The 230686-nt window shown below is 66.5% G+C and carries 201 protein-coding genes, 1 tRNA gene and 1 riboswitch (2 of these 203 running past the window's edge); of the genes, 82 read left to right on the top strand and 120 right to left on the bottom strand.

Going from position 1 to position 230686, the window contains the following annotated elements; translation table 11 throughout:
* Positions 1 to 335, bottom strand: the beginning of a protein-coding gene (gene nfi, locus DVU99_RS01540; RefSeq protein WP_114238441.1) for a deoxyribonuclease V. The gene continues 403 nt to the left of window position 1, outside the view; the window shows 335 of its 738 coding nt (coding positions 1–335); its start codon is at positions 333 to 335; its stop codon lies off the left edge, out of view.
* An 87-nt stretch (positions 336 to 422) separates the two neighbouring features.
* Here nfi and DVU99_RS01535 point away from each other — a divergent pair, with 87 nt between their 5' ends.
* From DVU99_RS01535 to DVU99_RS01510, 6 genes are all read left to right on the top strand, one after another.
* On the top strand, positions 423 to 2879 hold the full coding sequence (locus tag DVU99_RS01535) for a DUF3772 domain-containing protein (RefSeq protein ID WP_114238440.1): 2457 nt from the start codon (positions 423 to 425) through the stop codon (positions 2877 to 2879).
* A gap of 49 nt (positions 2880 to 2928) precedes the next feature.
* On the top strand, positions 2929 to 3744 hold the full coding sequence (locus DVU99_RS01530; protein ID WP_114238439.1) for an AraC family transcriptional regulator: 816 nt from the start codon (positions 2929 to 2931) through the stop codon (positions 3742 to 3744).
* 68 nt (positions 3745 to 3812) lie between these two features.
* Complete coding sequence (locus DVU99_RS01525; protein WP_114238438.1) at positions 3813 to 4658, top strand: DUF72 domain-containing protein; 846 nt, start codon at positions 3813 to 3815, stop codon at positions 4656 to 4658.
* A gap of 58 nt (positions 4659 to 4716) precedes the next feature.
* Positions 4717 to 5127, top strand: coding sequence for a ribonuclease domain-containing protein (locus DVU99_RS01520; protein WP_114238437.1), 411 nt, complete (start codon positions 4717 to 4719; stop codon positions 5125 to 5127).
* Positions 5124 to 5558 carry a barstar family protein gene (locus tag DVU99_RS01515; protein ID WP_114238436.1) on the top strand — a complete coding sequence of 145 codons (435 nt, stop codon included), beginning with the start codon at positions 5124 to 5126 and terminating at the stop codon, positions 5556 to 5558. Before DVU99_RS01520 ends, DVU99_RS01515 begins: the two co-directional genes overlap by 4 nt.
* A gap of 6 nt (positions 5559 to 5564) precedes the next feature.
* Positions 5565 to 5786 (top strand): RNA-binding S4 domain-containing protein, encoded by a 222-nt coding sequence (locus DVU99_RS01510; protein WP_114238435.1) that lies wholly within the window; start codon positions 5565 to 5567, stop codon positions 5784 to 5786.
* Between the two features lie 15 nt (positions 5787 to 5801).
* Here DVU99_RS01510 and DVU99_RS01505 read toward each other — a convergent pair whose 3' ends face one another.
* Complete coding sequence (locus DVU99_RS01505) at positions 5802 to 6623, bottom strand: arylamine N-acetyltransferase (RefSeq protein WP_114238434.1); 822 nt, start codon at positions 6621 to 6623, stop codon at positions 5802 to 5804.
* Between the two features lie 168 nt (positions 6624 to 6791).
* On the opposite strand from DVU99_RS01505, the gene msrA reads away from it, so the two are divergent.
* Entirely contained in the window at positions 6792 to 7490 is a 699-nt protein-coding gene (gene msrA, locus DVU99_RS01500; protein ID WP_114238433.1) for a peptide-methionine (S)-S-oxide reductase MsrA, read from the top strand.
* Between the two features lie 41 nt (positions 7491 to 7531).
* Here msrA and DVU99_RS01495 read toward each other — a convergent pair whose 3' ends face one another.
* From DVU99_RS01495 to hutU, 5 genes are all read right to left on the bottom strand, one after another.
* A complete protein-coding gene (locus DVU99_RS01495) occupies positions 7532 to 10279 on the bottom strand; it encodes a bifunctional diguanylate cyclase/phosphodiesterase (RefSeq protein ID WP_198670148.1) in 2748 nt (915 codons plus the stop codon).
* 71 nt (positions 10280 to 10350) lie between these two features.
* Positions 10351 to 11124 carry a TenA family transcriptional regulator gene (locus DVU99_RS01490; RefSeq protein ID WP_114238597.1) on the bottom strand — a complete coding sequence of 258 codons (774 nt, stop codon included), beginning with the start codon at positions 11122 to 11124 and terminating at the stop codon, positions 10351 to 10353.
* A 280-nt stretch (positions 11125 to 11404) separates the two neighbouring features.
* Positions 11405 to 11794, bottom strand: a complete 390-nt coding sequence (locus DVU99_RS01485) for an MAPEG family protein (protein WP_114238432.1) — start codon at positions 11792 to 11794, stop codon at positions 11405 to 11407.
* A 55-nt stretch (positions 11795 to 11849) separates the two neighbouring features.
* On the bottom strand, positions 11850 to 12869 hold the full coding sequence (bla, locus tag DVU99_RS01480) for a class A beta-lactamase (RefSeq protein ID WP_114238431.1): 1020 nt from the start codon (positions 12867 to 12869) through the stop codon (positions 11850 to 11852).
* Between the two features lie 128 nt (positions 12870 to 12997).
* A complete protein-coding gene (gene hutU / locus DVU99_RS01475) occupies positions 12998 to 14668 on the bottom strand; it encodes a urocanate hydratase (RefSeq protein ID WP_114238430.1) in 1671 nt (556 codons plus the stop codon).
* 214 nt (positions 14669 to 14882) lie between these two features.
* Here hutU and DVU99_RS01470 point away from each other — a divergent pair, with 214 nt between their 5' ends.
* From DVU99_RS01470 to DVU99_RS01455, 4 genes are all read left to right on the top strand, one after another.
* The gene (locus DVU99_RS01470) at positions 14883 to 15968 is read left to right on the top strand and encodes a catalase family peroxidase (RefSeq protein ID WP_114238429.1); all 1086 of its coding nucleotides are present in this window, start codon (positions 14883 to 14885) and stop codon (positions 15966 to 15968) included.
* Entirely contained in the window at positions 15965 to 16537 is a 573-nt protein-coding gene (locus DVU99_RS01465) for a cytochrome b (RefSeq protein WP_114238428.1), read from the top strand. Before DVU99_RS01470 ends, DVU99_RS01465 begins: the two co-directional genes overlap by 4 nt.
* Before the next feature lie 65 nt (positions 16538 to 16602).
* The gene (locus DVU99_RS01460; protein WP_114238427.1) at positions 16603 to 18093 is read left to right on the top strand and encodes a DNA-3-methyladenine glycosylase 2 family protein; all 1491 of its coding nucleotides are present in this window, start codon (positions 16603 to 16605) and stop codon (positions 18091 to 18093) included.
* Positions 18090 to 18620, top strand: a complete 531-nt coding sequence (locus DVU99_RS01455; protein ID WP_114238426.1) for a methylated-DNA--[protein]-cysteine S-methyltransferase — start codon at positions 18090 to 18092, stop codon at positions 18618 to 18620. The genes DVU99_RS01460 and DVU99_RS01455 overlap by 4 nt, the downstream gene beginning before the upstream one ends.
* Here DVU99_RS01455 and DVU99_RS20015 read toward each other — a convergent pair whose 3' ends face one another.
* Positions 18621 to 18809 carry a hypothetical protein gene (locus tag DVU99_RS20015; RefSeq protein WP_232823404.1) on the bottom strand — a complete coding sequence of 63 codons (189 nt, stop codon included), beginning with the start codon at positions 18807 to 18809 and terminating at the stop codon, positions 18621 to 18623. It abuts the gene before it with no gap.
* 180 nt (positions 18810 to 18989) lie between these two features.
* Between DVU99_RS20015 and DVU99_RS01445 the strand changes: the two genes are divergently transcribed.
* Entirely contained in the window at positions 18990 to 20279 is a 1290-nt protein-coding gene (locus DVU99_RS01445) for an ectonucleotide pyrophosphatase/phosphodiesterase (RefSeq protein ID WP_114238424.1), read from the top strand.
* Positions 20280 to 20336: 57 nt separating this feature from the next.
* Here DVU99_RS01445 and DVU99_RS01440 read toward each other — a convergent pair whose 3' ends face one another.
* A complete protein-coding gene (locus DVU99_RS01440) occupies positions 20337 to 20720 on the bottom strand; it encodes a VOC family protein (protein WP_114238423.1) in 384 nt (127 codons plus the stop codon).
* A gap of 10 nt (positions 20721 to 20730) precedes the next feature.
* The gene (locus DVU99_RS01435) at positions 20731 to 22029 is read right to left on the bottom strand and encodes an MFS transporter (RefSeq protein WP_232823403.1); all 1299 of its coding nucleotides are present in this window, start codon (positions 22027 to 22029) and stop codon (positions 20731 to 20733) included.
* A gap of 231 nt (positions 22030 to 22260) precedes the next feature.
* Here DVU99_RS01435 and DVU99_RS01430 point away from each other — a divergent pair, with 231 nt between their 5' ends.
* Positions 22261 to 23970: a diguanylate cyclase gene (locus DVU99_RS01430; protein WP_198670147.1), complete on the top strand. Its 1710-nt coding sequence runs from the start codon at positions 22261 to 22263 to the stop codon at positions 23968 to 23970.
* A gap of 13 nt (positions 23971 to 23983) precedes the next feature.
* The gene (locus tag DVU99_RS01425; protein WP_114238420.1) at positions 23984 to 24895 is read left to right on the top strand and encodes a hypothetical protein; all 912 of its coding nucleotides are present in this window, start codon (positions 23984 to 23986) and stop codon (positions 24893 to 24895) included.
* Positions 24896 to 24913: 18 nt separating this feature from the next.
* On the opposite strand, the gene DVU99_RS01420 is transcribed toward DVU99_RS01425, so the two are convergent.
* The 4 genes from DVU99_RS01420 to DVU99_RS01405 all read right to left on the bottom strand — a co-directional run bounded on the left by DVU99_RS01420 (position 24914) and on the right by DVU99_RS01405 (position 31233).
* Complete coding sequence (locus DVU99_RS01420) at positions 24914 to 27949, bottom strand: glycoside hydrolase domain-containing protein (RefSeq protein ID WP_157971317.1); 3036 nt, start codon at positions 27947 to 27949, stop codon at positions 24914 to 24916.
* A gap of 189 nt (positions 27950 to 28138) precedes the next feature.
* Entirely contained in the window at positions 28139 to 29125 is a 987-nt protein-coding gene (locus DVU99_RS01415; protein WP_114238418.1) for a multidrug resistance efflux transporter family protein, read from the bottom strand.
* 63 nt (positions 29126 to 29188) lie between these two features.
* Positions 29189 to 30550: a HAMP domain-containing sensor histidine kinase gene (locus DVU99_RS01410; protein ID WP_114238417.1), complete on the bottom strand. Its 1362-nt coding sequence runs from the start codon at positions 30548 to 30550 to the stop codon at positions 29189 to 29191.
* On the bottom strand, positions 30547 to 31233 hold the full coding sequence (locus DVU99_RS01405) for a response regulator transcription factor (protein ID WP_114238416.1): 687 nt from the start codon (positions 31231 to 31233) through the stop codon (positions 30547 to 30549). Before DVU99_RS01405 ends, DVU99_RS01410 begins: the two co-directional genes overlap by 4 nt.
* A gap of 152 nt (positions 31234 to 31385) precedes the next feature.
* Between DVU99_RS01405 and DVU99_RS01400 the strand changes: the two genes are divergently transcribed.
* On the top strand, positions 31386 to 31883 hold the full coding sequence (locus tag DVU99_RS01400; RefSeq protein WP_114238415.1) for a Spy/CpxP family protein refolding chaperone: 498 nt from the start codon (positions 31386 to 31388) through the stop codon (positions 31881 to 31883).
* Between the two features lie 93 nt (positions 31884 to 31976).
* Here DVU99_RS01400 and DVU99_RS01395 read toward each other — a convergent pair whose 3' ends face one another.
* Positions 31977 to 33092, bottom strand: a complete 1116-nt coding sequence (locus DVU99_RS01395; protein ID WP_114238414.1) for an aldo/keto reductase — start codon at positions 33090 to 33092, stop codon at positions 31977 to 31979.
* 99 nt (positions 33093 to 33191) lie between these two features.
* Here DVU99_RS01395 and DVU99_RS01390 point away from each other — a divergent pair, with 99 nt between their 5' ends.
* Together DVU99_RS01390 and DVU99_RS01385 are read left to right on the top strand one after the other, a co-directional pair.
* A complete protein-coding gene (locus tag DVU99_RS01390) occupies positions 33192 to 34112 on the top strand; it encodes a LysR family transcriptional regulator (RefSeq protein ID WP_114238413.1) in 921 nt (306 codons plus the stop codon).
* A gap of 25 nt (positions 34113 to 34137) precedes the next feature.
* Complete coding sequence (locus DVU99_RS01385; RefSeq protein ID WP_198670146.1) at positions 34138 to 34551, top strand: PaaI family thioesterase; 414 nt, start codon at positions 34138 to 34140, stop codon at positions 34549 to 34551.
* Between the two features lie 7 nt (positions 34552 to 34558).
* Here the strand turns inward: DVU99_RS01385 and DVU99_RS19640 are convergent, their stop codons facing one another.
* Positions 34559 to 34729, bottom strand: coding sequence for a hypothetical protein (locus DVU99_RS19640; RefSeq protein ID WP_157971316.1), 171 nt, complete (start codon positions 34727 to 34729; stop codon positions 34559 to 34561).
* A gap of 132 nt (positions 34730 to 34861) precedes the next feature.
* Positions 34862 to 36229 (bottom strand): formimidoylglutamate deiminase, encoded by a 1368-nt coding sequence (locus DVU99_RS01380; protein WP_114238411.1) that lies wholly within the window; start codon positions 36227 to 36229, stop codon positions 34862 to 34864.
* A gap of 81 nt (positions 36230 to 36310) precedes the next feature.
* Between DVU99_RS01380 and DVU99_RS01375 the strand changes: the two genes are divergently transcribed.
* The 3 genes from DVU99_RS01375 to hutI are packed head-to-tail and all read left to right on the top strand — an operon-like array spanning position 36311 to position 40607.
* Complete coding sequence (locus tag DVU99_RS01375; RefSeq protein WP_114238410.1) at positions 36311 to 37885, top strand: bifunctional GNAT family N-acetyltransferase/carbon-nitrogen hydrolase family protein; 1575 nt, start codon at positions 36311 to 36313, stop codon at positions 37883 to 37885.
* A gap of 50 nt (positions 37886 to 37935) precedes the next feature.
* Complete coding sequence (locus DVU99_RS01370) at positions 37936 to 39375, top strand: chloride channel protein (RefSeq protein WP_343126318.1); 1440 nt, start codon at positions 37936 to 37938, stop codon at positions 39373 to 39375.
* Positions 39372 to 40607, top strand: coding sequence for an imidazolonepropionase (gene hutI / locus DVU99_RS01365; RefSeq protein WP_198670145.1), 1236 nt, complete (start codon positions 39372 to 39374; stop codon positions 40605 to 40607). The genes DVU99_RS01370 and hutI overlap by 4 nt, the downstream gene beginning before the upstream one ends.
* Before the next feature lie 114 nt (positions 40608 to 40721).
* Here the strand turns inward: hutI and DVU99_RS01360 are convergent, their stop codons facing one another.
* From DVU99_RS01360 to DVU99_RS01340, 5 genes are all read right to left on the bottom strand, one after another.
* The gene (locus DVU99_RS01360) at positions 40722 to 40886 is read right to left on the bottom strand and encodes a 30S ribosomal protein THX (protein WP_114238407.1); all 165 of its coding nucleotides are present in this window, start codon (positions 40884 to 40886) and stop codon (positions 40722 to 40724) included.
* A 72-nt stretch (positions 40887 to 40958) separates the two neighbouring features.
* A complete protein-coding gene (locus DVU99_RS01355; protein ID WP_114238406.1) occupies positions 40959 to 41939 on the bottom strand; it encodes a cation diffusion facilitator family transporter in 981 nt (326 codons plus the stop codon).
* A gap of 60 nt (positions 41940 to 41999) precedes the next feature.
* The gene (locus tag DVU99_RS01350) at positions 42000 to 42425 is read right to left on the bottom strand and encodes a MerC domain-containing protein (protein ID WP_114238405.1); all 426 of its coding nucleotides are present in this window, start codon (positions 42423 to 42425) and stop codon (positions 42000 to 42002) included.
* 113 nt (positions 42426 to 42538) lie between these two features.
* Complete coding sequence (locus tag DVU99_RS01345) at positions 42539 to 43051, bottom strand: transcriptional repressor (protein WP_114238404.1); 513 nt, start codon at positions 43049 to 43051, stop codon at positions 42539 to 42541.
* Between the two features lie 77 nt (positions 43052 to 43128).
* Complete coding sequence (locus DVU99_RS01340; protein ID WP_114238596.1) at positions 43129 to 43413, bottom strand: hypothetical protein; 285 nt, start codon at positions 43411 to 43413, stop codon at positions 43129 to 43131.
* A gap of 94 nt (positions 43414 to 43507) precedes the next feature.
* Between DVU99_RS01340 and DVU99_RS01335 the strand changes: the two genes are divergently transcribed.
* The 5 genes from DVU99_RS01335 to DVU99_RS01315 all read left to right on the top strand — a co-directional run bounded on the left by DVU99_RS01335 (position 43508) and on the right by DVU99_RS01315 (position 51616).
* The gene (locus DVU99_RS01335; protein WP_114238403.1) at positions 43508 to 44212 is read left to right on the top strand and encodes a response regulator transcription factor; all 705 of its coding nucleotides are present in this window, start codon (positions 43508 to 43510) and stop codon (positions 44210 to 44212) included.
* The gene (locus DVU99_RS01330; protein ID WP_198670144.1) at positions 44205 to 45578 is read left to right on the top strand and encodes a HAMP domain-containing sensor histidine kinase; all 1374 of its coding nucleotides are present in this window, start codon (positions 44205 to 44207) and stop codon (positions 45576 to 45578) included. The genes DVU99_RS01335 and DVU99_RS01330 overlap by 8 nt, the downstream gene beginning before the upstream one ends.
* A 167-nt stretch (positions 45579 to 45745) precedes the next feature.
* Complete coding sequence (locus DVU99_RS01325; RefSeq protein WP_114238401.1) at positions 45746 to 46918, top strand: efflux RND transporter periplasmic adaptor subunit; 1173 nt, start codon at positions 45746 to 45748, stop codon at positions 46916 to 46918.
* Between the two features lie 37 nt (positions 46919 to 46955).
* Positions 46956 to 50144, top strand: coding sequence for an efflux RND transporter permease subunit (locus tag DVU99_RS01320; protein WP_114238400.1), 3189 nt, complete (start codon positions 46956 to 46958; stop codon positions 50142 to 50144).
* 8 nt (positions 50145 to 50152) lie between these two features.
* Entirely contained in the window at positions 50153 to 51616 is a 1464-nt protein-coding gene (locus DVU99_RS01315) for an efflux transporter outer membrane subunit (RefSeq protein WP_198670160.1), read from the top strand.
* A 630-nt stretch (positions 51617 to 52246) separates the two neighbouring features.
* Here DVU99_RS01315 and gltX read toward each other — a convergent pair.
* Entirely contained in the window at positions 52247 to 53647 is a 1401-nt protein-coding gene (gene gltX, locus DVU99_RS01310; protein WP_114238398.1) for a glutamate--tRNA ligase, read from the bottom strand.
* Positions 53648 to 53752: 105 nt separating this feature from the next.
* The gene (locus DVU99_RS01305) at positions 53753 to 54187 is read right to left on the bottom strand and encodes a DUF4399 domain-containing protein (protein ID WP_114238397.1); all 435 of its coding nucleotides are present in this window, start codon (positions 54185 to 54187) and stop codon (positions 53753 to 53755) included.
* A 167-nt stretch (positions 54188 to 54354) separates the two neighbouring features.
* On the opposite strand from DVU99_RS01305, the gene DVU99_RS01300 reads away from it, so the two are divergent.
* The gene (locus DVU99_RS01300; RefSeq protein WP_114238396.1) at positions 54355 to 55515 is read left to right on the top strand and encodes a glycosyltransferase family 1 protein; all 1161 of its coding nucleotides are present in this window, start codon (positions 54355 to 54357) and stop codon (positions 55513 to 55515) included.
* A complete protein-coding gene (locus DVU99_RS01295) occupies positions 55484 to 56056 on the top strand; it encodes a phosphatase PAP2 family protein (RefSeq protein WP_114238395.1) in 573 nt (190 codons plus the stop codon). Before DVU99_RS01300 ends, DVU99_RS01295 begins: the two co-directional genes overlap by 32 nt.
* Positions 56057 to 56635: 579 nt before the next feature.
* Here the strand turns inward: DVU99_RS01295 and accD are convergent.
* The 3 genes from accD to trpB form a co-directional block, all read right to left on the bottom strand.
* Positions 56636 to 57505, bottom strand: a complete 870-nt coding sequence (gene accD / locus DVU99_RS01290) for an acetyl-CoA carboxylase, carboxyltransferase subunit beta (protein WP_114238394.1) — start codon at positions 57503 to 57505, stop codon at positions 56636 to 56638.
* A 180-nt stretch (positions 57506 to 57685) separates the two neighbouring features.
* Positions 57686 to 58483 (bottom strand): tryptophan synthase subunit alpha, encoded by a 798-nt coding sequence (trpA, locus tag DVU99_RS01285; RefSeq protein WP_114238393.1) that lies wholly within the window; start codon positions 58481 to 58483, stop codon positions 57686 to 57688.
* Positions 58480 to 59691: a tryptophan synthase subunit beta gene (gene trpB, locus DVU99_RS01280; RefSeq protein ID WP_114238392.1), complete on the bottom strand. Its 1212-nt coding sequence runs from the start codon at positions 59689 to 59691 to the stop codon at positions 58480 to 58482. The genes trpA and trpB overlap by 4 nt, the downstream gene beginning before the upstream one ends.
* Positions 59692 to 59801: 110 nt before the next feature.
* On the opposite strand from trpB, the gene DVU99_RS01275 reads away from it, so the two are divergent.
* Positions 59802 to 60698 (top strand): LysR family transcriptional regulator, encoded by an 897-nt coding sequence (locus tag DVU99_RS01275; protein ID WP_114238391.1) that lies wholly within the window; start codon positions 59802 to 59804, stop codon positions 60696 to 60698.
* A gap of 332 nt (positions 60699 to 61030) precedes the next feature.
* On the opposite strand, the gene DVU99_RS01270 is transcribed toward DVU99_RS01275, so the two are convergent.
* The 10 genes from DVU99_RS01270 to prmB all read right to left on the bottom strand — a co-directional run bounded on the left by DVU99_RS01270 (position 61031) and on the right by prmB (position 71210).
* Entirely contained in the window at positions 61031 to 62035 is a 1005-nt protein-coding gene (locus DVU99_RS01270) for a cupin-like domain-containing protein (RefSeq protein WP_114238390.1), read from the bottom strand.
* A gap of 76 nt (positions 62036 to 62111) precedes the next feature.
* A complete protein-coding gene (locus DVU99_RS01265) occupies positions 62112 to 62729 on the bottom strand; it encodes a phosphoribosylanthranilate isomerase (protein ID WP_114238389.1) in 618 nt (205 codons plus the stop codon).
* Positions 62726 to 63493 (bottom strand): tRNA pseudouridine(38-40) synthase TruA, encoded by a 768-nt coding sequence (truA, locus tag DVU99_RS01260; protein WP_114238388.1) that lies wholly within the window; start codon positions 63491 to 63493, stop codon positions 62726 to 62728. Before truA ends, DVU99_RS01265 begins: the two co-directional genes overlap by 4 nt.
* A gap of 102 nt (positions 63494 to 63595) precedes the next feature.
* A complete protein-coding gene (locus DVU99_RS01255) occupies positions 63596 to 65899 on the bottom strand; it encodes a FimV/HubP family polar landmark protein (protein WP_114238387.1) in 2304 nt (767 codons plus the stop codon).
* Positions 65900 to 66082: 183 nt separating this feature from the next.
* A complete protein-coding gene (locus DVU99_RS01250; protein ID WP_114238386.1) occupies positions 66083 to 66370 on the bottom strand; it encodes a hypothetical protein in 288 nt (95 codons plus the stop codon).
* Positions 66370 to 67398 (bottom strand): aspartate-semialdehyde dehydrogenase, encoded by a 1029-nt coding sequence (locus DVU99_RS01245; RefSeq protein WP_114238385.1) that lies wholly within the window; start codon positions 67396 to 67398, stop codon positions 66370 to 66372. The genes DVU99_RS01250 and DVU99_RS01245 overlap by 1 nt, the downstream gene beginning before the upstream one ends.
* 122 nt (positions 67399 to 67520) lie before the next feature.
* Positions 67521 to 68540, bottom strand: coding sequence for a D-glycerate dehydrogenase (locus DVU99_RS01240; protein ID WP_114238384.1), 1020 nt, complete (start codon positions 68538 to 68540; stop codon positions 67521 to 67523).
* Between the two features lie 48 nt (positions 68541 to 68588).
* Positions 68589 to 69677 carry a chorismate synthase gene (gene aroC, locus DVU99_RS01235; protein ID WP_114238383.1) on the bottom strand — a complete coding sequence of 363 codons (1089 nt, stop codon included), beginning with the start codon at positions 69675 to 69677 and terminating at the stop codon, positions 68589 to 68591.
* A gap of 33 nt (positions 69678 to 69710) precedes the next feature.
* Entirely contained in the window at positions 69711 to 70277 is a 567-nt protein-coding gene (locus DVU99_RS01230; protein ID WP_114238382.1) for a GNAT family N-acetyltransferase, read from the bottom strand.
* Positions 70278 to 70283: 6 nt separating this feature from the next.
* Complete coding sequence (gene prmB / locus DVU99_RS01225) at positions 70284 to 71210, bottom strand: 50S ribosomal protein L3 N(5)-glutamine methyltransferase (RefSeq protein WP_114238381.1); 927 nt, start codon at positions 71208 to 71210, stop codon at positions 70284 to 70286.
* Positions 71211 to 71303: 93 nt separating this feature from the next.
* On the opposite strand from prmB, the gene asd reads away from it, so the two are divergent.
* The gene (asd, locus tag DVU99_RS01220) at positions 71304 to 72149 is read left to right on the top strand and encodes an archaetidylserine decarboxylase (RefSeq protein WP_114238380.1); all 846 of its coding nucleotides are present in this window, start codon (positions 71304 to 71306) and stop codon (positions 72147 to 72149) included.
* 151 nt (positions 72150 to 72300) lie between these two features.
* Positions 72301 to 72735, top strand: a complete 435-nt coding sequence (locus DVU99_RS01215; RefSeq protein ID WP_114238379.1) for a hypothetical protein — start codon at positions 72301 to 72303, stop codon at positions 72733 to 72735.
* 64 nt (positions 72736 to 72799) lie between these two features.
* Here DVU99_RS01215 and DVU99_RS01210 read toward each other — a convergent pair whose 3' ends face one another.
* Entirely contained in the window at positions 72800 to 74302 is a 1503-nt protein-coding gene (locus tag DVU99_RS01210) for a transglycosylase SLT domain-containing protein (protein ID WP_114238378.1), read from the bottom strand.
* Between the two features lie 170 nt (positions 74303 to 74472).
* Here DVU99_RS01210 and DVU99_RS01205 point away from each other — a divergent pair, with 170 nt between their 5' ends.
* From DVU99_RS01205 to greB, 3 genes are read left to right on the top strand one after another with little or no spacing between them, the layout of a single operon-like run.
* Positions 74473 to 75981, top strand: coding sequence for a helicase HerA-like domain-containing protein (locus DVU99_RS01205; RefSeq protein ID WP_114238377.1), 1509 nt, complete (start codon positions 74473 to 74475; stop codon positions 75979 to 75981).
* Positions 75982 to 76021: 40 nt separating this feature from the next.
* The gene (locus DVU99_RS01200) at positions 76022 to 77281 is read left to right on the top strand and encodes a hypothetical protein (RefSeq protein ID WP_114238376.1); all 1260 of its coding nucleotides are present in this window, start codon (positions 76022 to 76024) and stop codon (positions 77279 to 77281) included.
* Positions 77282 to 77332: 51 nt separating this feature from the next.
* Positions 77333 to 77830: a transcription elongation factor GreB gene (greB, locus tag DVU99_RS01195; RefSeq protein WP_114238375.1), complete on the top strand. Its 498-nt coding sequence runs from the start codon at positions 77333 to 77335 to the stop codon at positions 77828 to 77830.
* A 22-nt stretch (positions 77831 to 77852) separates the two neighbouring features.
* On the opposite strand, the gene DVU99_RS01190 is transcribed toward greB, so the two are convergent.
* The 4 genes from DVU99_RS01190 to rimO form a co-directional block, all read right to left on the bottom strand.
* Positions 77853 to 78344 (bottom strand): hypothetical protein, encoded by a 492-nt coding sequence (locus tag DVU99_RS01190; protein WP_114238374.1) that lies wholly within the window; start codon positions 78342 to 78344, stop codon positions 77853 to 77855.
* An 82-nt stretch (positions 78345 to 78426) separates the two neighbouring features.
* Positions 78427 to 79467: a phosphate/phosphite/phosphonate ABC transporter substrate-binding protein gene (phnD, locus tag DVU99_RS01185; protein ID WP_114238373.1), complete on the bottom strand. Its 1041-nt coding sequence runs from the start codon at positions 79465 to 79467 to the stop codon at positions 78427 to 78429.
* A 90-nt stretch (positions 79468 to 79557) separates the two neighbouring features.
* Positions 79558 to 80361 carry a DUF3025 domain-containing protein gene (locus DVU99_RS01180; RefSeq protein WP_114238372.1) on the bottom strand — a complete coding sequence of 268 codons (804 nt, stop codon included), beginning with the start codon at positions 80359 to 80361 and terminating at the stop codon, positions 79558 to 79560.
* Between the two features lie 16 nt (positions 80362 to 80377).
* Positions 80378 to 81697 (bottom strand): 30S ribosomal protein S12 methylthiotransferase RimO, encoded by a 1320-nt coding sequence (gene rimO / locus DVU99_RS01175; RefSeq protein WP_114238595.1) that lies wholly within the window; start codon positions 81695 to 81697, stop codon positions 80378 to 80380.
* A 102-nt stretch (positions 81698 to 81799) separates the two neighbouring features.
* Between rimO and DVU99_RS01170 the strand changes: the two genes are divergently transcribed.
* Entirely contained in the window at positions 81800 to 82471 is a 672-nt protein-coding gene (locus DVU99_RS01170) for a dienelactone hydrolase family protein (protein WP_114238371.1), read from the top strand.
* Positions 82468 to 82881 carry an HIT domain-containing protein gene (locus DVU99_RS01165; protein ID WP_114238370.1) on the top strand — a complete coding sequence of 138 codons (414 nt, stop codon included), beginning with the start codon at positions 82468 to 82470 and terminating at the stop codon, positions 82879 to 82881. Before DVU99_RS01170 ends, DVU99_RS01165 begins: the two co-directional genes overlap by 4 nt.
* A 190-nt stretch (positions 82882 to 83071) precedes the next feature.
* On the opposite strand, the gene DVU99_RS01160 is transcribed toward DVU99_RS01165, so the two are convergent.
* From DVU99_RS01160 to apbC, 3 genes are all read right to left on the bottom strand, one after another.
* On the bottom strand, positions 83072 to 83533 hold the full coding sequence (locus DVU99_RS01160) for a hypothetical protein (protein WP_114238369.1): 462 nt from the start codon (positions 83531 to 83533) through the stop codon (positions 83072 to 83074).
* Positions 83534 to 83658: 125 nt separating this feature from the next.
* A complete protein-coding gene (gene dcd / locus DVU99_RS01155) occupies positions 83659 to 84225 on the bottom strand; it encodes a dCTP deaminase (RefSeq protein WP_114238368.1) in 567 nt (188 codons plus the stop codon).
* A 618-nt stretch (positions 84226 to 84843) separates the two neighbouring features.
* Positions 84844 to 85932, bottom strand: a complete 1089-nt coding sequence (gene apbC / locus DVU99_RS01150; RefSeq protein ID WP_114238367.1) for an iron-sulfur cluster carrier protein ApbC — start codon at positions 85930 to 85932, stop codon at positions 84844 to 84846.
* A gap of 146 nt (positions 85933 to 86078) precedes the next feature.
* Between apbC and DVU99_RS01145 the strand changes: the two genes are divergently transcribed.
* Positions 86079 to 86525 carry a DUF2147 domain-containing protein gene (locus tag DVU99_RS01145; RefSeq protein ID WP_114238366.1) on the top strand — a complete coding sequence of 149 codons (447 nt, stop codon included), beginning with the start codon at positions 86079 to 86081 and terminating at the stop codon, positions 86523 to 86525.
* A 51-nt stretch (positions 86526 to 86576) separates the two neighbouring features.
* Here the strand turns inward: DVU99_RS01145 and DVU99_RS01140 are convergent, their stop codons facing one another.
* The 4 genes from DVU99_RS01140 to DVU99_RS01125 all read right to left on the bottom strand — a co-directional run bounded on the left by DVU99_RS01140 (position 86577) and on the right by DVU99_RS01125 (position 90288).
* Positions 86577 to 87278 carry a hypothetical protein gene (locus tag DVU99_RS01140; protein WP_157971315.1) on the bottom strand — a complete coding sequence of 234 codons (702 nt, stop codon included), beginning with the start codon at positions 87276 to 87278 and terminating at the stop codon, positions 86577 to 86579.
* A 400-nt stretch (positions 87279 to 87678) separates the two neighbouring features.
* Positions 87679 to 88485, bottom strand: coding sequence for a DeoR/GlpR family DNA-binding transcription regulator (locus tag DVU99_RS01135; protein ID WP_114238364.1), 807 nt, complete (start codon positions 88483 to 88485; stop codon positions 87679 to 87681).
* Positions 88478 to 89119: an HAD family hydrolase gene (locus DVU99_RS01130; protein ID WP_114238363.1), complete on the bottom strand. Its 642-nt coding sequence runs from the start codon at positions 89117 to 89119 to the stop codon at positions 88478 to 88480. Before DVU99_RS01130 ends, DVU99_RS01135 begins: the two co-directional genes overlap by 8 nt.
* On the bottom strand, positions 89116 to 90288 hold the full coding sequence (locus DVU99_RS01125; RefSeq protein WP_232823402.1) for an MFS transporter: 1173 nt from the start codon (positions 90286 to 90288) through the stop codon (positions 89116 to 89118). The genes DVU99_RS01130 and DVU99_RS01125 overlap by 4 nt, the downstream gene beginning before the upstream one ends.
* A gap of 162 nt (positions 90289 to 90450) precedes the next feature.
* Here DVU99_RS01125 and metG point away from each other — a divergent pair, with 162 nt between their 5' ends.
* From metG to DVU99_RS01080, 9 genes are all read left to right on the top strand, one after another.
* Entirely contained in the window at positions 90451 to 92550 is a 2100-nt protein-coding gene (gene metG / locus DVU99_RS01120) for a methionine--tRNA ligase (protein WP_114238361.1), read from the top strand.
* 71 nt (positions 92551 to 92621) lie between these two features.
* Positions 92622 to 93230: an RnfABCDGE type electron transport complex subunit B gene (locus tag DVU99_RS01115; protein ID WP_114238594.1), complete on the top strand. Its 609-nt coding sequence runs from the start codon at positions 92622 to 92624 to the stop codon at positions 93228 to 93230.
* Positions 93227 to 93865, top strand: coding sequence for an endonuclease III (nth, locus tag DVU99_RS01110; RefSeq protein ID WP_114238360.1), 639 nt, complete (start codon positions 93227 to 93229; stop codon positions 93863 to 93865). The genes DVU99_RS01115 and nth overlap by 4 nt, the downstream gene beginning before the upstream one ends.
* A 150-nt stretch (positions 93866 to 94015) precedes the next feature.
* Positions 94016 to 94318, top strand: a complete 303-nt coding sequence (locus tag DVU99_RS01105; protein ID WP_114238359.1) for a hypothetical protein — start codon at positions 94016 to 94018, stop codon at positions 94316 to 94318.
* A gap of 263 nt (positions 94319 to 94581) precedes the next feature.
* Positions 94582 to 95247 carry a response regulator gene (locus DVU99_RS01100; RefSeq protein ID WP_114238358.1) on the top strand — a complete coding sequence of 222 codons (666 nt, stop codon included), beginning with the start codon at positions 94582 to 94584 and terminating at the stop codon, positions 95245 to 95247.
* A 2-nt stretch (positions 95248 to 95249) separates the two neighbouring features.
* A complete protein-coding gene (locus DVU99_RS01095; RefSeq protein WP_114238357.1) occupies positions 95250 to 96665 on the top strand; it encodes an ATP-binding protein in 1416 nt (471 codons plus the stop codon).
* A 608-nt stretch (positions 96666 to 97273) separates the two neighbouring features.
* Positions 97274 to 100513, top strand: coding sequence for an efflux RND transporter permease subunit (locus DVU99_RS01090; RefSeq protein ID WP_114238356.1), 3240 nt, complete (start codon positions 97274 to 97276; stop codon positions 100511 to 100513).
* Entirely contained in the window at positions 100503 to 101684 is a 1182-nt protein-coding gene (locus tag DVU99_RS01085) for an efflux RND transporter periplasmic adaptor subunit (RefSeq protein WP_114238355.1), read from the top strand. Before DVU99_RS01090 ends, DVU99_RS01085 begins: the two co-directional genes overlap by 11 nt.
* A 4-nt stretch (positions 101685 to 101688) precedes the next feature.
* On the top strand, positions 101689 to 103173 hold the full coding sequence (locus DVU99_RS01080; protein ID WP_114238354.1) for an efflux transporter outer membrane subunit: 1485 nt from the start codon (positions 101689 to 101691) through the stop codon (positions 103171 to 103173).
* 106 nt (positions 103174 to 103279) lie between these two features.
* Here the strand turns inward: DVU99_RS01080 and DVU99_RS01075 are convergent, their stop codons facing one another.
* From DVU99_RS01075 to DVU99_RS20010, 4 genes are all read right to left on the bottom strand, one after another.
* On the bottom strand, positions 103280 to 104791 hold the full coding sequence (locus tag DVU99_RS01075; RefSeq protein WP_114238353.1) for a SulP family inorganic anion transporter: 1512 nt from the start codon (positions 104789 to 104791) through the stop codon (positions 103280 to 103282).
* 14 nt (positions 104792 to 104805) lie between these two features.
* A complete protein-coding gene (locus DVU99_RS01070; protein ID WP_114238352.1) occupies positions 104806 to 105489 on the bottom strand; it encodes a carbonic anhydrase in 684 nt (227 codons plus the stop codon).
* A 210-nt stretch (positions 105490 to 105699) separates the two neighbouring features.
* Positions 105700 to 106050: a hypothetical protein gene (locus DVU99_RS01065; RefSeq protein ID WP_114238351.1), complete on the bottom strand. Its 351-nt coding sequence runs from the start codon at positions 106048 to 106050 to the stop codon at positions 105700 to 105702.
* Positions 106051 to 106251: 201 nt separating this feature from the next.
* Positions 106252 to 107877 (bottom strand): hypothetical protein, encoded by a 1626-nt coding sequence (locus tag DVU99_RS20010; RefSeq protein ID WP_114238350.1) that lies wholly within the window; start codon positions 107875 to 107877, stop codon positions 106252 to 106254.
* Positions 107878 to 108096: 219 nt separating this feature from the next.
* Between DVU99_RS20010 and rnt the strand changes: the two genes are divergently transcribed.
* The 6 genes from rnt (at position 108097) to phoU (ending at position 113698) form a co-directional block, all read left to right on the top strand.
* Entirely contained in the window at positions 108097 to 108756 is a 660-nt protein-coding gene (gene rnt, locus DVU99_RS01055) for a ribonuclease T (RefSeq protein WP_114238349.1), read from the top strand.
* Positions 108757 to 108944: 188 nt separating this feature from the next.
* Positions 108945 to 109976, top strand: a complete 1032-nt coding sequence (gene pstS, locus DVU99_RS01050; RefSeq protein ID WP_114238593.1) for a phosphate ABC transporter substrate-binding protein PstS — start codon at positions 108945 to 108947, stop codon at positions 109974 to 109976.
* Between the two features lie 190 nt (positions 109977 to 110166).
* Positions 110167 to 111186 carry a phosphate ABC transporter permease subunit PstC gene (gene pstC, locus DVU99_RS01045; RefSeq protein ID WP_114238348.1) on the top strand — a complete coding sequence of 340 codons (1020 nt, stop codon included), beginning with the start codon at positions 110167 to 110169 and terminating at the stop codon, positions 111184 to 111186.
* On the top strand, positions 111186 to 112061 hold the full coding sequence (pstA, locus tag DVU99_RS01040) for a phosphate ABC transporter permease PstA (protein WP_114238347.1): 876 nt from the start codon (positions 111186 to 111188) through the stop codon (positions 112059 to 112061). The genes pstC and pstA overlap by 1 nt, the downstream gene beginning before the upstream one ends.
* The gene (gene pstB / locus DVU99_RS01035) at positions 112054 to 112869 is read left to right on the top strand and encodes a phosphate ABC transporter ATP-binding protein PstB (protein WP_114238346.1); all 816 of its coding nucleotides are present in this window, start codon (positions 112054 to 112056) and stop codon (positions 112867 to 112869) included. The genes pstA and pstB overlap by 8 nt, the downstream gene beginning before the upstream one ends.
* 94 nt (positions 112870 to 112963) lie before the next feature.
* Positions 112964 to 113698: a phosphate signaling complex protein PhoU gene (gene phoU, locus DVU99_RS01030; protein ID WP_114238345.1), complete on the top strand. Its 735-nt coding sequence runs from the start codon at positions 112964 to 112966 to the stop codon at positions 113696 to 113698.
* A gap of 90 nt (positions 113699 to 113788) precedes the next feature.
* On the opposite strand, the gene sugE is transcribed toward phoU, so the two are convergent.
* The 4 genes from sugE to rnr all read right to left on the bottom strand — a co-directional run bounded on the left by sugE (position 113789) and on the right by rnr (position 117752).
* A complete protein-coding gene (gene sugE, locus DVU99_RS01025; RefSeq protein ID WP_114238344.1) occupies positions 113789 to 114112 on the bottom strand; it encodes a quaternary ammonium compound efflux SMR transporter SugE in 324 nt (107 codons plus the stop codon).
* 129 nt (positions 114113 to 114241) lie between these two features.
* Positions 114242 to 114529 carry a hypothetical protein gene (locus DVU99_RS01020; RefSeq protein WP_114238343.1) on the bottom strand — a complete coding sequence of 96 codons (288 nt, stop codon included), beginning with the start codon at positions 114527 to 114529 and terminating at the stop codon, positions 114242 to 114244.
* Positions 114526 to 115272, bottom strand: a complete 747-nt coding sequence (rlmB, locus tag DVU99_RS01015; protein WP_114238342.1) for a 23S rRNA (guanosine(2251)-2'-O)-methyltransferase RlmB — start codon at positions 115270 to 115272, stop codon at positions 114526 to 114528. Before rlmB ends, DVU99_RS01020 begins: the two co-directional genes overlap by 4 nt.
* Complete coding sequence (rnr, locus tag DVU99_RS01010) at positions 115269 to 117752, bottom strand: ribonuclease R (protein WP_232823414.1); 2484 nt, start codon at positions 117750 to 117752, stop codon at positions 115269 to 115271. The genes rlmB and rnr overlap by 4 nt, the downstream gene beginning before the upstream one ends.
* Positions 117753 to 118016: 264 nt before the next feature.
* On the opposite strand from rnr, the gene DVU99_RS01005 reads away from it, so the two are divergent.
* Positions 118017 to 118101: transfer RNA gene (locus tag DVU99_RS01005), tRNA-Leu, on the top strand.
* Positions 118102 to 118178: 77 nt separating this feature from the next.
* Here the strand turns inward: DVU99_RS01005 and DVU99_RS01000 are convergent.
* The 11 genes from DVU99_RS01000 to glp form a co-directional block, all read right to left on the bottom strand.
* Positions 118179 to 119723: a ThiF family adenylyltransferase gene (locus DVU99_RS01000; RefSeq protein WP_114238340.1), complete on the bottom strand. Its 1545-nt coding sequence runs from the start codon at positions 119721 to 119723 to the stop codon at positions 118179 to 118181.
* Complete coding sequence (locus DVU99_RS00995) at positions 119723 to 119965, bottom strand: MoaD/ThiS family protein (RefSeq protein WP_114238339.1); 243 nt, start codon at positions 119963 to 119965, stop codon at positions 119723 to 119725. The genes DVU99_RS01000 and DVU99_RS00995 overlap by 1 nt, the downstream gene beginning before the upstream one ends.
* The gene (locus tag DVU99_RS00990) at positions 119962 to 120561 is read right to left on the bottom strand and encodes an NTP transferase domain-containing protein (protein ID WP_114238338.1); all 600 of its coding nucleotides are present in this window, start codon (positions 120559 to 120561) and stop codon (positions 119962 to 119964) included. The genes DVU99_RS00995 and DVU99_RS00990 overlap by 4 nt, the downstream gene beginning before the upstream one ends.
* The gene (moaC, locus tag DVU99_RS00985; protein ID WP_255412902.1) at positions 120558 to 121052 is read right to left on the bottom strand and encodes a cyclic pyranopterin monophosphate synthase MoaC; all 495 of its coding nucleotides are present in this window, start codon (positions 121050 to 121052) and stop codon (positions 120558 to 120560) included. Before moaC ends, DVU99_RS00990 begins: the two co-directional genes overlap by 4 nt.
* A gap of 96 nt (positions 121053 to 121148) precedes the next feature.
* The gene (moaA, locus tag DVU99_RS00980; RefSeq protein ID WP_114238337.1) at positions 121149 to 122198 is read right to left on the bottom strand and encodes a GTP 3',8-cyclase MoaA; all 1050 of its coding nucleotides are present in this window, start codon (positions 122196 to 122198) and stop codon (positions 121149 to 121151) included.
* A 1-nt stretch (position 122199) separates the two neighbouring features.
* A complete protein-coding gene (locus DVU99_RS00975; RefSeq protein WP_198670142.1) occupies positions 122200 to 123402 on the bottom strand; it encodes a molybdopterin molybdotransferase MoeA in 1203 nt (400 codons plus the stop codon).
* A gap of 82 nt (positions 123403 to 123484) precedes the next feature.
* Entirely contained in the window at positions 123485 to 124573 is a 1089-nt protein-coding gene (modC, locus tag DVU99_RS00970) for a molybdenum ABC transporter ATP-binding protein (RefSeq protein ID WP_198670141.1), read from the bottom strand.
* Positions 124566 to 125249 (bottom strand): molybdate ABC transporter permease subunit, encoded by a 684-nt coding sequence (modB, locus tag DVU99_RS00965; RefSeq protein WP_114238334.1) that lies wholly within the window; start codon positions 125247 to 125249, stop codon positions 124566 to 124568. Before modB ends, modC begins: the two co-directional genes overlap by 8 nt.
* 8 nt (positions 125250 to 125257) lie before the next feature.
* Positions 125258 to 126019 (bottom strand): molybdate ABC transporter substrate-binding protein, encoded by a 762-nt coding sequence (gene modA, locus DVU99_RS00960; RefSeq protein WP_232823412.1) that lies wholly within the window; start codon positions 126017 to 126019, stop codon positions 125258 to 125260.
* Positions 126020 to 126099: 80 nt separating this feature from the next.
* A complete protein-coding gene (locus tag DVU99_RS00955) occupies positions 126100 to 126438 on the bottom strand; it encodes a hypothetical protein (protein ID WP_114238332.1) in 339 nt (112 codons plus the stop codon).
* Positions 126435 to 127712: a gephyrin-like molybdotransferase Glp gene (gene glp / locus DVU99_RS00950; protein WP_114238331.1), complete on the bottom strand. Its 1278-nt coding sequence runs from the start codon at positions 127710 to 127712 to the stop codon at positions 126435 to 126437. Before glp ends, DVU99_RS00955 begins: the two co-directional genes overlap by 4 nt.
* A gap of 319 nt (positions 127713 to 128031) precedes the next feature.
* On the opposite strand from glp, the gene fdhD reads away from it, so the two are divergent.
* The 6 genes from fdhD (at position 128032) to DVU99_RS00920 (ending at position 133238) form a co-directional block, all read left to right on the top strand.
* Positions 128032 to 128853 carry a formate dehydrogenase accessory sulfurtransferase FdhD gene (gene fdhD, locus DVU99_RS00945; protein WP_114238330.1) on the top strand — a complete coding sequence of 274 codons (822 nt, stop codon included), beginning with the start codon at positions 128032 to 128034 and terminating at the stop codon, positions 128851 to 128853.
* 229 nt (positions 128854 to 129082) lie between these two features.
* On the top strand, positions 129083 to 129244 hold the full coding sequence (locus DVU99_RS00940; RefSeq protein WP_114238329.1) for a periplasmic nitrate reductase, NapE protein: 162 nt from the start codon (positions 129083 to 129085) through the stop codon (positions 129242 to 129244).
* Between the two features lie 2 nt (positions 129245 to 129246).
* The gene (locus DVU99_RS00935; protein ID WP_114238328.1) at positions 129247 to 129528 is read left to right on the top strand and encodes a chaperone NapD; all 282 of its coding nucleotides are present in this window, start codon (positions 129247 to 129249) and stop codon (positions 129526 to 129528) included.
* An 11-nt stretch (positions 129529 to 129539) separates the two neighbouring features.
* A complete protein-coding gene (napA, locus tag DVU99_RS00930) occupies positions 129540 to 132035 on the top strand; it encodes a periplasmic nitrate reductase subunit alpha (protein ID WP_114238327.1) in 2496 nt (831 codons plus the stop codon).
* 13 nt (positions 132036 to 132048) lie between these two features.
* A complete protein-coding gene (locus DVU99_RS00925) occupies positions 132049 to 132636 on the top strand; it encodes a nitrate reductase cytochrome c-type subunit (protein WP_114238326.1) in 588 nt (195 codons plus the stop codon).
* Between the two features lie 2 nt (positions 132637 to 132638).
* Positions 132639 to 133238 carry a cytochrome c3 family protein gene (locus DVU99_RS00920; protein WP_114238325.1) on the top strand — a complete coding sequence of 200 codons (600 nt, stop codon included), beginning with the start codon at positions 132639 to 132641 and terminating at the stop codon, positions 133236 to 133238.
* A gap of 70 nt (positions 133239 to 133308) precedes the next feature.
* Here DVU99_RS00920 and DVU99_RS00915 read toward each other — a convergent pair whose 3' ends face one another.
* Positions 133309 to 133602, bottom strand: a complete 294-nt coding sequence (locus tag DVU99_RS00915; RefSeq protein WP_114238324.1) for a GYD domain-containing protein — start codon at positions 133600 to 133602, stop codon at positions 133309 to 133311.
* A 200-nt stretch (positions 133603 to 133802) separates the two neighbouring features.
* Complete coding sequence (locus tag DVU99_RS00910) at positions 133803 to 134222, bottom strand: VOC family protein (RefSeq protein ID WP_114238323.1); 420 nt, start codon at positions 134220 to 134222, stop codon at positions 133803 to 133805.
* A 193-nt stretch (positions 134223 to 134415) separates the two neighbouring features.
* Positions 134416 to 134525: riboswitch (glycine riboswitch) on the top strand.
* A gap of 38 nt (positions 134526 to 134563) precedes the next feature.
* Between DVU99_RS00910 and gcvP the strand changes: the two genes are divergently transcribed.
* Entirely contained in the window at positions 134564 to 137455 is a 2892-nt protein-coding gene (gene gcvP, locus DVU99_RS00905; RefSeq protein WP_114238322.1) for an aminomethyl-transferring glycine dehydrogenase, read from the top strand.
* A gap of 63 nt (positions 137456 to 137518) precedes the next feature.
* On the opposite strand, the gene DVU99_RS00900 is transcribed toward gcvP, so the two are convergent.
* Positions 137519 to 137776 (bottom strand): hypothetical protein, encoded by a 258-nt coding sequence (locus DVU99_RS00900; protein ID WP_114238591.1) that lies wholly within the window; start codon positions 137774 to 137776, stop codon positions 137519 to 137521.
* A 967-nt stretch (positions 137777 to 138743) separates the two neighbouring features.
* On the opposite strand from DVU99_RS00900, the gene DVU99_RS00895 reads away from it, so the two are divergent.
* Complete coding sequence (locus tag DVU99_RS00895) at positions 138744 to 140318, top strand: carbohydrate-binding protein (protein ID WP_232823401.1); 1575 nt, start codon at positions 138744 to 138746, stop codon at positions 140316 to 140318.
* Between the two features lie 348 nt (positions 140319 to 140666).
* On the opposite strand, the gene DVU99_RS00890 is transcribed toward DVU99_RS00895, so the two are convergent.
* The 11 genes from DVU99_RS00890 to DVU99_RS00840 form a co-directional block, all read right to left on the bottom strand.
* Positions 140667 to 143315 (bottom strand): M1 family metallopeptidase, encoded by a 2649-nt coding sequence (locus DVU99_RS00890; protein WP_114238320.1) that lies wholly within the window; start codon positions 143313 to 143315, stop codon positions 140667 to 140669.
* 251 nt (positions 143316 to 143566) lie between these two features.
* Complete coding sequence (locus tag DVU99_RS00885; RefSeq protein WP_114238319.1) at positions 143567 to 144859, bottom strand: adenylosuccinate synthase; 1293 nt, start codon at positions 144857 to 144859, stop codon at positions 143567 to 143569.
* A 194-nt stretch (positions 144860 to 145053) separates the two neighbouring features.
* Entirely contained in the window at positions 145054 to 145239 is a 186-nt protein-coding gene (locus tag DVU99_RS00880) for a DUF2065 domain-containing protein (protein WP_114238318.1), read from the bottom strand.
* 10 nt (positions 145240 to 145249) lie between these two features.
* On the bottom strand, positions 145250 to 146119 hold the full coding sequence (hflC, locus tag DVU99_RS00875) for a protease modulator HflC (RefSeq protein ID WP_114238317.1): 870 nt from the start codon (positions 146117 to 146119) through the stop codon (positions 145250 to 145252).
* Positions 146116 to 147312 carry an FtsH protease activity modulator HflK gene (hflK, locus tag DVU99_RS00870; RefSeq protein ID WP_114238316.1) on the bottom strand — a complete coding sequence of 399 codons (1197 nt, stop codon included), beginning with the start codon at positions 147310 to 147312 and terminating at the stop codon, positions 146116 to 146118. The genes hflC and hflK overlap by 4 nt, the downstream gene beginning before the upstream one ends.
* Positions 147313 to 147587: 275 nt before the next feature.
* The gene (gene hflX, locus DVU99_RS00865; protein ID WP_114238315.1) at positions 147588 to 148901 is read right to left on the bottom strand and encodes a ribosome rescue GTPase HflX; all 1314 of its coding nucleotides are present in this window, start codon (positions 148899 to 148901) and stop codon (positions 147588 to 147590) included.
* Between the two features lie 156 nt (positions 148902 to 149057).
* On the bottom strand, positions 149058 to 149327 hold the full coding sequence (gene hfq / locus DVU99_RS00860) for an RNA chaperone Hfq (protein WP_114238314.1): 270 nt from the start codon (positions 149325 to 149327) through the stop codon (positions 149058 to 149060).
* Positions 149328 to 149489: 162 nt separating this feature from the next.
* Positions 149490 to 150443: a tRNA (adenosine(37)-N6)-dimethylallyltransferase MiaA gene (gene miaA / locus DVU99_RS00855; RefSeq protein WP_114238313.1), complete on the bottom strand. Its 954-nt coding sequence runs from the start codon at positions 150441 to 150443 to the stop codon at positions 149490 to 149492.
* A 118-nt stretch (positions 150444 to 150561) separates the two neighbouring features.
* A complete protein-coding gene (locus tag DVU99_RS00850) occupies positions 150562 to 151320 on the bottom strand; it encodes a carbonic anhydrase family protein (protein ID WP_114238312.1) in 759 nt (252 codons plus the stop codon).
* A gap of 113 nt (positions 151321 to 151433) precedes the next feature.
* Positions 151434 to 153596 carry a S46 family peptidase gene (locus DVU99_RS00845; RefSeq protein WP_114238311.1) on the bottom strand — a complete coding sequence of 721 codons (2163 nt, stop codon included), beginning with the start codon at positions 153594 to 153596 and terminating at the stop codon, positions 151434 to 151436.
* A gap of 131 nt (positions 153597 to 153727) precedes the next feature.
* Positions 153728 to 155842, bottom strand: coding sequence for a hypothetical protein (locus tag DVU99_RS00840; RefSeq protein WP_232823400.1), 2115 nt, complete (start codon positions 155840 to 155842; stop codon positions 153728 to 153730).
* 140 nt (positions 155843 to 155982) lie between these two features.
* Here DVU99_RS00840 and tdh point away from each other — a divergent pair, with 140 nt between their 5' ends.
* The 3 genes from tdh (at position 155983) to kbl (ending at position 162235) form a co-directional block, all read left to right on the top strand.
* Positions 155983 to 157017: an L-threonine 3-dehydrogenase gene (gene tdh, locus DVU99_RS00835; protein ID WP_198670140.1), complete on the top strand. Its 1035-nt coding sequence runs from the start codon at positions 155983 to 155985 to the stop codon at positions 157015 to 157017.
* Between the two features lie 186 nt (positions 157018 to 157203).
* Complete coding sequence (locus DVU99_RS00830; RefSeq protein ID WP_114238310.1) at positions 157204 to 160905, top strand: DUF748 domain-containing protein; 3702 nt, start codon at positions 157204 to 157206, stop codon at positions 160903 to 160905.
* A 136-nt stretch (positions 160906 to 161041) separates the two neighbouring features.
* Complete coding sequence (gene kbl / locus DVU99_RS00825) at positions 161042 to 162235, top strand: glycine C-acetyltransferase (RefSeq protein WP_114238309.1); 1194 nt, start codon at positions 161042 to 161044, stop codon at positions 162233 to 162235.
* Between the two features lie 292 nt (positions 162236 to 162527).
* Here the strand turns inward: kbl and DVU99_RS00820 are convergent, their stop codons facing one another.
* The 4 genes from DVU99_RS00820 to DVU99_RS00805 all read right to left on the bottom strand — a co-directional run bounded on the left by DVU99_RS00820 (position 162528) and on the right by DVU99_RS00805 (position 167859).
* Positions 162528 to 163295, bottom strand: coding sequence for a pseudouridine synthase (locus DVU99_RS00820; protein ID WP_114238308.1), 768 nt, complete (start codon positions 163293 to 163295; stop codon positions 162528 to 162530).
* Positions 163296 to 163407: 112 nt separating this feature from the next.
* Positions 163408 to 164511 carry an OmpA family protein gene (locus DVU99_RS00815; protein WP_114238307.1) on the bottom strand — a complete coding sequence of 368 codons (1104 nt, stop codon included), beginning with the start codon at positions 164509 to 164511 and terminating at the stop codon, positions 163408 to 163410.
* Between the two features lie 559 nt (positions 164512 to 165070).
* Positions 165071 to 166198: an OmpA family protein gene (locus DVU99_RS00810; protein ID WP_114238306.1), complete on the bottom strand. Its 1128-nt coding sequence runs from the start codon at positions 166196 to 166198 to the stop codon at positions 165071 to 165073.
* Positions 166199 to 166407: 209 nt separating this feature from the next.
* Positions 166408 to 167859 carry a bifunctional 2-methylcitrate dehydratase/aconitate hydratase gene (locus DVU99_RS00805; protein ID WP_114238305.1) on the bottom strand — a complete coding sequence of 484 codons (1452 nt, stop codon included), beginning with the start codon at positions 167857 to 167859 and terminating at the stop codon, positions 166408 to 166410.
* A gap of 293 nt (positions 167860 to 168152) precedes the next feature.
* On the opposite strand from DVU99_RS00805, the gene DVU99_RS00800 reads away from it, so the two are divergent.
* A complete protein-coding gene (locus DVU99_RS00800) occupies positions 168153 to 168839 on the top strand; it encodes a TerC family protein (RefSeq protein WP_114238304.1) in 687 nt (228 codons plus the stop codon).
* A 57-nt stretch (positions 168840 to 168896) separates the two neighbouring features.
* Positions 168897 to 169508 (top strand): glutathione S-transferase N-terminal domain-containing protein, encoded by a 612-nt coding sequence (locus tag DVU99_RS00795; protein ID WP_114238303.1) that lies wholly within the window; start codon positions 168897 to 168899, stop codon positions 169506 to 169508.
* Positions 169509 to 169543: 35 nt separating this feature from the next.
* On the opposite strand, the gene DVU99_RS00790 is transcribed toward DVU99_RS00795, so the two are convergent.
* The 7 genes from DVU99_RS00790 to prpB all read right to left on the bottom strand — a co-directional run bounded on the left by DVU99_RS00790 (position 169544) and on the right by prpB (position 176464).
* Positions 169544 to 171031 (bottom strand): acetate kinase, encoded by a 1488-nt coding sequence (locus tag DVU99_RS00790; RefSeq protein ID WP_114238302.1) that lies wholly within the window; start codon positions 171029 to 171031, stop codon positions 169544 to 169546.
* A 114-nt stretch (positions 171032 to 171145) separates the two neighbouring features.
* A complete protein-coding gene (locus DVU99_RS00785; RefSeq protein WP_114238301.1) occupies positions 171146 to 171754 on the bottom strand; it encodes a hypothetical protein in 609 nt (202 codons plus the stop codon).
* 18 nt (positions 171755 to 171772) lie between these two features.
* On the bottom strand, positions 171773 to 172456 hold the full coding sequence (locus DVU99_RS00780; RefSeq protein ID WP_232823399.1) for a C39 family peptidase: 684 nt from the start codon (positions 172454 to 172456) through the stop codon (positions 171773 to 171775).
* On the bottom strand, positions 172453 to 172869 hold the full coding sequence (locus DVU99_RS20000; RefSeq protein WP_232823398.1) for a hypothetical protein: 417 nt from the start codon (positions 172867 to 172869) through the stop codon (positions 172453 to 172455). Before DVU99_RS20000 ends, DVU99_RS00780 begins: the two co-directional genes overlap by 4 nt.
* A gap of 138 nt (positions 172870 to 173007) precedes the next feature.
* Positions 173008 to 173907 (bottom strand): hypothetical protein, encoded by a 900-nt coding sequence (locus tag DVU99_RS20220; protein ID WP_198670139.1) that lies wholly within the window; start codon positions 173905 to 173907, stop codon positions 173008 to 173010.
* A gap of 448 nt (positions 173908 to 174355) precedes the next feature.
* Positions 174356 to 175501: a 2-methylcitrate synthase gene (gene prpC, locus DVU99_RS00765; protein ID WP_114238300.1), complete on the bottom strand. Its 1146-nt coding sequence runs from the start codon at positions 175499 to 175501 to the stop codon at positions 174356 to 174358.
* 75 nt (positions 175502 to 175576) lie between these two features.
* Positions 175577 to 176464 (bottom strand): methylisocitrate lyase, encoded by an 888-nt coding sequence (prpB, locus tag DVU99_RS00760; protein WP_114238299.1) that lies wholly within the window; start codon positions 176462 to 176464, stop codon positions 175577 to 175579.
* Between the two features lie 141 nt (positions 176465 to 176605).
* Here prpB and DVU99_RS00755 point away from each other — a divergent pair, with 141 nt between their 5' ends.
* The gene (locus DVU99_RS00755; protein WP_114238298.1) at positions 176606 to 177820 is read left to right on the top strand and encodes a citrate synthase family protein; all 1215 of its coding nucleotides are present in this window, start codon (positions 176606 to 176608) and stop codon (positions 177818 to 177820) included.
* 15 nt (positions 177821 to 177835) lie between these two features.
* On the opposite strand, the gene prpE is transcribed toward DVU99_RS00755, so the two are convergent.
* Positions 177836 to 179734, bottom strand: a complete 1899-nt coding sequence (gene prpE / locus DVU99_RS00750) for a propionate--CoA ligase (RefSeq protein ID WP_255412901.1) — start codon at positions 179732 to 179734, stop codon at positions 177836 to 177838.
* A 104-nt stretch (positions 179735 to 179838) separates the two neighbouring features.
* Positions 179839 to 180180 carry a hypothetical protein gene (locus DVU99_RS00745; RefSeq protein WP_114238296.1) on the bottom strand — a complete coding sequence of 114 codons (342 nt, stop codon included), beginning with the start codon at positions 180178 to 180180 and terminating at the stop codon, positions 179839 to 179841.
* Between the two features lie 116 nt (positions 180181 to 180296).
* On the opposite strand from DVU99_RS00745, the gene DVU99_RS00740 reads away from it, so the two are divergent.
* Positions 180297 to 180719 carry a TipAS antibiotic-recognition domain-containing protein gene (locus DVU99_RS00740; RefSeq protein ID WP_114238295.1) on the top strand — a complete coding sequence of 141 codons (423 nt, stop codon included), beginning with the start codon at positions 180297 to 180299 and terminating at the stop codon, positions 180717 to 180719.
* A 54-nt stretch (positions 180720 to 180773) separates the two neighbouring features.
* On the opposite strand, the gene DVU99_RS00735 is transcribed toward DVU99_RS00740, so the two are convergent.
* Both DVU99_RS00735 and DVU99_RS00730 read right to left on the bottom strand, forming a co-directional pair.
* On the bottom strand, positions 180774 to 181760 hold the full coding sequence (locus tag DVU99_RS00735) for a malate dehydrogenase (protein WP_114238294.1): 987 nt from the start codon (positions 181758 to 181760) through the stop codon (positions 180774 to 180776).
* Between the two features lie 208 nt (positions 181761 to 181968).
* A complete protein-coding gene (locus tag DVU99_RS00730) occupies positions 181969 to 183168 on the bottom strand; it encodes a pyridoxal phosphate-dependent aminotransferase (protein WP_114238293.1) in 1200 nt (399 codons plus the stop codon).
* Positions 183169 to 183422: 254 nt separating this feature from the next.
* Between DVU99_RS00730 and DVU99_RS00725 the strand changes: the two genes are divergently transcribed.
* Positions 183423 to 183680 (top strand): GlsB/YeaQ/YmgE family stress response membrane protein, encoded by a 258-nt coding sequence (locus DVU99_RS00725; protein ID WP_114238292.1) that lies wholly within the window; start codon positions 183423 to 183425, stop codon positions 183678 to 183680.
* Between the two features lie 54 nt (positions 183681 to 183734).
* Here the strand turns inward: DVU99_RS00725 and DVU99_RS00720 are convergent, their stop codons facing one another.
* From DVU99_RS00720 to DVU99_RS00710, 3 genes are all read right to left on the bottom strand, one after another.
* On the bottom strand, positions 183735 to 184163 hold the full coding sequence (locus DVU99_RS00720; RefSeq protein ID WP_114238291.1) for a YidB family protein: 429 nt from the start codon (positions 184161 to 184163) through the stop codon (positions 183735 to 183737).
* A 158-nt stretch (positions 184164 to 184321) separates the two neighbouring features.
* Positions 184322 to 184831, bottom strand: a complete 510-nt coding sequence (locus DVU99_RS00715) for a peptidylprolyl isomerase (RefSeq protein ID WP_114238290.1) — start codon at positions 184829 to 184831, stop codon at positions 184322 to 184324.
* Between the two features lie 108 nt (positions 184832 to 184939).
* Positions 184940 to 186766: a D-(-)-3-hydroxybutyrate oligomer hydrolase gene (locus DVU99_RS00710; RefSeq protein ID WP_255412900.1), complete on the bottom strand. Its 1827-nt coding sequence runs from the start codon at positions 186764 to 186766 to the stop codon at positions 184940 to 184942.
* Between the two features lie 164 nt (positions 186767 to 186930).
* Here DVU99_RS00710 and DVU99_RS00705 point away from each other — a divergent pair, with 164 nt between their 5' ends.
* Complete coding sequence (locus DVU99_RS00705) at positions 186931 to 187587, top strand: response regulator transcription factor (RefSeq protein WP_114238288.1); 657 nt, start codon at positions 186931 to 186933, stop codon at positions 187585 to 187587.
* A 5-nt stretch (positions 187588 to 187592) separates the two neighbouring features.
* Here DVU99_RS00705 and DVU99_RS00700 read toward each other — a convergent pair whose 3' ends face one another.
* From DVU99_RS00700 to DVU99_RS00690, 3 genes are all read right to left on the bottom strand, one after another.
* Complete coding sequence (locus tag DVU99_RS00700; RefSeq protein ID WP_114238287.1) at positions 187593 to 190895, bottom strand: PAS-domain containing protein; 3303 nt, start codon at positions 190893 to 190895, stop codon at positions 187593 to 187595.
* 184 nt (positions 190896 to 191079) lie between these two features.
* Complete coding sequence (locus tag DVU99_RS00695; protein ID WP_114238286.1) at positions 191080 to 192096, bottom strand: PHB depolymerase family esterase; 1017 nt, start codon at positions 192094 to 192096, stop codon at positions 191080 to 191082.
* A gap of 21 nt (positions 192097 to 192117) precedes the next feature.
* A complete protein-coding gene (locus DVU99_RS00690; RefSeq protein WP_114238285.1) occupies positions 192118 to 194343 on the bottom strand; it encodes a TonB-dependent receptor in 2226 nt (741 codons plus the stop codon).
* Positions 194344 to 194512: 169 nt separating this feature from the next.
* On the opposite strand from DVU99_RS00690, the gene DVU99_RS00685 reads away from it, so the two are divergent.
* From DVU99_RS00685 to DVU99_RS00675, 3 genes are all read left to right on the top strand, one after another.
* Positions 194513 to 195910 (top strand): GntP family permease, encoded by a 1398-nt coding sequence (locus DVU99_RS00685; protein WP_114238284.1) that lies wholly within the window; start codon positions 194513 to 194515, stop codon positions 195908 to 195910.
* A 352-nt stretch (positions 195911 to 196262) separates the two neighbouring features.
* The gene (gene typA / locus DVU99_RS00680; protein ID WP_114238283.1) at positions 196263 to 198113 is read left to right on the top strand and encodes a translational GTPase TypA; all 1851 of its coding nucleotides are present in this window, start codon (positions 196263 to 196265) and stop codon (positions 198111 to 198113) included.
* A 236-nt stretch (positions 198114 to 198349) separates the two neighbouring features.
* Positions 198350 to 201871, top strand: coding sequence for a patatin-like phospholipase family protein (locus DVU99_RS00675; RefSeq protein ID WP_114238282.1), 3522 nt, complete (start codon positions 198350 to 198352; stop codon positions 201869 to 201871).
* A gap of 7 nt (positions 201872 to 201878) precedes the next feature.
* Here the strand turns inward: DVU99_RS00675 and DVU99_RS00670 are convergent, their stop codons facing one another.
* Positions 201879 to 202487 (bottom strand): class I SAM-dependent methyltransferase, encoded by a 609-nt coding sequence (locus DVU99_RS00670; protein ID WP_114238281.1) that lies wholly within the window; start codon positions 202485 to 202487, stop codon positions 201879 to 201881.
* A 125-nt stretch (positions 202488 to 202612) separates the two neighbouring features.
* On the opposite strand from DVU99_RS00670, the gene DVU99_RS00665 reads away from it, so the two are divergent.
* From DVU99_RS00665 to DVU99_RS00655, 3 genes are all read left to right on the top strand, one after another.
* Positions 202613 to 202900 carry a hypothetical protein gene (locus tag DVU99_RS00665; RefSeq protein WP_114238280.1) on the top strand — a complete coding sequence of 96 codons (288 nt, stop codon included), beginning with the start codon at positions 202613 to 202615 and terminating at the stop codon, positions 202898 to 202900.
* Positions 202901 to 203094: 194 nt separating this feature from the next.
* Complete coding sequence (locus DVU99_RS00660; RefSeq protein ID WP_114238279.1) at positions 203095 to 204651, top strand: DUF1800 domain-containing protein; 1557 nt, start codon at positions 203095 to 203097, stop codon at positions 204649 to 204651.
* Positions 204652 to 204660: 9 nt separating this feature from the next.
* Entirely contained in the window at positions 204661 to 205863 is a 1203-nt protein-coding gene (locus DVU99_RS00655) for a DUF1501 domain-containing protein (RefSeq protein ID WP_114238278.1), read from the top strand.
* A gap of 273 nt (positions 205864 to 206136) precedes the next feature.
* Here DVU99_RS00655 and DVU99_RS00650 read toward each other — a convergent pair whose 3' ends face one another.
* Both DVU99_RS00650 and DVU99_RS00645 read right to left on the bottom strand, forming a co-directional pair.
* The gene (locus tag DVU99_RS00650; protein WP_114238277.1) at positions 206137 to 207054 is read right to left on the bottom strand and encodes a sensor domain-containing protein; all 918 of its coding nucleotides are present in this window, start codon (positions 207052 to 207054) and stop codon (positions 206137 to 206139) included.
* Positions 207054 to 207416: a PadR family transcriptional regulator gene (locus tag DVU99_RS00645; RefSeq protein ID WP_114238276.1), complete on the bottom strand. Its 363-nt coding sequence runs from the start codon at positions 207414 to 207416 to the stop codon at positions 207054 to 207056. The genes DVU99_RS00650 and DVU99_RS00645 overlap by 1 nt, the downstream gene beginning before the upstream one ends.
* A 451-nt stretch (positions 207417 to 207867) precedes the next feature.
* On the opposite strand from DVU99_RS00645, the gene DVU99_RS00640 reads away from it, so the two are divergent.
* From DVU99_RS00640 to DVU99_RS00630, 3 genes are read left to right on the top strand one after another with little or no spacing between them, the layout of a single operon-like run.
* The gene (locus DVU99_RS00640; protein WP_114238275.1) at positions 207868 to 208470 is read left to right on the top strand and encodes a DUF1326 domain-containing protein; all 603 of its coding nucleotides are present in this window, start codon (positions 207868 to 207870) and stop codon (positions 208468 to 208470) included.
* A complete protein-coding gene (locus DVU99_RS00635) occupies positions 208467 to 209282 on the top strand; it encodes a DUF2182 domain-containing protein (RefSeq protein WP_114238274.1) in 816 nt (271 codons plus the stop codon). Before DVU99_RS00640 ends, DVU99_RS00635 begins: the two co-directional genes overlap by 4 nt.
* Entirely contained in the window at positions 209275 to 210150 is an 876-nt protein-coding gene (locus DVU99_RS00630; RefSeq protein WP_114238273.1) for a DMT family transporter, read from the top strand. Before DVU99_RS00635 ends, DVU99_RS00630 begins: the two co-directional genes overlap by 8 nt.
* A gap of 212 nt (positions 210151 to 210362) precedes the next feature.
* On the opposite strand, the gene DVU99_RS00625 is transcribed toward DVU99_RS00630, so the two are convergent.
* The gene (locus DVU99_RS00625) at positions 210363 to 212621 is read right to left on the bottom strand and encodes a winged helix-turn-helix domain-containing protein (protein WP_114238272.1); all 2259 of its coding nucleotides are present in this window, start codon (positions 212619 to 212621) and stop codon (positions 210363 to 210365) included.
* A 425-nt stretch (positions 212622 to 213046) separates the two neighbouring features.
* Here DVU99_RS00625 and DVU99_RS00620 point away from each other — a divergent pair, with 425 nt between their 5' ends.
* Positions 213047 to 213676: a DNA-3-methyladenine glycosylase gene (locus DVU99_RS00620; RefSeq protein WP_232823396.1), complete on the top strand. Its 630-nt coding sequence runs from the start codon at positions 213047 to 213049 to the stop codon at positions 213674 to 213676.
* Positions 213677 to 213745: 69 nt separating this feature from the next.
* Here DVU99_RS00620 and DVU99_RS00615 read toward each other — a convergent pair whose 3' ends face one another.
* The 5 genes from DVU99_RS00615 to DVU99_RS19630 all read right to left on the bottom strand — a co-directional run bounded on the left by DVU99_RS00615 (position 213746) and on the right by DVU99_RS19630 (position 217775).
* Entirely contained in the window at positions 213746 to 214135 is a 390-nt protein-coding gene (locus DVU99_RS00615; protein WP_114238270.1) for a VOC family protein, read from the bottom strand.
* A 120-nt stretch (positions 214136 to 214255) separates the two neighbouring features.
* On the bottom strand, positions 214256 to 215389 hold the full coding sequence (locus DVU99_RS00610; protein WP_114238269.1) for an acyltransferase: 1134 nt from the start codon (positions 215387 to 215389) through the stop codon (positions 214256 to 214258).
* 22 nt (positions 215390 to 215411) lie between these two features.
* Positions 215412 to 216131: a LytTR family DNA-binding domain-containing protein gene (locus DVU99_RS00605; protein ID WP_114238268.1), complete on the bottom strand. Its 720-nt coding sequence runs from the start codon at positions 216129 to 216131 to the stop codon at positions 215412 to 215414.
* Positions 216128 to 217222 carry a sensor histidine kinase gene (locus tag DVU99_RS00600; RefSeq protein WP_157971314.1) on the bottom strand — a complete coding sequence of 365 codons (1095 nt, stop codon included), beginning with the start codon at positions 217220 to 217222 and terminating at the stop codon, positions 216128 to 216130. Before DVU99_RS00600 ends, DVU99_RS00605 begins: the two co-directional genes overlap by 4 nt.
* Before the next feature lie 58 nt (positions 217223 to 217280).
* Entirely contained in the window at positions 217281 to 217775 is a 495-nt protein-coding gene (locus tag DVU99_RS19630; protein WP_157971313.1) for a nuclear transport factor 2 family protein, read from the bottom strand.
* 189 nt (positions 217776 to 217964) lie between these two features.
* On the opposite strand from DVU99_RS19630, the gene DVU99_RS00595 reads away from it, so the two are divergent.
* Positions 217965 to 218774, top strand: coding sequence for a hypothetical protein (locus DVU99_RS00595; RefSeq protein ID WP_157971312.1), 810 nt, complete (start codon positions 217965 to 217967; stop codon positions 218772 to 218774).
* Positions 218775 to 218818: 44 nt separating this feature from the next.
* Here DVU99_RS00595 and DVU99_RS00590 read toward each other — a convergent pair whose 3' ends face one another.
* From DVU99_RS00590 to DVU99_RS00570, 5 genes are read right to left on the bottom strand one after another with little or no spacing between them, the layout of a single operon-like run.
* Positions 218819 to 220342 carry an efflux transporter outer membrane subunit gene (locus DVU99_RS00590; protein ID WP_114238265.1) on the bottom strand — a complete coding sequence of 508 codons (1524 nt, stop codon included), beginning with the start codon at positions 220340 to 220342 and terminating at the stop codon, positions 218819 to 218821.
* A gap of 16 nt (positions 220343 to 220358) precedes the next feature.
* Positions 220359 to 221474 carry an ABC transporter permease gene (locus tag DVU99_RS00585; protein WP_114238264.1) on the bottom strand — a complete coding sequence of 372 codons (1116 nt, stop codon included), beginning with the start codon at positions 221472 to 221474 and terminating at the stop codon, positions 220359 to 220361.
* 1 nt (position 221475) lies between these two features.
* Entirely contained in the window at positions 221476 to 222606 is a 1131-nt protein-coding gene (locus DVU99_RS00580) for an ABC transporter permease (protein WP_114238263.1), read from the bottom strand.
* Entirely contained in the window at positions 222603 to 224381 is a 1779-nt protein-coding gene (locus DVU99_RS00575; protein WP_114238262.1) for an ATP-binding cassette domain-containing protein, read from the bottom strand. The genes DVU99_RS00580 and DVU99_RS00575 overlap by 4 nt, the downstream gene beginning before the upstream one ends.
* Positions 224378 to 225382 carry an HlyD family efflux transporter periplasmic adaptor subunit gene (locus DVU99_RS00570; RefSeq protein WP_114238261.1) on the bottom strand — a complete coding sequence of 335 codons (1005 nt, stop codon included), beginning with the start codon at positions 225380 to 225382 and terminating at the stop codon, positions 224378 to 224380. The genes DVU99_RS00575 and DVU99_RS00570 overlap by 4 nt, the downstream gene beginning before the upstream one ends.
* 129 nt (positions 225383 to 225511) lie before the next feature.
* Between DVU99_RS00570 and DVU99_RS00565 the strand changes: the two genes are divergently transcribed.
* Positions 225512 to 226243 (top strand): TetR/AcrR family transcriptional regulator, encoded by a 732-nt coding sequence (locus DVU99_RS00565; protein WP_114238586.1) that lies wholly within the window; start codon positions 225512 to 225514, stop codon positions 226241 to 226243.
* Positions 226244 to 226402: 159 nt separating this feature from the next.
* Here DVU99_RS00565 and DVU99_RS00560 read toward each other — a convergent pair whose 3' ends face one another.
* From DVU99_RS00560 to DVU99_RS00550, 3 genes are read right to left on the bottom strand one after another with little or no spacing between them, the layout of a single operon-like run.
* Positions 226403 to 227857, bottom strand: coding sequence for an efflux transporter outer membrane subunit (locus DVU99_RS00560; protein WP_114238260.1), 1455 nt, complete (start codon positions 227855 to 227857; stop codon positions 226403 to 226405).
* 10 nt (positions 227858 to 227867) lie between these two features.
* Positions 227868 to 229430, bottom strand: coding sequence for a DHA2 family efflux MFS transporter permease subunit (locus tag DVU99_RS00555; RefSeq protein ID WP_114238259.1), 1563 nt, complete (start codon positions 229428 to 229430; stop codon positions 227868 to 227870).
* The gene (locus DVU99_RS00550; protein ID WP_114238258.1) at positions 229427 to 230530 is read right to left on the bottom strand and encodes an HlyD family secretion protein; all 1104 of its coding nucleotides are present in this window, start codon (positions 230528 to 230530) and stop codon (positions 229427 to 229429) included. Before DVU99_RS00550 ends, DVU99_RS00555 begins: the two co-directional genes overlap by 4 nt.
* 87 nt (positions 230531 to 230617) lie before the next feature.
* Between DVU99_RS00550 and DVU99_RS00545 the strand changes: the two genes are divergently transcribed.
* Positions 230618 to 230686 carry the 5' end (the start) of a CerR family C-terminal domain-containing protein gene (locus DVU99_RS00545; RefSeq protein ID WP_114238257.1) on the top strand. Its footprint extends 624 nt past the window's final position, so the window shows 69 of its 693 coding nt (coding positions 1–69); the start codon lies at positions 230618 to 230620; its stop codon lies beyond the right edge, outside the window.

Genomic DNA, 230686 nt, shown 5'->3' with positions numbered 1-230686 from the left:
ACCAGGTCGGGCGTGCGCGGCAACTGCTCCAGTGCCTTCAGCAGCGCGGGTAATTCACGGAAGGAAAGCAACCCAGGAATGTACGGCATGCAGGTAGGCAGGCGCGCGACCACTTCGGCCAGCGGCTCCATGCTTTGCGCATCCAGCAGCACGGCAGCCGCGCGCGTCACCGCACCGCCCTCCTCGAAGCCCACGTCGAGGCCAGCCACAAAAGGCAATGGCGGGTGCTCGTCCACCAAACGCACCTGCGCGGCCAGCTGCGACTGCAGCGCGCGCGCAGCGGCCACATCACCATTCCACGGCGGCAGCGTGTCGTGATCCGGTCCTTGATTCATCGCGACAGCGTGAAGGCCGTGGCCTGAACAGGCCGTCAAGGCAATTATTCATTGACCGGTTCAGGGCCCGCCCCGGATCATGCCGGCATGCCTATCCTGTCCCGCCTGTTGCTGATCCTGCTGCTTGCCATCGGCGCTGCGGCTCCGTCCCTTGCCGCCCAGAACACCGCCGACAACCAGAACTCCGCGCAAATACCGCAAACCACGCTGGCTACGCCTGACGAACTCAGTGCCCAGCTGGACCAGATCAAGCAGGCCATCACCGACAAGAACAAGCTGACCGATGCGGTGCTTACCGCTGCGCGCACCAAGGTTCTGCAGGTGCAGGCGCAGGCGGACCAGCTCACCGCCAGCCTCGCGCCGCAGTCCGATGCGGCCAAGGCCAAGCTGGACGTGCTCGGCCCGGCGCCGGAGAAAGGCGCGCCCGCCGAAGCACCGGAAGTGGCCAGCCAGCGCAAGCAGCTCACCAAGGACAAGTCGGATATCGACGGCCAGCTCAAGCAGGCCAAGACGCTGAGCCTGGAGAGCCAGCAGATGGCCACGGAGATCGCCGGCCTGCGCCGCGACCTGTTCCAGGCCCAAATCAGCCAGCGCTCCGCCTCGCCCTTCAGCGTGTCGTTCTGGCAGCGGCTGGCGCAGAACATGCCCGACGACAGCGCCAACTTCGACGCGCTGATGAAGTCGGTGAAGGGCGCGGTGGTGCAAGCCTGGCAGCCGGCCAACCGCGTGCCGTTCATCGCCTGCCTGCTGGCCGCCATCGCCCTGTTCGCAGTGGGCCGTCGCCTGCTCGAACACCAGATACTCGACCTGGTGAGCAAGCACCTGCCGGCCGGCCACCTGAGGCGCAGCGCCATGGCGGTACTCATCACGCTAGGCACCACGCTCACCTATGGGCTGGCCGCGTGGCTGATCTACCTGGCCGTCAACTGGAGCGGCGTGTACGACCAGGATCTGGACGACATGGTGCGCCCGATCGTGCGCCTGGTGTTCTTCGTGGCCATGCTCGCCGGGCTCGGTCGCGCGCTGCTCAGCGTCAAGCGACCGTCCTGGCGGCTGCCGCCCATCTCGGACGACCTGGCGATCCGGCTGCGCCTGTTCCCCACCCTGCTGGCCTATAGCGCATTGCTGCTGGGCCTGCTCGAGCGCATCACCAGCGACATCGGTGCCAGCCTCGCCACCACCATGGCCGCGAATGCGCTTTCCGCCACGCTCATCGGCGGACTGGTGGGCGCCGCGCTCATCCGCATGGGCCGCGCCCGGCGCGCGCTGATCGCCGCCGGCAACACGCCTGCCGAACGCCCGCTGTGGGTGGGCCTGCTGGTTGCGGGTGCTTTCGTCGGCACCCTGCTTACCCTGCTGGCAGTGGTCACCGGCTATATCGCCCTGGCGTTCTTCGTGGCTCGCCAGATGCTGAGCGCGGGATTCCTGATCAGCGTGCTGTACGTGCTGATGCACCTGGTCAACGACCTGTGCGAATCGCTGCTCAACCCCGATACCCGCAGCGGCGTGCGCATGCAGGAAACCTTCGGCATCGCGCCTGCGCGGCTGGAGCAGGCGGCGACGGTCCTCTCAGGCGTTGTCCGCGCCTTCATGCTGCTGCTGGCCGTGCCGTTGATCCTGGCGCCTTATGGCGCGGGGCCGTCCGAACTGGTGGACCGCGGTACCAGCCTGTTTGCCGGCCGTTCGCTCGGCACCCTGACCATCAATCCCACCAACATCTTCAACGCCCTGGTGGTGCTGCTGACCGGCTTCATCGTGGTGCGCCTGATCAAGCGCTGGCTGAGCAAACAGCTGCTGCCCAAGACCTCGCTGGACGTGGGCATGCAGACGTCGATCGTGACCCTGCTCGGCTATGTCGGCGGCATCCTGGTGTTCGTGCTGGTGCTCGGCGCCATGAAGGTGGATGTGCAGAGCATCGCCTGGGTGGCCAGTGCGCTGTCGGTCGGTATCGGTTTCGGCCTGCAGGCCATCGTGCAGAACTTCATCTCGGGCCTGATCCTGCTGGCCGAGCGGCCCGTGAAGGTCGGCGACTGGATCAGCATCAGCGGCGTGGAGGGCGATATCCGCCGCATCAACGTGCGCGCCACCGAGATCCAGCTGGGCGACCGCTCCACCATGATCGTGCCCAACTCGCAGCTGATCACCCAGAACGTGCGCAACGTGACACTGGCCAACGCACTGGGCCGCGTGCAGATCCGCCTGCCGATGCCGCTCAGCAGCGACGCCACCAAGGTGCGCCAGATCGTGTTCGACATCCTGCGCAACCATCCGGGCACGCTCAACACGCCCTCGCCCAGCGTGCAGCTGGACAGCATCGACTCGGGCTCGCTGATGTTCGTGTGCACGGCCTATGTCAGCAATCCGCGCGATGCCAGCAACGTGAAGAGCGACCTGCTGTTCGAGGTGATCGAGCGCCTGCGCCAGACCGGCCTGCCGCTGACCACGCCGCAGGACATGGTGGTACGCGCCATGCGCCCCGATCGTGACGGCAGCGGCCAGGAGGGCCCGCCGCAGAGCACCGTGATGCCCGGCAGCAAGGCCTGACAGCGCCCACCCATCGGCCTAGACTCGGGGCACGCTCCGGAGCCGGCCGATGGGACACCTCGTCGTTACCCCCGCACCGCCACTCGACGCCCTGGTAGCCCGCCTGTGGGACTGGGACATGCCGCCCGCAGGCCACCACTACGAGCGCGTGCTGCCGGTACCCGGCGCGGCCCTGATCATCAATCTCCACGAGGATGAAACGCGCGTCTACAGCGACGACAACGCGCGCCGCTGCACCAAGGCGCCCGCCGCCGTGATCGGCGGCCCCTGCCTGCGCAGCCAGATCATCGACACCGCCGAACAGGTACGGGTGATCGGCGTGGTATTCCGTCCGGGCGGCGCGCATGCGCTCACCGGGGAAGACCATGTCGTGCTGGTGGAACGCGACATCGGCCTGGAGGACCTGTTCGGCGCCAGTGCGCACCAGCTGCGCGAACGCCTGCTCGATACCGTGGAACCCTCTGCACGCCTGGCCCTGCTGGAACACTGGCTGCAGTCGCATATGCGCATGCCGCGGCTGGCCCCCGAGGTGGACTATGCCCTGGACGCCATCGCGCGTTGCCCGCAAGTGGCGCGCATCGGCGCGCTGGTGCGCGACACCGGCTTGTCCGAATACCGTTTCGGACGGCTGTTCCGCCGCCAGGTCGGCATGGGGCCCAAACGTTACGCGCGCCTGCTGCGCTTTCGCGCGGTGGTCGAAGCCGTGCACCACCAGCCATGCGTGGACTGGAGCCGCGTGGCCGCGGACGGCGGCTATGTGGACCAGCCGCACCTGGTGCGCGAATTCCATGACTTTGCCGGCATGACGCCCGGCGCCTTCATGGCGGCGCGCGGCCCCTACCCCAACCACCTTCCGCTGGACTGAGCGCCCCGCGCCCGCGGGAGACCGTCTTATCCGTGGCATCATGTTCCGCCCCAGCCGGGAGCGCCCCGATGCACGACGACCTGTTCTCCCGCCCCGCCGTCAACGACAGCGCTGCGCGTATCCGCGTCGGCATCGGCGGCTGGAACTTCGCGCCATGGCGCAACAATTTCTACCCCACCGGGCTGGTGCAGCGGCGCGAGCTGGAGTTCGCCAGCCGCCACCTGCGCGCCATCGAGATCAACGGCACCTTCTACGGTGCCCAGAAGCCCGCCACCTATGCCAAGTGGGCGGCGGAGACGCCGGAAGGTTTCGTGTTCTCGCTGAAGGCGCCGCGCTACATCACCGAGGGCAAGCGACTGGCGGATACGACGCGCGGCATCGACGGCTTCGTGTTCGGCGGCCTGGCCGAATTCGGCGACCGCCTGGGCCCCGTGCTGTGGCAGCTGCCGCCGTCGCGGCCCTTCGACGCGGACGACCTGGCGGCGTTTCTCGCGCTGCTGCCTGCCGAGCTCAATGGCCAGCCGATGCGCCATGTACTGGAAGTGCGCCACCCAAGCTTCCTCGACGAACGTTACGTGGCGCTGGCGCGCTCACGGGCCATTCCCACCGTGTTCACCGATTCGCCGCAGTACCCCTCGCTGGCCGACCTCACCGGCGACTTTGCCTATGCGCGCCTGATGCGCAGCCAGTCGCACATCGATACCGGCTATGCGGGCAACGAACTGGACGCGTGGAGCGAGCGGGCGCATCGCTGGGCCGGCGGCCATGACCTGCCCGAGTTGCCGCACGTGGCCGCACCGCTGGCCTCCGGCAAGCCGCGCGACGTGTTCATCTACTTCATCAGCAGCGCCAAGGAACGCAACCCCGCTGCGGCAATGGCGCTGCAGCACCGGGTCGACCAGTCCCCACGCTGAGCAGGATGCCCGCTGCCAGCGGAAGCTCTACACTTCGCATACGTTCCGGACCACAGTCATGCGCGCACTCAAACCCCTGCTGCTGATGGTCGTGCTGGCGATCGCCGCCCTGCTGTGGGGGCGGCATGCGCCGCTGCCTCCACCGGGCCATGTCGAAACCACCACCGCCCAGACAGGCGCCGCTGCCCGCCCGTTGCCGCCGTTCCTGCCGGCCGAGGCGACCGATACGCTGTCGCGCATCGCCCACGGTGGCCCGTTCGAGCATCGCCAGGATGGGGTGGTGTTCCAGAACCGCGAGGGGCGCCTGCCGTCCATGCCCGAGGGCTACTACCACGAGTACACCGTGGATACGCCCGGGCTGGACTATCGCGGGGCCCGCCGCATCATTACCGGCGGCACGCCGCCGCGCATCTACTACTACACCGATGACCACTACCGCACATTTCGCCAGTTCGAGGTATCACGATGAACGCCCAGTTTGATCTCGACTTTGGCGACGCCGAACACGGCGGCATATTCTTCGTCACTTCCGAAGACCTCGATCCACTGGGCGACGCCGCCGGCATGCAGGGCCTGCGTGTGTGCCGCATCAACCTGGGCGACTACACCGACCGCGAGTCGCTGTTCGATCGCCTGACTGTCGCGCTGCGCCTGCCGGACGATTTCGGCCGTAACTGGGATGCACTGGCCGACAGCCTGCGCGACCTGTCGTGGCTGAAGGCGACTGGCTACATCCTGCTGTTCGACCAGGCGCAGGACATGCGCGACCGCAGCGAGGACGATTTCGACGAGCTGCTGGATATCCTCGAAGAAACGGTCGATTACTGGCAGGATGCCGGCTCGCCGTTCTTCGCCTTTTTTGCGCTGCCCGAAAGCGCCTTTGACGACACCGACCACTGAGCCACCATGCAGGAAATCGATTTTGAACTGGACCGCGACCACGTCGAACTCAACCAGCTGCTGAAGCTGGTGGGGTTGTGCGACAGCGGCGGCGCGGGCAAGGCCATCGTGGCCAGCGGCGCGGTATCGGTGGACGGCGAGCAGGAGCTGCGCAAGACCTGCAAGATCCACGCAGGCCAGGTGGTGCAGATCGAAGACATCACCATCTACGTCAACGCCGCCGGCTGAGCCCGGCGGCGCGGTCTATTCGGGCATCGGCAGCGCGGCCAGCGCACGGTCCAGCGCCGGATGCCCGGGCAGCCGCAGGTCGAACTGCTGCTCCAGCACATGCCTGATCTCCTCCACGCTCTCCAGCGTGCGCCGTCGCGACTCGCCACCGGTCGGATGCACCACGAACTCGCGGTTGCGCAGGCCCAGCCGGCGATCGGACAGCGTGCGCGCCACGGTCAGGCCATGCAGGAAGTGTGACCCCGGATAGGTCGAGGTGTAGTGGTTGGCCACCACATAGTCGATCTGTTCGTGCGGCTGCAGGTCGAAGCGGTACAGGGTCTTCCACTCGTCGCGCACCAGCGACTGCATGCGCCAGTCACCATCGCGATGCAGCAGCCGGAACGGCTCGTTGCCGGTGACCTGTTCGATATCGGGCAACAGCCGCAGCGCCCCGCTGAGCGCCATGCTGCCAAAGCCCACGTCGACCAGCCAGCCGTGCCCGTCCAGCTCCACCCGCAGCAGCATGTGGGTCTGTGCGGCCACGGCGTCGTCGGGCTTCATCCACAGCACCCGCGCGATCAGGCCATGCGCCTCGAAACCGAGTGATCGCAGCACCTCCAGCAACAGGTGGTTTTGCTCGAAACAGTAGCCGCCACGATGCTCGTGCACGAGCTTGCGCTCGATCGCCGCCGACTCCAACGATACCGGCACGCGCAGCAGCGGGTCGAGGTTCTCGAACGGAATCGCCGCCACGTGGGCGGGGGTGAGCGCGCGCAGGGTCGACAGGTTGGCCTGCAGCGGACCGTCGTATCCGATGCGCCTGAGATAGGCGTTCAGGTCGATCACATGGCTCATGGGAGGGCCGTGCACAGGGGACCAGGCCAACATAACACGGCGTTGGCGCGCCCTTTGCGCAGCGCCGCGACGGCCGTGCGAGCATGCGAGGTAACCGGCCAGGGGCCGGCAGCGAATAGCAGGTTGTCGGCCGGGCACGTCCGCCCGGCGCCGCTGGAGCGTGACACCATGAGTATCCGCCGATTCGCGCTGTTTCCCTTCCTTGCCGGCCTGCTGGCCCTCGGCGCCTGCAGCCTGGCCTCGGCCGGCAGCGACTCGCCACCGCTGCCGGACCCCACCGTGGACGCCAGCCCTGCACAGGGCGAGCAGGTGGCCGTGCTTGCCGGCGGCTGCTTCTGGGGCCTGCAGTCGGTGTTCGAGCACGTCAAGGGCGTGCGCAAGGTGTGGGCCGGCTACGCCGGTGGCGCGGCGGATACCGCGCAGTATGAGCGGGTGAGCGACGGCGATACCGGCCATGCCGAATCGGTGAAGATCCTGTACGACCCGGCCAAGGTCAGCTACGGCCAGCTGCTGAAGGTGTACTTCTCGGTGGCCACCGACCCCACCCAGCTCAACCGCCAGGGGCCGGACGTCGGCAGCCAGTACCGCTCGGTGATCTTCTACGGCAGCGACGAGCAGAAGCGCGTCGCCAACGCCTACATCGCGCAACTGGGCGCGGCCCATGTGTTCGGCGAGCCGATCGTCACGCAGGTGGTGCCCCTGCACGGCTTCTACGTGGCCGAGGCCTATCACCAGGACTACGCCGAGCGGCATCCCGACGAGCCGTACATCGTGTTCAACGACGCGCCCAAGGTGGCTCGCCTGAAGCAGCTGTTCCCCACGCTGTACCAGCCGGAACAGAACGTGGTGCAGGTGCAGTTGCACTGATCCCGCCTGCAGGCCGACAGCCCTGCTGCGGCCTGCTCGGATCAGGCTTCGGGCGGTACCAGGCGCAGGTGCGAGGGACCGGGGCGCCGCTCCATCCCGAGCAATTGCACGATGGTGTCCGGGTGGACCGGCTTTGAATAAAGGAAACCCTGCCCCTCGGTACAGCCGGCACGCAGCAGGAAACGGTGTTGCTCTTCGGTCTCGATGCCCTCGGCGATCGGGCTGATGTCGAGCTTGCGGCAGAGCGTGAGCATCGCTTCCACGATCGCACCGTCGCTGCCATCGTCGGGAAGACCGGAGACGAAGCTCTGGTCGATCTTCAGGTAGGCGATGGCGCGCAGCTTCAGGTAGCTCATGGACGAATAGCCGGTGCCGAAATCATCGATGGCAACGCCTACCCCCAGCGCATGCAAGGCATGCAGGGTGCGCTCCATCTCCTCGCCCAGGCGCAGGATCGCGCCCTCGGTGATCTCCAGCATCAACCGCTCCGGCGCCAGCCGGCGTGATTCCAGCAGCGCGCGAATGTCATCGACGAAATTGGCCTGGCCGAACCAGTGCGCCGATACGTTTACCGCCATGCGCAACGGGGGCATGCCGGCCCTGTCCCACAGGTACATCTGGGTACTGGCGGCCTGCAGCACCCATTGGTCGATACGACGGATCAGGCCGAGCTTCTCCGCCATCGGGATGAACTCGCCCGGCGAGATTTCCCCGCGCCGGGGGTGATTCCAGCGCAGCAGCGCCTCGACCGCGATGATGCGCCCGCTGCGCATGTCCACGGTGGGCTGGTAGACCAGCCGGAATTCGTTTTCGGCGAGCGCCTTGCGCAGCTCCGAGGCCAGCGCGATGCGGCGCCGGGCATCCGCCTGCATGCGCGGCGAATAGAAGCGGAACGCGTTGCGCTCTTCCGTCTTGGCCGCGTACATGGCCGCGTCGGCATTGCTGATCAGCGTGGGCACGTCGGCCCCATCCAGCGGATAGCAGGCGATGCCGATGCTCGCGCTGAGCGCCACCTCGTACTCGCCCACCACCACCGGCGCGGCCAGCGCGGTCAGCAGGCGCCCGGCTACGGCGCTGGCCTGTTCGCGCGAATCGAGGCTGTCCAGCAGCACGGTGAACTCGTCTCCACCGATGCGCCCAGCCAGCCCGTGGTCGCCCAGCTCGTAGGCTATGCGCTCGGCCACCTTCACCAGCAGGTGGTCGCCAATCGCGTGGGTGTAGCTGTCGTTGACCGCCTTGAACGCATCCAGGTCGATGAACAGAACGGCAGCCATGCCGCGCTCGCGCTCGGCCTGCGCCACCGCCTGCACGCAACGGCGTTCGAACTCCATGCGGTTGGTCAGGCCGGTGAGTGGATCGTGTGCCGCCATGTACTGCAGGCGCTGCTCGTTCGCCTTGGCCGTGCTGATGTTGTTGAGCACGGCCACGTAATGCTGCACCCGCCCTTCGGCATTGCGGATCGCACTGATGCTCAGCAACTCGGGATAGACCGAGCCGTCCAGGCGACGGCTGCGCACCTCGCCCACCCAGTTGCCATCGGCCTCGATGGCGTCCCAGATCGCGTCCGGCAATGGCGAGCCGTCCGGCATCGAGCGCAACTCGTCGAAACGCACGTCCACCAGCGCCTGCGTGGTGAACCCGGTCATGCGGATATGCGCTGCGTTCACCCGCGTCACCCTTCGTTCGGCGTCGGCGATGATCACGCCCTCGGCGATGCCGGCCAGCGCCTCGGAGGCGATGCGGCGCTGTTGCTCCAGGTTCACGCGCTCGGTGATGTCGCGCATGATCGCCTGGCGCACGTTGCGGGTGCCCCATTGCGCCACGCTGCTGCGCATTTCCACCGGGCGCAGGCGGCCGTCGGGGCCGAGCATTTCGCCCGTGACCGCGCCGTCCGCGCGATGCAGCAACGGCACGAACAAATCCGACAGCGGCGTGCCCAGCAAGGCATCCAGGCTCTTGCCGGTCCACTGCATGGCGGTGGGGTTGGCGCCAAGGATGCGGCCGGTTTCCTCGTCTGCGATCACGATCGCGTCGGCGGCACTGTCGAACAGCAGGCTGTAGCGCTCCTCGGTGCCCCGGATGCGGGTGAGGATGCGCTGTGCCGTGACCAGCCACAGCAGCGACGCCAACACGGCGGTAAGGAATACGCAAAAGAACAGCACGCGGCCGAGCCAGATCGCGCCCTGCGCGACCTCCAGTGAAAACTCCTTGGTCAGCGGCTCCAGCCGATTGTTCAGTGCGTCGATGTGAGACAGCTGCTGCACGATCCACGCATGGTCGGGCTGCCCCTTGGCGTACGCCTGGTGCAGTTCGTCGGCGATCTGTTTCAGCTCGCGCAGCGGACCGTCGGCGGTACGCCATACGTTGACCGCCTCGCGCATGTGCGGCACCTGCGTGCAGCAGCGCAACATGAAGATCATGCCCGGCTTCGCGGCCGGCAAGATCTTGCCGCGCTCGAACGCACGGCTCACCGCGGCACGGTCGTACTTGCCCGAGGCGATCGCATCACGAGCCCAGCCATCGGAGGCCAGCAACCCGTAGTTGTCCTGGAACCCCGCCAATCGGTCGGTTGCGCCGGTTTCGGCGTAACCGACCAGGTCAATCACGGCCTGCTTCTGCGCCTTGCTCCAGACACTCTCGCCGTTGAGGAAACCGGCGAGAGTGACCTGGACCTGGAGCGCACCCCAGGTAAGCAGGAGCAGGAGGCCGATGACGGCCACCAGCCCGTAGGCCAGCGGCCTCAAGCGTCGGGACAGCGGTCTTCGAGAGGTGCTACGGACGGAATCCATGGCGTCCCTTGTACATGACCACTTCATAAAGCTACATCTCGTCCCGTCACGCTGTCGACGACGAGAGCCCGTTACGCCGCCTGTTCTTCCACCTCTTCCGCATACGGCTTGACCAGGCAACGCTCCAGCCCGTAATGGAGGCTGACATAGCTGCGCTCGATGCACTCCCGCAGGTGGTCCACTTCCTCGGGCGCCGGATGGTTGCCCATCAGGGTACAGACAATCTCAAGCGCTTCCCACGGGTGGGTATCGTCATAGGCCGCGTGCAACTGTAGCCAGCGCAGCGTGGCCTTGCGCCCGGCGGCCGGCAGGCTCTGGGCATAGGCAAGGCTGTCGAACACCTTCTGCGACCACTCGCCGGTGACGCCCTCGATGGCGTAGTTGGTGGCAGCCATGCCGGCGGCCAGCGTGTCGTTGCCACACACCTCATGGCACCATTCGGCGGCGGCCTGGGTGCCGCGCGGAGGGCGGCCGTTCAACACGACGTCCCTGGCGATACCCGCACCCTCGGCCCAGTCCAGCCAGTACTCGGCATGGTTCTGCTCTACGCGGATGTTGCGCACCAGCCAGCGACGGGCGAGGTTGTCGCCGACGCTTCGGCCGTACTGGGTCTTCAGCAGGTTCTGCGCCATGAACGACGGGAAACGCTCGATCAGCGACCAGGTACCCACCATGAAATTGCGCATCGTGGCCTGGTCGATATGGCCTTCGCTCATCATGTCCCACATCACGTGGTCACGGACGCTACGGCGGGCGGGTTCGCAGGCCTCCACCAGCTCCTGCACCCAACGCGGGTAGCTGGTCAGTTCGGTCAGCGTGCCGGTGCGTTCGAAATGAGTGTTCATGCAGTTCTCCAATGTCATCAGTGAGGAAACCGCCGGCACCTCGCCGACGGCCCGGCGCAGACGCGCCGGAACCGCATAGTGGTCATGCACTGGTGTCTTGCGAACACCGCCGACCACAAGCCGCCTCAAGTAAGCGAGGCAAACCACTGATTAAATTGAACAACATGCAACCCGCGCCTGTTCGGGGAGTGCCCGGAAACAGGCGCAGGAGTCAAGCTTTCGCCGCCAGAAAATCGACGCGCGTCAATTTTTCGACACGCGCGAACTAGCGTTTTGTGGGCTAGAACAGCGCCCGCAGCACCATCACGATGCCCACCACGGACACCAGCCAGACCAGGGTGCGCACATAGGGGATGCCGATGGTGTAGATCGGCAGGTACGCCACGCGCGCCCACACATACAACTGCACGCCGAGCGCACTGCCCGCGCTGCAGCGCTGCGCGAACACCACCGCGAGCACCGCCGCGGCAAAGAAGGCGAATGTCTCCAGGAAATTGTGGCGGGCCCGGTCGGCACGGGCGGCGGCGCCAGTGAGCGGCGCAGGTTCGCCATCGCGATTGCTTGCGTTCCACTTCAGGCCACGCTGACCAGTCGACAGCGTCGCCGCAAACAGCACGTAGACCAGGCCCAGCACGACAGCGCACCCCAACATCGTCAGCTCGATCGGCATACCCCACCTCCCCGTTGGATGTGGCGCCATCTTGCGCGCGCCAGCCCGGGACCGGCTAGGGGTGGGCGGCAGCGGCGAGGTCGCGGGCGAACGTAGCGAACAGTGCATCGCGCGCCTGGGGCGTGGCCGGCGAGTCGAGCAGGAATGCCGCCACGATCAACACGCGGCCATCGGGCCAGGTCGCGATGCCGATGTCGTTGTAGGCTGCAGTGCGGCCGTTGAACGCCCCACTGGTGCCGGTCTTGTCGGCAAAGCGCACCCCTTGCGGCAGGCCCGCGCGCAAGCGGTTGGGAATGGTCTGCGCGGCCATCAGGCCCAGCAGGTGCTGCGTCGATGCCGGCGACAGCAGCTCGCCGCCGCCCAGCTTGCGCAAGAACATGACGGCGGCGTCGGGCGTGCTGCGGTTGCGCGGATCGTCGAGGAACGCCTGGTAGCCGCGCGCGAACCGCTGGTCCTGGGCCTGCTCCGATTCATGGGCCGGGGCGCTGCCGCCCTGCCCCAGCCCCCTCATGACCTGCGCGACGCCGGCTTCGTCCTGGTCCACGCGCAGTCCGTCGATGCCATGGGCATGCAGGAACGCGGTGACCTCGTCGGGGCGCACCACCTTCAGCAACGCATCCACCGCCGTGTTGTCGCTTTCGCTGACCGCGGCCTTGAGCAACTGCTCCACGGTGAAGCTCATCTGCTCGCCCCGGAAGCGCGCGCCGATGGAAGGCACGGCCGAACCGGACAACACGTCGCTGCGATGAATAGTGACGCGCTGGTCCAGCGACAGCGTGCCGGCATCCACCCTGGAAAGCACGGCGGCCGCCACCGGCGCCTTGAACACACTCATCATCGGGAACGGCTTGTCGGCGTTGACGCCTGCCGTCGCGCCGGTCTTGAGGTCCAGCACGGCCACGCCCAGCGTGCCCGGGCGGGCGCGCGCGGCATAGGCATCGACCACCCGCTGCAAGGCTGCCGCGTCGGCCACGGCAGGCGCACCATCGGTGGCGCTGGCTGGCAAGAAGGGAGCAAGCAGGGCCAGCGCGAGTGCGCTGCCCAGCAGCGGACGAAACCAGGGAGAGCGGGACATGGGCATTCCTTACCGGGGTGATCGAACCGGCCAGCACTCTCGCATGGCAATCTGGCAAAACCATGGCCGGCGACGGGCGGTGCCACGCCGGCCGTGTCCCGCACCGGTGGTGCGGGACAGCTGCACGCTCACAGCATGGGCAGCTTCAGGCCCTGCTCCCGGGCGCACTCGATGGCGATCTCGTAGCCGGCATCGGCATGACGCATCACACCGGTGCCCGGATCGTTCCACAGCACGCGCGCGATGCGCTGGTCGGCCGCTTCGCTGCCGTCGCACACGATCACCACGCCAGAGTGCTGCGAATACCCCATGCCCACGCCGCCGCCATGGTGCAGCGAGACCCAGGTGGCGCCGCCGGCCACATTGAGCATGGCGTTCAGCAGCGGCCAGTCACTGACCGCGTCGGAGCCGTCGCGCATCGCCTCGGTTTCGCGGTTCGGGCTGGCGACGGAGCCGGAGTCCAGATGATCGCGACCGATCACCACCGGCGCCTTCAGCTCGCCGTTGCGCACCATCTCGTTGAACGCCAGGCCCAGCTTGTGGCGCAGGCCCAGGCCTACCCAGCAGATGCGCGCCGGCAGGCCCTGGAAGCTGATGCGCTCCTTGGCCATGTCCAGCCAGCGGTGCAGGTGCGGGTCATCCGGAATCAGCTCCTTCACCTTCTGGTCGGTCTTGTAGATGTCCTCCGGATCGCCGGACAGCGCCACCCAGCGGAACGGACCCACGCCGCGGCAGAACAGCGGACGCACGAACGCCGGCACGAAGCCGGGGAATGCGAACGCATTGTCCAGGCCTTCGTCCTTCGCCATCTGGCGGATGTTGTTGCCGTAGTCGAAGGTGGGAATGCCCTGCGCATGGAACGCCAGCATGGCTTCCACGTGCGTCTTCATCGACTGCTTGGCGGCCTTGGCGGTGCCGGCCGGGTCGCTCTTGCGACGCTCGAACCACTGCTCCACCGTCCAGCCGCTGGGCAGGTAGCCATTGACCGGATCGTGCGCGCTGGTCTGGTCGGTAACCGCGTCCGGACGCACGCCACGACGCACCAGCTCGGGCAGCACGTCGGCGGCATTGCCGAGCAGCGCGATGGACTTCGCCTCGCCAGCGGCGGTGTACTTTGCGATGCGCGCCAGCGCGTCGTCGAGGTCGGTCGCCTGTTCGTCGACATAGCGCGTCTTCAGGCGGAAATCGATGCTCCTCTGCTGGCACTCGATATTGAGCGAGCACGCGCCCGCCAAGGTCGCCGCGAGCGGCTGCGCGCCCCCCATGCCGCCGAGGCCGGCGGTGAGGATCCACTTGCCCTTGAGGCTGCCGTTGTAATGCTGGCGGCCCATTTCCACGAACGTTTCGTAGGTGCCCTGCACGATGCCCTGCGAACCGATGTAGATCCACGAGCCGGCCGTCATCTGGCCGTACATCATCAGGCCCTTCTTATCGAGCTCGTTGAAGTGCTCCCAGTTCGCCCAGGCCGGCACCAGGTTGGAATTGGCAAGCAGCACGCGCGGTGCGTCCGGATGCGTGGGAAACACGCCGACCGGCTTGCCGGACTGGATCAGCAGCGTCTCGTTGTCGTTGAGTTCGCGCAACGCGCGCAGGATCGCGTCAAAACATTCCCAGTTGCGCGCGGCGCGGCCAATGCCGCCGTAGACCACCAGCTCGGCCGGATTCTCGGCCACCTCGGGGTCGAGGTTGTTCTGCAGCATGCGGAACGGCGCCTCGGTGAGCCAGCTCTTGCAGTTGAGCGCGGAGCCACGCGGGGCGCGGATGGTACGGGTGGTGTCGATACGGGTCGGAGCATTCATACAGGGAGCCCGGCGGATGTGAAACCCCGATTGTGGCGAGCCGGCCCCGCTCCCGCAAACCGCAGTGCGGCAAAAGTAACCACGTTCGACCAGCGGGCGAACAAGCCCTGATGCCACGAGGGGTTCGCCCAGGACTATGCTTGCCCGGGGAATCGATCCGCGCTTGGCCCGTCGCACCACGTATCCCACACGTCTGACCTGCCAGGAGTCGCTCATGAACGACCCGTCTCCCCCCGCTCGCCGAACCGAAGCGCATCTTGGCGCCTGGGCGCTGATCTTCGCCGTCGCGGCCTTCGCGGTGGTTGCATTTGCCTATGTCGGCGGCTGGCTCGCCCCGAACCGACTCACCCCGGCCCGCATGGTCAATCAGTTCCAGCTCAATGCAGGCACGTTTCCGGGCTATCGCCGCAACCACGCCAAGGGCGTGTGCGTCACCGGCTACTTCGAGAGCAACGCCGGGGCCCGGCCCTATTCCAGCGCACAGGTATTTGCGTCCGGGCGCACGCCGGTGGTGGGCCGCTTCGCGCTTCCCACCTCCAACCCGCATGCGCCGGACAGCAGCGTGCCTATCCGCAGCATGGCATTGCGCTTTGCGCTGGCCAACGGTCAGCAATGGCGTACCGGCATGAACGACATGCCGGTGTTTCCGGTCAGTACGCCCGAGGCGTTCTACGAGCTGCTGAAGGCCCAGCAGCCCGACCCGGCAACCGGCAAACCTGATCCGGCCAAGCTCGGTGCGTTCTTTGGCAGTCATCCCGAAAGCGGCCCGTTCCTGGCCTGGGTCAAAACGGCGAAGCCCTCTGCCAGCTACGCCACCGAAACGTATGAAAGCCTCAATGCGTTCGTGTTTGTCGGGGCCGATGGCGTGCGCCATCCGGTGCGCTGGCGCATGGTGACCGAAACCACGGATGGCGGCAGCGACACCGGCAAGGCCGGCGACCCTGATTACCTCGAGGCCGACCTGACCGAGCGCCTGTCCCAGGGGCCGTTACGCTGGCACTTGCTGGTGACGTTGGCCGAACCTGGCGACCCGACGAACGACGCCACCAAGGCGTGGCCGGACAACCGGCGAACGGTCGATGCCGGCACGCTGGTGATCGAACATGCCGAGCCGCAGCAAAACGGCCCGTGCCGCGACATCAACTATGACCCGCTGGTGCTGCCGGCAGGCATCGAGGCATCGGATGATCCACTGTTGCCGGCACGCTCGGCCGCCTACGCCACCTCGTACCTGCGCCGCACCAGCGAAGAAGCCCACCTGCCCGGCACGGCAACCGCACAACCGGAGGCACGGCCATGACCACCGATACGCAGACCTTCACCCTGGCCGCCCGCGTGCTGCACTGGCTGATGGCGATCTTGATACTGACCATGCTGTTCATCGGCGTCGGCATGGTGGCGTCGGTATCGGAGCGCCACGAACTGCTCATACGCATTCACAAGCCTCTGGGCATCGCGATCCTGGTGCTGGCCGTGCTGCGCCTGGTCGTGCGCCTGCGCCACCCGCCGCCGCCGCTGCCAGCCGATATGCCGGCGCTGCAAACGCTGGCGGCGATCGCATCGCACTGGTTGCTATACGCGCTGATGCTGACGCTGCCGCTGGTGGGCTGGGCGATGCTGTCGGCCGGCGGCTACCCGGTGATGTTGAGCGAGTCGTTGCGGCTGCCGCCGATCTTTCCGGTCAGCCCGGTGGCATTTGCGGTCCTGCGACATGCGCATGCGTGGCTCGCGATGCTGCTGTACCTGACGTTCCTGGGCCACATGTCGGCGGCGCTCTATCACGGATTGATCCGGCGCGACGGCGTGCTTTCCAGCATGACCGGCTACCGCCCGGCCAGTCACGTGCATGAGCTTCCGCGACAGCCCTGAGCGTTGCGGGCATTGATGTCCGAAAACGGCGAGTCATCGCTTCCGAGCGGTGCTAGCCTGTGCTCATGTCTCACACCCATGACCGTCCGCTTCCCGATGTGCGCGCCTGCGAGCAGGCGCGCCTCAGCCGTGATGCACGTTTTGACGGCTTGTTCTTCACCGCCGTTACCAGCACGCGCATCTATTGCCGCCCGGTCTGTCCCGCGCCGTCGCCCAAGCCGCAAAACGTGCGCTATTACGCGAACGCCGCCGCGGCGGAGGCGGCGGGTTTCCGTCCCTGCCTGCGCTGCCGGCCGGAACTCGCACCAGGCAACGATGCATGGCAACGCGGCGACCACGTCATTGCGCGAACGCTGAAACTGATGGAAGGCGGCGCGCTGGACGAACTGTCGATGGACGCGATGGCCGAGCGCGTCGGATTAGGTGCGCGCCAGCTGCGTCGCCTGTTCGTCGAAAGGCTCGGCGCGCCGCCGATCAGCGTGCACACCACGCGCCGCCTGTTGTTTGCCAAGCAACTTTTGACGGAGACCACGCTGCCGGTGACGGAAGTGGCGCTCGCGTCTGGCTTCCACAGCCTGCGTCGCTTCAATGCAGCGTTCCAGCAGGCGAACCACATTGCCCCGCGCGAACTGCGCCGACACCCTCGGGTGACTGACGACGATGCGATCACGCTGCGCCTCGGCTATCGCCCGCCGTATGACTTCGAGGCAATGCTCGCGTTCCTGCGTGGACGCGCGCTTCCCGGCGTGGAAATGGTGAACGAACACGGCTACGCGCGGGTATTCGGTTCGGCCGAAGCACCGGGTTGGCTGCAGTTGAGTGCATGGCCCGGCGAGCAGCATGCGCTGCGGTTGCGCCTGCACTGCCCCGATCCCTCCCGGATGCTGGCCGTGGTGTCGAAGCTGCGGCGCATGTTCGACCTGGATGCAAATCCCGGCTCGATCAGCGAGACGCTGCGGGAAAGCCCTGTGCTCAGGCCACTGCTGCGCAAGCGCCCCGGGCTGCGCCTGCCGGGCGGCTGGGATGGCTTCGAGATCGCGGTGCGCGCGATCCTGGGCCAGCAGGTCAGCGTGGCCGCGGCGCGCACGCTGGCGACGCGTATCGTGCAGCGCTTTGGTACGCCCGTGGCTTCGCCGGTGGAAGGCCTCCAACGCCTGTTTCCCGGCCCGGAAGCGCTGGCCGACACGGATCTGCGCGAGATCGGCCTGACCACGGCGCGCGCTGCCACTGTGCGCGGGGTTGCCCAGGCTTTGCTGGATGGCCGCATCGACTTCCGCAGCGAGCAGCCGCTCGACGAATTCGTCGAACGCTGGGTGGCGCTGCCAGGCATCGGCGAATGGACCGCGCACTACATGGCGATGCGTGCGCTCAGCCATCCGGATGCGTTCCCTGCAGCCGACCTGATCCTGCGGCGCGCCGCATCCGGCGAAGGCGCAGAGCTGAGCACGAAGGCGCTCACGTCGCTCGCCGAGGCATGGCGACCGTGGCGGGCGTATGCGGTCATGCACCTGTGGCGCCACGCCAGCGATATGGCCGCTGCGAGGAAAGCCGCATGAACGCGTTGCCGTTGCACTACGACGAGATGCCCACGCCCATCGGCACGCTGCGCCTGATAGCCGATGCGCGCGGCCTGCGCGAGATCTGGTTCGATCGCGGAAGGGCGCAGAAGACGGAGCAACCGGACTGGGTGCACAACCCGCCCATGCTCGCCGCCGCGCGCCGCCAGCTCGAAGAATATTTCGATGGCACGCGTCGGCAATTCGAACTGGCGCTGCATCCGCAGGGCACGGCATTCCAGCTGTCGGTGTGGTGGGAGCTGGCACGCATTCCCTATGGCGGTACGATCAGCTACGCGGAGCTGGCCCGCCGCATTGGCCAGCCGAACGCGATGCGCGCCGTCGGCGCCGCGAACGGACGCAATCCATTGCCCATCGTGCTGCCCTGTCATCGTGTCATCGGCAGCAATGGCAGTCTCACCGGCTTCGGTGGCGGCCTGCCGACGAAGCGTTTCCTGCTCGATCTGGAAAACCGCGATTGCGCCGCGGACCTGTTCGGCCCCGGCCTGCACGCGATGCAGCGCTGATCAACGACCCGCGGCGGCCGGCGGCGGTGTGACCGCGTTCTGGTACTGATCGAGGAAATCGCGGCGGCCAGGCTGCAGGCCGTCGCTGCCCACGCGATGCTCGATCTCTGCAGTGGCGGTGCCGTCGCTGGTGGCGGCGTGCTTCGTTGCGGCCACGCCATGTGCCGGCTTGGCCTTCTGCATGGCCATGGCCTTGCCCCGCTCAACATGCCCCCCCGTCGGCGCACTGGACGCCACCGCCGGCTGCTGCGCCAGCGCGTCGCCGGTCACAAAAGCCAGCGCCAGCGTGGCGCCCAAACAGAAAAGACGTGTAATGGTCATCTCGGTGGGGGAAAATGCGGGGTTTGTCTCTATGCTACGGACCCTCGCATGAAAATCCCGTTTCGCCTGTTGCTCGGTTCGCTCATAGCGTTCAGTGCGGGTTGTGCCCATCCGCCCGCCACCCCGCCGTCCGAACCTGCGGTCACCACGGCGAAAGCGTCGTCCGCCCCGGCTCCCACGCCGCTGCTGTTGATCTCGATCGACGGCTACCGCGCCAATTACATCGATCGCGGCATCAGCCCGATCCTGGCCAGCCTGGCCCAGCAGGGCGTGCATGCGACCGATGGCATGCAGCCTTCGTTTCCGTCGCTGACGTTCCCGAACCACTACACCCTGGTGACCGGCCTGCGACCCGACCACCACGGCATCGTCAACAACACCATGTCCGACCCGGCGCTCGGCAAGTTCTCGCTGAGCAACCGCGACGCGGTGAGCGATGGTCGCTGGTGGGCCGAAGGCACGCCGCTGTGGGAGACCGCCGACCAGCATGGCCTGCGTACAGCCACCATGTTCTGGCCGGGCTCCGAGGCGAACATCCATGGCAAGCACCCCGACTATTGGATGCCATACGACGGCAACGTCACCCCGCAGCAGCGCGTGGACCAGGTGCTGGCGTGGCTGGACCTGCCGGCCGACCAGCGCCCGACCTTCCTGACCCTGTACTTCGATGCGGTTGACCATGCAGGCCATACCTATGGCCCGGACACGCCGCAGGTCGACCAGGCACTGAAGGAAACCGACGCGGCGCTCGCCTCGCTGGTACAGGGCCTGCAGAAGCGCAACCTGCTCGATCGCATCAACCTGATCATCGTGGCCGACCACGGCATGGCCTCGGTACCGGCCAACAACAGCGTGATGCTGGATCGCATCATTCCGCTCAACCAGGTGGACGTGGTGAGCCTGGGCGTGCTCGCCGGACTCAACCCGGCCAAGGGCTACGACTTCTCCAGGATCGAGGCGCAGCTGGAAAAGCCGCAGAAGCACATGACCTGCTGGGACAAGTCGCGCGTGCCGGCCCGCCTTGCGTATGGCAGCAACCCGCGCGTGCCGCAGCTGCTGTGCCTGGCCGACGTGGGCTGGCGCATCACCACCACCGACTACGTGTCCAAGAAGAAGGGCAAACTCAGCCTCGGCGAACACGGCTATGACAACCAGGCGCCGGAGATGCAGGCGCTGTTCGTCGCGCATGGCCCGGCGTTCCGCCAGGGCACCACGGTGCCTTCGTTCCCGAACGTGGACGTCTATCCGCTGATGGCGCACCTGCTCGGCCTGCCCGCTGCAGCGAACGACGGCAACTACGATGCGGTGAAGGCCATGCTCAAGCCCGACGCGCAGTAAGCGCAAGCGAATCCCGGCAAGGGCAGCGCAGTCCCCGCCCTTGCCGGGACCATCGAATCAGCCGATATAACGACCGACTTCGATCAGGTTGCCGTCCGGATCACGGAAGTACACCGATTCGATGGGTCCACGCGCTCCGGTGCGCCTCACCGGACCTTCCTCGATGGCCACCTGCTCGCGCCGCAAGTGATCGATCACCTCCGTCACGGACGATGCGGTGATCAGGCACAGGTCCGCCGACCCCGGCGTTGGCCGCAACGCCTTGGGCTCGAACTCATGGCCGTGCGGATGCAGGTTGATCTTTTGCGCACCGAACGCGAGTGCCTTGCGGCCCTCTCCAAAGGTCACCTCCTGCATGCCGAGCACGCGCGTGTAGAACGCGCAGCTGGCCGCGACATCGGCCACGGTGAGCACGAGGTGGTCAATCGATTCGATCTTCATCGAAGCTTCCTCATTGGGGAATCGGGGGCTCCGTGCCCGGTGACGGCGGCCCCGGCAACGGTTGCAGCCGGTAGAGCCGCCAGGCGATAAGCAGACCGGCCAGCAGCAGCACCGTGACGAACGACACCACGCCATTCCAGCCATGGGTGGCATAGAACAGTCCTCCGCTGGCACCGGCCAGGCTGGAGCCCATGTAATAGGAAAACAGGTACATCGACGAGGCCTGCGCCTTGGCGGCACCGGCGCGGCGCCCGACCCAGCTGCTGGCGATGGAGTGACCGCCGAAGAAGCCGAAGGTCACCGCCACGATGCCCAGCACGACCAGCGGCAAGGGACGCATGACGGTCAGGCCCACGCCCAGCAGCATCAGCACGAACGCCGTCCACAGCACTTTCCTGCGCCCCAGCCTCCCGGCGAGATGTCCCATCCAGGCCGAGCTGAAGGTACCGATCAGGTACACACTGAAGATCGCGCCGACCACGGCCTGCCCCAGGTTGTACGGCGGGGCCAGCAGGCGGTAGCCGATGTAGTTGTAGACCGTGACGAACGCGCCCAGCAGCAGGAAGCCCTCGGCGAACAGCCACGGCAGGCCGGCATCGCGGAAGGCAAGCGCAAAGCGCCCCATCAATGCGCCCAGGTGCAGCGGATGGCGTACGTGGTGGCGCGACGGTGGCAGCGCGCGCCAGAACAGCAATCCCGAGGCGAGGCCAATGAGGCCGACCGTGGCCACGCCCCAGCGCCAGCCCACGAAGTCGGCGAGCACGCCCGCAACCAGGCGGCCGCCCATGCCCCCGATCGCATTGCCGCTGATGTACAGGCCCATGCCCAGCCCAATCGACTCCGGATGCATCTCTTCGCTGAGGTAGGTCATCGCCACCGCCGGCAGCCCGCTCAGCGTGAGGCCAAGCAACGCACGCAGGATCAGCAGCATGTGCCAATCAGGCACCAGCGCCGTGGCCAGCACCAGCACCGCGGACGACAGCAGCGAGGCCGTCATCACAGACTTGCGGCCCCAGGCATCGGAGACTCCACCGGCAAACAGCATGGCGAACGCCAGCACCCCAGTGGTGAGCGATAGCGATAGCGCCGCAGTCGCGGCACTGACCCCGTAGTCCCTGCTGAATTCGGGCATCAGGGGCTGGGTACAGTACAGCAGGCCAAAAGTGGCCACGCCCGCAAAGAACAGTGCCAGGTTGGCCTGGCGAAAGATCGGCGTGCCATGCCGGATGAAACGGTCGGATTCAAGTTCCTGCGTGGGCGGTCGATCCACTGCCCGGGATTGCCGATCGACCTCTTCCTGCATTGCCATGCTTGAACTGCCATCCAACCAAACGGGCTGACAAGCATAGAACGTGCGGCCAAGCTGTTCGATCGCCGGTTCAAACGTCTGTTTGCATTTGCGTTTTTGCGGCACGAGCGACGGGGAATCGCTCCGTGACGAAGGCAAAACGTGATACATAGTGCGCACCGAGGGTTCATCCGAAGGACCGGAGTGACCTCGGACACCGGCTACAGGGGGCCGGAAAAAGGGGAGGGAATGATGCATCGCGCGCCCGTGGTGGCCTTTGTCGCATTCATGTTTGCGACGCTCTATGCACTGGTGGTGCATGCCACGCCTGTGGCCGCGCCGCGACCCAGGCTGCAAGTGGCCGCATTGCCGGCATCAATCAAGGCACCCTCGCCCGCCGATGTGGTCGCCGGCAAGCTCGACGCCTCGTTCGAGCCACAGCCCTCGACCTATACCCGCAACGCCGTGGAAAGCGAGCGCTGGTACCGCCTCACTACCGACCTGGACTGGCTGGACAAGACCTCGCCGGTGCTCAGTTTTGCCAGCGTGGCGTACATCCCCATCACCGTATATGCACCGCCGGACTACGAACCCCAGGAGCTGTGGTTCGCGAAGCTCGAGGACACGCCACGTTTCTCGCGCCACCACCTCGCGGTCGAACTGCCGCGCCACTGGCGCGCCGGCCAGCCGGTCTATGTGCGGGTAGCGGCGGACAGCTTCACTCGTCCGGTGAAGGCGACGCTGAGCGACATGGCCAGCTACCAGGCGGAGGACCTGAACCATGTGCGCCTGACCACCATGTTCGCCAGCGTGCAGGTCACCATGATCCTTGCCGCGCTGTGCCTGTGGATGGTGCTGCGCGACCGCGTGCTGGCCTACTTCATCGGCTACGCCTCGTTCCAGCTCGTCTACCAGATGCTGGTAAGTGGCGAGATCTACGAACTGCCCGGTGCCGGCCTGCTGGTCCCGCTGGGAACACATGCTCCCTGGCTGTTCGGCGCCCTGAGTGCGCCGTTGTCGATCTCCTTCATCCTGGAATTCTGCGAGCTGCGCCAGATCACACCGGCGGCTGCGCGCCTGCTGGGCTGGATGCGCTGGCCATACCTGGTCTTTGCGCCGCTGCTGTGCTTTCCGTTCGCCGAGCGCGTGCATGCGATCGCCAGCGCCTTCAACCTGTGGTTCATGCTCTCTTCGCTGTGGGCGCTGATCACGGTGACGCTCGCGGTGAGCCGGCATGGACGGCAGGCGCGTTTCTTCCTGATCGCCTGGATGCCACAGGTGCTGTTCACCTTCCTGCGTGTGACCCAGGTACTGGCCGGGCTGGACCTGCCGCGCTGGCTGGAGTACGGCTTCCCGTTCACCATGGCGTTCTCCAGCATCGTGGTCACCATCGGCCTGGCCGACCTGTCGCTGCGTGCACGGCGCGAGCGCGACATGGCCCATCACCTGGCGGACCACGACGCGCTCACCGGCGTGCTGAACCGCCGCGCGCTGGTGCGGCGCCTGCAGGCCGCCGTCACGGACGCACGCCTGCAGAAGGCTCCACTGGGACTGTTGTTCCTCGACATGGATCACTTCAAGTCGATCAACGATCGCTATGGCCACCCGGTGGGCGACGCCTGCCTGCGCGCCGTGGCCGAGGCCATCGGCGACGAGCTGCGTCCCTCGGACTGGCTGGGCCGCTATGGCGGCGAGGAATTCGTCGTCGGCCTGCCCGGCACCAGCCACGACAACGCAATGGCCATTGGCGAGCGCATCCGGGCACGCATCGAGACGCTCAACGTGCATTCGCGCGGCAGCACGCTGCAGACCACGGTGAGCCTTGGCGTCGCTTGCCTCGAAGGCCATGCCGACACCGCCGACGACCTGATCGCGCGCGCCGACGCCGCGCTTTATCGCGCCAAGACCGATGGCCGCAACCGGATCGTTGCGCATGCCCCTCTCGCCGCCGTCGGCGGCTGAACCAAGGAAACCCGTGGACACACCCCAGCTGTTGTACCCGCAGGACCTGGCACCGGGCGACGTGCTGCTGCACATGGGACGCGGCGAACTGTCCCGATTGATTGCATGGGTGGGCGACAGCGCCTACAGCCACGCTGCCGTGGTCTGTGCCGGCGGCGAGCTGATCGAGGCGGCCGCATCCGGCGTGCGCCATGCCTCCCTGGCCGCGCGCACCACCATGCTGGAGAACTTCCATTACATCGACGCGTACCGCCCCTCGTGCCTGCAGGGCGATGACCTGTCTGCGCTGCAGGCTGCGCTGGACGTCTACCTTGGCCGTCCCTACCCGATGACGTCGCTGTTCACGCTCGGCGTGGTTTGCGCGGTGCGCAACAAGATTCCCGGAAGCCGAGACCTGCGCCGGGTGGTGCGCATGGCACTGGACCTGGTGATCGACAACGATGCCAGCAAGGTGGTGTGCAGCGAGCTGGTTTACCGCGGCTTCGACGAAGCAGCGACCGAGCCGCCGCATGCCCTGCGCCTGCCGGTCATCACGCGCTCGCGCCAGCACACGCCACTGCCGGACATCGACTTGCTCGCACTCGCCCACGAGTGCCTGGACGACCTGCGCCGCGCCGGTCGCCCTCCCAGCCTGGCCAGCGAAATCGCGCTGCTTTCCGCCCCCTTGCACGGCATGCACGACGTCACCGCGGCGGCCCTGGCAGAGGCTCCGGACGACGACTTGTCAGCACGGCTGCAACAGGTGCGCGAGCAACTCGGCCTGGCTTCGCCGGCTCCGTCGGTGCTCGCGGCAAACGTGTCGCTCGCCCTGCCCGACCCCATTCCCAATCCGAAAACCGTGCTGCCCGCCGACCTGGAGTTCAGCCCGGGGCTGGTGAAGCTCGGCAGGCTGGCCATGGCGCCAGCCTCCGTGTCCACGGCATGACTCGGATAACTGCCGGCGTCACTCCACTTCGATCAGCCAACCCTTGCCCGGCTCCAGCGGAATCAGCTGGTCTGGCTTGAACGTCGCCGCCGGCTGGAAGCCCTCCACCGCCGGCGCCACCAGCGTCGCCTTGTTCGAGGACAGGCCCAGCGCCTTCCAGTCGATGGCCAGCTTCACCGACGTCTTCTGCGGTGCCCACGAGGCGATGGCGATCAGCGTCTTGCTGCCCCTGCGCACATAGCTGGTGGCCAGCACATCGTCGCGCCCCGTCTGCACCGGGGTGTCGTGTACCCACCAGCCGATCATCTCGGCCTGCTCGATGCCGAACGCATCCCACAGCTTCCACAACGCGCGCGGATCACTGCCTGGCGACCAGCCCAGGCGATTGGTCATGCCAAACAGCATGCCGCGCCACGGATTGCCGTCGTGCTGCAGCATCTCGCCCATCAGGCCATACGGGATGCCGGATATCTCGGTGAGCCAGTAGGCTGGCGAAGTGCTTTCGTAATCGAACTCCTCGCCGAACCACAGGCGGTCGATGTACGGGAACAGCTCCATGTACAGCAGTGCGCTGTTGATGTAGCCGTCGCGCGGGTTGTACTGGCTGGCCGAGTGAAGATCGATCAGCGGATGCGGGCGATGCGCCTGCAGCACCTTGCGCACCCGCTTCATGGTGGTGCGATCGTACGCCACGTCGTCGAGGTACAGGCCGTCGATGCCGATGTTGCGGGCGAGCCAGTCCAAACCCTCGATGTAATAGTTGTGCCAACGGCTCTGCCCGGCGTTGATCACCGCCGCATCACGGTTCTCCGGCACGTGCCATGCCGCGATGTAGTCGCCATCCAGATGCTCCTGCAACCACGAGAAGCCGCCACCCTTGCCGCTGCTGATCACCTCGTGGCCCAGGCTTTCGAGCATCGGCAGTTCCGGCGCACGATCGGACAACTCGCGCACGGTGTCGTAGATCTTCACCCGCATGCCGCGCTGATGGGCCGCGTCCACGTAGGCACGCATGGCGTCGGGCTCGAGGAACGGGTAATTGATCCACGGATTGATCGGCGTGGCGTGATGGATGTTCACCACGTCGGCACCGTCGGCCTTGATCGCATCGAGGTCGCCGTAACGGTGATAGAAGCGCTCCGCGAAGTGCTCGGCCGGATGAATCGTCTTGAACGGCGTCACCCGCATCACCAGGTTGTAGTACAGGGTTTCGCCGGCTTTCATGCGCCGGGGGCCACTGAAGGCCTCGGCCAGGTAGTACGGGTGGTCTTCCTGCCCGTGCGTGTCCACATGGCGCAGCCGAATGCCACCCTGCCCCTGGTTGTCCCACGACACCGGCATGCGCAGCGGCTGCTGGTGATAGAAGTTGGTATTGAGCGGTCGCAGGTAGTTCTCGTCGCGCAGGTGGAACTCCAGGCCCGCGTTGACCGTACCGATCCATGCGCCGTCCTGGTTGTTCTCCACGTTCCATTTCCAGTCGAACGTGTCCGGGGCACGATCACCCTGCCGGCCCAGGCCAAGCTGGTAACGTGCCGTGGCCGGATCGAACGGGATGTCCAGACGGATATCTTCCAGCGACACGTCCTGGTCCGCGGTGAGCGCGATGTCATAGCTCAGCGTGCCATCGGCCTCCAGCGTGCCCACCAGTGCGCTGCGCAGCACGCCCAGATGACCGTCCACGCGCCAATGCACCTTGGCGGGACCATCGCGGACGATGGCGGGCGCGTCCGCATCGCCATCGGCGCGCAGTTGCTGCGTACCACCCGTCGCTGCAGATGCCAGCTCCATGGGTTCGGCCAGGACTTGCTGCGCCTTGCCAGCCATGCCCGTCATGCGCTCATCGAAGCGGCTGCTGATCTGCCTGGGCAAGCCATTGCCGCCGAGCACGATGTCCCGTCCGAGGATGCCCAGCTTCGCGCCATCGACGGTGATCGCAGTGAACGGCGCCACCAGCTCGTTGTCCTGCGCCAGCGTGGAGTCGAGCCAGCGCAGGCGGCTGAGCCTGGACGGATCATCGTCGCCATGCGCGATCGCCTGACCGCTTTCCACGGTGATCGCCAGCGGAATTTTCTGCGCCGCCTGCCCCTCGGCGGATACCACCAGCTCGCCGCGATAAACGCCCGGTTGCGCATCGGCCGGGACATCCAGCCCCATCCACAATGCCTGCACCTTGCCCGCTGCGACGTCGATGCGCGAGGTGACCGGCTTGCCGGCGTAGTCGATGCCACCGAGGTTGAAGCAGGTGAAGGCGTCGGCAGGAATGACGGCACCGTCGGCGGCCTTGAGCGCACCAAAGGTCACTCGTACATCGCCCACGGCCGCCTGCGGTGCCCAGGCACCGACCTGGAAACTCAGGTACTCCCCACGCGCCACGCTGTCGCTGAAGCTGCCCCCGGGTCCACGCTGGGCCCAGCGCTCCGGCAGCGCGTCGAACATGCGGATCGGGTTGGCGCGTGTCTCGGGAAACAGCAGCAACGCCTGATGGGCATGCGCCGCCAGCAAGGTCTTGAGCTCATCCGGCGTGGCCGTGCGCTCCATTGCGGTGTAGGCGTCGAAATCATCCACGGCTTCGTAGCGCAGCACCTTCGCCACCGGCAGCTTCGACCATGCCTTCGCATCACGCTGCCACCTGGCTGCCCAGGCGGCATCGGCCGTCTCGCTCACCGGCGCATAGGTCACCGTGGGGTAGTTGCTGCGCCCCTTGCTCACGTAAGGCTGGTAGTACACCGCATACGTGCCGGCATGCGCGGCCTTGAACACCAGCTCGCCGCTGGCGCGATCGATGGCGCCACGCAGCACGTTGGCCACGGGTTGGCCGTCCGGCCCGGTAACGATCACCGCGACCTGCTCGGGATGTGCATCGCGACGGCGCCACGGAATCACCACGCGCACCGCATCGGCGGGCTGCGCCACCTGCACCAGGTAACGATGATTGCCCAAGGCGTCGGCGTTCCAGCGCAACGGCTGTTGCGAGACCAGTGTCTGTCCATGACTGAAACACGCCGTACCCAGCAACGCGCCTGCGATCAACCACGCCCCACGCCGATGACCCATCGTAACCCCAGCTTGCGAAAGGAAGCCGGCCACGCTTTCGCGGCCGGAACCCGTGTGTAACCCGGGTGGGCGTGCAGGGGCAAGTTCCGGAAGGACCAGCGGCGGCGGTTCAGTCGCGCAAGCCGTGATCCATACCCGCGGCGGGTGGCCGCAGTCCTTGGTTCGATCCGTTCAGGCCATGCGCGGCATTCACGCGCCGCGATCGGTACGCAAGGCGCTGACTTCCTCGGCATGGCCAGCGGCCGAACGTCCGCTCATCCAGCCGAACAGGGCGATGCCGACCACGATCATCAGCGCACCGATGGCCGAATAACCATGCGGCCACGCCTCGCCGAGAAAGCTGGCGCCGATCACGGTGGCAAACAGCAACTCCGCGGCCTGCATCGCCTCCACCGCGGCCAGCGCGGTCGGCTCGCTGCGCACCATGTCGGTGGCGCGGAAGAACAGCACCGTGGCGATCACGCCCGACGACAACGCCACGCCACCCGCGAGCAGGATCTCACGCAGACCGGGTGGCCCGACCACGCGCCAGGTCGCCGCCGCGAGCAGCAACCACAGCGGCCAGCTGCACAGGGTCATGCCGAACACCCGCTGGGTTGCACCGATGCGGATTCCGCTCTGCTCCAGATGGAGCAGCAGCATGCGGTTGCCCAGCGGATACATGAAGGCCGAGAACACCACCGCCCCCATCGCCAGCCAGTCGCCGGCGCGCAGGCGGCCTTGCGCATGCCCCCACTGCAAGGCGAACACCCCAGCCACGATCAACGCACCGACCGCCACGCTGCGCCAGGCGAGGTGGCGGCGTTCGTCGCGGTAGATCAACGGCGCCAGCAACGGCCCCGCCAGTACCGTGGTCTGGAAGCTGCCGGCGACCAGCCACGAAGGTCCGCTGTTGGCGGCCCAGGTCAACGGCAGGCCGAACAGCACGAACCCCACCGCGCTCCATCCGAACCAGGTTCGCCGATGTCGCCGCAGCTCCGTCGGCAGCTCGCCCAGCCCGCCCTGCCACGGCAGGGCGAGCGCAAGCAGCGGCAAGGTAATCAGGTAGCGCAGGATCACTGCCCACGCCCAGTGGCCACCGCCGGCCACCAGGCTGCGGTTCAACACGTAGGTCATGGTGAAGAACAGCGCCGCGCACAGCGCCAGTGTCACCGCGGCGAAAGCGTTCGAGCGCATCGCGATCCCGTTGCCGAAAACCTTGAGTGTGGCAAAAGCCGCTGTACTTGCGTAGCCAGTGGCTCAGGACACCAGCACCAGCGGGAAATGCAGGCCCACGACCAGGCCACCACCCTCCGCGTTGTCGGCGCGGATGTCACCACCGTGCGCACGCACCACGCGCTCCACGATGGCCAGTCCCAGGCCATGGCCGTCGGCGCGTACGGCATTGCTGCCACGGAACAACGGGCGGAACAGCGAATCAAGCTCGTCCGGCGGCACGCCAGGGCCGTGGTCACGGATCGACAGCGTGGCGCGTTCAGCATCGGCGCGCACCTGCAACTCGACATCACCTCCGGGTGGACTGAACTTGATTGCGTTGGAAATCAGGTTGTCGAACGCACGCTCCAGCAGCAGCTCGTTGCCCGAAACGACCGCCGGCGCGGGCGCATCCACCTTCAGCGAGATGCCGCGTTCGGCAGCCTCCAGGCTGGCACGGCGCACGCACTCGGCGAGCAGTGCTGACACATCCACCGGTTCGCGGTTTTCGCCCGGCAGCCCGCCTTCCAGCCGCGACAGCGCCAGCATCTCGCCGGTCATGCCGTCCAGGCGGACGATCTCCTGCTCGGCCTGCGCGAAATAGCGGGCGGCCTCCTCGGGATCACTGCTTCGACGAGCGAGGTCGAGAATCAGGTGCAGGCGCGCCAGCGGTGAGCGCAATTCGTGCGAGAGATCCTGCAGCACGCTGCGGTCATGCGCGACCAGCGCCTCGATGCGCACCGCCATCGCATCGAAATCGCGTGCCAGCTGGGACAGCTCGTCATGGGCGCGGCGGCCTTGCTCGCCCACGCGCGCCGAAAGCTCGCCCGACGCCATGCGCCGCGTGGCCGTGCGGATCGCCTCGACTGGACGTGCCACGCTGCGCGCCACCCACCAGCCCACCATGCCGATGAAGAACAGCGACAGCACGCACTGGATCGCCAGGAAGATGGTCTGGCGCGTCTGCTGGCGCAGGCGCGAATGCGTACGGCTCAGCGCCACCAGCTGGCGCGTGTGGCCATCACCGCCCTTGATTTGCTGGATGGCCAGATAGAGGTTCGGCCAGGGCTGCAGCACCATGTCGCGCTGCTCGGCCAGCCAGTTCGGCACCGTCGCCTCCACCGACGAAGGCATGCGCACGGCCACCAGCGGCTGCCCATCCTCGTAGAGCGTCGCCTCGATGCCTTCCCGACGCTGCTGCGCCGACCAGTCGGCCAGCGCAGCCTCGCCGCCGCTCTCGTAGGCCTCGTCGGCGCTTTGCGCCAGCGCGGACCAGTTGATCTCCACTGCCGTGGTGTATTCGATGAAACGCTGGGTGAGGAAACCACCGAAGATCAGCGCCAGCAGGTTGGCTGTGCAGAACAGGATCAGCACGCGCCAGTACAGCGAACTCTTGAATGGACTCACGCCGCCCCCGCCACCAGGCTGTAGCCTGCACCGCGCACCGAGTCGATGCGCACCGATTGCGCCGAAGCCTCCGCCAGCTTGTGGCGCAGGCGACTCACGTGCACGTCGATGCTGCGGTCGAAGCGCTCCAGCTCACGCCCGAGCGCCATGCGCGTCAGCGTGGCCTTGTCCACCAGTTCGCCGGCACGCTGGGCCAGCGCCAGCAGCAGCTGGAATTCCGCGCCGGTCAGGCTCAGCTCCTGCTCGCCCACGTAGGCGCGGCGCTCGCCCGGCTCCAGCCGCAACATGCCCACCTGCAGCGTACCTGCCGCCAACGGCGTATTGCGGCGCAGCTGGGCGCGCACGCGGGCCAGCAGTTCGCGCGGCAGGCAGGGCTTGGTGAGGTAATCGTCGGCGCCCAGTTCCAGGCCAATCACGCGATCCACCGGCTCGCCGCGAGCAGAAAGCATGATCACCGGCAAGCGGTGCTTCAGGCGCAGCTCGCGCAGGGTATCGAGGCCATCGCGGCCAGGCATCATCACGTCCAGGATCAGCAGGTCCGGGCGCGTGGAGGGGTTGTGAAGCTGGGCCAGCCCCGTGTCGCTGTCATGGGCGACATCCACCGTGAAGCCCTCCCGCTGCAGGTACTCCGCCAGCAGCCCGGCAAGGGCGCGGTCATCGTCGACAATGAGGATTCTAGGCATGTTCTTTCGCGGCTCCGGGGCCATTCAAGCCGCGCGCGGGGCGCGAACTCTACCGGCTTTACCCTTCTTTACGTTCCGGCAAAGAACATACACATAGCGCTGTCGTCAAATGGACATCACCCAAGTCCACCTCAACGACAAAGGAAAACCCCATGCGCAAGAACGTTACCCTCGCCCTGGCCCTGGCTTCGGCCATGGCTCTCGCCCCGTTCGCCATCGCTGCCGCCCAGGACGGCGGTCCGCACGGTGGCTGGCACGGTCACGGTCACGGTGGTGCCTTTGGTGCGTACAACAAGCTCAACCTGAGCGACGCCCAGAAGGCCAGCATCAAGCAGATCATCAAGAGCTCCTTCGCGCAGAACAAGAGCCAGTTCCAGGCCCTGCGCCAGCAGCGCCAGGCGTTCGAGCAGATGGCCCCGAACTCCTCGGGCTACCAGGCTGCCGCCGCCAGCCTTGCCCAGGCCGAAGGTGCCGCCACGGTCGCTCGCATCCAGCAGCGCGCCGCCATCCGCACCCAGATCTACGCCGTGCTGACCCCGGCACAGCAGAGCCAGCTGGCCACCATCAAGGCCCAGCAGCTGGCCCGCCGCCAGCAGTGGGAGCAGTTCAAGGCGACCCACCCGGTCTCCAGCAGCAGCTCGGCCCAGTAATCAGCAGTTCGGACGACGTCACAAGAACCACGGGTGCCCCACGGCCCCTCACAACCTTGGCGCCAGCCTGCATGCTGGCGCCATTTTTTTTGATCAATCGGCCTTGAAGCCGCCAGCCCCCTGTGCCGGCACGAATACGCCAGGCGCATAGCCGGCCGGCTTGTTGCCCACCGCGACGCCGCCGTGGAGGCGCGATTGCTGCACATCGCCGAAGAACCAGTACGGGAAGCTCGCCTCCGGCGCACTCGCCGCGTCCAGCCTCGCCCGCAGCCCGGCGGGGATCTCGAAGGCCAGCGCCGTGAGGTTGTCGTCCAGCTGGGCCAGCCTGGTCGCGCCCACGATCACCGAGGCAATGCCCGGCTGCGTGGCCACCCAGTTCAGGGCCACCTGGGCCATCGGCCTGCCCATCGCGGTCGCCACCGCCTCCAGTTCCGCCACGATGGCCCAGTTGCGTTCGGTGAAGCGATCGAAGCCGGGCGTGCCGGCGATCTTGGCCAGCCGCCCGTCGCCTGCCCCGCCGGTGGCGCTGGGCTTGTACTTGCCTGACAGCAGGCCCATGCCGAGCGGGCTCCAGGCCGTGATGCCCATGCCCAGCTCGCCAGCCATGGGCACGAACTCGTGCTCGATGTGCCGCTCGACCAGCGAGTACTCCAGTTGCAGATTGACCAGCGGGGTCAGCGCATGCGCCTCCGCCCAGGTCTGCGCACGCGACGCGTACCACGCCGGCACATCGGACAACCCCGCGTAGCGGATCTTGCCGGCCCGCACCAGGTCGTCCAGCGTGCGCACGACCTCCTCGGCGGGCGTCAGGCGGTCCCAGGTGTGCAGCAGGTACAGGTCGATGTAGTCGGTGCGCAGGCGACGCAGCGAGCCTTCCACCGCGCGCAGGATGTTCTTGCGGCCGTTACCGCCCGCGTTGGGGTTGCCGGGCTGCGCGTTGTAGCTGAACTTGGTGGAGAGCACCACGCGGTCGCGGCTGGCGCTGTCGGCGATGAAGCGCCCCAGCAGTTCCTCGCTGGCGCCGTCGGTATACAGGTCGGCGGTATCGATGAAATTGCCGCCCGCCTCCAGGTAGCGGTCGAACATGGCCCGCGCCGTGTCTTCGGCCGCGCCCCAGCCCCAGTTGTCACCGAAGGTCATGGTGCCCAGGGCAAGGCGGCTGACGCGAAGGCCGGAACGGCCGAGGGTGTAGTAGGTGTCCAGTGACATGGCGGGCTCCTGTGCGGGTCGGGATGGGCACAGTGTGCGACTTGCCATTGGCCGGAAAAATCCGGATCTTGTGGATGCGTTATTAAGCCAGGCTAATTAATGCGACCCGACGACACCCCCGCCCTGCGCGCCTTCCGGCTGATCGCCCGGCACGGCAGCTTTACCCGGGCTGCGGCCGCGCTGGGCGTCACGCCCTCCGCGCTCAGCCAGACCCTGCGCCAGTTGGAGGAACACGTCGGCGTGCGGCTGCTGCATCGCACGACCCGCAAGGTCGGCCTGACCGAGGCGGGCCTGACCTTCCTGGAGCGCATCGCCCCGGCGCTGGGTGAAATCGATGCTGCCGTGGACGCCTTGCGCCAGCACGGCGCGCGTCCCGCCGGTACCCTGCGCATCGCCGTGCCGCAGATGGTGCTCGACCACCTGGTTGCGCCGGCCCTGGCCGGCTTCCTGCGGCAGTGGCCCGAGCTCAAGGTGGACGTCCAGGTCGAGAACCGCCTCACCGACCTGGTCGGCGGCGGTTTCGACGCCGGCATACGGCTCGGCGAGCGCCTGGCGCGTGACATGGTGGCCATACCGCTGGGTGGCCCGCAGCGCGCCGTGGTGGTCGGCTCGCCCGACTACTTCGCACGGCACGGACGGCCGCGCCATCCGCAGGAGCTCACCGCGCACGCCTGCCTGCGCTACCGTTTCGACAGCAGCGGCGCGATCTATCGCTGGGAATTTGCCCATCCCTCGGGCGCATCCAGGGGACAGTGGTTCGAGCTGGACGTGGATGGCCCCATCACCACCAATGACCCGACCCTTGCCGTGCGTGCCGCGATCGACGGCCTCGCCCTGACCCACATGGTGGAAATCTCGGTGCGCACGGCGCTGGCCGAGGGACGCCTGGAGTCGGTGCTCGACGACTGGCTACCGCCGTTCGACGGTTTCTATCTCTATTATCCAAGCCGCCTGCAGGTCCCGCCGAAGTTGCGCGCCTTCATCGAGCACCTGCGCCAGTACATCGCCGACGATCACTGAGGCACGAAATATGGAGAAACGCGTCGTGGATGATCTTGAGGCCTTCGCCCGCCGGATATTCCAGTCCCAACCGTTCAGTCGCCACCTGGGGGCCGAGCTCAGCGGCTGCGGCGCCGACCACGCGGAAATCACGCTGCGCATCGCCGATCACCACAAGCAGCAGCACGGCTTCGTGCACGGCGGTGTCATCAGCTATCTCGCGGACAACGCCATCACCTTCGCCGGCGGGCTCGCGCTGGGCGGCGACGCGCTCACCTCGGAATTCAAGATCAACTACCTGAGGCCTGGCGTAGGCTCGCATCTGATTGCGCGAGCCCACGCCAGGGGCAAGGGCAAACGACAGGCCGTCTGCCTTTGCGAAGTCATCGCCGTGGCCGACGACGGCACCGAAACCCTCTGCGCACTGGCGCAAGGCACGGTGGTGTCAGCCACGCCGTAAAGCTTCATCAGCCGTGCCAGTGGCCGGAAATCCACACGCCACCCGGCGCGTAATAGCCAGGCACCCACACGCTCGCCGCGTAATGCGGCCGCGGTGCAACCACCACGCAGCCGGTCAGCGAGAAGATCGCGGTGCACACCACGGCTAGGCCGAGACCGATCCGCATGAGCTGACGCATGACGCACTCCTTTGTTGGGGGATTTGTCCCGGAGAACGCCAGCCGCGATGAGCTGATGACGATGTGCGTGTGACACGATGGCTGCGATTCATGCAATTCGCAGCCACCGTTCATGCTGTCCCGTAGCTTGCGTCAGCCTTGTGCAAGACGCTGCATGGTGGAGCGATAGCGCGCGGCGATGCGGTCCTCGTCGCGATGCGCAAAGTCGCGCACGATCCACTCGCCGCCCACCATCACGTCACGCACCAGCGGCACGTTGCCGGCGAACAGCAGGCTGTCGAGCACCGAGGCTTCATCACGCGCGGCAAGCAGCGGGGCACGATCGTCCAATACCAGCAGGTCCGCGCGCGCGCCGATGCGCAGCTCGCCCACCGGCATGCCCGAGGCCAGCGCACCGCCTCGCAACGCGGCCGGCCATAAAGTGTCGCCCACGCTATCGCCCTGGTGGCGCGCGGCGATGTTGCGATGACGCGTGGACAGCCGCTGGCCGTATTCCAGCCAGCGCAGTTCCTCGACCGGCGATACCGAGATGTGCGAATCCGAACCGATGCCCAGCGTGCCGTGCGCATCGAGGTAGTCGGCCAGCGGAAACAGGCCATCACCGAGGTTCGCCTCGGTGGTGGGACACAGCCCCGCCACCGCGCCACTGCGGGCAACCCGCGAGGTTTCATGCGCGCTGAGGTGGGTGGCGTGTACCAGGGTCCAGCGCGCATCGACTTCGGCATGATCAAGCAGCCATTCCACCGGCCGCGCGCCGCGCGTGGCCAGGCAATCCTGCACTTCGCCGATCTGCTCGGCGATGTGGATATGCACCGGGCAATCCTTGCTGGCGTCGTTGGCCAGCACCAGCTGCATGGCTTCCTCCGGCACCGCGCGCAACGAGTGCAGCGCGATGCCCACGCGCACGCGCTCGCTCTGGTGGCCGCGCAGGGTCTCCAGCAGCCGCAGGTAGGACGGCACGTCGTGGCCAAAGCGACGCTGCCGCGGAGTGAGCGGACGGCCGTCGAAGCCACCGGTCATGTACAGCACCGGCAACAAGGTCAACGCGATGCCCGCTTCGCGCGCCGCCTCGATCAGCGCCAGCGACATCGCCTCCGGCTGTGCGTAAGGCGTGCCGTCGGGCTGGTGGTGCAGGTAGTGGAATTCGCAGACCTGGGTGTAGCCCGCCCTGACCATCTCCACGTAGAGCTGCGCGGCGATCGCCTGCAGTTCGTCCGGCCCGATGGTCGAGGCGAACGCGTACATGGTTTCGCGCCAGGTCCAGAAGCTGTCATCGCTCTTGCCCTTGCGCTCGGCCAACCCGGCCATCGCGCGCTGGAATGCGTGCGAATGCAGGTTCGGCATGCCGGGCAGCACCCAGTGCCCCAGGCGCTCGCCCTCGGCCGGCGCGAGCCCGGCCACCTGGCCGCGGTCGTCCACCAGCAGGCCCGCGTCGCGGGTCCAGCCGTGCGGGGTCCACAGGCGATCGGCGCTGTAGCGAGTGGGTATGCTGTCTGCCATCGGCCTGCTCCTCGGGGACGGATCCCGAGTTTACCTGCTCGCCCGGCCTCCTCGTTCAGCCCGCTGCGGCATAATGTGCCGATGGCCAAGAAGACTCCGGAACACGCCCCGAAACTGCTGGTGCGCCAGGCAAAGCCTGCCGACGTGCCGGCACTGGTCGAGCTCACGGGACGCGTGTACACGCCCGAATGGGGTCACTCGGCGGAAATGCTGCGCTCCCAGCAGACGCACTTTCCCGAAGGGCAGTTCGTGGTCGAGTACGAAGGCAAGCTGGTCGGCTACTGTGCCACTTTCCGCATCGACGAGGCCGCCGCGCTGGCGCCACACACCTGGATGCAGATCACCGGCGGCGGCATGGGCTCGCGCCATCGCCGCGACGGCAACTGGCTATACGGCATGGAAGTGGTGGTGCACCCGGACTACCGCAACATGCGCATCGGCCAGCGCCTCTACCAGGCACGCAAGCGCCTGTGTACCGACCTGAAGCTGCGCGGCATCGTGTTCGGCGGCCGCATTCCCGGACTCTCGCGCAACCTGCAGCGCTACGGCAGCGCCGAGGCCTATGTGCAGGCGGTGGTCGAGGGCCGCCGGCGCGATCCCACCCTGAGCTTCCAGCTCAGCAACGACTTTGAAGTGATCGGCCTGCTGCGCGGCTACGTGCCGTCCGACTACGACTCGCTGGGCTACGCGGCGCATCTGGTGTGGCGCAACCCGCAGCTGCTCAACCAGCCGGACATTCCCTCGATCCCGTCCACCCAACGCCTGCCCGACCTGGTGCGCGTGGCCTCGGTGCAGTACCAGCAGCGACGCATCCGCTCGTTCGAGGAGTTCGCCACCCAGGTGGAGTACTTCACCGACATCGCCGCTGACTACAACGCCGACTTCGTCACCTTCCCCGAACTGATCACACTGCAGTTGTTGTCGATCGAGAACGAGGAACTCTCGCCGGTCGAGTCGATCCGCAAGCTCAGCCAGTACACCCCGCAGGTGAAGGAGCTCTTCAGCCGCCTGGCGGTGCACTACAACATCAACATCATCGGCGGCTCGCATCCCACCGAGCAGCCGAACGGCGACATCCACAATGTCTGCTACGTCTGCCTGCGCGACGGCTCCATCCACGAGCAGGAGAAGATCCATCCCACGCCCAGCGAGCGTACGGTGTGGAACATCTCCGGCGGCGACAGCGCGGCCAGCATCCTGACCGACTGCGGCCCGATCGGCGTGATGATCTGCTACGACTCCGAGTTCCCCGAGGTGGCGCGCCACCTGGTGGACCAGGGCGCACTGATCCTGTTCGTGCCGTTCTGCACCGACGTGCGCGAGGGCTACCTGCGCGTGCGCTACTGCTCGCAGGCCCGCGCCATCGAGAACCAGTGCTACGTGGTGCTCTCGGGCAACGTGGGCAACCTGCCGGGCGTGAACAACTTCGACATCCAGTACGGCCAGAGTTGCATCCTCACGCCCAGCGACTTCCCGTTCGCGCGTGACGGCATCGCGGCCGACTCCACACCGAACATAGAAACCGTGCTCTTCGCCGACCTTCATCTGGAAAGCCTGGCCCGCGCCCGCAATGCCGGCGCGGTGCAAAACCTCAAGGACCGTCGCTTCGACCTCTACGAAACGCGCTGGACCCGCAAGTCCGAGGCGCAATCGTGAGCGGCCCGCACGAGGATGGCCCCGCCCCGCGACCCAACGGCAATGGACGCCTGCAACGACTGACCGATTCGGAACTGTTCTCGCCGCTGCAATGGCGCCGGCGCGTGCTGTTCTGGAGCGGTGCCGTGCTGGTGGGCCTCGCCGCCGTCGGCTTTGCCCAGGCAGCCGACTGGGCATTCGGCGTGTTCCATGGCGTGGTGACCGAACACCGCTACTGGGCCTTCGCCATTACGCCGGTCACCTTCGCCGTGCTGGCCTGGCTGACCCAGGGCGCGTTGAAGCCCACGCGTGGCTCGGGCATCCCGCAGGCCATCGCCGCGCTGAAGGTGGAGGACGAAGGTTTCCGCCAGAGCCTGCTCTCCCTGCGCGTCGCCATCGGCAAGATGGCGCTGACGCTGGCCGCATTGCTGGGTGGTGCATCGGTGGGTCGTGAGGGTCCCACCGTGCACGTGGGCGCGGGCCTGCTCTATTCGCTGGGGCGGCGTTTCGGCTTCGACGAACCCGCGGCCGCGGGACGCTTCATCCTGGCAGGCTCGGCGGCAGGCCTCGCGGCCGCGTTCAACACCCCACTGGCTGGCGTGGTGTTCGCCATCGAGGAGATGAGCGGCACCTTCGAGCACCGCATGAGCGGCACCCTGCTGACCGCGGTGATCGTGTCGGGCGTGGTATCGCTGGGCATCCTCGGCAACTACGCCTACTTCGGCCATTTCGATACCGGCTTGCCCTTGGGCAAGGCATGGTGGGCCGTGCTCGCCACCGGCATCGTGTGTGGACTGGCGGGCGGCCTGTTCGCACGGCTGATCCTGCCCAGCGATACCGGGTTGCGCGGCTGGGTCGGTCGCCTGCGCGCACGCCAGCCGGTGTTGTTTGCCGCCGGCTGCGGCCTGGCGCTCGTACTGTTGAGCCAGCTCACCCGCACCGGCCTGTATGGCACCGGCTACGCGCAGGCGAAGGAGATCCTGGAGCACCACTCCGCCACCGTGCAGGGCTTCGGCGTGATGAAGTTCCTGGGCAACATCGCTTCCTACTGGGCCGGCATTCCCGGTGGCATCTTCTCGCCGGCTCTCGCCGTGGGCGCGGGCCTGGGCAACAACCTCACACTGATCCTGCCGGGCGTCGACCCGTCCGCGGTGGTCCTGCTGGCGATGGCCGCCTATCTGTCCGGCGTGACCCAGGCTCCGCTGACGGCCACGGTGATCTCGATGGAACTCACCGCCAACCAGCAGATGGTGCTGCCGATCATGGCCACCTGCCTGCTGGCCCGCGCAGCATCCTCCCTGCTCTCGCGCAAGCCGGTCTACCGCGCGCTCGCCGACAAGCTGATCGAAGGCTACGAGCAGGAGCTTGCGCGCCGCACCACCGAAAACCGCAGCGAGGAAAACGATCTGCCCGGTGCACCCGCGCGACCGATCGTCGAGGATCCGGCGACGCCGTTGCCGCCGTCGCATGACCATCCCCACCACGACTCCCACGGCCATCGATCCCCATGACCCCACGCTGGGACCACCTGCTGCTGGACGCCACGCTCGCCACCTTCGCGGGCGACCAACCCTACGGCCTGATCCGTGATGGCGCGCTCGCCCTGCACGAAGGCCGCATCGCCTGGGTTGGGCCCCGCGATCGTTTGCCCGGCGAACCTACGACGCTCGCCACGCGCGTGGACTACCTCGGCGGTGCGCTGGTCACGCCCGGACTGGTCGACTGCCACACGCATCTGGTGTTCGGTGGCAATCGCGCCCATGAGTTCGACCTGCGCCTCAACGGCGCAAGTTACGAGGAAATCGCCCGTGCCGGTGGCGGCATCGTCTCCACCGTAAAGGCCACGCGCGAGGCCAGCGAGGACGAACTGTTCGCCCAGGCCCTGCCCCGCGCGCATGCCTTGCTCGCCGATGGCGTCACCACGCTGGAGATCAAGTCGGGCTACGGCCTGGACACGGACACCGAGCGGCGCATGCTGCGCGTGGCGCGACGACTGGGCAAGGCGCTAGGCATCACCGTGCGCACCACCTTTCTTGGCCTGCATGCATTGCCACCGGAGTACCGCGACGACCGCGACGCCTACGTGGCGCAGGTCTGCGACGAAATGCTGCCTGCCCTGGCCAGCGAAGGCCTGGTCGACGCCGTGGATGCCTTCTGCGAAGGCATTGGCTTCGCGCCGGATGAGACACGACGCGTGTTCGACCGCGCGACGCAACTCGGCCTGCCGGTAAAGCTGCATGCCGAGCAACTGTCCGACCTGGACGGCGCGGCGCTGGTCGCCCGCTACCGTGGACTTTCCGCCGATCACCTGGAATACCTGAGCGACAGCGGCATCCGCGCGATGGCGGAAGCCGGCACCGTGGCGGTGCTGCTGCCGGGAGCCTTCTACGCCCTGCGCGAGACCCGGTTGCCGCCCATCGCCGGATTGCGCGCGCAAGGCGTGCCGATGGCGATCGCCACGGACTGCAACCCCGGCACCTCGCCGCTGTTGTCATTGCGCCTGGCAGCCGGCATGGCCTGCACGCTGTTTCGCCTCACCCCGGAAGAGGCCTTGCGTGGAGTGACGGTGAACGCCGCGCGCGCGCTCGGCCTGGATGACCGCGGCACGCTCGCCGCCGGCCAGCGCGCCGACATCGCGGTGTGGAACCTGCGCGAGCCGGCCGAGCTCTGCTATTGGATCGGCGGCAGCCACCTGTTGCGCGAGGTGTTCATCGGCGGCGAATGGCTTTCGCCCGAGGGCTGACGTGGCAGCTAACGTCCAGCGCGCGGAGCATGACCGCTGAGACGCCACCGCGCCGTGGCGCGCAGGCACAAAAAAACCCGCCAAGGCGGGTTTTTTTTGAAGCGAAGCTCTGGCTTAGGCCGACTTCTTCTTCGGAGCGGCGGCCTTCTTGGCGGCGGCCGGCTTGGTCACGGTCGCCTTGCCACCGGCCACGGCCGGCTGCAGCGAGTGCGCGCGGCTGTTGCCGTAGCTGCCACGGTAGGTCTTGCCACGACGGGTCTTGCGATCGCCCTTGCCCATGGGGGAACTCCTTGATTCGTTAGGGTGAACACGGCCGACCATCGTATCAGCGACCGTCCAAAGCGCAATAGCTCAGCGGTGGCCGTGCCCGCCGCATCCGCGCAGGTGATCGGGGCAATCGTCCGGATCGACCTGCACCGTCACATGCTGGATGCCGAAACGCTCGGCCAGCAGGCGATTGATCGCGGCGATCGCCACCCCGCTGCTCGCTTCATCGTGCAGTTCCGCGTGCAACGTGGCCATGCGCGAGCCCGAGGCCAGCTGCCATACGTGCAGGTGGTGGATATCCCGGATCGAAGGATCGGCCGTGCGCAGCGCCTCGGCGACGTCGCCGGTGTTCATGCCCTCGGGCACGCCTTCCAGCAGGATGTGCGCGGAGCGGCGCAGCAGACGCCAGGCGCTGTTGAGAATGAGCAGCGACACCAGCAACGAGAGCACCGGGTCGGCCCAGTTCCAACCCAGCCAGCGCACCAGCAGCGCCGCCACCACCGCGGCCACCGAGCCCAGCAGGTCGCCCAGCACATGCAGCGTGGCACCGGCCAGATTCACGTCGTCGTGGGCATGTCCATGCAGCGTGCGCAACACCAGCAGGTTGACCAGCAGGCCGATCACCGCCACCACCAGCATCATTCCGGAGAGGATTTCCGAGGGGTGGAACAGTCGGCTCACCGCCTCGAACGCGATGAACGCGACCAGGGCGAACTGGGTCAGCGCGTTGACGAAACCGGCAAGCACCTCGAGGCGGCCGTAGCCATAACTGCGACGTGCATCGGCGGGGCGGCGCGCGAACCATGCGCCCATCACCGCCAGCAGCAGGGCCAGCGCGTCGATCAGCATGTGGCCGGCATCGGCCACCAGCGCCAGCGAGCCGGACCAGAAGCCGCCCACCATCTCCACCAGCATCATCACGGTGGTCAGCACGAAGGCGAAGATCAGCTTGCGCTCACGCCCGTTGAAACCGCCATGGTCATGCTCGTGCGCATGGGCGTGCGCATGGCCATGGGCGTGGTCATGCGAGGAATGGTCGTGGGTATGCGCGTGCACGGAGCTCATGAGCGAATGCTAGGAACCGTCCGCCCCGTTACACAATCACGACGCCAGCAACGGCGAGGCTCAATGGGCGCATTGCGGACCGTGCACGTGCAGCGCGCGGTGCTTGCGCAGGTTGACGAAATGCGCCGACGCCACCAGCAGGCCGCCACAGGTCACCAGCACGCTGTGCAGGGCAATGGAGTAATTTTCGGCAAAGGTGACGCCAAGGATCAGCAGTGCCAACCCCGGCAGCGCCAGCAGCAGCGGCAACGGCTGATGATGGTGGCGATAACCGCTGATCAAGGCGAACAGCGCCAACGCGCTGGCGAACATGACGAAACCGCGCTCGAACGCATGGCCAGCCAGGAACCCCAGCCCCAGCACCGGCAGCAGCGCCAGCACGAATGGCAGGGCCGCGCAGTGGATGGCGCACAGGAAGGACGCGGTCGCGCCCACCCGGTCGGCAAGCGACCACCAGCGGGATTTGTTCTCTTGTCGGGCGTCCATCGGGGTCGGGCCGGCGCACATCACGAGACGGGCCGGATCGGCCCCAGGAGCACATGTTACATTATAACGTCACGAGCGCAAGCCCGGCCCGCGGCGACCGTTCAGCCCCCGCCTCAGCTCTTGCGGCAGTTCTTGCAGAGGCCGTGCACTTCCAGCGTCTGCGCCTGGGGACGGAAGCCGAACGCCTTGGCCTGGGCCTCGATCAGCTCGGCCACCCGCTCGTCGCACACTTCCTGCGCGCTCGAGCAGTTGTCGCAGATGAGGAACGGCACCTGGTGCGCCTCGGCCGGGTGATGGCAGGACACGAAGGCGTTGATCGACTCCAGCTTGTGGATGAAGCCGTGCTCGAGCAGGAAGTCGAGCGCACGGTACACCGTGGGCGGCGCGGCATTGCCATGCCGCTCGCGCAACTGGTCGAGCAGGTCATAGGCCTTGATCGGCTTGCCGGCGGCAGCCACCAGCTCCAGCACTTCCTTGCGCAAGGGAGTCAGGCGCAGCCCACGCTCCTCGCTGGCATGCTCCACCGCACGCACGAAGCTCTGCGCATCGTCGTGGTGGTGGTGATGATGCACGTGCGGCTTGCTGGAAACGGTCTCGCTCACTGGATTCACCTCGACGCTCATCATACACCCGGGCGCAAGATCCTCCCGTCCGAGCCCGTTCATGCCCCCAGGCGGGCTACATGGAGATCTCGCCCGCGCGCTTAGCGCCTGGGCGGCAGTGGCGGCGGCACCGCACGCGGCCGGGGCCGCGGTCGCCGCAGCACCACGAGCCAGCCCAGTGGCCCAAGCACGGCCGACCACACCACGCCCTCCAGCAAGCGCCCCTTCCACCAGCCCAGCAGCGCCCCCACCACGATGAAGGCCACGCTCCACCAGAACAGCGCCAGCCAGGGCACGCCAAGCATGAGGTTGAGGAATATGCGCAGGAAGGCATCCGGGCTGTCCGGGTCCACGCCCTGCATCGCTTTGTCGAGCCACTGCTCCACGAACACCCCGCCGACTGACTACGATAGACGGATGATGAGGCGTCGGCGCCCGGCTTGCACCCTGGCGCCCGCCCCCAACCCCTGGGACCCAAACATGCGATGCCTGTTGATCGAGGACGACGCCCAAACCGCCGAGCTGATCCATGAAGGCCTGACCCAGGCCGGGCATCAGGTCGAGGTGTGCCACGACGGCACCAGCGGCCTGGCCCGCGCCAGCAATGAGCTGTGGGACCTGGTGGTGCTGGATCGCATGCTGCCGGGCGGACTGGATGGCCTGGACATCCTCAAGGCGCTACGCCTGCGCGACGATCGCACGCCGGTGCTGGTGCTCAGCGCGCTGAGCAGTCTGGACGAGCGCATCCGCGGCCTGCGTGGCGGTGCAGACGACTACCTCACCAAGCCCTTCGCCGTCGACGAGATGCTGGCCCGGGTCGAGGCGCTGGCCCGGCGCGCCGGCCAGCGCACCGAGCCCGAACTGCTCAGCGTGGAGGACCTGACCCTGGAGCCGCGCACGCGCCGCGTGTTTCGCGGCGGCCGTCCGATCCTGCTGCAGCCGCGCGAATACCAGCTGCTGGAATACCTGATGCGCCACCAGGGCGAGGTGGTGACGCGCAAGATGCTGCTGGTGGCCGTTTGGGGCTATCACTTCGATCCCGAGACCAATGTGATCGACGTGCAGATGAGCCGCCTGCGCAACAAGATCGACAAGGACGACGCCCCTACGTTGATCCGCACCGTGCGAGGCGTCGGTTTCACCATCGGCGCGCCGGAACCCGATGGCGAAGCCGAGCATGGCTAATTTCCGCCACTCAGTCGTCTTCCGCATGGCGGCGGGCTACGGCCTGCTGCTGCTGTTTTCGGTGGCACTGATCTCCACCGTGTTCTATGCGGCCACTGCGGGACTGCTGCGACGGAACATCGACGAGCAGTTGCGCAGCACCTCGCGCCACCTGGTGGAGGTGAGGGACCAGAGCGGCACGGACGCGCTGCGCCATGAAATCCACAGCCTGCTCACTGACAACCAGGACAGCGATACCGAAATCTACGTGCTGCTGGACGCCGAAGGTCACAAGCTGATCGGCAACCTGACGGCCTGGCCCGCCAGCGCCACCGCCAGCGACGAACTGCGCCCGCAGGAGGTGGAGCGGCTGGGCCGGCACTCGAGCAGTCGCCTGCTCACCCATCGTTTCCCCGATGGCATGGTGCTGCTGGTCGGCCGCGACATGCGCGACGTGCGCGACCTCGAGCACCGCACCCTGGTCGCACTGACCCTGGGCGGCGCGCTGGCCCTGCTGCTGGCGGCGCTCGGCTCGGCACTGTTCCATTCCCAGCTGCAGCGCTCGCTGCGCACCATCCACGCGACCACCACCGAGATCGCCGCCGGCAAGCTCGATCGCCGCGTGCCGGTGGGTCGCTCGCGCGACGAGTTCGCCATGGTGGCGCAGGACATCAACGCCATGCTGGAGGAGATCGAGCGCCTGATGGACACCGCACGCAGCGTGTCCAACGCGATCGCCCATGACCTGCGCACCCCACTGGGCCGCGTGCGCGCCGCGCTCGAACAGGCGCTGCGTTCACCGCAGCGCCAGCAGCGGTTGCCGGAGGGCGCGCAGTATGCCATCGACGAGATCGACGACCTGATCACCGTGCTGGACAAGCTGCTGCAGATCGCCGAGGCGGAATCGGGTGTACGGCGCCAGAGCTTCGAGCCGCTCCCGGTGAAGCCCCTGCTCGACGATATCGTGGAGCTGTACCAGCCGGCGGCCGAGTCGCTGTCGATACAGCTGCGCTGCACGGTGACCGGCGATCCGCAGGTACTGGCCGACCGTCACCTGCTGGCCAGCGTGCTGGCCAATCTGCTGGACAACGCCTTCAAGTACGCCGGCGAAGGCGCCCGCGTCGACGTGCTGGCCGCGCAGTACGGGGAACAGGTGCTGATCAGCGTCCAGGATGATGGTCCCGGTATCCCCGAGCCGGCGCTGTCGCGCGCCACCGAACGCTTCTTCCGCGTGGATGCCAGCCGGCACCAGCGCGGCAATGGCCTTGGCCTGAGCATCGTGGCAGCCGTGGTCGCCATGCACCGCGGACGGCTGACCCTGCAAAACACCTCGCCGGGCCTGCGGGTGGATATCTCCCTGCCTGTCGCCACTCTTTCCAAACCGTAACTGTCCCCTGCCCGCGAGGCAGGGCTAAGGTTCGCGCGAACATTTTTCGCGCGCCCGCCCAATCGTGATCACGGCTTGGCTGGCGCCCCTTGAGTCGCAACGGCCGGGTGCACCAGCCCGGCCGTCCCGTGCGTCCCCACCGCACGGCCAGCCACGGCAACCGGTACATGAAAAAGCATCAAGGACGAATCATTGCAGGCGGCTGTCTACTGGCTGCCTTTGTGCTCGTGGTGGTGGCGCGCCAGAGCGGGCAGGCAAGCGCAGCGCCTGCCCCACTCCCGCCCGCATCGACCGACACTGTCGCCATCAACGCCGAACAGGCGAAGCAGGTCCACGTCACCGACGTCACCCGGCGCGACTTTTCGCCGCACGTGGAAGCGGTGGGTTACGTCGACTTCAACCAGGACCGGCTGGCCCAGGTGAGTTCGCCCTATGCGGGCCGGGTGAGCGAGGTGTTCGCCAAGGCCGGCGACACGGTCACGCGCGGCCAGCCGTTGTTTGCGGTGGACAGCCCCGACCTGGCGCAGGCCGAAGGCACCTTGGTCAGTGCGGCAGCGGCACGTGCCCAGACGACCGCCGCGCTGGAACGCGCCAAGGGCATGGCCCAGGTGCAGGCCAATGCGCCACGCGACCTGGAGCAGGCGATCGCCGACCAGCAGACGGCCGAAGGCAATTATCAGGCGGCCAGGCGCGCGCTCAGCATCTTCAACAAGAGCGACGCCGAGATCGACCACATGGCGGCCACCCACCATGTGGACGGCGAGCTGCGCATCACCAGCCCGATCGCCGGCCAGGTCACCGCGCGCAACGTCGCGCCCGGCGACCTGGTACAGCCAGGCAATACGCCCGTGCCGTTCACTGTTTCCGATGGACAGGGCCTGTGGTTGGTGGCGAACGTGGCGGAAGCGGATGCCCCGCAGGTGCAGGTCGGCCAGCCGCTGGTCGCCACGCTGCCAGCCTTGCCGAACCAACCCATCCACGCGCGCGTCGACTATGTCGGCAGCAGCTCGGACGCGGCGACGCATCGTGTGCTGCTGCGCTCGGTGTTGCATGACGCCCCGGCGGCACTGCGTCCGCAGATGCTGGCCGACTTCAGCATCACCACGGCCGCACCGACCCGGCACGATGCGGTGCCCGTGGACGCGGTGGTGCGCGAAGGCACCGGCGCGATGGTGGTCTTCACCACCACCGACGGCCTGCACTTCACCCGCCATCCGGTGCAGCTGGGCCCCATGCAGGACGGCTACTACCCGGTGCTGTCGGGACTGCCGTCGAACCAACGGATCGCCGCCGAAGGCGCGCTATTCCTGAGCAACGCGCTGGCACTGCAGTCGCAGTGAGCCAGGCCGCCGCATCCTTTCATCACAGGGACTGATCGTGTTCAGAGGCCTCGTCGCGTTCGCGCTGACCCGCCGCGCCATCGTGCTGATGGCGCTCGCTGCCTTCGTCGTCGCCGGACTGGCGGCGTACGCCAAACTCAACATCGAGGCCTACCCGAATCCCGCCCCGGTGATCCTGGAGATCACCGCACAGGCGCCCGGCCTGTCGGCCGAGGAGATGGAGCGCAGCTATACACGCCCGATGGAAGTGGGACTGGCCACCACGCCGGGCGTGGAGAGCATCCGCTCCACCTCGTTCTACGGCCTGTCGTTCGTGCGCGTGACCTTCAAGTACGGCACCGACTACTACTTCGACTACACGCAGGCGGCGCTGGCACTGCAGCAGAACGTCAGCCTGCCCAACAACGTGCAGCCGCAGATCCAGGCCTCCAGCCTGGTCGGCGAGATCTTCCGCTACCAGTTGGTCGGGCCCAAGAGCATGAGCCTCACCGAACTGCGTACGCTGCAGGACTGGGTGGTGACGCGCCGCCTGCTGTCGGTGCCGGGCATCGCGCAGGTGGTGACCTGGGGCGGCACCACCAAGGAGTACGACGTAGAGGCCAACCTCACCAAGCTGCAGGGGTATGGCATCACCCTGCCCCAGCTGGTGGCCGCCATCGGCAACGCCAACAGCAACGTGGGCGGACGCACCATCAACATCGGCCAGCAGTCGGTGAACATCCGCGGCGTCGGCCTGATCAAGGACGTCGACGACATCGGCAACATCGTGCTCAACCAGAGCAATGGCACCCCGGTGCTGGTGAAGGACGTGGCCAAGGTCGAGGTGGGCGCGGTGCCGCGCCTGGGCCGCGCCGGCCGTGACAACCAGGACGACGTGGTCACCGGCATCGTGGTGATGAACCGCACGCTGCAGACCAACGAGGTGGTGTCGCGGGTCAAGGACGAGGTCGACAAGCTCAACAGCGACGGCACCCTGCCGCCGGGCGTGAAACTGGTACCGTTCTACGACCGTTCGACCCTGGTCGCAGTCACCACCCATACCGTGCTGCACAACCTGGTCTTCGGCTGCCTGCTGGTGTTCCTGATCCAGTGGATCTTCCTGGGCGACCTGCGCAGCGCGATCATCGTGAGCGCCAATATCCCGGTCGCGTTGTTCTTCAGCATCATCATCCTGGTGCTAATGGGCGACTCGGCCAACTTGTTGTCGCTGGGTGCAGTGGACTTCGGCATCATCGTCGACTCGGCGGTGATCCTGATCGAGAACATCTTCCGCAATTTCCAAAAGAGCGCGGAAGAACAGCGCGAGATGCTGCACGATGCCGCCCAGAGCGACCTGGGCAACTACATGCGCGGCGGCGCCACCCATGGATGGACCGACCGCCTGCGCCTGCTGTTCATCAGCGCCATGCAGGTGGACCGCGCGGTGCTGTTCTCCTCGGCCATTACCGTGGCCGCCTTCATCCCGCTGTTCACCATGCAGGGCGTGGAAGGCCAGATCTTCAACCCGATGGCGCGCACTTACGCGTATGCGCTATCGGGCGCGCTGATCGCTACCTTCACCATTTCGCCGGTGCTCGCCTCGCTGCTGCTCCCGCGGCACGTGAAGGAAACCGAGACGCTGTTCGTGCAGTTCATCCGCCGCATCTACTCCCCGGTGCTGCGCTGGGCGCTGGAGCGTCGGCGTACCACGGTAGCCATGGGCGTGGGTTTCCTGCTGCTGGCCGGCCTGCTGCTGACCCGCGTGGGCACCGAGTTCCTGCCGGCGCTGGAAGAAGGCAACCTGTGGATCCGCGCCTCGATGCCACCGACCATCTCGCTGGAAGCAGGCCAGGACAAGGTGAACAAGCTGCGCAGCATCCTGCTGACGCATCCGGAAGTGGTCACGGTGGTATCCCAGCACGGACGTCCCGATGACGGCAGCGATGCCTCGGGCTTCTACAACGTGGAACTGTTCGTGCCGCTCAAGCCGCAGGATGAATGGCCCAGCGGGCACTCCAAGGAAAAGCTCGTCGCCGACCTTCAGCACGAATTCGAGAATGCCCTGCCTGGCGTGGAGTTCAACTTCTCGCAGTACATCCAGGACAACATCGAGGAAGGCCTGTCCGGCGTGAAGGGCGCCAACTCGGTGAAGATCGTCGGCCCCGAGCTGCCCGAGCTCGAACGCCTCGCCGATGAAGTCATGCACGAAATGCAGAAGGTGCGCGGCGTACAGGACCTGGGCGTGTTCCATGTGCTGGGCCAGCCCAACCTCAACATCACCATCGACCGCGCCAAGGCGGCGCGCTACGGCCTCAACACCGGTGACATCAACACCGTGGTGCAGGCGGCCGCGGGCGGAACCTCGGCCACTACCGTGCTCGAAGGCGACCGCCAGTTCGACCTGGTGGTGCGACTGGCGCCGCAGTACCGCCGCAGCATCGAGGACATCGGCAATATCCAGGTGGGCTACAACCTGCCCAATGGCGGCAACGGCTATGTGCCGCTGCGCGACGTCGCCAGCATCACGCTCGATACCGGCGCGTCGTACATCTATCACGAGCGCAACGAACGCTTCGTGCCGGTGAAGTTCAGCGTGCGCGGGCGCGACCTCGGCGGCACGGTGGAAGAGGCACAGAAGCGCATCGCGGAACACGTACCGCTGCCGCCCGGTTACCACCTTGTGTGGGCGGGCGAATTCAACGACCTGCAGCAGGCCAAGCAGCGACTGGCGGTGGTGCTGCCGATCGCGGTCGGCCTGATCCTGGCGTTGCTGTTCGCGCTGTTCAACTCGCTGCGTGACAGCCTGCTCACGCTGGCGGCCATTCCGTTCTCGATCGCCGGCGGCATCATCGCGCTGTATCTGTCGGGGCTGGATTTCAGCATCTCGGCGGCGATCGGCTTCGTTTCGCTGTTCGGCGTGTCGGTGATGAACGGCATCCTGGTGATCACCTACTTCAACCACCTGGTCTTCGCCGGCCTGCCTCCGCTGGAAGCGATGGCGCAGGCGGCCGAGCAGCGCATGCGGCCGATGCTGATGACGGCCCTGTCGGCTTGCATCGGCCTGTTGCCGGCGGCGCTGTCCACGGGCATCGGCAGCCAGGTGCAACGACCGCTGGCCACGGTCGTGGTCGGCGGCATGCTGATCGGACCGGTGATGCTGCTGGTGGTGGCGCCGGCGCTGCAGGTACTGGTGGTGGAATGGTCGCAAACGCGTCGCCAACGCCGTCCGGAGGAAGCCAAGCCATGAGGTTGCCCCTGAATACGCTGCGTTACAGCGTGCTGACCCTGGCCCTGGCCGCCAGCGCGGGCTGCGCCGTCGGTCCCGACTACCGGCGCCCCGCCACGCCCGCGCCAGCACAGTTCACGCGCGAGTCCATCGCCACGACCAGCGGCAGCGCGAGCGGTGGTCCGCAGCAGTGGTCATCCAGCGCATCGATCAGCCAGACCTGGTGGCAGGTGTTCGGCTCCGAGGCACTCAATGCCCGCGTGCAGCGCGCGCTGGCGCACAACCCGGATCTCGACGCCGCGACGGCAGCCTTGCACCAGGCCCAGGAAAACGTGGCCGCCCAGCGCGCCACGTTCTTTCCCAGCGCGCAGCTCAATTACACGCCTTCGCGCCAGCGCGACGCAGTCGGCACCCTGTCGCCAACGCTCACCTCCGGTGCCGCTTACTACACGCTGCATACCGCCCAGCTCAGCATCAGCTACGCGCCGGATGTGTTCGGGCTCAACCGCCGCACGGTGGAGTCGCTGCAGGCGCAGGCCGACAACCAGCGCTACCAGTTGGAAGCCGCACGACTGAGCCTGGCGGCCAACGTGGTCAACGCGGCCATCCAGGAGGCCTCGCTGCGCGCGCAGATCGACGCCACCCAGGCGGTGATCGATGCGCAGACGCGCGCGCTGGGCATCCTGCATGACCAGGCGCGGCTGGGCTATGCCTCGGGCCTCGACGTCGCCGCGCAGGAGAGCGCATTGGCGCAGGCGCGGCAGGCACTGCCTGGCCTGCAGAAGCAACTGGAACAGAATCGCGACCTGCTGGCCGACCTGTGCGGCGACACGCCGGACCAGGCGGGTGCACCCGAGTTCGACCTCGAGCACCTCACCCTGCCCGTCACGCTGCCACAGGCCCTGCCCTCGCAACTGGTGACCCAGCGTCCCGACGTGCGCGCCGCCGAGGAAAACGTGCACGACGCCAGTGCCCAGGTCGGCGTGGCCCTGGCCAACCGCCTGCCGCAGTTCAGCCTCTCCGGTGCCTACGGCGGCAGCAGCACCTCGTTCACGCGCATGTTCACCGACGACAACATCTTCTGGACCCTGGCCGGCAGCGTCAGCCAGACCGTGTTCGACTTCGGCGCCCTCAAGCACAAGCAGCGCGCCGCCGAAGCGGCCCTGCAGCAGTCGGCCGCGCAATACCGCAGCGTAGTGCTGGGCGCGTTCCAGAACGTTGCCGACACCCTGTACGCCATTGATGCCGATGCACGCGCACTGGCCGCGGCGGATGATGCCGAGAAGGCCGCCGAGCGCACCCTGGTGCTCACGCAGAAACAGCAGCAGCTGGGCTACGTCAACGTGCTCACGTTGATCAACGCACAGCAGGCGTATCAGCAGGCGCGCATGGCGCGGGTGCAGGCGCAGGCGGCGCGGCTGAGTGATACGGCGGCGTTGATTCAGGCGTTAGGGGGTGGGTGGATGGATTCGGCGGCGGGTAAGGCGGGGTGATCGGGCTGTAGCACCAATCCCGCACGAACGGAGTACCTCCGCGAGAAGGCTCACCTCCTGCGGGGTTCCGTCCTCCAACCGGCGACGCGAAGCTAGTCCCGCGGAAGGCCGGGGCCCTTTCTCTCGCTTGCCAAAGAGGAAGCCCCCACTCGGCGCCGGTCGGGCTTTTCGACCGGGCTCCTGCCCAGACGGAAGGGATCGACATCCGTATCGATCCCCTGGCGGGCCCGTTCCCCCTCACGGGGAGCCTTTGCGGGCTCGCGCCGCCGCGCGGGATATCGCCAGGCGAAACGTGTTTTGCTCCTTGTAGGAGCGCACCCTGTGCGCGATCAACCGGGGCGAACGGCGGTCGCCCACAGGGTGCGCTCCTACAGGGAGAAAACCAGCTCTTGCTCTCGCCCTTGGCCTTGGCTTTGGCCTCCCTTCGGTCGGAGGCGAGCCCGATCGCGGAAACGTCAAAAACGGCGAAAGGCGCTGGGTGACTCGCTACGCTGGCCCCTTCGGGGCCGCCCTACGGGCGTACTCAGTGCTTCGCACGCCGTCCGGCCTCCGTTGGGAGACGACAAGAGACTCCGCGAGCGCCTTGCGCGCTCGCGGCCTCATCTCAATTCCGAATCCCGCAAACTCCACTCACCCCTTCGCCTTCACCACCGCATCCTCGATGCGCTTGATCGCCACCTCGCGCCCCGCGAGATAAATCGTGTGGTCGATCGACGGCGACACCTGGGTGCCGGTCATCGCCACGCGCAGCGGCTGGGCGATCTTGCCCATGCCCAGCTCCAGCCTGGCCGCAACCTGCTCGATCACGCCATGGATCGGCTCCGGCTTCCACTCGACATCCGCGAGCAGTTCCTTCGCTGCTTCCAGCACGGCCACCGCGCTATCGTTCTGCAGGTGCTTGGCCACGGCCTTGTCGTCCCATTCGGTGATGGGGCCGTACCAGATCTTGGCGCGCTCGGCCATTTCCTTCAGCGTCTGCACGCGATCGCGCAGCGCGACGATCACATCGGCCGGGTTCGGGCCCTTGCTGTAGTCGATGCCCGCCTGGGTCAGGTGCCACTCGAACTCCGGCGCGATCGACGCGGGATCCTCGGTCTTCAGGTAATGCTGGTTGAGCCAGGACAGCTTGGTGACGTCGAAGCGCGACGCGGCCTTGTTGACGTCGGCGACGTCGAACAGGCGGATCATCTCCTCTTCGGAGAAGATCTCCTGGTCGCCATGCGACCAGCCCAGGCGCACCAGGTAGTTGAGCAGCGCGTGCGGCAGGAAGCCGTCGTCGCGGTACTGCATTACGCTCACCGCGCCGTGGCGCTTGCTGAGCTTCTGGCCGTCCGGGCCCAGGATCATCGGCAGGTGCGCGAACTCCGGCACCGGCGCGCCCAGCGCGTGGTAGATGTTGATCTGGCGCGGGGTATTGTTGACGTGGTCGTCGCCACGAATCACCTCGGTGATGCCCATGTCGATGTCGTCGACCACCACGGCGAAGTTGTAGGTCGGCCAGCCATCGGAACGGAAGATCACCAGGTCGTCGAGCTCGGCGTTGCTCCACTCCACGCGGCCCTTCACCTTGTCGTCGAACACCACCGAACCCTCGATCGGGTTCTTGAAGCGGATCACGCGGTTCGGGTCGTCGCGATACGGCTCGTTGCGGTCGCGGTAATAGCCGTTGTAGCGGGGCTTCTCGCCCTTGGCCATCGCCTCGTTGCGCATGGCCTCGATCTCGTCCTTGCTCTCGTAGGCGTAATAGGCCTTGCCGGCCTTGAGCAGTTCGTCGGCGACCTGCTTGTAACGCTCCAGGCGGGTGGTCTGGTAGATCGGGCCTTCGTCATGGTTGAGGCCCAGCCACTGCATGCCATCGAGGATGGCCTGCACGGCTTCCTCGGTGGAACGCTCGCGGTCGGTGTCCTCGATGCGCAGCACGAACTGGCCGCCGCGGCGACGGGCCTCCAGCCAGCAATACAGCGCCGTGCGGGCGCCGCCGATGTGCAGGAAACCGGTGGGACTGGGGGCGAAACGGGTGCGGACGGTCATGGGACGGAGGCTGTCCTGAAAGGCGAAAACGCCAATTTTAGCCGATCCGCGCCCCTGACCGGCATCCACGGGCGGCGGACCGAAGGCCGCGCCGCCCGCGAGGTGTCACTTCACGGTGACGGTGATCTTCTTGGAGACGATCGGCGGGTCGAACGGAATGTGGTTTTCGTCGGCCAGCTCGAGCTGCAGGGTGTGCTTGCCCGGGGCCAGCTTGAGCGTCGTCTCGGTCTGACCGTTGCCGAAGTGCAGGTGGTGCTCGTCCTTGGGAATCGGCTGGCCCGCCGCCGGCAGGTCGGTCACGTCCACCAGCAGATGATGGTGGCCGGTGCCTTCCTTCTTCACGCCGGCCGGCGCCACGCCCATGCCCTTGAGGCCGAACTGCACGGTGACGTCTTGCCCGACCGTGGCGCCGTCCTGCGGCGAAATGATGTAGACCTCGGCGCCTGCCGGTGCCTTGGTGACGGGAAGACCCGGCGCGTCGGCGGCGATGACGCCGCCAGCCAGGGCGGCCAGTGCAAATACCAGCAGCATGCGTTTCATGGGGTGTCTCCGCGCGGGTGAGTCTGGGCAGTGTACTCGCGAACGACGCGCATAGAACCTCATCACCGGCCCTGCCGTGACCGCCGTCATGGGGGCGTCACACACACGCCACGCCCCCGCAACGCCACGGGAGGAACCTGCACAGGGCCAGCAAACGGTAAGTACAAGTGCGCATCGGCATCGTCAGCGAGACCTATCCACCCGAGATCAACGGCGTGGCACTGACCGTGCACAGCCTCGCCGCCGGACTGGCGTCGCAGGGGCACACGGTCGACCTGATCCGTCCGCGCCAGCAGCAGCCTTTCCCGGACGAGCCGGGCATTGTCACCCTGGAAGTCCGCGGCGCCTCGTTGCCCCGCTACCCCGGCCTGCGCTTCGGCCTGCCGGCAGGGCGCACCCTACGCGAACGTTGGACGCGGCTGCGCCCGGATGCGATCTACGTGGCCACCGAGGGCCCACTGGGCTGGTCGGCCGTGCGCGCGGCCCAACGGCTGGGCATTCCCACCGCCACCGGCTTCCACACCCGTTTCGATACCTATGCCGACCACTACGGCGTAGGCTTCCTCACGCCGGTGGTGCGTGGCTACCTGCGCCGCTTCCACCGCCGTGCCGCCGCCACCCTGGTGCCCACCGAAGCGCTCGCCGCCGAGCTGGCCGCACTGGGCGTATCGACCGCCCGCCTGCTGCGTCGCGCGGTCGACACGCAGCTGTTTCACCCGCGCCATCGCTGCACAGAGCAGCGCGACAGCTGGGGCGTGGACGGCAATACGCCGGTGGTGCTCTACGTCGGCCGCATAGCGCCGGAAAAGAACCTGGACCTGGCCGTGCGTGCCTTTCGCGCCATCCAGCAGCAGGTGCCGAAGGCACGCTATGTGTGGGTCGGCGACGGCCCGGCACGCGCTGCGCTGCAGGAGGCCAACCCCGACTTCATCTTCGCCGGCGTGCAACGCGGCGAGGCGCTGGCGCGCCACTATGCAAGCGCCGATCTGTTCCCCTTCCCCAGCCTCAGCGAACCCTTCGGCAACGTGATCCTCGAAGCCTTGGCGTCGGGATTGCCGGTGGTGGCGTACGAGGAAGGCGCCGCGCGCGAACACTTGCGCAGCGGCCACAACGGCTATCGCATCGATGCCGGCAATGAGCAGGACTTCATCCAATCCACCGCGATGCTCGCCGGCAATGCCAGCCTGATCCGCCACATGGGGCGGGCGGCGCATGCCAGCATCGCCAGCCTCTCGCCCGACGCGGTCATCCGCGAATTCGAAAACCTGTTGCGTGAACTGGCCCAGGAGAATGCGCATGAACACCATGCCACCACTGCACACGCCTGATCTGCCTGCAGGACCCCGCTTCGCCATCGACCGCCGCATGTGCGTGGCGGCCAACCGCTGGGGCACGCGCCGCGCCGTCGGCGTGTTCTTCGGCATCATCAGCCGGCTCGGCGATGGCGTGTTCTGGTACTCGCTGATGCTCGCCCTCGCGCTGATCGACGGCCGGCGCGGTCTGCTCGCCGCGGCCCAGATGGCCCTCACCGGCCTGACCGCGCTGCTGCTGTATCGCCTGCTCAAGCGCTGGACGCGCCGCCCGCGCCCGTTCCGCGCCTGCCCCGGCGTGATTGCCCATGTGCCGCCACTGGACGAATTCAGCTTCCCCTCCGGCCATACGCTGCAAGCGGTGAGCTTCACCGTGGTGGCGCTTGCCTGGTATCCGCTGCTGGCGCCCCTGCTGCTCACCTTCACCGCGCTGATCGGCGCTTCGCGCGTGATTCTCGGCCTGCATTATCCCAGCGACGTCATCGCTGCCACCGCGATCGGCAGCGCACTGGGCGCGCTGTCGTTGTGGCTGCTGCCATTCCACGCGCTGCTCGGCTGATCCTGGCGCGTGGCCTCGCCCGGTGCGCCGCCCGCGCGCCACGGGACACGCGTCGCCGCTGATCAATCAGGCACCATCGCGTCGCGATCTCTTTGCCATCAGTCGGATAGCCTACCTATCCACAGGCTTCTCCCGTGCGCATCCACATCTGCTGTGGAAAACCTGCGGCGGTATCGCCCCCACGCGCGAGAAGCGCTCTCCTGTAGGAGCGCACCCTGTGCGCGACCCACCCGCGCGACACCGCTGCGCAATGACGCATCACTGCGTCGCGACGTCTTTGGCATCAGGCAGATAGGACACCTATCCACAGCTTGTTTGTGCGCACGTCCACATCGGCTGTGGAAAAGCCGCGAGGGATCGCCAGTCGCGCACAAGGTGCGCTCCTACAGGTGGGCGTGCACGTGCGTGCTGCATCGCTGCGCAATTTCGCGCCACCGCGTCGCGACGTCTTTGCCATCAGGCAGATAGGACACCTATCCACAGGCTGCTCCCGCATACGTCCACATCGCCTGTGGAAAACGCAGGCAAAAAAAACAGCGCCCGAAGGCGCTGTCTTTTCGCGTAGATCCTGTCGCGAGATCAGGCCACGCGCGGCGCCTTCTGCAGGATGCCGAGCAGGTCAGCCAGCTTGTCGCGCATCTCGCGACGGTCGACGATCATGTCGATGGCGCCGTGTTCCACCAGGAATTCGGAGCGCTGGAAGCCTTCCGGCAGCGTTTCGCGAACGGTCTGCTCGATCACGCGCGGACCGGCGAAACCGATCAGGGCCTTGGGCTCGGCGACGTTGATGTCGCCCAGCATGCCCAGGCTCGCCGACACGCCACCGGTGGTCGGATGCGTAAGTACGCTGATGTAAGGCACGCCCGCGTCGCGCATGCGCGCCAGCGCGGCCGAGGTCTTGGCCATCTGCATCAGCGAGAACAACGACTCCTGCATGCGTGCGCCGCCGGTGGCGGAGAAACACACCAGCGCACTGCGGTCAGCCAGTGCACGCTCGGCAGCGCGGGTGAACTTCTCGCCCACCACCGAGCCCATCGAGCCGCCCATGTAGCTGAATTCGAACGCCACCGCCATCAGCGGACGACCCTTGAGGCGGCCGCTCATGGCCAGCAGCGCGTCCTTCTCGCCGGTGGACTTCTGCGCGGCGATGATGCGGTCGCGGTACTTCTTGGAATCACGGAACTTGAGCGGATCGCTCGGCTCCATGCTGGCCCACAGCTCCTGCGCCGAGCCCGGGTCGAGGAAAGCGTCCAGGCGCGCACGGGCATCGATGGTGTGGTGATGGCCGCACTTGGGGCACACCATCAGGTTGCGCTCCAGTTCCGGGCGGTACAGCACGGTGCCGCAACCGCCGCACTTCTCCCACACGCCTTCGGGCACCTTGCCCTTGCCGGCATTGGAAGCCTCGGCGCGAGCGCGCGGGGTCATGATTTTCTGGAGCCAGTTCATATCAATCAAACCTCGTGGAGCATCTCCCTCTCCCCTCCGGGGAGAGGGTTGGGGTGAGGGGCCAATCTTGCCTCGGTCGGAGTTGAACCATGTGATGTGTTCAACGCACGCTTATTCAACCGCCACCGCAAGCCCCGCCCCTCGCCTCAGCCCCCTCCCGACGGGGAGAGGAAACAAGGTTCAGGCGTCCAGCGCTTGCCGGATTGGCGCCAGGAAACCCTTGGCCCGCGTGGCGATGTCTTCGACATCGGACGCACCGGCCAGGCGCTCCACCAGCGCGCTGCCAATCACCACCGCATCCGCGAAGCCGGCGATGGCCTTGGCCGACTGCGCATCGCGCACGCCGAACCCCACGGCCACCGGAGCCTTCGACTTCGCACGGATATCGGCCACGCGAGCGGCGATGTCGCCCGTGCTCAATCGTGCCGCGCCCGTGATGCCGGCGAACGAGACATAGTACAGGAAACCCTGCGCCGACCCGCACAACTGCACCATACGCAGGGGTGCGGTGGTGGGCGCCGCCAGCAGGATCTGCTGCAGGCCGGCGTCTTTCAGGGGTTGCAGCACCGCAGACTCTTCCAGCGGGCAATCGACGATCAGCACGCCATCCACGCCCGCCTGCACGGCCTCCGCCGCAAAACGGGCGTAGCCGTGAATCTCGATCGGATTGAGGTAGCCCATCAGCACGATCGGCGTCTGCGCGTCGCGCTGGCGGAACTCGGCCACCCAGCGCAGCACGTCGCCGAGGCCCACGCCCTTCTCGATCGCACGCTCGCTGGCGTGCTGGATCACCGGGCCATCGGCCATGGGATCGGAGAACGGCACGCCCAGCTCGATCACGTCCGCACCGGCTTCCACCAGCGCATGCATCAGCGCCACGGCATGCTGCGGGGCCGGATCGCCGGCGGTGACGAAGGGAATCAGGCCGGTACGGCCGGCGGCCTTCAACTCGGCAAAACGGCGGTCGATGCGGCTCATACCTGGACTCCTTCACGCGCGGCGATGGTGTGCACGTCCTTGTCGCCGCGACCGGAAAGGTTGCACAGCACCAGGCCGTCCTTCGGATACTCGCGTGCGAGCTTGATCGCCTGCGCCACGGCATGACTGGACTCGAGCGCGGCGAGGATGCCCTCGGTACGCGCCAGCAGGTGGAACGCCTCCAGGGCCTCGTCGTCGGTCACGCCCACGTATTCGGCACGGCCCGCGTCCTTCAGGAAGGCATGTTCCGGCCCCACGCCCGGGTAATCGAGGCCAGCGGACACCGAATGTGTCTCGGTGATCTGGCCGTTGTCGTCGCACAGCACATAGGTGCGGTTGCCGTGCAGCACGCCTGGACGCCCCGCCGCCAGCGACGCCGCGTGATGCCCGGTGGCGATGCCCTCGCCCGCCGCCTCGGCACCGACGATGCGCACGCCCGGATCGTTGAGGAACGCATGGAACAGGCCGATGGCGTTGGAGCCGCCGCCCACGCAGGCAGTGATCACGTCCGGCAGGCGACCGAACTGCTCCTGCACCTGCTCGCGTGCCTCGCGGCCCACGATGGCGTTGAAGTCGCGCACCATCAAAGGGTACGGATGCGGGCCCGCGACGGTGCCGATGATGTAGAAGGTGTCGGCGACGTTGGTGACCCAGTCGCGCATCGCCTCGTTGAGCGCATCCTTCAGCGTCTTGGAGCCGGAGGTCACCGGCACCACCTCGGCGCCGAGCAGCTTCATGCGATAGACGTTGATCTTCTGGCGCTCGATGTCGACCGCGCCCATGTACACCACGCACTTGAGGCCGAAGCGCGCCGCCACCGTGGCGCTGGCCACGCCATGCTGGCCCGCGCCGGTCTCGGCGATGATGCGCGGCTTGCCCATGCGCCGAGCCACCAGGGCCTGGCCGATGGTGTTGTTGATCTTGTGGGCACCCGTGTGGTTGAGGTCCTCGCGCTTGAGCAGGATGCGCGCGCCGCCTACGTGCTGCGACAGCCGTTCGGCGTAATAGACCGGGCTGGGACGGCCCACGTAGTACTTCAGGTCACGGTCCAGCTCGGCCAGGAATTCCGGGTCCTGGCGCAGGCGCAGGTAGGCCTCGGTCAGCTCGGCCAACGGCGCCATCAGCGTCTCGGCCACGTAGCTGCCGCCGTAGTTGCCGAAACGCCCGTGTTCGTCGGGGTAGACGCTGAAATCGGTGATCTTGCTCATGGAGGGCTCGTCGGGGGTAGGCGTCGGAAAGCACCCGCCACCCTACCCCAAAGGCACGCGCGCCAAAAGCGATATGATGGCCGCCTTATGTCAGTAAAAGTCACATATCCATGACCCGCCCGCTGCCTTCGCTCAACGCGCTGCATGCCTTCGAGGCAGCCGCCCGCCTGGGCAGCGTCAGCCGGGCCGCCACCGAGTTGCACGTCACCCATGGCGCGGTAAGCCGGCATATCCGCGCACTGGAGGACGAGCTGGGCACACCCCTGTTCCAGCGCCAGGGGCGCGGGCTGGCACTTACCGCCGCCGGGCAGCGCCTGCGCGATACCAGCACCGCGGCCTTTACCCAACTGCGCGAGGCCTGCGATGCGCTGCGCCAGGACGCCACGCACTCACCCTTCGTGCTCGGCTGTCCGGTCAGCCTGCTGGCGCGCTGGATGATTCCCCGCCTCGAGCGTTTGATGGCCGAGCTGCCAGGCCTGGACCTGCACCTGCGGCCCACCGAAGGCTCATTCGATCCCTCGCTGCAGGGGCTGGATGCCGCCGTCATGGCGGGTGCGCCGCCCTGGCCCGGCGGGTGGCGCGTGCATCCGCTGGCGCAGGAGCGCATCGGCCCGGTCGCGAGTCCCGATTTCGCGCAACGGCATCACCTCACGCGCGGCCGTCCGCAAGCCTTGTTGAAACAGGCGCTGCTGCACACGGTATCGCGCCCCGGCGCCTGGACGAGCTGGGCGCAAGGTGCCGGGCTTCCTCCGGACAAGCTGCAAGCGGGCCAGGCCTATCCGCACCTGTATCACCTGCTCGAAGCGGCGGTAGCCGGTCGTGGCATCGCCATTGCGCCGCAACCGCTGGTCACGGGCGATCTCGCCTCCGGACGCCTGGTCGCGCCATGGGGGTTCCATGACACCGCCTCGCAGTGGGTGCTGGTCACGCCCGAACGCATGCCGCCCGACCGTTCGGCGGCACTGGCTGCCTGGCTGGAAAAGGAATTCTCGGCCACGGCCGGCTGACGAGGCATGCCGCGTGCGAGCCACGCACCTGCCGCTGTGCAATCAGGCATCAGCGCGTCGCGATGTCTTTGCCATCAGGCGGATAGAACACCTATCCACAGGCTTCTCCCGCGCGCGTCCACATCGGCTGTGGAAAACCTGCGACGGTATCGCCACCCACGCACAAGTAGCGCGTTCTGCAGGCGCGCACCCTGTGCGCGACCCACGCATGCCTTACCCCTGCATAATCACGCGCCACCGCGTCGCGACCTCTTTGCCATCAGGCAGATACGGCACCTATCCACAGCTTGTTTGTGTGCACGTCCACATCGGCTGTGGAAAACACCGGGCGCTCAGAGGAATTGGCGGATACGCTCCAGCAACTTCGCGGTCTGCTCGGCGTCCAGTTCGCCCAGCCAGCCACGACGCGCCGGGGGTATATGCGCGGCAGGGTCCTCATCGCCGAACACGTAGTGATCGAACAGCACGCGCCACGCCGCCCGCTCGGCAGGTGGCAGCGACTTGAACAGCAGGATGGCGTGCAGCAAGCCGCCCAATCGCGACGCGGGTACCAGCCCGTCGCCCTGCGGCTGCTTCCACCAGTAGTTCACCAGCGCATTGAGCGAGCCCAGCGAGGCGACGTGGTGCCACCACATCGGCGGGATGTAGATCGCATCGCCCGGCGCGAGCTCGGCCACCAGCGCGTGCTCCAGCGCGGCTTTCAGGCGCGGGTAGCGCGGGTCGTCGAGCTGGTCGAGTCGCGCCATGCTGATCGCCGTGCCGGTGGGCGCGAAGTCCAGCGGCCCGATGTACAGGTTGCCGATCTGTTCCGGCGGAAACAGCGTGAAGCGCCGCGCGCCGCAGGCCACGCAGGCGATGTTGTGGTACTCGTCGCAGTGCGCCGGCGTGGTGACGCGGTTGCCGATCCACAGGCGCGGCTGGATGCCCGCGTCCAGCAGCGGCATGGCATGGCGGTCGAGGAAAGACGGCAGGCAACTGGCCACCGGCGCGCTTTGTAGCGCAACGCCCGGCGCATCGCCCTGCCCCGCCACCATCAACAGGCGCTGCAGGGCCTGCGTCACGGAAACGCGGTGATGGGTGAAATTGAACGCCTCGGCCTCGCCCCGGTAGCCCACCACGCCATCGGCGTCGGGCGGCATGCGCAGCACATCGACCGGCGTGCCGTTGTCCATCAGCGCCAACGCCTCGGCGAACGACTGCGTCGACACCGATGCCGCGGCCACCACGGGCCAGTGCTTTACCAGGCCACGCATGACCCGCGGCCTCCCGGCGCGCACGATCTCCTCAAGTGCATCGGCCCGGCCGTCGTAATGGAACTCGTCTATGGGAGCGGACATGCGTGACCTGAAGGCGCGGAACGGTGCCTGGGCATGCTAGCAGCGCCACGCCTTCCACAGGCGGGCACGTCGCGCCTCAACCCGCCTGTCGAACGGCCTGGATGAAATCCGCGAGCTTGTGCGGGTCCTTGATGCCGGGAGAGGACTCCACGCCGCTGGCCACATCCACCGCCCATGGCCGCGCCACGCGAATGGCCTCCGCCACGTTCTGCGCAGTCAGTCCGCCAGCCAGAATCAGCGGCTGCGCGATATCGCGGGGCATCAGCGACCAGTCGAAGCGCTTGCCGCTGCCGCCCGCCTCGCCCAGCCCGTGTCCATCCAGCAGAAGCCCAGAGGCGGAGGGGTAACGCTGCAGCTTGTGCAGCGCCGCCTTGCCCTCGCCCATCGCAATGGCCTTGAGGAAACGCCGGCCGAACTGGGCGCACCAGTTGTCCGGCTCCTGGCCGTGGAACTGCAGGAGGTCGGGCTGCACCGCTTCGATCACCTCCTGCACCAGCTCGGCATCATCGTCCATGAACAATGCGACGATGCTGACGAACGGCGGCATGGCATCGGCGATGGCTCGCGCCTGGGCCAGCGTCACGCGGCGCTTGCTGCGCGCGGTGAACACCAGGCCGATGGCGTCGGCGCCCAGCGATGCCGCCAGTTGGGCGTCCTCCACGCGCGTCATGCCGCAGCACTTGATGCGGGTCATCGGCTCACCTCCGCCGGCAGGCCCCACTGCGCGTCATAGCGCGGCCCGAGGAAGGTGAGGCCCGACGCCAGCGCGGTGGGCCCGGCCACTTCGCGGTTGCGGCCTTCCAGCAACTGGTGCATCCAGGCCACCGGCTGCTCGCCGCGTCCGATCGGCAGCAGGGAACCGACGATGTTGCGCACCATGTGGTGCAGGAAGGCGTTCGCCTCGATCTCGATGATCACCTGCTCGTCTTCGCGCCGCACGCTCACCGCCAGCACCTCGCGCCGCGCGTGCGCGGCCTGGCAGGAAATGGCGCGGAATGCGCTGAAATCGTGCTCCCCGACCAGGGCCTGTGCCGCCTCGTGCATGCGCGCGGCATCCAGTGGCAGGCGCTCCCAGGTCACGTAGCGCGCCTCCAGCGCGGCACGCACCGGCCGGTTGAGGATGCGGTAGCGATAGCGCCGGCTGCGCGCGGAGAAACGCGCATGGAACGTGGGTTCCACCGGCTGCGCCCAGAGCACCGCCACGGTGCCCGGCAGGTTGGAACAGGTGCCCAGCACCCAACCGCGCATGTCGCGCACCACCTCGGTGTCGAAGTGCACGACCTGGCAGCGACCGTGCACGCCGGCATCGGTGCGACCGGCGCAGGTCACCTCCACCGGGTGGGCCGCGACGAAGGACAAGGCCCGCTCCAGCGCCCCCTGCACCGTGCCGCCATGGCTCAGCCGCTGCCAGCCGGAGAACTCGGTGCCGTCGTATTCGATGCCAAGGGCGATGCGCATGGAGAAGCAGTTGCAGGAAACAGAAGCACAGGTTAGCAGGCCCCAAACGAACTCGGGCCGGCGAAGGCCGGCCCGAGCGGGGTTTGCGGTACGAACGAGGATTCAGCGGATGCTTTCGAGCAGGCGCTTGGCCACGTCCTTCTGCATCTGCGAGCCTTCGTGCAGCACTTCCTCGAGCATGGCCTGCGCGCCGTCCGGATCGCCCATGTCGAGATAAGCGCGCGCCAGGTCCAGCTTGGTGTCGACCGGATCATCGCTGAACTGGCCCAGCTCGTGCTGCAGATCCTCGGCGGACGCATCAGCGACCGGCTCGGCGAACTGCCAGCTGGAGGCTTCGCTCTCGAAGGCTTCTTCTTCCTCGTCCTTTTCGGCCGTTGCCGCCGGCGCCGGTGCGCCGGCATGGGCCTGCGCGGGACGCGGGGTCAGGTCGAAATCGAAGTGGTACTCGCTGACCTTGGGATGCTGCGACGGGGTCGCCGGGATCGGCGGCAGTTCGTCACCCTGCTCTTCATGGGCGTAGTTGCCCAGGTCGAAGTGGTGCAGTGCTTCGTGCTCTTCGCCCGCGGCCGGCACCGGCACGCCCTGGGCGAACAGCGGGTGCTCGGGAACCAGGTCCTGGCCCATGTGCACCACATCCTGCCATTCGGACTGCTCCGGATCGCTGACATGGGCGTACATGGCCTCGGCGGCTGCCTCGAAGTGGTCCACGTCGCGGCGGCTGTAGTACAGGCTCACCAGCTCCAGGTGCAGGCCGATGTCATCCGGGTGCTCGGCCAGCTGGTCGAGCAGCTCGTCCTGGTCCGGATCGTCGCTGGTCGGGCCGATCGGCGGCACCGTGCCGAAGCGGTCGGCGAGCGAGGCGGAGCCCGCGGCAGCGCCAGCCGGCTTGCGGCTACGGCTGCGCAGGGCGAGCAGGAGCAGCACCACGGCGGCGCCGGCACCACCGGCCCAGGCCCAGGTCTGCATGTACCAGGGATCTTCCTCGACCACCGGGGCGGCCTTGGCCACCGGCTTGGCGGCGGGCTTGGCCACGGGCGCCTTGGCCACGGCCGGGGCCGCTGTGCTGGCATGGGCCGGCGTGGCGCTGCTGGCGGCCGCCGGGGTGGCCACGGCCGGCGCAGCGGCAACCGTGGCGGCCGGCGCCGGGGTGCTGGCCGGCGCACTGGCCTTCACCACGGTCTCCTCGGCGGGCTTGGCCGGAGCGCTGGCCGGCGCAGCCGGCAAGCCGGCGGCCTTGCGCGCCTCGGCCAGCTTGCGCTGGAGCTCGGCGATCTCGTTGTCCTTGAGCGACAGCAGGCGTTCGTTCTTGCTGTTGATGTCTTCCAGGTCCTTCAGGCGCGACTTCAGCTCATCGCCCTGCTGCTGCAGAGTGGTGAGAGCCTCCTGGCTGCGCAGCAGATCCTGGTGCAGCGCGGCCATGCCCTTTTCGGCCTGGGCACCCTTACCGCCCTTGCCGGCGCCGGTATCCGCACCTTCCTTGGCCGGAACCAGGGCCAGGTGATCGCCGGACGGACCGGTGGTGGTGGGCGCCGACGAGGCATTGGCGCGGGTGCCGGCATCGGCCACGGTGGTCGGCACGCGGGCGGCGCCGGAGCGCCAGTCGCTGTTCTGGCGACGCACTTCCTCGGCGGCGGCCGCCACGGCCATCGCCTGCGCGTCTTCACGCGACGGCACGCGCAGCACGGCGCCGGTCTTCAGCGCATTGATGTTGTCGCGGTAGAACGCGTCGGGGTTGGCCTGCTTGAGGGCCAGCAGCATCTGGTTGGTGTCGATGCCCTCGGGCGCCGTCTGGTGGGCGATCGAGGAAAGCGTCTCGCCACGTTCCACCGGGCCGAACGTACCGCCGGCGGTGGCGCGCGGAGCCGGGGCGGGCTTGGCCGGCTTGGGGGCCGGGGCCGGTGCGGCAGCCGTCTCGCTCGACTGGCTGGCGGCCGGCGTGGTGGCGGGTGCCGCGTGATGCGAGGACTTGGCCGTGGACTGCACCGGCGCCTGGGTGGCGGGCACGCTGGCCGGCGCATTCGGCGGATCGAGCAGCAGAGTGAACTCACGCAGGCTCTTGCCGGCGGCGCTGTCCACCTCGACCAGCAGGTCCAGGTACGGGTCGTTGACCGGCTCGACGCTGGTGATGCGGATGATCTTCTTACCGTTGCCGCCATCGACCACGGCGAACTGCAGGGGCACGTTCGGACCGGCAGCAACCCCAGCCTGCGCGGCATCCGCAGCGGAAGCCAGGCGCGCGCTCAGGTCCTGCAGCTCGGCCGGGCTGCCGGGATTGACCGGGATTTCAGCCAGCAAGGGCTGGCCCAGCGCCGACTTCACCTGGATCTGGCCCAGTTCCAGCGCGGCTGCCTGGCTGCTGCCAAGGGCAAGCGCCAGCAGCATCGACAGCTTCAAAGAACGATTCATCGTGTATTCCCCCGAACGACCCCGTGACGTTTCTTGTAGGCTTGCCGCAAGGCGGCAGCGTCTGGAACGAGGGGTCACTTTAGTTAGGTACAGGCCAATCAACAATAGCGCCGGCCAATGCTTACGACATCTTGCTGCAGTTTGTTCTTGCCTGGAAAAGCCTGCCGCAGTAAGCCACCCGGGTCAGGGGTGGCCACTCCCCTTGGACGGAGCCTTCAGGGCATCCAGCTGCCGCTGCAACTCGGCGATGGCCTGGTCCTGTTCCTTCAGCTTGGCGTCGGCCTGGTGGGTCCGGGATTCCTCTCGCGCCACGTCACCCTGCAGTTGGTGCACCTGCGCCTGCTGCTGGGTGATGGCCTGCTCCACCTGCTTCTGCTGGGCGGCCGAGCCGCCCGCCTGTTCCGTGGCTGCCCGGGCGGGCCCCATCACTGACAGCAAACAGCACGCCAACCCGGCCAGCCCGACTTTCATTACAGGTAATCCTTGATCAGTAGTTCGGCGATCTGCACGGCATTGAGCGCCGCACCCTTGCGGATGTTGTCCGACACGATCCACATGTCCAGCCCGCGCTCGTGCGAGATGTCCTCGCGGATGCGCCCCACGAACACCGGATCCTGCCCCGCGGCATCGCCCACCGGGGTGGGATAGCCGCCCGCCTTGCGCTCGTCGATCACGACGACGCCCTCGGCCTTTTCCAGCAGCTCGCGCGCCTGCGCGGCGGTGAGCTTGTCACGGGTCTCGATGTGCACCGCTTCGGAGTGCCCGTAGAAAACCGGCACCCGCACCGCGGTGGGATTCACCTGGATGGTGTCGTCCTCGAGGATCTTGCGCGTCTCCCACACCATCTTCATTTCTTCCTTGGTGTAGCCGTTGGGCTGGAAGTCGTCGATGTGCGGGATGACGTTGAAGGCGATCTGCTTGGGAAACTTCTTCAGTTCCACGTCCTGGAAGGTGAGCAAGGCCGCGGTCTGCTTGCCCAGTTCGTCCATGCCGCTGCGGCCCGCCCCGGAGACGGACTGATAGGTCGCCACGTTGATACGCTCGATCCCGGCCGCGCGATGGATCGGCGCCAGCGCCACCAGCATCTGCATGGTCGAGCAGTTGGGGTTGGCGATGATGCCACGCGTGGTGTACTCGGCAATCGCGTGCGGATTGACCTCGCTCACCACCAGCGGAATGTCGTCCTGGTAGCGAAACTCGGAGGTGTTGTCGATCACCACCGCTCCCGCCGCCGCCGCGCGCGGCGCGTGCTCGCGGCTCACCGAGCCGCCAGCCGAGAAGAACGCGATGTCGACGCCAGCGAAGTCGTAGTCGGCCAGGTTCTGCACCGTGGATTGTTTGCCGCCGAAGGTGATTTTCTCGCCGGCCGAACGCTCGCTCGCCAGCGGCACCAGCTCGCTTACCGGAAAATCGCGCTCGGCCAGGATGGCCAGCAGGGTCTCACCCACGGCGCCCGTCGCGCCGACCATTGCCACCTTGTAGCTGCTCTTCTTGCTCATGTCCCGTTATCAGGTAGGAGGAATCGGAAAACCGTCCCGGCGGCACCGATCTCCGCTATGCGCGGAAATCTAGCCGGGGCGGCGCGCAATACAACCTGCGACATGCATGGGCGTGAAAGTCATCACGCTTTGCCTGCCGCCCAGTGGCTCATCACCACTGGATTGAGCGGCGTGGGCGGTTGTCCGGCCACATCGCCAAATCCAAATGCCGCGATCACATTGTCAGCCGCCAGGTTGGCCATGGCGCGGCGAGTATCTTCGCTGGCGCTGGCGATATGCGGGCTGAGCACGGCATTGTCCAACGCCAACAGGTCCGGATGCACCTGGGGTTCGCCTTCGAACACGTCCAGGCCCGCAGCCGCCAACCGACCCTCGCGCAGGGCGGCGGCCAGGGCGGCGTCATCCACGATGCCGCCGCGGGCCACGTTCACCAGCACCGCCGAGCGCTTCATCGCCGCCAGTTCCGGCGCGCCGATGGCGTGGCGGTTGGCCTGGGTGAACGGCAGCACCAGCACCAGGAAGTCTGCCTGGGCCAGCAGCTCGGGCTTGCCGACCAGGGTGGCGCGACACTCCTGCTCCACCGCCTCGGGCAGTCGCGTACGGTTGTGATACAGCACGCGCATGCTGAATCCCGAAGCCCGGCGGGCAATGCCCTGCCCGATCCGCCCCATGCCAAGGATGCCCAGCGTGCGGCCATGCAGATCCAGGCCCAACCAGTCGTCGAAGCGCATGTTGCTGCCGGGCCAATGCCCGGCACGCAACCAGCGCTCCGCTGCGCCCACGCGCCGGGCTGCCGCCAGCATCAGCGCCCAGGCGAAATCGGCCACGCTTTCGGTGAGCACGTCAGGGGTATTGCTGGCCAGCACACCCGCGCGGGTCAGTGCGTCCAGATCGAGGTTGTTGTGGCCCACGCCCAGGTTGGCCACCACCTTGAGCCGGGTGTTGCCATCCAGCACGGCCGCGTCGATGCGGTCGGCCAGCCCCACAATGGCGGCATCGGCACCGGCCAGCCCGGCCTTCAGCTCGGCAGGACTGCGGGGGCGCTCCTCGGCCTGTGCTTCCACCTCGAAGTACTGGCGCAGGCGATCCAGCACTTCGGGGAATACGGGGCGCGCGACCCAGACTTTCGGTTTGGCGTTCATGATGCGTGTACTTCTGTCCTGGGCCGGCCGCAAGGCGACCGGCATGGCTTACGGAATACGGGGAGCGACCTCGCCGACGTCGCCGCACTGGGCACGGTGGCGCAGGGCGTGGTCCATCAGCACCAGGGCCACCATGGCTTCGGCGATCGGCGTGGCGCGAATGCCCACGCAGGGGTCGTGGCGCCCCTTGGTGACCACCTCCACCGGCTCACCGGCGAGATTCACGCTATGCCCGGGAACAAGGATGCTGGACGTCGGCTTGAGCGCCATCGAGGCAACCACGGCCTGCCCCGTGCTGATGCCGCCCAGGATGCCGCCGGCGTGGTTGGACGCAAAGCCGTCCATCGCCATCTCGTCACGATGCTGGCTGCCATGCTGTGCCACCACGCCGAAGCCGTCGCCGATCTCCACGCCCTTCACGGCATTGATCGACATCAGCGCGGCGGCGATGTCGCCATCGAGCTTGCCGTAGATCGGCTCGCCCCAGCCGGGCGGCACGCCGTCGGCCACGACGTTGACGCGCGCACCCACCGAATCGCCCGACTTGCGCAGCGCATCCATGTACGACTCCAGCACCGGCACCCCGTGAGCATCGGGCCAGAAGAACGGATTCTGCTCCACTGCGTTCCAGTCGAACGAACCCGGCGTGACTTCGCCAATCTGCGCCATGTAGCCGCGCACGCGCACGCCGTGACGCTCAGCCAGCCACTTCTTGGCGATCACGCCGGCCGCCACCCGCATGGTGGTCTCGCGTGCCGAGGAGCGGCCACCACCACGCGGATCACGGATGCCGTACTTCTGCCAGTAGGTGTAGTCGGCGTGACCAGGGCGGAAGGTTTGCGCGATGTCGCCGTAATCCTTGCTGCGCTGGTCGGTATTGCGGATCAGCAGCGCGATCGGCGTGCCGGTGGTCCGGCCTTCGTAAACACCCGAGAGGATCTCGATATCGTCCGCCTCGCGTCGCTGCGAGGTGTGGCGGCTCTTGCCGGTGGCGCGACGATCGAGGTCGGCACGGAATTCCTCGGCGGCGATCGGCAGCCCCGGCGGGCAGCCGTCGATCACGCAGCCGATGGCCGGTCCGTGGCTTTCGCCGAAGGTGGTGACGGTGAAGAGTTTGCCGAAGGAATTACTGGACACGTGGCTCGTCGTCTGCGGGGAAACCCCCACAGCTTACCGCGTTGCAACATCGGCCGTGTCCGCGGCGACGTTGATCGGCCATTCCCGGGCCAACAGGGCGAAGATCACGTCATCCACCCATTCGCCGCGGAACTTGAGGCATTCACGCATATGGGCCTCCTGGCGCAGCCCCAGGGAACGCATCAGCGCCATGCTGGACAGGTTGCGGGGATCGACCGAGGCCCTTACCCGATGCATGCCGAACGTGCCGAACAACGCACCCAGCAGCGCCGTGGCGGCCTCCCTTGCCAACCCTCTTCCTTGCTGGGGAGGTGCAATGGTGATGCCGAACTCCGCCTGGCCATCCTCGGACAGGCAGAACGCGAGGTCTCCGACCAGCGACCCTTCCCGGCGCAGCCGGATCGCGCGCTGGAACCACTGGCCCACCACGGGGGCGTCCAGCGCCGACTGCTTGCGGATGAAGCGCTCCACCTCGGCCAGCGACTCCGGCCGCCAGTTCTGGTAACGCCACACGTCCGGGTCGCCGCGATAGCCGAACAACGCCGGCGCATCCTCGAGGGTCAGCGCATCCAGCAGCAGGCGTTCCGTCGCCAGCTCCATGAGGGCTCAGCGCCCCCGGCGCGCTTCGGCCGCTGCACGGATCGCCGCGGCATGCTCGATCAGGTCGCGACGCTCCAGCGCAAACACGCCCATCGCGCCCACCTTGAACTCGATCCACACGAACGGGACTTCCGGCAGCAGCTCCACCAGTTGGCGCTCGCTCTCGCCCACTTCCACGATCAGCAGGCCGTCCTCGCTGAGGTAGTCGGCCGCCTCGTCGAGCATGCGCACGCAGATGTCCAGGCCGTCCTCGCCCGAGGTCAGGCCAAGCTTGGGCTCATGGCTGTACTCGCCCGGCAGCGCGGCGTATTCGTCCTCGGTGACGTAGGGCGGGTTCGACACGATCAGGTCGTAACGGCGTCCGGCGAGGCCATTGAACAGGTCGGACTTGATTGCCTCGACGCGGTTCTCGACGTGCTGGAACACGATGTTCTCGCGGGCCAGCGACAGCGCGTCATCGCTGATGTCGACAATGTCCACCTGCCAGTCCGGGTTGTACTCGGCCATGGCGATGCCGATGCAGCCCGAGCCGGTGCACAGGTCCAGCGCACGCTCGACATGGCGGTGGTCCAGCCACGGCTGGAAGCCGGACTCGATCAGCTCGGCGATGGGCGAGCGCGGCACCAGCGCGCGGCGGTCGCTCTTGAACTTCAGCCCCGCGAACCAGGTTTCGCCCACCAGGTAGGCCACCGGCAGGCGCTCGTTGACGCGACGCTCGATCAGCGCCAGCACACGCTCGCGCTCCTCGCTGGTGAGTCGGCCCGCGCCATAGGCCGGCGGGATGTCCGGCGGCAGATGCAGGCTGGCCAGCACCAGGTGGGTGGCCTCGTCGATGGGGTTGTCATGGCTATGCCCGAAAGTGAGCCCGGCCGCAGAAAAGCGGCTGGCGCCGTAACGGATGAAGTCGATGATGGAGGCGAGTTCGTGAGTCACGGCAAGTCTTGGGCATCAGGGGATCACCCAGTATAGCCGGAGCCGGGTTGTCACCCAGGCGTAATCGTGGCCGGCTTCGTTCATACTTGCCCGATGACCTTCAACGTACTCCTGCAATACATCCTGCCCCACCGCGCGCTGTCGCGGGTGGTCTACTGGGCCACGCGCTGGACCTTCAAGCCGTGGAAGAACTTCCTGATCAGCACCATCGTGCGCAACTATCAGGTGAACATGGCCGAGGCGGCGCAGCCCGATCCACTCGCCTACCAGCACTTCAATGCGTTCTTCACCCGCAAGCTGCGGCCCGATGCGCGCCACGCCGACGCCAACCCGGCGGCCCTGCTGTCCCCGGCGGACGGCCGCATCAGCCAGGCGGGCAAGATCATCGACGGGCGCATCTTCCAGGCCAAGGGCCAGGACTACACCGCCGCTGAACTGCTGGGCGACGAGGCCAGCGCCGCGCCGTACCGCAACGGCCGCTTCGCCACCATCTACTTGTCCCCGCGCGACTACCACCGCGTGCACATGCCGTTGAAGGGCACGCTGAAGGAAACCGTGCACGTGCCCGGCCGCATCTTCAGCGTGGCGCCGTTCGCGGTGGAGGCGATCCCGCGCCTGTTCGCCCGCAACGAGCGACTGGTCTGCCACTTCGAGGGCGAGCATGGACCGTTCGTGGTGGTGATGGTGGGCGCGATCCTGGTGTCCAGCGTGGCCACCGTGTGGGATGGACTGGTGATCCCGCCGTACGCGCCGTCGATCCGCCGCAAGTCCTTTGCCGGCCAGAACATCACGCTCGAGCGCTTCGCCGAGATGGCGCGCTTCAACATGGGCTCCACCGTGATCCTGCTGTTCCCCGAGGGCATGGCCGAACTCGACCCCCTGCAGCCGCAGCAGGCGGTGCAGGTGGGGCAGCGCCTGGGCGTACAGCTGAAGGCCTGAGCCGTGGCCGCGTCAAAATTTTGACGCGGCAAGTGACGCGTTTCGTCGTTTTGTGACCTTTTTGGCGCATCGCCGCGCCGGGCGGGGCTAAGCTCCTCGTCCGGCGACGCCGTGCGCGGGCGCCAACCCAAGGCCAGACCGAGGACACTCCATGCGCATCGTCACCCGTCTTATCGCCATGAATCGCAGCCGCCAGCTCGGCCGGCAGCTGCGCGAGATCGAGCGCAGCATCCAGGCCCTGCCCAAGCGCAGCCGCGCCCGACTGGGCACGATGTCCCTGCGCGAAATCGGCCAGGCCTCGCGCAGCGACTTCCCCCACCTGTACGGCACGCCGCCGGAAGAGCGCTACTTGCCGTGGGGCCAGGGCACCGAGATCGGCCTGGCGCGCGCCCGCTCGGACAACGCCGAAGTGGCCATGCGCGGCATCGCGCTATGGCTGGCGGTCGCCTACCACGAGACCAAGGGCAACCCGCACCCCGGCCTGCAGGCACACCATCGCGAGCTGATGCGCCTGTTGCGCGAACTGAAGGAAGACCACCGCGCCGATCCACTCAAGGAGTGGATGCAGGCGCCGGCCGCCGCCTGACCCCGATCGTCATGATCGATAGCACCGCCCCGGTGGGCGGTGCTTCTTTTTGGGCCGGCCCGCCTCAGCGGCAGCTGGGCAGTTTGAGGGTCTGACCCGGCTTGATGTGCTGGTGGTTGAGCCCGTTCATCTCGGCCACTTCCTGCACCGAGGAACACCCCAGCTTGTTGACGATGCCGGTGAGCGTGTCGCCCCGGCGCACCACGTAGTTGCGCGTCTTCCCGCTGCTCGAGCTGCGTGCCGGCGCGGCGGAAGGCGACGGCGTGGGCGACGGCGGCACCACCGGCACCACCGCGGTATGCAGGTCGTTGGCAAGGATCGGCCAGGGGCCGTCCGTGCAACGGGCCTCGTACGGCTTCTCCAGCACCCTCGGCACCATGATGCGCACGCCGGCCGGCTGGGAAACCTGCGGGTCGAGACGCGGATTGAGGTTGCGCAGGGTGCGGAACCAGCCGTCGCTCATGCCCGCGGCGGAACCGAGGCACACGGTCAGCTCGGTCAGCGAGGCCGGCCGCTTGAGCACGATGCTGCCCTGCGCGCCGTCCACGCGCGGGAAGCGCAGGTTGTAGCTCTCCGGATGCAGGAACAGCCAGGCCGCCGCCAGCACCGACGGCACGTAATCGCGCGTCTCCTGCGAAAGCTGGTTGTAGATGGTCGGGTCGTACAGGCTCACCGAGGTGTTGTCGCCCACCAGGCGGCGCATGCGCCCTTCGCCACCGTTGTAGGCGGCCAGGGTCAGCTCGAGGTTGTTGTTGAACACCTTGAGCTGCTCGTCCATGTACTCGGCGTTGGCACGCGCCGCCTCGGCCGGATCGAAGCGCGAGTCGAAGCCGTCCTCGGTATTGAGGCCAAAGCGCAGGCCGGTGGCATACATGAACTGCAGCGGGCCGGCGGCACCGGAGCGCGACACGGCGTGCACCTTGCCACCCGATTCCTTGGCCAGGATGCCGAACAGCAAGGCCTCGGGGAGGTCCTGCTTCTGGTACTCGGGCCACATCTGGTAGCGCAGGAACTGGTAGTTGACGTAGGCGTCCATCAGGTTGCCGCGCCACTGGGTCAGCCACATCTCCAGCGCCGCCTTCACCGGGCCGTTCATCGCGATCAGCTGCGACAGCTGCTGGCCACGCAGCAGCGTGACGCTGCGCTGCGCCTCGGGCAGGCCGGCCGCGCCGCTGCGATCACTGTTGCTGCCCTCCTGCACGTCGTCGCCCATGCTGCTGAGGTCGTCGCCCAGGTCGAAGTTGCCGTCCTTCAGTCGCAACAGGCGATCGAACACCGAGAAGAAGCGCTGCGGATCGCACCCCTGCGTGGAGGGGCAATGCGCGGCGGCGTCCTTGAGCTTGTCCAGCGAGGCATCCAGGGTCTGCTGCGACTGCGCCGCGTTGCCTGCACGCGCCTGAGCCAGCGCCGTTTCATAGCCCTGGCTGGCCTGGTCGAGCTGCGCGTAGAGCTGGCTGGCTTGCGGTGAAGGCTTGGTGCCGCCCGAGGAAGCACAGGCAGCCAGGAGGGTGAACGCGCCGGCAAGGGGAGCCAGACGCAGGGAACGAAGCAAGGCGTGGGGAGCCATGGACGACTTCACTGTCGGATCGAAGGGCCGACCTTACTGCGCCCGGGCCCGGCGACTCAACACGATTTTTCCCGTCGCAACGACAGCCGCGACCGTCGACGATGGGTGATGACGCCAGCAGCACGGAGCGGCTTGGCTACAATCGACCCGCAACCAACGGACGGAATGCCATGACTGAGATCCTGATCGGCCGCAACGACAGCACCAGCGTCAGCCTGGACCCACGCTACGGCAACCGGCACGGCATGATCGCGGGCGCCACCGGCACCGGCAAATCGGTGTCGCTGATGGTGCTTGCCGAAGGCTTCTCGCGGCTGGGCGTGTCGTGTTTCCTTGCCGATGCCAAGGGCGACCTGGCCGGTCTCTCGATGCCTGCCGGCGAGCCGGGCGACAAGCTCAAGGCGCGCCTGGCCAAGCTCGGCCTCACCGACTGGAAGCCGCAGGCGAACCCGGTGATCTTCTGGGACATCTACGGCAAGCTCGGCCACCCGGTGCGCGCCACCATCACCGAGATGGGGCCCACCCTGCTCGGCCGCATCCTGGAGCTCAACGACACCCAGGAAGGCGTGCTGGAGGTGATCTTCAAGGTTGCCGACGACCAGGGCTGGCTGCTGCTGGACCTGGCCGACCTGCGCGCCCTGCTCGGCTTCGCCAGCGAAAACGCCAAGGACATCTCCACCCACTACGGACTGATCAGCACGCAGAGCATCGCCGCGATCCAGCGCTCCGTGCTCAAGCTGGAGCAGGACGGCGCCGACCAGTTCTTCGGCGAGCCGGCGCTGGAGCTGTCCGACCTGATGCGCCAGGACATGAGCGGCCGCGGCGTGGTCAACATCCTCGCCGCCGACCAGCTGATCCTCAAGCCACGCCTGTACTCCACCTTCCTGCTGTGGCTGCTGTCGGAACTGTTCGAGCAGCTGCCGGAAGTGGGCGACCTCGACCAGCCCAAGCTGGTGTTCTTCTTCGACGAGGCGCACCTGCTGTTCGACGATGCGCCGGCGTCGCTGCTGCAACGCGTGGAACAGGTGGTGCGACTGATCCGCTCCAAGGGCGTCGGCGTGTATTTCTGCTCGCAGAATCCCGACGACGTGCCGGGCAACATCCTGGGTCAGCTCGGCAATCGCGTGCAGCACGCACTGCGTGCCTTCACGCCGCGCGACCAGAAGGCGGTGAAGGCGGCGGCCGAAACCTTCGTGGCCAACCCCAGGCTCGACGTGGCCGAGGCCATCACCCAGCTCGCCGTGGGCGAGGCACTGGCTTCCACCTTGCGCGACGGCGGCGTGCCCTCGCCGGTGGAACGCGTGATGGTGACCACACCGACCGCGCGCATCGGCGCGATCACCGACGCCGAGCGCAGCACCGTTCGCCAACGCTCGCCGGTCGGCGGGAAGTACGACACGCCAGTCAACCGCGAATCGGCGGCGGAGATCCTCGCCAAGCGCGCCAGCGACAAGGCCGCCGATCCGCAGGTCATCGCCAAGGGATCGCCCGCCGGCAACAACACGACCGCGCAAGGCCCCAACTGGACCGATGCCGTGCGCGACGCCGTGCTCGGCACCAGCCGGCGCCAGGGCATGATCGAGGCGATGGCGAAATCGGCCAGCCGCGCCGTGGGCTCGAAACTGGGCCAGCAGATCGTGCGCGGCGTGCTCGGTGGCATCTTCGGCGGCAAGCGCTGAAGCGCGCCATCGACAGCAACGGAATGCCGAGATCGCCCTGATGCCGCGCGTCGCCACCGTCTCGCCCAATACCCCACTGCGCGACCGCTTCATCGCAGGTCTCGGCTACCCCCTGCGCGGTGCGGGCCTCGCCTCCTGCATGGTGTTGGCACTGCTGCACTGCCTGCTGGTGGCGCCGCTCTTCATCGGCATCACTGCCAGCTTTGCGCTGTGGGCCGCCACCTGGCGCTACGCCGCCACCTGCCTGATGCACACCGCCAACGGTTTCGCCGATCCGCCCAACGTGGGCGTGGACGAGAACCCGGCGGCCGGCAACGGACTGATGGCGGTGCACCTGTTCGCCACGGTGATGTGCGCGCTCAGCGCCCTGCTCTACCCACCCGCGTTGTGGCCCCTGATCATCCTGTTCGCTGCCATGCTGCCGGCCATCGACATGTCGCTGGCTTTCGACGGCGACGTGGAACTGGCCCTCAGCCCGGTGAACTGGTGGGAGGTGATCCGTCGCTTCGGCTGGGCCTACCTGATTCCCCTGCTGCTGAACCTGGCGACCGGCGCATTGATCGTCGCCGCCGCGCTGGCCGACCACGTACTGCCCAGGCTGTTGGCGCTGCCCTTGTTCGGCTTTGCCTACACGTATCTGATCATCCTCAACCTGCACCTGATGGGCGCCATGATCCACCGGCACCACGAACGCTTTGGGCTGGAGCCGGAAGCCGAAGCGCTGGCGCGCGCCGGCGGACAGGACGTCGACGAGGAGCTGCTGCAGCAGGTACGCACCGTGGCGGGCACCGACCGCCGCGCGGCCATCGCGCTGCTGGTGACCCGCATGCAGGGCCGCAGTGCCCCATCTGCGCTGCACCTGGCTTATCGTGAACTGCTGCATGCGGAAGGGCTGCGCGAAGGGTTGCTGGAGCACGGCCAGATCTGGATCGCCGCACTGATGGCCAGCAACGAGCCTCGCCGTGCCCTCGGCGTGGTGCAGGACTGCCTGGAGCTGGACCCGGGTTTCTTGCCCGACGATCCAGCCTATGCCAGCGCGCTGGCTGAACAGGCCGCGCGCGCCGGCATGAGCCGCCTTGCACTGAAACTCTCCCGCGGCTTCCTGGTCCGCTGGCCGCGGGCATCCGAAGCGCCGGGCACCGGCCTGCTGGCCGCGCGCCTGCTGGGCGTGGAGCTCGGCCAACGCACCGAGGCCACGGTGCTGCTCGGCCGGCTGGTGCAGGCCTGGCCCGACCACCCCTTGCGCGCCGAAATCGACGCACTGGCCCGGCAGCTGCAGGACGGACCTGCGCACGCCTGAGGCTATCGATAAAATCGACGCCCGACACGTTGTGCAACGGATTCCCGCCCCATGAGCCGCTGGCGACCACCCGCCCCCAGTTCCACCGCCATCATCACCCGCGAGGGCTTCGAGAAGCTCAAGGCCGAGCTTGACCACCTGTGGCACACGCTGCGCCCGGAAGTGGTGAAGGCGCTGGCCGCCGCCGCCGCGGAAGGCGACCGCTCGGAAAACGCCGAGTACACCTACCGCAAGAAGCAACTGGGCGAGATCGATCGGCGCGTGCGCTATCTGAGCAAGCGCATCCCATCGCTGAAGGTGGCCGAAGGCGCGCCGGCCGACCGGGAGGTGGTGTTCTTTGGCGCCTGCATCGAGCTGGAAAACGCCGAGTCCGGCGAAAGCGTGTCCTATCGCATCGTAGGTCCTGACGAGACCGACGCACGCCTGGGCTGGATCAGCATCGACTCACCCCTGGCGCGGGCGGTACTGAAGAAGCGCGTGGACGACGAATTCGAGGCCGAACTGCCCGGCGGACGTACGCGCTTCCTGATCGTGACGGTCAGCTACTGAGGCCGGCCGCCCTTCCCTGCGCTCAGTTGCCCTGCATCAGCGCGCTGATCTCCTGCTTGTGCGCCTCGACGAAACGAATGTTGTCGGGGTTCACCCAGACCTGGTTGAGGTTGCCTGACAGCGCAGGATCGGCCCGTGCCTGCACCGCCATGATCGCGTTCATCAGCGCGATGTTGGCCAGCATGAAATCACGCGGCGTAAAGCCATGCTTTTTCACCAGGTCGGGAATGCGCGGATCGGCCGCCATGGCCTGCGCGGCAAGATCGTTGAGGCTGTGCACCTTGGACGGATCGGGCGACGCCTGGGGCTGGATGCCCAGCGCGTGCGCCTCGCGCGTGGTATCGGCAAGGCGCTGGAACACGTCGTCAGTGAGGGTGTAGTTCTTGATCTGCTGCTTGTCCGCCTCGGGCAGGCCCGGCGGAGCCGCCTGGGCGTGGGCCAGCGATGCCGCGCCGAGCACGGCAGCGAACAGGCCAAGACGGCACGCGCGAAGGACACGATCGAAGGCAGGCATGGGGACTCCGGCAGGCTAACGTGAGGCGGCCGGCGACGCCGACCCAATGCCGCACCCTAACACCGGTTGCTTGAATGCGCGCTCAGTGGCGCGAGAGCTGGGCCATGGCCCGCCGGTAGTCGGCATCGATCTGTTGCAAGCGCGTCGCCTTGGCCTGGTCGTTGACCCAGCGTCCATGCTCGGCCTGTTCGCGAACCAACTGGAACTGCAGGTCGAGGATGGGCTGCAGGACACGATTGTCAGCCGCGGCAAACCCGGCCAGATCCTGGATGCGCGCCAGATTCGCCCGTTCGCGCTCGCCAGCCGCGCCCGGGGCATGTCCGTAGCCACGCATGAAGGCAATCAGCTGGCTGCGCAGGGGCTCGGGCAGGTCGTCCCTCGCCACCAGCACGTCGGTGGGAATCAGCGACGAGCTCCAGATCACGCGGACCTGCGCCGCCTCGCTGGGAAAATTGCGGCGAAACAGCTCCAGGTCCGGGCCGTTGTTGCTGGCCACATCGACTTCGCCATTGGCCACCGCCAGCGCATTGTTCTGGTGATTGCCCACGCGCACGCTGGCAAAGAAGGTATCGGAGTTCAGGCCCCTCGGCGCAAACAACTCGGCCTCCGGCGCGATGTATCCAGTGACCGAAAGCGTTTCACCGCGTGCGTAGCGCCAATGGCCGGGCCTGGCGAACAGGTCCTTGAGCGAATGGATGGGGCCGTCGCTGCGCGTGACCAGCACGGCGACATTGCCTTTGACGCCATCGCTGCGCTCGCATTGCGCGATCACGCTCATGTGCTGGTGCTGGACGGCCTCGGTGGCCAGGCGCCCGGAAAGAAAGGCAATGTCCACGCGTTGCTCGGCGATGGCGCCGGACAGGCCGGCATACGTGCTGACCGATACCGCGCTGACCGGACGCCCGAGTCTCTTCTCCAGATCTTCCAGCAGCGGCTCCCACTGCTGGCGGGACTCAACGGCGCCGCTCACCGGGAGGATGCCGAAGCGGACCGCCCGAGGCGCGCTCGTCGCCAGGTCGCCAGCGGTGATCGGCTGGGCCACGGCCAGCAGGCAGGCCAACAGCCCGCCCCAAGGCAACCTCGCCTTTGTCCTGCCAAAGCGCACCCGCCAAGCCGTATCCATCCGCCTGCTCCCAGCGCTCCGCTAAGGGCGTTTTAGCGCGATTGCGGTGCCGCCGCAATTTGAGGCCCCGCGATCAAGCCCCGCCCGACGTCAGAAAACCGCCGGACGGGGATAACTGCGCCCTTCACGCCTGGGCTGGTAGCACGGGGTTTGCCGGTGGAACGTTTCGTGCTCGTTGCCTGGATACCAGCCCGGCAGGCCGGACAGCGGAAAAGGGCGCAGTTCCAGCGGATCGCGCAACAGGCGACCCTCGGCGATGCCCTCGGCACAGGCGGCCAGTGCCTGTTCGGCGGTGCCCTGCCCCACGAACACCAGGGCCTTGCCCACCAGCAGCTTGCCCGGCGTCAGCGCGTGCTCGAGCAAGGCATGCCCGAACACCGTGGGCATGGCGCGGCCGTCGCCCCAGGCATCCCGTTGGCGCCAGAACAGGCCATGCCAGTCGTGGGCATCCCAGGCATCGAGCAGCGCCGCGTCGCGTAGCACCACCACCACGCCCGCTTCGTCGAAATGGGTGAGCGCACATTGCGGCCGCGAGCGCTCGCGCGGCCCCATTACGGCGATTTCGCTCACCTGCTGGGCATTGAGCGCACGCTTGAGCCCCGGATGGCGCAACCACACCAGCGCGTTGAACAGGTCGTGCCAGTTGGCCTCGCGGGTGGCTATGCGCGCCTGCGCGGCAATGCGCTGCTCATAGTGAAGGCCATCGGCCAGCAGTTCGTGCGTCTGCACGACGAAGCGCGTCGGCTGGTCGGCCGGCCACGCGGCATTGAGCGCTTCGATCGACGGCCACTCCGACCCCTGCAGCCACGGCGCATGCTCGCGCCAGCCGCATAACGGCCAGCGCTCGAACACGGCGGGATCGACCTCGTTTCGGGCGGGCGCGACGTAACGCATCACGCCACGCCGCGCATCAGCCGGCGAGGCGTGCGTGCAGGTCGTGCTCGTCGGCGTCCTCGACCACCACGTCGACGAACTGCCCCGGCTTCAGCAGCTGGCCGTTGGCGATATGCACCACACCATCGATCTCCGGCGCGTCAGCCGCCGAGCGGGCGATGGCACCGTCGGCGCCGGCTTCGTCCACCAGCACCTTCAGCGTGCGGCCGATCTTGCGCTGCAGCTTGGCGGCGGAGATCTCAGCTTGCACCGCCATGAACTGCTCCAGGCGGTCTTCCTTCAACTCCTCGGACACGGCGCCCGGCAGCTCATTGGCCTTGGCGCCATCCACCGGCGAGTAGGCGAACGCGCCCACGCGATCCAGCTCCGCTTCGCGCAGGAAATCGAGCAGTTCCTCGAACTCGGCATCCGTCTCGCCGGGGAAGCCGACGATGAAGGTGCTGCGGATGGTGAGATCAGGCACCAGCTTGCGCCAGTTCTTCACGCGCTCCAGCGTCTTGTCGATGTTGCCCGGACGCTTCATCAGCTTGAGGATGCGCGGGCTGGCGTGCTGGAACGGGATGTCGAGGTACGGAAGGATCTTGCCTTCCGCCATCAACGGCATCACCTCGTCCACATGCGGATACGGATAGACGTAGTGCAGGCGCGTCCACACGCCGAGTTCGGACAGGCCCTCGCACAGTTCGGTCATGCGCGTGCGATAGCTCTTGTCGCGCCACTGCCGCTCGGCGTACCTGAGGTCCACGCCGTACGCGCTGGTGTCCTGCGAGATCACCAGCAGCTCCTTCACACCGCCCTTCACCAGGCGCTCGGCTTCCACCAGCACTTCATCGACCGGACGCGACACCAGGTCGCCACGCATCGACGGGATGATGCAGAAGCTGCAGCGGTGGTTGCAGCCTTCGGAAATCTTCAGGTACGCATAGTGCTTGGGCGTGAGCTTGATGCCCGTGTCCGGAATGATGTCCAGCAGCGGGTTGCGCTTGGGCGGCAAGGCGCTATGCACCGCGTTCATCACGCTGGCGTAGTCCTGCGGGCCGGTGATGGCGAGCACGTCCGGATAGGCCTCGCGAATCAGCTCCGAGCGCTTGCCCAGGCAGCCGGTGACGATCACCTTGCCGTTCTCATGCAGCGCCTCGCCGATGGCGTCCAGCGACTCCTGCACGGCCGCGTCGATGAAGCCGCAGGTGTTGACCACCACCGCGTCGGCTGCGCCGTAGCTGGGCACGATTTCGTAGCCCTCGACCTTCAGCTGGGTGAGGATGCGCTCGGAATCGACCAGGGCCTTGGGGCACCCCAGGCTGACGAAACCGACTTTGGGCGAAACCTGCGACATGGACGTGGGACCGTAACTATGCGGAAAACGGACCATCATATCGCACGATGGTCGATTTCCCTGAATGGCTAGAATGGCCGCTTGCCACGCGGAGCTCGAGCCATGGGCCAGACCATCAGTCTCAACACCACGCGCATGCAGTGCATCGGCGCCTATCTGGCCCATCCCGAGGGCAAGCCCAAGGGCGGCATCGTGGTGATCCAGGAAATCTTCGGCGTCAACGAGCACATCCGCCGCGTCACCGATGGTTTCGCCAAGGCCGGCTACACGGCCATAGCACCCTGCTTCTTCGATCACCTGGAGACCGGCGTGGAGCTGGGCTACAACGAAGAGGGCTACGCGCGCGGTCGTGCGCTGGTGAACGAACTGGGGCTCGATCGCGCCGTCGAGGACGTGGCCAGCGCCGCCGAAGCGATCGCCTCATCGGGCCGCATCGGCACCGTGGGCTATTGCTGGGGCGGCACGGTGGCGATGCTTTCGGCCATGCGGCTGGGCCTGCCTTCGGTGAGCTACTACGGCGCGCGCAACGTGCCTTTCCTCGGCGAGCAGCTGCGCGCGCCGGTGATGTTCCACTTCGGCGAGAAGGACAAGGCCATCCCGCCGGAGATGGTGCAGAAGCATCGCGAGATGCTGCCGCAGATGGATGTATTCACTTACCCCGCCGACCATGCCTTCAACCGCGACGTGGGTACGCAATACGACGAAGCCAGTGCAGCCCTGGCCTACCAGCGCACGCTGGCCTTCTTCGACCGTCAACTGGCCCAAGGCGCATGACCCACCACGATTTTTCGCTCGACCCCCGCCTGCAGGCAGATACCGCGCACGTGGCCTCGCTTGGCCTGTGCGAACTGCTGCTGATGAACGACACGCGCTTTCCCTGGCTGGTGCTGGTGCCTCGACGCACAGGCGCCAGCGAGGTCTACGACCTGGCCGCCGAAGAGCAGGAGCAGCTGTGGCATGAGGTCCGCCACGCCGCGCAGGCGCTGCGCGACGTGGGGCCGTGCGACAAGCTCAACCTTGGTGCCCTGGGCAACATAGTGCGCCAGCTGCACGTGCACGTGGTGGTCCGCCTGGAAGGCGATGCGGCCTGGCCCGGACCGGTATGGGGCAGCGGCAAGGCCACGCCGTACGCGCCTGCGGGCCTGGCCTCCATGCTTGAGAGCCTGCGCGCGGCACTGTGCTGAGCGCGGCGGCAGGTGACTGCGCAATCAGGCACCACTGCGTCGCGAGCTCTTTCGAATCAGGCGGATAGCAGCTCTATCCACAGGCTTTACCGCGGCGCATCCACATCGGCTGTGGAAAACCTTCGCGCCGATCGGGCACAAAGAGAAAGCCCGCGGATCGCTCCGCGGGCCCCTGTTCCTAGCGCAGCGATCAATAGTGCTGCTGCGGCGGCGGCGCTTCGGTCTTCGGCGGCGCCTTGTAGTCTTCCAGGTCACGCGCCTTGGTATCCACCACGCTGATCTTCTTCAGCACGCCACCATCGTCGTAATACACGGTGAACCCGTAGTCGAGCTGCAGGCGCGCCATGTACTGCAGGTGCTGCTTGCGGATCTTGGAGTCATCGCTGGGCTCGAGCAGCACGGTCTTGGGCAGCTTGCCCTGGTCCTTCAGGTAGGCAAAGTGGCTGCCGGTGTCCAGCGCCGACAGCACGGCGCCGTCGACGATGAACTGGCCGCTCTTGTAGGCCTTAATCACTGCATCGAACTGGTTCAGCATGTCTGCAGTGCGCACCTCGTCCTTGGTGCTGCCGCGATGGCAACCGGCCAGCACCAGCATGCTGCCCAGCAGGATGGCTGCAGCCGCACGGGTCAGCAGCGTGGAAAAACGGGTCATGCGGGATCTCCTGCAATGCATCGGTGTGAACGTACGGAAGTGTAGCGCCGCCCCGGACCGGCGCACCGGGCCCGGACGGCATTCATTCAGGTGTCCCGTGACCGCGGTCGCGGAACGCAAAGGGCTCAGGTACGCGGCAGGGTCACGCCCTGCTGACCCTGGTACTTGCCGCCACGATCCTTGTAGCTGGTCTCGCATTCCTCATCGGACTCGAGGAACAGCATCTGCGCGACGCCCTCGTTGGCGTAGATCTTCGCGGGCAGCGGCGTGGTGTTGGAGAACTCCAGCGTCACGTGGCCTTCCCATTCCGGTTCCAGCGGCGTGACGTTGACGATGATGCCGCAGCGGGCATAGGTGCTCTTGCCCAGGCAGATCGTGAGCACCTTGCGCGGAATGCGGAAATACTCGACCGTGCGGGCCAGCGCGAACGAATTGGGCGGGATGATGCACACATCCGCTTCCACGTCGACGAAGCTGGTCGGATCGAACGCCTTCGGATCGACGATGGTGGAGTTGATGTTGGTGAAGATCTTGAACTCGCGCGCGCAGCGCACGTCGTAGCCGTAGCTGGAGGTGCCGTAGGAGACCAGCTTGGCGTTGTCGCGCGTCTTGATCTGGCCCGGTTCGAAAGGCTCGATCATGCCGTGCTGCCCCGCCATGCGACGGATCCACTTGTCGGATTTGATGCTCACTCGGACTCCCAAAGGGGTAAGGCTGCCGCCCGGGCGGCCTAAAGGCTGGAAAAATAGCGGAAATGACAGGGGTGCCGCCAGTCTTGGCGTCAGGGTGCCGGCGTCTTGAGGGTGGTGAGCCGGGGCTTCGTGGGTTCCTGCGTGGTTGTCGACTGTGCTGCGACAAGGGGGCCGCAGGGCGGTCGCGCACAGGGTGCGCTCCTACAGGCTCCTGGCCGTGGCTTTTGATCTCACTGGCCCTCAGAGGGCCAGAAGAGGGCCGCAAGGATGCGGGGACAGTGGGGCGTCCGGGCGGGATAGTGACCCGGCCGCCGGCAGGAGGCTGGAAGCCCGTCATCCCACGGGACTCCCTTCGGCCGCAGGCGAGCCGGGCCGCAGGAACGCCCCGCAAACCGAAAGACGCCGGATGACCGACACATCCGCGCCGTCAGGGCCGCCTGACGAGGGTTTCCCGCACGTCGCACGCTGTCCAGCATTCGCACGCATGCCGAACCACGATGGGCCCCCGCACGCCGCGCGCCCCTCACCCGGCCTGGCGCCAAAGCGTGAAATCCCGAGGCGAGCACCTGCTCTCACGCCAGCCCTCTCGGCGGGGAGATGGCGTGACAGCAAGGGCGCTTACGGCGCCCCCTGCACCATGATCTTGCCCAACCCCAGCGACTTGTTGCGTGGCTGCCTCGACAAGCGGCCCGCCGTGTTGCGGGCGATCTCGCGATAACGCGCCGCGAGATCGGAGTCGGGCATCGCGGCCACCGTCGGCGTGCCGCCGTCGGCCTGCTCGCGGATGCGGATGTCCAGCGGCAGCGAGCCCAGATAGGGCACGTGGTACTGCTCGGCCATGCGCACGCCGCCGCCTTCACCGAAGATGTGCTCCTCGTGGCCGCAGTTGGAGCACACGTGGGTGGCCATGTTCTCCACCACGCCCAGCACCGGCACCTCGACCTTCTCGAACATCTTCAGCGCCTTGCGCGCATCGAGCAGCGCGATGTCCTGCGGTGTGGTGACGATCACCGCGCCGGCCACCGGCACCTTCTGCGACAGCGTGAGCTGGATATCGCCGGTGCCCGGCGGCAGGTCCACCACCAGGTAGTCCAGCTGTTCCCAGCGGCTGTCGTTGAGGAGCTGCATCATGGCCTGGGTGACCATCGGGCCGCGCCAGATCATGGGGGTCTCTTCCTCGATCAGGAATCCGATCGACATCGCCTGCAGGCCATGCGCCTCCAGCGGGATGATGCTCTTGCCATCGGGCGACTGCGGCTTGCCGCTGATGCCCAGCATGCGCGGCTGGCTGGGGCCGTAGATGTCCGCGTCGAGCACGCCGACCTTGGCGCCCTCGGCCGCCAGCGCCAGCGCCAGGTTGGCCGACACGGTGGACTTGCCCACGCCGCCCTTGCCCGAGGCCACCACGATGATGTTCTTCACGCCCGGCTGCGGCGCCAGCGTGCCCTGCACCTTGTGTGCATGGATGCGGGTGCCGACCGATACCGAGGCCGCGGCAATCGCCGGGTCGACCTCCAGCGCCTGCCTGACGCGGGCGGTCATGCCGTCGATGACGCTTTTCGCGGGATAGCCCAGCTGGATATCCACCGACACGCGGTCGCCATCCACGCCAACCGCGCGCACGGCGTCGGCGAGCGGCGCACCCGTATGTGGATCAACAAGTTCGCCGAGAATGCGGCGGACCAGGGCTTCACTCGCCTGCGTCATAGGGAATCGTGGACTGTCATGAGGGTTGCCCATTATGCCAGCCGGCGCCCCGCCTTCGCCCGCAGGACCTTTCGCAATGCAGCTTGACGGCCCCGCGCAGGCTCGGTCAGGCTCCGTCCATACTGTTTCGTACGGGAGGATTCCTCATGAAGTCACTGCTCCGCGCCATGGTTGCCACCGCCCTGCTGTTCGGCACCGGCGCCGTCTTTGCCGCCGAGAACACGCCGGTCGGCACCTGGAAGACCATCGACGACGAGACGGGCAAGCCCAAGTCGATCGTGCAGATCACCGAGAGCAATGGCGAACTGAAGGCCACCGTGCTTCAGGTGCTGCAGTCGGACGAAGGCCCGCACCCGATCTGCAAGAACTGCGATGGCGAGCGCAAGAACCAGCCCATCGAAGGCATGAACATCATGTGGGGCGTCCACCAGGACGGCGATGTCTGGGACGGCGGCCAGATCCTCGACCCCAAGACCGGCAAGACCTACAAGGTGAAGCTGCAGACCACCGACAACGGCAGCAAGCTCACTGTGCGTGGCTACATCGGCTTCTCGCTGCTGGGCCGCACCCAGGTGTGGCAGCGCGAGCAGTAAGCATGGCCTGACGGCCGGCCATCCCGATCGGAGTTGGCCGGCCCGCGACGATCAGGCCTGCGCGCTGATCATCGAACCCGCGGCGCTGCCGATATTGCTCGACAGCGTCTGCAGGAATCCGGTGAGCGTGGTGCCCGTGGCGGTACCACCCACCGCACCGACCAGGTTCTGGAAGCTCTGCTGCAGCGAGTCGAGCGTGCTGCTGGATGCATTGGTCGTGGACGTATCCGTGCTGCCCGAGGACAGCTGGCTGATCAGGCTCTGCATGTCGTTCTGCAGGCCGCCACCGCCGTGATGATGATGGCCGCCACCGTGGTGCATGCCGCCCACCTGTCCACCGGTGGCCGCGGTGGCATCCGTGGCCGTGCTGGCGGCCGTGGTGCCCGTCACGGCGCCCACCGAGGAACTCGCCGAGGCGGCGGACGCGGTGCTGGCCGTCTGGGCGTTCTGCGCCTGCAGTGCCGCCATGAGGCTCTGCATGAAGGCGGTCATGGCGGCGCCGGGATCCTGCGTGGACGAGCTGCTGCCCGAGCCCGAGCCGCCGGTGCTGGTGCTGCTGGTCGTGGTGCCGGTGACGCCATCGAGCCCCAACTGCTGGGTCAGCGAGTGGAAGATGGTGCCGAACAGGCCGCCGGACGAGGACGAGCTGCTGGCCTGGCTGGTGCTGCTGCTGGTCGGGCTGCTGGAGGTGCTGGACGCATTGAGCTGGTTCAGCCAGTAGTTGTTGCTGTTGGAAACGGCATTGATCGACATCGGAAGCTCCGCAATGGATGGGGTCGGAAAACCCGGCGACCTGGCGAAGCCCCCACTCGCGCCCATCGGGCACCAGGAAACGACGCGCAAGGCCAAGGCCGGATCACGCGGATCCACTTCGAGCAAGATCGCGGCCAAGTCCGGCACCTGCGCGCGGCCACGGATGTAAAGCTGTGTAACGATCAGGCGCCGCAATGGCATGCAGGCGCATCCGCACGGCCACCTGGGCATTCTTTCGTGTGAACGATCCGGCCCGCGCGGCCACCGGCGTCAGCTTTACGTCGCCACGCGACGGAATCTCGACGGCAGCGCAACGCAGGGAAACGACCGCGCCACGGGCGCAAAAGCGACATAATGGGCGCGACGGTGATGGTGTTCCGTCAGCGGGCCCATGCGGGGCTCATGCACTGATCGCTTCGGCCCGCAGCACGGCCACGCCGCGCGAGGAAAAGGCCACCCGCGAGGCACGATCGGCCGAATGCTCCACCACCAGGTGCTGTACCCGCGACAGCTCGGCGACCTGGTGAGTGGCCACGGCACCGAGCTTGTCGTCGGTGGCCACCACCACGGTCTCGTCGCTGGCCTCGATCATGGCGCGCTTGAACAACGCCTCTTCGCTGTCGAAGCCCCACAGGCCGTGCGCTGCGTCGATGGCACAGGCACCGGGAAAGCACAGGTCGGCACGCAGGCGGCGCACCTGCTCCACCGCCTGCGCGCCAATGGCGCCGCCGATGGCCTTGTCGACACGACCGCCCACCAACAGCACGTCGAAGCCTTCGCGATCAAGCAGCAGCTGGGCGATGTGCGGCGCGTTGGTGATCACGGTCAGGCCGGCATCGCGCGGCAATGCCGCCGCGATCGCCGCATTGGTGGTACCGGCGTCGATCAACAGGGTCTGGCCCGGCTGCACCAGGCTCACCGCCTTGCGCGCCAGCGCCTGCTTGCGCGTCGAATGCTCGCTGCGTCGCTGCTTGAGTGGCGTCAGCGTCACCGCCGGCAACAAGGCGCCGCCATAGACGCGCTTGCACAAGCCCTGCGCCGCCAGTTCCCGCAGGTCGCGACGGATCGAATCCTCCGAGACGTCGAAGGACTGCGCGAGTTCCGCCGCCACCACCCGCCCGTCACGGCGCAGCTGCTCGAGGATGCGCTGCTGGCGCTCCTGCGGCAGCGCACCGCTGTCGGCCGCGGCATTCACCGCCTTAGCCATGCGATGCCTCTGCCATGGCGGCATCCAGCAAGCCCAGATCCAGCAGGTGGCGATGCAGTCCCTCGGCACCGCGGAACCACCAGCCATGCATGCCCAGCGCCTCGGCCGCCGCTACGTTGCGGGCGGAGTCGTCGATGTACAGCGCCGTGGCCGGGTCGACCGCGTGGCGCTCGAGCAACCGCCGGTAGATGCGCGGATCGGGCTTGATCAACTGCTCCTCGCCTGAAACCACGATGCCCTCGAACCACTGCAGGAACGGGTACAGCTGGCGTGCGATCGGAAAAGTTTCCTGCGACCAGTTGGTGAGCGCCAGCAAGCGCACGCCGCGCGCTTTCAATGCCTCCAGCAGGGCCACGGTCTCCTCCATCGCGCCGCCCAGGGTCTCCACCCAGCGCAGGTGATAGGCGTCGATCAAGGGCGCGTAGTCCGGGAAGCGCACCCGCAATACAGCGGTGGCTTCGGCCCACGGACGCCCAGCGTCCTGCTGCTCGTTCCATGCGCTGTTGCACACCTCGCGCAGGAACCACTCCATCTCGTCGACGTTGTCGAACAGCTTGCGGTACAGCAGGCGGGGCTCCCAGGCGATCAACACGTTGCCCAGGTCGAAGATGACGGTATCGATCGCCATGCTCATCGTTGCACCACCTTGGCCGACAGGCTGACCAGCACCAGCAGCGCCGCCACCCCGCCAAACGCCACGGGCAAGCTGCTGGCGTGCGCCACGAAACCGATCAGGGCGGGCCCGATCAGCAGGCCAAGGTAGCCCAGCGTGGTGGCGGTGGCGATGGCGATGGCCGGCGGCGTGCCCGGCAGTCGTCCGGCCGCACTGAACAAGACCGGCACGATGTTGGACGCACCCAGGCCAATCAATACGAAGCCGGCGAGCCCGGCCACGGCGTTCGGTATCGCAGCCACCACCACGAAGCCGGTCGCTGCCAGGCAGGCGCCAACGCGTACCGCCAGGCCGGGACCAAAGCGCCCCACCAGGCGATCGCCGGCAAAGCGTCCCGACGCCATCGCCACCGAGAAGCAGGCATAACCGAAACCCGCCGATGCTTCGGCCACGCCACGGAAATCGCGCATGAACACCGCACTCCAGTCGAGCATGGCGCCTTCGGCAAGAAAGCTCACGAAGCACAGCAGGCCAAGCAGCCACACCAGCCCATGTGGCATGCGCAAGGCGGGCCGCGGCTCGTCGCCGCTCTGCGGCGCGTCATCGAGCAGGCCGGCGCGCAGCCACAGCACGATGCCCACCAGCACCAGCGCAATCAGGCTTGCAGCAGTCACCAACGGCACGCCCACGGCCAGCAAGCCGCTCATCACCGCGGCACCCGCGAGGCCACCCAGGCTGAACAAGCCATGGAAACCCGACATCAGCCGCCCGCCGTCCAGCCGCTCCACATCGACCGCGTGCGCATTCATCGCCACGTCGACCGCGCCCAGCATGACGCCGAAATAGAACAGCGTACCCACCAACGCCGCGGCGCCGTCCACCCAGGCCAGCAGCGGCAACGCCAGGCTCAACAGCAGGCCCGAGGCCACGATCAGCCGGCGATTGCCCAGGCGATGGGCCAGCCAGCCCACGAACGGCATCGACAGCATCGACGCGCCGCCGAACACCAGCAGCGCCAGGCCCAGTTGTGCATCATCCAGGCCCAACCGCGCCTTGGCGTACGGCACCATCGGCGCCCAGGTCGACATGCCGGTGCCGGAGACCAGGAAGATCAACCGCGTCGAGCGACGCGCGTCGGCCAGCGATGCGGGGGAAGTGCCGGTAGCGGCGACCTCGGAAGTCGATTGCACGGGGTGTCCTGGGCAGAATTCAATGCGCACAAATGTACACAAACGTGCAACATCATGCAAACACGCGAGAGCGGCTCCGCCAGGGCCCGCCGGCATTCACCCGGCGAAGCCGCGGGACTCCCATGCCATAATGAACGACCCCCAACGCTGACCTCACTGCCCATGAGCCGACGTCTCCTTGTCACCAACGCACTGCCCTATGCCAATGGCCCGCTGCACCTGGGTCACCTGCTGGGCTATATCCAGGCCGACATCTGGGTGCGTGCGCAGCGGATGCAGGGCAACGAGACGGTGTATGTCTGCGCCGACGACGCGCACGGCACGCCGATCATGCTGGCCGCCGAGAAGGCCGGGCTGTCGCCTGAGACCTATATCGAGGGCGTGCGCGTTGGCCATGAAGCGGACTTCGCTGCCTTCCACGTGGCGTTCGACCACTACCACTCGACCCACTCGGAAGAGAACCGTGCGCTGGCATCGCTGATCTATACGCGCCTGCGCGACGGCGGCTACATCGCGCGGCGCGACATCCAGCAGTTGTTCGACCCGGAAAAGGAAATGTTCCTGCCGGATCGCTACATCAAGGGCACCTGCCCCAACTGCAAGACGCCCGACCAGTACGGCGACAACTGCGAGAACTGCGGCGCCACCTACGCCCCCACCGACCTGATCGACCCCAAGTCGGTGATGTCCGGCGCCACGCCGGTGCTGCGTGATTCGGAGCACTACTTCTTCGAACTGGGCAAGTTCGAGCCGCTGCTGCGCGACTGGTTCGCCGGCAAGCTCACCGGCGGCCAGCCGGTGGCCAACAGCGGCGTGGTGGCCAAGCTGCGTGAATGGCTCGACGGCGGCCTGAAGGACTGGGACATCTCGCGCGATGCGCCCTACTTCGGCTTCCCGATACCCGACGCCCCGGGCAAGTACTTCTATGTGTGGCTGGACGCGCCGGTCGGCTACCTGGCCAGCTTCAAGGCGCTGTGCGACCGCACGGACCTCAAGTTCGAGGACTTCCTGGCGCCGGACAGCCATGCCGAGATGCACCACTTCATCGGCAAGGACATCATCAACTTCCACGGCCTGTTCTGGCCGGCCATGCTGCACGGCGCGGACTTCCGCACGCCGACCGCGCTGCACGTGAACGGCTATCTCACCGTCAACGGCGCGAAGATGTCCAAGTCGCGCGGCACCTTTATCAAGGCGCGTACCTACCTCGACGCCGGCCTGCACCCGGAGTTCCTTCGCTACTACTTCGCCAGCATGCTCAGCGACACGCCGGTGGACGTGGACCTGGACCTCAAGGCCTTCGAGGAGCGCGTCAACTCGCACCTGGTCGGCAAGTGGGTGAACATCGCCAGCCGCACCGCGGGTTTCGTGCACAAGTATTTCGAGGGTCGCCTCGCCCCCGACTTCAGCCATGAAGAGCAGGAGCTGTGGCGCGAACTGCTGGCGCTCTACGGCGACGTGCCGGCGCTGTACAGCAGCGGCGAGTTCGCCGAGGTGGCACGCCGCTTCGTGACCATGGCCGACATGGTCAACGGCTACATCGCGGCCAAGGCGCCGTGGGCGATGGCCAAGGACGAGAGCCTGCGCGGTGAACTGCACCAGGTGTGCTCGTTCGCCCTGGCCTCGTTCCGCCTGCTGTCGGGCCTGCTCAAGCCGGTGCTGCCGGCCACGGTGGAAGCCGCCGAACAGTTCCTCGCCGCGCCGATCGGCGGCTTCGACGACGCGCGCGCCGAGCTGCACAACCACTCCATCAACGCATTCGAGCCGCTGCTCGGCCGCATCGATCCCAAGCAGGTGGTGGCCATGGTGGAGATGTCCAAGGACTCCCTCGCCCCGGCCGAACCCAAGCCTGCCCCCAAGAAAGCCAAGGAACCCAGCAAGCCCATGAGCGAAGCCAGCACCGCCCCGACCACCGCCACCGACGGCGCCGCCATCATCGGCATCGACGACTTCGCCAAGCTGGACCTGCGCATCGGCAAAGTCACAGCGTGCGAATTCGTGGACGGCTCGGACAAGCTGCTTCGCTTCGAATTGGATGCCGGCCCGCTGGGCACGCGCCAGATCTTCTCGGGCATCCGCGCCGCCTACGGCGAACCGCAGCAGCTGGTGGGACGCAACGTGGTGTTCATCGCCAACCTCGCGCCGCGCAAGATGCGCTTCGGCCTGTCCGAAGGCATGATTCTTTCGGCCGGCGACGGCGGCAGCGACCTGTTCCTGCTCGACGCCGACCAGGGCGCCAAGCCGGGCGCCACTGTCCGCTGAGCACCTTGCGGCGACTGGCCATGCCGGTCGCCGCCTGCAACCTGTTTAGCCACGGAGGCCGTTGGCACGGCATGAACTCCCTAGCCGACCGCATCGACGCCCTGCTCCCGCAGACGCAATGCGAACAATGCGGTTACCACGGCTGCCGGCCCTATGCGGAGGCCATCGCGCGCGGCGAGGCCGGGATCAACCAGTGCCCGCCGGGCGGTACCGCCGGCATCACCCGTCTCGCCGAGCTGCTGGATCTGCCGGTGCTGCCGCTGGACCCGGAGCATGGCGTGGAGAAGCCACGCATGCTCGCACGCGTGGTGGAGGCCGAGTGCATCGGCTGCACCAAGTGCATCCAGGCCTGTCCGGTGGATGCCATCGTTGGCGCGGCCAAGCTGATGCACACCGTGATCATCGACGACTGCACCGGCTGCGAGCTGTGCGTGCCGGCCTGCCCGGTCGACTGCATCGTGCTCGAACCCATGCCGCTGGCCCAGGTGAACGATCCGGCCCATGCCGACGCCGCCCGGCTGCATTTCCAGCGGCGCGAAGCGCGCCTCGCCGGTGAGCAGGCACGGCGCGATGCGGAGCTCGCCGCGCGCAAGGCGCAGGTGGCTGCGGCCACCGAGACCAACCCCGTGCTCGCGGCGCTCGCCCGCGCACGTGCCAAGCAACAAGGAAAGCCCACGTGAAGAAGGCCGACGTCGTCGAGCTGTTCACCCGCCTGCGCGAACTTGATCCCCACCCCACCACCGAACTGAACTACACCACGCCGTTCGAACTGCTGGTGGCGGTGGTGCTCTCCGCGCAGGCCACCGACGTGGGCGTGAACAAGGCGACAAAAAAGCTTTATCCGGTCGCTAATACGGCGCAGGCCATCCTCGACCTCGGCGAGGAGAAGCTCAAGCAGTACATCAGCACCATCGGCCTTTTCAACAGCAAGGCCAAGAACGTGATCGCGCTGTGTCGCATCCTGGTCGAGCAGTACCAAGGTGAGGTGCCGCGCACGCGCGAGGCGCTGGAGGCGCTGCCGGGCGTGGGGCGCAAGACCGCCAACGTGGTGCTCAACACCGCCTTCGGCCATCCCACCATCGCGGTGGACACGCACATCTTCCGCGTCTCCAATCGTACCGGCCTTGCGCCGGGCAAGGACGTGCGCGCGGTGGAAGACAAACTGGAGAAGGTGGTACCCGCCCAATTCAAGCAGGACGCGCATCACTGGCTGATCCTGCACGGCCGCTACGTGTGCAAGGCGCGCAAACCCGATTGTCCGCAATGCGTCATACGCGACCTTTGCCGTTACAAGGACAAGACGGTTGCCGCATAGGGAAGCATGACGAATGGCACGGACCAAGGGTTTCGCGCCGCAAAGCCTCACACTTTCCTCAGTGTTTCGCGCAACTTCATCAAGCGCCGAGTAACCCAAGGGCCTAAGGTCGAGCCTCCCCCGGAACAGTACCCCCGTAGGAGTCCCCCCATGAAGCGCCTGATCTTCCCCGCCGTCATCGCGCTCGGCCTGGCCTGTGCCGGCCAGGCTTACGCCGTAGAAACCTACACCGTCGATCTCAACGGCTATGCCGTGGTCGGGTTCGTCGGCAACTCACCGGAAGACTTTGCCCTGGCCCAGCGCCAGGCCGACAACTGGGAAATCCAGCGTCACCTCATGCTCAAGCCGCAGTCGATGAAGGCCGTGGCGATCAACCAGAGTGAAGGCACCGCGATGAGCAACGCGGAGCTGCGTAACGCGATCCTTACCGCCGCGCTCGCCAAGGGGCCCTGAGAAACGCGCAGGGCGACACAGGTTTTTCCAGCGCCGCCTTCGCGGCGCCATCGCAGGGTGCACAACGGCGGGCCAAGGCCCGCCGTTGTGCGTCGACGCCCTCGTATCCACATGCCATGCATTGACTGGCCGCGTCTCACGCGCCAACGTGACGGCGACCGGCCCTGCCGGGAAAAGATCCACAAAAGGATGGCGATGGATCATGGCGCCTGCGGGCGTGGCATGTGCCATGGCCCTCCCGAGGCCGATACGGGTGGTATGGCATGCACATTCTGCTGGTCGAAGACGATGCCGAACTTGGCGCGGCGATCAAGCACGCGCTTGAGCACCAGTCCTACGCCGTCACCTGGCTGCGCGACGGGCGCGAGGCCACCGAGGCGCTGCGCGGCGACCCGGTGGACCTGGTGCTGCTCGACCTGGGCCTGCCCGGCAAGGACGGCCTGGAAGTGCTGGCCGAGGCGCGTCGTTCCGGCGTGAAGACCCCCGTGCTGGTGATGACCGCGCGCGATGCGTTGGAGATGCGCATCCGCGGCCTGGACCTGGGCGCCGACGATTACCTGGTGAAGCCGTTCCATCTGGGGGAACTGGCCGCACGCATCCGCTCGCTCACCCGGCGTACCCAGGGGTTGGCCGACAACCTGGTGGAGGTGGGCGGCCTGCGGCTCAACCTGGCCACCGCCGAAGTGGAGTTCCGCGGCGAAAAGGTCACCCTCACCCGCCGCGAGTTCGCCCTGCTGCGCGTTCTGATGGAGCGCGCTGGACGTATCGTGCGCCGGGAGACCCTGGAGAATTCCGTGTACGGACTGGACACCATCGTGGAGCGCAACGCCATCGAGGTACAGGTGCACTGGCTGCGCCGCAAACTGAGCGCCGAGGTGATCCACACGGTGCGCGGCATCGGCTACATGATTCCACGCGAGCCGCAATGAGCATGGGAAATACAAGGGCCATCTCCCATCCGGCCAGCCTGCGCACCCGCCTCACCCTGCTCATTATCGCGGTGATGGTGGTGGTGCTGATCCCGTTGGGCTGGATCAGCTATCGCCGCGAACTGCGCGAGATGAACGAGTTGCTCGACGGACGCCTCGCCCAGGCCGGACGCACACTGGGCACGCTGATCGCCCACGGCGAACTGCCGCTGCGCGATCCAGACCTGCCCGACATCGCGCAGAGCGGCGACAGCCATCACCACGGCGTGGTGGTGTCGGTGCACCCGCACAACTACGAGCCCGAGGTGGGTTTCCAGGCGTATGACCCGCACGGCGAATTGATCGCCGCCACCTCCAACCTCGCTGCGCTCGCACCGCCCACGTCGGACGAACGCGGTTTCCGCGACATCCAGCTGGAAGGAAAGCTCTGGCGCACGTTCACCCTGCAGAACCGCGCCAACCTGGTGATACGCATCGCCGAGCGCTCGGACAACCGCGTCGACATCGCGCGTGGCCTGGTGATCGAACACACCCTGCCCTTGCTGATCGGCCTTCCACTGCTCGCCCTGCTGGTGAGCCTGGCCGTGAAGCGCGGACTGCGGCCGGTCGCGATACTCACCGAGATGCTCGACCGTCGCACGCCGGGAAGCCGCAAACCCATGCCGGCCGACTATGCGCCGGGCGAGATCAAGCCGTTGATCGTGGCCCTCAACCAGCAGCTGGAGCGGCTGGAGGACGCGCTCGACCGCGAACACCGCTTTGCCACCGACGTGGCGCACGAACTGCGCACGCCACTGGCGGCGACCATGATCCACCTGGAAAGCGCGATGATCTCGGACGACCCGGCCGAAATCGAATTCACCGTGCGCAACGCCCAGCAGAGCATGGCGCGGCTGGGGCGGCGCATCGAGCAGATCCTCGCCATGGCGCGGCTGGAAGCCGGCGCCGCCTCGCAGCAGCGCACGCGACTCGACCTGGCGCGCATCGCCATCGAGGTGATCGAGGAGCTGGCGCCGCTGATCGCCGAAAAGGACATCGCCTTCAGTCTCAACCACGACGACGCGCCGCTGTACGTGCTCGGCCACGAGGTGGCGCTCACGGCGATGTTCCGCAACCTGATCGAGAACGCACTGCGTTATACCGAAGCCGAAGGCCAGGTCGAGGTCGCCATCCGCCGCGAGGGCAGTGTGGCGGTGATCGACATCTGCGACAACGGCCCGGGCATTCCCGAGGACCGCCGGCAGGCCGTGTTCAAGCGTTTCCACCGCGAAGTGGAAAGCGCCACGCGCGGCTTCGGCCTGGGCCTGAGTATCGTGCAGCGTGCGATCGAGCTGCATGACGCATCGATCGAGTTACGGGAGTCACCGATGGGGCGCGGCTTGCTGGTGCGTATTCGCATGGCGGCAGAGGCTGCCTGAAAGCCACTTTCACTGTGGCGACCCGAAGGTAGTTTCCGTGAGAGAGGGGTTGGGACATTGCCACCTTTACGGTGGTGAGGGTGCGGCACCTGCGCAAGAGTGAATCGTTGCGCCGACTTCATCATCTCGCTCCGCCCGCACCCTCATCCGCCTACCGGCACCTTCTCCCGAAGGGAGAAGGGTTCCTTCGTTCATTAGCCTGCGCAGAAAGCCCCTCTCCCTTCGGGAGAGGGGTTGGGGTGAGGGTACGGACTAGCCTCAAACCCGGCGCCCCGCCCGCACCCTCATCCGCTGCGACCCGAAGGTAGTCCCTGTGGGACGGGCACCTTCTCCCGAACGGAGAAGGATTCCTTCGCCCAAGGGACACCCGATTCCACCCACACAGCAAGCTTTCAGCGTTCCAAAAGGTTTCCACAAGATTGCCTTGCGAAGATGGCCACATCGGGCCCTGCCCTGCCTTCGAGTCGAGCCATGACGACCTGCCGCTGCATTCCGCGCGGTTCCGGACCGCCCCGCTGATAGTCGCTACCCGCCTTGTCCCTTCGATGTGACGGCCTGGCCGTCACGCCGCGGCGCCGTGCGCGCCGATGCTGCCTCGGAATCGCCCCATGCTTGGCCTAGTCCGCATTGCCCTCTCGCGACCGCTCACCTTCATCGTGCTGGCGGTGCTCATCCTGATCGCCGGTCCGCTGGCGGCGCTGCGCACGCCCACCGACATCTTCCCGAACATCGGCATCCCGGTGATCAGCGTGGTGTGGACCTACAACGGCCTGCCCCCCGACCAGATGTCCGGCCGCGTGGTGTACTACTACGAGCGCCAGCTCAGCACCTCGGTCAACAACATCGAGCACATCGAGTCGCAGTCGCTGCCGGGCATGGGCATCGTCAAGATCTTCTTCCAGCCGGGGGTGGACATCCGCACCGCCACGGCGCAGGTCACCTCGATCTCGCAGACGGTGCTCAAGCAGATGCCACCGGGCATCACGCCACCGCTGATCCTCAACTACAACGCCTCGACCGTGCCGATCCTGCAGATGGCGCTGTCGAGCAGCAAGCTGTCCGAGGCGAAGATCCTCGACCTTGGCCTGAACATCATGCGCCCGATGCTCACCTCGGTGCCCGGCGTGGCGGTGCCCACACCCTATGGCGGTGCCGCGCGCCAGGTGACGCTGGACCTGGATCCGCGCGCACTGGCCGCGAACGGCTTGTCGGCGCAGGACGTGAGCAACGCGCTGGCGGCGCAGAACCAGATCATCCCGGTGGGTACCGCCAAGATCGGCACCTACGAATACCACGTGCAGCTCAACAACAGCCCCGAGGCGATCGACGAGCTGAACCAGCTGCCGGTGAAGACCGTGCACGGCGCCACCATCACCCTCGGCGACGTGGCCCATGTGCGCGACGGCGCGGCACCGCAGACCAACATCGTGCGCGTGGATGGCCGGCGCGCGGTGCTGATGCCGGCGCTGAAGGTGGGCGATGCGTCCACCCTCGCCGTGGTCTCGGGCATCAAGAACCTGATGCCGCTGGTGAAGGAATCGCTGCCCGACTCGCTGAAGGTGTCGCTGCTGAGCGACCAGTCCACCTTCGTGAAGTCGGCGATCACTTCGGTGGCGCGCGAGGGCATCATCGCCGCCCTGCTCACCTCGGTGATGATCCTGGTGTTCCTGGGCAGCTGGCGTTCCACCGTGATCATCGCGGTGTCGATTCCGCTGGCGATCCTGTCCGCCATCGCGCTGCTCTCGGCCTCCGGCCAGACGCTCAACGTGATGACCCTGGGCGGTCTCGCGCTGGCGGTGGGCATCCTGGTCGACGATGCCACGGTGACCATCGAGAACATCAACTGGCATCTCGAACAGGGCAAGGACGTGCACACGGCCATCATGGACGGCGCCAGGCAGATCGTGACGCCGGCCTTCGTCTCGCTGCTGTGCATCTGCATCGTGTTCGTGCCGATGTTCATGCTCAACGGCATCGCCGGCTTCCTGTTCCGCCCGATGGCGCTGGCGGTGATCTTCGCCATGGCGTCCTCGTTCGTGCTGTCGCGCACGCTGGTGCCGACCATGGCGATGTACCTGCTCAAGCCCCACCACACCGAGAAAGGCCCGGGCGACCATCCGGAAGACGCATACCTCAATCATCACGAGGGCGACCAGCACCTGCCGCGCAAGCGCAGTGCGCTGGTGGCCGCGCTGGTGAATTTCCAGCAGGGCTTCGAGCATCGCTTTGCCCAGATACGCGACGTCTACCATGCGACGCTCACGGTGGCGCTCACCCATCGCCGCCGCTTCGTGCTCGGCTTCCTCGGTTTCGTGCTGGCTTCGTTCGCGCTGGTGCCGTTCCTCGGCCGGGATTTCTTCCCCGATGTCGATGCCGGCGCGATCGCCCTGCACGTGCGGGCACCCATGGGCACCCGCGTGGAAGAAACGGCCGCGGAGTTCGATCGCGTCGAGGCGGCAATCCGCAAGGTGATTCCGCCGGATCAGCTGGACACCATCATCGACAACATCGGCCTGCCGCTGTCCGGCGTGAACATGGTCTACAACTCCAGCGGCACCATCGGCCCGCAGGATGGCGACATCCAGATCGAGCTGAAGGAAGGCCACGCGCCCACCGCCGACTATGTGCGCAAGCTGCGTGCGTTGTTGCCGCGCGAATTCCCGGGTACCCAGTTCGCCTTCCTGCCGGCCGACATGAGCTCGCAGATCCTCAACTTCGGCGCGCCGGCGCCGCTGGATGTGACCATCGCCGGCCGCGACCTCGCTGCCAACGAGGCTTACGCCACGAAGATCATGCAGCGCCTGCGCGAAGTGCCCGGCATCGCCGACGTGCGCCTGCAGCAGAGCACCAGTTACCCGCAGCTCGACGTCACGGTGAACCGCACCCGCGCCGATGAGCTTGGCGTGACCGAGCGCGACGTCACCAACAGCATGGTGGCCTCGCTGGCCGGCAGCTCGCAGGTGGCGCCGACGTTCTGGCTCAATCCGAAGAATGGCGTGTCCTACCCGATCGTGGCCGCCACGCCGCAGTACAAGATGGACAGCATGGCCGACATCGCCAGCCTGCCGGTGACGCCGGCCGGCAAGGGCGCGAGCCAGGTGCTCGGCGGCCTGGCCACCTTCACCCGCGTACCCAGCGCGGCGGTGGTCACGCACTACAACATCATGCCCTCGTTCGACATCTACGCCTCGGTGCAGGACCGCGACCTCGGCGCCGTGGCCAGCGACGTGCAGAAGGTGCTCAACGACTTCGCCAGGTCGCGTCCGCGCGGCACGCTGGTGAGCCTGCATGGACAGGCCGGCACCATGAACGAAGCCTTTGGCGGCCTGCTGTTCGGCCTGGTCGGTGCCATCGTGCTGATCTACCTGCTGATCGTGGTGAACTTCCAGTCGTGGCTGGATCCGTTCGTGATCATCACCGCCCTGCCCGCGGCGCTGGCCGGCATCGTGTGGATGCTGTTCCTCTCGCACACCACGCTTTCGGTACCCGCGTTGACCGGCGCCATCATGTGCATGGGCGTGGCCACCGCCAACTCCATTCTGGTGGTGAGCTTCTGCCGCGAACGGCTTGCCGAACACGGCGATGCAATGAAGGCCGCACTGGAGGCCGGCTTCACCCGCTTCCGCCCGGTCTGCATGACCGCGCTGGCGATGATCATCGGCATGCTGCCGATGGCCCTCACCCAGGAACAGAACTCGCCGCTGGGCCGTGCCGTGATCGGCGGCCTGCTGTTCGCCACCTTCGCCACCCTGCTGTTCGTGCCGGTGATCTTCAGCATCGTGCACGGCCGCGAGCAGGCCCAGACGAATCCCGAATCCCTGCTTGGAGAACCCGTCCATGTCGCATGACGCCCCCATCGCCACGCCGCAGCGCCCGCCCAAGCTCGGCCGTGCCGTGCGCATCGGGCTCGTCGTGGCCGTCCTCGCCACCATCGCCGGCGTCGCCGTGCGTGCCTACGACTATCACCGCGTGGTGAAGTGGACCGATGCGCAGATCTTGCCCACGGTGCAGCTGGTGACGCCGGAAACCGGCGCCAGCCAGCAGGCCATGACCCTGCCCGGCCATCTGGATGCGTGGATCAGTGCGCCGATCCACGCGCGGGTCAGCGGCTACCTCAAGAGCTGGAGCCGCGATATCGGCAGCCAGGTCACCGCCGGTGAATCATTGGCCGAAATCGACACACCGGAACTGGACCAGCAGTTCGAGCAGGCCAAGGCCGACCTCGCCCGCGCGCAGGCCACCGCCAAGCTCGCGGTGCTCACCAACAAGCGCTGGCAGAACCTGCTCACCTCGAACTCGGTGTCCAAGCAGGAGGCCGACGAAAAGGCCGGCGAGGCGGAAGCCGCGCAGGCCAACGTGCTGGCGGCACAGGCCAACGTGGACCGCATCGCCGCCATGGAAGGCTTCAAGCATGTCACCGCGCCGTTCGCCGGCACGGTGACCGCGCGCAACACCGACATCGGCGACCTGATCAGCGCCAACAACGACAGCAGCCAACCCTTGTTCACGGTGTCCGACACCACGCGCATGCGCCTGTATGTGGAAGTGCCTCAGGGCTACGCCGATGCCATCCGCCCCGGCATGACGGTGAAGCTGGACGTGCCCGATCACCCGGGCGAGCAGTTCACCGGCCAGCTGATCGGCAACTCCGGCGCGGTGAACCAGGCCTCGGGCGCCCTGCTCGCGCAGTTCGAGGTAGCCAACCCCAAGGGCGACCTGCTGCCGGGCGCGTATGCCGAAGTGCATCTGCCGATGGCCGACAACAGCCACACCATGACGGTGCCGGCCACCGTGCTGATCTTCCGCGCGCAGGGCCCGCAGGTGGCCGTGCTCGGCGCCGACGGCAAGGCCGAGCTGCGCAACGTGCACATCGCGCTCGATCTCGGTGACCGCCTGCAGATCGACCAGGGCCTGCAGCCCGGCGACCGCATCATCAACCACCCGCCCGATTCGCTGATGCAGGGTGATCGCGTGCAGGTGGCCAACGCCACCGGCGACAGCGCCGCGAAGCAGGAGTAGCGCCATGAACCAATCACTTTCGCTGCTGCGCCGCCTGCTGCCGCTGGCCCTGGTAGCCGTGCTGCCGGCCTGCTCGCTCGCCCCCACCTACAAGAAACCCGACGTGGGTCCGCTGCCGCAAGCCTATGCAGGCCAGACCTCCGACGGCCTGTGGTCACCGGCACATCCGGCCGATACCGCCGATCGCGGTGCGTGGTGGTCGGTCTATCGCGACGCCACGCTGGACCGGCTGGAAGACCAGCTCGACCACGCCAATCCGTCGCTGGCGGTGGCGCTGGCGCGTTATGACGCGGCGCGTGCCATCGTCGGCGAGCTGCGCTCCAGCGAATACCCGCAACTGGGCGTGGATGCCAACACCTCGCGCAATCGCCAGTCCAACAATCGCCCGTTGCGCGGCAGCAACCAGCCCAATGAATACTCGGCCAACACGCTTGGCTTCGGCGCCAGCTACGAGCTGGACCTGTGGGGCCGCGTGCGCAACGAAGTGGCCGCCGGCAAGGCCGAGGCCGCTGCGGCCTCCGGCGACCTCGCCTCGGTGAAGCTGAGCCTGGAGGCACAGCTGGCCGACCTGTATATCCGCCTGCGCGGCTACGACGTGCAGGAGCGCATCCTCAAGGACACCCTCGATGCCTATCAGCAGGGACTGGATCTGACCCAGCGCCGCTTCGAGGGTGGCATCGCCTCGGGACTGGACGTGGCGCGCGCCAAGAACCAGCTTTCCGATGCGCAGGCCCAGGTGTCCGAAGTGGAAGCGCAGCGTGCGCTCACCGAACATGCCATCGCCAGCGTGGTGGGCGTGCCGGCGTCGAGCTTCTCGCTGCCACTGGACAACACGCCGATCGTAGTGCCGGCCATACCACTCGGCGTGCCTTCGCAGCTGCTCGAACGCCGCCCCGACATCGCCGCCGCGGAACGCCGCGTGTTTGCCGCCAATGCCGAAATCGGCGTGGCGCGCGCCGCGTTCTTTCCGCGCCTGAGCCTGGCTGCCGCGTTCGGCTGGCAGGACACCGGCATGGGCAGCCTGATGAGCGCGGGCAATCGCTACTGGGCGCTCGGTCCGGATCTGGCCATGACGCTGTTCGATGGTGGCCTGCGCCGATCCAAGGTGGCGGCGGCACAAGCCAACCTGGATGCCGCTGCAGGCGAGTATCGCGGCGTGGTGCTCGGCGCGTTCCAGCAGGTGGAAGACAACCTTACCCTACTGCAGCAACTGGGCAAGGAAGCACACCAGGAAGACGATGCCGCCAGCGCCGCACGCGACTCGCAGACCATCGCCACCAACCGCTACCGCGAAGGCGCGGTGAACTATCTCGACGTGGTCACGGCGCAGACCGCCGAACTGCAGGCCGAGCGCAACGCCGAACAGGTGCGCACCCGTCGGCTGCAGGCCAGCGTGGACCTGATCCGCGCCTTGGGTGGTGGTTGGGATACTGCGCAGCTGCCGGCCGCCGACATCGCGGCGACCGGCAGCACATCCCGGGCCCGCTGACGCGACAGACCTACAGCTGTCGCATCCGCCCGGGGGCCTTGTGGAACCTGCCCGCCCAGAGAGAGGGGGAGGGGAAGCGGGCAGGTTCCTATGACGGGCTGCCTTCCTAGGCGGCCCGACGCACGCCTTCCACGCGCTGGTTGAGCTGCTGCCAGTCCACCACCAGCTCGCAGCCACGCGCCGAGGCATTACGCCCCCATTCGCGTAGCAATTCCAGGCACGCCTGGTCGACGTGATGCAAGCGATCCACCACCAACTGCAGGCGCGTGTTCGGCGGCACGCGCTCCAGCGTGCGCGCCACTGACGGTACGCGCAGGAAGGTGGCCGAACCTTCCAGCCGCAGCGAAGCCGAACCCGGTTCATCGTGGTGATCCAGGCCCACCTTCAGTCGCGCCGAATGCAGCGCCAGGCGGAACAGCGACAGCGCGAAGCCCACCAGCACACCGGCCAGCAGGTCGGTAGCCACGATTGCCACCGTGGTGGCCACGTAGATCCATGCCGTGCCCTTGCCATACTGGGCCAGTGCCTTCACCTGTTTGAAGTTCACCATCTTGATGCCGGTGAAAACCAGGATACCGGCCAGGCACGCCACCGGCGTCATGCGCATCAGCCACGGCAGCAGCGAAGCGAACACCAGCAGCCACGCGCCGTGCATGATGGCGGCCATGCGCGTGGCCGAGCCCGCCTGCACGTTCGCGGCACTGCGCACGATCACGCCGGTCATCGGCAACGCACCCAGCAGGCCGCACAGCAGATTGCCCACGCCCTGCGCGGTCAGCTCGCGGTCGTACTGCGTGCGCACGCCGTCGTGCATGCGATCCACCGCGGCGGCGGACAGCAGCGTCTCGGCACTGGCGATGAAGGCGAAGGTCAGCGCGGCGATCAGCAGCGAAGGCTCCAGCAAACCGGACAGGCTGCTCCAGCTCGGCATCGACACCGCGGCCATCAGGTTGGACGGCACGTCCACCTTCTTTACCGACAGGTCCATCAGCTGCACGGTCGCCGTCAGCGCGACCACGGCGAGCAGCGCGCCAGGCACGAAACGCAGCTTGGCCGGACGCAGCTTTTCCCAGCCCAGCATGATGGCAATGGTGCCGGCACCCACGCCCAGCGCGGCAAGGCTGCCCACTTCACCCTGCAGCATGTCGATCACGGCACCCGGCAGCGCGGCGAAGTTCTCCAGGCCACGAGCCTTGGGCACGGCATCGATCAACACGTGCAGCTGCGAGGCGACGATCAGCACGCCAATCCCCGAGAGCATGCCGGCCACCACGGCCGGCGAGCACATGCGGAACCACACGCCGACGCGGCACAAGCCCGCCGCGATCTGGATCAGGCCGGCCAACAGCACCACCGGCCCCAGTGCGGCCACGCCATGCTGGCGCACCAGCTCGAACACCAGCACTGCCAGGCCAGCGGCGGGGCCGCTGACCTGGAGCGGTGAGCCGGCGATCGTGCCGACCACGATGCCGCCGATGATGCCGCTGATCAGACCGGCGGCCGGCGGCATGCCCGACGCGATGGCGATACCCATGCACAAGGGCAACGCCACCAGGAACACCACGATGGAACCCAGCAGGTCGCGTCCAAACAGACCCTGCGAGAAATAACGGTTCATCACGACGGCGATCCTCAGGCAGCCGACGCCGTGGGCATGGAGAAGCGCGCGTGCGGCGTAGCCTCAGGCACCCGGCCCTTGCCCGGCTCGATCAGCACGAAGCGCCCTTCCTGCGCATCGAACGCCCTCAGCTCCGCGTGCGCGATGTCATACACCCAGCCATGGATGCTGAGCTGACCGGTAGCCAGCGCCGCGGCGACCGCCGGCAGCGTGCGCAGGTGCTCCAGCTGCCCGACCACGTTCTCCTCGGTAAGGCAGCGCAACGCCTCGAGAGGGTCCATGCCGGCGCCGTGCTGCTGCACCACGTAGCGCGCCACGTCCGCATGCTTCATCCACGCGGCCACCGACGGCATGTCCTGCACCAGCTCCGGATACTGCAATGCCTTCATCGCGCCGCAGTCGGAATGGCCGCAGATCACGATGTGGCGCACCTTGAGCACCTTCACCGCGTACTCGATCGCCGCGACCACGCCGCTCACATGCTGCGCGTACGGCGGCACGATGTTGCCGATGTTGCGATATACGAACAGCTCGCCGGGCTGGGAGCAAAACATCATCTCTGGCATCACGCGCGAATCGGCGCAGGTGATGAACATGGTGCTCGGGCTCTGGCCCTTGGCCAGCTTGCCGAACAGCTCGCGCTGGGTGGGGAAAACTTCGTTGCGGAACTGCTCGAAACCTTCGATCAAACGCTTCATGCGAATACTCCAGACAAAAGTGGGGTACGACGCCCACGGCGCAGCGCACCGGGCAAGAGCGTCGATGGAATGGGAAACGGGGATGGCCAGCGCCGGCCGCAGGCACGCGACATGCGCGCCGTTGGCGTTTCAGGTCTCGGGGATGGCCATCAGGGGTGGCACGCGATGGCGCGCGCACCCGAACGGGCGAACCGCGTCAGCGGTCGCGGATCAGGCGGCTTCGGGCGGGCGCAGCAGCCGCGCGGGGTCGTGCAGGCCTACGTCGTAGGAGCCTGACACGGGGGCCTGGCTGGGCATGGGAGCCCACAGGTGGGCGACGTCGAACGGATGAAGGATGTCATCCATGCCGCCGCTGGTGTTGTCGTCGAACGAGCACTTGCCGTCACGATCGGCATCGGTGTCGGCCACGTCGTCGGCCAGCACCAGGGTCGCCACCGCCTTGCCGCTGTCGCCGGCAGGCGCCGCCTTGGCCGGACGCACCGGCGCGCCGACCAGCAACAGCAGGCCGAACAGGCACGCCAGGAAAACGGCGAAAGGGGAATGGCGAAGACGCGAAGTCATGCGTAGAAACTATCGGAAACCCACCACGAGCCGCAAGTCTTTGCGATGATTTTTGTGCACTTGCATCAATCAGGGTCAGGTGGCGTTTAGCCATCCATCTTTCGCATGCGCCTCGCCACAAAAACAAAGCGGCGGGCCAAGGCCCGCCGCTTCTCCATCCGTGGGTCGAACTCCCTTGCGATAGTCGTGCCGTACCGCCGATTAGAACGGGTAGTAGCGGAAGGAGGTGAAGAACATGTCTTCCTTGGCCTTCGGCGAAGCTGCGCCGTTGACCAGCACGCCGTTGACGTAACCCTGGCCGGCGAAGGCTTCCTTCTCGGTGTGCGAGTACTGCGCACCGAACTGCATGCGACCAAACTTGCCCTGGTAGAACTTCCACCAGAAACCAGCCGTACCCTGCCAGATGTCCTTGGCGTTGCCCACGCAGGTGGCGGCAGCCGCACCCACAGTGTCGCAACCGCTGTTGTTGTAGGCCGGGTTGCCGTAGCCCAGGGCCAGGCCGTTGACATCGAAGTCCTTCTTGCTGTCGGACTCGCGGCCGCCGAACAGGTAGACGTCGACGTCGGCGTTGGCATGCCAGGTCAGACCGGTCAGCAGCATGTTCTCCTTGATCGGAGCGATGTTGCCGTTCGGGCTGAAGGTCACGTCGGAGAGCTGGGCGCTGCCGTAACGGCCGATGCCCTTGCCTTCCATGCCGGAGATCTGCCAGTCCAGCACCTTGTCGATGAGCGGCAGGACTGCGCCGAAGCCCCAGCCACCGCCCCAGGTGTCGTGGTTCGAGTACGAACCATTGGTGGCGTAGCGGTTGTAGAACGAACGGCCCAGGCCGAACACTTCGTAGTGGCCATAGCCCGGGTCAGCCGCGAACTTCACGACCACGTCGGGGATGTGGTTCAGCGACAGCGTGTTGGCCGAGTCGTAGCCCGAGCCAGCGGTGATGTTGTACGCAGTCTGCTGCACCGGCGCCTTGGCCTGGTTCGGGCTGCTGTAGAACGTGGTCTGCGGGTTCTCGATCGAGATACCCAGCCAGTAGGTCTTGTCCCAATCCTTGACCAGGCGGATCTGCGCCTGACGGGCCCAGGTGAAGCCCGGAATGTACTGGGCGTCGATCTGCGGCGGGGTCAGCTCGGTGCGCGGCATGATGCCCTTGCTGTTGAGCGTCAGCAGCGACCAGTTCTGGCCGGCCAGCAGGTGCAGGCCCGAGTTGTCCCAGTCGGAGGTCATGTAGACGTTGCGGATGCGCGGGTTGAACGAGTTGCTCTCGTTCGAGTTCGCGGTCTGGGCGCCGCCCAGGAAGTCCATTTCGATGTAGCCGGCCAGATGCGTATCCGGGCTCACGTCACCCTGGGCGAGGGCCGACAGGCGGCTCTGGCGGGCACTCATGCGGAACTCGCTCATGTGAGCGGTCTGCACGTTCTTGTACGGGATCGCGCTGTAGTTGGAGGCGATGTCCGCGCCTTCCTGGGCCGAGCGGTAGATCGATTCAGCGGCGAGGAAGCCGCCGAGCGTGATGTTCACGCCCTTGTAGGCGATCTTGTCGGACGACTTCTTGACCTGCGCATCGGTGGCAGCGACCTGCTTCTGCACCTGCTCCACGGCCTGGCCGGTGGAGACGTTGATGTCAGACTGCGCATCCGTGCGCTGCTCGAGCTCGGCCACCTTGGCCTGCAGAGCCTGGAGCTGAGCCTTCAGCGCTTCGATCTCGGCGGTCTGAGCCGACTGCGTGCTGTTCTTGGACGACTGGGCCGGAGCCGGGTCGGCCATCACGTGAAAGCTGGTAACGCCCAATGCGGCAGCGACGGCTACCGCAAGCAACTTGGAACGCATGGATATTCTCCGCAAGTAGGTAGGAACCACCTGGACCGCCCCCTTTGATCCCCTTCGATCTCTGGCTGTCCAAGCACGATCGGTGCGGAGGATGGGCTCAGGGGTTTACCGTTAGATGGACGTTATGTGACAGAACGAAGACATTCGCCCGCGCACGTCCCCAAACCGACACAGGCGCCCCAGCCACGGCTGTCATGCGCCGGCTGATATGCTTAGCGCATGGAGAACCTCTGCAACAGCATGGCCGGCCGCATGGCTGAGCGGTTTCGCGGCTTCCTGCCGGTGATCGTGGACGTGGAAACCGGTGGCTTCGACGCCGAGCGCGACGCGCTATTGGAAATCGCCGCCGTCATATTGCGTATGACACCCGAGGGCTACCTGCAGCCGATGCCGGCCGTAGCGGCCCACGTGGAGCCCTTCCCCGGCGCCAACATCGACCCGCGCGCCCTGGAAATCACCGGCATCGACCCGGACAACCCACTGCGCGGGGCGCTGGACGAGCGCCTGGCGCTGGACCATGTGTTCAAGCCGATCCGCGATGCCATGCGCGACATGGACTGCCAGCGGGCGATCCTGGTGGGCCACAACGCGGCCTTCGACCTGGGTTTCCTCAACGCCGCGGTGCGCCGCGTGGGGCACAAGCGCAACCCGTTCCACCCCTTCAGCTGCTTTGACACCGCCACGCTGAGCGGCCTGGCCTTTGGCCAGACCGTACTGAGCAAGGCCGTGCAGGCAGCCGGCATGGCCTTTGATACGCGCGAGGCCCACTCGGCCATCTATGACGCCGAGCGCACAGCCGAACTGTTCTGCACCATCGTCAACCGCTGGCGCCGGCTCGAGACCTTCGAGCGCGAGCAGATCGGCGTTGAATCCATGTGAAGAAGGAAGGCTGCCTCGCCTGGCTGCGGGGCTTGCCGCTTAATTCCTTTTTTATCAGCACCCTATGACAGCCATGTTGAGACTGTCATACCGCTGAAACATTGAACTCATTTCATTGCAACACGGCACGCATGAAATAACGGAGGGCGGGAATCCCCCGAGACCCTTACGCTTAAGGAGCCACCGTGTTGACCTCAACGAAATACCTGTCTCGCATCGGCACGACCGCCGTGTTCGCCGCGGCCTCGCTGTTCGGCATGTCCGCGCACGCCACCGACATCACCGGTGCGGGCTCGAGCTTCGTCTACCCGGTGCTCTCCAAGTGGTCTGCCGGCTATGCCGAGAAGACCGGCAACAAGCTCAACTACCAGTCCGTCGGCTCGGGCGCCGGCGTGGCGCAGATCAAGGAAGGCACCATCGACTTCGGCGCCACCGACGCCCCGGTGAAGGCCGAGGATCTCGCGCAGTACGGCCTGGGCCAGTTCCCGGTCGTGGTGGGCGGCATCGTTCCGGTGGTGAACATCCCGGGCATCGAAGCCGGCCAGATCAAGCTCGACGGCCCCACCCTCGCCGACATCTTCCTCGGCAAGATCACCATGTGGAACGACCCGAAGATCGCCGCGATGAACGCCGGCGTGAACCTGCCGGCCAAGAAGATCACGGTCGTGCATCGTTCGGACGGTTCGGGCACCTCGTTCAACTTCACCAACTACCTGTCCAAGGTCAGCAATGACTGGGCGACCAAGGTGAAGTTCGGCACCGCCGTCGAATGGCCGACCGGCGTGGGTGGCAAGGGCAACGAAGGCGTGTCGCAGTACGTCAAGCAGATCATCGGTTCGATCGGCTACGTCGAGTACGCCTATGCCGTGAAGAACAAGATCAGCTGGGTGAACCTGAAGAACGCCGCCGGCCAGGTCGTCGCGCCGAGCGCCGATGCCTTCGCCGCTGCCGCTGCGACCGCCGACTGGGCCAGCGCCAAGGACTTCAACGTGATCATGACCAACGCCTCCGGTGCGCAGGCGTGGCCGATCACCGCGACCACCTGGGTGGTGATGTACAAGAAGCCGAAGAACGCCGAGCACACCAAGGTGGCCTTCGAGTTCTTCAAGTGGGCGCTCGAGAACGGCCAGAAGGATGCCGCCTCGCTCGACTACGTCGCGCTGCCGGAGAACCTGGTGCAGAAGATCGAGGCGTACTGGAGCACCGAGTACAAGCACTGAGGAATGCGTCTCGCCGGTCATGCTACGGCAACCGGCGAGCCCTATCCTGCCCGCTTGACCGCACCACCACGGCCGCCCGACTAACCTCGGGCGGCCTGCTGTTGAAAGGCGCCGCAATCCGGCGCAACGTCCACCGACCGGACAGGCACGTGTGCCCAGCCGGGCCTGATTGCTGAGGAATCCTCTGCACATGCAAGCGAACGTAGGCGCCGTCGCCTCCACCCTGGCCCAGGAAGCGCGCGCGCATCGCGACGCACGACACGACCGGCTGTTCGGCTGGCTGCTCAAGGGCTGCGCCCTGCTGGTGCTGGCCTGCCTGCTCGGCGCCGCCGGCGCCACCCTGTGGGGTGGCCGCCACGCGTTCGGCACCTTCGGCTGGCACTTCCTGGTCAGCTCCACCTGGGATCCAAGCAGCGATACCTACGGTGCCCTCGTGCCGGTGTACGGCACCATCGTCACCTCGCTGATCGCCCTGCTGATCGCGGTGCCGGTGAGCTTCGGCATCGCCCTGTACCTCTCCGAAGTGGCGCCGCCGTGGCTGCGCACGCCGGTGTCCTCGGCCATCGAGCTGCTGGCCGGTATTCCTTCGATCATCTACGGCATGTGGGGCCTCTTCATCTTCGCGCCCTTCTTCGCCGACCACATCAAGCCCTGGCTCACCAACTACCTGGGCGACAAGCCGGACGACGGCAAGCTGTCGTGGGTGGCTGCCCACGTGCCCTTCGTCGGCAAACTGTTCGGCAGCGACTACCCGTTCGGCGCCAGCATCCTCACCGCCGGCATCGTGCTGGCCGTGATGATCATCCCGTTCATCTCCTCGGTGATGCGCGAAGTGTTCCAGACCGTGCCCTCGCGCCTTAAGGAGTCGGCCTATGCGCTGGGCTCCAGCACCTGGGAGGTGTCCTGGGACATCGTGCTGCCCTATACCCGTTCGGCGGTGATCGGCGGCATCTTCCTGGGCCTGGGCCGCGCGCTCGGCGAAACCATGGCGGTGACCTTCGTGCTCGGCAACGCCATGCAGCTGTCCGCATCGATCCTCGATCCGGGCGCATCCATCGCCTCCACCATCGCCAACCAGTTCAGCGAGGCCGCCGGCCTGCAGAAGTCCACCCTGATGGCGCTGGCCTTCCTGCTGTTCGTGGTGACCTTCTTCGTACTGCTGATCGCTCGCTGGATGCTGCGCCAGCTGGCCCACAAGGAGGGCCGCTGATGGCTGCCAACTCGTTCATCTACACGCGCCGGCGCATCACCAACATCGTTGCGCTCGCGCTCAGCATGGTCGCCACGCTGATCGGCCTGGTGTTCCTGGCCTGGATCCTGTGGGAAACGCTGCGCCAGGGCATCGGCGCGCTCGACCTCAAGCTGTTCACCAAGATCACTGCCTATGGCGAGGACGGCGGCCTGCTCAACGCGATGGTCGGCAGCCTCATTGTCAACCTGATCGGCATCGCCATCGCCACGCCGATCGGCGTGCTGGCCGGCACCTGGCTGGCCGAGTACGCCAGCGGCACCAAGCTGGGCGAGTCGATCCGCTTCCTCAACGACATCCTGCTGTCGGCACCGTCGATCGTGCTGGGCCTGTTCGTCTACACCATCGTGGTGCTGCCGACCACCGCCCTCACCGATGGCTCCACCACGTTCTCCGGCTGGGCCGGCGGCGTGGCGCTGGCGCTGATCGCGCTGCCGGTGATCGTGCGCACCTCGGACGAAATGCTGCGCCTGGTGCCCTCCACCCTGCGCGAGGCCGCGCTGTCGCTGGGCATCCCGCAGTGGAAGCTCACCATGCAGATCCTGATCCGCGCGGCGCGCTCGGGCATCATCACCGGCGTGCTGCTGGCGCTGGCGCGCATCAGTGGCGAAACCGCCCCGCTGCTGTTCACCGCATTCGGCAACAACTACCTGACCTTCAACCCGTCGGACAAGATGTCCAGCCTGCCGCAGGTGATCTACCAGTACGCCAACGACCCGGGCGATGGCATGCATGCCATCGCCTGGGCGGGCGCGTTCGTGGTCACCATGTTCGTGCTGCTGCTGAGCCTTGCTTCCCGTCTGGTCCTTTCCCGCAACAAGGTGTCCCATGACTGAGCCCGCCGCCGCTGGCATTCATCCGCAGTCCGCGGCCATGTCTGCCCCTATCGCGCCCACCAAGATCAAGGTGCGCGACCTGCATTTCTACTACAACGGGTTCCATGCGCTGAAAGGCATCAACATGGATATCCCGGAGAAGAAGGTGACGGCCATCATTGGCCCGTCCGGCTGCGGCAAGTCCACCCTGCTGCGCATCTTCAACCGCATCTACGCGATCTATCCCAAGCTCGAGGCCAAGGGCGAGATCGTCCTGGACGGCGAGAACATCCTCGACTCCGGCTATTCCATGAACCGCCTGCGCAGCAAGGTTGGCATGGTGTTCCAGAAGCCGGTGCCGTTCCCGATGACCATCTTCGAGAACGTGGCCTACGGCATCCGCCACCACGAGAAGCTTTCGCGCGCCGACATGGACATCCGCGTGGAGCAGGCGCTGCGCAGCGCCGCCCTGTGGGACGAGGTGAAGGACAAGCTCAAGCAGAGCGCGCTGGGCCTCTCCGGCGGCCAGCAGCAGCGCCTGTGCATCGCCCGCGGCATCGCGCTCAAGCCCGAAGTGCTGCTGCTGGACGAACCGACCTCGGCGCTCGACCCGATCGCCACCGGCCGCATCGAACAGCTGGTGGAAGAGCTCAAGAGCCAATACACCATAGTCATCGTCACCCACAACATGCAGCAGGCGGCCCGTTGCTCGGACCTCACCGCCTTCATGTACCTGGGCGAGCTGATCGAATTCGACCGCACCGAACAGATCTTCACCAAGCCCAGCAAGAAGCAGACCGAAGATTACATTACCGGTCGTTTCGGCTAATTAAGCTGAGAATAGGAAATGGTGAATCGGGAATAGTAAAACCCGCACGCCAGACCTATTCTCGATTCCCTATTCTCTATTCCCGAGAACGCTTATGAGCGGCAGCAACAAAGAACACATCATCAAGAGCTACGACGACGAGCTGACCCGCCTCACCGGCGAGATCGTCCGCATGGGCGAGCTTGCGGTGAGCCAGCTCGAAGCAGCCATTGACGTGATCGACCGCCGCGACGAGCGCGCCGCCCAGCACGTGGTCAACAACGACGACGCCATCGACCAGCTCGAGCAGGAAATCAGCCACGACGTGGTGCGCCTGCTGGCCCTGCGTGCGCCGATCGCCGGCGACCTGCGCAACGTGTTCGCCGCGCTGCGCATCGCCGCCGACATCGAGCGTATTGGTGATTACGCCGCCAACGTGGCCAAGCGCTCCATCCCGCTGTCGATGGTGGCCCCGATCGCCCCCACCAGCGGCCTGGGCTACCTGGCCGAGCTGGCCGCGCAGGAAGTGCGCGACGTGCTCATCGCGTACCGCGACCGCGACGCAGAACGCGCCTACCAGGTGTGGAAGGACGACGCCGAGCTGGACGAAGCCTATACCGGCTACTTCCGCCAGCTGCTCACCTACATGATGGAAGACCCGCGCAACATCACGCCGTGCACGCACCTGCTGTTCATGGCCAAGAATATCGAGCGCATCGGCGACCACGCCACCAACATCGCCGAAAGCGTGTGGTACCAGGTCAACGGCGAGCCGCTCAACGCGCAGCGCGCCAAGCGCGACTTCACCTCGAATCCCGAGCTGACCAAGCTGGGCAACAAGCCTGAGTGATCGATGGCCCCGCTCCCCTTGGCGACCCGAAGGTAGTCCCTGTGGGAGAGAGGGATTGGAGTGAGGGTGCGGGGCTTGCCACAACGCAGATCAGTGCGCCCCGCTGGTGATCTTCAGCCCCACCATGCCAAGCACCACCAGGCCCACGCAGGCCAGACGCAGCGGCGAGGCGCTGTCGCCAAACAGCAGCATGCCGAGAATCACCGCGCCTACCGCGCCGATGCCGGTCCATATCGCATACGCGGTGCCGATCGGCAGCGTCTTCACCGCCATCGCCAGCAGGATGATGCTCGCCGTCATGGCGGACACGGTGATCACGCTCGGCCACAGGCGGCTGAAACCTTCGGTGTATTTGAGCCCCACCGCCCAGACCACTTCGAACAGTCCGGCAAGGGCAAGATAGATCCAGGGCATGAAGCGCTCCTCTGGATGAAGAGCAGGGTCGTCCCCGCAAAACCACTCGCATGCAGGGTCGTCCCCGCAGGGCTGGCCCCATTGCGGAGCCAGCCACACCATTCTACACGGGCTGCCTGAACGCCCCGATCAGCCGATCTTGCTGCCCAGTTCGCGTGCCTCACGGCGGGCGCGCGCCGAATGCAGGATGCCGTAGATGCCGATGCAGATCCACGCCAGCTGCATCAGGAACGCCGGCCAGTTCATCGGTGACACGCCAAACAGTAGCGACAGCGCCACGCCCAGCGCGCCCAGCACGTTCATCAGCTGATAGAGCAGTCCATTGCCATGCAGCTTGTGCGCCTGCAGCAGCAGGAACGCCAGCAACACCAGCACCACGCCGATATAACCCGCCCAGTCGTGCCACAGGAACGTCATCGCTTTTCACTCCTTTGCCGCAATGCCTCGAACAGGACGACGCCGGTGGCAACGGAGACGTTGAGGCTCTCCATCGCGCCAGGCATCGGGATCTTTGCCACGAAATCGCAGGTCTCGCGGGTCAGCCGGCGCATGCCCTCGCCCTCGCTGCCCAGCACCAGGGCCACCGGGCCACGCATGTCGACGCTGTAGATCGACGTATCGGTGTCGCCAGCCAGGCCGGTGATCCACACGCCGGCATCCTTGAGCGTGCGCAGCGCACGCGCCAGGTTGGTGGCGGCGATCAGCGGCACGCGGTCGGCGCCGCCGGCCGAAGCACGCCGCACCACCGGCGTCAGGCCGACCGCGCGGTCCTTGGGCACGATCACCATGGTGGCCCTGGCCGCCGCGGCGCTGCGCAGGCAGGCGCCGAGGTTGTGCGGATCGGTCACGCCATCGAGCACCAGCACCAGCGCATCCTGGCCAGCCGCTTCCAGCAGGCCTTCGATGTCGTTCTCGCTGCCCATCGGCGGCGCCTCATAGCGCGCCACCACGCCCTGGTGGCGCGCCTCGCCGGCCAGCCGATCCAGCTGCTCGCGCGGGCGGTGGTGCACGGGGATGTTCAGCGCCTTGGCGCGCGTGGCCAGTTCCTGCACGCGCGCATTGCGCTGGCCCTGCTCCACCAGCAGCTCGCGCACGCGCGCGGCGTCGTTGCTCAGCGCGCCTTCGACCGGGTTGATCCCGACGATCCAACTCTCACTCATCGTTTGCCTTTATTCTTGCTGGCCTTGCGGGCCTTGGCGGTGGCCTTGGACGCGGCGGCCTTCACCGCCTTGAGCTTGCCCTTGGCCGCCGATTTCACCTTGGCGAGCACGCCCTTGCCCTCACTCTTCGCCGGGCCAGCCTTGGGCTTGGCCTTGCGATCCAGCGGGGGCAACGGCGGCAGCGCCAGCTCGGGGCCGGCATTATCGCGCGGCGCGGGCCGTGGCGTCGCCTTGCGCGCGTGCGGCAGCGAATAACGGTCGCCTGCGGCGGCATAGTCGTAGCGGCGCTCGGTGGTGGGCGGCGCCACGCTCTTTTCCTTGCGTGGCGAGACCAGGCGGAAGTCGATCTTGCGATCCTCCAGCGAGGCGCGCAGCACCTGGATGCGCACGTGGTCGCCCAGCCGGAACTGCATGCCGCTGCGTTCGCCCTTGAGCAGATGGCGCACCGGATCGAAGTGGTAATAGTCGTTGGACAGCTGGCTGATGTGCACCAGGCCCGACACCTTCGACTCGTCCAGTTCCACGAACAGGCCGAACGAGGTGACGCCGGTGACGGTGCCCTCGAACTCGCTGCCCACGTGCTTGGACATCCAGGCGCACTTGAAGCGCTCGTCCACGTCGCGCTCGGCTTCCTCGGCGCGACGCTCGCGCTGCGAGCAATGCACGGCCATGGCCGCCATCTCGCCGGCGGTGTAGCTGTAGCCGGAGGGCTTGCCACCTGCGATCGCGTAGCGGATCGCGCGATGCACCAGCAGGTCGGGATAACGCCGGATCGGCGAGGTGAAGTGCGCGTAGGCATCCAGCGCCAGGCCGAAGTGGCCACGGTTGTCCGGCTGGTAGGCCGCCATGCTCTGCGCACGCAACAGCACCGACTGGATCAGTTCGCGCTCGGGGCGATCCTTCACCAGGCGCAACACATCGGAGAAGTCCGCCGGAGTCACCTCCTCCACCGACGGCATGCGCAGCTTGAACTCGCGCAGGAACTGCTGCAGGTCTTCGTACTTCTCGGCCGGCGGCGGTTCGTGCGCGCGGAACAGCGCAGGGATCTTCTTCTTTTCCAGGAACAACGCCGCCTGCACGTTGGCGGCGATCATGCATTCCTCGATCAGCTTGTGCGCGTCGTTGCGCTCGGTGGCGCCCATGGCCTCCACTTCGCCGCGCTGGTCGAGGCGGAACTTCACTTCCGGCGTCTCGAAATCGATGGCGCCGCGGCGCTTGCGCTGCTCGGCCATCAACTTGTAGAGGCCATGCAGGTGCTCCAGCTGGGGCAGCACATCGGCCAGCTCGTGGCGCGCGTCGGCGTCGTTGAGGCCGATGGCCTGCCACACGCGGTCATAGGTGAGCCGCGCGTGCGAGCGCATCACCGCGTCGTAGAACTTCGAGCGCACCACCTCGCCGTTGTCATCCACCACCATGTCGCACACCATGCACAGGCGTTCGACCTTGGGGTTCAGCGAGCAGATGCCGTTGGACAGCGTCTCCGGCAGCATCGGCACCACGAAGCCGGGGAAATAGGTGGAGGTACTGCGCTCGTAGGCTTCCTTGTCCAGCGCTGAGCTCACCTTGACGTAGTGCGAGACGTCGGCGATCGCCACCACCAGCCGATAGCCACCACCGCGGCGCGGCTCAGCGTACACGGCGTCGTCGAAGTCGCGGGCGTCGGCGCCATCGATGGTGACCAGCGGCAGCGAGCGCAGGTCGACCCGGCCCTCGCGCTCGGCGGCGGTCACCTGCGGCTCGACCTGGGCGGCCTCGCGTATCACGGCGTCAGGCCATTCGTGTGGCAGGTCGTGGCTGGCAATCGCCATCTCCACCAGCAACGACGGCTGCAGGCGTTCGCCCAGCACGGCGCGGATCGCGCCCAGCGGTCCGCGATGCGGCGTCGGCGGGTCGGTGATCTCGGCGACCACGATCTGGCCGGAGCGTGCACCCATGTCCTGGCCGGGCACGATCATCACGTCCTGGTGCAGGCGACGGTCGTCCGGGGCCACCAGCATCACGCCGTTCTCGATCACCACGCGACCCACCAGGCGCGGCGAGCGACGCTGCAGCACTTCCACGATGGCGCCCTGCTTGCGGCCGCGGCGGTCGATGCCGACCACGCTGGCCAGCACGCGGTCGCCATGCAGCACCGAGCGCATCTGCTGAGGCGACAGGTAGAGATCGTCGCCGCCGTCATCCGGACGCAGGAAGCCGTAGCCTTCGGCGTTGGCCAGCACAACGCCGGGAATCAGGTCGAGCTTGTTGGCCGGTGCATAGCCGCCACGACGGCCCAGCAGCAGTTGGCCGTCGCGCACCATGGCGCCCAGGCGCTTGCGCAGGGCATTGAGTTCGTACTCGTCGCGCAGCGACAGCGCATCGGCGATGCGCGCCTCCGTCAACAGTTCGCCGCGCTGTTCGAGCAGGGCGAGGATCGCTTCACGGCTGGGGATGGGCCGCTCATAGCGTTGGGCTTCGCGTTCGGCATGCGGATCATCCACCTGCCCCACGCGTCCCAGCGACGGATCGAGCGCCGAGCGACGCGTCCGCGCGGCTCCCTTCTTCGGGGCCTTGGGGGGGCTGAATGTGGCGTCCTGCTTGCCTTTGCGTGGTTCTTTTTTTCTGGTCACTTCCTTGCCTTCTGTCGGGTCGGTACCGCGAACACCGCGGTCCGAAAAAAATTTAGTGAAAGAATAGTTGACAACTCACCAACACATGCCTAATCTACGCGGCTCACGCAGCTGAGAAATCACTGCGGGACACCTGCCCAGGTGGCGGAATTGGTAGACGCACTAGTTTCAGGTACTAGCGGGTAAAACCGTGGAGGTTCGAGTCCTCTCCTGGGCACCAATTATAGAAGAAGCCCGCAGCGATGCGGGCTTTTTCGTTTCTGGAGATCGGGTTTTCCTGCACATCCCGTGCAGCACTCAACCCGTCACGCGCAACGCACTCACACCGCCGGCCAACGAATGCACCTGGTGCAGGCCCTCGGCGCGCAGCAGTCGCGCCGCGTGCGCACTGCGTCGCCCACTGGCACACACCAGCAGCCACCTGCCCTGCGCGAACTCGCCGGCATGCGCGAGGATCTGCGCCGAGGAAATCTGGCGCGCCGCTGCAACACCCAGTGGCTCGGCGATGATCTCCTTAGTCTCGCGCAGGTCGACCAACTGGAATCCGGCCGCCAGCGCCTCCTCCAGCACGTCGAAATGCAGGGCGATGTCGGCCTCCCCCGGATCGCGTTCCAGTGCCCGGCGGGCGACCGACGCACAACCACCGTGCAGCGCGCATCCGCGACGGGCGTCGATCGGCAGCCGTGTCATGCCCATGTCCAGCAGGTTCACCAGCAGCAACGCCGGCTCGCGCGGACGCGGCAGGTCCAGCAGCAGCTTCAACGCCTCCATCGCCTGCATGGCACCGAGCGTACCGGGCACCGGGCCCAGCACGCCGGACGATACGCAGCTGCCCACCTCATCCGGTGCGGGTTCGTGCGGCCACAGGCAGCGCAGGCACGCCGCGCCCGGCTCGATCACCTGCAGCTGTCCTTCGTATTGGTACACGCTGGCCAGGATCAGCCGCGTGCCGCTGAGCACGGCAGCGTCGTTGCTCAGGTAGCGACTGCGCATGTCGTCGGTGCATTCGACCACCAGGTCGAACTGGCCAAACACCTCGACGGCGTTGTCCGCGTCCAGCGGCTTGCTCCAGGTCTGCACCTGCACGGCCGGGTTGAGCGCGGTAACACGACGACGCGCCGCATCTACCTTGAGCTCACCGATGTCGCGCATGCCATACAAGGTCTGGCGGTGCAGGTTGCTCGCATCGATCCGGTCTCCGTCGACGATGCCCAGCGTGCCCACGCCGGCACCGGCGAGATAGCTGATCACTGGGCAGCCCAGTCCGCCCGCGCCGATCACCAGCACGCGCGATGCGGCGAGCCTGGCCTGCCCTGCTTCGCCCACTTCCCGCAGGCGCAGCTGCCGCGAATAGTCGGGCGCGAACGCGGCAGCCGGTTCATGGTGACGATGGGCGTGGTCACTTTCGTGCTCGTGTTCGCGATAGGCGTGCGTGCAGGCCACCCAGGCGGACTCGCCGGTGACGTAGTGTTCCTTCTTCCAGATCGGCAGGCGGTGCTTGATCTCGTCGATGATGTAGCGGCAAGCGCGGAAGGCCTCGTCGCGGTGCGCCGCGGACGCGCCCACCCATACCGCGAGATCGCCGATGGCCAGGTCGCCGGTGCGATGCACGCAACATGCGTCGCCTATGCCGTAGCGTGCAATGGCCTCCTCGACGATGCGCTCGCCCTCGGCCAAGGCCAGCTCGGCATAGGCCTCATAGGAAAGCCCGTCGACCTGGCGCCCCTCGTTGCTGTCGCGCACCCAGCCCTCGAAAGCGCAGAAGCCACCGCATCCCGGTTGTTGCAGGCCATCACGCAGTGGCGCCGTATCGAATGCTTCGCTGGCGAGACGGAAATGCATCAGCCACCTGCCACGGGCGGAATGAACACCACGGTATCCCCTTCGCGCAAGGGATGGTCCCAACCACAGAACTGCGCGTTCACCGCCACCTTCAGCGCGTCGGCGGCCAGCGTGAAATCGTGCCGCGCGCAGAGTTCCTCATACAACTGGCGCAAGGTGGCTGCAGCCGTCGCCAGCTGCTCGCCGCCCATGCCGGCCTGTTCGCGCAGCTGGGCGTAATACTGAAGGTTCACCACGGTCATGCCATCGACTCCAGCCGCTGCTCCATCTCGACGCGCTCTTCGGGGGTGTTGACGTTGTCCAGCGCCGTGCCGGGTGCCGGCAGCAGCACGGTGCGCAGCTGCAGCAGCGCCTTGCGCGGGCAGTAGTTGCCGGCCTCGTAGCGCTCGCGCAGCAAGGCATGGCTGGACGGCTCCCAGATCGCGCACAACGGTTCGGGTAACCCGTCGTGTCGACTGGTGAAGGCCGTCGCATCGGCCGTGGGGTCGCGCGCTTCCACCAGTTGCCGCAAAGTTGTCGCATCCAGCAACGGCAGGTCACAGGCCAGTACCAGCCACGCGACATCCGGATGCCGCCGCTGCGCCGACAGGATGCCGGCCGCCGGCCCTACCGCATCGAAGCTGTCCACGATCTGCGGCAGGCGGGCGCGCAGCGGGTCGGCGCGCTGGTTCTCGCGCACCGAAACGAAGGCGCGCCCGATCACCGCGTCCAGCAGCCGCCATGCACGCAGCAACTGTGGCTCGCCGCGATACGCCAGCGCGGCCTTGTCCTGGCGCATGCGCTGGCTTGCGCCACCGCTCAACAGCAGGCCGTACAACGGTGCCGAATGCGTGCTCATGCCAGCTCCTCGGTTGCGAAGTCGCGCTTGCCGCCGCTCTTGGCGAGCAGGCGGATCTCGGCGATCACGATATCGTGGGACATCGCCTTGCACATGTCGTAGATGGTCAGCGCCGCGATGCCGGCACCGGTCAGCGCCTCCATCTCCACGCCGGTACTGCCGTGGCAGGACACCGTGCAATCGACCAGCGCGTCATCACCTTCCATGACGATGGCGATGTCGCAGCGGTCGATGCTCAACGGGTGGCACAGCGGGATCAGTTGCGGCGTGGCCTTGGCACCCATCACGCCAGCGATCTGCGCCACGGTGAGCACCGCGCCCTTGGGCGTGACGTAGCCGGCGGCATGCAATGCGCGGGCAACCTCGGCCGGAAACCTCACCCTCGCCCGCGCTCGCGCGGTACGACGCGTCTGTGGCTTGGCGCCCACGTCGACCATGCGCGGCTGCTGCGACTCGTCGACGTGCGAAAGCGTGGCGGGCGTGGGGTTCACAAGGCACTCCGAAGCGGATGATGCATGTCGATTATGGTCTGGTCAGGCAGGGCCGGCATTAAGGAAACGTCTAGGCCCGGATGCATCCATGGGCCGTCAGCCGCCGATGTAATGCATTTCGATCTTGTGCTCCGTGGCGGCGCGATGGCGGGCCCGCTCTTCACTGTAGCGGTCGGCCCGGCGCAGCCATACGTCGCGCAGCAAGGCCTGCAGCTGCTCGTCGCTGGCGCCGCCGCGCAGGGGCGCGCGCAGGTCGGTGCCGTGCGTGGCGAACAGGCAGGTGTACAGCATGCCCTCGGACGACAGCCGCGCGCGCGCGCAGCCACCGCAGAACGGCTGGCTGATCGAGGAGATCATGCCGACCTCGCCCGCCCCGTCGACAAAGCGATAGCGCGTGGCCACTTCGCCGGGGTACTTGGGCGGCAACGCCTGCAACGGCCAGCGCGCGCCAATGCGTTCGAGCAGTTCGCGCGAGGGCACCACGTCGCCGGCATTCCAGTGGTTGCGGTTGCCCACGTCCATGTACTCGATGAAACGCACGACGATGCCGCTGCCGCGGAAGCGCTCCACCAGGTCCAGCACGCTGGCCTCGTTCACCCCGCGCTGTACCACGGTGTTGAGCTTGAGCCCGCGGGGAAAGCCGGCTGCGTGCGCCGCCTCGATGCCGGCCAGCACTTCGTCCAGCGCACCGCGCCCGCCGCTCATGCGATGGAACAGGGCGGGATCAAGCGTATCCAGGCTCACGGTCACGCGGTCCAGACCGGCGTCGCGCAGCTCGGTGGCGTGCCGCGCCAGCAGCACGCCGTTGGTGGTGAGCGCCAGGTCGGTGATGCCATCCAGGCGACGCAGGCGCTCCACCAGTTCGGCCAGATGGGGCCGCAGCAGAGGTTCGCCGCCGGTCAGCCGCAACTTGCTTACGCCGAGGCTGGCGGCCACGCGGCACAGGCGCTCGATCTCGTCGAAATCCAGTCGCTCGTCATTGCGCAGGAAGGCGAAATGCTCGCCGTAAGTCGCCTCGGGCATGCAGTACGGGCAACGGAAATTGCAACGATCCATCACCGAGATGCGCAGGTCGTGCAGCCGGCGTCCGCGCTGGTCCAGCGGCAGCGTTTCGGTGGCAAGCTCACGGGCGGGCTGCTGGCTCATGTCACCACCGATGCAAGGTTGCCACGCTGCCGGCCACGGCCGGCCCCGATGCCGGAGCGAGTTCGATCACCCCGTGCGTGTGGGGCAGCGAGGCGAAATCCCCCGAAGTGCGGGCCGGCACCGGCCGGGCCCTGAGCACGCCATGGGTGTCGCTCTGCACGTGGGCGGGCACGAAACAGGTCAGGGACGGTTGCGTATCCGCCGCCGCGTCGAGGCACACTGCCTCTGGCGCCGGAACAGTCATGCCCATCGCCGCCAGCAATGCCGGACGCACATAGCGGATGGCGCACACCAGCGCAGATACCGGGTTGCCGGGCACGGCAAACACCGCCTGCCCGCGCGGCCCCACGCCGAACCACATCGGCTTGCCGGGCTTTTGCGCGATGCGATGGAACACGCGATGCACGCCCTGCGCGGCGAGCGCGGCCGGCACGAAATCGCGTTGCCCCATCGACACCCCGCCGGAAAGAATCAGTGCATCGTGTTGCGCCAGCAGCCGCGCCAGCGTGTCGCCGATGAGGGTTTCGTCGTCGGCCACGTGTACCAGGCTCAGGCGATCCAGTCCGTGCTGCCGCAACGCCGCCGCGATGGCGATGTCGTTGGAGCGGCGGATCTGCCCTTCCCCGATCGGCGCATCCACCGCCACCAGCTCATCGCCGGTGGAGACGATGGCGATCGATGGCACCATGCCCACCTCTACCGAGGCATATCCGTTGGCCGCCAGCAGGGCCATTTCGGGCGCGCCGAGCACGATGCCGCTGTTGAGCAGTTCGGCGCCGGCCCGGCAGTCCGACGCGCGCGGGTGAATGAATTGCCCGCGCGCGGGCTGGTAGCCGTTGATCAGGCGATAGGCCTCGCCTTCGCGTTGCAACTGCTCCACCGGAATCACGCAATCGCAGCCCAGCGGCAGCATGGCGCCGGTGGCCACTTCCAGGCAGCCACCCTCGCTAGCCAGCGACTGGCGGGTCATGCCGGCCAGTTGCCGCCCCAGCAGCGGATAGCTGGACGGCGGTGTTGCCTGCCAATGCACGGCAATGCCATCCATCATCACGCGATCGAACGGCGGCTGGTCGTGCTCGGCCCGCACCGCCTGGCGCAGCACGCGACCGGCAGCCCGCACCAGCCCGACCCGCTCACTGCCGAAATCCGGCATGTGGCGCGCGATCAGGTCCGCGGCTGCAGCAACGCTGATGAGCTCCGTCATGGACATCGCCATTCGCAAGGATTGCCGTCGATTCGATTATGGTGACGGCCCGCTGGCCGCACAATCGCGTGTTGCACGCCGTTCATGCGCCCAGCGCCACGGCTTTGACCTGCGCCCAGACCTCGCGCCCCGGCGCCAGCGCCAGCGCGTGCCAGGAACGGCGGGTAATGCGCGCCAGCAGCAGGCAGCCGGCGGCATCGAGCTGCACCAGGCATTGCGAGGGGTGGTCGGCATCAGCCATGGCGACCACCCGGCAGCGGATGTCGTTCAGCGCGCTGCTGTCCGGGTGCGGTGCCCCCGTTAACGTCACGTCGCGCGCCCCGATGCGGCAGCGCAGGCGCTGGCCGACCTGCTCGTGGCGATACGGCAGCCACAGGCGCCCGCCCTGGAAGTCCAGCTCGATCAACTGGTCGTGGGCGTCATAACCCACCACCGTACCCTCGATCACCGCCCCCACGGCCTCCGCCAGCGGCGGCGGCAGATCCAGCCGGGTCAGCGTCGCCTGCAGGGAGCCCTGCGCCACCACGTGGCCGGCGTCCATCAGCACCAGATGATCGGCCAGGCGAGCCACCTCGTCGATGCTGTGGCTGACGTACACCATGGGAACCGCCAGCGTGGCATGCAGCCGTTCCAGGCAACCCAGCAATTCGGAACGTGCCAACGCATCCAGTGCGGACAGGGGCTCGTCGAACAGCAGTAGCTGCGGATCGGCGAGCAGCGCACGCACCATGGCAACGCGCTGACGCTCACCGCCGGACAGCCCGCCCACGCGCCGCTGCAGCAATGGGCGCACGCCAAACTGGTCGATCAGCTCGTCACGGCGCAGATGCGCCGGCCGCCCCGCCCGCCGGAAGCCGTAGTCGAGGTTGCCGGCCACCGAGCGATGGCTGAACAGGCTGGCCTCCTGGAACACATAACCCAGCCGGCGGCGATGCGCCGGCACGAACACGCGGTGGCTGTCGTCCTGCCATACGGTATCGCCGAACGACACCCGCCCCGCCGCCGCGCGCTCCAGCCCCGCCATGGCGCGCAGGCAGCTGGTCTTGCCGGCGCCGGAAGGGCCGAACAAGGCCGTGCTGCCACGCGGCGGCAGCGCCAAGTCCACGTCAAGCGCCAGCTCGCCGCGGCGCCAGGCCAGCCGTGCATCGAGACCACGCGGGGATTCAGTCACGGGCATGCCTGCCGGGACGCAGCAGCGACATCGCCAGCAGCGCGGCGAACGACACCACCAGCAGGCACAGCGACAGCACGTTGGCCTGGTGATACTCACCCGCCTGCACGTGGTCATAGATGCGCATCGACAACACCCGCGTCTGGCCGGGAATGTTGCCGCCGATCATCAGCACCACGCCGAATTCGCCCACCGTGTGCGCGAAGCCAAGCACGGTGGCGGTAACCACGCCCGGCACCGCCAGCGGCAAGGCGATGGAGGCGAAGCGATCCAGCGGCCCCGCGCCCAGCGTCGCGGCCACGTCCAGCGGCCGCTGGCCCACGGCCTCGAAGGCGTTCTGCAGTGGCTGCACCACGAAGGGCAGCGAATACAGCATCGAGGCCACCACCAGGCCGCGGAAGGTGAACGGCAGGGCCGACAGGCCGGCGGCGGCGATCAGGCGTCCGATCGCCCCATCGGGCCCCAGCAACATCAGCAGGTAGAAGCCCAGCACGGTCGGCGGCAGCACCAGCGGCAGGGCCACCACCGCGGCCACCGGCCGCCGCCAGCGCGAATGCGTGTGGGCCAGCCACCAGGCCAGTGGCATGCCCAGCACGAGCAGTAGCACGGTCACCGTGCCGGCCAGGCGCAAGGTGAGCCACAGCGCCTGCACGTCCTGGCTGGAAAGAAAGCCCATCGCGCGACTCAGTGCGCCGCCCCAGGCAGGCGGAAACCATAGCGCTCGAGGATCGCCCGCGCCGGTGCCGACTGCACGTATTGCGCAAAATCGCGCGCCAGCGCACTGTCCGCGCCCCGCTTGGTCAGTACGAAGCTCTGCAGCAGTGGCTGGTACAGCGAGGCCGGCACCAGCACATAGCTGCCCTGGTTGGGCATGCCCAGGGCCAGCGACTCGGCGATCACGCCTACCTGCGCATTGCCGCTCTGCGCAAACTGGGCGGTCTGGGCGATGTTCTCGCCGAACACCAGGCGCGACTGCAGGCTGTCCCACACGCCGGCGGCACGCAACGCCTGTTCGGCGCGCTTGCCGTAGGGCGCATGTTGCGGGTTGGCGATGGCAATGCGGCCGAAGCGCGCCTGGGCGAGGTCGGTCACTTGCACCTGGCGCATGTCGATGCTCGCGCTCCACAGCACCAGGTGGCCTTCCGCGTACGGCACCGGTGTACCACCGGCCTTGCCGTGCGCGACAAGCTGCTGCGGGTAATCGCTATCGGCTGAGAAGAACAACTCGAACGGCGCCCCCTGCTCGATCTGGGTCAGCAGGTTGCCCGAGGCACCGTAGACCACGTCGATGTGGCTGCCGGGATGATCGTGCTGGTAAGCCCCGACCACATCATCCATCGCATGGTGCAGGTCGGCCGCCGCGGCCACCGTGATGTTTGCCTCCGCCGCCCACAGCGTTACGGATGCCAGCCACAAGCCCAAAGCAAACAACCACTGCAAGCGCATGTGCTTCACCGCGATTCTCCTTGTAGAAGATAGCCTCGGGCGCGGCCGAGAGTAGCCCAACTCCGGTCCGCGCGATGTCGTCAGTGCGGTCGCCGCTGGCGCACGCTGTCGCGCACGTCCACGTCGAACAGCAGCTCCAGTTCGTCCTTCCCGCCCTCGCCCGCTAGGCGAAAGCCAAGGCCCTCGCGCGTGGGCAGCCGCGTAGCGTGCTCGCGTACCGCCGCATCGGGCAGTACCACCTGCCAGTCGCCAGCACTTCCACTGACCTCCACCCCGGCGCCCAGGCGCAGCGTGCAGGCCAGCGCGAAGGCGCGGCCGAAGCGGGTACGCGAGGCGATCGCCTCGCCCGCCAGCAGCTGCGCCAGCTCCTCCTCGCCAATGCGCACGCGCAGGTGCTGCCCCTCGATCTGCAGTTTCATGCCTGGTTCCCCGGCCGGCGCTCCGCCGGCGCTTGAGTCACGGTAAACGCCTGCCATGGTTGCAGGCTGGTGATTTCGACGAGGGCGCCCGCCGGCACCTCGCCGGCTTCTTCGGGCAATACCACCCAGGCATCCGCCTCGGCGAACGGCTGGATCCGGAAGGGTTGCGGATGGTCGAGCACACTGGCGTGCAGCCGCCCGTCCTCGCCCTGCCGCAGGCGAGCGCGCAGGAAATGGCGCAGGCCCGCCTTGGGCTGCTGCGGCGTATCCAGCACCGCACGCCAGCCCGGCTCGGCGGGCTGGCCCGCCATGGCACGCAGCACCGGCGCCACGAAGAAGCGCAGCCCCACCGCCACCGCCATAGGGGTCCCGGGCAAGGCCAACACCAGCGGCCCCTTGCCAAGCACGGCGGCCAGCAAAGGCTTGCCGGGTCGCATCGCCACCTTATGGAACAGTTCGACGGCACCCAGTTGGCCGAGCATGTCGGGCACGAAGTCGTAGCGCCCCATGGACACCGCACCCGTACTGACGATCAGGTCGGCACCCGCCTCCCGCGCGCGCTGCAGGGCGGAGGCGAAGGTCACCGCCGTGTCGTCCACGGTTTCGCACGACAGCACTTCGGCCCCGGCCAACGCCAAGGCGGCCACCAGATAGGGACCGTTGGAATTGTGGATCTGGCCACTGCCCAGCATGAGCGCCGGATCGGCCACCAGTTCCTTGCCGGTGCAGATCACGGCCACGCGAGCACGGCGCACCACCGGCACCTGCGCCACGCCCAACGCGGCCAGCAGCATCAGCTGGGCGGGTCCAAGCCGTGTGCCCGCGGCCAGTGCCGCCGCGCCGGGCGCCACGTCCGAACCGGCAAGCCGGACGTTGTCGCCGGCGCGCACGCTGTCCAGCAGACGGATGCGTGCCGGTGCCCCATCGTCATGGCGGGCCAGCAGCTCGGTGCGCTCCACCGGCACCACGGCATCGAGCCCGTCCGGCAGACTGGCGCCGGGCATGATCTCCCAGGCCATGCCCGCCGATGCCCGCGAATCATCCCCCGCTGCCTGCGAGCCCAGCACGGCGTGTTCGGAGCCGGCGGCCAATGGCTGGCGGGCATACAACGCATAGCCATCCATGGCGGCATGGTCGAACGAGGGCAAGGCCAGCGGACTGGTGACCGCCTGCGCCAGCACGCGGCCCAAGGCGTCGACTGTCCTGCACGGCGCCGCCGCCAGGGTGGCCGCATGGTCCAGCACTCGGTGCAGTGCATCGGCGTAACGGATCATCGGCGTTGAGGCGATCCACCAGGCGTTGCGGGAGCCCCATGCTCAACGTCGCGCCCTCATGACGCAAGAGGCGGCCCGCACGCCCTATGATCGCGGTGGCGCGATGTGCTTCTCGTGACCCGCGTCTTCACGGAACATGGACATACTGGGCGTGCGCATACGGGCTCCGGCACCTGCCGGCGCGACGAGACGATGAGCGGAGTGTGCTGATGGCCGGCTTGCCTCAGAAAGATCACCCGAAACCCGGCGGCAGCAAGAGCGGGTCGGCACGGCCGGCTTGCGCCGCGAGTGTCGCTTGAGCACGCCGCCAAGCGGCGACATGCCGGGATATGTGCGGCGCTCGGTCGAGCGCTGGCGCCACGGCGAAGCCACCGTCAAGGATGACCTGGTCGCTGAAGAGATTCCGGTGGCGATGGTCTACAACGGCGTCACCTTCGCCGTGATGATGGCCACCCCGCACGACCTCGACGACTTTGCGCTGGGCTTTTCGCTGAGCGAAGGACTGATCGACGAGCCGGCGCAACTGCTGCAGTTGGAGATCCACCCTCTGCTCGAAGGCATCGAACTGGCCATGCGCGTCACCGACAACGCTCCGGCGGCCCGACTGGACGGCACCCGCGGCCGCCTGTTGCCCGGCCGCAGCGGCTGCGGCATCTGCGGCACCCGCGAGCTGGAGCATGCCGTCCGCCACCACCATCCGGTGGGCGAAGGCACCGCCATCTGCCGCGAAGCGCTCGAAGCCGCGCAGCGACAGCTGCAGGGCAACCAGCCGATCAACCAGGCCACCGGCGCTGTGCACGCCGCCGCCTGGGCCGACGCCGACGGCAACCTGCTGCTGCTGCGCGAAGACGTCGGGCGCCACAACGCGCTCGACAAGCTGATCGGCGCCATGCAGCGCGCAGGCGTCGATGCCCAACAGGGCATGGCGCTGGTCACCAGTCGCGCCAGCTACGAAATGGTGACCAAGGCCGCCAGCGCAGGCATCCCCCTGCTCGCCGCCATCTCCGCGCCCACCGCGCTGGCGATAGAACTGGCGCGCGACGCGCATATCACCCTGGTCGGCTTCACCCGACCGGGCAGCCATAACGTCTACACCCACCCCGACCGCCTGGCCTCCCCGGCGCAACGAACGCCCCGCTGATCAGCGGAGGCCCCTCCCAGCACCACCGCGCCACCAATAATGTGCCGTCCGCGATCGCTGACCCACACCCCGGTCATGAACCCATCGTCATATAGACGTCTATATAGCGCCACATGGCCTGTTGCCACTGCCACCCATCGCTTCACGGCGGTTTCACTTCGCGGGGATTGTCCTAAGCAAAGCTTTCCGGTCGAAACGCGATGCAGCGCGAGAGCCCGCCGAGGTACGCATGGGGACCGCACCAGACAAGCTCGTCCAGAAGCGGGAGCGCACCGCCTTCCTGCTGCTGACCGTGGTGCTCTTTCCCGTAGTCACCATCATGATCATCGCGTCCTTCGGCTTCGCCGTATGGTTCTGGCAGATGTTCGTCAGCGGTCCACCGGGGAGCTGAGCATGCGCGACGAGCTTCATATCTCCAGCCTGATGCTGCTGTACCGGCCCGACGCCTTCGATCGCCTGCAGTCCTTCGTGGATGCGCACCCCGAACTGGAAATCGCCACCCACGCGGAGAGCCGCTGCGTGCTGTTGTGCGAGACCGACAACCAGCGCGCCATCGTCGACCACATCGATGCACTGGAGGCGTTGCCCGGCGTCATCAACGTGTCGCTGATCTACCACCATGCCGAACCCCGCGACGAGCTGGATGTTCCGGTACGCCCGACCTTCCCGATCTGAGGACGCGATGTATGAGCATGACGCGACGGGAGTTCATCCGTAACACGGCGGTGGCGATCGCAGCGAATGTCGCCGGCATCGCGCTGCCCGTGGAAGCCAGCAACGTCTTGCTCGAAGGCGACCTCACCCAGCTCAAATGGAGCAAGGCGCCGTGCCGTTTCTGCGGCACCGGCTGCAGCGTCAACGTTGCCGTGAAGGATGGCCGCGTGGTCGCCACCCACGGCGACCAGCTGGCGGAGGTGAATCGCGGCATCAACTGCGTGAAGGGTTATTTCCTTTCCAAGATCATGTACGGCGGCGATCGCCTTACTGCGCCGCTGCTGCGCAAGAAGAACGGCGCCTACGCCAAGGATGGCGAGTTCACCGAGGTGAGCTGGGACGAAGCCTTCGACGTGATGGCCGCGCAGTTCAAGCGCGTGCTCAAGGAGAAAGGCCCCACCGCCATCGGTATGTTCGGCTCCGGCCAATGGACGGTGTGGGAAGGCTACGCCGCCAACAAGCTGTTCAAGGGCGGCTTCCGCAGCAACAACATCGACCCGAATGCGCGCCATTGCATGGCGTCGGCCGTGATGGGCTTCATGCGCAGCTTCGGCATGGACGAGCCGATGGGCTGCTACGACGACATCGAGGCCACCGATGCGTTCGTGCTGTGGGGCTCCAACATGGCCGAGATGCATCCCATCCTGTGGACGCGTGTTACCGACCGGCGGCTCTCCAACCCGCACGTGAAGGTGGCGGTGCTGTCCACCTTCGAGCATCGCAGCTTCGAGCTGGCCGACATCCCGATCGTATTTACGCCGCAGACCGACCTGGTGATCCTCAACTACATCGCCAACCACATCATCCAGAGCGGCAAGGTCAACAAGGATTTCGTCAACCAGCACACCACCTTCAAGCGCGGTGTCACCGACATCGGTTACGGCCTTCGCCCGGACAATCCGCTGGAACTGAAGGCCAAGAACGCCAAGGACCCGAACGCCAGCGAGCCGATCGACTTCGAGCAGTTCGCCGACTTCGTCAAGCCCTATACGCTCGAAAAGGCCGTGGAAATGACCGGCGTGGAAAAGGGCTGGCTGGAACAGCTGGCCGAACTCTACGCCGACCCGAACACCAAGGTGGTGTCGTTCTGGACCATGGGCTTCAACCAGCACACGCGCGGCGTGTGGGCCAACAACATGGTCTACAACCTGCACCTGCTCACCGGCAAGATCTCCACGCCCGGCAACAGCCCGTTCTCGCTTACCGGCCAGCCTTCCGCCTGCGGCACCGCGCGCGAGGTCGGCACCTTCAGCCATCGCCTGCCGGCGGACATGGTGGTGACCAACCCCGAGCACCGCAAGCATGCCGAGGATATCTGGAAGATCCCGCACGGCATCATCCAGCCCAAGCCCGGCTTCCACGCGGTGGAACAGAACCGCAAGCTGCACGATGGCCTGCTCAATGCCTACTGGGTGCAGGTCAACAACAACATGCAGGCAGGCGCCAACCTGATGCAGGAGACTTACTCCGGCTATCGCGACCCACGCAACTTCATCGTGGTGTCCGATGCCTATCCCACGGTCACCGCGCAGGCGGCCGACCTGATCCTGCCCGCGGCGATGTGGGTGGAGAAGGAAGGCGCCTACGGCAATGCCGAACGACGCACGCAGTTCTGGCACCAGCTGGTGAAGGCACCCGACGGGGCCAAGTCGGACCTGTGGCAGCTGATGGAATTTTCCAAGCGCTTCACCACCGACGAGTGCTGGCCCGCCGACATTCTCGCCGCCAACCCGCAGTTCAAGGGCAAGACGCTGTTCGACGTGCTCTACCGCAACGGCAACGTGGACAAGTTCCCCAATGCGGAGATCGAGGCCGGCTACGACAACGACGAGGCGGCCGCGTTCGGCTTCTATGTGCAGAAGGGCCTGTTCGAGGAATACGCCACCTTTGGCCGTGGCCACGGCCATGACCTCGCGCCATTCGACGATTATCACAAGGCGCGCGGACTACGCTGGCCGGTGGTCAATGGCAAGGAAACGCGCTGGCGTTACCGCGAAGGTTCCGATCCTTACGTCAAGGCCGGCACCGGTTTCCAGTTCTACGGCAACCCCGACGGCAAGGCGGTGATCTGGGCGCTGCCCTATGAACCGCCCGCGGAAATGCCCGACCAGGAATACGACCTGTGGCTGTCGACCGGGCGCGTGCTTGAGCACTGGCACTCCGGTTCGATGACCATGCGCGTGCCCGAACTGTATCGCGCCTTTCCCGAAGCCGTGGTGTTCATGAATCCCGACGACGCCAAGTCGCGCGGGCTCAAGCGCGGCGACCAGGTGAAGGTGGTTTCCCGTCGAGGGGAAATGCGCTCGCGCGTGGAAACCCGCGGCCGCAACCACATGCCCAAGGGCGTGGTGTTCGTGCCCTGGTTCGATGCCGGCCAGCTGATCAACAAGGTGACGCTGGACGCCACCGACCCGATCTCCAAGCAGACCGACTACAAGAAATGCGCCGTCAAGGTCGTGGCGGTCTAGGAGGGCAGCGACCATGCGTGACAAGCCGCTCATCGCCATCGCCCTGCTGGTCGTGCTGGTGGCCGTCGCCATCGGCTATGCCGTGGGCCGCAAGACCACACCCGCACCGCCACAACCCGTCGCCACCACGTCCACCGGGCCGTACATGCAGCCGGCGGGCGCGGGCACGGCCGAGGCGCCGCCGGCAGGGCAGCAGATCGACGCCATGCGTCGCGGCATACCCATCAATCAGGAAGGCGATCCGCCGTTGATGGCCCATGTCGAGAACACCGACATCAAGCGCAATCGCGCCTATCCCATGCAGCCGCCAACCATCCCGCACAGCATCGACAACTACCAGATCGACAAGAACTCCAACCGTTGCCTGCTCTGCCACTCGCGCGCCAACGCGGACAAGTTCCAGGCGCCGCCGGGCAGCGTCACCCACTACATGGACCGCGACGACCAGTTCCTCGCCACCATCTCGCCGCGCCGCTACTTCTGCAACCAGTGCCATGTGGTGCAGACCGACGCCAAGCCGCTGGTATCCAACAACTTCAAGGACATCGACACGATCCTGTCCGAGCAGCAAGCCGCCCAGCCGCAGCAGAAGGCGAACTGACCATGTGGAAGCGGATCTGGAACTGGCTGGTCGCCATGTGGCAGACGTTGCGGCGGCCGAGCGTGCATTACAGCCTCGGCTTCCTCACCCTGGGCGGCTTCATTGCCGGCGTGATCTTCTGGGGCGCCTTCAATACCGGCCTGGAGGCCACCAACCGCGAAGCCTTCTGCGTGGGCTGCCATGAGATGCGCGACGACGTCTATCAGGAACTGAAAACCACCATCCACTACACCAACCGCTCCGGCGTGCGCGCCACCTGCCCCGACTGCCATGTGCCGCACAACTGGACCGACAAGATCGCCCGCAAGATGCAGGCCTCCAAGGAGGTCTGGGGCAAGCTGTTCGGCACGGTCGACACCCGCGAGAAGTTCCTCGACCACCGGCTGGAACTGGCCCAGCACGAGTGGGCGCGATTGAAGGCCAATGACTCGCTGGAGTGTCGAAACTGCCACAACTACGCGTCGATGGACCTCACGCGGCAATCGACCCGCGCCGCCGAGATCCACAAGCGCTGGCTGGGTACGGGTGAGAAGACCTGCATCGATTGCCACAAGGGCATCGCACACCATCTGCCGGACATGACGGGCATACCGCAGGGTTGACCGCCGATGTACCGCCCTCCGGGAGGGACCAGCCCCTGATCCGGGCCTGGTCCGCCCCGGATGAAGCGTCCTACGCCAACTTGCCCAGCGCAGCCTGTATCTCCGGCCCCGTGAAGGCACGCAACAATTCCGAGCGCGTGTTCCCTGCAGCGCTCACGGTCAGGCCGAAGGCCAGCGCGGACTGCTCGTCAGCCGCCTCGATGATGGTCACGATGTCGTAGCGGCCAAACGTCCAGTAGACATCCTTGACCTTGGCGCCGAATTTCCCCGCGATGGCCTGCAGGGCCTCGGCGCGCTTGGTGGTGTCCTTGATCGACCGCATGCCTTGCTCGGTCAGATGCGTCAGCGTGATGTACGTCGCCATGCTCGTTCTCCTGTATGGGTTGAACGCGGGAGTGGAACGGTGGGCGGCGACAGCGAACGCAGCTTTCCCTTGGCGCCGGACTCCGGCATGCCAGGGACGGGGCACCACCGGCCGCATGGCATTCGCGCGGCCGGGCCTTACAGCCGCTCACCATAGACAAAATCTTGCGACCACCAGGTGAAAGCGCAGACCGGGGTGCGTTAGGCGCACGGCGGCCCTTTCAACTCGACCATGTTGCCCTGGGGGTCATACAGGTAGATGGACGGGCCCTCGCCCTTGGCCCCGTAGCGCGAGCCGATGTCGCCCACTCTGACGCCATGGGCCTGGAGGTACGCCACGATGGTCGCCTCGTCGTACCCCTCCACCTGCAGGCAGAGATGGTCCATGTTGTGCCCCTGGGCCCCAGGGCCCTCCCCGCCCAGGCGGCCCAGCCGGCCGTCCAGCGATACCAGGTCGATCAGCGAGTCGCCGGCGCGCAGCTGCACCAGGCCGATCTCATCCTGCCGGCGCTCCTCGCGACAGCCCAGCACCTCGCAGTAAAACCGCTGCATGGCCGCCATATCGCGCACCCGCAGCACCACGTGGTCGATCCGGGCCAGCTGGAACGGGGGCTTGTGCATGCTCATGGGCGCTCGCGGACAGTCTTGGACGGAGTGAGACCGTGGCCTCGCCAGCTGAAGCATACCCTCCGGCGGGGAGGCATTCCGGGCGCTGGCCCCTTATAATTGTGGTTTAGCGTGTGGTGGGAGAAGCGGTGCGAGCCGCTGCCGAAGGCGCAACGCCCGTAATCGCTCAGGCCCAAGACCATCACTCGCGCAAAACTCTGGAGAGACCGGTTCAATCCGGCGCCGAAGGGGCACGAAGCCTGGGTTCATCGAACCCGTCGCTTCCAAACTCTCAGGCAAAAGGACAGAGGGGCGCTTTGCGTGCGGCTTGCACGTTACTTTCGGACGCCCCTGCCATGAGTCAGAACGCCAATCCTTCCCTGCGCGACCTCGAGCATCACGACGCCTTCATCGAGCGTCACATCGGCCCCAACGATGCGGAAATCGCCACCATGCTCGGCGTGGTCGGCTACGACTCGCTGGAAGCGATGACCGACGCCATCGTGCCGGGCAAGATCAAGTCGCCGGCGCCGCTCGCGCTGCCCGCACCGATCACCGAAGTGGAAGCGATCGCCAAGATCCGCGCCATCGCCGACAAGAACCAGGTGTTCAAGAGCTTCATCGGCCAAGGCTACTACGGCACGCTGACCCCGAACGTCATCCTGCGCAACATCCTGGAGAACCCCGCGTGGTACACGGCCTATACGCCGTACCAGGCGGAAATCTCGCAGGGCCGCATGGAAGCGCTGATCAACTTCCAGACCATGTGCGCCGACCTCACCGGCATGGAGATCGCCAACGCGTCCCTGCTCGATGAAGGCACTGCCGCCGCCGAGGCGATGACCCTGGCCAAGCGCTCGGCCAAGTCCAAGTCCAACACCTTCTTCGTTTCCAACGCCGTGCACCCGCAGACGCTGGAAGTACTCAAGACCCGCGCCGAGGCGATGGGCATCGACCTGCACATCGGCGCCGACAGCGAAGCGACCAGCGTCGACAGCTACGGCGTGCTGCTGCAGTACCCCAACACCTTCGGCCAGATCAACGACTACCAGGCCCTGGCCGACGCGGTTCATGCGCGCCACGGCGTGGTCTGCGTGGCCACCGACCTGCTCGCCCTCACCCTGATCGCCGCGCCGGGCGAATGGGGCGCCGACATCGTGGTGGGCAACACCCAGCGCTTCGGCGTGCCGTTCGGCTTCGGCGGCCCGCATGCCGCCTTCATGGCCTGCCGCGACAGCTACAAGCGCTCGATGCCGGGCCGCCTGATCGGCGTCTCCATCGACGCCGAAGGCAAGCCGGCCTACCGCCTCACCCTGCAGACCCGCGAGCAGCACATCCGCCGCGAGAAGGCCACCTCCAACATCTGTACCGCGCAGGTGCTGCTGGCCGTGATGGCCAGCATGTACGCCGTGTACCACGGTCCGGAAGGCCTCACCCGCATCGCCCGCCGTGTGCATCGCCTGGCATCGATCCTGTTCGTGGCGCTGCGCCAGGCTGGCGTCGCCGCCAACACGCACTTCTTCGATACGCTGCACGTCACCGGCGTGGACGCCACCTCCCTGCATGCCAAGGCACGCGCCGCCGGCTTCAACCTGCGCGCGATCGACGCCAACAGCGTCGGCGTCAGCCTCGATGAAACCACCACGCGCGCCGACGTTATCGCGCTGGCTGAAGTGTTCGGCGCCAAGATCGCCGACATCGATGCCCTCGACGCCAGCGTGCACGACGCGCTGCCGCCGCAGCTGGTGCGCAAGACCAGCTTCCTCACCCACCCGGCCTTCAACACGCATCACAGCGAGCACGAGCTGCTGCGCTACATGCGCTCGCTGGCCGACAAGGACCTGGCGATGGATCGCACCATGATCCCGCTGGGCAGCTGCACCATGAAGCTCAACGCCACCGCCGAGATGATCCCGGTGACGTGGCCGGAATTCGCCAACATCCATCCGCTGGCCCCGGCCGACCAGGCCACCGGCTACAAGCAGCTCATCGACGAGCTGGAAGCGATGCTGGTGGAGTGCACCGGCTACGACGCCGTCAGCCTGCAGCCGAACTCCGGTGCACAGGGTGAGTACGCCGGCCTGCTCGCCATCCGCGCCTATCACCGTTCGCGTGGCGAAGGCCATCGCGACATCTGCCTGATCCCCGAATCGGCCCACGGCACCAACCCCGCCTCCGCGCAGATGTGCGGCATGCAGGTGGTGGTGACCAAGTGCGACGCCAACGGCAACGTGGACGTCGAGGACATCAAGCGCGCCGCCGAGAAGTTCAGTGAGCGCCTCGCCGCGCTGATGATCACCTACCCGTCCACGCACGGCGTGTTCGAGGAAGACATCGTCCAGATCTGCGAGATCGTGCACGCGCACGGCGGCCAGGTGTACACCGACGGCGCCAACATGAACGCGCTGGTCGGCGTGGCCAAGCCGGGCAAGTGGGGCTCGGACGTCTCGCACCTCAACCTGCACAAGACCTTCTGCATCCCGCACGGCGGTGGCGGCCCGGGCGTCGGCCCGTGCGCGGTGAAATCGCATCTTGCTCCCTTCCTCCCGCGTACCTTCGGCGGCGAAGGCGAAGTGGGCATGGTCAGCGCCGCCAGCTTCGGCTCGGCCTCGATCCTGCCGATCAGCTGGATGTACATCACCATGATGGGCAACGCCGGCCTGCGCCGCGCCACCCAGGTGGCCCTGCTCAATGCCAACTACGTCGCCAAGCGCCTGGCGGATCACTACGAGACGCTCTACACCGGCCGTAACGGCCTGGTAGCCCATGAGTGCATCCTCGACGTGCGCCCGATCAAGGACACCACCGGCATCGGTGCCGAGGACGTCGCCAAGCGCCTGATCGACTTCGGCTTCCACGCGCCGACGCTGAGCTTCCCGGTCGCCGGCACGCTGATGGTCGAGCCGACCGAAAGCGAATCGCTGTACGAACTGGACCGCTTCATCGACGCGATGATCCAGATCCGCAACGAAATCCGCGCCATCGAAGCCGGCAAGCTGGACCGCGAAGACAACCCGCTCAAGCACGCCCCGCACACCGCGCTGATGGTGTCCGCTTCCGAATGGAAGCACGCCTACACCCGCGAACTGGCCGCCTTCCCGCTGCCCAGCCTGAAGTACCAGAAGTACTGGTCGCCGGTGGCCCGCGTGGACAACGTCTACGGCGACAAGAACGTGTTCTGCAGCTGCGTGCCGGTGGAAGCCTTCAAGGGCGAAATCGAAGCTTTCAGCGAGCCGAACGTCGCGTAAGCGTCAGCTCCAAGGTGCAAAAAAAGGGCTCCGCGTGCGGAGCCCTTTTTCTTGCCCGCAAATCTATTTGCGGCAGGTATACGGACTCTCACCAGCCAAGGGCGTCCCGGTCTGGATATCGATGATCTGAACCGTCGCACCGGGATTCGCTGCACACATGCCATTCCTTGCGGCATAGATGCCTGATCCGGTAGCCGTCAGTGCAATGCCCGGCGCCAGATCTTTGCCACTCGCATCAACCACGGACGACCTGTAGGTACCGTGCGTTGTAGCGCATCCGGCGAGCAGTACCACCATGACTGGACCGATTTGTTTCTTCATGAACGTCCCCATTCCATGGTTAAAGAGAACCACCCAACAGGAAACAGTGCCCGCTCCCTTCCGCACTGCCGTAGCCACTCCTGGTTGCCGCTGTCCACTGACAGCGCACTGGCCAATGGTGCCCGTGTGCAAAAAGCCGGGACGCCTCATCGCCCGGGTGAGGACGTCCGTGTCATGAGCCTCCATTGAAAGGCGCCCCCAGGGGAGCCGATGCGCGCGACCGAAGGAAGGCCAGCGCCACTGCGTCGATGTGATACGAGCGCCATCCAGCGCTGCGGGCCCGCTCGAAAGGGGGTAGAGACGGTTCCCGCAGGCTCGATGGCCACGGCGAGCGTAGTGTGCGGCCGTACGCGATGGACTAAGAAAAGCCTGAAAAGACCTTGGGGAAGATGACGCAGCCATGGCCGCCTGCATCAATTGCGGACTGTGGCGACGAACAGTGGCATCGATGACCACCCGGCCCACTCTTGCCGATGGGCGGATGGCAGTTCGTCGGGGCATTCGACATCACGCCGAATGGGCAGGCCGGCCGGGGATCATGCCAGGGTAACCATGGATAACGTTGTCATTCCGGCCAATCGCAAATCCATAGGCGCGGGGCGCGACGCCCCTCGATCGATGCGTCGCAACATCGGCCTATTCGGTTGATTATCAGCAAACCATTGATTTATCGATGCATCGCAGCATAAAAACGCGGCGTTGCACGGAAGGGCCGGCCGCCCAGAACGCAATTACACGCGGCCATTTTCACGGCGATCGTCACAGTTTTTGCGAGTCATTGCAGACAACGTTGTCATCTACGGGACACATAGACGACAGCGCTCCAGCCAGGGCCGATGCCGTGGCGAACAGGATTTGCTGGAACGCATGCCCCTGACGGCCAGCGGGAATCGGCCAGTCGTCTCGAACATTCACCACGACGATGCATTGCCACAGGAGAACCCCTATGCGAGTGAAGCAGTCGGTGATGTCTGTACGTACGGCGCTGCATGCCCTGCTGAGTACGGCGGGCGGCGCAATGGCGATGAGCCTGATGACCCTGGCCCCGGTGCAGGTGGTGCATGCGCAAAGCACGACTACCTGCGCGGCGGCATGGAGTTCCACTACGGCCTACAGCGGCGGCGCCGTGGTGAGCGAGAACGGCATCAACTATGTCGCCAACTGGTGGACCCAGGGCAACGATCCGGCCACCAACAGTGGCGCCACCGGCTCGGGCGAGCCGTGGACATCGGAAGGCGCGTGCAGCAGCAGTTCCAGCGGTAGTAGCGGCAGCACGAGCAGCGGCAGCAGTGGAAGCAGTTCGGGCGGCACCTGCGCTGCAGCGTGGAGTTCGAGCACGGCATACAACGCCGGCGCGGTGGTCAGCGAGAACGGCATCAACTACGTCGCCAACTGGTGGACGCAAGGCAATGACCCGGCCACGAACAGTGGCGCTACCGGCACGGGTGAGCCGTGGACATCCGAAGGCTCCTGCACCGGCAGCAGTTCGGGCAGTGGCAGCGGCAGTAGCTCCGGCTCGGGCAGCAGTTCGGGTAGCGGCAGCGGCTCCGGCAGCGGCTCGGGCAGCGGCACCACCAATCCACCCGGCACCGGCTCCAACCTTCTGTTCAGTCCGTACAAGGACGTGACCATCAACCTCAACTGGAACACCGACGTGATGCAGAGTGCGGCCGCAACCGGCTCGGCCATCCCGGTGGTGGGCAGCGGCAGCCTGTATTCAGGCTATGTGCCCGACCTCAGCGCGATCACTCTCGCCTTCGCCACTGGCGAGTGCGGCAGTGAAAACTGGGGTGGCGTGCCGGGCGCGAGTTTTGCGACGGCGAACATCTCGGCCTTGTCCAGCGCCGGCCTGCCCTACGTCATTTCCACTGGCGGCCAGGCGGGTACGTTCACCTGCGGCAGCACTGCCAACTTCGCCGCCTTCCTGACCCGCTACATGTCGGCACAGCTGGTGGGCGTGGACTTCGACATCGAGGGTGGCCAGAGCCAGAGCGACATCACCAACCTCGTCGCGGCAGCGGCCTACGGTCAGTCGCTGTACCCGAACCTGCGCTTCTCGTTCACCATCGCCACGTTGGGTGCATCCGATGGCAGCTATGGCGGCGTGAACAGCCTGGGCGATGAAGTAGTGAAGGCTATCCTCGCCTCCAGCCTCACCAACTACACCATCAACCTGATGACGATGGACTACGGCTCGCCGAGTGCCAGCGTGTGCGTGGTCTCCAACGGTGCGTGCGACATGGGCCAGACGGCCATCCAGGCCGCGCTGAACCTGGAGCACACCTACGGCATCCCGGCCAGCAAGATCGAACTGACCCCGATGATCGGCGTGAACGATGTTTCCAGCGAGAACTTCACCATCACCAATGCCGACACCGTCACCAGCTATGCGGTGAGCAACGGCCTTGCCGGCATCCACTTCTGGTCACTGGATCGCGACACGCCGTGTAGCCAGACCACCGCCTCGCCGACGTGTAATTCGGTAAGCACCAGCACGCCGCTGCAGTACACCAAGGAGTTTCTGAAGGATCTGGGGCGGTAAGCGTGATGGCCCCGGGGCGATGAGTCGCGTCGCCCCGGGGTTGTGTTGACGATTCAAGGGCGTGGCAAGTCCGTACCCTCCTTCCCTCTCCCCCAGGGACTACCTTCGGGTCGCCGCAGGGGAGAGGGGCTAGCAAAGGCTCCACCAGCGGAATCCTTCTCCCGCCGGGAGAAGGTGCCGGTTCCACGGGGACTTCCTTCGGTCGCAGCGGATGAGGGTGCGGTCGAAGCGAATGCGTTGAAGGCCACGCAAGCCCCGCACCCTCACCCCAACCCCTCTCTCCCACAGAGACTACCTTCGAGTCGCCATGGGGAGAGGGCTTCTTGGGGCTTTGACGGCTAGTGGCGATCAGCCGCCGGTCTTGACCAGCCAGGCATCCACCGCGGGCAGGCGCTCGTTGCGGACCATGATGCGGTACTTGATGTTGGCCACGGCGGTTTCGGCGTCGCGACGCGAGCCGGCAGCCAGGTAGGCGTTCGCGTAGGCGTTGATCTTGTCGATCATGGCCGGGTTGAACGAGCTGGTGCCCAGCGTCGGGTAGTAGCGGCTGCGCGAGCTGCCGTCGACGACCTTGTCGATCTGCTCGCGATGAGCCATTGCGAAGTCGAAGGCCAGCTCCGGATGCAGGCGCGAGACGATACGGATCATGCCAGCGCTGTTGGTGGCGCCGGGTTCGTCCGTCAACGCGAGGTCGAGCGCACGCTTGGCCAGGGCCTCGTCTTCCACCGAGGCAAGCTGGGCGTACAGGCGATCCTTCACCATCGGGCTCTTCTCCGCCTTGGCGGCGGCATGCAGCTTGTCCCAGGTAGCGGCGTCGGCGTGGCTGGTGACCACCGCCAGGATGGTCTTGCGCAGCTCGGCCGGCACGGCCTTCGGATCGGTGTCCTGCGCGGCATAGCGACGACGCGCTTCATTGATGATGGTCGTGTCGCCCAGGCCGCCCAGCACGCTGATCAGGTGGCTGCGCAGGATGGTGGTGGGCACGCTTTCGTCGGGCTTGGCGTCCCAGCCGACGCGGGCAAACACCGGCGACAAGCGCTTGATCGCGAACGCGCGGAGCGCTGCCTGCCGCTTGGCATCGCCGCGGTAGTACTGGTCGAGCGCGGAGAAGCTGCCGGCAATCTCGTCCCAGATCTGCGGGTCGGCATCGGCCGGCGTGGCCTTGGCCAGGTCGAGGAAGTCCGAGGCCGGCTGCAGGCCCGCCATTCCGAGCGCCCAGGCGTCACTCATTACGCCAAGCTGGTCGATCGGGGCGAATTTGGTGAAGCCGTCCTTGATCTCGGCAAACTGCGTCGGCGCGTACAGCGTGCGGTAGTAGCCGCTCTGCCCTGCGTTCACCAAGACCGTGCCGCAACCCGGCACGTTCAGCGAAGCCTGGCCGTCGACGATGGTATTTACCGCCTTGCCGTCGACCGTCTGTGCGATCACCGGCACGTGCCAGTGCAGCGGCTGCTTGTTCGGGCGATCCTTGGTGAACTCGCCCTGGGTCAGCTTGAGCGTGGTGGTGTTGTTGCTGCAGGTGGCCGCTTCCACGCGGATCAGTGGAATGCCCGGCTGCAGCGTGAAGTCGTGCGCAATGGTGGTGACCTGCTTGCCGGGTGCGGCCGCATCCATGGCATGCCACAGGTCGTCGGACACCGTGTTGCCGTAGGCGTGGGCCTTGATGTAATTGCGCACGCCGGTGCGCCAAGCATCCTCACCCACGTAGGCTTCCAGCATGCGGATCACCGACTCGCCCTTGGAGTAAGTGATGGAGTCGAACGCCTGGCTGGCCTGGTCCACCGTTTCCACGTGCTGCACCACCGGATGCGTGGTAACCACGGCGTCGCGGGACATGGCGCCTTCGCGAATGCCAACCGCATCGAGCTTGGTATTCCACTCCGGATGCAGGCGATCGGTGGTGCGCGAGGCCATCCACGAGGCGAAGCCTTCGTTGAGCCACAAGTCATCCCACCAGCGCATGGTCACCAGGTCGCCGAACCACTGGTGCGCCATTTCGTGCGCGGCGGTATTGAACACTTCCTGCTTGTCCGACTGGGTGGAGATGGACGGATCGAGCAGCAGCGCGTATTCGAAGGTATAGATGGCCCCCCAGTTCTCCATCGCGGAGAAGAACTGGCTGCTGCCCGGCGAGGCCACGTTGTCCAGCTTGGGCAGCGGGTACGGCACGCCGAAGTAGTCGTTGTATTCCTTCAGCACCGCCTTGCCCGATTCCAGCGTGAAAGCAGCCTGCGAGGTCAGGCCCTTCTGCGTCACCACGCCGATCTCCACCCCTTCGGAGCTGGTGGTGATGCGGTCGAACTCACCCGTGCCGAAGAACAGCAGGTAGGTGGACATCTTGGGCGAGGTCTTGAAGGTGATGTGCGAGAGGCCGTTGCCGGCGTCGGCCGTCGAGGCCACCGGCATGTTGCTCACCGCCATGTCACCGGCGGGAACCGTCACATCGAGGTCGAAGGTGGCCTTGTAGTTGGGCTCGTCCCACGACGGGATGAAGCGACGGGCGTCGGAGTTCTCGAACTGGGTGTACAGCGCGCGCCTCTTGCCGGCCTTGCTGTCGTAGTCGATGGCGAACAGGCCATTGGCCTGGGTGCCGATCTTGCCGGTGTAGGTCATCGACAGCTGGTACTTGCCCTTGGCGATCGGCTTGTCGAAGGTGAAGGTGGCGGTCTGCGCATCGTTGTCCGTGCTCACCTTCGGCTGCAGCGCCGCGCTGCCCTTGCCGGCCGCCAGCTCCACCTTGCTGAAGCTCATGTCGATGGCATTGAGCGTGATGCTGTTGGTGGGCGTGAGCACTTCCACGTCCACCGTCACCTTGCCGTCGAAGCTCAGCGTGGACGCATGCGGCGTGATCGACACGGCGTAGTGCGACGGGCGCACGGCGCGCGGCAGCTGGGTAGTGGTCTGTGCCGTGGGTGCCGAATCGACCGCCAGGACGGCTCCGGTAAAGCTCACGCCAGCCAGTGCCAGCGCCAGGGCGGAAGCCAGACGAGTACGCATGTTGTATCCCCTCTTTGGTGGGCCAAGGCCGGCCCTAATGGATGCAAAACACCTCGATCTTGCGGCACGAGTGATGCGGCTTGATATGGCCGAAAGTCATGGGGCCTTCCGGCTCCCTGTAGGAGCGCGCCCTGTGCGCGACCGGGCTCTCGCTGGTCGCGCACAGGGTGCGCTCCTACAGGCCCTGAGCGGCGCAACAAAAAGCCCCGCACAGGGCGGGGCTTTTGTGGTCCGGGCTTAGGCTCGCCTGATCAGGCGAACGGGTCGTCCAGCACGATGGTGTCGTCGCGGTCGGCACCGGTGGCCACCAGCGACAGCTTGCAGCCGGAGAGCTCTTCCACCGCACGCAGGTAGGCGCGGGCGGCCGGCGGCAGCTTGTCCCACTCACGGATGCCCGCGGTGGATTCGTCCCAACCCGGGAACTCCAGGTACACCGGCTTGCACTCGGCCCAGCCATCGGCGTCCAGCGGCGCCAGTTCGCGGCGCTTGCCGCGGTACTCATAGGCAATGCAGACCTTGATGCTCGGCAGGCCGTCGAGCACGTCGAGCTTGGTGATGGCCAGGCCGTTGATGCCGTTGATCTGCACGGCGCGCTTGAGCGCAACCAGGTCGATCCAGCCACAACGCCGCGGACGGCCGGTGCTGGCACCGAACTCGTTGCCGACCTTGCGCAGGCGCTCGCCCATCTCGTCGTTGAGCTCGGTGGGGAACGGACCGCCGCCCACGCGCGTTGCATAGGCCTTGCAGATGCCCAGCACGTAGTCGATGTCGCCCGCGCCCACGCCGGTGCCGGCCAGTGCGCCGCCCACGGTGGTGTTGGACGAGGTCACGTACGGATAGGTGCCGTGGTCGATGTCGAGCAGCGCGCCCTGCGCGCCCTCATACAGAATGTGGCCGCCTTCCTTGCGCACGTCGTGCAGGATGGTGGCGACGTCGTCGACCATCGGGCGGATGAACTCGCCATAGGCCAGCGCATCGTCCAGCACCTGCTGGTACTCGACCGGCTCGGCCTTCAGCCACTGGGTGAGGATGAAGTTGTGGTACTCCACCGCCGCCTTGATCTTCTCCGGCAGCTCGTGCGGGTACATCAGGTCGGCCACGCGCACGCTGCGACGGGCCACCTTGTCTTCATAAGCCGGGCCGATACCGCGGCCGGTGGTGCCGATCGCCGACTTGCCGGCGGCGGCCTCGCGGGCCTTATCCACGGCAATGTGGTACGGCATGATCAGCGGCGTGGCCGGGCTGATCTTCAGGCGCGAACGCACTTCCACGCCCTGCGCTTCCAGCTCTTCGATTTCCTGCTTGAGCGCCTGCGGCGACAGCACCACGCCATTGCCGATCAGGCACAGCGCGTCGTCACGCAGGATACCCGAGGGAATCAGGTGCAGCACGGTCTTCTTGCCGCCGATCACCAGTGTGTGGCCCGCGTTGTGGCCGCCCTGGAAACGCGCCACGGCTTTGACCTGCTCGGTCAGCAGGTCGACGATCTTGCCCTTGCCTTCGTCGCCCCACTGCGCACCAAGGATGACTACTGACTTGCCCATGATGATGTTGCTCTCGTCAATTTGAAGAATGTGGTGCCCCGAGGGGCTAAGGAGTTCGAAGTTCCGTCTCGTCGTTCCCGCGCATGCGGTAATCCAGCGCCTTTGGAGCCATTGGGTCCCTGCCTGCGCAGGGACGACGGTGAAGCTTCGTTGGAAATCCCGATGGTTTTGAGCGGCCCATCCACCGCATTAACTCAATGCATCAGTTGCAGCGCCACCAGCCCGATGCCGATGGCCACCGCGCCGCACAGGCGCAGCGTGCGCGGGCTCAGCTTCACCGCCTCGCGCATGGTGGCCTGCCAACTGCGCGGCGCGGCAAACAACACCAGCCCTTCGATCACCAGCACCAGGCACAGTGCCGCCACCAGCTCACGCGACATCGCCCGCCTCTCAGTGCTTCGACGAGGCGCCGTCGTTGAAATACTTCAGGAACTCCGAGTCTGGCTTGAGCACCAGCACGCCCTTGCCGTCCTGGAACGACTTACGGTACGCCGCCAGGCTTCGATAAAACGCGAAGAACTCCGGATCCTGCCCATAGGCCTGCGCGTAGATGGCCGCGGCCTGGGCATCGCCCTCGCCACGCACCTTGGCGGCGTCGCGCTCGGCCTCAGCCTTGATGACCTGGGCCTGGCGATCGGCATCCGCCTTGATGGTCTCGGCCTCCTGCTGGCCGGTGAAGCGCAGCTCGTTGGCCAGCTGGGCGCGCTCGGCGCGCATGCGCTTGTAGACCGACTCGCTCACTTCGTCCGGCAGGTCAATGCGCTTGATGCGCACGTCCACCACGGTGATGCCGAGGTTCTTGCTGGCCGCCAGGTCGGTCTGCTTGCGCACCCGCTCGGTGATGTCCTTGCGACCGGCAGAGACCAGCTCCTGCAGGGTACGGCCGTTGAATTCGAAGCGCAGCGCGTCCTTCACCAGCGGGGTGAGGCGCGCAGCCGCCTGCAGCTCGTCGCCAGCGGTGGCGCGGTAGTAGGCCGCGTTGTCCGCGATGCGCCACTTCACGTAGAAGTCGACGTTGACGCTCTTCTTCTCCGAGGTGAAGTAGCGCTCCGGCGGGGCTTCGAGGGTGAGGATGCGGTTGTCGAAGGTCATCACCTGCTGCACGAACGGCAGCTTGGCATGCAGACCCGGCTTGTCGCCGGTACGCACGATGCGACCGAACTGCAGCACCAGCGCGGTCTGGCCCTCGTGCACCACGAACAGGCTGTTGAAGCCGATCAGCACCAGCAGCACGGCAATGACGCCAGTGGCGAACTTCATGGCTGCTTCTCCTTGCCGGCCAGGCTGTCATTGCCCGCGGACTGCATCACCGCGCCCACGCCCGGCACGTCCTTGCCGGTGGCACGATCCAGCGGCAGGTAGATCATGTTGCGGCCGCCGGAACCGTCCAGCACCTTGGGATTGTTCGACATCACGTCCTCGACCGTTTCCAGCCACAGGCGTCGGCGGGTGACGTCCGGCGCAGCCTTGTATTCCTTGAGGATGAGATTGAAGCGCGCGGCGTCACCGGTGGCGAGGGCCACGCGCTGGGCGTTGTAGCCCTGCGCCTCGGCCAGGATGCGCGAGGCATCGCCGCGCGCCACCGGCACCCCCTGGCTGGCGTAGGCGCGGGCGTTGTTCTCGGTGCCCTGCTTGTCTTCGCGCGCGGCGTTGACGTCGTCGAAGGCATCCTTCACTTCCTGCGGCGGCGCGACGTTCTGGAAGCTCACGTCGGTAACCACCAGGCCGGCATCGTATTCGTTGAGCGTCGCCTGCAGGATTTCGCGCGTCTGCTGCTGCAGGGTGTCGCGCGTCTGCGCGGCAGCCGCATGAGCCGGGGTTGCCGCGGCGGTGGCCACGGACGAGGCCGGCGCAGGGCTGGACGAGGCGGTCGCGACGCTGCTGGCCGGGGCCGGGGCCGAACCGGGCGCGGGTTCGTTCTGGCTGGTGAGGATGTTGTCCATCACGTTGGCGCCCACCACCGTGCGCACCGCGGCCTCGGCAGCCTGGCGCAGGGTGTCTTCCGGCGGGCCGCTCAGCGAGAACAGGTATTTGCGGGCATCGGAGACCTGATACTGCACGTTGAAGTCGACCGTGATGATGTTCTCGTCACTGGTCAGCATGCGTACCTTGTCCGACACCGAACGGATCTCGGTGGTGCCGACCTTGGTCACGGTTTCGATGGGGCCGGGCAACTTGAGGTGGAAGCCGGGCGGCAAGGTACGTGCGTACTTGCCGAAACGCAGCACGACGCCGGCCTGGCGTGCATCCACGATGGTGCAACTGCTGTAGGCCAGCCACACCAGCGCAAAGGCCAGCACGATGGTGAACAGGCCGCCGCTGCCAGTGCCACCCAGGCGGCCAAGTCGACCGCGCAGCTGCTTGATGATGTCATCCAGCCCCGACTTGCCGCCGGGCGGGCGATTCTTGCCCCAGGGGTCGCGCTGCCCGTTTCCGGGTTCGTTCCAGGCCATGGTCAGTCTCCTTGAGGCCGCTGGGAGGCCGGCAACATTGGCCGGAAAACGCGTTGAACGGGTTTGGACATGGTGGCGAGGGCGTGTCGTGGCAAGTGTGCCGCCGAGGCACGGAGAGGCCGCACAAACGGCGACCATTCTATCAGAGCCGGACCAGGGATTGCCCCCCTGCCCCGGAATCGGCCCTGCCGGAGCGGCCCCTGCACACAAACGGCTTCGGATCTGCGGCGTGGACTTCGCCTGGGCGCCGGGCCGGTCACGCACAGGGTACGCGGCTACAGGGCTTGCTCTTCCTCGGTGCCGAGCAGGTCCCGCAACAGGGCCGCCTCGACCGCGCTGCCGCCACTGAGGGGCGCGATCACGCTGCGGGGGGCGTCGATGGTCAGGCGCCAGCCATCCTCGTCCACTTCCTCTCCCGCAATGGCCCCGGCTGCCTTCAGCCGTGCGTGCAGGCGACCGGCGGACAACGGCAGGCGCAGCTCCGACTGCACGCGATCGCCCCCCAGCAGTTCACCCAGCGCCTGCCTCAGCAGGTCCAGGCCCCGCCCGGTGGCGGCAGACAGCCAGACGGTGGTGGGGCGGCCTTGGTCATCTCGGTCGATGCGCGGCTCCAGACCGGCCAGGTCGATCTTGTTCATCACGCGCAACTGCGGCAGGTCACCGGCGTCGATCTCGTCGAGCACCTCGTCGACCACGCGCGCCAGCCGCTCGCGCTCCTCGTCTGCCGCGTCGCTGACGTGCAGCAGCAGGTCGGCATCACGGGCCTCGGCGAGGGTGCCGCGGAAGGCCGCCACCAGGTCGTGCGGCAGCTCGCGCACGAAACCCACCGTGTCGGCCAGCACTGCCGGACCGCAGGAAAGGCCGTCGAGCTTGCGCACCGTCGGGTCCAACGTGGCGAACAGCAGGTCGGCGGCAAACACCTCGCCTTCGGTCAGCACGTTGAACAAGGTGGACTTGCCGGCATTGGTGTAGCCGACCAAGGCCACGCGCGGCACCGTGTTGCGCAGGCGCGCGCGGCGCTGCTGCACGCGTTGCGTCTGCACCTTCTCCAGGCGCTTGCTGAGCATCTTCACTCGCTCGGCGAGCAGGCGGCGGTCGGTTTCCAGCTGGGTTTCGCCCGGGCCGCGGTTGCCGATGGCACCGCCGCGCTGGGCGTCCAGGTGGGTCCAGCCGCGCACCAGACGGGTCGCCAGGTGCTTGAGCTGGGCCAGCTCCACTTCCAGCTTGCCTTCGTGGGATCGCGCACGCTGGGCGAAGATGTCCAGGATCAGGCCGGCACGATCCACCACGCGGATGTTGAGCAGCTTCTCGAGGTTGCGCTCCTGCACCGGCGACAGCAGGTGGTCGATCAGCACCAGGTCGGCGCCGAGCGCACGGGCAGCCTCGGCCACTTCGTCGGCCTTGCCGGTACCGATGTAATAGCGGGGATTGGGCACGTCGATTCGGGCGGTGATGGTGCCCAGGATCTCGGCGCCGGCCGAGCGCGTCAGCTCGGCGAACTCTTCGGCACGGCGGGCTGCGTCACCATCGCCCCGCGACTGCGGGAGGACAAGGACGGCTCGCTCGCCTTTCTTTTGACGATCAAACACGTGGTTGGGAAGACCTGTATGGGGACGCCATGCCGCCGGCGGCTAGCCCGGGGGCATGGCTGGAGTGGGAAAGTGTATGCCGGGACCCTGCCCGGCCGCAGCGGGTCGCCGGGCCAGGCAGTCTCACCACTCACATGGGTCGACAGGTCGGCCGAATCAACCTTCGGTGTCGGTGGACCCGATCGAGGCGTCGCCGTGGCCTTCATGGCCATTGCCCACACGGACGTTGCGGCTGGGCACTACGGTGGAGATGGCGTGCTTGTAGACCATCTGGCTGACCTGGTTGCGCAGCAGCACAACGAACTGGTCGAAGGACTCGATGGTGCCCTGCAGCTTGATGCCGTTGACCAGGTAGATTGCCACCGGAACGCGCTCCCGGCGCAGTGCATTCAGAAACGGGTCTTGCAGTGATTGCCCTTTGGACATTTGTTCTTCTCCCCTCGCATACGGACGGGCCGGAGAAAAGACGCACGAGGCGCCCCGGCCCAAGTTTTGAGGAATATTAACCACTTTTAAATCGTTGATGAAAGAGCAAATGCACACGTTGCGCATGTGTGAAGAAGACGTTTAAAAAACGCAGCCTCCCCGTTACGCACGACCCGCCAGAAACAGCCGCAAGGCGTCGTCGGCGCGAGCCTGCAGGCCAGGCTGCTCGGGGTCCAGCACACGGGCGTCCAACTCGCTGCGCAACCATGTGATCTGGCGCTTGGCCAGCTGGCGCGTGGCGAAGACCCCGCGGTCACGGAACGTCGCGGCATCCGTCTGGCCGTCCAGATGCTCCCACGCCTGGCGATAGCCCACCGCACGGATGGCCGGAAGGTCGGCGTACAGGTCGCCACGCTCGCGCAGCGCCCGCACTTCATCCAGCAGGCCATCGGCGATCATCGTGTCGAAGCGCTGGGCGATACGCGCATGCAGGGGCGCACGATCGGCCGGCAGCAGCGCCAGCTTCAGCACACGCCAGGGGAAACGCTGGCCCAGCCCGCCCTGCTGCTGCTGCTCCGACAGCGGACGACCGGTAAGTTCAATCACTTCAAGTGCGCGCTGGATGCGCTGCGCGTCGTTGGGCCCGATGCGCGCCGCGGCGGCGGCATCCAGCGCCCGCAGCCGCTCATGCAAGGCGGGCCAGCCGAGTTGGCTCGCTTCGGCAGTCAGCCGCTCGCGAATCCGCGCATCCGCCTCGGGCAGTTGCGACAGGCCCTGCTGCAAGGCGCGGAAATACAGACCCGTGCCGCCCACCAGCAGCGGCACCCTGCCCTGCGCCGTGATCTCTTGCATCGCAGCCATGGCGTCGCCACGGAAGTCCGCGGCGGAATAAGGTTCGGCGGGATCGCGCAGGTCGATCAATCGATGCGGATAACGCGCCAGCGTGACCGCATCCGGCTTGGCGGTGCCGATATCCATGCCGCGATAGACCAGCGCCGAGTCGACGCTGACCAGGTCGAGCGGGAACACGTCGCTGAGCGCGCAGGCAAGCGCGGTCTTGCCCGATGCGGTCGGGCCCATCAGGAACACGGCAAATGGGCGCTGATCGATCGGCATCCAGACATTCTATCAACATGCGCCGGGTGCTCGTCGGCAGTGTGCGCGCAGCGCGATCTTTCCCGCGCTGCTACTCCGCGGGCTTTTCGCGCACGGAGTGCGCTGCTTCAACACCGCGTTAGGCGTAGAACTCGACCTGGCCGCCTACGAGGTGATACATCGCGCCCACGATCTTGATCTTGCCGTCGCGCTCAAGCCCGGCCAGCACCTCGCTGCGCTGACGGATCGCCGTGATGGTGTGGCGCACATTGGTGGCCGCCACGGCATCGACGAACGCATCGTTCTTGCTGCTGCGATCCCCGCTGAACTGCGTGGCGTCCACCGCCGGCTTGATCTTGTCGAGCAGGCCGGTGAGGTTGCCCAGCTTTGCGTGGTCGATGGCGCCCTTGATCGCACCGCAGGCGGTGTGCCCCATCACCAGCACCAGCTTGGCGCCGGCCAGCGCGCAGGCAAACTCCAGGCTGCCGATCAGGTCGTCGTTGGCGATGTTGCCGGCGACGCGTGCGTTGAACGTGTCACCAATGCCCGCGTCCAGGATGATCTCGGCCGGAGCACGCGAGTCGATGCAGCTGAGGATGGCGGCAGCCGGATACTGCCCCGCTGCGCTGACGCGTTTCTGCGCCAGGTAATCATGCGTATCCAGCTTGCCGTCACGGAAGCGCTGGTTGCCGTCCTTGAGCATGGCAATGACCTGGTCCGGCGTCATCGCATCGCGCTGCTCCCTGGTCAGGGCCGCGGCGATCGACAGACCGGGCAACCCCCACGCCAGGCCACCTACGGCGCCCACCGCCGCCAGCCCCAGGGTGGACTTGAGCAGGGCGCGTCGGCCCTCATCGGCTGCACCGAGGGTGCAGCAGGCATCGGTAGGCTGTTCCATGACACCCCTCTCTGCGCGAACAGGAGCAGCTACTGCACGCCGACCCCGATCAAGCCGGCGTGAAGCAACAGCTTCGCGGAGCGACGCCCCTGCGCGCGCAGCACGCGGACGGCTCAGCGCTCCGCGTGGGCAGGAACGCCCAGCTCCTTCAGCAGCTCGGGCGCCGGATACACCTTGTCCATCAGCCAGCGCATGTAGCGCAGGTCGACGTGGATGGCCCGCTTGTAGCGCGGATCGAACATCCAGCTGGCGCTCACCGCTTCCCAGTTGCTGTCGAAGTTGAGGCCGACCAGCTCACCCTTGGCGTTGAGCACGGGTGAGCCGGAGTTGCCACCGGTGGTGTCCAGGTTGCTCAGGAAGTCCACCGGCATGGCGCCGCTCTTCGGCTCCGCATAGCCTTCGTAGTCACCCTTGGCGATGGCGTCGAGCAGCGGCTTGGGCGCATCGAACGGCACCACGCCCGTGTTCTTTTCCACGATGCCGGCGGTGGTGGTCAACGCCTCGTAAGTCACCGCATCGCGCGGCTGCAGCGGTGTCACCTTGCCGTAGCTCACCCGCAACGTGGAGTTGGCATCCGGGTACACCGCGCGCCCCTGTTTCTCGCGATAGGCGATCAAGGCCTCCATGTAGGCCGGGCGCAGGCGCAACAGGTCGCCCTCGCGGGCCTTGCGCTGGTCTTCCACGCGCAGCAACGCCGGTTGCAGTTGGCCGGCCAGGGCGAGCAAGGCATCGTCCGATTTGGTCACCGCTGCCGGATCGGCCGTCAGCCACTGCAGTCGCTGTGCCTCGTTGCCAAGGCGGGTAGCCGCGTAGACGCGGTCGAGCCGCGCCTTCAATTCGGCGGGCGTACGCCCGAATGCGGCATCAAATTCCGGCAGGCGCTGTGCTTCGGGCAGCTTCTGGTAGCGCGTCAGCAATGCGCTCAGCAACTGCTTCTCCACCGCGGGATCGTAGCGGCGCTGCACCTGGCGCAGCACGCCGGCCGTGAGGTCGTCGTCACGCTGCTGATAGCCCGCCTCACGCTCCGCATCCGGCTTGCCACGCTCATGGGCCAGCCGCTGCAGGGTCAGCGCCGAGCGCATCAGCTGGGTCTGCGACTGCAGCATGCCCAGCAGCAGGTCGCGCTCACGCGTGGCATTGCCGGCGGCAATCAGCTGGAACACTTCGTTGATCCTGGGGCGCAGGCTGGACGCGGAAGGCTGTTCCGCCAGCCATGCCAGCATGGCCTCTTCATCCTTGCGACGAAGGGTGGCCGCATCGCTGCGCTTGAGCCCATCGAGTTCGCCGATGAAACGCTTGATGCCGTTCTTCAGCGATTGCAGCTGGGAGGCATAGCGAATCGCCGCCTGGCGATCTTCGCGCCCGGTTTCCTCGATCACTTCCTGCAGCTGCTGCATCACCTGCACATGGGTGGGCAGGCGCCATTCCACCTGATCGGCAAACTCGGCCGCGGTGCGATGGCGATAGGTAATGCCCGGATAGCCGGCCAGCATCACGAAGTCGCCGTCATGCACGCCCTGGCGCGCCACCTGCAGGTGCGCCGGCGGGTGGTAAGGCACGTTGTCCTTGGCGTAGTCCGCCGGCTTGCCGTCGCGCCCCACATAGGCGCGCAGCACGGTGAAGTCGCCCGCGTGGCGTGGCCACACGAAGTTATCCACTTCATCGCCGTAATTGCCGATGGCACGCGGCGGCGCGTACACCAGTCGCACGTCGCGCAGCTCCAGCTGCTTCACCAGGTAAAAGTCGCGGCCGTAGAACATGTTGACCACGCTGCAGCGAACTCCCGGTTCACGCTCGCATTCGGCGACCAGCGCCTTGCTCGTGGCATCCACGGCATCGAAATAGGCCCGCCCGGTCTTGCCGCGGGCTGCGCCCAGCACCTGCTCGGTGACCTTGTCGAAACCCGTGGTGACGCGCAGGCGGAAGTCCGGGTTCGCCGGCAACTCCTCCGCACGCTGGTGCGAGACGAACCCATCCTGGATGAGGTCGCGCTGCGCGTTGCTGTTGTACTGAATGACACCGAAGGCGACGTGGTGGTTGGTGAGCACCAGGCCATCATTGCTGACGAAGGCACCGGTGGCACCGCCCACCTTCACCACCGCATTGAGCGGCGCCTTGGTGAGGTCGGCCAGGTCGGCCGGATTACCCTGAAATCCTGCCGCATGCAGTTGCTTGCCGATCGACGGCAGTTGCGAGGGCATCCACATACCCTCGTCGGCCTGGGCGGCCGGGGCCAACATCATGGCCATCGCCAATCCCATCGTGGTGAAACGCATTCGTCTTCCCCTGCGCAATCGCAATAACTTGCGACATTAGAACGAAGGGGGCCTGTGCGGCAACGTTGCACTGCACGGCGGCCTTGCAGCAACCCATGCCCGCCGCCGTTGGCGGCGGGCATGGGCGTCGCTCAGCGGCAAGTGACCGGCGGCGGCAGGGCCAGGAACACGGTGCTCCACAGCTGGGCGGCGTTGGACTCGTCCTCGTCGGCGCCACCCGCACCGAACGGCGCGATGTGGTAGTGGCCATCGCGATACGACCAGGACCACAGCTCCGAGGTGCGCACCGCATTGGCCGCGCAGATACCCTGCCACAACTGGGCCTGCGCGGCCTCCAGGTGGGTTCGGGTCACCGCCGGGAGGTCACCCCGATCCAACTGGCGCTTGAGTCCTGCCGCCATCACCGCTTGCTGCCAGGCCCAGATCACCGTGCCGTGATAGGCGCTGTTGCCGAAACGTGCCCACACGTCGTGGCTGGCGTAGACCGGGTTGGCGACCACCATGCCGACCTCGGTGCGCAAGCCAGCCGGAAACGGCCGCATCAGGTTGCCGACGTCACGTTCCAGCACGGCCGGATCCGGCCGGCCAAACAACAGCCGGAAACCCTCGTCCGAATTCAACACCGGCACCGGATGGCCTTGCGCATCCAGCGCGATGGCCAGGAACTCCAGCGGCATGCCCTTTAACGACGCCATTGCCGGCGTGTCGGACACGCCGATCTCCCGGGCATAGTCGCTGACCTGCCGTGCCGCCTGTGCTCCGGACAGATGCACGGTGAACAGCGCGGTCGCATGGCGCTCCCAGTCACCGGCACCCGCGGCGGCGGCACGCAGGCGCTCGCGCTGCGCCGGCGTGGTGTACTGATCGAGCAGGCCGGCGTCGAGAAACTGGCCAATGGCACGCAAGGCCGCCGGCATCCACACTGCATTGACGTCGTAGGCATAACGGCCGCGGCCGATACCCTCGTTGCTGTCGCGCCACTGCCCCACCTTGCTGCCGGGCTTGAGCGCGACCAGGTTGCTGTACACCGGCTTGCGCGCGAACGCCTCGCTGCTGGCCGCGACGAACATCAGGTTGCGCACCAGCGCGTCACCCTGCCGCTGCCCGTTCTCACCACTACCGAGGAAGGCCTGTGCGCCCTGGCGGCCGCGCGGGTCCTCCAGCAGCCACGCGGCTGCCACCGCAGGCAGCATGTAGTCGTCGTCCACCATCACGTAGTCGTAGACGGGGTCAGCCGATGCCTTGCCCTGCTCCTTCAGGTGCTGCAGCACGGCGAATTCGCCGATGCTCTCTTCATGCGCCACCTGTCCATCCGGCGAGAGTCGCGCCAGCACCGAAGCAATCCCTGCATCGACCGCGGCCGGCTGCAGCACCGGCATCAACAGGCGCAGGGACATCAGCGTATCGCGCCCAAAATACGTGTCGAAACGCCAGGACCCGGCAAGGAATTTTTCGCGGTAACTGAGGAACTGCAGGGCCTGGCGGCTGCGCGGATCATCCTGTGCGTCGCTGTTGAGCAGGTCGGCGAAAGGCGTCAGCGGCGTCTCGCCGGTGCTCGCCTCGATGTGCACGCGCAGCGCCTCGCCGACGCGGTCCGGCCGCAGCACGATGCGCCCGTCCTCGCGCTGGAAGCGGCCGTTGTCCACGGTCAGGGCGATCGCATAGCCCGGGGCCCCATCGACGCGCTGGCGCTGCCAGCGGACGGAGCGCTCCGCCAACTGCGGCTGGGCGACGATCTGCGGCGTGGCCGCAACCTGGGCCGCATAGCCCTGACCCAGCTGATAGTCGCGCAGCACGCGCACGCTGCCCAGCACGGCGTCCTTCAACACCAGTTGGTCGGCCATCACGGTGGCATCCGCCGCGATGCCGTTCCAGGCGTGGCCATCCACGGTCTGCCGCAGCGGCTGCACCTGCCCCAGCGTCCATTGCACCGGCGCCGAGACAGGCTCGAACCAGACGCCTGCGCCGCTGTTCCCGGCCGGGAATGCCACCAGTACCCGCGGCTTCTCGCCCGAGTTGAGCAGCAGATGAGCCGCGACGTCGCGATCCTGCAGAAAGGCGTTTTCGATGTTTCCCTCGGTGATCCGAAACTGCAGGGCGGTCGAAGCCCCCTGCGCAGAGGCCAGGGCCTGGGCGGGCGAAGCCAGCGGCAGCGCCGCCAAGGCCAGCAACAAGGCCGATCGGAGCCGCGCTCCCCGGAAGCCACGCCGGCGGACCATCGCCAGCCCCATCGTCTTCAACCGCATTCGCCTACCCCGTCGATTGCCACACAAACTTGCGACACTAGAACGAGGCGGCCGGAACGGCAACGCTGCACTGCACGAAGGCGGCGCCCCGCTGGGCCTTCTATAATGTCGTTTTACCTGTCGTTCCCCACGGAAATCCCATGCCGCAGATGATGAAAGCCCTGGTCAAGCGCAAGCCCGAGCAGGGCATCTGGATGGAAGAAGTGCCCGTCCCCGAGGTCGGCCCCAACGAGGTGCTGATCAAGATGGAGAAAACCGCGATCTGCGGTACCGACCTGCACATCTACAAGTGGGACGACTGGTCCCAGCGCAGCATCAAGCCCGGCCTGACCATCGGCCACGAATTCGTCGGCCGCATCGTGGAGATCGGCCCGGGCGTCACCGGCTACAAGATCGGCGACCGCGTCTCCGCTGAGGGCCACATCGTGTGCGGCCACTGCCGCAACTGCCGTGCCGGCCGCCAGCACCTGTGCCCGAACACGGTGGGCATCGGCGTGAACCGCAACGGCGCGTTTGCCGAATACATGACCATGCCGGCCTCGAACCTGTGGCCGATCCCGGACCAGATCCCGTCTGAGCTGGCCGCGTTCTTCGACCCCTACGGCAACGCGGCGCACTGCGCGCTGGAGTTCGACCTGATCGGCGAGGACGTGCTGATCACCGGCGCAGGCCCCATCGGCATCATCGCCGCCGGCATCGCCAAGCACGTGGGCGCACGCAACGTGGTGGTCACCGACATCAACGACTACCGCCTGAAGCTGGCGGCGGACATGGGCGCCACCCGCGTGGTGAACGTGGCCAACCAGTCGCTGAAGGACGTGATGAAGGACCTGCACATGGAGGGCTTCGACGTGGGCCTGGAAATGAGCGGCAACCCGCGCGCCTTCAACGACATGCTTGACTGCATGTACCACGGCGGCAAGATCGCCCTGCTCGGCATCCTGCCCAAGGGCGCCGGCATCGACTGGGACAAGGTGATCTTCAAGGGCCTCACCCTGCAGGGCATCTACGGCCGTCGCATGTACGAGACCTGGTACAAGATGACCCAGATGGTGCTGACCGGCTTCCCGCTGCAGAAGGTGCTCACGCACCAGATCCACATCGACGATTTCCAGAAGGGCTTCGACCTGATGGATGCCGGCAAGTGCGGCAAGGTCGTCTGCTCCTGGGGCTGAGCTTCCACGAAACCATCACATAATCGACGCTTCCGCCGCGAAAAACGGCGGAAGCGTCGTGCCTCGATCACGGTCGCCCTAGTACACTCGGTGCAGGGCGCGCCGACAGAATCGCCGGGATTGTGAAGTGGCAGGGCCTCTTGGCCTTGCACGGTCGGCTCGCGATGGCATTGGAGCATCGTCGGCATGGCTGATCTCTTCAGCAACCCCCATATGGCCGCGGGACGCGACCGCGCCCTCGCCGTGTACCGGTCGCACCGGGTCCGCAAGACGCTGCTGATCCTGGCCATCGTGCTGGTGATCTTCGGCCTGCTCGGCTTCCTGGCCGGGCCACCCATCATCCGCAGCCAGATCGAAAAGCGCGCCAGCGCCGCCCTGTCGCGTCAGGTCACGCTCGGCGCGGTCCACCTGAATCCCTACACGCTGCGGCTGGAACTCGACCAGTTGCACATCGCCGACAGCGACGGCAAGTCGCCCTTCGTCGACATCGACCAGGTGGTGATCAACACCTCGTGGACCTCGGTGTTCCGCCTGGCGCCCGTGCTGGACGAACTGAGCCTGCAGCATCCGCGCATCCACATCGTGCGCACCGGCGAGCAGCGCTTCAACTTCAGCGATATCGTCGATCGCTACACCTCGCAGCCGTCCGATCCAAACGCACCGCCGACGCGCTTTGCGCTGTCCAACATTAGCGTGCACAACGGCGACATCCAGTTCGACGACCAGACGCTGAAGACCAGCCATCATGTCGACCAGCTGGAGCTTGGCATCCCGTTCCTCGCCAACCTGCCCAGCGACACCGATGTATTCGTGCAGCCGCTGCTGGCATTGCGCGTGGACGGCAGTCCGCTGCGCGTGGAGGGCCACACCAAGCCGTTCGCCGATACGCGCGAATCCACCATCAACTTCACCCTCGACCACCTCGATCTGGCGCGCTACATGGGCCACGCGCCCACCACGCTGCCGGTGGCCGTCCCCAAGGGCGTGCTCAGCGGCTCGGTGGACCTGCATTTCGTACAGGCCAAGCCCACCCCGCAGCTCCAGCTCACCGGCAACCTGCAGCTGGACGACTTCGTGCTCGACAGCAGCCACGAACAGGCCCTCGTCTCGCTGGCGCGCGCCAATGCCCAGCTGGTGGACGTGCAGCCGCTGGTCTCGCGCTATCACCTGGGCACGGTGAAGCTGGAACAGGCCCAGCTCTATTACGCGCTGGACGCCCAGGGCCACAGCAACTTTGACACGCTGACCGCCTCGTCCTCCACCCCGCCGGCCGATGCCAGCAAGAAGTCCGAGCCGATGGACCTGCGCATCGATACGGTGCTGCTCGACGGCAGCGCGGTGCATTACACCAACCCCACCCAGGACAAGCTCGACCTGGCCAGCCTGCACGGCAGCGTGCACGGCCTGAGCATGCTGGCCGCCCCGCCAGCGCAGCTGGATCTGGCCGGTCAGCTGTTCGGCGGCGAACTGTCCGCCAAGGGCACGCTGGACATGGCCGCCACCAAAATGGCCGTGAACTTCGGCCTGAAGCAGGTGGAACTGAAGCCGCTGCAGGCCATCGCCTATCAGGGCCTGGCTGCCCGCGTCACCCAGGGCAAGCTCGACGCCAACGGCCAGTTGCAGCTGGACTGGGGCAAGGCATTCAACGTGCACCTGGCTGACGCGCACGAAACCGTCACCGACTTCGCACTGGAACCCCAGGCCAAGGGCCATACCGCACCAGTGGCCTGGAAAAAGGTCGAGTTCGACATCAAGCAGATCGACCTCGCCAGCCGGCAGGCCGAAGTGGGCAGCGTGGTGGCCAGCGGCCTCGCGCTGGACGTGCTGCGCGATCCGCGCAAGCGCATCACCCTGCTCGAACTGTTTGCCGCCAAGCAGCCCACCGGCAAGGCAGCCGCGAGCGACAGCGGCCCACCATGGCATTGGAGCGTGGCACACATCGGCTTTGACGATACCGATGTGACCTTCACCGACCAGGCGTCCGGCGACAAGCCGGTGAAGATCCAGCTCAAGTCGCTCAAGGGCGGCATGGACGACCTGAGCGACAAGCTCAACGAGCCGCGCGCCTTCAGCCTGGAAGGCAGCGCCGGCAAGGGCAGCTTCTCCGCCAGCGGCAAGGTGCAGCCGGTGCCGGCCGTGGCCGACGTGCAGCTCAGCACCAAGCAGCTGGACATCGCACCGTTCGAGTCGTACATCAGCGTGCCGTTGAACGTCACCATCTCCAGCGCCCGCATCACCAGCAATGGCAAGCTGCATTTCGACGGACGCAGCAACACGCCCAAGCTCAACTATCGCGGCAATGTGGCGCTCGAGCAGGTGCGTGTGCAGGACAAGCTGACCGGCGACGATTTCCTGCGCTGGCGCACGCTGAGTGGCTCCGGCGTCAATGTCGATTACGGTCCCGGCACGCCCCGCGTGCGCATCGGCAACCTCACCCTGACCTCGTTCTATGCCCGCGTGATCGTCAACGCCGACGGCAAGATCAACCTGTCCGACGTGGTGGCCACGCCCGAGGAAGCGCCCGTCTCGGTGACGCGCGCCGAAACGCCCGGCACCCCGGACGCGACGCCGACGCCGACGCCGACGCCGACGCCGACGCCAGCGAAGCAGACCTCCGGAACCACCACCACCGCCACCGTAACCGCCGCCACGGCAGCGGCACCTGCAGCACCAGCCGCCGATATCCACCTGGGTGGCATCACCCTGGTCAACGGCCAGCTCAACTACACCGACAACTTCATCAAGCCGAACTACACCGCCAACCTCACCAAGGTCACCGGCAAGATCGGCGCGTTCGGCACCACGCCCGGCGACCCGCCGGCCGACGTGTCGGTGCAGGCCGCGCTGGACGACAGCTCGCCGGTGGACATCGACGGCAGCATCAACCCGCTGCAGCCCGTGGCCTTCCTCGACATCAAGGGCAAGGCGGACGAAGTGGAGCTGACCCGCCTCACCGCGTACTCGACCAAGTACACCGGCTATCCGATCACCGCCGGCAAGCTCACCGTCGATGTCCACTACATGCTGGACAACCGCAAGCTCAATGCCGACAACCACATCTTCATCACCCAGCTCACCTTCGGCGACCGCGACGAGAGTCCCGGTATCAAGCACCTGCCGGTGAAGCTGGCGGTGGCGCTGCTCAAGGACACCCAGGGCAACATCGACGTGAACGTGCCGGTATCCGGCTCACTGGACGATCCGCAGTTCAGCATGGGCGGCTTGATCTGGCGCGCCATCGGCAACCTGATCGCCAAGGCCGCCACCGCACCGTTCCGCCTGCTGGGCGCGGCGTTCGGCGGCGGCAACCACGAGGACCTGGGTTACGTGGAATTCGACCCGGGCTCGGACGTGCTCAACGCGCAGGCGCAGGAGCGCCTCGGCAAGATCATGGCGATGCTCAACCAGAAGACCTCGCTGGACCTGGACATCATCGGCCGCGTCGACCCCAGCAAGGATCAGGATGGCCTGCGCAAGTTCACCGTGGACACCATGGTCCGCAAGCAGAAGGTGCTGGACCAGTCCGGCAAGAACGCCGACACCTCCGATGCCGCCCTCGCCGCGGTGAACGTGACCCCGGACGAATACGAGAAATACCTCAAGCGCGCCTACAAGGACGACGACTTCAAGGGCAAGCCCAAGAACATCATCGGCCTGAAGAAGTCGCTGGAGCCCGACGAGATGCGCAGCCTGATGGAGACCAACGTGCCGGTCGACGACAGCGCCATGCGCGACCTGGCCCAGCGCCGCGCCCAGGCAGTGCAGGCCTGGTTCAAGGGCAAGCTGGACGACAAGCGCTATGCGGTGAAGGACCCCAAGCTCAATGCCGAAGGCATCGACGACAAGGGCAAGACCACCCGCGTGGAGTTCGGCCTGCACCAGGGTTGAGGCAGGCCACGCCGCCTCACCTGCAGGAGCCGCGGCCGGGGCAGCTCAGGCCCGCAAGATCCAATTCCAGCCCCCTTCCTTCACAGCCCGCCCCCAAGGGCTCAAAATAGCCTTTTGACCCAGCTGGAATTTCCCCATGAGCTACCCCGGCCAGTCGCGCTTCGCCAGCGAACTCGAATCGATCCGTGAGCAGGGCCTGTTCAAGGCCGAGCGCATCATCACCTCGCCGCAGTCGGCCAAGATTCGCCTGGACAGCGGCAAGGAAGTGCTCAACTTCTGCGCCAACAACTACCTGGGCCTGGCCGATCACCCCGCAGTGATCCAGGCTGCCAAGGATGCGCTGGACACCCACGGTTTCGGCATGGCCTCGGTGCGCTTCATCTGTGGCACCCAGGACCTGCATAAGGAACTGGAGAAGAAGATCGCCGACTTCTTCGGCACCGAGGACACCATCCTCTACGCCGCCTGCTTCGACGCCAACGGCGGCCTGTTCGAGCCGCTGCTGGGCGAGGAGGACGCGATCATCTCCGACGCGCTCAACCACGCCTCGATCATCGACGGCATCCGCCTGTGCAAGGCCAAGCGCTTCCGTTACGCCAACTGCGACATGGCCGACCTGGAGAAGCAGCTGCAGGCCGCCGATGCCGCGGGCGCGCGCACCAAGCTGATCACCACCGACGGCGCGTTCTCGATGGACGGCTTCATCGCGCCGCTGGACCAGATCACCGCGCTGGCCGAGAAGTACAACGCGCTGGTGCACATCGACGAATGCCATTGCACCGGCTTCCTGGGTGACACCGGCCGCGGCTCGGCCGAGGTCAACGGCGTGCTCGACAAGATCGACATCATCACCGGCACGCTGGGCAAGGCCCTCGGTGGCGCGCTGGGCGGCTTCACCACCGGCCACCGCGAAGTGATCGAGATGCTACGCCAGCGCTCGCGCCCCTACCTGTTCTCCAACTCGCTGCCACCGCACGTGGTGGCTGCCGGCATCAAGGTGTTCGACATGCTGTCGGCCGCCGGTGACCTGCGCGAACAGGTCAAGGCCAACACGGCCTACTTCCGCGAACAGATGACCAAGGCCGGCTTCGACATCAAGCCGGGCGTGCACCCGATCGTGCCGGTGATGATCTACGACGCCAAGAAGGCGCAGGCCATGGCGACCGAGCTGCTCGACGAGGGCATCTACGTCACCGGCTTCTTCTATCCGGTGGTGCCGCAGGGCCAGGCACGCATCCGCACGCAGATGAGCGCGGCACATACGCGCGAGCACCTGGACCAGGCGATTGCCGCGTTCACCAAGGTTGGCAAGAAGCTCGGCGTGATCTAACCCGTCCGCCAGCTCTCTTTTGTTGGAGCGCACCCTGTGCGCGGAAGCACGTGCAGCGATGACGTGGCAATGCCGCTCGCGCACAGCGTGCGCTCCTACAGCTCAAATCCCGCCACGGTCCCTTGGCCAACTCGCCTGATCGCCACGCGAATCATCAGCGTGCCCTGAGCACCACCCGTTGTCTTGTAGGAGCGCATCCTGTGCGCGAATGGACGTGCCGCGACGACACCGCAATGCCGGTCGCGCACAGGGTGCGCTCCTACACAGGTCAAATCCCGCTGCGCGACAGGCCTCACGGTGCATGCACCCGTGCAAGCGCTTGTACTTCCTCTGCGCTCAAATGCCGCCACTGCCCCTTGGCCAGGTCGCCGAGCGCCAACGGTCCGATAGCCACGCGGATCAAACGCAGCACGTCGATGCCATGCGCCTCCAGCAGGCGGCGGATGTGGCGGTTGCGTCCCTCGTCCAGCACGATTTCCAGCCAGGCGTTCTTCTCGCCCTGGCGCAGCAGCGTGGCGCGGAGCGCGGCAAGACGCTCACCCTGCTCCACCACGCCGTCGAGCAGCGCATCGAGCAACGCCTGATCGGGAATCGCATTGATCTGCACGTGGTAGGTCTTGTCCACGTGATGCCTGGGTTCGGTAAGCCGCGAGGCCCACACGCTGTCGTTGCTCAACAGCAACAGGCCCTCGCTGGCCTTGTCGAGCCGCCCGACCGGGCCCAGCCAGGGCAGGCCGGCATCCCTGAGCAGGTCATACACGGTGTCGCGCCCGCGCTCGTCCGCTGCGCTCACCACGATGCCGCGTGGCTTGTTGATCGCGATATAGACGCGCCTGGATTCTGAAACCGGCGCGTTGTCCAGCAGGATGCGCTGGCGCTGCGCATCGGCGGGCCGCTCGGGATCGAGCACCACCTTGCCATCCACGCTCACCCTGCCCTCACGTATCGCCTTCTCTGCCTGGCTGCGCGAACACACCCCAAGCTTGCTCAGCACGCGGGCCAGCCCGTGGCGTGGGGCCTGTGGTGCTGCGTGGCGCAGTGGCGGGCGGGATGGAGGCATGGCAGGAGGCAGTGGCACGCGAGGCAACACATGGTAGGCGACAAGGCGCCTGCCGCACAAAAGAAAAGCCCGGCTTGCGCCGGGCTTTTCGGTACTGCTCGGACGAATCCGATTACTGCTGGACCTGCAGCTCGGTGCGACGGTTGCGGGCGCGGCCGGCATCCGTGTCGTTGCTGTCGATCGGGTCGTTCTTGCCATGACCGATGGGGCCGATCAGGCGGTCGGCAGCGATGCCATGAGCGGTCAGGTAGTCGAACACGATCTTCGCGCGACGCTCCGACAGATCCTGGTTGTACGCGTCCTTACCCACCGAGTCGGTGTAGCCGGCGACGGTGACCTTGACCTGCGGGTAACGCTGCAGGGTGTCGACAGCCTGGTCGAGGATGGCAACGGAGTCAGCGGTCGGCTCAGCCAGCGCCTTCTTGATGTCGGTCTCACCCTTCTTCGGGCGATCGAACTTGAAGTTCACGCCGCGCAGGTCGATCACGACCTTCTGCGGGCAGCCGTCCGGACCGACGATCGTGCCTTCCGGCAGATCCGGGCACTTGTTGTCACACAGGTTCACGCCGTTGCGGAACTGCTTGGAGCAGTCCGGAGCAACCGGGGCCGGAGCCGGGGCCGGAGCCGGAGCAGCGGCCGGTTCGCCGAAGCGCGACACGATGCTGAAGCCCAGGAACCAGTCGCCGTAGCCGTTCTGGCTCGGCTGGGTCTTGTCGTCCCAGTCGTAGCGGTAGCCGGCTTCCACGCGGACGTCGGTGCTGTCGGTGACGGTCTTGGACAGACCGACGCCCAGCTCAGCAGCCGGAGCCCAGCCGCGATCGCTTGCGTTCTGGTGGTAGCTGCCCATCACGCCCACGAGGGCGTACGGACGCCAAGCGTTCCAGTCGCCGTAGTAGAAGCGAGCGGCAACGCCGTAGTTGTTGTTCGCCCAGGTACCGCCGCCGAGCGAGTTGTCGACGTCACGCTTGGTGCGGTCGAAGAACAGGTCGATCGAGGTGTACGAGTTAATGAACTTGCCGAAGCCGAGGCCGTAGTAGAACTGACGGCTGTTGGTGTTGCGATCGGTGTCGTTGTAGTAGCCGCCCACGGTCGGAGCGATGTACCAACGGCCGTCGAAGCTCGGCGTGGTCGCACCGGCAGTGGTGTCTTGCGCGTGTGCCGCACCTACACCGCCCAGGGCCAGGGCAATCAGGAAGTACAAGCCCTTACGATTCATCAGGTGTCTCCTCATTTATTGGTATTCGCGTCCGTTCCACCCCAGACGGAAAACGCGCGTCAAAACTGACTTCTACTTGCAGGGACGAAAGGCGCCCCTCGCTTTGCGTCCCGATCGAAAAGTGTCACAAGATCCAAAGCGCGGCGAAGTGTAGCAAAACCGTTAAGGCCATCGCACGCCATGAGAGACGGTACTAGTGAGGCGTGGTTCAGCCAGACAATGCATGTCTTGTTCGCGAACACCATCGATGCGACATCATGTCGCGCCTTATGCATCGCAGTACTTCTTGTGTTGCATACACATATCTGCGCACGCGCGCGACTGATGTAGCTGGCCTGCCGATAAGCCGTCGTGTTGTCGCACGCCTGCATCGCTACGCGTGCAACCTCTCAACACGCGCAGCCAAACTCCTTCAACGTGGCGCAGCCCATTCGTACATATCGATGCGCGCAAGGTTGCCTACACGGACCGCGGGCCCGCCTCTTTCGACGCCCCGCCTCGCCACAAAAGAAAAGCCCGGCTTGCGCCGGGCTTTTCGGTACCGCACGGACAAGTCCGATTACTGCTGGACCTGCAGCTCCGTACGACGGTTGCGCGCACGACCGGCATCCGTGTCGTTGGTGTCGATCGGGTCGTTCTTGCCGTGACCCACCGGGCCAATCAGACGGTCGGCAGAGATGCCATGGCCAATCAGGTAGTCGTACACGATCTTCGCACGACGCTCCGACAGGCCCTGGTTGTACTCCGCCGTACCCACGCTGTCGGTGTAGCCGGCCACGGTGACCTTGACCTGCGGATAGCGCTGCAGGGTGTCGACCGCCTGGTCGAGAATGGCCAAGGAATCCTTGGTCGGCTCGGCCAGCGACTTGGCGATATCCTTCTCGCCCTTCTTCGGACGGTCGAACTTGAAGTTCACGCCGCGCAGGTCGATCACGACCTTCTGCGGGCAACCATCCGGACCGACGATCGTGCCTTCCGGCAGATCCGGGCACTTGTTGTCGCACAGGTTCACGCCGTTGCGGAACTGCTTGGAGCAGTCCGGAGCCGGCGGCGGCGGCGGCGGAGCCGGCGGAGCCGGCGGCGCACCGATGCGCGACACGATGCTGAAGCCCAGGAACCAGTCGCCGTAACCGTTCTTGCTCGGCTGGGTCTTGTCGTCCCAGTCGTAACGCCAGCCGGCTTCCACGCGGACGTCGGTGCTGTCGGTGACCGTCTTGGACACGCCCAGGCCGACCTCAGCCGCAGGATCCCAACCGTTGTCGTTGCTGTTCTGGTGGTAGCTGCCGATCACACCACCGAGCAGGTACGGACGCCACGCATTCCAGTCGAGGAAGTAGTAGCGGGCCGCGACGCCGTAATTGTTGTTGGCCCACTTGCCGCCGCCCGTGTACACGCCGTCGACGTAGTTGTCGCGGTCGCGCTTGGTGCGGTCGAAGAAGAAGTCCAGCGAGAAGTTCGGCGAGAAATAACGTCCGACACCCAGACCGTAATAGAACTGGCGGCTGTTGGTGTTGCGATCGGTATCGTTGTAGTAGCCACCCACGGTCGGCGCAATGTACCAGCGGCCGTCATAGCTGGACGTCGGCGTCGAAGAGGAAGTGGCACTGGCAGTATTGTCCTGCGCGTGAACGGCGCCGGCGCCGCCCAGGGCGAGGGCAATCAGAATGTACAAGCCCTTACGTTTCATCAGGTGTCTCCTCGTTTATTGGTGTACGCGTCCGTTCACCCCAGACGGGAAAAACATCAGTCGCGGATTCCGACTCCTATGGAGCCCACGATCATGACCTCACTACCTTGATGCTTGATTTACCCGAAACGGGCGCGGAGTAGTTTAGCAAAAGTTAAACAATTGCAAATCGACCCCAAACGCCCGTTCATTTTCTGCTCACGCCGTCTTTACAGCGTGAAGAGAGCAAGGAATTGCTGAATGGGCATCGCATCCATCCTGAGCGGATCCGCGGTGACGTCCAGGATGGTCCGCACCCGGTGCGCCGGCAGGTGACCGCGCAGCGCCGACTCGAACTTCTCCAGAAGCAACGGAATGCCCTCTGCACGGCGCTTGCGGTGGCCAATCGGATAGTCGACGGAGATCTTTTCGGTACTGCTGCCATCCTTGAAAAACACCTGGACGGAGTTGCCGATGTAGCGCTTTTCGGGATCGAAATAATCTTCGGTAAACCGCAGGTTTTCACTGACCACAGTCTTCGCGCGCAAGGCGTCGATGCGCGGATCGGCAGCGACCTCGTCGTTGTAATCGTCGGCGGTCAGCCGGCCAAAGATCAGCGGAACGGCCACCATGTACTGGATGCAGTGGTCGCGATCGGCATAGTTGGCCAGCGGGCCGGTCTTGTCGATGATGCGCATGCCCGCTTCCTGGGTCTCGATGACGACCTTGTCGATCTGGTCGAGCTTGCCGGCAACGGCAGCATGCAGCTTCATCGCGCACTCCACCGCGGTTTGCGCGTGGAACTCCGCCGGAAAGCTGATCTTGAACAGCACGTTTTCCATCACGTAGCTGCCGAATGGCCGCTCGAACTCGAAGGCCTTGCCCTTGAAGGCCACGTCGTAATAGCCCCAGGTGTGCGCGCTGAGCGCCGACGGATAGCCCACCACGCCACGATAGACGGCGTTGATGGCGTGGGTCACGGCACGCCGGCAGGCGTCGCCCGCGGCCCAGCTCTTGCGCGGGCCGGTGTTCGGGGCGTGGCGATAGGTACGCAGGGCACCGTTGTCGATCCAGCTGTGCGACACCGCAGTGATGATCTGTTCTTTGGTGCCGCCCAGCATGGCCGTGGCGACGGCGGTGGACGCCAGGCGCACCAGGATGACGTGATCCTGCCCGACACGGTTGAAACTATTCCTGAGGGCATAGCAGCCCTGGATTTCATGAGCCTTGATGGCGTATGCAAGCACGTCGCGCACCGTCATCGGCTGGCCACCCTCGCGCTCGGCCTTGCGGCTGAGGTAGTCGGCCACGGCCAGGATGGCACCAAGGTTGTCGGATGGGTGACCCCATTCGGCAGCCAGCCAGGTGTCGTTGAAGTCCAGCCAGCGGATCTGGGTGCCGATGGCGAACGCGGCCTGCACCGGATCCAGCTCGTAGCTGGTGCCCGGCACGCGGGCCCCGCCCGGCAGGGTCGCCCCCGGGACCACCGGCCCCAGGTGCTTGACGCATTCGGGAAACTTCATCGCGAGCATGGACGTGCCCAGCGAGTCCAACAGCATGTAACGCGCCGTGTCGTACGCCTCGGTGGAATCGATCTCATAGTCGATGACATACCGGGCGACATCGACCATCGGCTGGTCGGGTTCCGGACGCTTCGCGGAGCGGATGTCGGGTGCACTCATGGGCATTCTCGCGGCACAAGGAAAGGACACTCGTTCACCCGCCTGGAACGGTTTGCTGAACAAGCGTGACTTGACTAATTAGCGAACCGGCCGTGAAAATAAATCGAATACTCACTCCAAAAGGGAGTAGTTCCGGACATGCCTTGCAGGCTGTCCTTGCGGTGGTCGTCACCACGAGCGCAACCCGCGCTCCGGTCGCCGCAGCGGCTCTGCCGCGAACGAGACTTTTGCAGTAGCGACGGGCCGCGCGTGTCTGTCTCTGCTGCATTGGTCCGACGCGCAGAGACTGCCCCATGGAACTGACTGGTACCGACTTCCTCTCTGGCCTGCTGGCCATCGTGCTGCTGGACCTTGTGCTCGCGGGCGACAACGCCATCGTGATCGCACTGGCTGCGCGCAACCTCCCCCGCCGCATCCAGAAGAAGGCGGTGCTGTGGGGCACCGTCGGCGCCGTGGTGGTGCGCCTGCTGCTGACCGCCGTGGTGGTCTACCTGCTTGAACTGCCGGGCCTGATGCTGGCCGGTGGCCTGTTACTGCTGCCCATTGCCTGGAAGTTGCTGCAGCAGGATGCCAAGCCCGCCCACGAGGTGGACGCCGCCGGCAGCTTCTGGACTGCCATGCGCACCATCATCGTCGCCGATGCCCTGATGGGCCTGGACAACGTACTGGCCATCGCCGGCGCGGCCAAGGGCCATATGTTGCTGGTGGTCATTGGCCTGGCGATCAGCGTGCCGCTGGTGGTGTGGGGCTCCTCGCTGATCCTGCGCCTGATCGAGCGCTTCCCGATCGTCGTGTACATCGGCGCGGCGGCGATCGCCTGGACCTCGGCCCGCATGATCGCGCACGACCACTGGGTCTCGGTCTGGTTCGAGCAGAACCCATGGGCGCCCTACACGCTGGATGCCGTGCTGGTGCTGGGCGTGTGCCTGGGTGGCTGGCTGGTTCGCCATGGGCGCACGCGGCGCCGTGCCGAGGCTTGAGGCCGCGCCCACCGGCAAGCGACACTGCGCGGCCTTTTCACACCGGAAACTCACCGCATGAAGCTGTTCTACCTGCCGGGCGCCTGCTCACTGGCCGATCACATCGTCCTCGAATGGATCGGCCAGCCGTACGCGGCCCATCGCGTCGCTCGCGACGAGCTGCGCTCGCCCGAATACCTGCGCATCAATCCGTCGGGCGCGGTGCCGGCGTTGCAGGAAGCCGATGGCTGGGTGCTCACGGAGAACGCGGCCATTCTCAACTACCTGGCCGACAAGTATCCGGAGGCCAGGCTCGGCGGCGATGGCAGCGCACGCAGTCGCGCCGAAGCGAACCGCTGGCTGGCCTACATCAACTCGGACCTGCACCCCGCCTTCCGCCCGGTGTTCCGTCCCGAGCGCTTCATCGAAGGCGAGGCCGAGCAGGAACAGCTCCGCGCCACCGCCCTGGTGCGGCTGCGTGGCTACTACGAGCGGCTGGATGCGCAGCTGACCGACAGGGACTGGCTCACCGGTACCCGCAGCTTTGCCGACCCCTACCTGTTCGTGGTCATCAACTGGGCCAAGGGCAAAGGCGTGGATCTCTCCGGCCTGGACCATCTCGCCCGCTTCCACCAGCGCATGCTGGAAGACAGCGGCGTGAAGTCCGCCATGCAGCAGGAAGGCCTCTGAGCCGCTCCTGCCCTTTAAGCGTTCGCCAATGAGGCCTAGAACATCATCGGCACGCGCACAGTCACCGTGGCGTCAGGCGTATCACGCGTGACGCCCACGCCCAGCGTGAAGTTCAAGGTGCGTTTGTCGCTGAGCCGCCACGAACCACCAATCAGCAGCGTACCCAGCACCGTCTTCACCGAACCCGGCACGGTCTGGTTGTTCTCCTTGGTGATGCCCACGAAGCTCTGGTCGTAACCGATGCTGATCGATGCCTTCTCGTTCAGCGACAAGCCCATGCCTACGCTGACATCGGCCACGTCACCCTCCTTCACCTTGCCCAGGTATTCGGTGCCGCCGAGCAGGATTTTGCGGCTCACGTTGTCGCGCGCCACGTTGTACAGGTAGCTCACGTTGCCGAAGAACACCACCGGGTCGGACGGATAAAGCCAGGTGACGCCCGGCTGGATCGACCAGAAGCCCGAACCGGTCGGCTGCTGCAGCGGCAGCCCGGTGCCGGTGGCCTGCAGGTCCACCTCGTTGATCACGTTTTCCACGCAGCGCTGGATGCAGTCGGTGGTGACCTGGAACGGATCGGTGCCGGTGCGCGACTTCACGCGCAGCCAACCCACGTAGTAGGCCTTGTCCGGACCGCCCACGTTGATCTGGTAGCGCGCGGTGGCTTCGATGTCGCCCAGTCCGTGGCCGCTGGAGCCGAAGGCGTTGTCGGTGGCCGAGCCGGTAAAGATCTCGCGACTGACCGTATCCACATGCTGGTACACGTAGGGTACGCGCAACTCCACTTCGAGCCGGTTGGTGATGCCGTAGCGTCCGGTCAACCAGCCGATCTGCGTGGTGGTCTTGACCTCACGCGCATCGATCAGGCCGATCAGGATGGCCGGTATCACGGTGTATCCGACCAGCGCCACGCGGTCCGCCGAGGAGTATTCGAACTGGTAGGCCGGCTCGAGTATGAACCTGCCCTGCGGCGTAAGTACACCGGGCTGCTGGAAGATGGGCGCCACCTCGGGTGGCCGCGTGTCCGACTTGGGCGCCTGTCCCACTGATTGCTGGGCCTGCGGCTGCTGGCCGGTATCGGACGACTGCGCGCTGGGTGCGTTCTGCGCCAGTGAATCGCCGGCCGGCATGGGCAGTGCCGAAGCCCCCGGGCCGGCGGAGGCAATGCTGCCCGCGCGTTGCTTGTCCAGTTCATCCATGCCTACGGCGTGCTTGAGTGCCTGGTAGTCGGCCTCCTGCGCAGCCAGCGCGCGCTTCATCGCATCGAGTTGCTCGATCTGCGCGCTGATCTGGCTGCGCATCGCCTCGATACGCTCGCCCTGCTCTTCCACCTTCTGCTTGAGATCCCCGGATGATGCACCTGGCGCCGCCTGCGCCGCAGCCGGTGCCGGCGCCGTCGATGCAGGTGGCGTGACGGAGCCGGCTGGCGCCGGTTGCGTCTGCTGCGCCACGACCGGTGCCCCCAACGCGACCAGACCCGCCGCGCATCCCGCTGACCACAGGTACCGCCATGCTGCGTGTCGCATCGTGCTTCCTTATCGCTCAAAGGTCGAAGTCGGCCGCGTACGAAAACGCCGCGACATTCCTTCGCGGCTGGTGGCTGGGCAGCATGGCGTTTGCCGTGCGTGTCCCTTGGCTGATCAGTGGCCCAATGAATTCAGCTCGGCCTGTTGCAGGGATTGCTGGAAATTCATCTGCCGGAATACGTCGAGCGTGTTGACCGAGGTGTTGAGGGTGGTGATGGTCTGGATATTCTGGTTGTTGAGGCTGTTCTGGATCACCGTGCCCAGTTGCGTGTGGCTGAGCGAGGCGGGATTGAAAGAGTTGTTGGGGCCGATCTGCACTACGGTCACCGAGTTGAGCGCGGCCTCCATCGCGGCGGCCTGTGCCGCGGTGATGTGCGCGACGTCGGGAATGTTGAAGCTGGTGGACGTCACCAGGTTGCCGTTGACGTAGACCGCCCGGTCGATGCCGAACGAAACCTCCAGCCCTTCGCCCACGTCGTAGCCGCCACGCATGTCGTCCAGAGTGTCGGCGCTGACAGGCGTCCACCCGGCGAGGTCATCCCCGCCACCCTGTACGGCGGCGAGCGCCGCATCGGTCGGCTGCCCCGCCGTGGCTGCGGCTGGGGTCAATGCCGCAGCGGTGGGGGTGGCCTGGGTGCCGGGCCCGACGTCCATCACCGTCGCGCCGCGCGTCCACGGCTGGCTGGCGAGGAAAACCACCCCAAGGAAAATGATCCGTGTCATCGGTTTCATGCGTGCACCTCACAGATCGTCCGGCCCGTATTTGGGCATCACGGTGTTGAACAGATTTCCGCGATCCACGCCGGTACTCACCGGCGCCAACGGCGCGACCTTCCAATCGTTAGGGCTGTTGAACACCGCCAGGTTGCGGCGGTTGTGGATGACGAACACCAGCCCGTTCTGCCATACCTGCATGAAGTGGTCGAGCGCGATCACGCGCGTGCCGCGCGCAGGATCGCCCACCAGCACGCGCCCGTTGCGCATGCCCTTGATCACCACGAAATGGTGATAGCCCTTCTCATTGATCAGCACGATGGCGGGAATGTTCTCCTTCTCCAGCCGGTCCAGCGGTACCTTGTAGCCGTCAGCCTGGAAACCGTTGGCCTCGAGGAACCGCTTGATGTCCAGCAGCGAGAAGCCTTCCTTCTTGATCTTCGCGCGGTCGCCGTGGATGAACATCTGTTCAAAGGCGACCTGCTCGTTGACCGGATAGCCGTACTGGTAGGTGAGCAGCGTCGCGACCGCCGCGGATCCGCAACTGAAGTCGTACTTCTGGTGGACGGTGCTCTTGTAGCGAGCCTCCTTGAGGCTCGTGAGATGGATCGTGTACGTGCCGGCCCCGGGACTGACCACGCCCACGGTCGAGGCATGGCTTCCCAGCGGCAGCGCCGCCAAAGTGATCAGCAGCGCCGCCAGATGCTTCACTGTTTGAACTCTACGTTGAGTACAGTGGCGTTCTGGATCAGGACGTTGCTTCCCGAATTCTGGATCACCACTGGGATTCCGGCGGCACCACTGAAGGAATCGCCGCTGATGATGTTGTCGCCGGAATAGATATGGTTGGCAGTGTCGTTGCTGGTCGTCCCGGTAAGCGTGGTGTTCTGCTGCACGCTGGTGCCGCCGCTCATGCTGGCAAGCGTCGAGCTGTCGACGCCCTGGCCGAAATCACTGGCATCCACGCCCTCGACCCGGGTCGCCGCAACATAAACGGCGATATACGGGCTAGTACCGTCGCTGAGCGTGGCCGGAGGAATAGCCGCATCCTCCGCATAAGCCGCCGCAGACATGGACAACAGGCTGAACGCTGTAAAGCTGACCATCCGCTCTAGAGATCGCACGGCAGTATCTCCCGCAGGCGTCCTGGACTGGTGCATGGACGTCGACTTGCGTCGACCTCCTCCGAACGACTGCTTACGTGTGGTTCCCCGGCCGCACACGGCGGAGCGCTGCGCTCCGCCGTGCCGGACCTCCGTCACTCAATGAACGGTCAGGTTTGCCTGGACATTGACGCCCTGCTGGATGAGGGCTGCAGCACCGCTGTTCTGTGCGATGACCATGATGCCCGCTGCCGCGGCAGCGCCGTTGGTCATGGTGTTGGACATATCGAACGAGCCGCCATTCACGGAGTTCGATCCGCCTGCACCACCTGACGCACCTGCGCCACCGGTGCCAGCGCCACCCGTGCCTACGCCGCCCGTGCCGCTACCGCCCTCGCCGCCTGCCGCGCCCGAACCGGCCGATGCAGTGGAGGAACCACTGGTGCCGCCCGTGGAGCTGGCATAGCCACTGGTACCGCTCGCCGCACCTGCGCTACCTGCGCCACCGGTCGACTCACCACCCGCGCCCGAGCTGTCGCCACCGCCGCTTGCCGAGCCGGAGCCATGGTTGTGGGCGTGGCTGTTGGCGTTGCCCGAATCGCCGCCGGTCGAGCCACCGCCGACCGAGGCACTCAGCCCGCCAGCATCTCCAGACGAGGCACTCGAACCACCGGCCTGGCCGCTCTGCGAAGATGCCCAACCGCCGCCGCCGCCGGAACCGCCATTCGCACCGGTGCCCCGGCCGCCACTGCCCTTACCACCATTGCCACTGCCACCGTTACCACCGTTACCACCGTTGGCATTGCCGCTGTTCTGGGCAGAGTTGCCGATGTCCGATACCGACAGATCGGTCACCGTGCCGCTCAGTACGGTCTGGTTGACTACGGTACTGGTGTTGAACGAATCCGTATTGGTATTCGTCGTCTGGTTGGTCGTCTCGTTGTTGTAGTTGGTGAGGTCGCCCAACCCGTTATTGGTGTTGGTGTTGTTACCTGCGAATGCCGGGAGTGCCAACCCCAATCCGAGCACAATCGCGGTTGCAATTAGAGTCTTACGCATAGTCATTACTCCTGGAACGATGCGGTGACCCCCTGTGAGTGCTGGCCTTGCACATCCAGCACGCAGCTGTCGCAACTTACGTGCCACGTGTCGAATCGGCTCAAGCACGCCTGCGACAGCCGCCAAATCAGCCGTTTGGGCTGACTTCTGCAAGCTGAGATTGGCTTTGGTCAGCCTCTTTGCAGGCCGGGTGATTCAAAGCTGTTACACCCCATCAGGGTGCGCGACCGGCGTCGCCGTCATAACCCGCGAGGCATGAGCAGCCATTTCAATGGGTTCCAGGCACCATTGAATGACGGATGGCGTTGTGGAACATGCGTATCAAAGCTGTTACACCCATGCACACAAAACGATAGCAATGTCGTACAGGGTCCTGAACCGCAACGAAAGTTAAGAAAAAAAGGCGGGAGCCGAAGCCGCCGCCTTTCTCGTTACACCGCGATGTCGCTCAGCGCTTTTCGATCGGCACGTAGGCCTGGTCCTCGGGACCCACGTAGTTGGCGCTCGGGCGGATGATCTTGCCGTCCTCGCGCTGCTCGATCACGTGGGCGCTCCAGCCGGAGGTGCGGGCGATCACGAACAGCGGGGTGAACATGGCGGTCGGCACGCCCATCATGTGGTAGGCGCTGGCTGAGAACCAGTCGAGGTTGGGGAACATCTTCTTCTGTTCCCACATCAGCTTCTCGATCTTCTCCGACACGTCGAACAGGGTGGGGTTGCCGCCCTCGGTACAGAGCTTGCGCGAGATCTCCTTGATGATCTCGTTGCGCGGATCGGACACGGTGTACACCGGGTGGCCGAAGCCGATGATGATTTCCTTGCGCTCGACGCGCGCGCGGATGTCGGCTTCCGCCTCGGCTGCGTTGCGGTAGCGGGCGATGATCTCCATCGCCACCTCGTTGGCACCGCCGTGCTTGGGACCGCGCAGCGCGCCGATGGCGCCGGTGATGGCCGAGTACATGTCCGAACCGGTACCGGCAATGACGCGTGCGGTAAAGGTGGACGCGTTGAACTCGTGCTCGGCGTACAGGATCAGCGACTTGTCCAGCGAGTGCGCGTGCAGCTCGCTCGGCTTCTTGCCATGCAGCAGGTGCAGGAAGTGGCCGGCGATCGATTCGTCCTCGGTCTCGGTCTCGATGCGCTTGCCGTTGTGGCTGAAGTGGTACCAGTACAGCAGGATGGAGCCGAAGCTGGCCATCAGGCGGTCGGCGATGTCGCGGGCGCCGGTGACGTTATGGTCGTCCTTCTCCGGCAGCACGGTGCCCAGCACCGAGCAGCCGGTGCGCATCACGTCCATCGGGTGGGTGGCGGCCGGCAGCAACTCCAGCGCGCTCTTGACCGGGGCCGGCAGGCCGCGCAGGCGCTTGAGCTTGGCGCGATAGGCGTTCAGTTCGGCCCAGTTCGGCAGCACGCCGTGCACCAGCAGGTAGGCCACTTCCTCGAAGCAACCCTTGGCCGCCAGATCGTGGATATCGTAGCCCCGGTAGTGCAGGTCATTGCCGCTGCGGCCGACCGTGCACAGCGCGGTGTTGCCCGCGGCCACGCCGGACAGGGCGACGGATTTCTTGGGCTTGGGAAGGGTTTGCTCGCTCATCGGATACGTCTCCTAAATGCATGCGACTCTGGCCGACCGCGGGTGGATGCCGCGGTCGGCCAATCGGCTGGCCGCTCAGGCCTTCTTGGTGGCGAACAGCTGGTCGAGCTTGTCCTCGTAGGCGTGGTAGCCGAGGTAGTCGTACAGCTCTTCGCGGGTCTGCAGCGTGTTGATGATGTTCTTCTGGGTGCCTTCGCGGCGCACCGTCTCGTAGAAGTTGAGCGCGGCCTTGTTCATGGCGCGGTAGGCACCACAGCAGTACAGGGCAATGTCGACGTTGGCGTCGCGCAACTCGTCGGTGGTGAAGAACGGGGTGGAACCGAACTCGGTGAGGTTGGCCAGGATCGGCACCTTCACCGCGGCCTTGAAGCGACGGTAGTCGTCCAGCGTCTTCATCGCCTCGGGGAAGATCATGTCGGCACCCGCCTCGACGTAGGCGCAGGCGCGGTCGATAGCCGAGTCGATGCCTTCCACGGCGGCGGCGTCGGTGCGGGCCATGATCACGAAGCCGGCGTCGGTACGCGCGTCCACCGCGGCCTTGACGCGATCGACCATCTCTTCCTTGGGCACCACTTCCTTGCCCGGGCGGTGGCCGCAACGCTTCTGGCCGACCTGGTCTTCCATGTGCACCGCAGCCACGCCCACGTTGATGAACGAGCGGATGGTGCGCGCGATGTTGAAGGCGCCGCCCCAGCCGGTATCGATGTCCACCAGCAGCGGCAGCTGGGTCGCGTCCACGATGCGACGGGCGTCGGTGAGCACGTCTTCCATGGTGGAGATGCCAAGGTCGGGCATGCCCAGCGAATTGGCGGCGACACCACCACCGGACAAGTACAGCGCCTTGTAGCCCACGCGCTTGGCCATCAGGCCGGCGTAAGCGGTGATCGCGCCCATCACCTGGAGGGGCTTCTCGGCGGCAACGGCATCGCGGAACCGGCTGCCGGCAGATGTGGATAGGGACATGATGATTCTCCTAAACCTCGTATTGTAGGCGATGCGTCGGCAACGCCATGTCGCGGCGCAGTACGCGCCGTGACCACGGCGATCACTGTGTCACCGCCGGATGTATTGATCAATCTTGATCGAACGGATCAATATGTCACCATGCGCGCCGATTATCTGTCCGCCCACGAAGCCGCCGCCCGACTGGGAGTAAGCCACGCCACGCTGTACGCCTATGTCAGCCGCGGCAAGATCGATTCGCGGCCAGGTGCAGACGGACGCAGTCGTGAATACCGCGCCGACGACGTCGAGCGATTGATCGAACGCAAGCAGGCGGGACGTGGGGCCGCGCAAGGCGCCGCACACAGCCTCACCTGGGGCCTTCCGGTGCTGGAAACGCGCATTTCGCTGATCCGCCCCCATGGGCACTACTACCGCGGGGAGTCCGCTCTCGTACTGGCTCGCGCCGGCGCCAGCCTTGAGGACGTGGCACGCCTGCTGTGGGACAGCCAGGCCGATCCCTTTGCCGCGCCACCGCCGGAGCACTGGCCCGACCCCGTGTCGATGCTGCTTCGCCAACGCGGACTGCCACCACTGGAGCGCACCGCTGCCGCCCTGCCGCTGCTCTCGCTGCACACGCCCTACACGCACAGCACCGATCCCGCGCAGCGCCGGGAATACGCCGCCCTGCTGCTGCGCCAGACCGCAGCCCTGCTCTGCGGCACCCGCCCGGAACGCCGCCCGATCCATCGCCTGATGGCCGACAATTGGCAACGCGGCGACGCGGCCTTCGCCGCCCTGGTGCGCAGCACGCTGGTGCTGTGCGCCGACCACGAACTCAACGCGTCGGCCTTCGCCACCCGCGTGGCCGCTTCCACCGGCGCCAGCCTGCACGCGGCGGTGGTGGCAGGCCTGGCGGCGCTGTCGGGCCCGCAACATGGCGGCGCCGCGGCGCGGGCCCACGCCTTCATCCAACAGGCGGTGCGCGAACGGCGGCCTGCCGATCACGTGCGTGAACGCCTGCGCCGTGGCGATGAGCTGCCGGCCTTCGGTCATCCGCTGTATCCCGAGGGCGACCCGCGCGCCGCCGTGCTGCTGGCGATGATCGAAGAGATCCGCCCGCGCCGGCCTGGCCTGCTGCGCATCCGCCACCTGATCGAGGCAGTGAAGGACTGCAGTGGCCGCGAACCCAGCCTGGACTTTGCGCTGGCCACCATCGCCTCGCTGTACGAGCTGGGCGCCGATGCCGCCTTGTCGATGTTTGCTGCCGGACGCATGGCAGGCTGGTTGGCGCACGCCCTGGAACAGCAGGACATGGGCGGACTGATCCGCCCACGCGCGAACTATGCCGGAAAGCTGCCCGGGCGACACGACTGACGGCTCCCGCGGCCGTTACTGGTCCGGTCCGCGATCCAACGCGCGGCGTACTTCCTCCAGCGCATTGGGGTCATCCAGCGTGGACAGGTCACCCGGATCGGTGTGTTGCACCAATGCCTGCAGTGAACGCCGCAGCAGCTTGCCCGAGCGGGTCTTTGGCAGGGCGTTCACCACGTAGATGCGCGCGGGCTTGGCCACGCCACCCAGTTGCTGTACCACCCGCTGCTGCATGGCCCTGGCCACCTCGGCCGGCGGCTCGGCGACGCCCTGCTTGAGGGTGGCGAACACCACCGGCACCTGCCCTTTCAGGTCGTCCTGCACGCCGACCACGGCGGCCTCCGCACAGGCCGGATGGGTGGACACCGACTCCTCGATTTCACGCGTGCCCAGCCGGTGGCCGGCGACGTTGATCACGTCGTCGGTGCGGCCAAGGATGGTGGTGTAGCCGTTGTCGTCGCGGATCGCCCAATCGAGCGAGCTGTACAGCAGTTCGTTGAAGTGGCTGAAATAGCTGGTGACATAGCGGTCGTCATCGCGCCACACCGTACTGAGGCAACCTGGCGGCAACGGCGGCTCGAACACCAGCACGCCCTTGCGGTGGGGCGGCAGCTCCTCGCCGGTGGCCTCGTCGATGACCTTCATGCGGTAGCCCGGGCTAGGCAGTCCCGGCGAGCCGAATTTCACTGGCTTGAGGTCCAGGCCCGGCATGAGGGTGATCGCAGGCCAGCCGGTTTCGGTTTGCCAGTAGTTGTCGATCACCGGCACACCCAGTCCCCGGGTGATCCATTCGGCCGTGGGTTCGTCCAGTGGCTCGCCGGCCAGGAACAGCCACTTGAGCCGGGAAAGATCGTACTTCTTCAGCCAGCTGGCATCCTGCTTCTTCAGCACGCGGATACCCGTGGGCGAGGAGAACATGGTGCGTACGCCATAGCGCTCGCACAGCTGCCACCAGATGCCGGGATCGGGATTCGTCGGCAAGCCTTCGTAGAGCAATGAGGTGGCGCCGCCGATCAGTGGCCCGTACACGTTGTACGAGTGCCCGACCGCCCAACCCACGTCCGAAGTGGAGAACATCACCTGCCCCGGCGCGATGTCGAACACGGTCGTGATGGAGAGCGCCATGGCCACCGCGTAACCGCCCACGTCGCGCTGTATGCCCTTGGGTTTGCCAGTAGTGCCGGAGGTGTAAAGCAGGTAGCTGGGCTCGTTCGATTCCAGCCAGGCCACCGGGACTTCGACGCCGTCGCAGGACGCACGCAGGGTGGCGTAATCGAGGTCGCGCCCAGCCACGCGCGTCATCTGTGGATCGAGTCCCCGATCGACAATCAGCACGTGCGCCGGCTTCCAACTGGCCTCTTCCAGCGCCGCGTCGACCAGGGGCTTGTACGGAATGACCTTGCCACCACGCATGCCCGCATCCGCGGCGACCAGCAGCGCGGGCTGCGCATCGTCGATGCGCAATGCGAGGTTGTGCGAGGCAAAGCCGCCGAACACCACCGAGTGGATGGCCCCGATGCGCGCGCACGCCAGCATGGCGAACACGGCCTCGGCGATATTGGGGAGATAGATCACCACGCGATCGCCCTTGCCCACGCCCAGCGAGACGAGCACGGCGGCAAAGGTGTTCACTTCGCGGTAGAGGTCGCTGTAGCTGAGTTCGCGCGTCACCCCGGTTTCGGTGGAAACGGCCACCAGCGCCAGCTGGCCGCCACGTTCTTCCAGGTGACGATCAAGCGCGTTGTAGCAGAGGTTGGTGGTGCCGCCGACGAACCAGCGGCGAAAAGGCGGCAGGGAAACATCGAGGATCTGCCGCGGCGGCGAGTGCCAGTGAATGCGCTTGGCCTGCTCTGCCCAGAACGCCTCGGGCTGCTCGACCGACCACCGATAGAACTCCTCGTATTGCATCGTTCCCATCCTCCGGCTGCTGCTTCCGGCTAGCCTAGAGCAGCCATGGAGGATGGGCTGTGCGACCTTGGTCGAGTCACGCAGGACCCGACCAGGACAAGACTGTCATGACATTACAGGCAGGACACGGCCGCGTCGCGATACGCCGGGTTGTAGTCCTTCTTGAGGTCCTGCGTCTCGTACATCATCACTTGCGCGCCAGTGCCATCGGGCGTCACGCTGATCAGCTCACGGGCGCCGGCCTTGTCCGTCGCGGAAAGCGTGCCTTCTTCCTTCTTGTTTTCCAGGCTTACCTGACCCATGCCGTCCCACTTGGCCCGCACGCATTCAAGATAAGTCGGAATGTCCTTGTTGGTTCGGCTGCTCATCTTCGGCGTGGTGTCACGCAGGCCATGGACGCCACCGCAGGCGGTCAGCAGGACACAGCAGGTGGCGATCGCAATTAGTTGCTTCATATCCGGGTTCCAGTCGAGGATCGGCAGATTTAACCATGAAGCGCCGCCCGACGGAGAGGCTTGACCCTCACGTCGCGTAAGCCCCCACCGTATCCGGCACGCAACGAGGACACCCCATGGAACTCACCGTAGGCGAACTTGCACGGCGCAGCGGCATCGCCGTGGCACTCGGACACTTTGTCGAGCAAGCCGTCGTAGCGGCGCGCCTGGGGCATCTTCGTCCGCTACCTGGACGAAACCGGGATGGCCGTGATGCGCGCCACTACGGTAAGCAGATGTATGCCTGGCCCGCGCTGATCGCTGAACTGCGCAAGGCCATGAAGGAAGGCGTTCCGCCCGACGACGCGCGAACCCAGGCTCTGGCTAGCCGCTGGCAGGCGTTGTTCCGCTCCTATGCCGGCGACAACCCGGGCACGCATGCGCGCATCCGCGAGGCCTATGCGAAGGAGCCGGACCTGCGCAGCGGCAGTGCGGTGGACGATGCCCTGCTGGACTACCTGCGCCAGGCATGGACCTGCGCGGCGCGCAGCGTGCACTGATGCAAAAAAAGGGCGGCCCAAGGCCGCCCTTTTTTTGTTCCAGCCGAAGCCGGATTACTTCTTGGCGAACAGGTGCTCGACGCCGGCGCGCTCTTCGCGCAGTTCCTTGTCGGTGGCATCCATGCGGGCGCGCGAGAAGTCGTTGATCTCCAGGCCCTGCACGATTTCGTACTTGCCGTTCTTCACGGTCACCGGATAGCCGTAGATCACGCCCGGGGCGATGCCGTACGAACCGTCGGACGGAATGCCCATCGAGACCCAGTCACCTTCCGCGGTGCCCTGCGCCCAGGTGCGCATGTGGTCGATGGCGGCCGACGCGGCCGAAGCCGCCGAGGAAGCGCCACGGGCCTTGATGATGGCCGCGCCGCGCTGCTGCACGGTCGGGATGAAATCGCTCTCGTACCAGGCCTGGTCGACCAGCGACAGCGCCGGCTTGCCGCCCACGGTGGTGTGGTGCAGGTCCGGGTACTGGGTGGAGCTGTGGTTGCCCCAGATGGTCATCTTCTTGATGTCGGTGCTGTGCTTGCCGGTCTTCTCGGCCAGCTGCGACAGCGCGCGGTTGTGGTCCAGGCGCACCATGGCGGTGAAGCACTTGGGATCCAGGTCCGGGGCGCTCTGCTGGGCGATCAGGGCGGTGGTGTTGGCCGGGTTGCCGACCACCAGCACGCGCACGTCACGCTTGGCGTGGTCGTTCAGGGCCTTGCCCTGCGGGCCGAAGATGGCGCCGTTGGCTTCGAGCAGGTCCTTGCGCTCCATGCCCGGGCCGCGCGGGCGGGCACCCACCAGCAGCGCGTAATCGACGTCCTTGAAGGCGACGTTCACATCGTCGGTGGCCACGACGCCGGCCAGCGTCGGGAACGCGCAGTCGTTGAGTTCCATCACCACGCCCTGCAGGGCGGGCAGCGCCGGAGTGATTTCCAGCAGGTGCAGGATCACCGGCTGGTCCGGGCCCAGCATGTCGCCCGCGGCGATGCGGAACAGCAGGGCGTAACCGATCTGGCCGGCAGCGCCGGTAACGGCAACACGAACAGGGGCTTTCATCGGGGAAACTCCTTCAACTTGGCTAGTCTTACGAAAATGAAACCCATGCGACACGACAACAATGAAAAGCCGTCATTCCCGCAAAAGCGGGAATCCAGTGATTTTCAGGTGTCAAAAGGCAAAAGGCACTGGATCCCCGCTTTTGCGGGGATGACGAGTGAAACGGCCGACCTTTTGAAGTTCCCGTGAGGCATGGGGTCATGAACCATCAGGTCAGTTCAGCAAAGAACGCCTGGATGCGTTCCAGCCCGGGCTGCAATTGTGCGGTCGGGCAGGTATAGGAAATGCGCATGGCTCGTGGCTCGCCGAAGGCCGAGCCCGGCACGCAGGCCACGCCCTTGGCTTCCAGCAGGGCCGCGCACAGGTCGACGTCGTTGTCGATGCGCACGCCGTTGTGGCTCTTGCCGAAGGCCACCGAGATGTCCGGGAACACGTAGAACGCACCCTGCGGGCGCGGGCAGACGACGCCCGGGATGGCTTGCAGCGCGTTGACCACCACGTCGCGCTTCTCGGCGAATTCCTTGCACTTGGCCTGCGGCACGTCCTGCGGACCGCTGAAGGCGGCGACCGCCGCGGCAGTGATCACTTCCGGCAGGCTGGTGATGTGGTTGGAGTTGAGCGTGGTGATGGCCTTGGCCACGTTCTCGGGACCGGCGATCAGGCCCACGCGCCAACCCGGCATGCCGTAGGTCTTGGACACCGAATCGACGAAGATCAGGCGGTCCTTCAGCTCCGGCTTGATGTGCACGAAGTTGTGGTAGCCGATGCCGTCGAACACCATCGAGTTGTAGATGTCGTCGGTGATGATCCAGGTGTCCGGATACTTCACCAGCACCTCGGCCAGCGCGGCGATTTCGTCGCGCGTATAGACCATGCCGGTGGGATTGGACGGGTTGTTGAACAGGAACACCTTGGGCTTGCGCGCCAGCGCGGCTTCGAGCTGCGCGGGCACCAGCTTGTAGTTCTGCTCCGGGCCGCAGTGCAGCACGTTGGCCTTCACGCCCACGATGTCGGCGATGTCGCGGTAGGTAGTCCAGTACGGCGCGGCGAAGGCGATCTCGTCGCCCTCGTCCATCAGCGCCTCGGCCAGGTTGTACAGCACCTGCTTGGCACCGATGCCGATCGACAGGTTCAGCCGGCCATAGCCCTGGAAGCCGAGCTTGCCCAGGTGCGCGAGGAAGGCATCGAGCAGCGCCTCGGCGCCGCGGTTGCTGCCGTACTGGCCGGAATCGTGCTGGAGAGCCTCGCGGGCGGCGGCGTAGACGTGCTCGCCGGGCAGGAAGTTGGGGATGCCGATGGAGAAGCTGATGATGTCCTTGCCGGCGGCCTTGAGTTGCTTGGCTTTTTCGGCGATGGCCATGATCGCGCTGGGCTTGGCGCGGCCGACACGCTGGGCGAGCTGGGGCATGACTTCCTCTTGTGCGGGGACGAAGACAGCAAACCCGGAGATTTTAGCATGCGCCGGCGCATCGTCCCCTTTAGGCGATGGTCGGGGTTGGCACGGCAGTCAGATGCGCGCCGGCGGCCGCACGGGCATGATGGGCCCGCCACCCGGCGCGAGACCGGGAACAGGGGGCGCATCGGGAGGCAACGGGCAGGCCGGAGGCCGCCTGGCATCAGGACTCAGGATCTCTTGCGGACACTCACCAAGGACATACGCATATGCACTGGCTATGGGTGATCATCGTCGGTCTGGTCGTAGGTGTGATCGCCAAGGCGCTGACGCCTGGCAAAGAGGCGATGGGCTTCATCATCACCGCCATCCTCGGCATTCTCGGCTCCATCATTTCCACGTACGTGGGCGAGAAGCTGGGCTGGTGGGGTGAAACCGGTTTCGTGCACTTCCTCGGGTCCATCGGCGGCGCGGTGGTGCTGCTGGTGATCTATCACGCACTGTTCCGTCGCGGCGCCACCTCGTGACGCACGGCTCCCCGACGGTGCCTTGCGCACCGTCGGGGACATCATGCCGATGGCTCAGGCGGCGTTGCCGCCGCCGAACAGCTTGCCCGCCAGCGAGGCCAGCGACCCCAGGTCGAAGCCACCCTGCCCCTGCGCCGGTACCTGCCCGTTGGGCGTGAGGTGATCCACGGCATGCGGCAGCACCTGCGAGAGCTGGCCCAGCAGCTGGTTCTGGTCGACGCCCAGCTTGCCCGCCGCCTCCTGCACCAGCGAGCCCAGTCCGCCGTTCTGCAGCGCCTGGCCCAACTGTTCACCGGATACGGCCTGGTTGGCACCGGTGCCTACCCAGGATTGCGCCGCTTCGCCCAGCCCATGCTGCTGCAGCATGGCCACCAGGCCCTGGATGCCACCTGCCTTTTCGATCAGCTGTCCGGCGACCGACACCAGCGAGGAACCACCGGCCTGATTGCCCTGGCCACCGAGCAGATCATTGAGGAATGACATGACTACATCTCCTTGGAATGGGGAAGACGCACATCGTGTGTCGCGTGGAGCCCTTCGATTCTAGGCCCATGCCGGATGCATCGCCATGACAGCCGCCCATGAAAAAAGCCGCCGTTCGCGGGAACGGCGGCTTCTTCACGTGATGCTGACGAAATGGCTCAGCCGCGCTGGTCCAGCACCGCGTTCCATTCCTTCACGCGGTCGGCCTGGGCGGCCAGCAGCGCGTCGACGTCGCCTTCCACGGTGACCTTCTCGATGGTGTCGCCCTGGCGGATCGCATCGACCACGGCCTGGTCTTCCGCGCTCACCACTTCACCGAACACGCTGTGCTTGCCGTCCAGCCACGGGGTGGCGCCGTGGGTGATGAAGAACTGGCTGCCGTTGGTGCGCGGACCGGCATTGGCCATCGACAGCACGCCCGGCTTGTCGTGACGCAGCGAGGCGTCGAATTCGTCCTCGAAGCGGTAGCCCGGGCCACCACGGCCACTGCCCTCGGGGCAGCCGCCCTGGATCATGAAGTCGGCGATCACGCGGTGAAAGGCCAGGCCATCGTAGTAGCCACGGCGAGCCAGGTTGACGAAGCTGGCCACCGTCACCGGGGTCTTGTCCTCATGCAGACGCAGGTGGATCGGACCGCGGTTGGTGGTCATGGTGACGTTGATGGTCATCGGAAGTCCTTGTTCACAAAGGCAAGGTGCAGCAAGCGGGCGCCCTGCGGGCCGGCAAGGATACTCCAGCTGGCGTGATCTGCAGGTACCCGTCGCGAAAACCCGGGCTCAACCAGGCCCGGCAGTCCAGGGCGCCGGCAAGTCCAGCGCTGCGGGTGCCAGCGGGCCCGCGCCCCTGGGCTGTGCAACCGGGGTGGGCACGACCGTCGGCCACGGCGCGCCGTCGTAGATATGCGCCCACAAGCGGTCCAGCGCCGCATAGCCATAGGGCAGCAACGGCACGTGCTGGTCGCCAAAGCCGGGCAACGCGAGGAAGGCATCGAAATGCTGGGCGTGTGGCACCTTCCAGTACAGCGGATGCCCGCCGTTGCTGCGCAGCCAATCCACATAGGGCTCGGAGGTGAACGAGGTCGGCAGCAGGCCGTCGGATGCGCCGTGCACCACCCACAGCGGCAGGCTGGGGCGCGGCAGTTTTACCGTCGTCGCGGCCACGCCGTCGCGCAGCGCCTGGGTGCTGGGATCGGTGTCCTCCCACAGCGCACGCAGGCACCACGCGCCCTGCAGGGTGGGATCGGCCGTGTGGTCCGTACCGCCAAACAGGCCAATGCCGTTGCCGGGAGGAATGCCCGAGGCATCGGCCCACCAACCGGCCCGCACCGTTTCCGGCGCCACGCCCGGCGCGCCATGGGCGCCGGTGGCCGCGTAGTGGAAGCCGCAGGGCATGTCATCGGGCCCCTTGCGCATGTATGCCGACGCATACGCTGCGGTGATCGCGCGCCACAGGTCGAGCGCCGTGGACGAGGCCGCGGTGGCCAGCGCCTGCTCGGTCCACCCGCCGGCCTTCAGATGCTCCACCGCCTGGGCTGCCTGCTGGCCCACGTGCGGCCCGTTCACCAATCCCCGCTCATGCAGCTGATGACAGCGCTGTGCCCAGGCCGGAGGCACCTCGCCCTGCGGCGTGCGCGCCATCGGCACCTGTGCGAAGCGCTCGTCGGCCAGCGCGCAGGGCAGCCAGAGCGAAGCCTCGGTGGCGTAGTCGAACAGGGCTCGCCCATGCCCGGGCACGCGAACGTTGGGCTCCAATGCCACCACGCCGGCGAGCAGATGCTGGTCGTCCAGCCCGGCCGCCTGCAGCACGGCACCACCGCCATTGGACAGACCGGTGGCAATGATGCGGGTGTTCTGTGCCGTGAACGGTGCCTGATCCGGGAACGCGCGATCGAGCATGGCCAGGCCGAATTGCGCCGCCTGGAGCACGTGTCGTCCCCAATCGGCCTCCGGGTTGTCACCCGAGTGCGCATGCTTGATGCCCAGGTACTCGCCGCCCGCCGCGGGCTCGAATTCCAATGTCGTGCTGCCGCGCCTCGCGCGCGTGCCATCCAGCGCCACACCGGTGTGGTCGGCCGGATCGAAATAGCCCGCCCCCGTGCCCTTGTCGGTATAGGCCACCGCGCAACCGCGGGGCAGACCCCAGGCACCGGCCAAGGCAATGGCACCATAGATGCCGCGCGAACCCGAGGAGGCCGTCACCACCAGGCAACGCCGGCTTGCATCGAAATGATCGGGCACCTGCAGCAGCACGCGATGCGGCGAATGCGCGCCGGGAATCCAGGCAAACGCCTGGTACTCACGCCCGGGCACCATCGGCACGGCACCATACACCTTCCCGTAACCGCCCAGCGCGCCCAGATCGGCAATGCCCTTCCAGCTGGTCTGGATCGCACGCCGCCGCAATTCGGCCGGCGTGGGTGCCTGCGGATTGGCGAACGCCGCGGGACTGCCAGCCAACCCGGACAGGCCCAGGCCCGCGCTGAGCAGGTCGTCATCACCCCGGTGCTCGGTGATGCGCACTTCTCCGCGCACGAAATCGGGGGTGGACATGCCGGACTCCTTGGGCGCTGGCGCGGTGCTGCATGACGCGAGCAAGGGCGCCATCCACAACATCCATCGGAAAGATCGATTGGTCATGCCCGCCACCATAACAATCGGGAGGGCCCCTGCCATCGTACGAAAGTCCAGCACAGTGGCAGTCGTCGTCAGGTGACGTCATGACTTCCCGAACTCGACGCGGGCCTTCGTCATCGCTAACGTCAGCGGCCATGACACGCCTGCTCATCGCCGACGATCACCCCCTATTCCGTGCTGCATTGCGTCAGGCCGCGCGCGAAAGCGTTGGCGACTGCGACGTGATGGAAGCGGCCGACCTGGCCAGTGCGCTGGAATCCCTGTCGGCCGATCCGGACATCGACCTGGTGCTGCTGGATCTGCACATGCCCGGCAGCCAGGGCCTGTCCGGGCTCGCCACGCTGCGCGGCCAGTTCGCGTCCGTGGCTGTGCTGGTGGTGTCGGCGCATGACGAACCACGCACGGTGCGTCGCGCGCTCGACCATGGCGCCGCCGGTTTCATCCCCAAGAGCGCCAGCCCGGCCGAAATCGCCCAGGCCATCCGCAGCGTGCTCGACTGCGGCAACTGGCTGCCGCCGGAGCTGGCGCGAGCGGTGGCGGCGCTGCCCGTCGATCCGGTGGATGTCGACCTGGCCGGCCGCCTGGCACGGCTGACCGAACAGCAGTACCGCGTGCTGGCATTGCTCGGCGAAGGCTTGCTCAACAAGCAGATCGCTGATCGCCTGACCATCCAGGAGCGCACCGTCAAGGCCCATGTGACGGCGATCTTCGAGAAGCTCGGCGTGCGCAATCGCACGCAGGCCGGCGTATTGCTGCGCTCGCTGGAACTGAGTGAAGGCGTGCGCCTGTAGCGCCCTCAGCAGCGCGCCGCAGTCACGCGCTGCAACAGCTGCCGCAACGCCAGCGGCTTGAGCGGCTTGTACAGCACGCCCAGTCCATGATCGAGCAGACGCTGGCGCAGGTCGCCATCGCGGTCCGCGGTGAGGATCACGGTGGGTACCGTGCGCGCAGACTCGCCCAGTGCCTGCAGCACGTCGAGCCCAGTGCATCCGCCATCGAGGTGGTAATCGAAGATATGCACGTCCGGTTGCCATGGCGCGGCCTGCGCCTGTTCCAGCGTGCGCGCCGCATGCACCTGCCAGCCCCAGTTGCCGAGCAGTGCGCTCAGCGCGGACAACGCTGCCGGCTCGTTGTCGAGCACCAGCGCACGGCCCGACGGCAAGGGCTGCGGTTCGATCAAGCCCGCCGGTGCCGGTGCGTGGGCCAGCGCCCGCGGCACCACCAGTTCGAACACACTGCCCTTGCCCGGCCATGAGCGCAGGCTGATCGGATGACCCAGCAACGCGGCCATGCGTTGCGCGATCGACAAGCCCAGGCCCAGCCCCTGCCCGCCCGAGGCGCTGCCACGCCGGAACTCGTCGAAGATGAAACGCTGTTCGCCAGGCACGATGCCAGGCCCGTTGTCCCAGACCTGCAATTGCAGGCGAGCGCCCTGGCGACGCACGCCCAGCAGCACGCGCCCGTGCTCCGCATAGCGCAACGCGTTGGACAGGAAGTTCTGCAGCACGCGGCGCAGCAGCTGCGGATCGGAATGCACCCATTGCCGGTTGGCGACCACGTCGAAGCGCACGCCGCGATCGGCTGCCATCACGCGGAACTCCGCCGCCAGCGGGCCAAGCACATCGGCCAGGGCGAAGTCGCGCGGCTGCGCCTGCAGGCGCCCAGCCTCAAGGCGCGCCATGTCGAGCAGGCCGGCCAGCAGCCCTTCCGTAGCCGCCAGCGCACCGTGCAGGTGGCGTGCGGTGGCGCCGTCGCTGTCGCGCTCGGCCAACGTGTGGGCGAACAATTGCGCGGCATGCAACGGCTGCATCAGGTCGTGGCTCACGGCGGCGAGGAAGCGGCTCTTGGCTTCGTTGGCCCGTTGCGCATCGGCGGTGGCGGCGGCCAGCGCGTGGGTGCGCTCCTCTACCCGCAGCTCCAGCGTTTCGTTGGCGCGCTTGAGCGCCTCCTCGGCGCGGCGGAATGCGGTGACGTCAGTGAACGTGGCCACGAAACCGCCGCCCGGCATCGGATTGCCGCGGATCTCCACGATGGTGCCATCGGGAAAGCGACGCTCGGACAGGTGCCGCGTGCCCGCACGCATGTGCGTCAGCCGCTGCTGCACGCGCGATTCCGTTTCTCCCGGCCCTACCATGCCGCGCTCGATGTTGTGGCGCGTGAGATCGGCCACCGGCCGCCCTACTTGCAGCAGCTCGACGGGATAGCCGAACAGGCTCGCGTAGCGGCTGTTCCACGCCACCAGGCGCAGCTCGGCATCCACCACGCAGATGCCCTGGCTCATGTTTTCTAGAGCCGCTTCCAGCACGCGCTGGTTGAAGCGCAGGTCCTGCGCCGCCTCGCCCACGATGGCGGCCACCGTGTCGAACTCCTCTCGTCGCTGCTGGCGCATCACTTCAAGCAGCAGGCGCGCGGAGGATGCACCGATCACCGCCGCCAGTTCATGCTCCACCGCCGCGATGCGTGCACTGCCGGCCACGCCGCTGGCCGGCGCATCGGCGAACAGGTGCGCGACCCGGTCCGGCGGCAGGAAACGCGTGGCCAGCGCGCGCAACTCCGCCAGGCCGATGTCCCCCATGCTGGCCGATCGTGGCGCCCGGCCAAAACGCGAGCTGGCCACGACGAACATGGTGGTGACATTGGCCACCAGGCTGAGCACCACCGCGCGCCCCAGCCGGCTCCAGTCGTCCAGTCCAAGCAAGCCATCCGGCGACAACCACGACCAGCCGAACGGCCCCGCATGCCACCAGGCCGGCCCATGCGGCTCTATCGACGGCAGCAGCACGTACAGCCATACCAAGGTGCCCACGGCGAGGCCCGCCGCCACCGCTCGCGCCCCCAGCTGCGGCCGGTACACCGCCGCCAGCAGCGCCGGCGCCAGGCCGGCCAGTGCCGAGAAGGAGATCGCGCCGATGTCGGCCAGCGCATCGTTGCGCGCCAGCACCCGACTGTAACCCCAGGCCAGCAGGATCACCGCGAGGATCGCCATGCGGCGCTGGTTGAGCACTTCGCCGCGCAGGTCGCCCTGTTCGTCGCGGCCCCAGCCTGCGCGCACGCGCAAGGGCGCGATGAAATGGTTGACGATCATCAGGCTGAGCGCCAGCGTCGCCACCACCACCATGCTGGTGGCTGCGCTCAGGCCGCCGAGGAAAGCCAGCAGCGCCAGCCCGTGCTGGTCGCGCGCCAGCGGCAAGGCCAGCACGTAGAGATCGGATGGCACGCCACCCGGCCCCAACCACGCATCGCCCAGCCGCGCCAGCGGCAGGATCGGCAGCGAGATCAGCAGCATGTACAGCGGAAACAGCCAGCGCGCCGTGCGCAGGTGCTTGCCATCGCGGCACTCCACCACGCCGGCATGGAACTGGTGCGGCAGCGTGAACATGGCCAATGCACCGAGCAGGATCAGCGCGGGAAAGCCGGTGCTGTCGTGCTGGCTCGCCGCACCTTGCATCAGGTGACGGCTGCCCGGCGCCAGCACCAGCGTGCCCAGCGCCAGCATGGCACCCAGCTTGAACAGCGACTCGAACGCCATCGCCAGCACCAGGCCGCGGTTGTGCGCCATGGCCGAAGCGCGACGCGTGCCGAACAGCATGGCGAACAAGGCCATCAGCAGCGCGACGTACAGTGCGCTGTCCTGCCACGGATCAGCCTCGGACAGCTGGCCACGGCTGAGCATGCCATAGCTCATCGCCACCGCCTTCAGCTGCAGGGCGATGTACGGCACGATGCCGATCAGCACTACCACGGTCACCAGGGCGGCCAGCCCGGTATGCCGCCCCAGCCGCACGGCGATCAGGTCGGCCAGCGAGCCTGCGTTGTAGTCACGCGCCAGCGCCACCAGCCGCCGCAGTATGCCGATGGCGAACACGTACATCAGGATGGCGCCGACGAAGGTGGGCGGCAGCCACCAGCCGGAGCGACTGGCCTGGGTAACCGTGCCATAGAAGGTCCACGAGGTGCAGTGGATGGCCAGCGACAACGCGTAGACGATGGCCCAGCGACGCTCGAACAAGGCCGGGCGCCGCTCGCCGATCAAGGCCACGCCGAACAACAGACCCAGCCAGATCAGTGCGGCGGCGGTAATGGAGCTGGCGGTCAGCATGCAGAAACGTCGCGCCCTCTCCCCTCTGGAAAGAAGACGGGGGTGAGGGGCCGGGCTGGCCCCAGCGTTCCATTCCTGGCGGCGCCCAACTTGGACACGCGGCGACACCGTTCGCGGCGCTCGAGCTCCGCCACAAGCACCCGATCCTCACCCCAACCCCTCCCCCACATGGGAGAGGGTGTGATCAATGAGGCAAGCCCATCGCGCGAACGGCATCGACCAGCCAGCGCAATTGAACGCCCTGGCGGCTGTCGTAGTTGTCGCCGGAATATCCCCACCAGTCCCAGCATGCCTGCGGATTCAAGGGCGCGGTACTCGCGCGGGTTTGAGGATACAGGACGGCGACATCGTAGGCGTCGGCCCAGCGATTGAAGCCGGCGTCCTTCACGAAGGCCTCGCCCACCGCATCCGCGTTCTGCTTGCAGCCATGAAACGCCACCAGCAGTCCGCAGCGCTTGCCTGCCAGGCAGTCGGGTGGCAGGTAAACGTAACCGGAGGGCGCGAGAAACGCATCGGCACCGTCGGGACGATAGGTATCCTGGTTGAAGCGACGCAGCTCGCCCTTCGCCTCCCTGGCGGCATGCGCGGGCGGGCCATAGAGCTGGGCGAAAATCTCGCCCGCTGCATCGAAGTTGCAGTGGCCCAGGTACGGCGATACCGACTTCTCGCAATCATCGCCGCTGGCGGCAATCGGCAAGTTGTGCGCGAAGGCGCGCCCGCCGTCGTCATGCACTTGTAATCCCTTGAGCGCGGGATCGCTATCGCGCAGCAAGGTGTAGAAGCGCGCTGCGGACTCGGCCACCACCGGTGCCACCACCGTATCGTCCTTGCCGTGCAACAGGTACACCTTCCCATGCGCGAGTGCCTGCAGCGAACCCAGTTCACCTGCCTTCGAACGCTGCCTGGCCTTGGCCACCAAGGCCGCAGGGTCGGGTTCGGGCGCGCCCTTCATGCACGTGCTCAACGCCAGGTCGAGCCGCCCAGCCGAGCAACCGAACGGACCGCCGGCCACCAGTGCCGCCGACGGAAACAGCTCCGGGTACGCCAACTGGGCCTGCGTGGCCATGTAGGCCCCTGAAGACAGGCCCGCCACGGCCACCCGCGACGGGTCGAGCTTCAGCGCCGGCAGGGGCGCATCGGCGGCCCATGCGGTGCCTGCCAGCATCAACAAACCCCCCATCAGGCTGGACCAGCATCGCATGGGACTCTCCTTGGAAGTGGATCAGAAGGTATAGCGGGCCGACAGCGTGACCATGCGCGGCGGGCCGTAGAAGCCGGTGACGATGCCGAGCGCGGCGATGTTGTAGCCGGTGGTGCGGTACGACTTGTTGGCCAGGTTGGTGCCTTGCAGGCTCAGCGTCCAGGGCTTGTCGATCTGCCAGATGATGCCGGCATTCCACAGGCCATAGCCGGACTGGTAGATCAGCGGCGACAACGTGGTTTCCGGATAGACGCCGGTCTGGTAGGTGTAGTTGATGCGACCACTGATCGTGCCGCCATTGTCCAGCGGAATGCTGTGCTCCAGGTTCAGGCCGCCGGACCACTTCGGCGCGTTGGTGAAGCGCTGGGTATCGGCGATGTTGACGCCGCCGCTTTCGAAGTCGGTGTACTTGGTGTGCAGGTAGGCCCAGTTGCCGCTGAAGGTCCAGTTCTCCGCCGGGGTCCAGGCGAACTCCTCTTCCCAGCCGTCGATGTGGCCCTTGCCGGCATTGGTGAAGTCGCCGAAGAAGCCCTGTGTGCCATTGGCCAGCGTATAGGAGGTGAACACCGAGAGCTGGATGTTCGAGTACACGTTGTGGAAGAACGCCGTATTCATCATCAGCGAGTCGTCGAAGAACGACATCTTGCTGCCGAGCTCGTACGAGGTGACCTTCTCGTCGGCGATAGGACGGCACGACTCCGGAATGGCCGAGCAGTTGGCGCGGATGTTGTAGCCGCCGGAATGGAAACCCTGGCTGAAGCTGGCGTACAGCTTGATCTGGTCGGTGGCGGCGTAGTCCAGCGACACCTTGGGCGAGGCATTGTGCGAAATATGCGAGCCGGAGAAATCGGCCAGCGTGGCGATGGGCGTGCTGAAGGTGGCATCGGAGAACGCGTAGTTCTGGATCACCGCCGACTTCTTCTCGCTGGTGTAGCGCAGGCCCACGTCCAGGCTCCACTGCGGACTGAGGTCCCAGGTGAAGTCGCCGTAACCGGCATAGCTCTTGGTGCCGATGCTGCCGCCGGTGCTGCCGTATTGCGAATACAGCGGGTAGTACGGCGGCGAACCCAGGAAGATGTTGTGGATCTCGCCCTTGGCGGTGCCGTCGAAGTAGTACAGGCCAAACACGCCGTGCACCGCGCCACCGTTGTCGTAGTTGGCCTGGAATTCCTGGCTGAACTGGTGATCCTTGTAGACCGCGTTCACGTCCGCAATGGCCTGCGGCAAGGTGTCGAAGTCAATGTTGGAATCGGTCGAGGAACCGCGATAGGCCGAGATCGACTTCAGGGTCCAGTCCTGGCTCACGATCCAGTTGAGGGTCAGCGCGGTGCCCCACAGCGTGGTGTGGTTGAGCTGGGCCATGCCGCTGCGCGTGTCGTAGTCGCTCGACAGCGGCGCATAGCCGGGGTCGAACGAATTGGGCGTCAGCATCTTGGCGCCACGCGGGTTGGAGTTGTCGCGCAGGCCATCCACCGACAACTCGGCGTTGAAGTCGCTGCTGGGAAAAAAGCCCAGCGAGGCGCGCGCGGCGTTGCTGTTCTTGTTGCCGTTGCGGCTGTCGGTGAGCAGGTCCTTGCCGTAGCCGTCGTTGTGCTCGCTGGCGTAGGCGATGCGGCCACGCCACACGCCATCGGAGGTGGCGCCGCCGATGGCGCCCTTGATGTCCTTCTCGCCGTGCGTGCCCACCGTGCCCTCCAGCGAGCCCTGGGTCTGCGTGGGCAACGGGTTGGACACGTACTTGATGGCGCCGCCGATGGTGTTCTTGCCATACAGCGTGCCTTGCGGACCACGCAGCACCTCGATGCGGTTCACGTCGAACACGTCCAGCATGGTGCCCTGCGGACGAGCCATGTACACGTCATCGAGGTAGATGCCCACCGCCGGATCGAAACCCCAGGTCGGGTCGGCCTGGCCGATGCCGCGCAGGTAGGCGGTGAGCGTGGTGTTGGAGCCGCGCGCCGCATAGATCTGCAGCGACGGCACCTTGCCCTGCAGGTCCGACAGGTTCTGCACGTTCTGGTCGAACAGCGTCTGCGCAGTGAAGGCGCTCACCGCGATCGGCACGTCCTGCAGGGTTTCCTCGCGCTTGCGCGCCGTGACCTTCACGCCCTCCAGCTGCTTGGCATCCGCCGGTTTGGCGGCGGTGGCCGAACTGCTGTTCTGCGGCGCGTCCTGCGCCTGTGCCGATGCCAGACAGGACAGGCCAACCGCCAGGCCGATCGCCAGACTCAGATGCGTGCGTTTCATAGCTCCCCTCGCTTTGACGCATCCTGCGGACCCAGGATGCCGAATGCCGTGGAGCTTAGGCAGCACCCCGTGCGACCACACTTGTACCTTCGTACAGTGCCGCCGCCGCGCGCCGCTCCGGATACTCGCCGCCCAACGACGCCCGCTTCAGGCGTCCAGGGAATCGACGATGGCATTTCTGATCGTGCTGGCCGCGCTTTGTTTTCTGATGCTGGCAGCCTACCGCGGCTATAGCGTGATCCTGTTCGCGCCGGTCGCCGCGCTGGGTGCGGTGCTGCTCACCGATCCATCGCTGGTGGCGCCGATGTTCACCGGCCTGTTCATGGACAAGATGGTCGGTTTCCTCAAGCTCTACTTCCCCGTGTTCATGCTGGGCGCGCTGTTCGGCAAGCTGATCGAGCTGTCGGGGTTCTCCAAGGCCATCGTCGCGGCCACCATCGGGCTGGTCGGCCGCGGCCGCGCCATCCTCTCCATCGTGATCGTGTGCGCGCTGCTCACCTACGGCGGCGTGTCGTTGTTCGTGGTCGTGTTTGCGGTGTATCCGTTCGCCGCCGAGCTGTTCCGTCAGTCGGATATTCCCAAGCGGCTGATCCCGGGCACCATCGCGCTGGGCGCGTTCACCTTCACGATGGATTCGCTGCCGGGCACGCCGCAGATCCAGAACATCATTCCCACCTCGTTCTTCGGCACCAACGCCTGGGCCGCGCCCTGGCTGGGCACGCTGGGCGCAGTCTTCATCCTGCTGACGGGCCTGCTCTACCTGGAGTGGCGCCGGCGCGCGGCCGCAGCGGCAGGCGAGGGTTACGGCAGCAACCTGGTGAACGAACCCGCGCCATTCGAGGACGCCCGCCTGGCCCACCCATGTGTGGCCCTGCTGCCGCTGGTGCTGGTGGGCGTGTTCAACAAGCTGCTGGGTGATGCGATTCCGCGCTGGTACGGCGCCAGCCACAGTTTCGTGCCCGCGGTGATCGGCGAGGCCAAGCCGGTGGTGCAGGAGATTTCCAAGGTGGCCGCGATCTGGGCCGTGGAAGGGGCGCTGCTGCTGGGCATCGTCTGCGTACTGGTGTGCGCCTGGCGCCCGGTGGCGCGGCGCTTTGCCGAGGGCAGCCGTGCTGCCGTGGGCGGTGCCCTGCTCGCCTCGATGAACACCGCGTCGGAATACGGCTTTGGCGCGGTGATCGCCGCCCTGCCCGGCTTCAAGCTCATCGCCAATACCCTGCACGCCATCCCGCACCCACTGGTGAACGAGGCGGTGACCGTCACCGCCCTGGCCGGCATCACCGGCTCGGCCTCGGGCGGCATGAGCATCGCCCTGGCCGCCATGGCCGACACCTTCATCCGCATCGCCCAGGCCGCCGGTATTCCCATGGAAGTACTGCACCGGGTGGCCGCCATGGCCTCCGGCGGCATGGACACCCTGCCGCACAACGGTGCGGTGATCACCCTGCTGGCGGTCACCGGCCTGACCCACCGGCAGTCCTACCGGGACATTTTCGCGGTCACCGTCATCAAGACCGTGGCGGTGTTCGTGGTGATCCTGGCCTACGGGCTGACCGGCCTGGTCTGAACCCTCTCCCCGGTGTTACTCCCCTTCGGCCCGCCCCTGGCGGGCCGCTTTCTTTGCGCCCGTCAGGGGCCCCGATGGGTCGCAGAAAGGCGCTGGATTCCCGCTTTCGCGGGAATGACGGGATCGTATTTCTTGCCGTTTCGCCCCCAACTTGCCTCACCGTCATTCCCGCGAAAGCGGGAATCCAGCGCCTTTGGCCCCCAGTGCGCCGCACCGCCATCCATGCCCGCCGACCACCCTGAACGGATTTGTTAAGAGCTTTCAAGCAAGCTGTCACATAACCCCGTATAATTCTCGGGTTATCCCTTCAGAAACCTCACGCGACGGCCTACGCGCCGCCCGAGCTGACCTCATGTCCATCGAAAATCTGCGCAATATCGCCATCGTCGCCCACGTCGACCATGGCAAGACCACGCTCGTCGACCAGCTGCTCAAGCAGTCCGGCACCCTCAACGAGCGCACCGTGCTCGCCGAGCGCGTGATGGACAGCAACGACCAGGAAAAGGAGCGTGGCATCACCATCCTGGCCAAGAACACGGCCATCACCTGGACCAACCAGAAGACCGGCGCCAAGAACCGCATCAACATCGTCGACACCCCAGGCCACGCCGACTTCGGCGGCGAGGTGGAGCGCGTGCTATCGATGGTGGACACCGTGCTGATCCTGGTCGACGCGATGGACGGCCCGATGCCGCAGACGCGCTTCGTGACGCAGAAGGCGTTCGCCATGGGCTTCAAGCCCATCGTGGTGGTCAACAAGGTCGACCGCCCGGGCGCCCGTCCGGAGTGGGTGGTGGAGCAGGTGTGGGATCTGTTCGACAAGCTCGGCGCCACGCCGGAGCAGATGGAATTCCCGATCGTCTACGCGTCGGCCCTCAACGGCTACGCCTCGCTCGACCAGGACGCCCGCGAAGGCGACATGACCCCGCTGTACGAAGCGATCATGGAACACGCTCCCAAGCCGGACGTGGATCCGGAAGGCGCCTTCCAGATGCGCATCAGCCAGCTGGACTACAACAACTTCGTCGGCGTCATCGGCATCGGCCGCATCCAGCGCGGCACCCTGAAGAAGGGCATGCCGGTCGCCGTGATCGACCGCGAAGGCAAGAAGCGCCAGGGCAAGATCGGCCAGGTGCTCGGCTTCCTCGGCCTGGAGCGCATCGAGCAGGATTCGGCCGAGGCCGGCGACATCGTCGCCATCTCGGGTATTCCGGAGCTGACCATTTCCGACACCGTCACCTCGCTGGACACCCCCGAAGCCCTGCCGGCACTGAGCGTCGACGAGCCGATGATCAGCATGACCTTCCAGGTCAACAACTCGCCGTTCGTCGGCAACAAGGACCTTTCGGGCGGCAAGTTCCTGACCAGCCGCCAGCTGCGAGAGCGCCTGGACCGCGAGAAGGTCCACAACGTGGCGCTGCGCGTGGAAGACGGCTCCGACGCCGACAAGTTCCTGGTCTCGGGCCGTGGCGAGCTGCACCTGTCGGTGCTGATCGAAAACATGCGCCGCGAAGGCTACGAACTGGCCGTGTCGCGTCCGGAAGTGATCATCAAGGAAATCGACGGCCAGAAGATGGAGCCGATCGAACAGCTGGTGGTCGACATCGAAGAGCAGCACCAGGGTGGCGTGATGGAGCGCCTGGGCATCCGCAAGGGTGACCTGAAGAACATGGTGTCGGACGGCAAGGGCCGCGTGCGCCTGGAGTACCTGATTCCGGCGCGTGGCCTGATCGGCTTCCAGAACCAGTTCAAGACCCTCACCCAGGGTTCGGGCCTGCTGTTCCACGTGTTCGACCATTACGGTCCGTACACGCCGGTGGCCATCGCCAAGCGTCCCAACGGCGTGATGATCGCCAACGCCGGCGGCACCACCCCGGCCTACTCGCTCGGACCGCTGCAGGAGCGCGGCAAGCTGTTCGCCGCCGAAGGCGACTCGGTGTACGAAGGCCAGCTGATCGGCATCCACGCCAAGGACAACGACCTCACCGTCAACGCCATCAAGCCCAAGCCGCTGACCAACATGCGCGCCTCCGGCAAGGACGATGCGATCCAGCTCACCCCGGCGACCAAGTTCTCGCTGGAGCAGGCGCTGGACTTCATCGACGACGACGAGCTGGTCGAAGTCACCCCGAAGGAAATCCGCATGCGCAAGAAGCACCTGACCGAAAACGATCGCAAGAAGGCGTCGCGCAGCGCAGGCTGATTGCCACGTAAAGGTATCGGCAAAGGCCACCGCAGGGTGGCCTTTTGCTTTTGTCCGCTGACAAAAACATGCTTCAACGACGAATGGCACGGCAACCTACGCCATTCAGCCGATAGGCCGGTGCATCCGGCCGTGCTGGACTGTCGAGGACGGATACCTGCCGCAGGGGAGGCGCCAGGTACCCCATGCCCGGAACCTGATGCGACTGGCGTGGCGCATGCCACGGGGTCTTGCAGATGACGACCCACGAGCACTGGAAGCCCGAAGACGTACTGCAGCCTGACGAGCTGAAGGCTTTCCGCGCGCGCCGGGCGAAAGCGGCGGTGGCGAACGACGAACCGGCGATCGGCCTGGCCCTCTCCGGCGGAGGCATACGCAGCGCTACGTTCTGCCTTGGCCTGTTGCGCGCCTTGGCGAAGAACAAGGTATTGCACCGCGTCGACTACCTTTCGACCGTGTCGGGCGGCGGCTATATCGGCGCCTCGCTGGGCCGTTTGTACAACGGCACGACGGGCACCCCTTCCCGCGTCGAAGCCGGCCTGGCTGACGACAACTCGCTGCTGCTGTGGTGGCTACGCAGCAACGGTCGCTACCTGACCCCTGCCGGCTGGGCCGACATGCTGGTGGCCATTGCCGGACAGCTGCGCAGTTTCGTGGTGACCCAGTTCGAGGTGCTGATCCTGGCCCTCATGCTTGGTTGCCTGATCACCCTGCCCCACATGCTTGCCGGCCTGCTGATCGTCCCCGGGTCGGGGGCGACCTTGCTCGCGAGCCCATGGTGGATTCTCGCCATCCTGCTTGCCGCGTTTGCCTTGACGGCGGCCTATGCGTACTGGTTCCTCGGCCAGCAGCATGGCGCAGGCCTGTCCACCGCGCTCCTGGCCGCGGTGGTTGGCATTTACTGCGCGTACGTCTCAAGGCCGCTTGCAGACGCGCTCAGACTCGCACCTGGCTCGCCGCTTGCCGTTGACGTCCAGAGCCCCATCGCGCCGCTGGTCTGCTCGGTGGCGCTGGTATTGGCTGTTGCGTTCCTGCTCGCGCCGGCTGGCTGGGCGTGGGCGAAGATCGCCGATGCTACGCGCGGAGAGGAGCGCAGCCGGCTGCAACTCACGCGCCTGCTCGGCCAGTGCCTGAAGCTGGGCATGGCGGTCGTGATGCTGAGCGCGATTGACACCTTCAGCTGGTACATCGCCTACGTGGCCAACTCCGTGCTCAGCGGCCAGATCGCATTGCACCTTGGCACGAGCGCCGGGCTCATCGCCCTGCTGGTTGCTGCCGCACGAATTGCCTTGCCAGCCATACAAAAAACAAGCACGGCGAAGAAACTCCCCCTGACCAAGATCGCCAACGCCATCGGCTTGCTGCTGGTGTTCTTCATTGCACTGTTGTGGACATCCCTGGTCCAGCTGTTCGTGCTGTCCAGGGACGCCAACTTCGCCGGCCTCCACCTGGGCACGGCGTGGCAACGGTGGTTTGGCCTCTTCGGTGTCTGCCTCGGCTACGTGCTGTGCAATGGCTTCAGCCTGCAACAGCTGAATCGGTCTTCGCTGCACTTCTTCTATCGTTCGCGACTGGCCCGCGCCTATGTGTCGGTCGGCAACGATGGCGCGGGCTCCCAGTCCGCGTCCAAGCCGCGCTTTCCCACCTCGGTGTTGGGGGAGCGTACACGCATCAACACCACCGAAACCGAAGAAGTCACCGAACTGCTCGATGGTGACGACGTGAACTTCGTGGCCTATTCGCCGCATAGCCACGGCGGCCCCATCCACCTCATCAATTGCTGCATCAACCAGACCATCGACGACCGTATTGGCGCCTACAACGCCGACCGCAAGGGCATCAGCCTCACAGTCAGCTCGCTTGGCGTGGAGACGGGTACGCAACTGCCTTCCACGACGGCCGCCCCGACGTGGGCCCGCGCCACCCTCGCCCAGTGGGTGGCGATTTCGGGCGCCGCCGTCGGCACCGGCATGGGCTCGAATACCCTGCCGGGGATGGCCACGCTGATCTTCCTGAGTGGGCTGAGGCTCGGCTATTGGCAGCCCAGCCTGACTGCCCCTCCGCCCAATCGCAGCCGGCCTTATGACAAGTTCGAAGCCATCCGGCAGGAGATGTTCGCGCAATTCCCCGGACTACGGGATCGTCGCTGGTATCTGTCCGATGGCGGGCACTTCGACAATACCGGCGTGTATGCGCTGCTCAAGCGCAAACTCCCGATCATCATCCTTGCCGACTGTGGCGCCGACCCGGGCTATCTGTTTGCCGACGTCGAGAACCTGATACGCAAGGCGCGCATAGACCACAACGCAGCGATCCGCTTCATCGATCCGGCCAGCCTGTCCCCGCTGGATGGCGCGCTTGGTGCAAGCTTCGGCACGCCTGACAGCATTCAACCAGGTGCAAGCAACGAATACCTGCTGCTCGCGCAGATCACCTATGACGACGGAACGATCGGCGCCCTGCTGATCGTCAAGCCCCGCTGCACGACCAGCCTGCCGCTGGACGTGGCCGGTTATGCCGACCGTTTCCCGGGCTTTCCCCAGCAGAGCACCACCAACCAGTTCTTCAGCGAAGAGGAGTGGGAGAGCTACTCCCACCTCGGCTCCGCCCTGGGCGAGGCCATCAACATGACCACGCTCAACTGGGCCCATCAATGGGTCCGCGTGGGCGCCACCATCGGCACCAATGCGGAAACACTCTCGCAATCGGACACCGCACCGAAGTTGACCCGCGCCCAGCGCATCGCCGCCACCATCGGCACCTCCATCGGCCTGGGTGCCGTCCTCACCGGACTGCTGGCAGGCTGGCAAGTATGGGATGGCCATCCCGGCAAGGACACGACGCAACTGTCCACTTTCGCCACCGAGGCGCATGGGGTTCTCCAAGCGCTCCAATCGCACTCGCCCGAGGTGCATGCGTTCGATACGGCGCTGGACGCCCGGATCAAGTTGCTCACATCGATGGCGCGCAACTTCGCCATCGACGACGACCAGGCCCAGGCCATGCGGGACATCGCCTTCCTGCTTCAGGACCAATGCACGGACTCACTGACCAACGACCTCAGGAAGCTGTGCGACGACGATGCCATCGTGCTCAATAACGGCGCCCAGTCCAATTGGTACTGGGACGACGCCATGAACACCTATCGCGCGTTCGCCACGGCCGTTACCCAACCGCCCCCTGCCACCGTCGCATCCACGGAAAAGAACATGGCGCCAGCTCCCGGCGAGGCCGCGGGAACGCCAGCGGACACGACCGCAGCAGCCTTGCCTTCCGCGCCCATGGAAGCGCCCTCGCCCCCACCGCCTCCGCCGCCGCCCGAAGGCGTCGCATCCGCGCCGCCTGCCACCGTCATCGCGCCGATCCCGACCCAACGGTCGGCCACCCTCAGGTGTGGTGGCAATGCAGCGGAATCATTCGTGCTCTATGCGCACATCTACAGCGAAGCGCAACGCCCCATGGTGGCGGAACTCCTCTCCCGGGTTCGCCAGGTCGGTATCGCGACACCCGGCATCGAGAATGTCACCGAAACGGCAAAATCCGATAATCGCTTCGGCCCGGCCCGATGGGCGCACCCGGCCATCCTCTACCACTCGGCCAGCCAGGGCTGCGCCGAGGCGCTCGCCGATTTCCTGAGGGCGGACGGAAAGCTGCCCGACCTGCGCACCTTCGCCTTGCCTGAATCCATGGGCGGGGCATCCAACGTACTGCAGCTGTGGATTCCGTCCGCAGCCGGTGTTGCGCAAGCGAGCCCGTGACCTCAGATCAGCCGGTCAGCTGCGCCCGCTCCAGCGCCGCCACGCGACGCTCCAGCCTGGGCCCCAGGTAGCAGTGGGAGCCGCAGGGCAACAGGCCGGCTTCGCCGAAGGCCTTCAGGTACCACGAGGGCGCACGCGAGTGGAAACCCTCCAGGTCGCCGGCCACGCCATCCTTGCTGGTGAACACTTCCAGGAAGGCCACGCCCTCCAGCATGTCGCTGATGCCACCCAAGCCGGCACGAATCTCGGCAGGCCTCAGGTAATGCAGCACATCGGTGCAGACGATGATGTCGAAGCGATGGTCGAAGCGAAGGTATTCCAGTTGCCCGAAGCGCGCCAGGCCAATGTTGCGACTGCGCCCGTAGCGCGCCACCGCGTATTCGCTGGCGTCCAGGCCCTGGTAGTGGATGCCCGGACGCAGCGCGCGCAGCGGCGCCCGCCACACGCCCTCCCCGCAGCCCACGTCGAGCACGCTGCGCACCGTGCGCCCCAGGTAATACTCGGCCTGTGCCACCACCATCGCCACCTTGCGCTTGAGTTCGGCCGGCGACGCCATCGAATGGTCGGGGTGGCGGTACCACTTGTCGAAGTAGGCGCGGTCGTAGATTTTCGGCACAAGGGATCTCCGGCAAACGCCTATTCTAGGCCGTGCGCGACCGTTCGAACGGTGCCCAGGGGAATCACCTGGCCTGAACATGGCTTGGACCAGCATATCGGTGCAGGAACCTGGGAGCCGCCCTGATGCCCACGATCCGCATCCGCCTGACCGGCAGCCGCGATGACGCGGATACCTTGCTCACGACCCTCCATGGTATCGACGGCATCGAGCACGTCGAGGAGCTGGACGACGAGACCGCCTATGAGCGCGACGATTCCAGTTCCAGCGAACTGGTTGACGACAACAGCGCAGAGCTGTTCCTCATCGAGGTGCAGGCATCGGACAACCTGCATGCCGATGCGGTGCGCGCCGTCACCGAAGTAAAAGCGTCGTTGCTGGGCGCGGTGGTGGAGTTCGTCGACGAGTTTTGAGTGAACCGCGTCACAGCCCGCAAGCGCTCGCTTGCGTACACCTGACGAATGACGCAAATGCCGGCTCCGCGCATGAATCTGCGCCGAACGAAACCGCGCCCTGCCCCGCTTCACGGTAAGCGGGCCGACAACTATCGCGTTGACACTGCCGAGCGACCGCGGTCCTTCACCCTTGCTTCCAGGAATCCCGACGCATGCGCGACACCCCGCAACGGCTTTCCCGTTTTACCCGGCCCCTGCTGGCCTTATTCGGCCTGTTGCTGGTCCTCGGACCTGCCGCGGCCATCGCCCGGGACCCCCGCCCGCTATCGCCCGATGACGTGGAATGGCTGCGCCGCGATGGCTTCGACATCGACAGCGCCACCGTCGCCCGCTACCGCGACCTGGGCCGTTCGCGCTTCCTCGACTGGCAGCTTGAAGACCACGACAGCGACCAGCTGCCGCCGCAGATCAGCGCACTGATCAATAGCTACGAGGCGGCGAACACGCCCACCGAACAGCTGCTCACCAACCTGCGCGACGAGCAGGAGAAGATCAAGAACATGCCCGACGGCGACGACAAGAACGCCGCCAAGAAAGCCCAGCAGCAACATGCGAACGACCTGCTGCAACAAGCACAGCAGATCGAGATGCTGCACGCCGTGTACGGCGAGAACCAGCTCAAGGAGCAGATGGTGTGGTTCTGGCTGAACCACTTCAGCGTGTACGGCGCCAAGGGACGCGTGCGCTGGGTCGCAGCCGACTACACCCAGAACACCATCCGTCCGCATGCGCTGGGCAAGTTCCGCGACCTTGTGATGGCGACGCTGGAAAGCCCGGCCATGCTGGAGTTCCTGGACAACGCGCAGAACGCCAAGGGCCACGTCAACGAAAACTACGCGCGCGAGTTGATGGAGCTGCATACGCTGGGCGTGGGCTCGGGCTACACCCAGCAGGACGTGCAGCAGCTGGCGCTGATCCTCACCGGGGTGGGCGTGGCGCCGCTGCGCGACCGCCCGGGCCTGGAACAGCACCCGCGCTATGCGGCCATGTTCGTGCGCAACGGCATGTTCGAGTTCAACCCCGGTCGCCACGACTACAGCGACAAGGTGCTGCTGGGCGAGAAGATCAAGGGCAGCGGATTCGATGAAGTCACCCAGGCGGTGGACCTGATCACCCGCCAGCCCGCCTGCGCGCAGTTCATTTCCAGGAAGCTCGCCGAGTACTTCGTGGCCGACAACCCGCCGCCGGAACTGGTGGCCAAGATGGCCAGGACCTTCCAGCACACCGACGGCGACATCGCGGCGGTGCTGCGCACCATGTTCGAATCCAGGGACCTTGCCGCCAGCTACGGCAAGAAGTTCAAGGACCCGATGCAGTTCGTGGTGTCCTCGGTACGCATGGCCTACGACGGCAAACCCATCGTCAACGCCAAGCCGCTGCTCAACTGGCTCAACCAGCTGGGCGAGCCGGTGTTCGGCCGCCTGACGCCGGATGGCTGGCCGCTGGACGGCAGCGGCTGGTCCAGCTCGGGCCAGATGGCCAAGCGCTTCGAGATCGCCAACGCCATCGGCACCGGCAACAACCGCCTGCTGACACCCGAAGGCCAGCCCAAGACCGGTGGAGACTTCCCGATGCTGACCACACGGCTGTACTACGACACCTTCGACCCGCGCCTGAGCCAGCCCACCCGTGAGGCGCTTGCCAAGGCGACCTCGCAGCAGGAATGGAACACCTTCCTGCTCTCCTCGCCCGACTTCAACTATCGCTGAGGACACCTCGTGAACAGACGCGAATTCCTGCTCGCCGCCGCCACCGCTGCCGTGGCCGCGCCCGCGCTTTCGTTCTCCGGCAAGCTGTTTGCGGCGCCGGCCAGTTCGCCGCGCTTCCTGCTGGTGTTCCTGCGCGGCGGCTACGACTGCAACAACCTGCTGGTGCCCTACAGCAGCGACTTCTACTACGAGTCACGCCCCACGCTGTCGATCGCCCGGCCTGATCCGTACAACCAGAACAGCGCCCTGGGCCTCGACAGCAACTGGGGCCTCAACCCCGTGCTGCGCGACACCATCTTTCCGCTGTGGCAGAAGCGCCAGGTGGCCTTCGTGCCGTTCGCCGGCACCGACGATCTCTCGCGCAGCCATTTCGAAACGCAGGACAACATCGAGTCAGGCGAGCCCAGCAGCGAGCGCAGCGACTACCGCTCCGGTTTCCTCGCGCGCCTCTCCGGGCAGATGACCAGCGTGCCTTCCATTGCGTTCACCGACGCCCTGCCGCTGAGCTTCCAGGGGAGCAACCGCGACATTCCCAACATCTCGCTGCGCGGCAACACCAAGCCGGTGTTCGACGACCGGCAGGCCGGCATCCTGGCCGGCATGTACAAGGACACCACGCTCGCCTCCGCCGCGGTCGACGGCCTGGAACTGCGCCAGACCGTGTCCAAGGAATTGCAGGACGAGATGATGAAGGCCAATCGCGGCGCACCCAACGCCAAGAACTTCGCCGAGGAAACGCAGCGCATCGCCACCATGATGCGCGACCAGTACCGCCTGGGCTTCGTGGACGTCGGCGGCTGGGATACCCACGTCAACCAGGGCAGCACCAGTGGCCAGTTGGCCAACAACCTCGACAATCTCGGCAAGGGCCTCGCCGCCTACGCCGACGCGCTGGGCGACGAGTGGAACAACACGGTGGTGGTGGTGGTCTCCGAGTTCGGCCGCACCTTCCGCGAGAACGGCAACAAGGGCACCGACCACGGCCATGGCACCGTCTACTGGGTGCTTGGCGGCAAGGTGAACGGCGGACGCATCGCCGGTTCGCAGGTGGCGGTGAACCAGCAGAGCCTGCTGCAGAACCGCGACTACCCCGTACTCACCAACTACCGCGACATGCTGGGTGGCCTGATGGGCCGCATGTGGGGTCTTTCCGGCAGCCAGCTGCAGACGATCTTCCCCGGCGCCAAGCCAAAGGACCTGCAACTGGTCTGAGCCACCGCCACGCCCATGTAGGAGCGCACCCTGTGCGCGACACCCCGCGAGTGCCACGGCAAGTCGCAGACAGGGTGCGCTCCTGCAGGCGATGGCCCCAAGGCCTGCTCATCCACCAGGCGCACCAGCAGGCCCTTGGCATTACCGCCATGCAACTCGTACACCCCACCGACCTCTTGCTCTTGTAGGAGCGCACCCTGTGCGCGACCGCTCTCCACGCCGCTATCGCCGCGGCGGGTCGCGCACAAGGTGCGTTCCTACAGGCGATGGCCCTCAGGCCTGGTGATCCACCAGGCGCACCAGCAGGCCCTTGGCGATGCCGCCATGCAGCTTGCCCAGGCCACGCACCAGGTGCAGCGTGGCGAACAGCAGCAGCACGCCGATCACGCACAGCATAACCGCGCCCCACCAACTGCCGTCCTGGCACAGCCAGTGCGGAATGCCGCAATTCCAGATCAGCACATCGGCATCATCCAGCGCCTTGAACACGGGTGCCGCGATGAAGCTTAGCGAGACGCTCATCAGCGTCACCGTCAGCGTGAAGTAGATGATGCCCAGTGGAAGCATCAGGATCATGTAGAACAGCGTCGTCCAGGTGTGCCCATCGGTGAACAGCGCGCCCACCCGCTGCCACAACGATTGGCCCGCCGGCGCGGGGTAAGGCGGGCGACGCGGCATGCGCACGCCCAGCATGGTCTCCACGATGCGTCCTTCCAGCAGCGACAGCGCTCGCACCGTTGCCAGGAACAGGATCACGAACGGAATGCCGATGATCAGCACCGACAACCCGATCGACAGTGAAATGCCGGTCACCGCCCACACGAAGTAGAAGATGCCGGTGGCCAGCGCCAGGATCATGTAGAACAGCGCGCCCCAGGTGCGCGAATCGGCGGCGACCCCGAAGAAACGGCCTGCCAGCGACTGCCGGCGCGGTACCGGCGGCGGACGCAGGGCGCGCTGGATCTTGATCTCCTGGTCGCGGTAGATGTCGGCCACTTCTTCTGGCGCACCATAGGTGCCCACCACATGGGCCAGCATGTCCGCCTCGCTGCGCCCGGGACTTTCCGCCAGCTCCGCACGCAGGTGCTCTTCGGCGTCATACAACGCGTCCTGGATCAGCGCCGGGTCGGCCCCCTTCAGGGCATTGCGCAGCTGCTTCAAATACTCGGCGATCGTGCGTGGCGTGTTCATTACACCCCTCCTTGCAAGACGGCGTCGACGGAGTCGCGCGTGGCGTTCCAGGCTTCTACCCAGTCACGCAGTACCTCACGCCCCTGCCTGGTGATGCGGTAATAGCGTCGCGGTGGTCCACTGACCGACGGCTCCACCTCGCTGGCCAGCAGGCCAGCCCCCTCGAGGTTGCGCAGCACCGGATAAAGCGCACTCTGCTTGCCTGCCAGCACGCCCTCACCCACCTCTTCCAGCCGCTTGGCGATCTGGTAGCCGTACATCGGCTGCCGCGACTGCCCCAGCACTGCCAGCAGCACCAGCGACACGGTGCCCGCCGAGAGCTCCTTCTGGAATTTCTTCAGATGGCCGGTGACCTCGTCCACAACCCACCCGCACTGCTACTTACCTTGGAGTAAACCATAGTATGAAGTTAGTAGTAGTGCATGGGCATGAAGTCATGCCTCCGGGGCTAACCGCGGGTTGGACATGGCGCCGAGGCATGTCCCGGTCCTGCCACCCTTGGTGTCGGGGGCTATGTGCAGGAGTGGCGCCAAAGCGGGGCCACTCGCCCTGAACCACGATCCCGCAGGGATGAACCACGTTGCTTCGCGTGGCGAGCCATTTGCTTGGTCTCCGCGATGGCCTTTTCGATGGTGTCGAGGGGAAATGCTGCTGCGCAGAAGCATGATTTTTCGTGGCATTCCCCAACGATCCGTCGCTGCGCGCAAGCGAACTTGACTTGATCAAACAAGCGGCGGGAGAATCGAAAACCCCCTTCGCAGCGTCGTCCCGTGGCGGCGTGCTGGTGTTCACGTGCCTTCATTGGAGGTTCGTATGAGCTATCACCTGGAAGGTCGTCTGCTTGAAGTCTGCAACTGCAACGTCTTGTGCCCCTGCTGGATCGGCGAGGACCCGGACAACGGCACCTGCGACACCATTGTCGCGTGGCATATGGACAAGGGAACGGTCGACGGCGTCGATGTCGCCGGCAATACCATCGCGGCCGTGGCCCATGTGCCCGGCAATATCCTGCAAGGCAACTGGACCGCCGCGATCTACATCGACGAGCGGGCTTCGAAAGCGCAGGAAGAGGCGCTGCTGAAGGTGTTCACTGGCCAGGCCGGCGGACCGGTCGCGGATCTTGCCAAGCTCATCGGCAAGGTCGTATCGGTGGAGCGAGCGCCCATCCGGTTCACGGTGGTTTCGGGCAAGGGCGAACTCGAGATCGGCACGAACTACTACGCCGAACTCGAACCCTATCTCGGCGCGACCGGCGGCCAGACCACCCTTTCCGATACCGTGTTCTCGACCGTGCCCGGCGCGCCGGTGTTTGTCGGCAAGGCCCCGAGCTATCGATCCAGAAACGCCGCCATCGGCATCAACGTCGACATCAAGAACCACAACGCCCTGCAGAGCACGTTCGTCTTCGACGCATGAACTCGACGGCAGGCCCGTTGCCACCTGGCGCCTCGCGCCATGTTCGCGTGTTCGTGCCGATCCTTGCCGCGCTGGTTGCTTTCGCGTGGATTGCGTTGTGGGGGTGGACGCGCAGTCCTTATGGACGCTATGTCGAACAGGGTAACTGGATAGCCTCAGGCTCCATTGCATTTCTGTGCCGTGTCGTTCCAGGTGGCGACGTGATCGTGCCCGTCGTGCTGGAGGCCGTCGCCTGGATCCTCATGACAACGGCCATGATGCTTCCCACCGTCTTGCCGCTGTTTGATGCCTTCGACCGGTTGACGCGCGAGCGACCCGACCACGGACGTCTTCTTATGCTGCTCGGCCTGGGTTACATGGCGGTGTGGGGCGCCTTCGGACTCCTGGCGCACGCACTTCACGGTGCACTGCTGTCCGGACTCGCCCGCGTACCCATGCTGGCATGGAATGGCTGGCTGATTGGTGTCGCCATCATCGCGCTGGCCGGCGCGTTCCAATTCAGCAAGCTCAAGTACCGGTGTATGGAAAAGTGCCGAACACCGTTGAGCTTCGTCATTGAGCACTGGCGAGGGCAAGCGCAGGCCCGACAGGCATTCGCGCTCGGCGCGCAGCACGGCCTGTTCTGCGTCGGGTGCTGCTGGGCGCTGATGCTGCTTATGTTCGCTCTCGGCACCGGCAACCTCGGCTGGATGCTCATGCTTGCCGCGGTGATGGCGATCGAAAAGAACGTGCGCTGGGGCCGGCATCTCAGCGCGCCCCTCGGCGTAGCATTACTCTCGTGGGCCATCGTGCTGGTGGCGACCCATGCATGAAGCGCGCAGTGGACTGCGCATCCTGCAGACCACGGTCCTCACCACGGTGGCGATGCTCGCCTTCGCGGCCAACTCGCTGTTGTGCCGGTTTGCGTTGCAGCGACGGCAAATCGATCCGGTCAGCTTCGCCGCCATCAGGCTGGTTTCCGGGGCGATCATGCTGGCCCTCATCGTTCGGCTCCGGCCGGCGCGGTCCTCGTCCCGCCGTGCCGACTGGATCGCTGCGACCATGCTGTTTGCCTATGTCGGCTTCTTTTCCTTCGCGTATCTCACCTTGCCCGCTGGCACGGGGGCTTTGATTCTGTTCGGCGCGGTTCAATTGACCATGCTAAGCGCCGGCTTGCGCTCGGGCGAGAAATTCGGGGCCGTCGCATGGCTCGGTTTCGCTTTGGCCGTCGCCGGGCTTTTCTACCTGGTGTCGCCGGGGATCGCAGCGCCACCATTCCTTGGCGCCTTATTGATGGCGATCGCTGGCATAGCGTGGGGCGTGTACTCGTTACGCGGCCGCTCGCTAACTGACCCGCTTGCCGCAACCGCGGGAAACTTCGCCAGGGCAGTGCTGCTCACCCCTGTGCTGTGCCTGCCGTTCATCATCAACGCCCCCGCTTACGCCCATGCGGCCGGCGTCACCCTGGGCATGGCCTCGGGCGCACTTACGTCGGGCATCGGCTATGTCATCTGGTATGCCGCGTTGAGCAGGCTTTCTGCCATGCGCGCCGCCACCGTACAGTTGTTGGTGCCACTGTTCACGGCATTTGGCGGCGTGGTGTTCCTTTCGGAAGCGATCACCCTGCGCCTGGTTGCCGCTTCTGCCGCGATTCTCGGCGGCATCGCGCTGGTGATGAGCAGCAGGTCACGCAACCATTGAGGGCGGACAATGAAGGTGACGCAGCGCGAACAGGCGTTTGAGATCGAATTGCGCTTTTCCGCCACAGTGTCGCGTGCATGCTTTGGCCATTGGCCGACCATAGCCGACATCGATGACTTCAATCCGGCATTTGACCGGGATCGACGGCACAGGAGACGTCCAGATCTTTCGACCCGCAGGCACGGGCTTTGCGTCCGGACCACCAGCAGGCACTAGCCGCTGATGGCGTACTTCGACAGCAGCGTCTTGAATCGAGGATCGTCGCGCAGGGGATCCCAGAACGGGTCTAGCCGGAGGATCTCGCTCGACAGGATGACGCCACTAGGCATGGCCAGCACGCGTTCGATCAGGGCAATCGCCTGGTCGGGCTGCCCGACTCGCACATAGAGCTGCGCTTGGTACGCGAGCATGTCCACGCCGGTGAGGGCGTCCTCTGTCACCGGCATCAGGGCGACAGCCCGTTCGCCCTCGGCGACCGCCTCGGGCTTTCGCCCAAGGCCTGCATAGGCAAACCCGAGGGCGAGATGCAGGTCTGCGTCGTCCGGTCGCTCGATGAGGGCCGCCCGCGTACTCGCCTCCACCTCGGCATACGCGGCGGACGCCTTGGCCGTGTCGCCCGTCGCCTGCAAGGCCCAGGCCAGATACAGGCGGCGGGGCAGGACAACGTTGTCGGTGTCGTCCCAATTCTCCGCCGTGTCCGCCTCGGCGACCTTGACGACCGCGGCATAGTCGCGCGCCAACCAGTGCTGGAAATACATCGCCATGACATTGCCGGCATAGGTGTCGCTGCCGGGCGCCAGTGCCGCAAGCGCGCTACGCAACGGCTCCGTATCGCCCTTCCACATCAGCCGGTTGAAGGCCAGCGAAATGCGTTCGGCGGCAGGATTCCGGCTCACTGCCATGGCTGCGGCATACGCCTGCTCGGCCTCTGCATAGCGATGCAGGCTCTCGTAGGTCACGCCGAGCTGGCTGAAGGCGAATTCGCTGTGTGGATCGAGCACGGTGGCGGAGCGAAACAGCGTCACCGCCTCATCCCAACGTCCCTGGCGTCGCGCGACCGAGGCGATGAGGAGTTCCACGGTGGCGCTGTTGGGCAATGCCTGGCGGGCCAACTCCAGTTGGGTGGTCGCGCCGGCATAGTCCCGGTGTCCCCAGTAGTCGTACAGGCCCAGCGCGTAATGCGCCTGGCCAAGGCCTGGCTGCATGGCCAGGGCTCGATCGGCGGCGGTCTTGGCCTGCGCCAACCGTGTGTTGGTGCGATCGGGCCCAAAGAAATACATCTGCATGTGGGCGCGCGCCATCGCCGCCTCGGCCATGGCGAAGCGCGGGTCTTTGTCCAACGCCTGTTGATACAGCGATATCGCCAAGGGCAACTCGGACGATGACAGCGCGGGGTCGTCGTAGGCACGATTGGCATGCGCGGCAGCCTGCAGGTACAAGTCGTAGGCTGCGGCGTTCGAGGTTGGCACCTTGTCGATACGCGCGGACTCGGCGGACGTCAGCTGTACCTTCAGCGCCTCGGCCACGTTCTGCGCGACCTCGCCTTCCACGTTGAAGACGTTGTCCAACGTGCGTGTGTAGGCTTTAGCCCAGAGATGGTTTCCGCTGTTCGCATCGATCAACTGCACATTGATCAGCACCTGGTTGCCGGATCGCTGCACCGTGCCTTCGAGCAGCGTCGCCACACCCAGTTGATGCGCGATGGTCCGGGCGTCCTCCGGATGGCTCGGGTACTTCTCCGTCGAGGTACGCGAGATCACCTTGAGCCCGCCAATGCCCACCAGCTCGGTAAGTATCATGTCCTGCATGCCACTGGCGAAATACGCGTTGTTCTCGTCCGTGCTGAGATTCTCGAAGGGCAGCACCGCAACCGATTTGAGATCGGCAACCGGAACCGTGGCCGCAGGATGACGCACGAACTGGTGGCCGAGCAGTATGGCCACCAGCAGCAGCGCCACGATCCCGGCGGCGAGCCGCCATGCGATCCGACGTCGCCGGCCTGGCTGCGAATACGCTGCCGGACGCGTTGCCGGGGTGACCGGCAACGACGCGGCATCGATGATGCGTACGGGCGCAGATGCGGACGCTGGCCCCGCGGCAGGAAACGTACTGTCTGCCACCAGCTCCTCGCGCGACGCGGCGAATCGCACCTGGGCGTCAAGGCGAAAGCCGACGCCATGCACGGTGTGCAGATAGCGGCATTCCTCACCGCTCTCGCCGAGCGTATGGCGCAACAGCGCGATGACGCGGCTGAGTACGCTGGGCGTGACGTGGCTATGCCCCCACACCACGTCGAGAATCTCGTCACGGCTCAATACACGGCCGGGTTCGCGCGCCAGCAGTACAAGCACGGCGAAGGCCTTGCGCTCGAGCCCGACCTCCTCGCCGTCGACGAACAGGCGATGGCCAAGGGTGTCGATCTCGACGGCACCGAACTTGATCCACGCAGCAGAGGCGGGCTCTGCAGCCATCTGTTCGACCTCCCCGGCCGCTCCTGGTCTCGTTCTGGTTATACCAAGTCTCCCGCGAGCGTCGGTGTACGCAAAGTGTGGATTCCGTTGCCTGCCCGGCCACGTCCCCGTGCCTCGGAGCCCGCGCCCCATGCACTCGACGCCCCGCGCTGGCCGCCGCCGCGATGCCCCGCAAGCGGATGCCAGCGCCAAACCGCAAGACCTTGCGCAAAGGCGCGCGGGCGCCGTTCCTCGATGGGGATCTGGGTGCATGCATCGGCCACCCAACGGCTGCCGTCTCACCCGGGCCTGCCGCTCATGGTCCCCGCGCCCGTCGCCGTAACGCATGGCCTCGAGCGTGCCGCGGAAGGCCGGTCGATTCATCCCGTCTCATGGGCTTCACGCCAGCGCATGCACATAGGTCTGGCATGCACGGGAGCATCGGGTTGGTCCAGCGAAAGAACGCAGCCGTCATCTGGCCGGGCCAGTTGTTGCCGCGGGCCTTCTTTGATCGAACCTCCCCCACCGTGGCGCCGCAGCTGCTCAACAAGATCCTGGCGAGTGCGGACGGCAGGGCCGGTCGCATCGTCGAAGTGGAAGCCTATGTCGGCGCCATCGATCCGGCCGCGCACACCTACCGTGGAAAGACACCGCGGAACGCGACCATGTTCGGTCCACCGGGGCACATGTATGTCTATTTCACCTACGGCATGCATTGGTGCTGCAACTGCGTGTGCGGTCCGGCCGGTGCGGGTTGCGGCGTGCTTATCCGCGCGCTGGAACCGTTACGCGGCGTCGCGCTGATGCGTGCGTCGCGACCGCGGATCGCGTCGGACCGCGATCTGTGCCGTGGTCCGGCCCGACTGACCCAGGCGATGGGCATCAGTGGAGAACAGGATGGTGTTGACCTGGTGCTGGCCCGCGACGGCTTTGCGATCGCCGACGATGGGACCGAGCCGCCCGGCCATCCATTGGTCGGACCACGCATTGGCCTCCGCGTCGGCAAGGATTTCCCCTGGCGCTGGAGCGTGCCCGGCAGCCGCTATGTCTCCGGTCGCATGCCACGGCAAGGCTGACGCAACACCTCGAATGCGCGGCTTCGCCTGGTCACCGGGGCTGGAACCGGGCTCCCGTTCGCGCCACGCTCAGCTGGCGTCAAGCGCGCTGACGTGTACGTAGTAGCCGTCCGGATCCCTCAGCGAGAACTCCATCGAACCCGTGTTCGGATTCCGGTGGGGCTCCTCTTCGAGGCGTTCCACCAAGGTACGGGCCCGCTCCAGCGCCGCATCGAAATCGTCCACGCGAAAGAACAGGAGCAGGCCGTTGCCCGGTGTTCCGCTGCCCGGACTCGTCAGGGAAGGATGTTCGTGCGCGCCCCATTCGTGCAGGCAGAGCAGCACCGTTCCATCGGCATCGAGAATCTGCCCCCAATAACGGTGTGCAGGATGCGACTCGGGCTGGCCAAACAGCGACTGATACCACCCGAAGCTTGCCGCGACGTCGCCCACTCCAATGATGGTCCAGGTGCGTTTCATCGGTTCGCCGTCGCCTGATCCGAATGGGCCTGCCCTACGCTCGCAGGTTATACACCTGCCGTCCGCAGGCGGCATGACCGCGCGCCGTACCAAGAGAACCGCCGCCCGTCGTTCCAGCGGCTAGCCGGGCACGTTCGCCCCCGCCGCGAGCGGGGCCGACCTCTGCCGGCCAAGGTCGCGCCAGCGCAGGAACGGACGCTCCACCAGGCCATGCAGCAGCGCACCGCCCGCCAGCGTAGCCAGCGCATACGCCGCGAACAGCATGAGGCCGTGCTGCTGGAGACGCTCGGCCCAGGCAAGCTTTACCAGATGAAAGACACCCTTGTGGCACAGGTACAGGCTGTAGGAGACGCCAGCCAGCCAACCAGTGCCGGGAACACTTACGCGCGCCAGCCACGAGGACCCACCGCTCGCGGCTGCCACAATGGCCATCAGGGCCAGCGACAGCAGTGGGTAACCGACCACGGTGGCGGCGAATCCGGCGCGCTGGGTGAACAGCGCGATGGCAGCGGCAAGCAGGGCCAGCCCCAGCAAAAGCACGAGATGCCCATGCCGCTGCACCCGGGCCAGCCATGCCGGGCGGAAAACCGCGCACACCGCCAATGCAACACCGGCCAACAAGCCATCCAGGCGCGACCATGTCGGGTAGTAGATGTAGCGCAGGAACATCAATCCCGATGTGCCGTCGTCGCGGGCCTGCGCCGGCTGGTAGTAGTGCAGCCACAACCCGGCGCGCAGCACCATGCCGCCGACTACGATCAGGCCACACAGCATGCCAAAGCGACGCGCCGAGGGCCTGCGCAACATCGACAACGCCGCGAAGGGAAACAAAAGATAGAAGTGTTCCTCCACGCACAAGGACCAGACATGGGAGAAGGCGTAGTTGTCCGGCTGGTCGTACAGCAGGTTGAAGGTGAAGGTGGGGAACTGCCACCACGGCTGCATGCCGGGCGTCTCGCGCCATGCCGGCCACAGCACATACAACGCGAACACCACGAAGAACGCCGGCAGGATGCGAAATGCCCGCCTGCGATAGAAGGCCAGGAGATCGAGCGACCCGCCGGCGGCAAGCGGCCGCAACACCTGCACGCCAATCAGGAAGCCGCTGAGCACGAAGAACAGGTCCACGCCCATCCAGCCGTAGCGCTCCGCACCGGCGAGATGATCGCCGACACCGCCGACGAGATACGAGTGGAACAGCATCACCCAGACAATGGCGACGGAGCGAAGCAGATCGAGACCGGGAAGGCGCATGGCGTAGTGTCGATAGGTGGAGTCAGCGTGCGGCAAGGGCCGCTCGCAGCGGGTCGATGTAGGTGCGACTGGCACGCAAGGGCGTGCCGTTCTTCAGGCGCAACATGCAGTCGCGATTGGGCAAGGCTTCCAGTTCGGCCACGCGGTCCAGTCGCACGATGGCAGAACGGTGAATGCGCAGGAAGCGGCGGGGATCCAGTCGCAGGCTCAGCTGGTGCAGCGGCTCGCGCAGCAGGTACAGCTGCGTGCCCACATGCAGGCCGGCATAGTCGTCATGGGCCTCGATCCAGTCGATGTCATCGGCCTCGACCACCACCGTCCGCAGCCCCAACCGCACGCTGAAGCGCTCGGCCCATGCCGCCGGCGGCGTGGGCCGGCGAGGTTGCATGGCGGTGCGCGCGCGATCCAGGGCCTCGCGAAAGCGCTGGTCGTCGATGGGCTTGAGCAGGTAGTCCAGCGCGGGTAGCGCGAATGCATCCACCGCGAACTCCTCGTAGGCCGTCAGCAGGATCGCGAGCGGCCTGCGTTCCGGCGCAATGCTGCGCAACGCCTCGATGCCGCTCAGGCCGGGCATCTGCACATCCATGAACACCAGATCGGGTTTCAATCCATCCATGGCCTGCATGGCCGCCTGCCCGTCGCCGGCTTCGCCCACCCACCGCAGGTCACCGTGCGCCGCCAGCCGGCTCCGCACGCCATCGCGCGCCAGCGGTTCGTCATCCACCACCATCACGCGCATCATGCGACCGGGGCCTCCCGTGGCAGGTCATGCGTGCCCAACTTGAGCGGAAGCGTGAGCCGGACCGTGCACGCCCCCTCGGCGTCCACGGCAAACACCAACCGATGCCTGCCCGGATAGAGCGTCTCCAGGCGCTGCCTGACATTGGCCAGGCCAATGGCGGTCGACGACTCGCCCTTCCCGTCCGCAGACGGCGGCACCCCATCGTTGCCCAGTGCGATGACCCACTCCTCCCCCTTCCCTTCCATCTCCAACTGCAGCGTGCCGCCGTCGGGGCGCAGTGCAATGCCATGGCGAATCGCGTTCTCGACCAGGGGCTGCAACAGCAAGGGCGGTATCCGGGCCTGCAGCAGGCCTGGTCCGATGCTCAGCCTGACATGCAGGCGGGTGCCAAGTCGGGCCTTTTCGATGTCCAGATAGTGTTCGATCAGCGACAGCTCCTGGGCCAGCGTCACCTCGTGCTGGTCGCTGCGTGCGAGCGTGGCGCGCAGCAGGTCACCCAGCCGGGCGATCATGCGGGTGGCGTCGTCGCCCCTGCCGCTGGCCACCAGCGAGGAAATGCTGTTGAGCGTGTTGAACAGGAAATGCGGGTGAAGCTGGTACTGCAATGCACGCAGCTCCGCTTCGCGCGCCAGCGCCACGGCCTGTGCCTCGCGCTGGCGCGCATGCTGCAGGGCGTCGTAGTGCTGCAGCAGCGCGTGGGCAGCGCAAAAGGCGATCAACGCCAGCCAGCAGCCATCCAGCCCGACGAAGACGCGGCGAAACTCGAAGCTGGCCACCAGCTTCCAGTGCACGGCGGCGGCCAGCGCCACGGCACTGTTGATGGCCGAGGGCACATAGGTGGCCAGCAACAGCAACGGCACGCTGATGCGCGCCGGCACGGCGCGGCGCCACAAGTGGCGCTGCAGCAGGCTCAACGGCAACACCCAGCAAAGAAAGCACGCCGCGTAGAACGCCCGGTAGATGCCTGCGTAGGCACGACCGAGTTCGGGCAGGGCCAGCACCGCCATGCACAAGGCAATGGGCAGCGCAGCCAGCAGGGACACCCGCAGCGGCAGGCCCTGGCGCTGCGCGGGCAAGGAAGGACGTGTCATGGAGATACCCGTGATGCCGCCCCCGTAGGCAACGGCGCGGCCAAACGTAGTGGGTTGGTCAGTGGATGTCATCCAGTATGACGGAATACAGCATGGCGCTGATCTTCCATGCACCATCGGCATGCACGACCTGCCAGGTCTCCACGCCGTGGTTGGTCGCCTTGCCATCGACCAGGAAGCGGTAATCGAAATAAACCGTACCCACGGTCCCGTCGGTCTCGATGCGCACGTTGTCGAAGACCTCCTCGATCTTTCGGTCGGCTGTTCCCACGAACCCCGCGAACTGCGTGTAGCTGCCCGGCGAGAACTGCCGGGCCTCCGGCTTCCTGGCGCGCACGGCATCCAGCGACGCCTGGTCCAGCCCCTGCAACCAGGAGCCGCCCGGCATGAACATGCCGCTCATGGCATCGCCGTCCTTGTCGAGGATGGCCTGGCGGAACCGATCGACCAGCTGCTGGATCTGCGCCCGCTCGGCGGCATGCGTATCGGCGTTGCGCTCCCCTGCGTGCGATGGCGTGGCCAGCGCGAGGGCGAACAGCAACCTGGGCTTCACCGGGCGATTCCTTGGCGACGTGGATGTCGCCATTAGGCCCACCTTGCGCGGTGCCAACCAGAGCGGATGCGGTGGACCGTGCGCTGGCTGCGGCGAACCGTTCCAGCCTGGATGCAAGCAGCCCGCCCGGCTCAAGTCGGCGCCGAGGTGGCCGACAGCAAGGAGAGGACCGGCATCAAAGGAATGAACATGTCTCTCGCCATCAACGCGACCGCCGCCGTCGGCATCGCTGCGCAGACCACTTCGCTTGGCTCGGCTGCGCTCAACTCATCTACTTCGACCATCAACGCGACCAACGTCACCGTGCAGCAGGCGGCGCCGGCCGCGCAAAGCGCTTCGCTGGCCAGCGCGTTGAAATCGCTGGGTATGGTTGCGGGGCTCGCCGGCGACTTGCAGAAGGTTGCCGCTGCGCTCGTGCCCAGCATGCAGACGACCATCCAGGACAGGCCCGACCTGGCCACGGCCTCGTTCGACTTCCAGTCCGACCACGGTGCCATCAAGGTGGTCTCCTCCTCGCTGGGCGACAGCGACAAGGCGTGGCTGGAAAAGACCCTCAACGCGAACCAGGGGCTGGTCGATGCAGTGCAGGTATTCCATGACGATGCCACCACCAGCTACGGCCTATGGGCCGATGCAGGCGGTCAGTCCCTGTCCCCGTCGGATACCGACAAGGTTTCGGCACTGGCCGACCACAGCTTCAGTTTCATGAGCATGTTCCAGGGCGCCAGCGAGGCCATGCTGCAGAGCGTGGATCCCCACGCCAGCTACGTCACGTCCCATGGCGCGCCGATCAACTTCCACCAGGGCGTGAACTCGGCGCTAAGCTTCCTGGTCTTCCAGAAGAGCAACCAGGCCGTGCTCGATGGCACCAACACGTCCACCAACGGCAGCCACGTCTCCCACGGCGCGCTCAAGGGCAACCTGTTCTCCGGTGGCGGCATTCCCAGCTTCCTGCCTTCGCTGTCGTCCCACTCGGTGGGCCTGAGCGCGACGGCGTGATGACGCTGCAGGCGCCTTGTCGCCTGCCCTTCCACCGCCGCTGATCACGGCCCTGCGTCGGCCACCTTGGCGGGCACATCGGGCACGTTGCCCACGGCCTTGTTGACGGCGACGAACTGGATGTCCAGCTGTCCCTGGCTGGACACCAGGTCACGACGGGCCTGCAGGTAGGTGCGGTGGCTGTCGAGCAGGCTGAGCATGTCCACCGTGCCGGCGTCGTATTTGACCTGGATGAGCTGGTACGCCTCGTCGGCACTATGCACGCGCTGCATCAACTTGTCGGTGGCCTGGCGATACGACGCGTACCCGCTCAGCGCGTCATCGATCTCCTGCCATGCCTGCAGCACGATGCGGTGATAGTCGACCGCCGCTTCCTGCTGCTGCAGTTCCCGCAACTGCACCACGCTTTTCCGTCGGCCATGGTCGAACAGCGGCAGGTTGAGCGATGGACCGATCGACCAGGTGCGACTGGCCCAGTCACCGAACTCCCCGCTCAGGTAGGACTCGTAGCCGAACTGCGCGCCGATGCTCACGCTGGGATAAAGATCCGCCTTGGCCACGCCAATGCTGGCCGTTGCGCTGCGCAGCTGCTGTTCGGCGGCGCGGATGTCCGGGCGTCGCCCGGCCACCTCCGACGGAATACCTGCGGAAAGGTCGGGCAGCGTGCTGCGGCGGTCGTCGACGACCGGCTGCAACGCTTCATGCAGCGCGCCCGGCCGCTCGCCGAGCAACAGCGTGATCTGGTTTTCGTAGGTGCCCGCCTCCGCCAGCAGACCGGGCAACTGCGCCTGCAGGCCTGACAACTCGGCGCGCTGCTGCGCCAGGTCCACGTGGTCGAGCACGCCCGCATTCACCCGCACCTCGATCAGGTTCAGGCGCTGCGCCAGCGCGTCGATATCATCGCGGGTCAACTGGATCTGGCGCTGCGCGGTGCGCAACTGAAAATAGCGACGCGCCACGTCGCTGGCCACACTCAGCCGGGCCTGGTCCAGCAGCGCGGCTTGCTGGGCCACGTCCGCGTCCGCGGCTTCGATGGAGCGGCGCACCTTGCCCCACAGGTCCAGTTCCCACGACGCATCAAAACCCGCTTGATAGTCGTTGAAGGGCTGGCTGAGCAGGTCGATCAACGCTGTCTCCTCCGGGCCCAGGCCCTTGGCGATACGCGTGCTCGCGCTGTACTCGCTGATACGCTGGCGATTCTCGCCTGCGCTGAGGTTGACGCTGGGCCAGCCCTGCGCCGCCACGGTGCTGCGCTGCACACGCGACTGCGCAAAGTGCAGCGCCGCCTTCTCCAGGTCGGGACTGGCGGCAAACGCACGCGCCTCCAGGCTGTCCAGCACCGGGTCGTGGAAGGCCGTCCACCAGTCCGCCTGCAACGGTGCCTGGCTGTCGACCGGCGCCGCCAGACTCGGGTCGCCGCCATGCCAGCTCGACCAGTCGGCCGGTGCCGCTGACTTGGGCGCCATGAAATCCGGACCGACGGCACAGCCAGCCAGGACGATCGACAACGCACAGGCGAGGCTTCCGAGCGTTCGGCCGGCAAGGGGTGAAAACGGAAGAGTGCTCATGACGAAAGCCTCGACGTCAGGAAAGACGATGGCGGAACAGCCACGCCGCCAGCGGCAGCGTGACGGCCGCAATGACCAGCAGCGGGATGAAATCGGTGGCGACGTCGGCCAGCCCGGCGCCTTCCAGGTAGACCCTGCGCACGATGCTCATGCCGAACCGCAAGGGGTTCACATAGGTGGCCACCTGCAGCACTTCGGGCATGTTGCGCACCGGGGTGAGCAGGCCCGACAACAGCATCAGCGGCATGATCAGGAAAAACGTGTACAGCATGGCCTGCTGCATGGTCAGCGACAGCGCGGAGATGGACAGGCCGATGCCAACCGATGCGCCGGTGAAGGTGAACAGCCCCAGGTACAGCAGCCACACCGAACCCATCAGCGGGATGTGGAACCAGAAGCGGATCACCAGGAAAATCAGGGTCGATTGCACCAGGCCTACCGCGATCGCCGGCAAGGCCTTGCCGATCAGGATCTGCATGGGCGTAAGCGGCGTGACCAGCAACTGGTCGAAGGTGCCCTGCTCCCGCTCGCGCGCCACCGACAGCGCCGCGATCAACAGGGTCTGCAGCATGCTCAACGCCGCGATGAGCGCGGGCATGATGTTCCAGCGCGCCTCCAGATTCGGGTTGAACCAGGAGCGCCGCTCCACCGTCACGCCGCCCGATGCATTGCCCAGCGATTGGTTGTACGAGGCCACGATGGAACCCATGTACGCACCGGCGGTACCGGCCGTGGTGGAGTTTCGACCGTCCAGGATGACCTGCAGCGGCGCCTGTTGCCCGGAGGCCAGCCTGCGTTCGAAATCCGCGGGAATGCTGAGCACCATCAGGGCCTCGTTGTCGTCGATGACCTCGGCGATCTGCCGCGGCGAGACCAGGGTGTGCTTGCGCTCGAACACGCCCGTGCCGTCCAGGCGCGCCAGCAGTTCGATGGACGCAGCGCCGCGACTCTGGTCGAGCACGGCATACGGCACGTGGTTGAGGTCGTAGGTGGCGCCATAGCCGAACAGCAGCGACTGCAGCAACGCCGGCGCAAACAGGATCGCCCGGCTGGACGGCTCCTTGAGCAGCGCCAGCAGCTCCTTGCGGCAGAGCGAGCCCACTTGTGCGAGGAAGGCGATCAGCTTGCCCATGTCATCGATCCAGCGTCTTGCGCAGCGTGCGTTTCGCCGCGAACACCAGCACCACGCCGTACACCAGCAGGATGCCGCACTCCTGCAGCACCTGGGCCGCGTTGTTTCCGGCGAGGAACAGCGTCTTGATCAGGTTCATGAAATGCGTGGCCGGCAGCACCTCACCGATGTAGCGGATGACCACCGGCACGTTGCGCAGGTCGAACACGAAACCCGAGAGCATCATCGCCGGCATGAAGCTGGTCAGCAGTGCCATCTGGCTGGCCTGGAACTGGTTGCGGGTGACGCCGGAGATGAAAAGCCCCATCGCCAGCGACACCACCAGGTACAGGAACGAGGCCAGCACGATCAACAGCAACGAGCCGCGGATGGGCACCTCGAACAGCCATCGCGCCGCCACCAGGCACATAGCCATGTCGATCAGGCCGATCGCGACGTAGGGCGCGAGCTTGGAAAGCACCAGCTCCAGCGGCCGCACCGGCGTGACGAACAGCGATTCGAGCGTGCCGCGCTCCCACTCGCGGGCGATCAGCAACGAAGTGAGGAAGGCACCGGTCAGGGTCATGATCAGCACGAGCAAGCCGGGGACCAGATACCAGGTGCTGATGCCGGCCTCGTTGAACCACATGCGCTGTTGCAGCACCACACCACCGCCATCGGGCTTGTCGCCCATGCGATCGGACTGCTTGAGTGCCTGGTTGGCCAGCGCGCCTCCGACGTAGCCCTCGACCGAGGTGGCCGTGGTGGAATTGACGCCGTTGAGCACCAACTGCACGGTGGCGTCGCCCTGGGCCGCGCGACGGGAGAAGTCCACCGGTACGCGCACGATCGCATCGAGGTCGCCCGCCAGCATGCGACGCTCCGCCTCCTGCATGCTGCCGGCCCAGCTGGGGTCGATGTACATGGTGCCCTGGAAGGCCGTGAAGACTTCGCGCGCCGTGGGCGAGGTGTCTTCCATCACCACCGCCACGGGCGAGTGCTCCACATCCAGTGACAGGCCGTAGCCGAACAGCAGGATCAGCGCGATCGGCAACAGCAGGCCTACCGCCAGGTTGCTGCGGTCGCGCAGCATCTGCCTGACTTCCTTGCGGGTCAGGGCGAGCATGCGCTGCGCGAAGCCCGAGCGGCTCATGCCACCTTCTCCGCACCGGATTGATGGCCCTGGGCACGCGCCTGCTCGACGATGGCGATGAAGGCGCTGTTCATGTCGCCTCCGTGCGCCGTGCCGGCCTGCTCACGCACTTCCTTCGGCGTGCCCAGCGCCAGCACGCGACCCGCATCCTGGATGGCGATGCGATCGCAGTATTCCGCCTCTTCCATGAAGTGCGTGGTGATCACCACGGTGACTCCGCCCTGCACCAGCGCGGTGATGGTGCGCCAGAACGAGCGACGGGCCAGCGGATCGATGCCACTGGTGGGTTCGTCCAGGAACAGGATGTCCGGCTCGTGCAGCAGGCCGACCGCCATGGCCAGGCGCTGCTTGTAGCCACCCGGCATGTCGCCGCTGACAGCGACCGGATCGAGCTGGAACTGTGATTGCACGGCCTTGATGCGTGCACGCAGCGCGGTGCCCCTGAGCCCGTAGGCGCCGCCGAAGAACTGCAGGTTCTCGTGCACGCTGAGGTTGCCGTACAGGGCGAACTTCTGCGACACGTAGCCGATGCGTCCACGGGCCTGCGCACGCGCGGTGCGCAAATCCAGGCCTGCCACTTCCAGGTGGCCGCTGGTCGCCGGCAGCAACCCGCACAGCATGCGGAAGGTAGTGGTCTTGCCGGCGCCGTTGGGTCCCAGCAGGCCGAAGATCTCCCCACGCCGCACGTCGAACGAGGTACTGGCTACCGCGGTGAAGTCACCGAAGCGGCGCACCAGGTCGCGCACGATGATCACGGGTTTCTCGTCTCTCGACCGCAAGACGGCCTTGGGGGGCATGAGATCCGACGCGGGCGGCGCATCCTCCTGCTCGGCGTGGTGTTGCCGCAGCAGCAGCATGAAGGCGTCTTCCAGTTCTTCCGGCCGGCCATGCGCCGGAAGGCCTTGGAGCAGTTCGGCGAGTTTGCCCGGGGCGGCGTCGGGCTGGCGGATGAAACGCACGCTGCCGCCACTGGGCACGGCATCGACGATCAGCTCGGTGGCGTCGATCAGCCGCGCCTGAAGGTCGCGCGCCGGCACGCCATCCGGCGGCGTCACGATGCCGGTGAGGCCGCGCGCCCGTTCGCGCAACGCCGCGGGCGTGCCATCGGCCAGCACCTTGCCCTGGTGCATCACGAACACCTGCGCGCAGCGTTCGGCTTCATCCATGTAGGCCGTGCTGACGATCACGCTCAACTGCTCGTCGTCGACCAGTTGCTGCACGATCTCCCACAGGTCCCTGCGCGACAGCGGATCGACGCCCACGCTGGGTTCATCCAGCACCAGCAGGTCGGGCGAGCGCACCAGGGTGCAGGCCAGGCCCAGCTTCTGCTTCATGCCGCCGGAGAGCTTGCCCGCCGGACGGCTGGTGAAGCGCGCCAGGTCCGTCATGGCCAGCAGGCGTTGGAAGCGTTGCTGGCGCTGTTCCTGGCTCACGCCGTGCAGGTCGGCGTAGAGATCCAGGTTCTCCTGCACGCTGAGGTCCTCGTACAGGCCGAAACGCTGCGGCATGTAGCTGATGCGGTCCTGGATGCCCTGCGCATCCTTCGCCGCATCCATGCCCAGCACCTGCAGGCGTCCCTCGTCCGGCGCGAGGATGCCGGCGACCATGCGCAGCAAGGTGCTCTTGCCGGCGCCATCGGGCCCCACCAGCGCGGTCAGCTCGCCTGCGCGAACCGTGAGCGATACGCCGTCCAACGCGTGCACCGGCTTGCCGCCGGGCCCGGGAAAGACCTTGCGCAGGCCTTCGGCGACGATGGTGGCAGCGGCTTCGGTCATTTCACCGAGCCGAGATCCAAGCGCACGGTGGCCGGCTGCCCCAGGCGCAATCGGTTGTCGGCATCCTGCACCACCACGCGCACCTCGTAGAGCAGGCTGGTGCGCAACTCCTCGGTCTGCACGTTCTTGGGCGTGAACTCGGCCACCGAGGAGATATAACCCACCTGGCCAACGACGGGATGATCAGGATAGGTGTCGGTGGTGACGGTGGCAGCCATGCCCGGCTTCACCTTGCCGAGCTGCGTCTCGCTGACGTAGACGCGTACCCATTTGGGTTGCACCAGTGCCAGCGCGAACACGGGCCGCTGCGGCGTGGCCATGTCGCCCGGCTCCAGCAGGCGCGATCGAACGACCGCATCGGCCGGAGCGACCAGCACACCCAGGTCGATCTCGTGCTCCAGCACCGCCAGCTGCGCCTGCGAGGACTTCAGTTGCGCGTCTGCACCGGCGATGTCCTCCTCGCGCGGTCCCAACTCGGTAAGACGCAGGGCCTGCTGTTGCTCCTCGGCCTGCGCGCGGGTGACCTGCGCGTTGCTCCGGGCGCTGTCCAGATCCTGCGGACTCACGCCATGGCCTTGTGTCTTCGCAGCGATGTCCTCCAGGCGGGCCAGATCCCGTGCCGCCTTGGCGGCAGTGGCCTGCGCGGCGGCGAGGCGACTCTTCGCCTGCGCCAGCTCCTGCGGACGTGAACCATGCTGGAGGCGCAGCAGGTTCTGCTGCTGCACCTCGATCTGCGCCCGGGCCTGTGCCGCCTCCAGCGCCAGCGTTCGCGTATCGAGCAGGCCCAGCACCTGGCCGGCCTTGACCCGGTCGCCCTCCTCCGCACGCAGCTGCAGCACCCTGCCACTGCCGTCGAAGGCCAGCGAGATCTGCCGGATGTCGACGTTGCCGTCCAGCACGAGGTGGTTCGGGTCAAGGGCACCGCGGCTGTGCCACCAGAACACGCCCGCCACCGCGGCAAGCAGGACGACGACCAGCGCTGCAATGAGCGGCTTCTTCATGGGACAGCTTCCGCAAGGGATCGGAAAACGCCAACCACGCCGGGCGGCGTGGTTACTTTAAATTGAGTTTAAACTATGTATACCGCATCATCGACCGGTCGGCAAACCGACAAGATCAGAGATCCACGCATGAGCAAGCCCCGCCGCGCCGTCCGTACGGACGGAGAAGTCACGCGCCAGCGCATCCTGGAAGCCGCCGGCGAGCTGTTCGCTGCCGAGGGCTATGCCGAGGCCACCAGCAAGGCGATTGCCGCCCGCGCCGAGGTCGACCTGGCGTCGATCAACTATCACTTCGGCAATCGCAGCGGTCTTTACCAGGCCGTGCTGGCCGAGGCCCACCGGCAACTGATCAGCCTGGTGGACCTGCGTGCGCTGGCCGACAGCGGGATGTCGGCCAGCGACAAGCTGCGCAGGATCTTCGAGCGCCTGGTGGAGCGCGCGCAGGGCGACAGTGGCTGGAACATCCGTGTACTGGCCAGGGAAATCCTCGCGCCCTCGTCCCATCTCAGGACCCTGCTGCAGAAGGAAGTGCTGCCCAAGATACAGGTGGTGAGGCAAATCCTGAGTGATGTCTCGGGCATCCCCGCCGAGGATCCGGCGCTCACCCGCTGCCTGATCAGCATTGCCGCGCCCTGCGGCATGCTGCTGGTCGCGCGCAAGGGCGTCCCCGGCCCGCTGGGCGACATCGCGCAGATGCCAGGGCCGGTGCTGGTGGACCATCTGCACACGTTTGCGCTGGCGGGGCTCGAGGCGGTACGCCGCGATCACGCCATCGCCGACGCGGGTCGCCCGCATGGCGGGGCAAAGGGAGACAAGCGCCCTTCACGCCCAAGCGCCTCGCGCACGCCTCGCCAACGCTGAGCCCACCAACGCCGGTCCCGCGCGCCATGTGTCCATCGTGGCCTTGCCGTGGACATGCCAGGAGAAACGTCCACGGCATCGGCAACGCATGGCGCCCCGGCCGCCGCCGGGTGGAAAGCCCCTTGTCCAAGGACATCCGACCCAGCCTGCGCGCGAACGTCAGCCCGGTTCGGCCCAGCCGAGGCCGAGGCTCTTCTGCAACGCAATGTAGTCACGCGTCAGCTGTGCCTTGGCCTGCAGCAGATCCGACTGGGCGGAGACGCGCTGCCGCTCGACATCCAGCTGGTCCAGCGTGGTGGCGGTGCCGCCCTGAGCGCGCAGCTGGGTCATCGTCGAGGTGCGCTCCGCCGAAGCCAGCACGCCGGCAAGGCTCACTACGCTCTCACGCTGGTGGCCGAAACGGGCCAGCGAGGTTTCGGCATCCTGCAAGGCGCCCAGCACCGTCTTCCGGTAGCTGGCGAGCGCCTCGGCATACTCGCCCTTCGCTTCGTTGATGCCCGCGCGGGTACGGCCGAAGTCGAACGGACTCCATTGCAGCAGCGGCACCGCGATATAGGTCAGGCTGTCGCCCTTGAACAATTGCCCGGGTTCGGTGGCGCCGTAGCCCACCGTGCCCAGCAGCTCCACCTTGGGAAACAGGTCGGCGGTGCGTTGCCCCACCAGCGCGTTCTTCTCGATCAGGCTCTGCTCGGCCTCGCGCACGTCAGGCCGGCGACGCAGCATTGACGCGGGATCACCCACATCGACCCGCACCGGCGGCAAGGGCACGGCCATCGTGCTGGCGAGCGCGGCATCGAGCTGCCCCGGCAGGCGACCGGTGAGGATGGCCAGGCGATCGAGTTGCTCGGCGATCTGTGCCTGCAGCGGAATCGCCTGCGCGCGCGTGGACTCCAGCTGGTGGCCCAGGCGTTCCACGTCGAGATCGGTGGCGGTACCGCCAGCCCGGCGCGCCTGCTCCAGGGCCAGCATCTGGCTCTGCACGCGGATGTTCTGCTGGGCCAGTTCGACGCGGCCCTGCAGTTCGCGCAAGGTGACATAGGCGTCGGCCACTTCCGCCGCCAGCGACACGTGCGCATCCTGCAGCGATGCGATGGCCGAAGCCTCGCGCGCACGTGCGCCCTGCACGGCGCGGCGCTGCCCGCCGAACAGGTCGATCTCCCAGGTGGCATCGAAGCCCACGTCGTAGAACGACATGGTGTCCGAAGCACTCGAGGATGATCCTTCCGAACCAGACTCCTGCGAGCCGCCCAATGCCGTGGTGAGGCCCTTGCTCTGCATGTACAGGGCGCTGGAACCCGTGCTGGGCAGCAGGCCCGCGCGCGACTTCTTCAGGCTGGCGCGCGACTGCTGCAGCTTGGCCTCGGCCACCTGCAGGTCGGGGCTGGCGCCGAAAGCGTCATCGATCAGCCGATCGAGCTGTGCGTCGTCCAGCGCCTTCCACCACGACGCCGCGGGTGCGGCGGTGGAAAGCGCATCAGCGCGATGGAACGCCTGCTGCGAGGCCGCGCCGGCCACGTCGGGCGCACCCTTGTAGTTGGGGCCCACCATGCAACCGGTGAGCAGCGAGGTGGCGATCGCCAGGGCAGCCATTCGGGGGCGGATTGCGTTGTTCATGGCGGGCACGTCAATGGGCCATCTGCGAGGCCGCCGCACCGGCAGGCCGGGTGCGCAGCAGGAAAGTCAGGGGAATCATGGCCACCATGGCCACGCCCAGGAACCAGAAGCAGTTGGTATAGGTGATCACCGTGGCCTGCTCCTGGATGGCGCTGGCCAGCTGCGCCACCGCCACCGTATGCGCGGCCGCGGCATCGACCCCGGTTTGCGTCGCCACGTTGGCCGCCATCGCCGCCAAGTAGTCCTGGCCGGTGGCGGAGTTCGCGGTGATCGACTCGCCGATCGACTGCACGTGCTGCGTCACCTGGCGATCGATGAACACGCCCAGCAAGGCGAGGCCCAGCGAGCCGCCGAGGTTTCGCGCCATGTTGTAGAGGCCGGCCGCATCGGCGGCGTCCTCGCGGCTCACCGAGCCCACCGATGCCTGGTTGAGCGGCATGAAGGCCAGGATCTGCCCGACGCCACGCAACAGCTGCGACCACACGAAGGCCTCGCCGGCTGATTGCGCCGTGAGGCCCACGTCCATGAAGCAGCTCACGGCAAAGCACAGCAGGCCGATGATCACCATCACGCGCATGTTCAGGCGCAGCAGCCTGGGCAGCACCGGCATCAGCATGATGGCGGGAATGCCCGAGAGGAACAGCACGCGCCCGGACTGCTCCGCGTCGTAGCCGGAAATGCCGGCCAGGAACTGCGGGATGACGTAGAGAATGCCGTACAGCGCCATGCCCACCGCCACCACGATGACGATTACCGCCGCGTACGAGCGGTTGAGCATCAGCTTGAGCTTGAGCACCGGGCGCGCGCTGGTTTTCTGCGCGATCGCCAACAGCACGAAGCCGATGGCGGAAATCACCGTGAGCCACACGATGATGGGCGACTCGAACCAGCGCTCGCGCTGGCCCTCTTCCAGCACCACGGTGAGGCAACTCAGGCCCGCGGTCATGCCGATGATGCCCAGCCAGTCGGCTTCGAGCAGCTGGGCGATGTCCATCTTCTCCTTGGGAAGGCCAAGCAGCAGCAGGGTCACCAGCGCAATGGCGATGGGCAGATTGAGGAAGAAGCACCACTGCCAGCCCACGCTCTCGGTCAGCCAGCCGCCCACCACCGGGCCGACCAGCGGGCCCAGCAGCACGATGAGACCGAAGATCGACATGCCCACCGGCAGCTGCCGCGCCGGCAGGCGCGTGCGGATGATGGTCTGTGCAGCGGGAATCAGCGCGCCGCCGAAGAAGCCCTGCCCGACGCGCCCCAGCACCATGCTCTCCAGCGAATGACTGATGCCGCACAGCATGGAGAACAGCGTGAACATGGTGGCGCAACCGAGCAGCAGCGCACGCTGCCCGAACACGCGCGAGAGCCAGGCAGTGAGCGGGATCATCACCACCTCGCTCACCAGGTAGCCGGTGGAGATCCAGGTGCCCTCGGTGCCGCTGGCCCCGATCTCACCCTGGATGCGCGGCAACGCGGAGTTGACGATGGAGATGTCGAGCGAGGCGATCAGCGCACCGAGGGCGCCGCCGATCACGGCAACCCAGTCCTGCGTGGTGGCCTTCTCGTGATGGTCGGTCACGACCGGCTCGCCTGCGCCGCCTTGGTGTCCACGTCCACCGTGACCGAGTAGCCCGGCAGCAGGCGGCCCTTGAGGTCATCGGGAATGATCACGCGGATGCGTACCGGCACGCGCTGCACGATCTTGGTGAAGTTGCCGGTGGCGTTCTGCGCGGGAATCAGCGCGAACTGCGCGCCGGTGCCGGGCGAGAAACTGTCCACCACGCCGTCGATGGCGCGGCCGCCCAGCGCGTCGACCTTGATCTTCGCCGGCTGCCCGGCATGCATGTCGGCCACCTGTGTTTCCTTGAAGTTGGCGACCAGGTACACCTCGTTCATCGGCACCACCGACATCAGGCGCGTGCCCGGTTGCACGAACTGGCCCACCTGCACCGTGCGGTCGCCGATGCGGCCGGCGAAACTGGCGCGAATCAGCGTGTCGCCAAGATTGATGCGCGCGGTAGATACCTGCGCCTGCGCCGCTTCCAGTTGGGCGCGTGCCTGCTCGGCCTGGGCCTTGAGCGTATCGAGCTGGCGTTCGGCCTGGTGCAGCGCGGCCGCATTGGCCTGTTCCTTCGAGCTGGCCTGCTCCTGTTGGTTGCGCGCATCGGCAGCCTTCTCGGCGGTTTCCACGCCCTGTGCGCTCAGGCCCTTGAAGCGCTCGGCCTCCTTCGACGCATAGGCTGCGTTGGCGCGCGAGCCGTCCCACTGCGCGCGGGCCTGCTCGATGGCGGCCTCCTGCTGCGCGATCTGGCGCTCGGCCGTGCGCACGTCCGCCTTGCGCGCATCCAGCGCGGCCAGCTGCTGGTCGAGCGAGGACTGATAGTTGCTGGCGTCGATGCGCACCAACGGCTGGCCGGCCACCACATCCTGGTTGTCGCCCACCAGCACCGCCGCGATATAACCCTGCACCTTGGGCGCCACGGCCACCTGGTCGGCCTTGAGGTAGGCATCGTTGGTGCTCTGCACGAAGCGGCCATGGGTCCACCAGGCCACGCCCCAGCAGGCCGCCATCACCAGGGCCACGCCTCCGACCACCAGCAGGATCACGCGCGCACGGCGCGACTTCGGCGCAGCCGGCGGATTCGGGGTATCGGAGGCGTTGGGTTGGGCTTGGGGCATGATCTGGGCCGGCGCATCGAGGTGCGCTAAAGTCTTCCAAACGGAAGATGTCTGTCAAGTGGAAGATTTGTTGCCAAGGAGCCCCTCTTGTCATCCGATAACGTGAGCACTCCCCGCCGCCGCCCCAGCTCGGGCGGCTACGCGCGTGGGGAAGAA

The sequence above is a fragment of the Dyella sp. C9 genome, from assembly GCF_003332825.1.
Classification (GTDB): Bacteria; Pseudomonadota; Gammaproteobacteria; order Xanthomonadales; family Rhodanobacteraceae; genus Dyella.
The sequence above is the reverse complement of the archived record's forward strand: the minus strand, read 5'-3'. Positions and strand labels throughout refer to the sequence as shown.

Bases quoted from the DNA above. Each gene is read 5' to 3' on its own strand.
- DVU99_RS01090 (WP_114238356.1), top strand. From the start codon at position 97,274: ATGCTTGGCCTAGTCCGCATTGCCCTCTCGCGACCGCTCACCTTCATC.
- prpE (WP_255412901.1), bottom strand. From the start codon at position 179,734: ATGGGAACGATGCAATACGAGGAGTTCTATCGGTGGTCGGTCGAGCAG.
- DVU99_RS01000 (WP_114238340.1), bottom strand. From the start codon at position 119,723: ATGCATTTCCGTCTCGCCAGCGAAGCATTCGATACGGCGCCACTGCGT.
- DVU99_RS01485 (WP_114238432.1), bottom strand. From the start codon at position 11,794: ATGCCGATCGAGCTGACGATGTTGGGGTGCGCTGTCGTGCTGGGCCTG.
- DVU99_RS20010 (WP_114238350.1), bottom strand. From the start codon at position 107,877: ATGCGTTCCAAGTTGCTTGCGGTAGCCGTCGCTGCCGCATTGGGCGTT.
- DVU99_RS00595 (WP_157971312.1), top strand. From the start codon at position 217,965: ATGTCTCTCGCCATCAACGCGACCGCCGCCGTCGGCATCGCTGCGCAG.
- pstA (WP_114238347.1), top strand. From the start codon at position 111,186: ATGGCTGCCAACTCGTTCATCTACACGCGCCGGCGCATCACCAACATC.
- DVU99_RS00630 (WP_114238273.1), top strand. From the start codon at position 209,275: ATGCATGAAGCGCGCAGTGGACTGCGCATCCTGCAGACCACGGTCCTC.
- DVU99_RS01455 (WP_114238426.1), top strand. From the start codon at position 18,090: ATGAACGCGTTGCCGTTGCACTACGACGAGATGCCCACGCCCATCGGC.
- typA (WP_114238283.1), top strand. From the start codon at position 196,263: ATGTCCATCGAAAATCTGCGCAATATCGCCATCGTCGCCCACGTCGAC.
- DVU99_RS00580 (WP_114238263.1), bottom strand. From the start codon at position 222,606: ATGAGCCGCTCGGGCTTCGCGCAGCGCATGCTCGCCCTGACCCGCAAG.
- DVU99_RS01160 (WP_114238369.1), bottom strand. From the start codon at position 83,533: ATGACCCGTTTTTCCACGCTGCTGACCCGTGCGGCTGCAGCCATCCTG.
- DVU99_RS01380 (WP_114238411.1), bottom strand. From the start codon at position 36,229: ATGGCAGACAGCATACCCACTCGCTACAGCGCCGATCGCCTGTGGACC.
- phoU (WP_114238345.1), top strand. From the start codon at position 112,964: ATGAGCGGCAGCAACAAAGAACACATCATCAAGAGCTACGACGACGAG.
- DVU99_RS01205 (WP_114238377.1), top strand. From the start codon at position 74,473: ATGACTGAGATCCTGATCGGCCGCAACGACAGCACCAGCGTCAGCCTG.
- DVU99_RS01105 (WP_114238359.1), top strand. From the start codon at position 94,016: ATGAAGCGCCTGATCTTCCCCGCCGTCATCGCGCTCGGCCTGGCCTGT.
- DVU99_RS00710 (WP_255412900.1), bottom strand. From the start codon at position 186,766: ATGGCGCCCTTGCTCGCGTCATGCAGCACCGCGCCAGCGCCCAAGGAG.
- DVU99_RS01210 (WP_114238378.1), bottom strand. From the start codon at position 74,302: ATGGCTCCCCACGCCTTGCTTCGTTCCCTGCGTCTGGCTCCCCTTGCC.
- metG (WP_114238361.1), top strand. From the start codon at position 90,451: ATGAGCCGACGTCTCCTTGTCACCAACGCACTGCCCTATGCCAATGGC.
- DVU99_RS00715 (WP_114238290.1), bottom strand. From the start codon at position 184,831: ATGACCATCAACGTCACCATGACCACCAACCGCGGTCCGATCCACCTG.
- rimO (WP_114238595.1), bottom strand. From the start codon at position 81,697: ATGTCGCAGGTTTCGCCCAAAGTCGGTTTCGTCAGCCTGGGGTGCCCC.
- DVU99_RS01495 (WP_198670148.1), bottom strand. From the start codon at position 10,279: ATGGATTCCGTCCGTAGCACCTCTCGAAGACCGCTGTCCCGACGCTTG.
- DVU99_RS00695 (WP_114238286.1), bottom strand. From the start codon at position 192,096: ATGCGATGCTGGTCCAGCCTGATGGGGGGTTTGTTGATGCTGGCAGGC.
- DVU99_RS01460 (WP_114238427.1), top strand. From the start codon at position 16,603: ATGTCTCACACCCATGACCGTCCGCTTCCCGATGTGCGCGCCTGCGAG.
- DVU99_RS01405 (WP_114238416.1), bottom strand. From the start codon at position 31,233: ATGCCTAGAATCCTCATTGTCGACGATGACCGCGCCCTTGCCGGGCTG.
- DVU99_RS01325 (WP_114238401.1), top strand. From the start codon at position 45,746: ATGAAAAAGCATCAAGGACGAATCATTGCAGGCGGCTGTCTACTGGCT.
- DVU99_RS00795 (WP_114238303.1), top strand. From the start codon at position 168,897: ATGAAGCTGTTCTACCTGCCGGGCGCCTGCTCACTGGCCGATCACATC.
- DVU99_RS00610 (WP_114238269.1), bottom strand. From the start codon at position 215,389: ATGCGCCTTCCCGGTCTCGATCTGCTTCGCTCCGTCGCCATTGTCTGG.
- DVU99_RS00755 (WP_114238298.1), top strand. From the start codon at position 176,606: ATGCGCGCCGATTATCTGTCCGCCCACGAAGCCGCCGCCCGACTGGGA.
- DVU99_RS00640 (WP_114238275.1), top strand. From the start codon at position 207,868: ATGAGCTATCACCTGGAAGGTCGTCTGCTTGAAGTCTGCAACTGCAAC.
- DVU99_RS00650 (WP_114238277.1), bottom strand. From the start codon at position 207,054: ATGAACACGCCACGCACGATCGCCGAGTATTTGAAGCAGCTGCGCAAT.
- DVU99_RS01505 (WP_114238434.1), bottom strand. From the start codon at position 6,623: ATGAGCCATGTGATCGACCTGAACGCCTATCTCAGGCGCATCGGATAC.
- DVU99_RS01435 (WP_232823403.1), bottom strand. From the start codon at position 22,029: ATGGCAATGCAGGAAGAGGTCGATCGGCAATCCCGGGCAGTGGATCGA.
- DVU99_RS00720 (WP_114238291.1), bottom strand. From the start codon at position 184,163: ATGTCATTCCTCAATGATCTGCTCGGTGGCCAGGGCAATCAGGCCGGT.
- DVU99_RS00600 (WP_157971314.1), bottom strand. From the start codon at position 217,222: ATGACACGTCCTTCCTTGCCCGCGCAGCGCCAGGGCCTGCCGCTGCGG.
- DVU99_RS01165 (WP_114238370.1), top strand. From the start codon at position 82,468: ATGACCCACCACGATTTTTCGCTCGACCCCCGCCTGCAGGCAGATACC.
- DVU99_RS00880 (WP_114238318.1), bottom strand. From the start codon at position 145,239: ATGTCGCGTGAGCTGGTGGCGGCACTGTGCCTGGTGCTGGTGATCGAA.
- DVU99_RS00920 (WP_114238325.1), top strand. From the start codon at position 132,639: ATGTGGAAGCGGATCTGGAACTGGCTGGTCGCCATGTGGCAGACGTTG.
- modA (WP_232823412.1), bottom strand. From the start codon at position 126,019: ATGCGCTTGCAGTGGTTGTTTGCTTTGGGCTTGTGGCTGGCATCCGTA.
- pstC (WP_114238348.1), top strand. From the start codon at position 110,167: ATGCAAGCGAACGTAGGCGCCGTCGCCTCCACCCTGGCCCAGGAAGCG.
- DVU99_RS01355 (WP_114238406.1), bottom strand. From the start codon at position 41,939: ATGAGCTCCGTGCACGCGCATACCCACGACCATTCCTCGCATGACCAC.
- DVU99_RS00565 (WP_114238586.1), top strand. From the start codon at position 225,512: ATGAGCAAGCCCCGCCGCGCCGTCCGTACGGACGGAGAAGTCACGCGC.
- DVU99_RS01070 (WP_114238352.1), bottom strand. From the start codon at position 105,489: ATGAAGCGTTTGATCGAAGGTTTCGAGCAGTTCCGCAACGAAGTTTTC.
- gltX (WP_114238398.1), bottom strand. From the start codon at position 53,647: ATGACCGTCCGCACCCGTTTCGCCCCCAGTCCCACCGGTTTCCTGCAC.
- DVU99_RS00810 (WP_114238306.1), bottom strand. From the start codon at position 166,198: ATGAAACGTAAGGGCTTGTACATTCTGATTGCCCTCGCCCTGGGCGGC.
- sugE (WP_114238344.1), bottom strand. From the start codon at position 114,112: ATGCCCTGGATCTATCTTGCCCTTGCCGGACTGTTCGAAGTGGTCTGG.
- DVU99_RS00840 (WP_232823400.1), bottom strand. From the start codon at position 155,842: ATGCGGTTGAAGACGATGGGGCTGGCGATGGTCCGCCGGCGTGGCTTC.
- DVU99_RS01255 (WP_114238387.1), bottom strand. From the start codon at position 65,899: ATGAATCGTTCTTTGAAGCTGTCGATGCTGCTGGCGCTTGCCCTTGGC.
- DVU99_RS00805 (WP_114238305.1), bottom strand. From the start codon at position 167,859: ATGAGTGCACCCGACATCCGCTCCGCGAAGCGTCCGGAACCCGACCAG.
- DVU99_RS00725 (WP_114238292.1), top strand. From the start codon at position 183,423: ATGCACTGGCTATGGGTGATCATCGTCGGTCTGGTCGTAGGTGTGATC.
- DVU99_RS00570 (WP_114238261.1), bottom strand. From the start codon at position 225,382: ATGAAGAAGCCGCTCATTGCAGCGCTGGTCGTCGTCCTGCTTGCCGCG.
- DVU99_RS00675 (WP_114238282.1), top strand. From the start codon at position 198,350: ATGACGACCCACGAGCACTGGAAGCCCGAAGACGTACTGCAGCCTGAC.
- DVU99_RS01390 (WP_114238413.1), top strand. From the start codon at position 33,192: ATGCGACCCGACGACACCCCCGCCCTGCGCGCCTTCCGGCTGATCGCC.
- DVU99_RS01420 (WP_157971317.1), bottom strand. From the start codon at position 27,949: ATGGGTCATCGGCGTGGGGCGTGGTTGATCGCAGGCGCGTTGCTGGGT.
- hutU (WP_114238430.1), bottom strand. From the start codon at position 14,668: ATGAATGCTCCGACCCGTATCGACACCACCCGTACCATCCGCGCCCCG.
- DVU99_RS01240 (WP_114238384.1), bottom strand. From the start codon at position 68,540: ATGAACGCCAAACCGAAAGTCTGGGTCGCGCGCCCCGTATTCCCCGAA.
- DVU99_RS00575 (WP_114238262.1), bottom strand. From the start codon at position 224,381: ATGACCGAAGCCGCTGCCACCATCGTCGCCGAAGGCCTGCGCAAGGTC.
- DVU99_RS01200 (WP_114238376.1), top strand. From the start codon at position 76,022: ATGCCGCGCGTCGCCACCGTCTCGCCCAATACCCCACTGCGCGACCGC.
- DVU99_RS01295 (WP_114238395.1), top strand. From the start codon at position 55,484: ATGAACACCATGCCACCACTGCACACGCCTGATCTGCCTGCAGGACCC.
- DVU99_RS01490 (WP_114238597.1), bottom strand. From the start codon at position 11,124: ATGAACACTCATTTCGAACGCACCGGCACGCTGACCGAACTGACCAGC.
- DVU99_RS01335 (WP_114238403.1), top strand. From the start codon at position 43,508: ATGCGATGCCTGTTGATCGAGGACGACGCCCAAACCGCCGAGCTGATC.
- DVU99_RS01130 (WP_114238363.1), bottom strand. From the start codon at position 89,119: ATGAGCATGGCGATCGATACCGTCATCTTCGACCTGGGCAACGTGTTG.
- DVU99_RS00615 (WP_114238270.1), bottom strand. From the start codon at position 214,135: ATGAAACGCACCTGGACCATCATTGGAGTGGGCGACGTCGCGGCAAGC.
- DVU99_RS01330 (WP_198670144.1), top strand. From the start codon at position 44,205: ATGGCTAATTTCCGCCACTCAGTCGTCTTCCGCATGGCGGCGGGCTAC.
- DVU99_RS01395 (WP_114238414.1), bottom strand. From the start codon at position 33,092: ATGTCACTGGACACCTACTACACCCTCGGCCGTTCCGGCCTTCGCGTC.
- asd (WP_114238380.1), top strand. From the start codon at position 71,304: ATGACCTTCAACGTACTCCTGCAATACATCCTGCCCCACCGCGCGCTG.
- DVU99_RS01535 (WP_114238440.1), top strand. From the start codon at position 423: ATGCCTATCCTGTCCCGCCTGTTGCTGATCCTGCTGCTTGCCATCGGC.
- DVU99_RS00845 (WP_114238311.1), bottom strand. From the start codon at position 153,596: ATGCGTTTCACCACGATGGGATTGGCGATGGCCATGATGTTGGCCCCG.
- DVU99_RS00955 (WP_114238332.1), bottom strand. From the start codon at position 126,438: ATGAAACTGCAGATCGAGGGGCAGCACCTGCGCGTGCGCATTGGCGAG.
- gcvP (WP_114238322.1), top strand. From the start codon at position 134,564: ATGAGTCAGAACGCCAATCCTTCCCTGCGCGACCTCGAGCATCACGAC.
- DVU99_RS00685 (WP_114238284.1), top strand. From the start codon at position 194,513: ATGGCATTTCTGATCGTGCTGGCCGCGCTTTGTTTTCTGATGCTGGCA.
- DVU99_RS01510 (WP_114238435.1), top strand. From the start codon at position 5,565: ATGCAGGAAATCGATTTTGAACTGGACCGCGACCACGTCGAACTCAAC.
- modB (WP_114238334.1), bottom strand. From the start codon at position 125,249: ATGGGCTTTCTTTCCAGCCAGGACGTGCAGGCGCTGTGGCTCACCTTG.
- DVU99_RS00895 (WP_232823401.1), top strand. From the start codon at position 138,744: ATGTCTGTACGTACGGCGCTGCATGCCCTGCTGAGTACGGCGGGCGGC.
- DVU99_RS01265 (WP_114238389.1), bottom strand. From the start codon at position 62,729: ATGACCCGCATCAAGTGCTGCGGCATGACGCGCGTGGAGGACGCCCAA.
- DVU99_RS00975 (WP_198670142.1), bottom strand. From the start codon at position 123,402: ATGACGGAGCTCATCAGCGTTGCTGCAGCCGCGGACCTGATCGCGCGC.
- DVU99_RS01020 (WP_114238343.1), bottom strand. From the start codon at position 114,529: ATGACGTTCCTGTGGCACGACTGGGCGGGTTATATCGGCGTGGTGCTG.
- DVU99_RS01360 (WP_114238407.1), bottom strand. From the start codon at position 40,886: ATGGGCAAGGGCGATCGCAAGACCCGTCGTGGCAAGACCTACCGTGGC.
- prpB (WP_114238299.1), bottom strand. From the start codon at position 176,464: ATGTCCCTATCCACATCTGCCGGCAGCCGGTTCCGCGATGCCGTTGCC.
- DVU99_RS01270 (WP_114238390.1), bottom strand. From the start codon at position 62,035: ATGTCCGCTCCCATAGACGAGTTCCATTACGACGGCCGGGCCGATGCA.
- hflC (WP_114238317.1), bottom strand. From the start codon at position 146,119: ATGAAGTTCGCCACTGGCGTCATTGCCGTGCTGCTGGTGCTGATCGGC.
- fdhD (WP_114238330.1), top strand. From the start codon at position 128,032: ATGCCGGGATATGTGCGGCGCTCGGTCGAGCGCTGGCGCCACGGCGAA.
- DVU99_RS00915 (WP_114238324.1), bottom strand. From the start codon at position 133,602: ATGGCGACGTACATCACGCTGACGCATCTGACCGAGCAAGGCATGCGG.
- DVU99_RS00885 (WP_114238319.1), bottom strand. From the start codon at position 144,859: ATGGGCAAGTCAGTAGTCATCCTTGGTGCGCAGTGGGGCGACGAAGGC.
- accD (WP_114238394.1), bottom strand. From the start codon at position 57,505: ATGAACTGGCTCCAGAAAATCATGACCCCGCGCGCTCGCGCCGAGGCT.
- DVU99_RS00705 (WP_114238288.1), top strand. From the start codon at position 186,931: ATGACACGCCTGCTCATCGCCGACGATCACCCCCTATTCCGTGCTGCA.
- DVU99_RS01080 (WP_114238354.1), top strand. From the start codon at position 101,689: ATGAACCAATCACTTTCGCTGCTGCGCCGCCTGCTGCCGCTGGCCCTG.
- hutI (WP_198670145.1), top strand. From the start codon at position 39,372: ATGACCCCACGCTGGGACCACCTGCTGCTGGACGCCACGCTCGCCACC.
- DVU99_RS01415 (WP_114238418.1), bottom strand. From the start codon at position 29,125: ATGCGCTCGAACGCTTTCGCCGCGGTGACACTGGCGCTGTGCGCGGCG.
- DVU99_RS00745 (WP_114238296.1), bottom strand. From the start codon at position 180,180: ATGAAGCAACTAATTGCGATCGCCACCTGCTGTGTCCTGCTGACCGCC.
- DVU99_RS01230 (WP_114238382.1), bottom strand. From the start codon at position 70,277: ATGGAGCTGGCGACGGAACGCCTGCTGCTGGATGCGCTGACCCTCGAG.
- napA (WP_114238327.1), top strand. From the start codon at position 129,540: ATGAGCATGACGCGACGGGAGTTCATCCGTAACACGGCGGTGGCGATC.
- DVU99_RS00550 (WP_114238258.1), bottom strand. From the start codon at position 230,530: ATGCCCCAAGCCCAACCCAACGCCTCCGATACCCCGAATCCGCCGGCT.
- phnD (WP_114238373.1), bottom strand. From the start codon at position 79,467: ATGGATACGGCTTGGCGGGTGCGCTTTGGCAGGACAAAGGCGAGGTTG.
- hflK (WP_114238316.1), bottom strand. From the start codon at position 147,312: ATGGCCTGGAACGAACCCGGAAACGGGCAGCGCGACCCCTGGGGCAAG.
- DVU99_RS01470 (WP_114238429.1), top strand. From the start codon at position 14,883: ATGAACGACCCGTCTCCCCCCGCTCGCCGAACCGAAGCGCATCTTGGC.
- DVU99_RS01145 (WP_114238366.1), top strand. From the start codon at position 86,079: ATGAAGTCACTGCTCCGCGCCATGGTTGCCACCGCCCTGCTGTTCGGC.
- DVU99_RS01275 (WP_114238391.1), top strand. From the start codon at position 59,802: ATGACCCGCCCGCTGCCTTCGCTCAACGCGCTGCATGCCTTCGAGGCA.
- DVU99_RS20015 (WP_232823404.1), bottom strand. From the start codon at position 18,809: ATGGCCATGCAGAAGGCCAAGCCGGCACATGGCGTGGCCGCAACGAAG.
- DVU99_RS20220 (WP_198670139.1), bottom strand. From the start codon at position 173,907: ATGCGTAAGACTCTAATTGCAACCGCGATTGTGCTCGGATTGGGGTTG.
- DVU99_RS01430 (WP_198670147.1), top strand. From the start codon at position 22,261: ATGCATCGCGCGCCCGTGGTGGCCTTTGTCGCATTCATGTTTGCGACG.
- DVU99_RS01245 (WP_114238385.1), bottom strand. From the start codon at position 67,398: ATGAGCAAGAAGAGCAGCTACAAGGTGGCAATGGTCGGCGCGACGGGC.
- DVU99_RS01530 (WP_114238439.1), top strand. From the start codon at position 2,929: ATGGGACACCTCGTCGTTACCCCCGCACCGCCACTCGACGCCCTGGTA.
- rnt (WP_114238349.1), top strand. From the start codon at position 108,097: ATGGAGAACCTCTGCAACAGCATGGCCGGCCGCATGGCTGAGCGGTTT.
- DVU99_RS01140 (WP_157971315.1), bottom strand. From the start codon at position 87,278: ATGTCGATCAATGCCGTTTCCAACAGCAACAACTACTGGCTGAACCAG.
- DVU99_RS00735 (WP_114238294.1), bottom strand. From the start codon at position 181,760: ATGAAAGCCCCTGTTCGTGTTGCCGTTACCGGCGCTGCCGGCCAGATC.
- trpA (WP_114238393.1), bottom strand. From the start codon at position 58,483: ATGAGCCGCATCGACCGCCGTTTTGCCGAGTTGAAGGCCGCCGGCCGT.
- rlmB (WP_114238342.1), bottom strand. From the start codon at position 115,272: ATGAGTGAGAGTTGGATCGTCGGGATCAACCCGGTCGAAGGCGCGCTG.
- DVU99_RS00690 (WP_114238285.1), bottom strand. From the start codon at position 194,343: ATGAAACGCACGCATCTGAGTCTGGCGATCGGCCTGGCGGTTGGCCTG.
- DVU99_RS00665 (WP_114238280.1), top strand. From the start codon at position 202,613: ATGCCCACGATCCGCATCCGCCTGACCGGCAGCCGCGATGACGCGGAT.
- DVU99_RS00730 (WP_114238293.1), bottom strand. From the start codon at position 183,168: ATGCCCCAGCTCGCCCAGCGTGTCGGCCGCGCCAAGCCCAGCGCGATC.
- DVU99_RS00635 (WP_114238274.1), top strand. From the start codon at position 208,467: ATGAACTCGACGGCAGGCCCGTTGCCACCTGGCGCCTCGCGCCATGTT.
- DVU99_RS00815 (WP_114238307.1), bottom strand. From the start codon at position 164,511: ATGAATCGTAAGGGCTTGTACTTCCTGATTGCCCTGGCCCTGGGCGGT.
- moaA (WP_114238337.1), bottom strand. From the start codon at position 122,198: ATGAGCCAGCAGCCCGCCCGTGAGCTTGCCACCGAAACGCTGCCGCTG.
- DVU99_RS01115 (WP_114238594.1), top strand. From the start codon at position 92,622: ATGAACTCCCTAGCCGACCGCATCGACGCCCTGCTCCCGCAGACGCAA.
- pstB (WP_114238346.1), top strand. From the start codon at position 112,054: ATGACTGAGCCCGCCGCCGCTGGCATTCATCCGCAGTCCGCGGCCATG.
- DVU99_RS00590 (WP_114238265.1), bottom strand. From the start codon at position 220,342: ATGAGCACTCTTCCGTTTTCACCCCTTGCCGGCCGAACGCTCGGAAGC.
- msrA (WP_114238433.1), top strand. From the start codon at position 6,792: ATGAGTATCCGCCGATTCGCGCTGTTTCCCTTCCTTGCCGGCCTGCTG.
- hfq (WP_114238314.1), bottom strand. From the start codon at position 149,327: ATGTCCAAAGGGCAATCACTGCAAGACCCGTTTCTGAATGCACTGCGC.
- truA (WP_114238388.1), bottom strand. From the start codon at position 63,493: ATGCGCATCGCCCTTGGCATCGAATACGACGGCACCGAGTTCTCCGGC.
- DVU99_RS00660 (WP_114238279.1), top strand. From the start codon at position 203,095: ATGCGCGACACCCCGCAACGGCTTTCCCGTTTTACCCGGCCCCTGCTG.
- DVU99_RS00935 (WP_114238328.1), top strand. From the start codon at position 129,247: ATGCGCGACGAGCTTCATATCTCCAGCCTGATGCTGCTGTACCGGCCC.
- DVU99_RS00900 (WP_114238591.1), bottom strand. From the start codon at position 137,776: ATGAAGAAACAAATCGGTCCAGTCATGGTGGTACTGCTCGCCGGATGC.
- DVU99_RS01065 (WP_114238351.1), bottom strand. From the start codon at position 106,050: ATGACTTCGCGTCTTCGCCATTCCCCTTTCGCCGTTTTCCTGGCGTGC.
- DVU99_RS01465 (WP_114238428.1), top strand. From the start codon at position 15,965: ATGACCACCGATACGCAGACCTTCACCCTGGCCGCCCGCGTGCTGCAC.
- prpC (WP_114238300.1), bottom strand. From the start codon at position 175,501: ATGAGCGAGCAAACCCTTCCCAAGCCCAAGAAATCCGTCGCCCTGTCC.
- DVU99_RS00800 (WP_114238304.1), top strand. From the start codon at position 168,153: ATGGAACTGACTGGTACCGACTTCCTCTCTGGCCTGCTGGCCATCGTG.
- bla (WP_114238431.1), bottom strand. From the start codon at position 12,869: ATGTCCCGCTCTCCCTGGTTTCGTCCGCTGCTGGGCAGCGCACTCGCG.
- DVU99_RS19640 (WP_157971316.1), bottom strand. From the start codon at position 34,729: ATGCGTCAGCTCATGCGGATCGGTCTCGGCCTAGCCGTGGTGTGCACC.
- DVU99_RS00940 (WP_114238329.1), top strand. From the start codon at position 129,083: ATGGGGACCGCACCAGACAAGCTCGTCCAGAAGCGGGAGCGCACCGCC.
- DVU99_RS00995 (WP_114238339.1), bottom strand. From the start codon at position 119,965: ATGACCGTGGTGAACCTTCAGTATTACGCCCAGCTGCGCGAACAGGCC.
- DVU99_RS00560 (WP_114238260.1), bottom strand. From the start codon at position 227,857: ATGAACAACGCAATCCGCCCCCGAATGGCTGCCCTGGCGATCGCCACC.
- DVU99_RS01515 (WP_114238436.1), top strand. From the start codon at position 5,124: ATGAACGCCCAGTTTGATCTCGACTTTGGCGACGCCGAACACGGCGGC.
- DVU99_RS00890 (WP_114238320.1), bottom strand. From the start codon at position 143,315: ATGCGTACTCGTCTGGCTTCCGCCCTGGCGCTGGCACTGGCTGGCGTG.
- DVU99_RS00820 (WP_114238308.1), bottom strand. From the start codon at position 163,295: ATGCCTCCATCCCGCCCGCCACTGCGCCACGCAGCACCACAGGCCCCA.
- DVU99_RS01180 (WP_114238372.1), bottom strand. From the start codon at position 80,361: ATGCGTTACGTCGCGCCCGCCCGAAACGAGGTCGATCCCGCCGTGTTC.
- DVU99_RS01520 (WP_114238437.1), top strand. From the start codon at position 4,717: ATGCGCGCACTCAAACCCCTGCTGCTGATGGTCGTGCTGGCGATCGCC.
- DVU99_RS01250 (WP_114238386.1), bottom strand. From the start codon at position 66,370: ATGAAAGTCGGGCTGGCCGGGTTGGCGTGCTGTTTGCTGTCAGTGATG.
- DVU99_RS00925 (WP_114238326.1), top strand. From the start codon at position 132,049: ATGCGTGACAAGCCGCTCATCGCCATCGCCCTGCTGGTCGTGCTGGTG.
- DVU99_RS01215 (WP_114238379.1), top strand. From the start codon at position 72,301: ATGCGCATCGTCACCCGTCTTATCGCCATGAATCGCAGCCGCCAGCTC.
- DVU99_RS01135 (WP_114238364.1), bottom strand. From the start codon at position 88,485: ATGGCTAAGGCGGTGAATGCCGCGGCCGACAGCGGTGCGCTGCCGCAG.
- DVU99_RS01375 (WP_114238410.1), top strand. From the start codon at position 36,311: ATGGCCAAGAAGACTCCGGAACACGCCCCGAAACTGCTGGTGCGCCAG.
- DVU99_RS01445 (WP_114238424.1), top strand. From the start codon at position 18,990: ATGAAAATCCCGTTTCGCCTGTTGCTCGGTTCGCTCATAGCGTTCAGT.
- DVU99_RS01100 (WP_114238358.1), top strand. From the start codon at position 94,582: ATGCACATTCTGCTGGTCGAAGACGATGCCGAACTTGGCGCGGCGATC.
- DVU99_RS00785 (WP_114238301.1), bottom strand. From the start codon at position 171,754: ATGACACGGATCATTTTCCTTGGGGTGGTTTTCCTCGCCAGCCAGCCG.
- kbl (WP_114238309.1), top strand. From the start codon at position 161,042: ATGAGCTACCCCGGCCAGTCGCGCTTCGCCAGCGAACTCGAATCGATC.
- DVU99_RS00700 (WP_114238287.1), bottom strand. From the start codon at position 190,895: ATGCTGACCGCCAGCTCCATTACCGCCGCCGCACTGATCTGGCTGGGT.
- DVU99_RS01085 (WP_114238355.1), top strand. From the start codon at position 100,503: ATGTCGCATGACGCCCCCATCGCCACGCCGCAGCGCCCGCCCAAGCTC.
- tdh (WP_198670140.1), top strand. From the start codon at position 155,983: ATGCCGCAGATGATGAAAGCCCTGGTCAAGCGCAAGCCCGAGCAGGGC.
- DVU99_RS00740 (WP_114238295.1), top strand. From the start codon at position 180,297: ATGGAACTCACCGTAGGCGAACTTGCACGGCGCAGCGGCATCGCCGTG.
- DVU99_RS01400 (WP_114238415.1), top strand. From the start codon at position 31,386: ATGCGCAAGAACGTTACCCTCGCCCTGGCCCTGGCTTCGGCCATGGCT.
- DVU99_RS01095 (WP_114238357.1), top strand. From the start codon at position 95,250: ATGGGAAATACAAGGGCCATCTCCCATCCGGCCAGCCTGCGCACCCGC.
- apbC (WP_114238367.1), bottom strand. From the start codon at position 85,932: ATGACGCAGGCGAGTGAAGCCCTGGTCCGCCGCATTCTCGGCGAACTT.
- DVU99_RS01075 (WP_114238353.1), bottom strand. From the start codon at position 104,791: ATGAACCGTTATTTCTCGCAGGGTCTGTTTGGACGCGACCTGCTGGGT.
- DVU99_RS01440 (WP_114238423.1), bottom strand. From the start codon at position 20,720: ATGAAGATCGAATCGATTGACCACCTCGTGCTCACCGTGGCCGATGTC.
- DVU99_RS00830 (WP_114238310.1), top strand. From the start codon at position 157,204: ATGGCTGATCTCTTCAGCAACCCCCATATGGCCGCGGGACGCGACCGC.
- DVU99_RS01350 (WP_114238405.1), bottom strand. From the start codon at position 42,425: ATGGACGCCCGACAAGAGAACAAATCCCGCTGGTGGTCGCTTGCCGAC.
- DVU99_RS00585 (WP_114238264.1), bottom strand. From the start codon at position 221,474: ATGGGCAAGCTGATCGCCTTCCTCGCACAAGTGGGCTCGCTCTGCCGC.
- DVU99_RS00850 (WP_114238312.1), bottom strand. From the start codon at position 151,320: ATGGAACAGCCTACCGATGCCTGCTGCACCCTCGGTGCAGCCGATGAG.
- DVU99_RS00990 (WP_114238338.1), bottom strand. From the start codon at position 120,561: ATGAGCACGCATTCGGCACCGTTGTACGGCCTGCTGTTGAGCGGTGGC.
- glp (WP_114238331.1), bottom strand. From the start codon at position 127,712: ATGATCCGTTACGCCGATGCACTGCACCGAGTGCTGGACCATGCGGCC.
- DVU99_RS00605 (WP_114238268.1), bottom strand. From the start codon at position 216,131: ATGATGCGCGTGATGGTGGTGGATGACGAACCGCTGGCGCGCGATGGC.
- DVU99_RS01305 (WP_114238397.1), bottom strand. From the start codon at position 54,187: ATGAAACGCATGCTGCTGGTATTTGCACTGGCCGCCCTGGCTGGCGGC.
- DVU99_RS01190 (WP_114238374.1), bottom strand. From the start codon at position 78,344: ATGCCTGCCTTCGATCGTGTCCTTCGCGCGTGCCGTCTTGGCCTGTTC.
- DVU99_RS00910 (WP_114238323.1), bottom strand. From the start codon at position 134,222: ATGCACAAGCCCCCGTTCCAGCTGGCCCGGATCGACCACGTGGTGCTG.
- DVU99_RS00625 (WP_114238272.1), bottom strand. From the start codon at position 212,621: ATGGCTGCAGAGCCCGCCTCTGCTGCGTGGATCAAGTTCGGTGCCGTC.
- DVU99_RS00790 (WP_114238302.1), bottom strand. From the start codon at position 171,031: ATGCGACACGCAGCATGGCGGTACCTGTGGTCAGCGGGATGCGCGGCG.
- DVU99_RS01345 (WP_114238404.1), bottom strand. From the start codon at position 43,051: ATGATGAGCGTCGAGGTGAATCCAGTGAGCGAGACCGTTTCCAGCAAG.
- miaA (WP_114238313.1), bottom strand. From the start codon at position 150,443: ATGCCGATCGATCAGCGCCCATTTGCCGTGTTCCTGATGGGCCCGACC.
- greB (WP_114238375.1), top strand. From the start codon at position 77,333: ATGAGCCGCTGGCGACCACCCGCCCCCAGTTCCACCGCCATCATCACC.
- DVU99_RS01525 (WP_114238438.1), top strand. From the start codon at position 3,813: ATGCACGACGACCTGTTCTCCCGCCCCGCCGTCAACGACAGCGCTGCG.
- trpB (WP_114238392.1), bottom strand. From the start codon at position 59,691: ATGAGCAAGATCACCGATTTCAGCGTCTACCCCGACGAACACGGGCGT.
- DVU99_RS01170 (WP_114238371.1), top strand. From the start codon at position 81,800: ATGGGCCAGACCATCAGTCTCAACACCACGCGCATGCAGTGCATCGGC.